Annotated in this window: 207 protein-coding genes, 4 tRNA genes, 1 pseudogene and 2 riboswitches (2 of these 214 cut by a window edge); of the genes and pseudogenes, 115 read left to right on the plus strand and 97 right to left on the minus strand. The window is 62.8% G+C overall.

All coding sequences use genetic code 11. From position 1 onward, the window contains the following. Together OKW20_RS13275 and bluB are read left to right on the plus strand one after the other, a co-directional pair. Positions 1-195, plus strand: partial view of an SDR family oxidoreductase gene (locus tag OKW20_RS13275; RefSeq protein ID WP_429172839.1) — the 3' portion only. The gene continues 618 nt to the left of window position 1, outside the view; only the last 195 of its 813 coding nucleotides appear in the window; its start codon lies beyond the left edge, outside the window; it ends in the stop codon at positions 193-195. Positions 196-278: 83 nt separating this feature from the next. Continuing rightward, positions 279-491, plus strand: a riboswitch (cobalamin riboswitch). Positions 492-537: 46 nt separating this feature from the next. Beyond that, entirely contained in the window at positions 538-1,233 is a 696-nt protein-coding gene (bluB, locus tag OKW20_RS13280) for a 5,6-dimethylbenzimidazole synthase (RefSeq protein WP_429172841.1), read from the plus strand. Positions 1,234-1,245: 12 nt separating this feature from the next. On the opposite strand, the gene OKW20_RS13285 is transcribed toward bluB, so the two are convergent. The 4 genes from OKW20_RS13285 to OKW20_RS13300 all read right to left on the minus strand — a co-directional run bounded on the left by OKW20_RS13285 (position 1,246) and on the right by OKW20_RS13300 (position 6,586). Next, positions 1,246-2,328 carry a DUF2865 domain-containing protein gene (locus tag OKW20_RS13285; RefSeq protein WP_429172844.1) on the minus strand — a complete coding sequence of 361 codons (1,083 nt, stop codon included), beginning with the start codon at positions 2,326-2,328 and terminating at the stop codon, positions 1,246-1,248. A 152-nt stretch (positions 2,329-2,480) separates the two neighbouring features. Then, the gene (locus OKW20_RS13290; protein ID WP_043623869.1) at positions 2,481-3,125 is read right to left on the minus strand and encodes an acyl-homoserine-lactone synthase; all 645 of its coding nucleotides are present in this window, start codon (positions 3,123-3,125) and stop codon (positions 2,481-2,483) included. A gap of 140 nt (positions 3,126-3,265) precedes the next feature. Next, positions 3,266-4,003, minus strand: a complete 738-nt coding sequence (locus OKW20_RS13295; protein WP_429114165.1) for a LuxR C-terminal-related transcriptional regulator — start codon at positions 4,001-4,003, stop codon at positions 3,266-3,268. A 270-nt stretch (positions 4,004-4,273) separates the two neighbouring features. Next, positions 4,274-6,586, minus strand: a complete 2,313-nt coding sequence (locus OKW20_RS13300) for an NADP-dependent malic enzyme (RefSeq protein WP_429172847.1) — start codon at positions 6,584-6,586, stop codon at positions 4,274-4,276. A gap of 171 nt (positions 6,587-6,757) precedes the next feature. On the opposite strand from OKW20_RS13300, the gene OKW20_RS13305 reads away from it, so the two are divergent. Both OKW20_RS13305 and OKW20_RS13310 read left to right on the plus strand, forming a co-directional pair. Beyond that, complete coding sequence (locus OKW20_RS13305) at positions 6,758-7,597, plus strand: UDP-2,3-diacylglucosamine diphosphatase (RefSeq protein ID WP_043623860.1); 840 nt, start codon at positions 6,758-6,760, stop codon at positions 7,595-7,597. A 97-nt stretch (positions 7,598-7,694) separates the two neighbouring features. After that, positions 7,695-8,915 carry an MFS transporter gene (locus tag OKW20_RS13310; protein ID WP_429114168.1) on the plus strand — a complete coding sequence of 407 codons (1,221 nt, stop codon included), beginning with the start codon at positions 7,695-7,697 and terminating at the stop codon, positions 8,913-8,915. Here the strand turns inward: OKW20_RS13310 and dgcA are convergent. Beyond that, positions 8,867-9,850, minus strand: a complete 984-nt coding sequence (dgcA, locus tag OKW20_RS13315; RefSeq protein WP_429172848.1) for an N-acetyl-D-Glu racemase DgcA — start codon at positions 9,848-9,850, stop codon at positions 8,867-8,869. The genes OKW20_RS13310 and dgcA overlap by 49 nt on opposite strands. Before the next feature lie 260 nt (positions 9,851-10,110). Between dgcA and OKW20_RS13320 the strand changes: the two genes are divergently transcribed. From OKW20_RS13320 to OKW20_RS13335, 4 genes are all read left to right on the plus strand, one after another. Next, the gene (locus tag OKW20_RS13320) at positions 10,111-11,238 is read left to right on the plus strand and encodes an MlaE family lipid ABC transporter permease subunit (RefSeq protein WP_429173441.1); all 1,128 of its coding nucleotides are present in this window, start codon (positions 10,111-10,113) and stop codon (positions 11,236-11,238) included. Positions 11,239-11,251: 13 nt separating this feature from the next. After that, positions 11,252-12,070, plus strand: a complete 819-nt coding sequence (locus OKW20_RS13325) for an ABC transporter ATP-binding protein (protein ID WP_043623850.1) — start codon at positions 11,252-11,254, stop codon at positions 12,068-12,070. Between the two features lie 177 nt (positions 12,071-12,247). After that, positions 12,248-13,618: an MlaD family protein gene (locus OKW20_RS13330; protein ID WP_043623847.1), complete on the plus strand. Its 1,371-nt coding sequence runs from the start codon at positions 12,248-12,250 to the stop codon at positions 13,616-13,618. An 86-nt stretch (positions 13,619-13,704) separates the two neighbouring features. Further along, the gene (locus tag OKW20_RS13335; RefSeq protein ID WP_429172851.1) at positions 13,705-14,319 is read left to right on the plus strand and encodes an ABC-type transport auxiliary lipoprotein family protein; all 615 of its coding nucleotides are present in this window, start codon (positions 13,705-13,707) and stop codon (positions 14,317-14,319) included. Positions 14,320-14,337: 18 nt separating this feature from the next. Here the strand turns inward: OKW20_RS13335 and OKW20_RS13340 are convergent, their stop codons facing one another. Continuing rightward, positions 14,338-14,610, minus strand: a complete 273-nt coding sequence (locus tag OKW20_RS13340; RefSeq protein WP_429172853.1) for a BON domain-containing protein — start codon at positions 14,608-14,610, stop codon at positions 14,338-14,340. Between the two features lie 154 nt (positions 14,611-14,764). On the opposite strand from OKW20_RS13340, the gene OKW20_RS13345 reads away from it, so the two are divergent. Next, positions 14,765-14,941, plus strand: a complete 177-nt coding sequence (locus OKW20_RS13345; protein WP_429172855.1) for a hypothetical protein — start codon at positions 14,765-14,767, stop codon at positions 14,939-14,941. A 127-nt stretch (positions 14,942-15,068) separates the two neighbouring features. Here OKW20_RS13345 and hemF read toward each other — a convergent pair whose 3' ends face one another. Continuing rightward, positions 15,069-15,980 (minus strand): oxygen-dependent coproporphyrinogen oxidase, encoded by a 912-nt coding sequence (hemF, locus tag OKW20_RS13350; RefSeq protein ID WP_043623839.1) that lies wholly within the window; start codon positions 15,978-15,980, stop codon positions 15,069-15,071. A gap of 209 nt (positions 15,981-16,189) precedes the next feature. On the opposite strand from hemF, the gene OKW20_RS13355 reads away from it, so the two are divergent. After that, entirely contained in the window at positions 16,190-16,450 is a 261-nt protein-coding gene (locus tag OKW20_RS13355) for a hypothetical protein (protein ID WP_077961089.1), read from the plus strand. 374 nt (positions 16,451-16,824) lie between these two features. Here OKW20_RS13355 and soxR read toward each other — a convergent pair whose 3' ends face one another. After that, a complete protein-coding gene (gene soxR / locus OKW20_RS13360; RefSeq protein ID WP_043623833.1) occupies positions 16,825-17,295 on the minus strand; it encodes a redox-sensitive transcriptional activator SoxR in 471 nt (156 codons plus the stop codon). A 77-nt stretch (positions 17,296-17,372) separates the two neighbouring features. Between soxR and OKW20_RS13365 the strand changes: the two genes are divergently transcribed. Next, positions 17,373-17,948 (plus strand): NADPH-dependent FMN reductase, encoded by a 576-nt coding sequence (locus OKW20_RS13365; protein ID WP_043623831.1) that lies wholly within the window; start codon positions 17,373-17,375, stop codon positions 17,946-17,948. A 73-nt stretch (positions 17,949-18,021) separates the two neighbouring features. Here OKW20_RS13365 and OKW20_RS13370 read toward each other — a convergent pair whose 3' ends face one another. Then, complete coding sequence (locus OKW20_RS13370; RefSeq protein WP_429114178.1) at positions 18,022-18,483, minus strand: tRNA (cytidine(34)-2'-O)-methyltransferase; 462 nt, start codon at positions 18,481-18,483, stop codon at positions 18,022-18,024. Between the two features lie 482 nt (positions 18,484-18,965). Here OKW20_RS13370 and OKW20_RS13375 point away from each other — a divergent pair, with 482 nt between their 5' ends. From OKW20_RS13375 to OKW20_RS13400, 6 genes are all read left to right on the plus strand, one after another. Next, on the plus strand, positions 18,966-20,819 hold the full coding sequence (locus tag OKW20_RS13375; RefSeq protein WP_429172858.1) for an ABC transporter ATP-binding protein: 1,854 nt from the start codon (positions 18,966-18,968) through the stop codon (positions 20,817-20,819). 121 nt (positions 20,820-20,940) lie between these two features. Beyond that, positions 20,941-22,806 carry an ABC transporter ATP-binding protein gene (locus OKW20_RS13380; RefSeq protein WP_429172861.1) on the plus strand — a complete coding sequence of 622 codons (1,866 nt, stop codon included), beginning with the start codon at positions 20,941-20,943 and terminating at the stop codon, positions 22,804-22,806. Between the two features lie 367 nt (positions 22,807-23,173). Then, positions 23,174-23,752 (plus strand): ubiquinol-cytochrome c reductase iron-sulfur subunit, encoded by a 579-nt coding sequence (gene petA / locus OKW20_RS13385; protein ID WP_192446244.1) that lies wholly within the window; start codon positions 23,174-23,176, stop codon positions 23,750-23,752. Between the two features lie 14 nt (positions 23,753-23,766). Then, a complete protein-coding gene (locus OKW20_RS13390) occupies positions 23,767-25,047 on the plus strand; it encodes a cytochrome b (protein WP_429114184.1) in 1,281 nt (426 codons plus the stop codon). Between the two features lie 32 nt (positions 25,048-25,079). Then, positions 25,080-25,949 (plus strand): cytochrome c1, encoded by an 870-nt coding sequence (locus tag OKW20_RS13395; RefSeq protein WP_043626068.1) that lies wholly within the window; start codon positions 25,080-25,082, stop codon positions 25,947-25,949. A 610-nt stretch (positions 25,950-26,559) separates the two neighbouring features. Next, the gene (locus tag OKW20_RS13400) at positions 26,560-26,943 is read left to right on the plus strand and encodes a hypothetical protein (protein WP_429172863.1); all 384 of its coding nucleotides are present in this window, start codon (positions 26,560-26,562) and stop codon (positions 26,941-26,943) included. Positions 26,944-27,253: 310 nt separating this feature from the next. On the opposite strand, the gene OKW20_RS13405 is transcribed toward OKW20_RS13400, so the two are convergent. Next, the gene (locus OKW20_RS13405; protein ID WP_429172866.1) at positions 27,254-33,925 is read right to left on the minus strand and encodes a kinesin; all 6,672 of its coding nucleotides are present in this window, start codon (positions 33,923-33,925) and stop codon (positions 27,254-27,256) included. A gap of 537 nt (positions 33,926-34,462) precedes the next feature. On the opposite strand from OKW20_RS13405, the gene OKW20_RS13410 reads away from it, so the two are divergent. Together OKW20_RS13410 and OKW20_RS13415 are read left to right on the plus strand one after the other, a co-directional pair. Beyond that, positions 34,463-34,831: an Hpt domain-containing protein gene (locus OKW20_RS13410; RefSeq protein ID WP_043624557.1), complete on the plus strand. Its 369-nt coding sequence runs from the start codon at positions 34,463-34,465 to the stop codon at positions 34,829-34,831. A gap of 244 nt (positions 34,832-35,075) precedes the next feature. Beyond that, a complete protein-coding gene (locus OKW20_RS13415; protein ID WP_043624554.1) occupies positions 35,076-35,396 on the plus strand; it encodes a 2Fe-2S iron-sulfur cluster-binding protein in 321 nt (106 codons plus the stop codon). Between the two features lie 436 nt (positions 35,397-35,832). Here OKW20_RS13415 and OKW20_RS13420 read toward each other — a convergent pair whose 3' ends face one another. Next, positions 35,833-36,462 carry a DUF922 domain-containing Zn-dependent protease gene (locus OKW20_RS13420; RefSeq protein WP_043624550.1) on the minus strand — a complete coding sequence of 210 codons (630 nt, stop codon included), beginning with the start codon at positions 36,460-36,462 and terminating at the stop codon, positions 35,833-35,835. A 107-nt stretch (positions 36,463-36,569) separates the two neighbouring features. Here OKW20_RS13420 and folP point away from each other — a divergent pair, with 107 nt between their 5' ends. The 3 genes from folP (at position 36,570) to folK (ending at position 38,418) form a co-directional block, all read left to right on the plus strand. Beyond that, positions 36,570-37,421 (plus strand): dihydropteroate synthase, encoded by an 852-nt coding sequence (gene folP, locus OKW20_RS13425; protein WP_429172869.1) that lies wholly within the window; start codon positions 36,570-36,572, stop codon positions 37,419-37,421. A gap of 114 nt (positions 37,422-37,535) precedes the next feature. Beyond that, entirely contained in the window at positions 37,536-37,904 is a 369-nt protein-coding gene (gene folB, locus OKW20_RS13430; protein ID WP_034794609.1) for a dihydroneopterin aldolase, read from the plus strand. Then, complete coding sequence (gene folK / locus OKW20_RS13435) at positions 37,894-38,418, plus strand: 2-amino-4-hydroxy-6-hydroxymethyldihydropteridine diphosphokinase (protein ID WP_043624544.1); 525 nt, start codon at positions 37,894-37,896, stop codon at positions 38,416-38,418. The genes folB and folK overlap by 11 nt, the downstream gene beginning before the upstream one ends. 69 nt (positions 38,419-38,487) lie before the next feature. On the opposite strand, the gene OKW20_RS13440 is transcribed toward folK, so the two are convergent. From OKW20_RS13440 to OKW20_RS13455, 4 genes are all read right to left on the minus strand, one after another. Beyond that, a complete protein-coding gene (locus OKW20_RS13440) occupies positions 38,488-39,039 on the minus strand; it encodes a hypothetical protein (RefSeq protein WP_429172870.1) in 552 nt (183 codons plus the stop codon). Between the two features lie 262 nt (positions 39,040-39,301). Beyond that, entirely contained in the window at positions 39,302-40,387 is a 1,086-nt protein-coding gene (locus OKW20_RS13445; RefSeq protein ID WP_429172873.1) for a YcjF family protein, read from the minus strand. Next, positions 40,384-41,880 carry a YcjX family protein gene (locus OKW20_RS13450; protein ID WP_429172875.1) on the minus strand — a complete coding sequence of 499 codons (1,497 nt, stop codon included), beginning with the start codon at positions 41,878-41,880 and terminating at the stop codon, positions 40,384-40,386. The genes OKW20_RS13445 and OKW20_RS13450 overlap by 4 nt, the downstream gene beginning before the upstream one ends. Positions 41,881-42,027: 147 nt before the next feature. Beyond that, complete coding sequence (locus tag OKW20_RS13455; protein ID WP_429172877.1) at positions 42,028-42,537, minus strand: SixA phosphatase family protein; 510 nt, start codon at positions 42,535-42,537, stop codon at positions 42,028-42,030. 404 nt (positions 42,538-42,941) lie between these two features. Between OKW20_RS13455 and dksA the strand changes: the two genes are divergently transcribed. Next, positions 42,942-43,361 carry an RNA polymerase-binding protein DksA gene (dksA, locus tag OKW20_RS13460; RefSeq protein WP_043614592.1) on the plus strand — a complete coding sequence of 140 codons (420 nt, stop codon included), beginning with the start codon at positions 42,942-42,944 and terminating at the stop codon, positions 43,359-43,361. Between the two features lie 169 nt (positions 43,362-43,530). Here the strand turns inward: dksA and OKW20_RS13465 are convergent, their stop codons facing one another. Beyond that, entirely contained in the window at positions 43,531-44,523 is a 993-nt protein-coding gene (locus OKW20_RS13465) for a flagellar biosynthetic protein FliO (RefSeq protein WP_429172879.1), read from the minus strand. 268 nt (positions 44,524-44,791) lie between these two features. Here OKW20_RS13465 and cckA point away from each other — a divergent pair, with 268 nt between their 5' ends. After that, on the plus strand, positions 44,792-47,428 hold the full coding sequence (gene cckA, locus OKW20_RS13470) for a cell cycle histidine kinase CckA (RefSeq protein WP_429114203.1): 2,637 nt from the start codon (positions 44,792-44,794) through the stop codon (positions 47,426-47,428). Positions 47,429-47,535: 107 nt separating this feature from the next. Here the strand turns inward: cckA and OKW20_RS13475 are convergent, their stop codons facing one another. Together OKW20_RS13475 and OKW20_RS13480 are read right to left on the minus strand one after the other, a co-directional pair. Next, positions 47,536-48,465: a pseudouridine-5'-phosphate glycosidase gene (locus tag OKW20_RS13475; RefSeq protein WP_043614584.1), complete on the minus strand. Its 930-nt coding sequence runs from the start codon at positions 48,463-48,465 to the stop codon at positions 47,536-47,538. A gap of 31 nt (positions 48,466-48,496) precedes the next feature. Then, positions 48,497-49,444, minus strand: coding sequence for a carbohydrate kinase family protein (locus OKW20_RS13480; protein WP_429172882.1), 948 nt, complete (start codon positions 49,442-49,444; stop codon positions 48,497-48,499). A 319-nt stretch (positions 49,445-49,763) separates the two neighbouring features. On the opposite strand from OKW20_RS13480, the gene recA reads away from it, so the two are divergent. The 4 genes from recA to OKW20_RS13500 all read left to right on the plus strand — a co-directional run bounded on the left by recA (position 49,764) and on the right by OKW20_RS13500 (position 55,982). Next, positions 49,764-50,852, plus strand: a complete 1,089-nt coding sequence (recA, locus tag OKW20_RS13485) for a recombinase RecA (protein ID WP_043614579.1) — start codon at positions 49,764-49,766, stop codon at positions 50,850-50,852. Between the two features lie 231 nt (positions 50,853-51,083). Next, the gene (gene alaS, locus OKW20_RS13490; RefSeq protein ID WP_429172885.1) at positions 51,084-53,747 is read left to right on the plus strand and encodes an alanine--tRNA ligase; all 2,664 of its coding nucleotides are present in this window, start codon (positions 51,084-51,086) and stop codon (positions 53,745-53,747) included. 182 nt (positions 53,748-53,929) lie between these two features. Further along, complete coding sequence (locus OKW20_RS13495) at positions 53,930-54,781, plus strand: AraC family transcriptional regulator (RefSeq protein ID WP_429172888.1); 852 nt, start codon at positions 53,930-53,932, stop codon at positions 54,779-54,781. Between the two features lie 205 nt (positions 54,782-54,986). Next, entirely contained in the window at positions 54,987-55,982 is a 996-nt protein-coding gene (locus OKW20_RS13500; RefSeq protein ID WP_429172891.1) for a carbon-nitrogen hydrolase family protein, read from the plus strand. Between the two features lie 33 nt (positions 55,983-56,015). Here OKW20_RS13500 and OKW20_RS13505 read toward each other — a convergent pair whose 3' ends face one another. Both OKW20_RS13505 and OKW20_RS13510 read right to left on the minus strand, forming a co-directional pair. Beyond that, a complete protein-coding gene (locus OKW20_RS13505; protein ID WP_429172894.1) occupies positions 56,016-56,612 on the minus strand; it encodes a demethoxyubiquinone hydroxylase family protein in 597 nt (198 codons plus the stop codon). Between the two features lie 23 nt (positions 56,613-56,635). Further along, entirely contained in the window at positions 56,636-57,850 is a 1,215-nt protein-coding gene (locus OKW20_RS13510) for an NADP-dependent isocitrate dehydrogenase (protein ID WP_043614565.1), read from the minus strand. A gap of 278 nt (positions 57,851-58,128) precedes the next feature. On the opposite strand from OKW20_RS13510, the gene OKW20_RS13515 reads away from it, so the two are divergent. The 3 genes from OKW20_RS13515 to murI all read left to right on the plus strand — a co-directional run bounded on the left by OKW20_RS13515 (position 58,129) and on the right by murI (position 61,832). Further along, on the plus strand, positions 58,129-60,105 hold the full coding sequence (locus tag OKW20_RS13515) for an FUSC family protein (protein ID WP_429172897.1): 1,977 nt from the start codon (positions 58,129-58,131) through the stop codon (positions 60,103-60,105). Positions 60,106-60,169: 64 nt separating this feature from the next. Continuing rightward, on the plus strand, positions 60,170-61,000 hold the full coding sequence (locus OKW20_RS13520) for an RNA methyltransferase (protein ID WP_043614559.1): 831 nt from the start codon (positions 60,170-60,172) through the stop codon (positions 60,998-61,000). Continuing rightward, positions 60,987-61,832, plus strand: a complete 846-nt coding sequence (murI, locus tag OKW20_RS13525; RefSeq protein ID WP_429172900.1) for a glutamate racemase — start codon at positions 60,987-60,989, stop codon at positions 61,830-61,832. The genes OKW20_RS13520 and murI overlap by 14 nt, the downstream gene beginning before the upstream one ends. Here murI and OKW20_RS13530 read toward each other — a convergent pair. Next, positions 61,829-62,050, minus strand: coding sequence for a hypothetical protein (locus tag OKW20_RS13530; protein WP_429172903.1), 222 nt, complete (start codon positions 62,048-62,050; stop codon positions 61,829-61,831). The genes murI and OKW20_RS13530 overlap by 4 nt on opposite strands. A gap of 305 nt (positions 62,051-62,355) precedes the next feature. On the opposite strand from OKW20_RS13530, the gene OKW20_RS13535 reads away from it, so the two are divergent. After that, positions 62,356-63,873 (plus strand): ATP-binding protein, encoded by a 1,518-nt coding sequence (locus tag OKW20_RS13535; protein WP_043614551.1) that lies wholly within the window; start codon positions 62,356-62,358, stop codon positions 63,871-63,873. 72 nt (positions 63,874-63,945) lie between these two features. On the opposite strand, the gene OKW20_RS13540 is transcribed toward OKW20_RS13535, so the two are convergent. Continuing rightward, entirely contained in the window at positions 63,946-64,281 is a 336-nt protein-coding gene (locus OKW20_RS13540) for a cupin domain-containing protein (RefSeq protein ID WP_192447155.1), read from the minus strand. A gap of 109 nt (positions 64,282-64,390) precedes the next feature. Here OKW20_RS13540 and OKW20_RS13545 point away from each other — a divergent pair, with 109 nt between their 5' ends. The 5 genes from OKW20_RS13545 to OKW20_RS13565 all read left to right on the plus strand — a co-directional run bounded on the left by OKW20_RS13545 (position 64,391) and on the right by OKW20_RS13565 (position 68,698). Next, on the plus strand, positions 64,391-64,918 hold the full coding sequence (locus OKW20_RS13545; protein ID WP_429172906.1) for a MarR family winged helix-turn-helix transcriptional regulator: 528 nt from the start codon (positions 64,391-64,393) through the stop codon (positions 64,916-64,918). 227 nt (positions 64,919-65,145) lie between these two features. Next, the gene (rpsD, locus tag OKW20_RS13550) at positions 65,146-65,763 is read left to right on the plus strand and encodes a 30S ribosomal protein S4 (protein WP_034794529.1); all 618 of its coding nucleotides are present in this window, start codon (positions 65,146-65,148) and stop codon (positions 65,761-65,763) included. Between the two features lie 153 nt (positions 65,764-65,916). Continuing rightward, positions 65,917-66,864 (plus strand): glutaminase, encoded by a 948-nt coding sequence (locus OKW20_RS13555; protein WP_429172909.1) that lies wholly within the window; start codon positions 65,917-65,919, stop codon positions 66,862-66,864. A 128-nt stretch (positions 66,865-66,992) separates the two neighbouring features. Then, on the plus strand, positions 66,993-67,877 hold the full coding sequence (gene ttcA / locus OKW20_RS13560; protein ID WP_429172912.1) for a tRNA 2-thiocytidine(32) synthetase TtcA: 885 nt from the start codon (positions 66,993-66,995) through the stop codon (positions 67,875-67,877). Beyond that, entirely contained in the window at positions 67,874-68,698 is an 825-nt protein-coding gene (locus OKW20_RS13565) for an inositol monophosphatase family protein (RefSeq protein WP_205238732.1), read from the plus strand. The genes ttcA and OKW20_RS13565 overlap by 4 nt, the downstream gene beginning before the upstream one ends. A gap of 78 nt (positions 68,699-68,776) precedes the next feature. Here the strand turns inward: OKW20_RS13565 and OKW20_RS13570 are convergent, their stop codons facing one another. The 6 genes from OKW20_RS13570 to purL all read right to left on the minus strand — a co-directional run bounded on the left by OKW20_RS13570 (position 68,777) and on the right by purL (position 75,300). After that, on the minus strand, positions 68,777-70,069 hold the full coding sequence (locus OKW20_RS13570) for a multidrug effflux MFS transporter (RefSeq protein ID WP_429172916.1): 1,293 nt from the start codon (positions 70,067-70,069) through the stop codon (positions 68,777-68,779). A gap of 101 nt (positions 70,070-70,170) precedes the next feature. After that, on the minus strand, positions 70,171-71,409 hold the full coding sequence (locus OKW20_RS13575; protein ID WP_429114231.1) for a multidrug effflux MFS transporter: 1,239 nt from the start codon (positions 71,407-71,409) through the stop codon (positions 70,171-70,173). Between the two features lie 475 nt (positions 71,410-71,884). Further along, the gene (gene grxD, locus OKW20_RS13580; protein ID WP_043614534.1) at positions 71,885-72,223 is read right to left on the minus strand and encodes a Grx4 family monothiol glutaredoxin; all 339 of its coding nucleotides are present in this window, start codon (positions 72,221-72,223) and stop codon (positions 71,885-71,887) included. Between the two features lie 131 nt (positions 72,224-72,354). Further along, positions 72,355-72,603, minus strand: a complete 249-nt coding sequence (locus OKW20_RS13585; RefSeq protein WP_192446216.1) for a hypothetical protein — start codon at positions 72,601-72,603, stop codon at positions 72,355-72,357. A gap of 6 nt (positions 72,604-72,609) precedes the next feature. Then, on the minus strand, positions 72,610-72,843 hold the full coding sequence (locus OKW20_RS13590) for a BolA family protein (protein WP_034794447.1): 234 nt from the start codon (positions 72,841-72,843) through the stop codon (positions 72,610-72,612). 225 nt (positions 72,844-73,068) lie between these two features. Beyond that, a complete protein-coding gene (gene purL, locus OKW20_RS13595) occupies positions 73,069-75,300 on the minus strand; it encodes a phosphoribosylformylglycinamidine synthase subunit PurL (RefSeq protein WP_429172917.1) in 2,232 nt (743 codons plus the stop codon). 547 nt (positions 75,301-75,847) lie between these two features. Here purL and OKW20_RS13600 point away from each other — a divergent pair. After that, positions 75,848-76,441, plus strand: coding sequence for a hypothetical protein (locus OKW20_RS13600; RefSeq protein ID WP_429172920.1), 594 nt, complete (start codon positions 75,848-75,850; stop codon positions 76,439-76,441). Positions 76,442-76,576: 135 nt separating this feature from the next. Here OKW20_RS13600 and OKW20_RS13605 read toward each other — a convergent pair whose 3' ends face one another. Continuing rightward, entirely contained in the window at positions 76,577-77,158 is a 582-nt protein-coding gene (locus tag OKW20_RS13605) for an acyloxyacyl hydrolase (protein WP_429114237.1), read from the minus strand. 92 nt (positions 77,159-77,250) lie between these two features. After that, positions 77,251-78,669: a PLP-dependent aminotransferase family protein gene (locus OKW20_RS13610; RefSeq protein ID WP_205238735.1), complete on the minus strand. Its 1,419-nt coding sequence runs from the start codon at positions 78,667-78,669 to the stop codon at positions 77,251-77,253. 106 nt (positions 78,670-78,775) lie between these two features. Between OKW20_RS13610 and OKW20_RS13615 the strand changes: the two genes are divergently transcribed. Beyond that, complete coding sequence (locus tag OKW20_RS13615) at positions 78,776-79,006, plus strand: DUF1127 domain-containing protein (RefSeq protein WP_429172922.1); 231 nt, start codon at positions 78,776-78,778, stop codon at positions 79,004-79,006. 93 nt (positions 79,007-79,099) lie between these two features. Here the strand turns inward: OKW20_RS13615 and OKW20_RS13620 are convergent, their stop codons facing one another. The 4 genes from OKW20_RS13620 to purC all read right to left on the minus strand — a co-directional run bounded on the left by OKW20_RS13620 (position 79,100) and on the right by purC (position 81,429). Beyond that, the gene (locus OKW20_RS13620) at positions 79,100-79,507 is read right to left on the minus strand and encodes a hypothetical protein (protein WP_043614513.1); all 408 of its coding nucleotides are present in this window, start codon (positions 79,505-79,507) and stop codon (positions 79,100-79,102) included. A 55-nt stretch (positions 79,508-79,562) separates the two neighbouring features. Then, on the minus strand, positions 79,563-80,234 hold the full coding sequence (gene purQ, locus OKW20_RS13625) for a phosphoribosylformylglycinamidine synthase subunit PurQ (protein WP_043614510.1): 672 nt from the start codon (positions 80,232-80,234) through the stop codon (positions 79,563-79,565). 170 nt (positions 80,235-80,404) lie between these two features. Next, positions 80,405-80,647, minus strand: a complete 243-nt coding sequence (purS, locus tag OKW20_RS13630) for a phosphoribosylformylglycinamidine synthase subunit PurS (protein ID WP_034794427.1) — start codon at positions 80,645-80,647, stop codon at positions 80,405-80,407. Between the two features lie 17 nt (positions 80,648-80,664). Then, positions 80,665-81,429, minus strand: a complete 765-nt coding sequence (purC, locus tag OKW20_RS13635; RefSeq protein ID WP_043614507.1) for a phosphoribosylaminoimidazolesuccinocarboxamide synthase — start codon at positions 81,427-81,429, stop codon at positions 80,665-80,667. Positions 81,430-81,738: 309 nt separating this feature from the next. Between purC and OKW20_RS13640 the strand changes: the two genes are divergently transcribed. Next, positions 81,739-82,053 (plus strand): DUF1476 domain-containing protein, encoded by a 315-nt coding sequence (locus OKW20_RS13640; RefSeq protein WP_043614504.1) that lies wholly within the window; start codon positions 81,739-81,741, stop codon positions 82,051-82,053. Between the two features lie 59 nt (positions 82,054-82,112). Here OKW20_RS13640 and OKW20_RS13645 read toward each other — a convergent pair whose 3' ends face one another. Both OKW20_RS13645 and OKW20_RS13650 read right to left on the minus strand, forming a co-directional pair. Further along, positions 82,113-84,635 carry a sensor domain-containing protein gene (locus tag OKW20_RS13645; RefSeq protein ID WP_429114243.1) on the minus strand — a complete coding sequence of 841 codons (2,523 nt, stop codon included), beginning with the start codon at positions 84,633-84,635 and terminating at the stop codon, positions 82,113-82,115. A 178-nt stretch (positions 84,636-84,813) separates the two neighbouring features. Beyond that, entirely contained in the window at positions 84,814-85,368 is a 555-nt protein-coding gene (locus tag OKW20_RS13650; protein ID WP_043614501.1) for an RBBP9/YdeN family alpha/beta hydrolase, read from the minus strand. A 261-nt stretch (positions 85,369-85,629) separates the two neighbouring features. Between OKW20_RS13650 and OKW20_RS13655 the strand changes: the two genes are divergently transcribed. Continuing rightward, positions 85,630-86,445: a DUF2189 domain-containing protein gene (locus OKW20_RS13655; protein ID WP_043614499.1), complete on the plus strand. Its 816-nt coding sequence runs from the start codon at positions 85,630-85,632 to the stop codon at positions 86,443-86,445. Positions 86,446-86,542: 97 nt separating this feature from the next. On the opposite strand, the gene OKW20_RS13660 is transcribed toward OKW20_RS13655, so the two are convergent. The 7 genes from OKW20_RS13660 to OKW20_RS13690 all read right to left on the minus strand — a co-directional run bounded on the left by OKW20_RS13660 (position 86,543) and on the right by OKW20_RS13690 (position 92,512). Next, positions 86,543-86,848 (minus strand): PilZ domain-containing protein, encoded by a 306-nt coding sequence (locus tag OKW20_RS13660; protein ID WP_034794416.1) that lies wholly within the window; start codon positions 86,846-86,848, stop codon positions 86,543-86,545. 152 nt (positions 86,849-87,000) lie between these two features. After that, complete coding sequence (gene purB / locus OKW20_RS13665; RefSeq protein ID WP_060585098.1) at positions 87,001-88,302, minus strand: adenylosuccinate lyase; 1,302 nt, start codon at positions 88,300-88,302, stop codon at positions 87,001-87,003. A 63-nt stretch (positions 88,303-88,365) separates the two neighbouring features. Beyond that, a complete protein-coding gene (locus OKW20_RS13670) occupies positions 88,366-88,926 on the minus strand; it encodes a hypothetical protein (protein ID WP_429172925.1) in 561 nt (186 codons plus the stop codon). Continuing rightward, complete coding sequence (locus tag OKW20_RS13675; RefSeq protein ID WP_429172928.1) at positions 88,923-89,666, minus strand: DUF2259 domain-containing protein; 744 nt, start codon at positions 89,664-89,666, stop codon at positions 88,923-88,925. Before OKW20_RS13675 ends, OKW20_RS13670 begins: the two co-directional genes overlap by 4 nt. Then, positions 89,663-90,340, minus strand: coding sequence for a ribulose-phosphate 3-epimerase (rpe, locus tag OKW20_RS13680; RefSeq protein WP_043614490.1), 678 nt, complete (start codon positions 90,338-90,340; stop codon positions 89,663-89,665). Before rpe ends, OKW20_RS13675 begins: the two co-directional genes overlap by 4 nt. A 76-nt stretch (positions 90,341-90,416) precedes the next feature. Next, positions 90,417-91,424: a P1 family peptidase gene (locus tag OKW20_RS13685; RefSeq protein WP_429172932.1), complete on the minus strand. Its 1,008-nt coding sequence runs from the start codon at positions 91,422-91,424 to the stop codon at positions 90,417-90,419. Beyond that, complete coding sequence (locus OKW20_RS13690; RefSeq protein ID WP_429172934.1) at positions 91,421-92,512, minus strand: branched-chain amino acid ABC transporter substrate-binding protein; 1,092 nt, start codon at positions 92,510-92,512, stop codon at positions 91,421-91,423. The genes OKW20_RS13685 and OKW20_RS13690 overlap by 4 nt, the downstream gene beginning before the upstream one ends. A 261-nt stretch (positions 92,513-92,773) precedes the next feature. Between OKW20_RS13690 and OKW20_RS13695 the strand changes: the two are divergent. From OKW20_RS13695 to OKW20_RS13730, 8 genes and pseudogenes are all read left to right on the plus strand, one after another. Beyond that, positions 92,774-93,300 (plus strand): annotated as a pseudogene (locus OKW20_RS13695) (flavin reductase family protein). 124 nt (positions 93,301-93,424) lie between these two features. Continuing rightward, the gene (locus tag OKW20_RS13700; RefSeq protein ID WP_429172937.1) at positions 93,425-94,354 is read left to right on the plus strand and encodes an AAA family ATPase; all 930 of its coding nucleotides are present in this window, start codon (positions 93,425-93,427) and stop codon (positions 94,352-94,354) included. Continuing rightward, a complete protein-coding gene (locus OKW20_RS13705; RefSeq protein WP_429172940.1) occupies positions 94,354-95,610 on the plus strand; it encodes a vWA domain-containing protein in 1,257 nt (418 codons plus the stop codon). Before OKW20_RS13700 ends, OKW20_RS13705 begins: the two co-directional genes overlap by 1 nt. A 53-nt stretch (positions 95,611-95,663) precedes the next feature. After that, positions 95,664-95,996 carry an XdhC family protein gene (locus OKW20_RS13710; RefSeq protein WP_429172943.1) on the plus strand — a complete coding sequence of 111 codons (333 nt, stop codon included), beginning with the start codon at positions 95,664-95,666 and terminating at the stop codon, positions 95,994-95,996. 2 nt (positions 95,997-95,998) lie between these two features. After that, positions 95,999-96,700, plus strand: a complete 702-nt coding sequence (locus tag OKW20_RS13715; RefSeq protein ID WP_429172945.1) for an XdhC family protein — start codon at positions 95,999-96,001, stop codon at positions 96,698-96,700. Beyond that, positions 96,697-98,325, plus strand: coding sequence for an NTP transferase domain-containing protein (locus OKW20_RS13720; RefSeq protein ID WP_429172947.1), 1,629 nt, complete (start codon positions 96,697-96,699; stop codon positions 98,323-98,325). The genes OKW20_RS13715 and OKW20_RS13720 overlap by 4 nt, the downstream gene beginning before the upstream one ends. Next, complete coding sequence (locus OKW20_RS13725) at positions 98,318-98,635, plus strand: TfoX/Sxy family protein (protein WP_429172949.1); 318 nt, start codon at positions 98,318-98,320, stop codon at positions 98,633-98,635. Before OKW20_RS13720 ends, OKW20_RS13725 begins: the two co-directional genes overlap by 8 nt. 106 nt (positions 98,636-98,741) lie before the next feature. Next, positions 98,742-99,479, plus strand: coding sequence for an alpha/beta hydrolase family protein (locus OKW20_RS13730; RefSeq protein WP_429172952.1), 738 nt, complete (start codon positions 98,742-98,744; stop codon positions 99,477-99,479). 107 nt (positions 99,480-99,586) lie between these two features. Here the strand turns inward: OKW20_RS13730 and OKW20_RS13735 are convergent, their stop codons facing one another. From OKW20_RS13735 to OKW20_RS13760, 6 genes are all read right to left on the minus strand, one after another. Beyond that, entirely contained in the window at positions 99,587-100,018 is a 432-nt protein-coding gene (locus OKW20_RS13735) for an NUDIX domain-containing protein (RefSeq protein ID WP_043614461.1), read from the minus strand. 9 nt (positions 100,019-100,027) lie between these two features. Further along, entirely contained in the window at positions 100,028-101,536 is a 1,509-nt protein-coding gene (locus tag OKW20_RS13740) for a DEAD/DEAH box helicase (protein WP_043614459.1), read from the minus strand. Between the two features lie 185 nt (positions 101,537-101,721). Continuing rightward, complete coding sequence (locus OKW20_RS13745) at positions 101,722-103,056, minus strand: M23 family metallopeptidase (protein WP_429172955.1); 1,335 nt, start codon at positions 103,054-103,056, stop codon at positions 101,722-101,724. A 104-nt stretch (positions 103,057-103,160) separates the two neighbouring features. Next, the gene (locus OKW20_RS13750) at positions 103,161-103,988 is read right to left on the minus strand and encodes a ferritin-like domain-containing protein (protein ID WP_043614454.1); all 828 of its coding nucleotides are present in this window, start codon (positions 103,986-103,988) and stop codon (positions 103,161-103,163) included. Between the two features lie 8 nt (positions 103,989-103,996). Then, positions 103,997-104,464 (minus strand): peroxiredoxin, encoded by a 468-nt coding sequence (locus OKW20_RS13755; RefSeq protein WP_429172957.1) that lies wholly within the window; start codon positions 104,462-104,464, stop codon positions 103,997-103,999. 55 nt (positions 104,465-104,519) lie between these two features. After that, positions 104,520-104,747, minus strand: coding sequence for a hypothetical protein (locus tag OKW20_RS13760; protein ID WP_156134022.1), 228 nt, complete (start codon positions 104,745-104,747; stop codon positions 104,520-104,522). Between the two features lie 127 nt (positions 104,748-104,874). Here OKW20_RS13760 and OKW20_RS13765 point away from each other — a divergent pair, with 127 nt between their 5' ends. Then, the gene (locus OKW20_RS13765) at positions 104,875-108,267 is read left to right on the plus strand and encodes a DUF3971 domain-containing protein (protein WP_429172959.1); all 3,393 of its coding nucleotides are present in this window, start codon (positions 104,875-104,877) and stop codon (positions 108,265-108,267) included. Positions 108,268-108,421: 154 nt separating this feature from the next. Here OKW20_RS13765 and tyrS read toward each other — a convergent pair whose 3' ends face one another. Beyond that, positions 108,422-109,675 (minus strand): tyrosine--tRNA ligase, encoded by a 1,254-nt coding sequence (gene tyrS, locus OKW20_RS13770; RefSeq protein ID WP_429172960.1) that lies wholly within the window; start codon positions 109,673-109,675, stop codon positions 108,422-108,424. 100 nt (positions 109,676-109,775) lie between these two features. Between tyrS and OKW20_RS13775 the strand changes: the two genes are divergently transcribed. Both OKW20_RS13775 and OKW20_RS13780 read left to right on the plus strand, forming a co-directional pair. After that, positions 109,776-110,897 (plus strand): anhydro-N-acetylmuramic acid kinase, encoded by a 1,122-nt coding sequence (locus tag OKW20_RS13775; protein ID WP_429172963.1) that lies wholly within the window; start codon positions 109,776-109,778, stop codon positions 110,895-110,897. Positions 110,898-111,037: 140 nt separating this feature from the next. Continuing rightward, on the plus strand, positions 111,038-112,237 hold the full coding sequence (locus tag OKW20_RS13780) for a diguanylate cyclase (protein ID WP_429172965.1): 1,200 nt from the start codon (positions 111,038-111,040) through the stop codon (positions 112,235-112,237). Positions 112,238-112,248: 11 nt separating this feature from the next. Here OKW20_RS13780 and OKW20_RS13785 read toward each other — a convergent pair whose 3' ends face one another. Both OKW20_RS13785 and OKW20_RS13790 read right to left on the minus strand, forming a co-directional pair. Further along, positions 112,249-113,067, minus strand: a complete 819-nt coding sequence (locus OKW20_RS13785) for an alpha/beta fold hydrolase (RefSeq protein WP_429172967.1) — start codon at positions 113,065-113,067, stop codon at positions 112,249-112,251. Between the two features lie 206 nt (positions 113,068-113,273). Then, positions 113,274-113,951, minus strand: a complete 678-nt coding sequence (locus OKW20_RS13790; RefSeq protein ID WP_043614433.1) for an alpha/beta hydrolase — start codon at positions 113,949-113,951, stop codon at positions 113,274-113,276. Between the two features lie 224 nt (positions 113,952-114,175). On the opposite strand from OKW20_RS13790, the gene OKW20_RS13795 reads away from it, so the two are divergent. The 9 genes from OKW20_RS13795 to OKW20_RS13835 all read left to right on the plus strand — a co-directional run bounded on the left by OKW20_RS13795 (position 114,176) and on the right by OKW20_RS13835 (position 123,454). Beyond that, positions 114,176-115,342, plus strand: coding sequence for a cysteine desulfurase family protein (locus OKW20_RS13795; RefSeq protein ID WP_429172969.1), 1,167 nt, complete (start codon positions 114,176-114,178; stop codon positions 115,340-115,342). Positions 115,343-115,494: 152 nt separating this feature from the next. Beyond that, positions 115,495-116,964 (plus strand): Fe-S cluster assembly protein SufB, encoded by a 1,470-nt coding sequence (gene sufB, locus OKW20_RS13800; protein WP_043614427.1) that lies wholly within the window; start codon positions 115,495-115,497, stop codon positions 116,962-116,964. 80 nt (positions 116,965-117,044) lie between these two features. Next, a complete protein-coding gene (sufC, locus tag OKW20_RS13805; protein ID WP_043614649.1) occupies positions 117,045-117,800 on the plus strand; it encodes a Fe-S cluster assembly ATPase SufC in 756 nt (251 codons plus the stop codon). 22 nt (positions 117,801-117,822) lie between these two features. Beyond that, the gene (gene sufD / locus OKW20_RS13810) at positions 117,823-119,103 is read left to right on the plus strand and encodes a Fe-S cluster assembly protein SufD (RefSeq protein ID WP_429172972.1); all 1,281 of its coding nucleotides are present in this window, start codon (positions 117,823-117,825) and stop codon (positions 119,101-119,103) included. 130 nt (positions 119,104-119,233) lie between these two features. Beyond that, positions 119,234-120,475, plus strand: a complete 1,242-nt coding sequence (locus OKW20_RS13815; RefSeq protein ID WP_429172973.1) for a cysteine desulfurase — start codon at positions 119,234-119,236, stop codon at positions 120,473-120,475. A 73-nt stretch (positions 120,476-120,548) separates the two neighbouring features. Next, entirely contained in the window at positions 120,549-120,929 is a 381-nt protein-coding gene (locus OKW20_RS13820; RefSeq protein WP_429172976.1) for an SUF system Fe-S cluster assembly protein, read from the plus strand. 94 nt (positions 120,930-121,023) lie between these two features. Next, positions 121,024-121,416, plus strand: coding sequence for a Fe-S cluster assembly scaffold SufA (sufA, locus tag OKW20_RS13825; protein WP_034794319.1), 393 nt, complete (start codon positions 121,024-121,026; stop codon positions 121,414-121,416). A gap of 92 nt (positions 121,417-121,508) precedes the next feature. Continuing rightward, positions 121,509-123,014, plus strand: coding sequence for a sensor histidine kinase (locus OKW20_RS13830; RefSeq protein ID WP_429172978.1), 1,506 nt, complete (start codon positions 121,509-121,511; stop codon positions 123,012-123,014). 11 nt (positions 123,015-123,025) lie between these two features. Continuing rightward, entirely contained in the window at positions 123,026-123,454 is a 429-nt protein-coding gene (locus tag OKW20_RS13835; RefSeq protein WP_429172980.1) for a response regulator, read from the plus strand. Positions 123,455-123,593: 139 nt separating this feature from the next. Here OKW20_RS13835 and gcvP read toward each other — a convergent pair whose 3' ends face one another. The 3 genes from gcvP to gcvT are packed head-to-tail and all read right to left on the minus strand — an operon-like array spanning position 123,594 to position 127,976. Next, positions 123,594-126,458, minus strand: coding sequence for an aminomethyl-transferring glycine dehydrogenase (gene gcvP / locus OKW20_RS13840; RefSeq protein ID WP_429172983.1), 2,865 nt, complete (start codon positions 126,456-126,458; stop codon positions 123,594-123,596). Next, positions 126,458-126,820 (minus strand): glycine cleavage system protein GcvH, encoded by a 363-nt coding sequence (gene gcvH, locus OKW20_RS13845; protein ID WP_025427112.1) that lies wholly within the window; start codon positions 126,818-126,820, stop codon positions 126,458-126,460. Before gcvH ends, gcvP begins: the two co-directional genes overlap by 1 nt. A 16-nt stretch (positions 126,821-126,836) precedes the next feature. Next, positions 126,837-127,976 (minus strand): glycine cleavage system aminomethyltransferase GcvT, encoded by a 1,140-nt coding sequence (gene gcvT / locus OKW20_RS13850; protein ID WP_429172986.1) that lies wholly within the window; start codon positions 127,974-127,976, stop codon positions 126,837-126,839. Positions 127,977-128,117: 141 nt separating this feature from the next. Next, a riboswitch (glycine riboswitch) is annotated at positions 128,118-128,205 on the minus strand. Between the two features lie 162 nt (positions 128,206-128,367). Between gcvT and OKW20_RS13855 the strand changes: the two genes are divergently transcribed. Both OKW20_RS13855 and OKW20_RS13860 read left to right on the plus strand, forming a co-directional pair. Continuing rightward, positions 128,368-128,757 (plus strand): hypothetical protein, encoded by a 390-nt coding sequence (locus OKW20_RS13855; RefSeq protein WP_043614406.1) that lies wholly within the window; start codon positions 128,368-128,370, stop codon positions 128,755-128,757. Between the two features lie 95 nt (positions 128,758-128,852). Beyond that, positions 128,853-129,839, plus strand: a complete 987-nt coding sequence (locus OKW20_RS13860) for a DUF1775 domain-containing protein (RefSeq protein WP_429172989.1) — start codon at positions 128,853-128,855, stop codon at positions 129,837-129,839. A gap of 21 nt (positions 129,840-129,860) precedes the next feature. Here OKW20_RS13860 and OKW20_RS13865 read toward each other — a convergent pair whose 3' ends face one another. Beyond that, on the minus strand, positions 129,861-130,217 hold the full coding sequence (locus OKW20_RS13865) for a hypothetical protein (RefSeq protein ID WP_429172991.1): 357 nt from the start codon (positions 130,215-130,217) through the stop codon (positions 129,861-129,863). Positions 130,218-130,416: 199 nt separating this feature from the next. Between OKW20_RS13865 and OKW20_RS13870 the strand changes: the two genes are divergently transcribed. After that, positions 130,417-130,845: a nuclear transport factor 2 family protein gene (locus OKW20_RS13870; protein ID WP_043614396.1), complete on the plus strand. Its 429-nt coding sequence runs from the start codon at positions 130,417-130,419 to the stop codon at positions 130,843-130,845. Here OKW20_RS13870 and OKW20_RS13875 read toward each other — a convergent pair. Beyond that, positions 130,842-131,156, minus strand: a complete 315-nt coding sequence (locus OKW20_RS13875) for a chaperone modulator CbpM (protein WP_429172994.1) — start codon at positions 131,154-131,156, stop codon at positions 130,842-130,844. The two genes, OKW20_RS13870 and OKW20_RS13875, sit on opposite strands and share 4 nt — an antisense overlap. 3 nt (positions 131,157-131,159) lie before the next feature. Further along, a complete protein-coding gene (locus OKW20_RS13880; RefSeq protein WP_043614643.1) occupies positions 131,160-132,074 on the minus strand; it encodes a DnaJ C-terminal domain-containing protein in 915 nt (304 codons plus the stop codon). A 221-nt stretch (positions 132,075-132,295) separates the two neighbouring features. Here OKW20_RS13880 and OKW20_RS13885 point away from each other — a divergent pair, with 221 nt between their 5' ends. Together OKW20_RS13885 and OKW20_RS13890 are read left to right on the plus strand one after the other, a co-directional pair. Next, positions 132,296-132,538, plus strand: coding sequence for a hypothetical protein (locus OKW20_RS13885; RefSeq protein ID WP_043614390.1), 243 nt, complete (start codon positions 132,296-132,298; stop codon positions 132,536-132,538). Positions 132,539-132,734: 196 nt separating this feature from the next. Then, positions 132,735-132,860 carry a hypothetical protein gene (locus tag OKW20_RS13890; protein WP_429114308.1) on the plus strand — a complete coding sequence of 42 codons (126 nt, stop codon included), beginning with the start codon at positions 132,735-132,737 and terminating at the stop codon, positions 132,858-132,860. Between the two features lie 104 nt (positions 132,861-132,964). Here OKW20_RS13890 and OKW20_RS13895 read toward each other — a convergent pair whose 3' ends face one another. The 5 genes from OKW20_RS13895 to OKW20_RS13915 all read right to left on the minus strand — a co-directional run bounded on the left by OKW20_RS13895 (position 132,965) and on the right by OKW20_RS13915 (position 139,615). Further along, on the minus strand, positions 132,965-134,635 hold the full coding sequence (locus OKW20_RS13895; RefSeq protein ID WP_429172997.1) for an ABC transporter ATP-binding protein/permease: 1,671 nt from the start codon (positions 134,633-134,635) through the stop codon (positions 132,965-132,967). A gap of 25 nt (positions 134,636-134,660) precedes the next feature. Further along, a complete protein-coding gene (locus OKW20_RS13900; protein WP_043614384.1) occupies positions 134,661-135,980 on the minus strand; it encodes a glucoamylase family protein in 1,320 nt (439 codons plus the stop codon). 120 nt (positions 135,981-136,100) lie between these two features. Continuing rightward, positions 136,101-138,557, minus strand: a complete 2,457-nt coding sequence (locus OKW20_RS13905; RefSeq protein ID WP_429173000.1) for a phosphoketolase family protein — start codon at positions 138,555-138,557, stop codon at positions 136,101-136,103. A 203-nt stretch (positions 138,558-138,760) separates the two neighbouring features. Further along, positions 138,761-139,426, minus strand: coding sequence for a CBS domain-containing protein (locus OKW20_RS13910; protein WP_429173003.1), 666 nt, complete (start codon positions 139,424-139,426; stop codon positions 138,761-138,763). A 99-nt stretch (positions 139,427-139,525) separates the two neighbouring features. Then, positions 139,526-139,615 (minus strand) — tRNA-Ser (locus tag OKW20_RS13915). Between the two features lie 311 nt (positions 139,616-139,926). Between OKW20_RS13915 and OKW20_RS13920 the strand changes: the two genes are divergently transcribed. The 4 genes from OKW20_RS13920 to OKW20_RS13935 all read left to right on the plus strand — a co-directional run bounded on the left by OKW20_RS13920 (position 139,927) and on the right by OKW20_RS13935 (position 144,007). Next, on the plus strand, positions 139,927-140,961 hold the full coding sequence (locus OKW20_RS13920) for a septal ring lytic transglycosylase RlpA family protein (protein ID WP_429114316.1): 1,035 nt from the start codon (positions 139,927-139,929) through the stop codon (positions 140,959-140,961). A 63-nt stretch (positions 140,962-141,024) separates the two neighbouring features. Continuing rightward, on the plus strand, positions 141,025-142,185 hold the full coding sequence (locus OKW20_RS13925; RefSeq protein ID WP_429173006.1) for a D-alanyl-D-alanine carboxypeptidase family protein: 1,161 nt from the start codon (positions 141,025-141,027) through the stop codon (positions 142,183-142,185). Between the two features lie 95 nt (positions 142,186-142,280). Next, positions 142,281-142,982 (plus strand): dTMP kinase, encoded by a 702-nt coding sequence (gene tmk / locus OKW20_RS13930; protein ID WP_429173009.1) that lies wholly within the window; start codon positions 142,281-142,283, stop codon positions 142,980-142,982. Beyond that, the gene (locus tag OKW20_RS13935) at positions 142,979-144,007 is read left to right on the plus strand and encodes a DNA polymerase III subunit delta' (RefSeq protein ID WP_429173011.1); all 1,029 of its coding nucleotides are present in this window, start codon (positions 142,979-142,981) and stop codon (positions 144,005-144,007) included. The genes tmk and OKW20_RS13935 overlap by 4 nt, the downstream gene beginning before the upstream one ends. On the opposite strand, the gene OKW20_RS13940 is transcribed toward OKW20_RS13935, so the two are convergent. Next, the gene (locus OKW20_RS13940; protein WP_043614374.1) at positions 144,002-144,307 is read right to left on the minus strand and encodes a pyrophosphatase; all 306 of its coding nucleotides are present in this window, start codon (positions 144,305-144,307) and stop codon (positions 144,002-144,004) included. The two genes, OKW20_RS13935 and OKW20_RS13940, sit on opposite strands and share 6 nt — an antisense overlap. Positions 144,308-144,485: 178 nt before the next feature. Here OKW20_RS13940 and metG point away from each other — a divergent pair, with 178 nt between their 5' ends. Genes metG through OKW20_RS13955 form a run of 3 tightly spaced genes read left to right on the plus strand, consistent with a single transcriptional unit; the run spans position 144,486 to position 147,666 of the window. Beyond that, positions 144,486-146,039 (plus strand): methionine--tRNA ligase, encoded by a 1,554-nt coding sequence (gene metG / locus OKW20_RS13945; protein WP_429173017.1) that lies wholly within the window; start codon positions 144,486-144,488, stop codon positions 146,037-146,039. A gap of 12 nt (positions 146,040-146,051) precedes the next feature. Next, entirely contained in the window at positions 146,052-146,831 is a 780-nt protein-coding gene (locus tag OKW20_RS13950; protein ID WP_429173019.1) for a TatD family hydrolase, read from the plus strand. A gap of 1 nt (position 146,832) precedes the next feature. Next, on the plus strand, positions 146,833-147,666 hold the full coding sequence (locus OKW20_RS13955; RefSeq protein WP_429173022.1) for an MBL fold metallo-hydrolase: 834 nt from the start codon (positions 146,833-146,835) through the stop codon (positions 147,664-147,666). A gap of 32 nt (positions 147,667-147,698) precedes the next feature. Here OKW20_RS13955 and OKW20_RS13960 read toward each other — a convergent pair whose 3' ends face one another. The 3 genes from OKW20_RS13960 to OKW20_RS13970 all read right to left on the minus strand — a co-directional run bounded on the left by OKW20_RS13960 (position 147,699) and on the right by OKW20_RS13970 (position 149,957). Then, positions 147,699-148,646 (minus strand): phosphoribosylaminoimidazolesuccinocarboxamide synthase, encoded by a 948-nt coding sequence (locus OKW20_RS13960; protein WP_429173444.1) that lies wholly within the window; start codon positions 148,644-148,646, stop codon positions 147,699-147,701. Between the two features lie 235 nt (positions 148,647-148,881). Next, positions 148,882-149,367, minus strand: a complete 486-nt coding sequence (locus OKW20_RS13965; protein ID WP_429173024.1) for a hypothetical protein — start codon at positions 149,365-149,367, stop codon at positions 148,882-148,884. 128 nt (positions 149,368-149,495) lie between these two features. Beyond that, complete coding sequence (locus tag OKW20_RS13970; RefSeq protein ID WP_429173026.1) at positions 149,496-149,957, minus strand: GNAT family N-acetyltransferase; 462 nt, start codon at positions 149,955-149,957, stop codon at positions 149,496-149,498. A 147-nt stretch (positions 149,958-150,104) separates the two neighbouring features. Here OKW20_RS13970 and OKW20_RS13975 point away from each other — a divergent pair, with 147 nt between their 5' ends. The 3 genes from OKW20_RS13975 to OKW20_RS13985 all read left to right on the plus strand — a co-directional run bounded on the left by OKW20_RS13975 (position 150,105) and on the right by OKW20_RS13985 (position 152,219). Then, positions 150,105-150,725 (plus strand): helix-turn-helix domain-containing protein, encoded by a 621-nt coding sequence (locus tag OKW20_RS13975; protein ID WP_429173029.1) that lies wholly within the window; start codon positions 150,105-150,107, stop codon positions 150,723-150,725. Positions 150,726-150,736: 11 nt separating this feature from the next. Next, entirely contained in the window at positions 150,737-151,534 is a 798-nt protein-coding gene (locus OKW20_RS13980; protein WP_429173031.1) for an SRPBCC family protein, read from the plus strand. Positions 151,535-151,796: 262 nt separating this feature from the next. Then, positions 151,797-152,219 (plus strand): DUF4864 domain-containing protein, encoded by a 423-nt coding sequence (locus OKW20_RS13985; protein WP_429173034.1) that lies wholly within the window; start codon positions 151,797-151,799, stop codon positions 152,217-152,219. A gap of 22 nt (positions 152,220-152,241) precedes the next feature. On the opposite strand, the gene tgt is transcribed toward OKW20_RS13985, so the two are convergent. The 5 genes from tgt to coaD form a co-directional block, all read right to left on the minus strand. After that, a complete protein-coding gene (tgt, locus tag OKW20_RS13990) occupies positions 152,242-153,372 on the minus strand; it encodes a tRNA guanosine(34) transglycosylase Tgt (protein ID WP_043614346.1) in 1,131 nt (376 codons plus the stop codon). Continuing rightward, positions 153,373-154,455, minus strand: a complete 1,083-nt coding sequence (gene queA / locus OKW20_RS13995) for a tRNA preQ1(34) S-adenosylmethionine ribosyltransferase-isomerase QueA (protein ID WP_205238778.1) — start codon at positions 154,453-154,455, stop codon at positions 153,373-153,375. A gap of 73 nt (positions 154,456-154,528) precedes the next feature. Next, positions 154,529-155,038, minus strand: a complete 510-nt coding sequence (locus OKW20_RS14000) for a peptidylprolyl isomerase (protein WP_043614341.1) — start codon at positions 155,036-155,038, stop codon at positions 154,529-154,531. Positions 155,039-155,060: 22 nt separating this feature from the next. Beyond that, positions 155,061-155,633 carry a peptidylprolyl isomerase gene (locus OKW20_RS14005; RefSeq protein WP_043614338.1) on the minus strand — a complete coding sequence of 191 codons (573 nt, stop codon included), beginning with the start codon at positions 155,631-155,633 and terminating at the stop codon, positions 155,061-155,063. A gap of 34 nt (positions 155,634-155,667) precedes the next feature. Beyond that, the gene (gene coaD, locus OKW20_RS14010; protein ID WP_043614335.1) at positions 155,668-156,162 is read right to left on the minus strand and encodes a pantetheine-phosphate adenylyltransferase; all 495 of its coding nucleotides are present in this window, start codon (positions 156,160-156,162) and stop codon (positions 155,668-155,670) included. A 226-nt stretch (positions 156,163-156,388) separates the two neighbouring features. Between coaD and OKW20_RS14015 the strand changes: the two genes are divergently transcribed. Next, positions 156,389-156,511: a hypothetical protein gene (locus OKW20_RS14015; protein WP_255380879.1), complete on the plus strand. Its 123-nt coding sequence runs from the start codon at positions 156,389-156,391 to the stop codon at positions 156,509-156,511. 11 nt (positions 156,512-156,522) lie between these two features. Further along, on the plus strand, positions 156,523-156,651 hold the full coding sequence (locus tag OKW20_RS14020) for a hypothetical protein (RefSeq protein WP_256364279.1): 129 nt from the start codon (positions 156,523-156,525) through the stop codon (positions 156,649-156,651). A gap of 141 nt (positions 156,652-156,792) precedes the next feature. Here OKW20_RS14020 and OKW20_RS14025 read toward each other — a convergent pair whose 3' ends face one another. The 3 genes from OKW20_RS14025 to OKW20_RS14035 form a co-directional block, all read right to left on the minus strand. Continuing rightward, on the minus strand, positions 156,793-158,208 hold the full coding sequence (locus OKW20_RS14025; RefSeq protein WP_429173038.1) for an MATE family efflux transporter: 1,416 nt from the start codon (positions 158,206-158,208) through the stop codon (positions 156,793-156,795). 142 nt (positions 158,209-158,350) lie between these two features. Then, on the minus strand, positions 158,351-159,682 hold the full coding sequence (locus OKW20_RS14030; RefSeq protein ID WP_429173040.1) for a TCR/Tet family MFS transporter: 1,332 nt from the start codon (positions 159,680-159,682) through the stop codon (positions 158,351-158,353). A gap of 166 nt (positions 159,683-159,848) precedes the next feature. Beyond that, positions 159,849-160,757, minus strand: a complete 909-nt coding sequence (locus OKW20_RS14035) for a LysR substrate-binding domain-containing protein (RefSeq protein ID WP_429173043.1) — start codon at positions 160,755-160,757, stop codon at positions 159,849-159,851. A 121-nt stretch (positions 160,758-160,878) separates the two neighbouring features. Here OKW20_RS14035 and OKW20_RS14040 point away from each other — a divergent pair, with 121 nt between their 5' ends. Continuing rightward, the gene (locus tag OKW20_RS14040) at positions 160,879-161,871 is read left to right on the plus strand and encodes an aldo/keto reductase (RefSeq protein ID WP_429173046.1); all 993 of its coding nucleotides are present in this window, start codon (positions 160,879-160,881) and stop codon (positions 161,869-161,871) included. A gap of 60 nt (positions 161,872-161,931) precedes the next feature. On the opposite strand, the gene ypfJ is transcribed toward OKW20_RS14040, so the two are convergent. Further along, a complete protein-coding gene (gene ypfJ / locus OKW20_RS14045) occupies positions 161,932-162,870 on the minus strand; it encodes a KPN_02809 family neutral zinc metallopeptidase (protein ID WP_429173049.1) in 939 nt (312 codons plus the stop codon). Positions 162,871-163,132: 262 nt separating this feature from the next. Here ypfJ and OKW20_RS14050 point away from each other — a divergent pair, with 262 nt between their 5' ends. The 3 genes from OKW20_RS14050 (at position 163,133) to OKW20_RS14060 (ending at position 168,338) form a co-directional block, all read left to right on the plus strand. Beyond that, positions 163,133-164,161: a zinc-dependent alcohol dehydrogenase family protein gene (locus tag OKW20_RS14050; protein ID WP_429173052.1), complete on the plus strand. Its 1,029-nt coding sequence runs from the start codon at positions 163,133-163,135 to the stop codon at positions 164,159-164,161. A gap of 218 nt (positions 164,162-164,379) precedes the next feature. Then, entirely contained in the window at positions 164,380-167,871 is a 3,492-nt protein-coding gene (carB, locus tag OKW20_RS14055) for a carbamoyl-phosphate synthase large subunit (RefSeq protein WP_043614319.1), read from the plus strand. Between the two features lie 131 nt (positions 167,872-168,002). Next, positions 168,003-168,338, plus strand: a complete 336-nt coding sequence (locus OKW20_RS14060; RefSeq protein ID WP_429173056.1) for a hypothetical protein — start codon at positions 168,003-168,005, stop codon at positions 168,336-168,338. 54 nt (positions 168,339-168,392) lie between these two features. Here OKW20_RS14060 and OKW20_RS14065 read toward each other — a convergent pair whose 3' ends face one another. Then, positions 168,393-169,886, minus strand: coding sequence for an MFS transporter (locus OKW20_RS14065; protein WP_429173059.1), 1,494 nt, complete (start codon positions 169,884-169,886; stop codon positions 168,393-168,395). A 292-nt stretch (positions 169,887-170,178) separates the two neighbouring features. On the opposite strand from OKW20_RS14065, the gene greA reads away from it, so the two are divergent. Continuing rightward, positions 170,179-170,655, plus strand: a complete 477-nt coding sequence (gene greA, locus OKW20_RS14070) for a transcription elongation factor GreA (protein WP_034791305.1) — start codon at positions 170,179-170,181, stop codon at positions 170,653-170,655. An 88-nt stretch (positions 170,656-170,743) separates the two neighbouring features. Continuing rightward, positions 170,744-171,802, plus strand: a complete 1,059-nt coding sequence (locus OKW20_RS14075) for a glycosyltransferase family 4 protein (RefSeq protein ID WP_429173061.1) — start codon at positions 170,744-170,746, stop codon at positions 171,800-171,802. Between the two features lie 41 nt (positions 171,803-171,843). On the opposite strand, the gene OKW20_RS14080 is transcribed toward OKW20_RS14075, so the two are convergent. The 3 genes from OKW20_RS14080 to OKW20_RS14090 are packed head-to-tail and all read right to left on the minus strand — an operon-like array spanning position 171,844 to position 174,175. After that, the gene (locus tag OKW20_RS14080; protein WP_429173062.1) at positions 171,844-172,866 is read right to left on the minus strand and encodes a glycosyltransferase; all 1,023 of its coding nucleotides are present in this window, start codon (positions 172,864-172,866) and stop codon (positions 171,844-171,846) included. A gap of 7 nt (positions 172,867-172,873) precedes the next feature. Continuing rightward, a complete protein-coding gene (locus OKW20_RS14085) occupies positions 172,874-173,695 on the minus strand; it encodes a glycosyltransferase family 2 protein (protein ID WP_205238789.1) in 822 nt (273 codons plus the stop codon). A 9-nt stretch (positions 173,696-173,704) separates the two neighbouring features. Next, the gene (locus OKW20_RS14090; protein ID WP_043614306.1) at positions 173,705-174,175 is read right to left on the minus strand and encodes an Lrp/AsnC family transcriptional regulator; all 471 of its coding nucleotides are present in this window, start codon (positions 174,173-174,175) and stop codon (positions 173,705-173,707) included. Between the two features lie 636 nt (positions 174,176-174,811). On the opposite strand from OKW20_RS14090, the gene trxB reads away from it, so the two are divergent. The 5 genes from trxB to OKW20_RS14115 all read left to right on the plus strand — a co-directional run bounded on the left by trxB (position 174,812) and on the right by OKW20_RS14115 (position 179,740). Beyond that, positions 174,812-175,786 (plus strand): thioredoxin-disulfide reductase, encoded by a 975-nt coding sequence (trxB, locus tag OKW20_RS14095; protein ID WP_429173065.1) that lies wholly within the window; start codon positions 174,812-174,814, stop codon positions 175,784-175,786. A gap of 116 nt (positions 175,787-175,902) precedes the next feature. Then, positions 175,903-176,799, plus strand: coding sequence for a LysR family transcriptional regulator VtlR (locus OKW20_RS14100; protein WP_043614622.1), 897 nt, complete (start codon positions 175,903-175,905; stop codon positions 176,797-176,799). A 615-nt stretch (positions 176,800-177,414) separates the two neighbouring features. After that, positions 177,415-177,705: an ArsR/SmtB family transcription factor gene (locus OKW20_RS14105; RefSeq protein ID WP_043614302.1), complete on the plus strand. Its 291-nt coding sequence runs from the start codon at positions 177,415-177,417 to the stop codon at positions 177,703-177,705. A gap of 46 nt (positions 177,706-177,751) precedes the next feature. After that, positions 177,752-178,873 (plus strand): alkene reductase, encoded by a 1,122-nt coding sequence (locus tag OKW20_RS14110; protein ID WP_429173066.1) that lies wholly within the window; start codon positions 177,752-177,754, stop codon positions 178,871-178,873. A gap of 63 nt (positions 178,874-178,936) precedes the next feature. After that, positions 178,937-179,740 (plus strand): aminoglycoside phosphotransferase family protein, encoded by an 804-nt coding sequence (locus OKW20_RS14115; protein WP_429114384.1) that lies wholly within the window; start codon positions 178,937-178,939, stop codon positions 179,738-179,740. A 2-nt stretch (positions 179,741-179,742) separates the two neighbouring features. Here the strand turns inward: OKW20_RS14115 and OKW20_RS14120 are convergent, their stop codons facing one another. Further along, positions 179,743-180,312 carry a helix-turn-helix domain-containing protein gene (locus OKW20_RS14120; protein ID WP_429173069.1) on the minus strand — a complete coding sequence of 190 codons (570 nt, stop codon included), beginning with the start codon at positions 180,310-180,312 and terminating at the stop codon, positions 179,743-179,745. Between the two features lie 37 nt (positions 180,313-180,349). On the opposite strand from OKW20_RS14120, the gene OKW20_RS14125 reads away from it, so the two are divergent. Both OKW20_RS14125 and OKW20_RS14130 read left to right on the plus strand, forming a co-directional pair. After that, a complete protein-coding gene (locus tag OKW20_RS14125) occupies positions 180,350-180,859 on the plus strand; it encodes a GNAT family N-acetyltransferase (protein WP_043614290.1) in 510 nt (169 codons plus the stop codon). An 88-nt stretch (positions 180,860-180,947) separates the two neighbouring features. Beyond that, positions 180,948-181,910 carry a lytic transglycosylase domain-containing protein gene (locus OKW20_RS14130; protein ID WP_429173071.1) on the plus strand — a complete coding sequence of 321 codons (963 nt, stop codon included), beginning with the start codon at positions 180,948-180,950 and terminating at the stop codon, positions 181,908-181,910. A 46-nt stretch (positions 181,911-181,956) separates the two neighbouring features. Here OKW20_RS14130 and OKW20_RS14135 read toward each other — a convergent pair whose 3' ends face one another. Continuing rightward, complete coding sequence (locus tag OKW20_RS14135) at positions 181,957-182,964, minus strand: SDR family NAD(P)-dependent oxidoreductase (RefSeq protein WP_429173074.1); 1,008 nt, start codon at positions 182,962-182,964, stop codon at positions 181,957-181,959. A gap of 101 nt (positions 182,965-183,065) precedes the next feature. Between OKW20_RS14135 and OKW20_RS14140 the strand changes: the two genes are divergently transcribed. After that, a complete protein-coding gene (locus OKW20_RS14140; RefSeq protein ID WP_429173447.1) occupies positions 183,066-183,980 on the plus strand; it encodes a LysR family transcriptional regulator in 915 nt (304 codons plus the stop codon). Positions 183,981-184,082: 102 nt separating this feature from the next. Here OKW20_RS14140 and gyrA read toward each other — a convergent pair whose 3' ends face one another. Continuing rightward, entirely contained in the window at positions 184,083-186,863 is a 2,781-nt protein-coding gene (gene gyrA / locus OKW20_RS14145) for a DNA gyrase subunit A (RefSeq protein ID WP_429173077.1), read from the minus strand. A gap of 421 nt (positions 186,864-187,284) precedes the next feature. On the opposite strand from gyrA, the gene OKW20_RS14150 reads away from it, so the two are divergent. Beyond that, positions 187,285-187,914, plus strand: a complete 630-nt coding sequence (locus OKW20_RS14150) for a MarC family protein (RefSeq protein WP_429173080.1) — start codon at positions 187,285-187,287, stop codon at positions 187,912-187,914. A gap of 110 nt (positions 187,915-188,024) precedes the next feature. Here the strand turns inward: OKW20_RS14150 and OKW20_RS14155 are convergent, their stop codons facing one another. After that, entirely contained in the window at positions 188,025-188,585 is a 561-nt protein-coding gene (locus tag OKW20_RS14155) for a single-stranded DNA-binding protein (protein ID WP_192446135.1), read from the minus strand. A gap of 279 nt (positions 188,586-188,864) precedes the next feature. Between OKW20_RS14155 and uvrA the strand changes: the two genes are divergently transcribed. The 5 genes from uvrA to OKW20_RS14180 all read left to right on the plus strand — a co-directional run bounded on the left by uvrA (position 188,865) and on the right by OKW20_RS14180 (position 198,245). Beyond that, complete coding sequence (uvrA, locus tag OKW20_RS14160) at positions 188,865-191,786, plus strand: excinuclease ABC subunit UvrA (RefSeq protein WP_429173082.1); 2,922 nt, start codon at positions 188,865-188,867, stop codon at positions 191,784-191,786. A gap of 41 nt (positions 191,787-191,827) precedes the next feature. Then, positions 191,828-192,280, plus strand: coding sequence for a GNAT family N-acetyltransferase (locus OKW20_RS14165; protein ID WP_429173450.1), 453 nt, complete (start codon positions 191,828-191,830; stop codon positions 192,278-192,280). A gap of 43 nt (positions 192,281-192,323) precedes the next feature. After that, on the plus strand, positions 192,324-193,127 hold the full coding sequence (locus tag OKW20_RS14170) for a DUF72 domain-containing protein (protein WP_429173084.1): 804 nt from the start codon (positions 192,324-192,326) through the stop codon (positions 193,125-193,127). Between the two features lie 755 nt (positions 193,128-193,882). Beyond that, entirely contained in the window at positions 193,883-197,680 is a 3,798-nt protein-coding gene (locus OKW20_RS14175; protein ID WP_043614260.1) for a vitamin B12-dependent ribonucleotide reductase, read from the plus strand. 136 nt (positions 197,681-197,816) lie between these two features. Next, complete coding sequence (locus tag OKW20_RS14180; RefSeq protein WP_429114400.1) at positions 197,817-198,245, plus strand: GNAT family N-acetyltransferase; 429 nt, start codon at positions 197,817-197,819, stop codon at positions 198,243-198,245. A 136-nt stretch (positions 198,246-198,381) separates the two neighbouring features. Here OKW20_RS14180 and OKW20_RS14185 read toward each other — a convergent pair whose 3' ends face one another. Together OKW20_RS14185 and adhP are read right to left on the minus strand one after the other, a co-directional pair. Further along, entirely contained in the window at positions 198,382-200,730 is a 2,349-nt protein-coding gene (locus tag OKW20_RS14185) for an ethanolamine ammonia-lyase (protein WP_429173086.1), read from the minus strand. A 150-nt stretch (positions 200,731-200,880) separates the two neighbouring features. Next, positions 200,881-201,906, minus strand: a complete 1,026-nt coding sequence (gene adhP / locus OKW20_RS14190) for an alcohol dehydrogenase AdhP (protein WP_429114403.1) — start codon at positions 201,904-201,906, stop codon at positions 200,881-200,883. A gap of 380 nt (positions 201,907-202,286) precedes the next feature. On the opposite strand from adhP, the gene OKW20_RS14195 reads away from it, so the two are divergent. Further along, positions 202,287-202,362 (plus strand) — tRNA-Ala (locus OKW20_RS14195). A 151-nt stretch (positions 202,363-202,513) separates the two neighbouring features. On the opposite strand, the gene OKW20_RS14200 is transcribed toward OKW20_RS14195, so the two are convergent. Both OKW20_RS14200 and OKW20_RS14205 read right to left on the minus strand, forming a co-directional pair. Then, positions 202,514-203,116: a hypothetical protein gene (locus OKW20_RS14200; protein ID WP_156134020.1), complete on the minus strand. Its 603-nt coding sequence runs from the start codon at positions 203,114-203,116 to the stop codon at positions 202,514-202,516. Between the two features lie 118 nt (positions 203,117-203,234). After that, the gene (locus OKW20_RS14205) at positions 203,235-203,963 is read right to left on the minus strand and encodes a hypothetical protein (protein ID WP_429173089.1); all 729 of its coding nucleotides are present in this window, start codon (positions 203,961-203,963) and stop codon (positions 203,235-203,237) included. Positions 203,964-204,236: 273 nt separating this feature from the next. Between OKW20_RS14205 and OKW20_RS14210 the strand changes: the two genes are divergently transcribed. After that, positions 204,237-204,488, plus strand: a complete 252-nt coding sequence (locus tag OKW20_RS14210) for a hypothetical protein (protein WP_052201701.1) — start codon at positions 204,237-204,239, stop codon at positions 204,486-204,488. 236 nt (positions 204,489-204,724) lie between these two features. Beyond that, entirely contained in the window at positions 204,725-205,447 is a 723-nt protein-coding gene (gene lexA, locus OKW20_RS14215; RefSeq protein ID WP_043614246.1) for a transcriptional repressor LexA, read from the plus strand. Between the two features lie 85 nt (positions 205,448-205,532). Here the strand turns inward: lexA and OKW20_RS14220 are convergent, their stop codons facing one another. From OKW20_RS14220 to OKW20_RS14235, 4 genes are all read right to left on the minus strand, one after another. Further along, positions 205,533-205,865, minus strand: coding sequence for a hypothetical protein (locus OKW20_RS14220; protein ID WP_156134018.1), 333 nt, complete (start codon positions 205,863-205,865; stop codon positions 205,533-205,535). 209 nt (positions 205,866-206,074) lie between these two features. Beyond that, positions 206,075-206,148: transfer RNA gene (locus OKW20_RS14225), tRNA-Cys, on the minus strand. A gap of 152 nt (positions 206,149-206,300) precedes the next feature. Beyond that, complete coding sequence (locus OKW20_RS14230; RefSeq protein ID WP_043614241.1) at positions 206,301-207,035, minus strand: thermonuclease family protein; 735 nt, start codon at positions 207,033-207,035, stop codon at positions 206,301-206,303. 215 nt (positions 207,036-207,250) lie between these two features. Then, entirely contained in the window at positions 207,251-207,544 is a 294-nt protein-coding gene (locus OKW20_RS14235; protein ID WP_043614612.1) for a hypothetical protein, read from the minus strand. Between the two features lie 159 nt (positions 207,545-207,703). Here OKW20_RS14235 and OKW20_RS14240 point away from each other — a divergent pair. The 5 genes from OKW20_RS14240 to OKW20_RS14260 all read left to right on the plus strand — a co-directional run bounded on the left by OKW20_RS14240 (position 207,704) and on the right by OKW20_RS14260 (position 211,442). Continuing rightward, a tRNA-Asn gene (locus OKW20_RS14240) sits at positions 207,704-207,778 on the plus strand. A 98-nt stretch (positions 207,779-207,876) separates the two neighbouring features. After that, on the plus strand, positions 207,877-209,340 hold the full coding sequence (locus tag OKW20_RS14245) for a cryptochrome/photolyase family protein (RefSeq protein WP_429114408.1): 1,464 nt from the start codon (positions 207,877-207,879) through the stop codon (positions 209,338-209,340). Between the two features lie 61 nt (positions 209,341-209,401). Continuing rightward, on the plus strand, positions 209,402-210,679 hold the full coding sequence (locus OKW20_RS14250) for a class I SAM-dependent methyltransferase (RefSeq protein ID WP_429114410.1): 1,278 nt from the start codon (positions 209,402-209,404) through the stop codon (positions 210,677-210,679). Positions 210,680-210,757: 78 nt separating this feature from the next. Beyond that, entirely contained in the window at positions 210,758-211,129 is a 372-nt protein-coding gene (locus OKW20_RS14255) for an SMR family transporter (RefSeq protein ID WP_429114412.1), read from the plus strand. Beyond that, positions 211,116-211,442, plus strand: a complete 327-nt coding sequence (locus OKW20_RS14260) for an SMR family transporter (RefSeq protein WP_043620407.1) — start codon at positions 211,116-211,118, stop codon at positions 211,440-211,442. Before OKW20_RS14255 ends, OKW20_RS14260 begins: the two co-directional genes overlap by 14 nt. Here OKW20_RS14260 and OKW20_RS14265 read toward each other — a convergent pair. Then, positions 211,430-212,272, minus strand: coding sequence for an SDR family NAD(P)-dependent oxidoreductase (locus tag OKW20_RS14265; RefSeq protein WP_429114414.1), 843 nt, complete (start codon positions 212,270-212,272; stop codon positions 211,430-211,432). The genes OKW20_RS14260 and OKW20_RS14265 overlap by 13 nt on opposite strands. A 304-nt stretch (positions 212,273-212,576) precedes the next feature. Between OKW20_RS14265 and OKW20_RS14270 the strand changes: the two genes are divergently transcribed. The 5 genes from OKW20_RS14270 (at position 212,577) to OKW20_RS14290 (ending at position 216,373) form a co-directional block, all read left to right on the plus strand. Continuing rightward, positions 212,577-213,617 (plus strand): cysteine synthase A, encoded by a 1,041-nt coding sequence (locus OKW20_RS14270; protein ID WP_429114417.1) that lies wholly within the window; start codon positions 212,577-212,579, stop codon positions 213,615-213,617. A gap of 7 nt (positions 213,618-213,624) precedes the next feature. Then, positions 213,625-214,374 (plus strand): alanyl-tRNA editing protein, encoded by a 750-nt coding sequence (locus tag OKW20_RS14275; RefSeq protein WP_429114418.1) that lies wholly within the window; start codon positions 213,625-213,627, stop codon positions 214,372-214,374. Between the two features lie 16 nt (positions 214,375-214,390). Then, the gene (sseA, locus tag OKW20_RS14280) at positions 214,391-215,245 is read left to right on the plus strand and encodes a 3-mercaptopyruvate sulfurtransferase (RefSeq protein ID WP_429173092.1); all 855 of its coding nucleotides are present in this window, start codon (positions 214,391-214,393) and stop codon (positions 215,243-215,245) included. 4 nt (positions 215,246-215,249) lie between these two features. Beyond that, a complete protein-coding gene (locus tag OKW20_RS14285) occupies positions 215,250-215,813 on the plus strand; it encodes a GNAT family N-acetyltransferase (RefSeq protein WP_429173094.1) in 564 nt (187 codons plus the stop codon). Between the two features lie 92 nt (positions 215,814-215,905). Continuing rightward, positions 215,906-216,373, plus strand: a complete 468-nt coding sequence (locus tag OKW20_RS14290) for a DUF1203 domain-containing protein (RefSeq protein ID WP_429173096.1) — start codon at positions 215,906-215,908, stop codon at positions 216,371-216,373. A 41-nt stretch (positions 216,374-216,414) separates the two neighbouring features. On the opposite strand, the gene ald is transcribed toward OKW20_RS14290, so the two are convergent. Continuing rightward, positions 216,415-217,533, minus strand: coding sequence for an alanine dehydrogenase (gene ald / locus OKW20_RS14295; RefSeq protein ID WP_205238945.1), 1,119 nt, complete (start codon positions 217,531-217,533; stop codon positions 216,415-216,417). Between the two features lie 157 nt (positions 217,534-217,690). Between ald and OKW20_RS14300 the strand changes: the two genes are divergently transcribed. Beyond that, on the plus strand, positions 217,691-218,152 hold the full coding sequence (locus OKW20_RS14300) for an Lrp/AsnC family transcriptional regulator (RefSeq protein WP_034791115.1): 462 nt from the start codon (positions 217,691-217,693) through the stop codon (positions 218,150-218,152). 15 nt (positions 218,153-218,167) lie between these two features. Here OKW20_RS14300 and OKW20_RS14305 read toward each other — a convergent pair whose 3' ends face one another. Beyond that, positions 218,168-219,415 carry a diguanylate cyclase gene (locus OKW20_RS14305; RefSeq protein WP_429173099.1) on the minus strand — a complete coding sequence of 416 codons (1,248 nt, stop codon included), beginning with the start codon at positions 219,413-219,415 and terminating at the stop codon, positions 218,168-218,170. A gap of 242 nt (positions 219,416-219,657) precedes the next feature. On the opposite strand from OKW20_RS14305, the gene OKW20_RS14310 reads away from it, so the two are divergent. After that, positions 219,658-221,631 (plus strand): bifunctional 2',3'-cyclic-nucleotide 2'-phosphodiesterase/3'-nucleotidase, encoded by a 1,974-nt coding sequence (locus OKW20_RS14310; RefSeq protein ID WP_429173452.1) that lies wholly within the window; start codon positions 219,658-219,660, stop codon positions 221,629-221,631. Between the two features lie 171 nt (positions 221,632-221,802). On the opposite strand, the gene OKW20_RS14315 is transcribed toward OKW20_RS14310, so the two are convergent. Beyond that, positions 221,803-222,123, minus strand: a complete 321-nt coding sequence (locus tag OKW20_RS14315; RefSeq protein ID WP_429173102.1) for an HlyU family transcriptional regulator — start codon at positions 222,121-222,123, stop codon at positions 221,803-221,805. Between the two features lie 76 nt (positions 222,124-222,199). Continuing rightward, positions 222,200-223,447: a threonine ammonia-lyase gene (ilvA, locus tag OKW20_RS14320; RefSeq protein WP_429173455.1), complete on the minus strand. Its 1,248-nt coding sequence runs from the start codon at positions 223,445-223,447 to the stop codon at positions 222,200-222,202. A 153-nt stretch (positions 223,448-223,600) separates the two neighbouring features. On the opposite strand from ilvA, the gene OKW20_RS14325 reads away from it, so the two are divergent. Together OKW20_RS14325 and OKW20_RS14330 are read left to right on the plus strand one after the other, a co-directional pair. Then, positions 223,601-225,055 carry a TrkH family potassium uptake protein gene (locus OKW20_RS14325; protein WP_429173105.1) on the plus strand — a complete coding sequence of 485 codons (1,455 nt, stop codon included), beginning with the start codon at positions 223,601-223,603 and terminating at the stop codon, positions 225,053-225,055. Positions 225,056-225,178: 123 nt separating this feature from the next. Then, on the plus strand, positions 225,179-225,454 hold the 5' portion of the coding sequence (locus tag OKW20_RS14330; RefSeq protein WP_429173458.1) for a hypothetical protein. It continues 273 nt past the right edge of the window; only the first 276 of its 549 coding nucleotides appear in the window; the start codon lies at positions 225,179-225,181; its stop codon lies beyond the right edge, outside the window.

The following is a 225,454-nucleotide window of genomic DNA, read 5'->3' on the forward strand; positions in this document are numbered from 1 at the left end:
GCGGCTGCCGATTGGCTCGAAAAGGCGGCGGCTAGCCAGCCTTTCGGCCGGCTCGTCGATCCGGCCGAGGTGGCGCGTGCCTGCGCCTACCTGTCGTCGGCCGAATCCGGACTGATGACCGGATCGGTCATCTGCTTCGACCAGTCGATCTGGGGCGCCTATGACGGTTCGCCGCATCCGGTCGCTCCGCTCTGAGGCGAGGCAGCAAGAAGCAGGTGGAAAGCGGCGCACCAGTTCCCGACCGGGACGGCGCCGCTTGTCTTTGTCAAACGGCTGTGCACTTAGTGCCGTCGTCAGGTGCCCGCGAAAGCGGGAGAATCGGGAATCCGGTCGAAATTCCGGAACGTGCCCAACGCTGTGACGGGGACGATCGCGTCTAAGATGGCCTTGAATTGATTCAAGGTTCTGCCACTGGATCTTCAATCGATCTGGGAAGGTGGGGCGATCGGTTGAACCGAAGTCAGAAGACCGGCCTGGCGAGATAGACCGAACCCCGCGTGGACGGCGGGAGGTTTTCGCATTGTTGGGGATCGAACGATGCTGACTGAACCGAAGGGCGGCCTTGCGGCTGCCGGTGCCTTTTCGCTGCAAGAGCGGGAGGCCGTCTACCGTGCCATCGAGACACGTCGCGACGTGCGCGATGAATTCCTGCCCGAGCCATTGCCCGATGATCTGATCAGGCGCCTGCTGGCCGCGGCACACAGCGCCCCGTCCGTGGGCTTCATGCAGCCCTGGAACTTCGTGCTGGTGCGGGCGGAAGAAACGCGCGAGCGGGTTTGGCAGGCGTTTCGCCGCGCCAATGACGAGGCCGCGCTGATGTTCGAGGCGGAACAGCAGGGAAAGTATCGCGCGTTGAAGCTCGAAGGCATTCGCAAGGCGCCGCTCAGCATCTGCGTCACCTGCGACCGCACGCGCGGCGGCACTGTCGTGCTCGGGCGTACCCACAATCCGCAGATGGACGTCTATTCCACCGTCTGCGCCGTGCAGAACCTCTGGCTTGCAGCGCGCGCCGAAGGGGTGGGTGTCGGCTGGGTCAGCATCTTCCACGAGGCCGAGATCAAGGCGATCCTCGGCATCCCCGACGATATCGAGATCGTCGCCTGGCTCTGCCTCGGCTATGTCGACCGCCTCTATCAGCAGCCGGAACTCGCCGTGAAGGGCTGGCGCCAGCGCCTTCCGCTCGAGGACCTGGTTTTCGAAGAAGGATGGGGATGCAGCAAGGAGAAGGCGTAAGGCTTCGTCCGATCAATTCTGGACCGGCTGATAGGCCGGTCCCTTCGGGTGCTTGAGGTCGATCGCAGTTTCTTCCTGCGGCAGGTAGGTGGGGCCGACGACGCGCACCTTGTTCTTCGACGGATCATAGGGCCGCTCTTCGGCCGGCACCTTGACAGTCTCGCCCGCCGCTTCCGGCTTCTTCGTCTCGATGACGATGATCGACGACTGGTCGTCGCCGGTCTTCGTACCTGTCGTCTTCGGCGTGGTTGCGGCGGTCTGCGGTATCTGGCAGCCGCACTGGCCGGGCTTGCTGACGGCGCGGGTGCGATAGGCAAAGGCGTTGGGCATTTCGGTATAGGGACGGCCGGTCACGGCCGAGACCATCTTGTCGCTCTCTTCCGTGTTGAGGTCGTGGAAATAGAGCTCCGTCTCAGCCCCTGGGCAGCGGGCCCGGCAGGCCTGTTCGTCGCGTGGGAAATCGGCCGGCGTCGCATCCGAAGAGATCGGGAAGAAGGCACCGTCACAGGTGCGCACGCACATGGTTCTGAGCGTGCCGCTATAGTAGCGCTCCTGCGGCGCGTAGCCGTCTTCGCCATGTCCGAGCATCGGGCCGTAGGCGTCCTCCGGTGGCAGGTCGGCAACGATGTTGCGGTGGCTTTCCGGCACGTCCGGTTCGACGCTTGCGAACTCCTCGCGGTCGCCATAGCAACCGTTGATCTCAAGTGCTGCGAGGATGCGGCGCCGGCTGTCGTCGCTGCCGCCGGCGACGATCTGCTCGCGCTCGGACTTCAGCATGCGCAGATTGTCTTCCATCTCGGCGATGAGACCGTTGAGCCCGCCGCAGGTGTCGGGGTCGCCGCCGTCGTAGCCGATGGCGTTGCCGCCACCGCAACCGGCGCGGCGGCGGTCGTTCTTGGCCCGCCGCAGTTCGATGTTCTGCCGTGAGATTGCGCTTGCATAGTCGCGCGCATCGGCATTGCTGGCGACGTAGTCAGGCAGTTGCGCGAGCCGGGCGTTCAGTCGGTCGCAGGCCGTCGATGCCAGTGACGGACCGGCACCGATCAGAACCAAAGGCACGAGGGCCGTAGCGACGTGTTTCAGGCGCGTGAACACGGGGCGTAAGTCTCTTCCTGTTGCCAGGTCGGCGCCAACTTCTGCGGGTGGCTGCCATCGGCATTCCTGTTTCGCCTCCATCATAGAGCTTGTCGGTGATCGTGCAACGACAAGCGACGGTTTGCGTTAACAGTGCCGATCGACGGACGCGCTTAGGCGGCGCGGGCGGTTTCCAGCGACATCGGGCGGTCGAGAACGGTGCCTTCGATCGCAGCGACCGCTTTCATCCGCGAAAGCAGATCCGGGGTCACTTCCCAGGCAACGGCAACCGCGAAGACCGAGCCGATGCGGTGCGGTTCGGCGATGCGCTCGCCCGGGCATCCCATGCGGCGGAACATGCGCTCCAGGAACACGTCCGTCACCGTAACGATGTGGCTGATGCCGGAAGCAAGGCCAAGCTCACCGACGCCGCACATGAGTTCGGCAGCCGCGACCGTCACCTGGTTCGAAGCGCGGTCCTGCGAAATCTCCGGCTCGATGCAGAAGCGGCTCGATTCCCAGACCGAAGCGCTACGGATTTCCGGATTGTCGCCAAGCAGGATCGGGAAAGTATCGTCGAGCATGTTCGGGCCGAGCGTCGGCAGGAGCCGCAGCGCGCCGCGCAGCCGGCCGGTATCGGGGGCATAGGACAGCACGTAGAGCGGGTTTGCCTGGTCGTAGTTGTCGATCTCCCATTCGCCTTCGGTCTGCACGTCCCATTTCAGGAAGTCGTGGAAGACGCGCTTGCGCAACCGGAACATGTCGTCGACGGCCGCCGGGTGTTGTGCGCGGGTCTTTCCGTTCAGGATCCTGATCATCGTTTTCTCCATCCGAGTTTGGGGATGGGGCGATGCTGTCAGGCTCGCGGCGGTTGCGTAACTGTCGCTAGCGACAGTTCAAATGCGCGATATTTGCCACTAGATTTCGAGGGGTTTCGGTGGAGGTGTGTCGTCGGGTGTCAAACGGTGGGGATCAGCGCGTGTCGTACGGCCTGTGCCACGGCCTGGGTGTTGGAAACGACATTCAGCTTGCGCCGCGCATTGGTCATGAAGAAGCGCACGGTGCGCTCGGAAATACCGAGAATCGTGGCGATTTCCCAATAGCTCTTGCCGGCGGCAGCCCAGGTCAGCACCTCGGTCTCGCGCCCGGTCAAACGCATCTCGCGGGTCGAAATGCTGCCAGCCATGGCGCCATGCTCAAGCATGGCGGCATGGAAGAGATTGGCGGCCAGCTGGAAATCACGCAGGTGATGCCGGCGATAGGTCGTCCATTCGCCGGCCGGCATGTTGACGTTGATCGCAAGCAACGCCATGCGCCCGGCAGGCGAGGGCAATGGCAGGGCGACGCCCTCGGTCGAAATGCCGATCTCCTGGGCGGCCTGGAACAGCGGTTCGCATTCCGGGAACCGATGCCGCGCCATCGTCCATTCCACCGGTCGCACGCCACCAAGCGCCAGCTTCAGGATCGGATCGATCCGGTGAAGGCTGCGGGCACGGTAGATTTCGGCGGCATAGGCGCCAAAGGTGTGATGCAACCGGCAGACCTTGAGCTCGTCCGCATAGGGCTCGGCTTCGAGATAGAGCAGATGGGCAATGCGGAAGGTTCGACGCATCAATGTGAAGAAATGAGCGGGCTCCACGCAGCCGCCGCATTCCAGGATTTCCAGCATGTCGAGGACAGCTTGCTGCTCAGTCATGCCACAACACCGAATCTCGTCCGAGGCCCCAGCATGGTTAGAGGTTCACCTTTTGTCCAGCGCAAACTTTCCCGATTGGTGTGTAATACCAATTGTGCACGCCTTGATTGCGGCTGCCGATCGGCCGCGTGAGGGAGGCTGATTCGCAGGCGATGCGTAAAACCGGCGATGCCGCGCCTGAGGCAGGCGCGACATCCGGATACGGTTTTGCCGGCGCCGGCATGGCGCCCAATTAAAGCGAAGACCGGTGGCGATCTCCGCGTTGCCATCTCAACCCGGATGGCTGGCTTCGACCACCGCCAGAGCCGCCATGTTGACGACGCCGCGCGAGGTGACGGACGGCGACAGGATATGGGCCGGGAGCGCCGAGCCGAGCAGGATCGGGCCGACATGCAGGCTGTCGGTCATGGTCTTGACGACACCGAGCGTGATGTTTGCGGCATCGAGATTGGGGAAGACCAGGAGGTTGGCTTCGCTCGTCAGGCTGCTGTCCGGCATGACGCGCTGGCGCAGCGCCTCCGAAATCGCGGCATCGCCGTGCATTTCGCCGTCGACCTCGAGGTCGGGCGCAAGTTCCCGCACGAGCTGCAGCGCCGTGCGCATCTTGGTGGCACTCTCCGAATCGCGCGAACCGAAGTTCGAATGCGAGACGAGGGCTGCGCGCGGGGTGATGCCGAAGCGGCGGATTTCCTGCGCCGCCATGACCGTCGTCTGGGCGATCTCTTCGGCGCTCGGGCAGTAGCTCACGTAGGTGTCGGTGAAGAAGGTCGCGCCGCGCTGCGAGATCAACAGGCTCAAGGCCGAGAAATCGAGCACGCCGTCGCGCTTGCCGATGATCTGCGAGACGTCGCGCAGGTGCTTGCTGTAGCGTCCTTCGACGCCGCAGATCAGCGCATCCGCTTCGCCGCGCTTGACGGCGAGCGCACCGATAACGGTCGTGTTGGTGCGCACGATGGTACGGGCAGCTTCCGGGATGACACCGAGGCGTCCGACGAGAGCGAAGTAATCCTCGACATAGTCACGGTAGCGCGGATCGCCTTCGGGGTTGACCACTTCGAAATCGACATCCGGGCGGATGCGCAGGCCATAGCGACGCAGGCGCGTCTCGATGATCTGCGGGCGGCCGATCAGGATCGGGCGGGCGGTGCCTTCTTCGAGCAGCACCTGGGCGGCGCGAAGCACGCGCTCGTCTTCGCCTTCGGCAAAGATCACGCGGTTCTTCTGGGCGTTCTTGGCAGCGGCAAAGACCGGCTTCATGATGAAGCCCGAGCGGAAGACGAAGCGGTTCAGCTTGTCGAGATAGGCGTCATAGTCCTGGATCGGACGGGTTGCGACGCCGCTTTCCTCGGCGGCCTTGGCAACCGCCGGCGCGATGCGCAGGATCAGGCGCTGGTCGAACGGCGAGGGGATCAGGTAGTCCGGGCCGAAGACCGGGGTCTCGCCGGAATAGGCGCGGGCGGCAACGTCGGAGGGCTCTTCGCGCGCAAGACCGGCGATGGCGCGCACGGCCGCCATTTTCATTTCTTCGTTGATCGTGCTTGCGCCGCAGTCGAGCGCGCCGCGGAAGATATGCGGGAAGCAGAGAACGTTGTTGACCTGGTTCGGGAAGTCCGAGCGGCCGGTGCAGATCATCGCGTCCGGACGGGCCTGGCGGGCGGCTTCCGGCATGATTTCCGGTGTCGGGTTGGCGAGCGCCATGATCAGCGGCTTTTCGGCCATCTGCGCCAGAAGTTCCGGCTTCAGGACGCCGGCGGCCGAGAGGCCGAGGAACACGTCGGCGCCGCCGATGCTGTCGGCGAGCACACGATTGCTGCTGTCCTGCTCGTAGACGGACTTCCATTCGTCCATCAGCACCTCGCGACCCTTGTAGACGAGGCCTTCGAGGTCATGCACCCAGATGTTTTCGCGCTTGGCGCCGAGCGTCACGAGAAGGTTGAGGCAGGCAAGTGCGGCGGCACCCGCGCCCGAGGTGACGATCTTGGCGGTCGCGATGTCTTTGCCGGCAAGTTCGAGGCCGTTGAGGATGGCAGCGGCGACGATGATCGCCGTTCCGTGCTGGTCGTCGTGGAAGACCGGAATCTGCATCTTTTCGCGCAGGCGGCGTTCGACCTCGAAACATTCCGGTGCCTTGATGTCTTCAAGGTTGATGCCGCCGAAGGTCGGCTCCAGCGCCGAAATCACGTCGACCATGCGCTCGATGCTCGACGCATCGATTTCGATGTCGAAGACGTCGATGCCGGCGAATTTCTTGAAGAGGACCGCCTTGCCTTCCATGACCGGCTTTGACGCCAGCGGGCCGATATTGCCAAGCCCGAGCACGGCCGTGCCGTTGGAAATGACCGCAACCAGGTTGGCGCGGGCGGTAAAATCGGCTGCCTGTTCCGGGTTATCGCGGATGGCGATGCAAGGGGCGGCAACGCCAGGCGAATAGGCCAGCGCCAGGTCGCGCTGGTTGCCGAGCGGCTTGGTGGGCTGGATTTCGAGCTTTCCCGGGCGGGGATAACGGTGGAAGAAAAGGGCCTGCTGGTCGATGTCGCCGCTGGCCGGACCGGTATGGGATTTCGTCTTGTCGCCCGTATTCATGCTCTCACATTCCTCATTCGTGGTCGTGCCTTTTGGCATGAATTCGAAGCGAGGTACAGTTTTGCAGTGTTGATTTCGGCGGCAGACCGGCAACGCAATGTTGATGTCATCTTCTTGAAACACGAGTCTGGTTTCACGAAGGCACGAAGCGTAACCAGAGACGAGGCTGGCATGATGGCGGCGCAGCAAGACAACTCCGTACGAAAGCTCAGGACGTTGTTCATCTCGGACGTCCATCTCGGCTCCAAGGCGGCCAAGACCGACTATCTGCTCGACTTCCTGCGGCATCATGAAGCGGAGACGATCGTTCTGGTCGGCGACATCGTCGACGGATGGCGGCTGAAGCGCAGTTGGTACTGGCCGCAGAACTGCAACGACGTCGTGCAGAAGCTCTTGCGCAAGGCGCGCAAGGGCACCCGCATCGTCTACATCCCCGGCAATCACGATGAGTTCCTGCGCGACTTTCCGGGCGTGCATTTCGGCGGCATCGAGGTGGCGCAGCGCTACATGCACGAGGGGGCAGACGGCCGTAAGTACCTCGTGCTGCACGGCGACGAATTCGATGTCGTCGTGCGCAACGCCCGCGTGCTCGCCTATCTCGGCGACTGGGCCTATGACACGGCGATCGCCATCAATATCGGCCTTGCGGCGGTCCGCAGGCGTCTCGGCATGCCCTACTGGTCGTTCTCGTCCTGGGCGAAGCTCCAGGTCAAGCACGCCGTCAACTTCATCGGCGAGTTCCAGAAGGTGGTCGCCGAGGAGGCGCGCCGCCACGATGCACAGGGCGTGATCTGTGGTCACATCCACCATGCCGTGATCGAGGAGATCGGCGACATCCGCTACATCAACACCGGCGACTGGGTGGAAAGCTGCACGGCGATTGCCGAGCACCACGACGGCACGATGGAGCTGATCACCTGGCACCAGATGCGCGGCGGCGCCAGCGAAGGCGAAGCATCCGGCGAAGCGGACAAGCTGCTTGCCCAACTGCTGACCCAGCGCGCGGCCTGATCATCGCGCCGCGCCGAAAGTCCTGTCGCGAAAACTAGGTTATGGCGAGGCGCGCCCGGCTCGTGCTAGAGAGTGGGCACAGCCATCAGGTCAGACGATGATTCCCTCCCAAGCGCCCGCCTATGTGGGCCCTCCGCCGCGCCATTTTGCGCTTCGCATTGCTTTGCTCTTCTGTGCGCCGCTGATCGTCAACGGCTTCGCGATGCCGTATTTCCCGATGTGGCTGAGCACGCTGTCGATGAGCGACTTCGAGATCGGCGTCGTCCTGGCGCTGCCGATGTTCGTGCGCGTCATCACCGCGCCCATCGCCGGCGTCATCGCCGATCGGCTCGGCGAGCGAGCGATCGTGCTGATCTGGTCCGGCTTTCTGTCGCTCGCAACGGCGCTGGTGCTGTTCTACTTCCGTGAGTTCTGGCCGGTGCTGGTCATCTATACGCTGCAGTCGGCCGTCTATTCGCCCTATGTGCCGATCGTCGAGGCGATCGCTCTGTCAGGCGTGCGGCGCTGGGGCTTCGATTATGCCCATATGCGGCTCTGGGGTTCGGTCGCCTTCATCGGCGCGACGATGCTCGGCGGCTGGATGGTCGGCATTTTCGGCAGCGACATGGTGCTTCCGGCGATGGCGATCGGCTTTGGCCTGACGATCGTGATGGCCTATGCCGCGCCACGGGTCGGCAAGCCGCGGCGGCCGTCGCCGATCACGGCCTTGACCGAGCCGCCGCCGAAGTCGCTTCGGCAGCTCGACCTGCAGCTGCTTTTGATCGGGGTGACGCTGGTCAACGCCAGCCACGCGATGCTCTTCGCCTTCTCGGCGATCTACTGGCAGCACATCGGCTACAGCGGTACCGAGATCGGGCTGCTCTGGAGCGCGGGCGTGGCGGCCGAGGTGACGATGTTCATCTTCGCCAAGGCGATCAGTCGCCGTTTCAGTGTCTGGGTGATGATCCTGTCCGGCTGTTTTCTCGCCGTGGTGCGCTGGATCATCTTCCCGATGGATCTCGGCTTCAGCGGCTATTTCATCCTGCAGTGCTTCCACGCCTTCACCTACGCGATCATGCACACCGGCATGCAGCACAAGCTGGTCGAGCGCGTGGTGGAATCGCAGGAAGCGTCGGCCCAGGGGCTCTACTTCTTCTATACCGGCATCTTCACGGCGATCTTCACGTTCCTGTCCGGCTATTTCTACAACTGGTACGGGGTCAACGGCTTCTATTCCATGTCGGTCGTCGCTTTTGCCGGCTGCTGCTTTGCCGTCACCGCCTGGTATCTTCAGCCCCAGAGGCGCGGCTCCGGCGGGAAGACGAGCGACGCCTCGTAGCGCAGGCCAGGCTCACGATCTTTGGCAAGCAGCAGCGGTCCGTCGAGATCGACGAAATCCGCGCCCTGGGCCACCAGGATCGCCGGAGCCATGGCCAGCGAACTGCCGACCATGCAACCGACCATGACCTTGAGCCCGAGCGCATCTGCCTGCGCGCGCATGCGCAGCGCCTCGGTCAGCCCTCCGGTCTTGTCGAGCTTGATGTTGACCGCATCGTAGCGGCCGACGAGGGCTGCGAGGTCCTCGGTCGCATGCACGCTTTCATCGGCGCAGATTGGAACGGGGCGGGCGACCGTTGCCAGCGCCTCGTCTCGGCCGGCCGGCAGCGGCTGCTCGATCAGGTCGATCCGTTCCTCGGCGCAGAGCGCGAAGTGATAGGCGAGGGTCTCGGGTGTCCAACCTTCGTTGGCGTCGAGGATGATGCGGCTTTCCGGTGCACCGGCGCGCACCGCGCGGATCCGAGCGGCATCATCCGCCGTTCCGACCTTGACCTTGAGGAGCGCGCGGTGGGCGTACTTAGCCGCCTGTTGGCGCATCGCGTCGGGCTCGGCAAGCGAAAGCGTATAGGCCGTGGTCAATGCTTCCGGTGAAGAAACGCCGGCAAGAACATGGGCCGGTTGGTTTTTCTGCTTTGCTTCCAGGTCCCACAGGGCGCAATCGACGGCGTTGCGGGCGGCACCCGGCTTCATCTCGCGCTGCAGGTCCGCACGGCTGAGCCCGGCCTCGATGCGGGGACGGATGGCTGCGATTTCTGCCAGTACCGTGTCGAGCGTTTCGCCGTAGCGGCCGTAGGGAACGCATTCGCCGGAGCCGGTATGGACGCCATCGCCTATGCGGCAGGTGACGACGCTTGCCGTCGTCTTGGAGCCGCGCGAGATCGTAAACGTGCCCGCAATCGGGAAATGTTCCACGGCGGCATCGAGGGAAAGTGACATGAAAGCGTCTCCGGCAGGTAATCTGTTGGCCCGGCGTCATAGCGCCGCAACGTTCGGGTGACAGCAAAGGTGCGAGCCGTTATGACGGTGGAAGGATTTACGAATCTTTACACAGTCGTTGCCTCCGGTCGGACGCGCAACGCTCGCGGTAACACTTTAGGTCTGCTGCACAATCTTGTCCTCAAATCTATCGAGATTGGACGAGTTTTGCAGGGGCAAATCGGGATAACAGAAGACACGTGTCGCAAGCCGCCCGCAAGATGACCGCCGATGTCGCGCTGTCCGAGAGTGGCAGCGGGCGAAGCTATGTCTTCACCGGCGCCTGGCGGCACGAGACCGCCGAGGCGATGGCGGCAAAGCTCGATGGCCTTGCGCGCAAGGGCGACGGGGCAGCCCAGTTCGATCTGTCCGGTGTGACGGCGATGGATACCGCAGGCGCCTGGATCATCCGCCGCTTCATGACCCGCATCGTCGGACCGTCGCGCGACAACGTTCATTTCGCCGAGGGCGGGCAGCGTTATGTCGAGTTGATCGATGCCCTGCCGGCGGAGCTGCGTTCTCCGGACAAGGGCAGCGAACGGCTGCCGCTGTTCCAGCGCATCTTCGCCCCGATCGGCGAGGTCATGGCGGCGACGTGGGAAGATATCGTCGCGGCGATGTATATTCTGGGCTCCGCGGTGCGCGGTGCACAGCTGAAGCTTGGACGGCACAGCGGCGTCTCGCCGGCGGCGATCGTTCACCAGATCGACCGCATGGGCGTGATGGCGGTTCCGATCATCACGCTGATGTCGTTCCTGATCGGCGCCATCATCGCCCAGCAGGGCGCGTTCCAGCTGCGCTATTTCGGCGCCGAAGTCTTCGTCGTCGATCTCGTCGGCATCCTGCAGCTGCGTGAAATCGGCGTGCTCCTGACGGCGATCATGATCGCCGGCCGCTCCGGCAGCGCGATCACCGCCGAAATCGGCTCGATGAAGATGCGCGAAGAGGTGGATGCGCTGAAGGTGATGGGCCTGAGCCCGGTCGGCGTTCTGGTCTTCCCGCGCCTCGTGGCGCTGACCGTCGCGCTGCCGCTCCTGACGATCATCGCAAATTTCGCAGCCCTGGTCGGCGCGGCGCTCGTCGCCTGGGGCTATTCGGGCATCACCATCCCGACCTTCCTTGCCCGCTTGCAGGAAGCCGTCGATTTCTCGTCGGTCGCCGCCGGCATGATCAAGGCGCCGTTTATGGCGCTGATCATCGGCGTCGTAGCAGCCGTCGAGGGCTTGAAGGTGGGCGGCAGCGCGGAGTCGCTCGGCCGCCACGTGACGTCTTCCGTGGTCAAGTCGATCTTCGTCGTGATCCTGATCGACGGGCTGTTCGCCATGTTCTACGCGGCCATTGATTTCTGATGCGGAGAACAGCGTGAACCCAGTCGAAAAGAGGCACGAGGAATACCAGCCGACCGAGGCGAACGAGCGGGAGTCGGTGCTTTCCGTTCGCGACCTGACGGTCGGTTTCGGGTCCAACATCGTGCTCGACAAGCTGAACCTCGAGATCTACCGCGGCGAAATCCTCGGCTTCGTCGGAGCGTCGGGTACGGGCAAATCGGTGCTGATGCGCACCGTCCTGAGGCTGCTTGCGAAGCGGTCCGGCAAGATCGAAATCCTCGGCGCGGACTACGACAACATCACCGAGGGCGAGCGCATCGCGCTCGACATGCGCCTTGGTGTTCTCTTCCAGCACGGGGCGCTGTTTTCTGCGCTGACGGTGCGCGAGAACATCCAGGTGCCCATGCGCGAATATCTCGACCTGCCGCAAAGCCTGATGGACGAGCTGGCGCGGGTGAAGATCGAGCTGGTCGGTCTTGCACCGGAGGCGGCGGAAAAATACCCGTCCGAGCTTTCCGGCGGCATGATCAAGCGCGCAGCACTTGCGCGTGCACTGGCGCTCGATCCGGACCTGGTTTTCCTCGACGAGCCGACTTCGGGGCTGGATCCGATCGGGGCGGCCGAGTTCGACGAGTTGATCGCCAAGCTGCGCGACACGCTGGGATTGACCGTGTATATGGTGACTCACGACCTCGACAGCCTCTTTTCGGTCTGCGACCGGATCGCGGTTCTCGGCAAGAAGAAGGTTCTGGTCGAAGGCACGGTTGAAGACATGCTCGCCTGCGACGATCCGTGGGTGCAGTCCTATTTCCGTGGCAAGCGGGCACGATCGATCGTTCGCCACGATCAATGACCGGAGCATCCGGCCTCAGGCGAACGGCCTGAAGCGGGTATGATCCGGAAACAAATGTTGGAGCCTTGCGCGATGCGTTCGCTGGACGCATGGCGCTCCGCTAGGTGCGGTTTTGACGCCCAGGTGTCGAGATCGAAGGAAGAGCCGGTGAAGCGGCCACGAAGGTAGTCGGTACGAATGGAAACGAAAGCGAACTACGCCATTGTCGGTTTCTTCACGGTGTTCGTGGTCGCGGCCGCATTCGGCTTCGTCTACTGGATGTCGCAGTATGGCCGAAGCGGCGAGATGATCGAGCTGGTGGTCAATATTCCGGGGTCGGCCAACGGCCTTTCGGTCGGCTCTCCGGTGCGCTTCAACGGCATTCCCGTCGGCACGGTTCGCAACCTCGCGATCGATGCCAACGACCCGCGCTATTCGATCGCACTGACCGAGGTCTCGGTCGATGCGCCGGTGCTGAAGTCGACCAAGGCGACGCTCGAAGTGCAGGGCCTGACGGGTGCTGCCTATATCGAGCTTAGCGGCGGTCACAAGGGCGACGAGAACATCCTGAAGACCGCGATCGAAAAGGGCACGCAGGCCCGCATCCTTGCGGACCAGTCGAGCGTCACCAGCCTGCTCGCTACGGCCGACCAGATCATGGACCGCGCCAACAGCGCCATCACCGACATCCAGGGCTTCGTGACCGACGTGCGCGGTCCGCTCACCAAGACGATCGGCAATGCCGAGAAGTTTTCCGACGCGCTTGCGAACAATTCCGGCGCGATCGACGATTTCCTCAAAAGCGTGACGGAACTCTCCGGCTCGGTCAGCGCGGCATCCAAAAAGCTCGACTCGACCCTCGAAACGGCCGAGACGCTCGTGAAGTCGGTGGACCCGAAGAAGATCGACCGCATCGTCTCGAACGTCGAGCAGATCAGCAACGACCTTAAGCAGGCTTCGGGCGGCGTTTCCGAGACCATCGCGGCTTTCCGGCAGACCGTCGAAACCTACGAGCAGTTCGGAAAGAACGCTCAGAAGACGCTGGAGCGGGTCGATACGCTGGTCGCTTCGGTCGACAAGCAGAAGGTGGAGCTCGTCGTCAACGACATCACCGCGGCGACCGCCGACGCCCGCAAGACCGTTGCCAACATCTCGCAGTTCGCCGCGAAGATCACGGCGCGCCAGCAGGACATCGACCGCACGATCACCGACGTGACGCAGCTCGCGAGCAAGCTGAACGCTTCGGCCAACCGCGTCGACAGCATTCTCGTCAAGGTCGACGGCTTCCTCGGCGACGCCGACGCGCCTTCGCTTTCGGCGGATGCCCGCGCGACGCTCGAGTCCTTCCGCAAGATGGCAGACAATCTGAACGCGCAGATCGGGCCGATCGCTGACAACCTTCGTCGCTTCTCGGGCTCGGGCCTGCGCGACGTCGAGGCGCTCGTCACCGATACGCGCCGCACGGTGCAGAGCCTGGAGAACACGATCTCGACGTTCGACAAGGATCCGCAGCGTCTTCTCTTTGGCGGCGAGACGGTAAAGCAATATGATGGCCGCACCCGACGCTGAGTCGGTGGGCACAGCCGGCGTGGGGCCGGGTGGTGTGTTTCGATCCGGAATGCGCCGAAGTTGTGTGGGACAAAGGTAACGGCAGTATGAGTTTTCCAGGGCTGGTGGGCGTGCGAGTAGCGGGAGCGTGGCGCTCCGCCCTGATGATCATGCTGGCAGCAGGACTTGCCGGCTGCGGTACCAAAGCGGTCAACGACACCTATAGTCTTTCGGCAAGACCGGCCGTCGAAGGTCGTGCAGCCACGGGCAAGCAGATCCTCGTGCCGGAGCCCACGGCTCTGAAGGCGCTCGACAGCGATCAGGTCGTCATCCGCCTCTCCGGCGCGGAACTGCAATATCTCGCCAAGGCGCAGTGGAGCGATCGCCTGCCGAAGCTGGTGCAGTCAAAGCTCGTCCAGGCCTTCGAGGACACGGGCAAGGTCGGCGGCGTCGGCAAACCGGGCCAAGGCCTGGCAATCGATTACCAGGTCATCACCGAAATCCGCGCTTTCGAGATCTCGACCGAAGGCACCGACGTGGCCAATGTCGAAATCTTCGCCAAGATCCTCAACGACCGCAACGGCACGGTTCGGGCGGCGAAGGCGTTTCGCGCCTCGGCTGCGGTGAGGGGCACGGGCAATACGGCATTCATCAACGCCATGGACCAAGCTTTCGCCACGGTTTCCGCAGAAATCGTCAGCTGGACGCTCGGTTCCATCTAGGGACGCCGAAGGCGTTCTCTATCGCGCGACGACCGTCTCGATCCGGTTGATCACTTCCGCGACGCCTTGCACGTGCCTGGCCGCCTCTTCGGCGCGCGCAACTTCGGCTGCTGTTGCCACCAAGCCGGCGAGCAGGATCGTATTGCCTTTGCCGGTCACCGTGACATCGGCGGCATCGAGGCCGGGCGTGACCGCCAGGAGATGGGCGACGCAGCGTTCCAGTTCCGCAGGGTGATCGGCCGCCTGCCGCTCCGGCTCGTCGCCGTAAAATGTGCGCTTCTTGAAGATCATCGTTTTCACCTCGCTCGACGAAAGTGAAACGCCAGACGACGCGCTTTGTTCGCCTGTTTCATTCGAAACAGCGGGATGAGCCCGATCCGTGCGATGGCTCGCTTCAGGCGACGGACGGCTCCGTCGCGGTTAAGTCACACGGGGATATACAAAAATGCGCGGTTCTTGCTTCGCCATGGCTCTGGCGACGACGATGGCATTTGCCTTGGCCATACCGGCGAAGGCAGCGAACTACAGCTACGGCTGCAAGCCGAGCTGCGTCCTCAAGACCGAACGGGCCTATGGCGCCGACGGCAAGCTCTTTTTGAAGAAGGTGCGGATCTGCAAGTAATGTTGAATGAGCCCGGAACGGTTCAGGGAGCCGTTTTCGGCTGGGGCGCACGCTGCGCGTGATCCCGGAGAGAAGCGCGTCCGCGCGGCGCGAGCGCTTCTCTCATTCTTTATGGTGCCGTTGAGCCTTACGGCCAGCGCACGACCGGGGGCAGGGACGACAGGATGGACTCGACATTGCCGCCGGTCTTCAGGCCGAAGATAGTGCCGCGGTCGTAGAGCAGGTTGAACTCGACATAGCGGCCGCGGCGTACCAGCTGTTCGTCGCGGTCGTCCTCGGTCCAGGGCGTATTGAAGTTGGTGCGGACGATCTTCGGATAGACGATGGCGAACGCCTTGCCGACATCACGGGTGAAGGCGAAGTCGGCGTTCCAGCCGCCTTGCTCTTCCGGGGAGTGCAGCCAGTCGTAGAAGATGCCGCCGGTTCCGCGCGCCTCGTTGCGATGCGGCAGGAAGAAGTAGTCGTCGCACCATTTCTTGAACTTGGCATGATCGGCGACGGCATGGCGGCCGCAGGTGATCTCCATCGCGCGGTGGAAGAGCTGGGTATCGGGATCCGTCATGACGCGACGGCGATCGAGCACCGGAGTGAGGTCGGCGCCACCGCCGAACCAGTTGCTGGTCGTCACGACCATGCGGGTGTTCATGTGAACCGCCGGCACGTTGGGATTGACCGGATGGGCGATCAGCGAAATGCCCGAGGCCCAGAAACGGGGATCTTCGGCAGCACCCGGGATCTGGCTGCGGAATTCGGGCGAGAATTCGCCGTAGACGGTCGAGGTGTGCACGCCGACCTTTTCGAATACGCGGCCTTCCATCATCGACATGCGGCCACCGCCGCCCTTGCCATCCTCACGGCTCCAGTCCTTGGCGACGAAGCGGCCGGGGGCGCGATCGGACAGCGGCCCGGTCAGCTCGTCCTCAACCGCCTCGAAGGCGGCGCAGATGGTGTCGCGCAGCCCCTCGAACCATGCACGCGCCTCCGCCTTCTTGTCTTCGATGTCGGCGGGGAGCCCCTGGGGTAGCTGCGGTCGTTCCATGAAATTACGTCCTGTTGGCGGGATATCCCGATGAAATACCGCCGATTCGAGTGAAGTCGTCACAGTTCACACTTTGGCGCTGATGGCAACGGCGGTCCAGCCGCTTCGGCCACTCTGTCGCGGCGCGATCAGGCCGGTCAAACGCACGCGCACAAAGCTCTGGCAAAGGCTGGCTTGCCTCACTATCTTACAATCCAGAGGTATAGCCCATGGCAAGAATACCTGCAGGCCCGCCGCTCGATGGATTGCGGCGGCAGATCGCCCGGCATCGCCGGGACAATCCGACACGAGGCGATGGCCTTTTCGTGCGGGAAACCTTTCGGCTCGATCGCAGTGCTGCCCGCGCGAAGGCCCGGGAATGGTTCGACACCTGGCCGAAGGCCGCCTACTGGACCGAAGTGGAAAGCTGGCGACAGCTCGACGGCGACGAGATCGAGTTCACGATGCGCCGCCTGCCGAGCGCGGATTGACCCGTCGCCCTGCCGCTTTTTCAAAGCTAACCGGTCAAGTCGGTACACGCGGGAGTAACTTGCGCACCAAGGCGAAGCAACGCTCAAACGCGATCTCGATCCTGAAAATGGATCAGAATTTTTCCGAGAAGAATCAATAGATTAATGATCGCGGTCAGTCCAAGTATCACGGTCCCCAGGGCAAGCGCCAGGAATGTATTGACGACGCATTGCCGATCCCCTGGGGCGCAAGCGCGATCGTCAAGATAATAGAACCATGAGAACAGGATGAGGGCGAGAAGTGGGACGATTATCGCAACGCGACGTCTAAGTTCTGACTTCACCTTCTTCCCCGCGCAATGACCATATTGGGGCGCCTCCGGTCGAGGCCGCCCTTAAGGGTGGCCGTCCTCATCCATGAGCCTTGGGCCAGCGCCCTCCATCGACAGCACGTCGTGCGGATTGCGCAGCGGACATTCACGCAAGGACAGGCAGCCGCAGCCGATACAGCCTGTTAGGTGGTCACGCAAAGCCATGAGGTTGGCGATGCGCTCGTTCAGCTGTTCGCGCCAAGTTTCGGACAATCTGCCCCAATCCTCGACCGTCAGCGGACGATCGTCCGGCAGCACCGACAAAGCGTCCTGGATTTCCGACAATGGTATGCCGGTGCGCTGCGCCACCTTGATGACGGCGACGCGCCTGAGCACGCCGCGCGGATAGCGGCGCTGGTTGCCGCGGGTGCGGTTGCTGCGGATGAGGCCCTTGGCCTCGTAGAAATGCAGGGTGGAGACGGCGACGCCGCTGCGCTCCGCCACTTCGCCCACGGTCAGTTCACGGCGCAATTCGCTTTGCTTCACAATCGTCATGACGGCTATTGACCTCAACTAATATTGAGGTTTTATAGCATTGGCTCCATGACTGAGACAACAGGAGCTTGATCCCCATGACTGAGAAAATGACCCTTGCCGTGATCTATGGCAGCGCGCGCCAGGGTCGCTTCTGCGACACGGTCGCCAACTGGCTGATCCGGGAACTTTCGGCTTCCGATACGTTCACGCTGACGATCATCGATCCGGCCAGGCTCAGGACGTCCCGGGGCCTTGGCGCCGCGGTCAATCCCGGCGAATGGCTGGAGCGCAAGATCGCCGAGGCCGATGCCTTCATCGTCGTCACCCCCGAATACAATCACGGCTACCCGGCGGCGCTGAAGGAGCTGATCGACTCGGTCTACGAGCCCTGGCATGCAAAGCCGGTCGCCTTCGTCTCCTATGGTGGCGCCTCGGGCGGCATCCGCGCAGTCGAGCAATTGCGCCAGGTGTTTGGAGAGTTGCATGCGGTGACGCTGCGCGACGGGGTGACCTTCCCGAAGGCGTGGTCGAAGTTCGACGCCGCCGGCAATCTCTACAAGCCGGAGGAGCTGCGCGCGCCGCTGTTTTTGATGATGGATCGCCTGACCTGGTGGTCGCGGGTGTTGAAGCAGGCGCGCAAGAGCAAACCTTACAACGAAGTCGCGGCTTGATGCGTCGCGTGTGAAAGGCGGCGGGATCTCAGAGGCTCGGACCGCCGCCATGGAGACGGCTATGGAATCGGTATCAGAGCGGCGAAACCTGCCGGATCGCTTCGCCGGCGATCATCGCGGCGGAGATGGCGATGTTCAGCGAGCGTTGGCCGTCGGCCATTGGGATGAGAATGCGGCCGTCGGCGCGCTCGTGCACGTGGTCGGGCACGCCGGCGCTTTCCCGCCCGAAAAGCAGGATGTCGTCCTGGCGGAAATCGTAGCGGGTATAGGGCAGGGCAGCCTTGGTGGAGGCGAGCACCAGGCGGCGGCCACTCGCAGCGCGCCACTCCTCGAAGCGCTCCCAGTTGACGTGACGGGTCAGCGCCACCGATGCGATATAGTCCATGCCGGCGCGCTTCAGGTTGCGGTCGGAAAGGTCGAAGCCGGCGGGCTCGATCACGTCGACGCCAAGCCCGAGACAGGCCGCCATACGCAGGATCGTGCCGGTGTTGCCGGGAATATCGGGCTGGTAGAGGGCGATGCGCAGATTGCTCATGGGGTCGTGGCTGCTCCGGGAGATAGGGGCGGAACGAATATCGATGGCGGCTCCTATCGCACCGAACGCATAAGCGATCCACCCTCGATCGTACGGCATGGCCGTCAATTTCAGGTCGCTCATTTTGCCCGCGCTAATCTGTGCCGAAACGGCAACAGCGGTCGGAGCGATGAAAAATTGGGCAAAAAAGTGCCTGCGACAATCTGGCATGCGAGCGCGAATAAGGGTAGAGATCGGACCTCTTCAACGCGAACCGACGGAGGCAAACATGAATGTATCGATGTTGACACGCCTTCCTGGAGTAGTGGGCCACCGTTTGGCCTGACCGGTTCCGCGACCTATCTTTTAACCGAGATCGACGCGCTTCCGGGACTCCGGAAGACGAAGCCCTTTGTGGGCTGCATTTCCGGACTGCCTTTTTCATCATAAGAATGCGGGGCGAAATCCCGCTTTCCTTCAAAATACTCTGAAGGAGCAATGTTATGTTTGGCTGGTTTGAATCCCGCCTCAATCCTTACCCTGCGGAGGAACCGACGGTTCCGCCGAAGACCTTGTTCGGCTTCTGCTGGCACTATTCCAAGCCGGCGGCACCCTGGCTCGTCATCATGTCCGTCTGCACGGCGCTGATCGCCATTGGCGAGGTGGCGCTGTTCCAGTTCCTCGGCAACATGGTGGATTGGCTGTCGAGCGCCGACCGCGAGAGCTTTCTCGCCGCCGAAGGCGGACGGCTGTTCTGGATGGGTGCGCTCGTCCTCATCGGCCTGCCGGGCCTGGTGGCGATCGATTCCTTGATCATGCATCAGGTGCTGCTCGGCAACTATCCGATGATCGCCCGCTGGCAGATGCACCGCTACCTGCTGCGCCAGAGCATGACCTTCTTTGCCAACGAGTTCGCCGGACGCGTGGCAACGAAAGTCATGCAGACGTCACTGGCCGTGCGCGAAACCGTGATGAAGATCCTCGACGTCTTCGTCTATGTCGTCAGCTACTTCGTCACCATGCTCGCCGTCGTCGCTACCGCCGACTGGCGGCTGGTGATCCCGCTCGGCATCTGGCTGGCGATCTACATCTGCATCGTGAGCTACTTTGTGCCGCGGCTGCAGAAGATCTCCAAGGAGCAGGCGGACGCGCGCTCGATGATGACCGGCCGGATCGTCGACAGCTACACCAATATCGGTACGGTCAAGCTGTTCTCGCATGCCGGCCGCGAGGAAGGCTATGCCCGTGACGGCATGGACGGCTTCCTCGACACCGTGCATCGCCAGATGCGCAAGGTGACGCTGTTTCATGTGCTGGTCTATGCCAACAACAGCATCGCGCTCTTTGCGATCGCCGCGCTTGGCATCCATCTCTGGCTGACGAGTGCGATCTCCGTCGGCGCGATCGCGATCGCCGTCGGCCTTGCGATGCGCATCAACGGCATGTCGCAGTGGATCATGTGGGAAGTCTCGGCGCTGTTCGAGAATATCGGCACGGTCTATGACGGCATCGGCATGATGACCAAGGCGCACGACATCGTCGACGAGCCGGACGCCAAGGCGCTGACAGCGGACAAGGGGGCAATCGCCTTCGACAACATCCGCTTCCACTACGGCAAGGCCAAGGGCGTCATCGATCACCTCTCGCTCGACATCAAGCCGGGTGAGAAGATCGGCCTTGTCGGTCGCTCGGGCGCCGGCAAGACGACGCTGATGAACCTGCTGTTGCGCTTCTACGACCTGGAGGATGGCGCGATCCGGATCGACGGCAAGGATATCGCCACCGTCACGCAGGACAGTCTGCGCTCGCAAATCGGCGTCGTGACGCAGGACACCTCGCTGCTGCACCGGTCCATTCGCGACAACATCGCCTATGGCCATCCGGAAGCGGACGACGAGGCGATCATCGCTGCGGCCAAGAAGGCGAATGCCTGGGACTTCGTTCAGGGGCTTGAGGACAACCAGGGCCGCAAGGGCCTGGATGCCCAGGTCGGTGAACGCGGCGTCAAGCTCTCCGGCGGCCAGCGTCAGCGCATCGCGATCGCGCGCGTGTTCCTGAAGGACGCGCCGATCCTGATCCTCGACGAGGCGACCTCGGCGCTCGATTCCGAAGTCGAGCAGGCGATCCAGGAGAATCTGTTCGCTCTGATGGCAGGCAAGACGGTGATCGCGATCGCCCACCGGCTGTCGACGCTGACGGAGATGGACCGGCTGGTAATCCTCGAGGCGGGCCGCATCGTCGAGACCGGCTCGCATGCCGAGCTCGTGGCCCATGGCGGTCTCTACGCCGATCTCTGGTCTCGCCAGTCGGGCGGCTTCATCGCCGACGATGTCGAGAAGGAAGAGGCAGCGGAGTAAGCAACCCGAGGCCCGCCGTTCGAATGAGCGGCGGGCCTCTTTCGTTAGACGTTACGCATTTGTAATCTGCAATTGTGTCGAAACCGATTGCTGTTGTCGCCGAACCGCCTATATCGGAACCATGCTCAGCGCCATCGTCAGCCTCTTCGAGAACTGGATCAAGCCCTTCGCTCCGCGCGAGCGCCTGCAGCCGCCGAAATCGCTCTGGGGTTTTGCCTGGTTCTATGCCAGCCAGGCCAAGGGACCGTTTATCGCAATGGCGGTGCTCGGCGGCCTCGTTGCCATGCTGGAGGCGGGGCTCTTCTATTTCGTCGGCCGGCTCGTCGATCTGCTCGACACCGTGAAGCCGGAAGCCGGCTGGAGCGGTCTGATTGCCGCTAATGGGCCGGAACTCCTGTTCATGCTCTTGACGGTCATGGTCTTCCGCTTCGTCGCGGTGTCGCTGGCGGCGCTCGTTGAAGAACAGGCGATCACGACAGGCTTTTTGAACCTGGTGCGCTGGCAATCCTATGTGCATGTCGCCCGGCAGTCGCTGACCTTCTTCCAGAACGACTTTTCCGGCCGCATCGTCACCAAGGTCTGGGCCGGGGCACAGGCAACGAGCGACCTGCTCGTCTCCCTGCTGCAGGTCGTCTGGTTCATCGTCATCTACACCGCGTCGACCATGGCGCTGGTGGCGCAGCTCGACTGGCGCCTGGCGGCGATGGTCGGGTTCTGGATCGTCGTCTTCCTGGTGCTGGCGCGCTTCTTCGTTCCGCGCATCCGCAAGCACGCCCGCGATACCGCCGAAATGGCGTCGATGCTGAACGGCCGCATGGTCGATGCCTATTCCAACATCCAGACCCTGAAGCTCTTCGGCCGCGACGAGGAGAACGACCGATACATCCGCGGCGGCTTCGACCGGTTCCAGCGCGCTGTCATCCCGTTCACGCGGCTGCTGACGGCGGTGCGTGCTTCGCTGGCGCTGCTTTCCGGCCTGATGATCACGGCGATCGCGGTCTATGCCATCCATCTCTGGCTCGCGGGCTCGATCAGCTCCGGCGCGGTCGCTTTCACGCTGGCGCTGGTGCTGCGGCTCAACATGCTGCTCGGCCGCATGATGACGCAGTTCAATTCGATCATGCGCAACATCGGCACGATCCAGAACTCGGCCGAACTGGTTTCGCAGTCGATCGGTCTCGTCGATCGGCCGGACGCGACGGAGCTTGCCGTGAGCAAGCCGGAAATCCGCTTCGAACACGTGCGCTTCCACTATGGCAAGGGCGAGCGCGTCATCGACGACTTTTCCCTCGTCGTCCGTCCGGGCGAGAAGGTGGGCATCGTCGGACGCTCCGGCGCCGGCAAATCGACCCTCGTCAATCTGCTGTTGCGCTTCTACGACCTTGAAAGCGGGCGCATCCTGATCGACGGACAGGATATCGCGACCGTAAGGCAGGAATCGCTGCGCGCCCAGGTCGGCATGGTCAGCCAGGATACCTCGCTGCTGCACCGCTCGATCCGCGACAACATCCTCTTCGGCCGCCCCGATGCGAACGAGGAGCAGCTGATCGCCGCGGCGCGGAAAGCCGAAACCTATGATTTCATCGCCGACCTTCAAGACCAGCGCGGCCACAAGGGGTTCGACGCCCATGTCGGCGAGCGCGGCGTCAAGCTTTCGGGCGGCCAGCGTCAGCGCATTGCGATCGCCCGGGTGATGCTGAAGGATGCGCCGATCCTCGTGCTCGACGAGGCGACCTCGGCGCTCGATTCCGAAGTCGAAGCGGCGATCCAGTCCAATCTCGATCGCCTGATGCAGGGCAAGACGGTGCTCGCGATCGCTCACCGGCTGTCGACGATCGCGGCACTCGACCGGCTGGTGGTGATGGACAAGGGACGGATCGTCGAACAGGGAACGCACGCCGAACTTGTTGCCCGCGGCGGGCTTTACGCCGGCCTCTGGTCACGCCAGTCCGGCGGATTTCTCGCCCGGGAAGAGGCGGCGGAGTAAGGCGCTCTTCGGACGCCTCCAGGCCCATCCGGCGGGTGCAAATTCCGCCTAACTGATGGCCGTCAAGTCCTTGTGCCAATTGGCCGCGCTTTTCCCCGCGACAATCTGCCCACATCCCCTTGTCAAGGCTGGACATAATTTGCGATCAAGCATAGAACGCGCCGGATTGACGGGGATTCTGCGTGCCGTGTGCGCGCCGATTCTTTTCGGATTCTGTGCCGATGTCGCATTTGCAACTGCAGGGCGACGGGGCGACAGCACTATGAATAGGGCGTGGTTCCTTGACCTGGATCAAACCGCAAGGGGCAGGAATTTCGCCGGGGGCGGATGCGGTTTCCGCAATATTGCGTGAGAGGATGGTTTAGCCGTGAGCGAACACGACACTTCAAGCGAGGCCTTGGGCGAGCCCACTCGCCGCGACTTCCTTTATCTGGCTACCGGTATGGCAGGCGTCGTTGGCGCTGGCGCCGTCGCCTGGCCGTTCATCGACCAGATGCGTCCGGATGCATCAACGCTCGCGCTCGCCTCGATCGAGGTTGACGTATCGAGCCTGCAGCCCGGTATGTCGCTGACCGCGAAATGGCGCGGCAAGCCGATCTTCATCCGCAACCGTACGGAGAAGGAAGTCGAGGAGGCAAAGGCCGTCCAGCTCGACGAGCTTAAGGACCAGGTTGCGCGCAACGCCAACCTTCCGGCCGATGCAACCGCGAGCGACCTCGATCGTTCCGCCGGCGAAGGCAAGGAAAACTGGATCGTCATGATCGGTTCCTGCACCCATCTGGGCTGCGTGCCGCTTGGCCAGGCCGGTGATTTCGGTGGCTGGTTCTGTCCCTGCCACGGTTCGCACTACGATACGGCCGGCCGCATCCGTAAGGGTCCGGCGCCGGAGAACCTTCACGTGCCGACCTTCTCGTTCGTATCCGACACAGTTATCAAGATCGGTTGAGGGGACTACTGATAATGAGTGCTGAACATTCAACCTACACGCCGACGACTGGCATTGAGAAATGGGTTGATTCCCGTCTGCCGTTGCCGCGTCTGATCCACGATAGCTTCATCAGCTATCCGGTTCCCCGGAACCTGAACTACGCCTACACCTTCGGTGCCATGCTCTCGGTCATGCTGATCGTCCAGATCCTGACCGGTATCGTGCTGGCCATGCATTATGCCGCCGACACCGCCGTTGCGTTCAACTCGGTCGAAAAGATCATGCGCGACGTCAACCACGGCTGGCTGCTGCGCTACATGCACGCCAACGGCGCGTCGTTCTTCTTCATCGCCGTCTACCTGCACATCGCCCGTGGTCTCTACTACGGCTCGTACAAGGCTCCGCGTGAAATCCTCTGGATCCTCGGCGTGGTCATCTACCTTCTGATGATGGCGACCGGCTTCATGGGCTACGTTCTGCCCTGGGGTCAGATGTCCTTCTGGGGCGCGACCGTTATCACCGGCTTCTTCACCGCCTTCCCGCTGGTGGGTGAGTGGATCCAGCAGTTCCTGCTCGGCGGCTTCGCCGTTGACCAGCCGACGCTGAACCGCTTCTTCTCGCTGCACTACCTGCTGCCCTTCATGATCGCCGGCGTCGTCGTCCTGCACATCTGGGCCCTGCACGTAACGGGTCAGACCAACCCGACCGGCGTTGAAGTCAAGTCCAAGACCGACACCGTTCCCTTCACGCCTTATGCGACGCTGAAGGATGCACTCGGCGTTTCCGTCTTCCTGATCATCTATGCCTGGTTCGTCTTCTACCAGCCGAACTTCCTCGGCCACCCGGACAACTACATTCCGGCTGACGCGCTGAAGACGCCTGCTCACATCGTTCCGGAGTGGTACTACCTGCCGTTCTACGCGATGCTGCGCGCCATCACCTTCAACATCGGCCCGATCGACTCCAAGCTCGGCGGCGTTCTGGTGATGTTCGGCTCGATCATCATCCTGTTCTTCCTGCCCTGGCTCGACACGTCCAAGGTCCGCTCGGCCGTCTACCGTCCGTGGTACAAGCTGTTCTTCTGGGTCTTCGTGGTCAACGCCATCCTGCTCGGCTGGCTCGGCTCGCGTCCGGCAGAAGGCCTGTACGTCGTGATGTCGCAGATCGGCACGCTGTACTACTTCGGCTTCTTCCTCGTCATCATGCCGGTCCTCGGCCTGATCGAAACGCCGAAGCGCATTCCGAACTCCATCACCGAAGCGGTGCTGGAAAAGCAGAATGCCAAGGCGCAGCCGGCCGCCGCGCGCGCCTGATCAGAACAGCGATTGATAAGGAACCCACAACAATGAAAAAGCTTGTTACAGGCATTCTGTCACTCGCTGTCGTCGCTGGTCTCGGTCTCGGTGCGGCTGTTGCCGAAGAGGCGAAGGGCGGCGAGGAGCATGGCGGCGGTACGCCCCACTATCCGATCCACAAGCCGGAACAGCAGGACTGGAGCTTTGCCGGTCCCTTCGGTCACTACGACAAGGGCCAGCTGCAGCGCGGCCTGAAGGTCTACACCGAAGTCTGTTCTGCCTGCCACTCGATGAACCTGGTTGCCTTCCGCACGCTGGAAGGCCTGGGCTACTCGGATGCACAGGTAAAGGCTTTCGCAGCGAACTACGAAGTCCAGGACGGCCCGAACGCCGACGGCGAGATGTACACCCGCAAGGCTGTCGCCTCCGACCACTTCCCGTCGCCTTACGCGAACAAGGAAGCGGCTGCCGCATCGAACAACGGTGCAGCTCCGCCGGACTTCTCGCTGATCGCCAAGGCACGCGGCATCGAGCGCGGCTTCCCGCAGTTCATCTTCGACATGTTCTGGCCCTACCAGGAAGGTGGCCCGGACTACATCCACGCGCTGCTGACCGGCTACCAGGATCCGCCGCAGGGCGTCGAAGTGGCTGAAGGCACGCACTACAACCCGTACTTCGCAAACGCTGCCGCGCTGGCGATGGCTCAGCCGATCTCCGCCGACCAGGTCACCTATGACGATGGCACGCCGCAGACGGTCGACCAGTACGCCAAGGACGTTTCGGCGTTCCTGATGTGGGCCGCCGAGCCGCACCTCGAAGAGCGCAAGCGCACCGGCTTCATGGTCATGGTGTTCCTGCTGATCTTCACCGGCCTGGTGTACCTCACCAAGAAGTCGGTCTACGCCAACAAGGAACATTGATCGGTTTCCGGCTTGAGCCGGTTCGATCAAGACCCAACGAAAAGGCCCCGGTTCGTCCGGGGCTTTTTGCGTTTCGGGGTCTCATGCAAGGCAGTGAGGAAGGCAACGCCCGGTTCGGCGAAGCCCTGAGTGTCCTGGCACATGATCGAGGCCAAGCGGCACATACTCAGCCGTGCATCCTCCGCCTTTGAACGCGGAAACGCCACGCGGCCTCTGGCGCCGGCACATGCGGTGCCTCGTCGTCCGGCCAGCAAGGCAAGTCTCAGCTCCTCTCGCGGCTTCTGCAATCGTCTTCCAGGCGGGGCATCGGGCGTGGCCTATCGAGACTGTCCGCCGCCAGCCGTCGATAGATGTCGCCTTCGCATGCAAACGATTGCATTGTGCAAACGTTTGCATATAGCCGAGTTCTCGCCTTCGTCTGACTGGAGTGACATCACCGGCTTGCAGCACCACCGCGAGCCCTTCGGCAGGTCGGGGTTGGCCGGCCCTTGTTTCCGAGTGCCTGCGCGCCTCGCGGGCGCGTTAATCACGTCTGCGTTCTAGGGTTGCACCATCCGGATGCGGCGTCGTATTCGGATTTGTCGTTTTCTGCTTAAGAGGTTGAAACCCAATGTATATTTCGCGCAAACGCCTGGCGGTCGCCGTCGCGATTGGCCTGGCCTTCGTTCCCGGCATCGCGCAGGCGGAAAGCTATTCGGCGCTCACCAAGCAGGGCTACACCACCGGAAAGCTCGCCAGAGGCAAATCCGGCGCCTGGGGCTGGGTTGTCGGCAATGGCGAGAGGACGTTCTTTTGCCGGCTCAACGTCGCCTCGGCCTACGTCAACAAGAAGGAGATGGTGAGCTTCACCGCAAGCGGCCGCATGCTCAAGATCGACCGTGCGACCTATGACGGCGCGCTCGGTGGACCGGACCCGAACAAGCCTTACCTGAAGGATCTGCAGGCGGGCCGGGTCAAGCCCGCCGATGTCGGCGGCTGCTCGCCGTTGCGCTGACTGGTCGTACCCCGTCGCTTCGCCCAGCGTGGCTGTGGAGGGCGTCGACAACGCGTTGTTCACGACGTCCGCCGACCAACCCAAGTCCCGCATGTCCGGCTCCGCTTGCGGGCCGTGGTCCTGAAACAGCGAGAAGCTTGATAGCGCGGCGCACGGGCGCAGAGAGCGCCTGAAAAGCACACCGCGTCATAGAGGGCTTGCCACATCCGAGCGGAAGCGATCAGTCGCTTCTCTTCTCTGATATCCCCGCATACGAAAACGGCCCCGTCACGAGACGGGGCCGTTTTCCTTGTTCTCTATCCGGGCTCGCTTAGCTGAAGCGGCCGGCGGCGTGGGCGAGCATCGTGTAGACCTTGCCGGTATCCGACGTCAGGTAGGTCTGCGTGATGCGCTTGTCCGGGTCGTTGCGTGCGACGTCCGCGAGCAGCTTTTCGAAATCGGCGATGTAGCGGTCGACGGCGGTGCGGAACTCCGGCTCGCGGTCGTACTTGCGCTTGATCTCGTCGAAGGTCTGCTGGCCCTTGAGCGTGTAGAGGCGACGGGTGAAGACGTCGCGCTCGCCGCGCTGGTAGCGGCGCCACAGATCGACCGACGCATCGTGATCGATGGCGCGGGCGATATCGACCGAAAGCGAGTTCAGCGATTCAACCACGTGGCGCGGGTTGCGGCTGTCGCCGGTCCGTGCCGTCGGCTGGGCCTCGGCCGGGCGCTGCGGCGCGGGCGAGGGTGCCTCTTCGCGGGACGCCGCACGGAGCAGGTCGCGCATCCAGCCACCACCTTCGGCGACCTCGTTGCTGACGGCCTGCGACGGCGCCGGCTGGCGAACGGCGGGCTGTTCGATGCCGAGGCTGCCGCGGAGCGCTGGTGCCGGTTCCTGACGGCGCGGCTGCTCGACGACGGGCTGCTGCGCTACGGGCTGCTGAACCACCTGCTGCTGGGCCGCTGGCTGGGGCTGGGGCTGTGCGACCGGTTGCGGCTGCGGGGCTGCCTGCTGCTGCACCGGACGGGCGACCGGAGCGGCGGCCGGCTGCTGGCGCAGCGGCTGGGCCACTTCGAGCTGCGTCGAGGACTTGCCGATGATATCCGACAGTTCCTGCAGCGCCTTGATCTGCTCGCTGACGGCGCGGCGCATGACGGCCGCGTTTTCCTTGGCTTCTTCCGGCAGGTCGAAGGCACCGCGCTTCAGTTCTTCGCGGGTCATGTCGAGTTCCTTGCGGATCTCGCCGGCAGAGCGACGGATTTCGTCGGTCGCACCACTGAAGCGGCCGATCGCCTCGTCGATCGCGACGCGAACGGCGTCACGCAACTGGCCTGCGACGCCATCGGACTTCTTGCCGCTCTCGGCAAGCATGCGCTCGATGTCGGATACCGAGGCCGCAACGCTGCCGCGCAGACGCGAGGCGACTTCCTTGGAGCGTTCTTCGGCATTGGCAAAGGCGCCTTCGATCGAGGCACCGGCATCTTCGCCGACCTTGGCGATCGCCTGCCGAAGGGCTTCCGACGCGCCGAGCGCACGGCCTTCGACCGAAGTGAGCGTCTTGTTGACGTCGGCGAACGAGGTCTCGACGCCGGAGCGAAGCGTGTTTGCGATCTGGCGCGAACGCTCTTCGGCGCGGCTGAACACCTGTTCGACCGAGGCGCCGGCTTCATCGCCGGCCTGGGCCAGCGTGTTGCGCATCGCTTCAGCAGCTTCGGCTGCCCGCTGTTCGGCGCTGGTCAGCAGACGACCGACATCGGAGAAGGACTGCTGGATGCCGCTGCGCAGGTTGCCGGCAACGAGGCCCGAGCGCTCTTCGGCGCGCTGGAAGGCGCCGTCGACGAAGCCCTCGAGCGCACGCATCGTGCGTTCGATCTCTTCCGAGCGCTGGACGAGGCCGACCGACAGGGTGCGAAGCGCATCCTGGCGTTCCTCGAGCGTGCTGACGAGGTTCGACTGGGCGGCGCCGAGCAGGTCGGAGGCTTGGCCGAGAACGCGCGAGTGGTCTTCGAACCGGCCGACGATGCCGCCGATCTGCGACAGGGTGGAGGCCGAGATATCGGAGAGCTTGTCGACCTTGCCTTCGATGAGGCGGGTGGAGGTCGACAGCATGTCGGAGGCCTGGCGGGTCGATTCCGACACGCGTGCGATCGTCGATTCCAGACGCTGGTCCATTTCGCCGAGGTTGTTGCTCGCCTGGTCGATGACCGTGGCGATGGCGGCGTTGTTGTTGGCGAGCTGGTCGATCAGGCCAAGCGCGGTCGACTGCAGACGGTTTTCGACCATCTTCATCGCCTTTGCCGTCTCTTCGGCGCGGTAGGAGATCGCGTTCAGCGTCTCGCCCGTGCGCTCGGCAATGGCGTTGACCAGGGCGGCGTTTTCGGCACGCAGACGGTCGGCGCTTTCCTGGGTCACGGCGGCGATGCGCTCGGCGGCCTCGCGGCCGGTCGCCGCATACTGGTCGATGACCGGGCGTGCCTGCTCGTCGATCAGGCGCGACAGCTCCATCGAGCGGCCGGCGAGCATCGAGTTGAGTTCGCGGGTGCGGTCGTCGAGCGTGTTGCGGATCGCCTCGCCACGGGCCTCCAGCGCCTTCTCCGTGTTGGTGAGGCCCTGATGGATGTTGTCGGCGTGGTTGGCGATCTGGCTGTGCGTTGCGGCCAGCCGTGCGGTTGCGCTGTCGGCCGCATCGGCGATCGAGCGGGCGAGTTCGGCATGACGCGCTGCGGTGGCTGCCGCCTTCTGCTCGATCGAGTTGGCAAGCTCGGCATGGCGTGCGGCCGTGGAGGCTGCCGTCTGGTCGATCGTGTTGGCGAAGTCCGCCTGGCGCGCGGCAAGTGCTGAGGCGAAATCTTCGCCGGCCTTCGACAGCAACCCGGCCGAGCGGACGGCTTCCGCGTCGATTTCCTGGGCCGCATCGCTGATGGCGCCGCGCAGGCTGTTCACAAGGCCAGCGGCCTTGTCTTCCATGCGCAGCGTTTCCGCATCGAGCTCCTGGGCGACGTCGCCAACGGCACTGCGCAGCGTGTTGACGAGGCCGGCAGCCTTGTCTTCCATGCGCAGCGTTTCTGCGTCGAGCTCCTGCGCGACATCGCCAACGGCGCTGCGGAGCGTGTTTGCGAGACCGGCTGCCTTGTCTTCCAGGCGTACGGCTTCGGCATCGAAGTCCTCAGCCACGCCGCCGACGGCGCTGCGCAGATTGGCGACGATGTCAGAGGTCTTGCCTTCCAGGCGGTTGGCTTCGGCGTCAATATCCTGCGTTGCCTCGTGAACGGCGCCGCGCAGGCTGGTGACCAGAACGGCTGCCTTGCCCTCGATCGTGCGGTTGACGTTCTCAAGGCCGATGTTGAGGGCGCGATCCATGGTGCCGAGGCGTTCGGCGATGCGCTCCGCACCGGACTCGATGGCGCCGGTGATCCGGGTGGCCGCCATTTCGCTCATGCGGTCGATGTCGCCAGCGCGGTCGCCGAGGCTGTCGGCGATACGCTGTCCGGCACCGTCGACGATCTGGTTGACGCTGCCGACGCTGTCGCGAACCCGGTCTTCGAGCGAGCTGAGGCTGACTTCCAGGCGCAGGCCGGTATCGTCGACCAGGGTGTTGACGTCGTTGACGCTGCCGCGAATGCGGTCCTGAAGGGCGCCGAGGCTGTTTTCGATCAGTACACCGGTCTCGCCGACGACGGCGTTGACGCCGCTGACGCTGCCACGGATACGGTCTTCAAGCGCGCTGAGGCCACCTTCGACGCGGGCCGCCGCATCATCGACGACGGAGCCCACATTGGTGACGCTGCCGCGAATGCGGTTTTCCAGCGCGCCGAGATTGCTCTCGATCCGCGCGCCGGTGTCGTCGACCACGGCGCCGACATTGCCGACGGTGCCACGAATGCGGTCTTCGAGCACGCCGACGCGGGTCTCGAGATGCATGCCGGTTTCGTCGACGATCGAGCTGATGTTGCCGGCGCTCTCGCGCATGCGCTCTTCGAGGGCGCCGAGGCTGGTTTCGACGCGCATGCCGGTGTCGTCGAGGCGGTCGTTAAGGCCGTTGATCGACAGGTCGACGCGGTTGGTGAGGCTGTCGGCCGCCAGGCTGATCTGGTTGGCGGTTTCGGCCAGGCGCTCGGCAATATGGCCGGTGGTCGAGCGCATGCGGCTGTCGAGTGCTTCGCCGCTGCGGTCGATGGCTCCGGCGAGTGCCGCCTGGCGTTCTTCGAGCGACATTTCCAGCATGCTGGCGCTGGTGGCAAGCGTTGTGGCGATCGAGGTCGACTGATCGGCAAGCATGCCTTCGAGCTGGTCGCGGCCCTGGCCGACGGCGAGGTTGATGGCGTTGATGCGGTCGTCGAGTGTGGCGCGGATCTGCTCGTGCGTGGACGAGAGCGTATCGCGCAGGTGCTCGGCGCGGCCGCTCAGCGTCTCCTCGATTTCCGCTGCCTTGCCGGCGAGCGAGGCGGTCGCTTCGGTGGTGCGTGCCGTGAGGGCGTCGGCGATGTGCGCGCTGGTCTCGGTCAGCGTGTCGGAGATCTTGCTGACACGTCCGCTCAGATCCTCGGCAATGCGGGCGCTGGTCTGGGTGAGCGTGTCCGAGATCAGGCTGACGCGGCCACCGAGGTTTTCAGCGATCGTGTTGACGCTCTCGGAGAGCTTCTGCTCGATGTCGCCGACGCGGTCGGTCATGGTTTCGGCGACAGCCGTTGCCCGGAATGTCAGGCTGTCGGCCACGTCTTCGGCGTGACGGCTCAGCGTGTTGGCCATCTCGTTGGCGCGCGACGACATCGTCGACGTGATCGCGGCGGCGCGCTCGGCGAGGACGCCGTCAAGCGCCGTCGTCTGGTTGGTGAGCGCGTCGGAGATCGCTTCGCCGCGTTCGGAAAGAACGCGCTCCAGCCGGTCGGCCGTGCCGCTGACGGCGGTATCGATCGAATCCGCGCCCATGGAGAGGATCGTCGAAAGGGCGAGGGTGCGTTCCGACAGGGTGTTGTCGAGGCGGTGCTGGCTGGCAGCAATCGCGCTGGTGATCTCGTCGGTCGAGCCGTGCAGAGTCTGCTCGATGCGGGCGTGCGCGGCGTGCAGGCCGTCGACGAAGGCGGCCGTGCGGCTGTCCAGACCTTCGGTCAGGCGCTGTTCGCTCGTCGTCAGTGCGCTCGAAAGCGCGTCGGCACGCTGGCCGAAGCCGTTTTCGATGCGGTCCTGGGCTTGGGTGAGGGCACCCATCAGGCCGCTGGTCTTTTCGGAGAGCACGCTGTCGATGCGGGTGTGCGCATCGCCGATCATATTGCCGAGTTCCGTGGTGCGGCTGGCAATCGTCTCTTCGATGAAGTCCTGGGTGGCGCCGAGCGTGGTCGCAAGCGTCAGAGACTGGTCGGAAAGGGCCGAGCCGATCTTCTCGATGCTGCTGTCGAGCGCGCCGCCGATCGCTTCCGATCCGCCGGAGACGGTCTCGTTGATGCGGTGCAGGCTTTCCATGAGCTTGGTGTCGAGCAGGCTCGCGCGCTTGTCGAAGGCGGAGGCAAACTCGTGGAAGCGCTCGTCGAAGGCGGTGGCGAGCTGGCCGACGGTCGTCTGCAGCTTCTCCTCGAAGAAGCCGCCGCGCAGGTCGAGGTCCATGATCGCGTCGTCGGCGCTGGAGCGCAGGCTCTGACGGAAGCTCGCGCCCTTTTCGTCGAGCGTGGCGTTGAGCGAGGCGAGTACGTGGTCGAGGCCGCCGGTGATGGCGTGCTGGCCGACGCTCAGGCTTTCGTTGAGGTCGCGGGTGCGGGCGATCAGCGTTTCGTTGAGCTGGCGGGCGCGTTCGTTGAGCGCCGCATTCAGCTTCTCGGTGCTGGCGTCAAGCGAGGAGGCGCGCGTTTCGAACTGGCTGAGCAGATCTTCGCCGCGCTTCGTCAGCGTGTCGCTGAGCTGGTCAAGCCGGGTGTCGAATTCGGTGCTGAGGCCGAGGCCGGCAGCCGTGAGGCCCGAAAGCAGCGCATCGGTGCGGGTCGTCAGCATGCTGCCGATCGACTGCAGGGCGGTGTCGGACTTCTCGCTGAGGGCGGCCGCACGGGTATCGATCAGCGAAGCAAAGGCTTCGCCGGAGATCGCGATGCGCGAAGCAATGTCTTCGCTCGCCTGTTCCAGGTCATCCTTCAGCTTGCCATGGGCACCGGAGATCGCCGAACGGATACGCTCGGAATGGCCGATGATCGCTTCGCGCTCAAGGCCGAGCTCCTGCACCAGGGTGCGCACGCGCAGTTCGTTTTCGCTGTAGCTGCGTTCGAGGGCGTTGACCTCGGAATGAACAAGCGTTTCGAGCTCGGTGGCGCGGGCAATGGTGCGTTCGATGCCCTCGTTCATCGCCGAGACTTCGCGGCGGACGGCCTGGCCGACGGTCATGACGCGATCGGCGGCAGCGGTTTCCGGCTCGGCAAGGCGCAGGGCGACTTCGGCCATCGAACGCGCGGCGTTGCGCAGTTCCTGCGCGCGGGCGATCATGATGGCAAAGGAGAAGAAGAGCATGATCGGCAACACGATACCGATCGCAACGCCGACGGCGCCAGGCGTGGCCGAGAGGTCGCTCAGCGAACGGATCTGCCAGATCTGCGGCCCGTAAAGAAGGTTGGCGACACCAAGGCCGGCAACCGCCCAGATGACGGACACCAGCGCGGCAACGCGGATCGCGGCGCGATTGGAGCGCACGTCGAGCGCGCGCAGCATCGCAGCCGGCGAACGGCGACCATCGTCGTTGGCGGCAGAAAGGGACGGGGACTTGGGCGCAGGTTCCGGAGCGAGCGTCTTGGCCGCTTCAGCAGCACGTGCCCCGCGGGACTGTTCCGGCTGAGGCCGTGCTTTCTTATTCTGATCGGGCGTTGCCGCCTGATTGGTGGGCTGAGACACATTTTCCTCCGGATCATCCAAGGAAGTCTTGTCATTCGGGCTCGATGCAAGCTCGTCGAAATCAATCTTCAGGGCAGCTTCCAGAGCCTGGAACGCCTTTTCGTCGATCGACTCATTGCTCTTTTTCGTCGCCATAGGGATACGCCTCATTACCTTTTGCCCAGAACGGAAAGCGCCTCTGGCCCGTTGTCGGGCAGGGTCTCTTCCTCATGGGCGGTGACGGCAAGATACGCGCATCAGATCTACGCAATACCCTACTGATCACCCACTGCATTGCCTCGACGGATAGTCGCATTTGTGGCCGAATGGGACCACGCGTCGAGCTTATCCACCGGAACGGTTGCCATTTTCGTACGCGGGTCCGTTCCTAAGCGTATCGTAGTGACACATTAGCTGGGTTCTTACAATTAAGAGCGCTTGGGGTTGATTAAAATCCTAATGAAATCTTAATGCGATGCGGACTTAAAAGCCGGAAAAGATAAGGAAATCAGAGAGTTTAACGGACATTAACCATTTTCCCAAAATACTGCCTATATTGCGCCCGGATTTGAGCCAATAGGTGCCGGAGCCCGCCGAAGATGGAAGTCTCAATCGTGCGGGCAGCGGCACCGCTCGCGATGAAGCGATGCCGGAAACAGGCCAACATCAAACAAACAATAGGGAAATTGGCTCATGGCGGCCCTCAGGATTGCCTTTGAAGCCCCGGATAGTCCGGGAAACTCTTCTGCGTCAGGCAAAAAGCCGATCGACTTTGCGCACCTCGCCGTGCAGACGATGGGTGACAAGGCGCTCGAAATCGAAGTGCTGCAACTCTTTGCGCGCCAGGCGCGCCAGGTCTTGAAGGAAATTGTAGAGGGCGAGGGCACGCCCCGCGCCCAGGCAGCCCACCGGCTGAAGGGCGCAGCCCTGGCGGTGGGTGCCGTCGACGTTGCAAGCGTTGCCGGCGCGATCGAGCACAATCCGGCCGAAGCCCCGCTCTGCGACCAGCTTGCAGCGGCCGTGCTCGAAGCCGAACTCTTCATTCTGAAGCTCTGCCGTTAGCGGCTCCCGGGCGGACTGGGGCCACCCGGCCCCCTGTCCTCCGCCCGATGGCCGCGCCTCGCTTCGAGGCCTCGCGCCGGCGGCATTTGCCACCGGTGCGCTCTGCGGCGATGGCACGCAATGACGGCCGTTGTTGACTGGCCGGCCGATTTGTTGGAAGAACTTTCCCTGAATTTGCGCCCGCGGCGTTCCTTCTCAACAGGCCTGCGCCCGGCCAATCCACCAGTTCATTCCGGAAAGAGACATGACAAAACTTAACATCGTTGCCTTTGATGGCGCGCGCCATGAACTTGATGTCGAAAACGGCTCGACGGTCATGGAAAACGCCGTTCGCAATTCGGTTCCCGGCATCGAAGCCGAATGCGGCGGGGCCTGCGCCTGTGCGACCTGTCATGTCTATGTCGACGATGCCTGGGCCCAGGTCGTCGGCGCTCCGGAAGCGATGGAAGAAGACATGCTGGACTTCGCCTACGACGTCCGCCCGACGTCGCGGCTTTCCTGTCAGATCAAGATGAGCGATGCGCTTGACGGTCTCGTCGTGCACGTGCCGGAGCGCCAGGCCTAAGGCCTGCGTTTCCCGCCCCGTCTTTCAGACCTCCGCACAAAAAAAGCGCCTCGCCGGTCGTTGGACAAGCGAGGCGAGGAGGGCGCATCGCATACAGATGAGGGAGGGAACATCTGCTGCACCAAGACACGCCAGGAGAACCCGTTCCGGCTCCGCTGTTCGATTTCTTCTTTTTCTTTTCAAGTGAACAACGTTGCGCAAGTCAAAGTAAAGGCAACATCTAAGCTTTTCGCGCCGCAATCGCGTCGCGCATAACCTATTCAATTTGTGGGGCTAGTCTTTGTCCCGGCCCCTCTCTCCATGATTTGAATATAGATGAGTCGCCGGCCGGCAGCCATCGTTATATTTCACCAATAAAATACTGTGGGTATTGCCGCTAAAATGGCCCGAGCCGCGACTATAGTCAGGCTCTTCTTCGGGGTTCCGGCTTTGCTATCTACTGTTGCGCTTTCTTCAGCGTTTCCAGCCTGTATTGCAGAAGACGGATCATGCGCTTGTCGAAGTTCGCGGCTTCGGTGCGGTCGAAGCGGGCCTGATCCTTGTCATGCGCCTCGATCGCGGTCGCGCTGGCGCGGGCAACGCTTTCCTGCATTTCTTCGCACGTGTCCTGCGGCTTCAGTGCCAGGAACATCTTTTCCATCCGCCTGGCGTGATTGCGGGCGATTTCGGCGTGGCGCTCCTCGTGGCGCTTGATGTCGCTCGACAGCGTGTCCCACACGAGGGCGAGGTCCCGTCCGGCCTGGCGGCGGTATTTCCATTTGGGCAGAATGATGCGCGTGTTGAGCGTGACGCGGGCCGAGCCGACGGCGCAGCGTCCGTTGCGGCTGACATAGGTGATCGAGCCACCGAACTTGATGCGGGTGGCGCCGGGATGCCGGGCGCCGGTCGACTTCATCATCGGGCCGCTCGCCGAGAGTGCCTTGTCCAGTTCTTCCGCAGTCCGGCCGCCGATCGAAAAATAGGAGAAGCTCTTGTTCACCACGGTTTCGCCCGAGGCCGTACCAAACGGGGCGGCAACCAGGAGAGCAAGAAGGGCGACTTTGAACGGGACGCGTACTCGGGACATCAATGCGTGGTTCTCTTCGGTTGAACTTCAATCAAGCTTGGGGCATAGCCAGCGCCGGCGCAACAGCAAAACGATGGCTCCCGGCCGTATGCGGATGGTGAGGGAAAATGACTTACAATCCATTTCAGAAATTTAGCTGGAAGCTGGCGCACGGACGCAGCCTCGAACTGGGGCCGCGTGGCGTTTTGATGGCGATCGTCAATGTTACCCCGGATTCTTTTTCCGATGGCGGCCGTTTCATCGATGCCGTTGCGGCGGTGGCACAAGGCGTGCGCTGCCTGGAGGAGGGCGCCTTGATCCTCGATATCGGCGGCGAATCCACGCGGCCCGATGCGGCGGCCGTCAGCGCCGAGGAGGAACAGGCGCGGATCCTGCCGGTGATCGCAGCGCTCGCCCGCGATACCGATGCGCTGATTTCCGTCGACACTTACAGAGCCTCGACCGCCCAGCTTGCGGTCGATGCCGGCGCGCATATCGTCAACGACGTGCACGGCCTTCAGCGCGAACCCGACATTGCCACGGTCGCCGCCAGGACCGGCGCCGGCATCTGCATCATGCATACCGGCCGGGGCCGTGAAAAACTCGCAGACGTGATCGCCGACCAGTTTGAGTTTCTCGACCGGTCGCTCGATATCGCGGCAGCGGCCGGCGTGGAGCGGGATCGCATTATCCTCGATCCGGGCTTCGGCTTTGCCAAGGACACGGACGAAAACCTGGAACTGATGGCGCGCTTCGCAGAACTGCACCGTTTCGAACTGCCGTTCCTGGTCGGAACCTCGCGCAAGCGCTTCGTCGGTGCGGTCAGCGGCCGCGAGGCGGCCGATCGCGACATGGCGACGGCTGCGACGACGGCGCTTTTGCGCGTTGCCGGCGCCGCGATTTTCCGCGTACACGATGTCGCAAACAGCAAGGATGCACTGGCAATGGCGGATGCTATGCTGCACGCCAGAGCGAGGTGAGACTTACTCGCCCGCATTCCGCCTGAACCTGTGACTACCAATCACGCGCATGACTGCGGAACGGCTCGACCGCGCAATCATCGCGATCCAAGAAAGCCGATGGGACTGAGAAGCATGAGCGCGACCTATATCATCACCCTCAAGAACTGCGCCTTCTTCGCGCGCCACGGCGTCTTCGACGAGGAGGAGCTTCTCGGTCAGCGCTTCTTCGTCGACGCCGAGCTTGAAGTCGAGCAGGGAACGGCGCTGGTCGACGACTCGATCGAAGACACCGTGCATTACGGCATCGCCTTCCAGGAAATCGAGCGCATCGTCACCGGCCGCCGCCGCTACCTGATCGAGGCACTGGCGCTGGAAGTGGCCAAGACGCTCTGCGTGCGTTTCCCGCAGATCAAGCGTGCCAAGGTTTCGATCCGTAAGCCGAATGCGCCGGTTCCAGGCGTGCTCGATTATGTCGAAGTGACGGTCGAGCATGTCGTCTGAGGTAACTTGGCGGGCTGCAACGCTCGGGCTTGGCGGCAATCTCGGCGACCCGCGCAAGGCGATGGCCGAAGCGCTTCGGTTGCTCGATGCCCGCGACGACTGCGTGGTCGAGGCGGTCTCGCGACTTTACCGCACGCCACCCTGGGGCAAGACGGACCAGGCCTGGTTCTACAATGCCTGCGCCAAGGTCGAGACGACGCTCGCGCCCGAAGCCCTGCTTGACGCCTGCCTTGAAATCGAACGGTCGATGAAGCGGGTGCGCGACGAGCGCTGGGGGCCGCGCACGCTCGACATCGATGTACTGACCTTCCAAGGTGTGGCGCAGGCAGGCGGGCGGCTGGAGCTGCCGCATCCAAGGATGACCGAGCGCGGCTTCGTGCTGATGCCGCTTGCCGACTTTGCCGCCGACATGGCCGTTGGCGGCCGATCGGTCGGCGATTGGCTGCAGCAGGCTGACGTCGCCGGCATCGAGATTGCCGATGATCACATGGGCTGGTGGCGCGCAGGCGCCTGAACAGGACCGCAACACAATCCACAAACGACAAAGCCCCGGTCTATGCCGGGGCTTTGTGGGTGCCGAACGTTACTTGATCGAGCCGACGGCGATTGCGTCGATCTGGCGATTGAGGCTGACGCCGATGACCGGCACCATCGTCTCTTCGACCTTGACCGAAATGGTGATGTTCATCGTCTGGTCGTCCTGCAGGCGAGCGATCATGGCGCCGTTCAGCTTCTTGCGGTTGATGCCGACGACCACCTTGTCCTTGGCGACATTACCGGAAATGATATCCAGACCCTTGCCCTCGGCGCCATCGAGGAACTTGCCTGTATAGGTGTTTCCCTTCTGGGTGATCAGCGCCGACATCGGCTGCTTGAACACGCCGACGCGGCAGAATCCATCTAGCTTGATGCCGGTCTCATCGCCCGCGACCGGTTCGCCGGAGAGGTCGCAAGTGAACTTGGTGCCCTTGTACTTGCCGGCGACAATCTCGCCCGGGCCTTTCCACTGGCCGGCGACCTTCTCGAAGAAGACCTTGTCCTTGGCGCCGGAGAAAGCCGGTGTCGCAAGGCCGACGGTGGCTGCCAGCGCAAAGGCGGCAGTGCCGCGAGCGATCAAAGAAGGGCGCGAGAACATAAACGATCCTTGATGAGTCAACGTCCGAAACTGGATGCCACATTTGCGCGCAAATGGTTAATGGACAGTTTCTGTCTGGCGGATATCGGGACTGATCGCGGCCGGAAAACCGGTTGTTCACAGGCTTTCGCGGCCTGGTCATTGCCTGCCTTAGCATGCGCTTGCAATCGAACAGCTGTCGGCACTGCGCGAAGCAGGATCGCGACCGGGAGAGCCCGGTTGCGATTCGCTTGCAAACGTTCAGCCTATTGTCAGAGCGAGCTTACTTCTCGCCGTTGTCGCCGAGAACGCGCCCGGCGCCGGGGCTGAGGTCGAAGAGAAAGTCACCGATACCCGGACGTTTCAACGCCCGAAACGGCATGGGACGGCAGAGATCCATGGCGGCGATGCCGATGCGTGCCGTCATCAGGCCGTTGATGACGCCTTCGCCCAAGCGCGCCGAAAGCTTCGAGGCCAGCCCGTGGCCGAGCACCTGCTGGATGAGACTGTCGCCAGCCGCGATCGAACCGGTGACGGCCAGATGGGCGATGACGTCGCGCATCAGCCGCAACAGGCCGAGCGTGCCGGGGCGGCCACCGTAGAGTTCGGCCATGGCGCGGATCAGGCGGGCGGACTCGTAAAGGACATAACCGAGGTCGACGAGCGCCCGCGGGCTGACCGCCGTGACGATCGACACGCGCTTGGAGGCCGCGAGAATAAGGCGCCGCGCCTCGCGGTCGAGCGGGCTCAGCAATTCGCGCTCGGTGAGTTCGATTACGTGCGGACCGTCGATGATCTCGCCTTCGCTCTCCTTCAATCGTGTGCGCCCGCGCGCCGTTCGCGGATTGCCGGCCAGCAGGTGCACGAGCTTCGCCTGCGCTGCGCGCGCCGGTTTCGCAATGGCCGAAGCTGCGGCCGCCTCCGTTTCCGCTTTCAGCTTCTGGATCGCCGTGAGCTGCATCAGCCCTGAAAGCTCGCGGCCAACAACGATCAGCAGCGCCAGCAGCCCGATCGCGACGACGGCAAGCGCGGAATAGCCGAGCCAATCGGCGCGTGCGAAGAGATCGCGCAGCAGGCGATCGACCCAGAGGCCTGCCGCAAGCGAGAGGATGATGCCGAACGCGCCGGTTGCGATCTTGCCGACCGACAGCCGGCGTTTGCGAGGACTTGCTTCGGGCAAGGCGAGGGCTTCGACCGCAAGCGTGGTCTCGCGGAACGGGTCTTCCGCATCGGGGGTCAGCACGACGTTGTCGTCGAAGCTCGCAGGCGCGCGCCGCGTGCGCATCTGCGGCGCTGCCTCGGCGGGCCTGTCTTCGCCAACTGAAAAGGCACCGGGACGGCGGCTGCGGCCGTTGCTGTCGTCACTCATGCGAGCCGGTCTCCGAACAGGAATTGCATGGCCCGGTCGAGGCGGATATGCGGCACCGACAGTTTCAAGCCGCCGCCGGTTTCCTCAAGATGTGGCGGACGGAAGCGAACGAAGCTGAGTTCCGGCAGCGGATGAGCGCTCTCGATATAGGTGGTCGCGCCGGACCGGGTCTCCATCGTCTTGAAAAGAACTTCAGGATCTGCCGGCAAGTCACCGGGAAATATAGCAGTTTTCTTTTCGCCGTCGAAAACTTCGCCGTTGATCTTCTCGCCGGCGATCGGGGTGCCGACGATGACCGGCAGGGCATGGCCGTCGTGGTTGACGGTCGCTTCGCGGGTGGCCCTGACCGATGCGAGCGCCATGACCTCGAGGCCGGCACCGCTCAATCCGATGCTTTCGGCAGCGCGGTCGACCAGGCGCGCAGCGATGCGTTCCAGCCGGTCGTGGCTTTCGTGATGCAGATGATCCGCCTTGGTTGCGGCGATCAGCACCTTGTCGATCCGACGCGTCAGCAGGGAGGAGAGCCAGCTGTTGGTCCCCGGACGGAAGCAGGCAAGCACGTCCGCCAGGGCCTGCTCGAGATCGAGCAGCGCTTCCGGCCCGTTGTTGATCGCCTGCAGCGCATCGATCAGCACGATCTGCCGGTCGAGGCGCGCGAAATGCTCACGAAAGAACGGGCTGACGACATGTTTCTTATAGGCTTCATAGCGCCGTTCCATCATCGCCCAGAGCGAGCCCTTTGGTGCTCGGCCCTCGGGCAGGTCCGGAAGCGGCGAGAAGGTGAGCGCCGGCGAACCTTCGAGGTCGCCCGGCATCAGAAACCGTCCGGGCGGCAGGGTCGAGGGTGAGCGTTCGTCCGCCTTGCAGGCCCTGAGATAGCCGGTGAAGCTCTCGGCGAGCCGACGGGCACTGGCCTCGTCGGCGGTCGCCGTGGATCCGGCCGACGCGGCGAGCGTCAACCACTCGGCCGACAACTTCGCGCGGCCAGGTGCACGGGCGCGCGCCACGGAATTGTTGCTGAACGCGCGGAAGTCTTGCGCGAGCAGGGGCAGGTCGAGCAGCCATTCGCCGGGATAGTCGACGATGTCGAGCGACAGCCGGCCCGGCGAGAACAGCCGGTTCCAGCCGCTGGCGCTTTCATATTCAAGCGTGATGCGCAGCTGCGAGATGGCGCGCGTGGAGTCCGGCCAGATGCGATCGCGCACGAGGGCGGCGATATGGTCTTCATACTGGAAGCGCGGCACGGCATCGTCGGGCTGCGGCTCGAGCCTGACCTTGGAGACACGGCCCGAACGCACCGGCTCGAACACCGGCAGGCGCCCACCGTTCAGCAGGTTGTGCACGAGCGACGAGATGAAGACGGTCTTTCCCGCACGGGAAAGGCCGGTGACGCCGAGCCGGATCGAAGGGTTGACGAGGCCGGAGGCGCGGTCGGTGAGATTGTCGAGCGCGATCAGCGCATCGTCTTTGAAGCTGGTCAGGTTAGGCGCCAAGTCTTGGTCTTTCTTGCGGCGTGTTTCCCGGGATCGTTCGGATCGACGAGCCTGCGGAACCGCGATCGGCTGCAGGCTGCCTCCGCGATATAGGCACTAATTGCGGCGCCGCAACGCGCACGCGGCATTTCTTCTTACGGTGCGCCGTTATGATGTCGGCAGCAGCATCGATACCAGGCGGGCGGCGGCGGCGTCGCCGACAGCAGGCAGATCCAGGATGGCCAGTCCAGCCGGCGGATAGCCGTCGGGAAGTGCCTCGCGGGCGGCATCGTCTCCAACCAGACTGCACAGCAACTGTTCGATCATCGGGTTGTGGCCGACGAGCATCAGCGCGTTTACATGCCGGTGCGCGTCGATGAGGTCGAGATAGACGCTCGTCGGACCGGAATAGAGCGCATCGATGTAGCGGATATCCAGGTCTTCGCTGACCGTGCGGAAGAATGGCTCGGCCGTTTCGCGGCAGCGCACGGCCGTCGAGCAGAGGATGCGGTCGGGGCGAATGCCCTGGTCGGCGGCCGTCTGGGCAAGCCGCTCCGCATCGATGTAGCCGACCTCGTCCAGCGATCGATCGAAATCGCGCTGGCCCGGAAGCGCCCAGCCGGAACGGGCGTGCCGCAAAAGGTAGAGGCGGAGAGCCTTGGGGGCGCTGTCTTGCATCGAATGGTTCCGGCGTTGCCTGCCGGTTGCAGCGACAGGGTAGAATTTTGTCGGCTTTCGTGTCGGCCGGCAGACCGTCACCTTTCCCCGCCCGGACCGCAAAGATCAAGCTGGCCGCCGTGATTTTTTCGGGGACTGCGGGGTGCTGCGCTTTGCCGCGGTCGCGAATGGACGATGAAATGACGCAAACACATCATTGTCACTTTTCAGCGAGCAGAGGCCGTGTCGTCGGTGGGCGCAAGTCGGAAATCAAGATCCGATGTGTAATTTTGATGAAATATTCGTCAGTTAGCCTGAAACGCGAGCAATATTAAAATACGGTTGAGTGTCTGTTCCGAGGCTTGAATCACGGCTTCCATAGGTCTATACACCGCCGCAATGAGATGTTCTTCAGGAGAATCGCGTTGAGTGAGAAGATCGATCTTAGTACCTTCGTCCTTTCCGAGGACGAAGAATTCATGAATGCCAACCACCGGGCGTATTTCCGGGCCAAGTTGAACGCTTGGAAAAATGACATCCTTCGCGAGGCACGCGAGACACTGGATCACTTGGCAGAGGAGAGCGCCAATCATCCGGATCTCGCAGACAGGGCTTCTTCCGAAACCGACCGGGCAATCGAGCTCAGAGCCAGGGACCGCCAGCGCAAGCTGATCTCCAAGATCGATGCGGCGTTGCAGCGGCTCGACGAAGGCACCTACGGCTACTGTGAAGAAACAGGCGAGCCGATCGGCCTGAAGCGACTGGACGCCCGTCCGATCGCAACCCTCTCGATCGAGGCGCAGGAGCGCCACGAGCGGCGGGAAAAGGTCTACCGGGACGAATAAGCTTTCGGGCTTTCGTAGCAGTCTGAAAAAAGGCGCGGGTCAAACCGCGCCTTTTTCCGTTGTGCCGAATTTCAAAAAAAAACGAAGCGGATCTTCGCTTCAGTATCTGGCCTCAGACAGTATCCCGCGTTGTCGCGATGCCCGACGTCGCCGTCGGGCCAATGCGCAATCAGGGCTTACGCCCGGCGGAGATGTCGGCCAGCATGCGGTTCATCTCTTCTTCGATCGTCGGCTCCTTGTGACCGCCATCGGCAGGCGCGCCGAGGGTTGGCTCCTGACGGCCGGATTGAAGCGATGCACGGTTTTCCGGAGTGACGGATGTCGCCGGGCCGAGGCGCTGCAGGTCGCCGGTGATCTCGGCGTCGAGGAGGCGCTCGAAGTCGGAAAGGGCAGCGGCCGGAGCCGGCTGAGGCTGAGGCTGAGGCTGCGACTGGATGATCGGTGCGGGGCGCTGAAGCTGCTGGGGTGGCTGCGCCTGAATGGGCTGTGGCTGCACGGTCTGAGCCATGGCGACCGGACGGCTCATCGGCATATCGACGTTCACCGAAGGGGGAGCGACGGCGGCAACGGATGGGATCTCGGGTGCCGCTTGGGCGACGGAGCGGGCAACAGGGCGCTGTTCTGCCGCAAGGGCAGGTGCGGCCACCGGGCGCTGTTCGGCCGTAACGCGCATCGGCGCCACAGGCTCGACGCGGGCGACCGGCTGTTCCTCGGTCCGGGTGATGGGGCGAACCGGCGTTGCGACGACGGGTTCGGCCTGCATCGTCGACGCGGGCTGCTGAATGGGTTCCCTGACGGCCGGACGGCTTTCAGCCATCGGTTCGGCGACCTTGCGTTCGATGACAGCGGGGCGTTCGGCCGCACGCTCGTCACCGCCGGCGACGATCCGGCTTTCGATGACGATATCCGTCGGCCCGCCGATCATGATCAGGTGCTCGACATCGTCACGGCGCACCAGCACGAGGCGCCGCCGGGTATCCACGGCGGCGGCGTCGAGCACGGCCAGACGCGGCTGGCGGTTCTTGCCGCCACGGATGAAGGGCGACGAAGGGCGGTTGCGCATGATCCAGAGTACGGCCACGAGGCACAAAAGTCCGATCGCGACCGCTGCAGCGGCGACAACGAACCGGCTGCCGTTGTCGGCGATGATCGTTTCCATCATAGGCTGAACTCCTTCTGCCTTTCGAGTGGCAGTATTTGACGGCTTTTTTCGGGCTCGGACAAGCACTTCGCCGACATTCCCTGTGAATTGGCTCGAATGCTTCCGCACAGGTGCTTTTTGCTGTTATCTCTGATTGTTAAAGATGATTCTTGTCCGAATGATCGAGGGCGTGTCGGCAATGGCCGATTTTGCCCGGCGGTTTGAGCGGATGCCGGCCGGAAGGGCTGGGCCGCGCCCGCGCGCGGCGCCGGCCGCGTAAGAGGACCCGATGACGAAATTGCGGCAGTCAGGCGACTACCAGATGCCGGTTGTTGACCGTGGCGTCAGGCCCGGAACCGTGCTGCGGATCGTGCTGCTCGCGATCGTCCTCACCGTTTCCGCCATCGCCTTCGTGATCTTCCGGAACCAGATGGAAAACGAGATCGTGCTCGGCATCCTCGGCGTTCTCGCCATGGTCGGCATCTTCTTTCTCGTGTCCTCGGTCATCGGCTTCATCGAGGTGATGCCGCAGTCGCGCCCGGACGAACTGGCGCGTGCCTTCCTCGATGCGCATGAGGACGGCACGATCGTGACCGACCGCAAGGGCCGGATCATCTATGCCAACGCCGCCTATGGCGCGTTGACGGGTGCCAGAAACGCTGCCGGCATCCAGTCGCTCGAAACAATCCTGTCGCGCAATCGCGAGGCGACGGAAGCGATCTACCGGCTGACCAACGGCCTGCACGAGGGCAAGCAGGGGCATGAGGAATTCCGCCTGCTGAAGCCGCTTGCGACCGGTGCGGCCACCGGCTCCGGCGCCCATTGGTTCCGGCTGAAGGCGCGCGTCCTGCCGCTCGAAGACAGCGAGCGCAACCCGCTCTATCTCTGGCAGATCGCCGACATTACCGCGGAGCGCGACGACCAGGAACGCTTCTTCAAGGAATTGCAGAACGCGATCGACTATCTCGACCACGCGCCCGCCGGCTTCTTCTCCGCCGGCCGCAAGGGCGAGATCTTCTACATCAACGCCACGCTCGCCGACTGGCTCGGCATCGATCTCACCAAGTTCCAGCCGGGTTCGATCAGCATCGGCGATCTGGTGGCTGGCGAAGGACTGACGCTCGTCCAGGCGGTGCAGGCCGAACCGGGTCTGAAGAAGACCAAGATGCTCGACCTCGACCTGCGCAAGATGAACGGCCAGAGCCTGCCGGTCCGCATGATCCACCGCGTTTCCTCCACCCGCGACGGCGCGCCCGGCGAAAGCCGCACCATCGTCATGTCGCGCGAGGGCGGCGAGGACAGCGACCAGTCGGCGTCGAGCGCGGCGATGCGCTTTACCCGCTTCTTCAACAACACGCCGATGGCGATCGCCTCGGTCGACGGCAATGGCCGGATCCTGCGCACCAACGCGCCGTTCCTGAAGCTGTTCTCCGGCCTCGTCTCGCAGGATGACGTCGAGCGCGGCGCGCTGATTGATGCCGTGGTGCACGAAACCGAGAAGCTTCGCCTGCACGATGCGCTTGCGGCCGCCAAGGACCGGCAGGGCGACATCGCACCGATCGACGCGCTGCATCCGACCGATGGCGAGCGCCATTTCCGCTTCTACGTCAATGCCGTGATCGACCAGACCGACCAGGCGCCGGAGGAAGCGGCGATCATCTACGCGCTGGAGATTACCGAGCAGAAAGCGCTCGAAAACCAGATGGCGCAGACGCAGAAGATGAACGCCGTGGGCACGCTTGCCGGCGGCATCGCGCACGACTTCAACAACGTCTTGACCGCGATCCTGCTGTCGTCCGACCACCTGCTTCTGTCCGCCCGCCCGGCCGACCCGAGCTTTGCCGACCTGATGGAGATCAAGCGCAACGCCAACCGTGCCGCAGTTCTCGTTCGGCAGCTGCTTGCCTTCTCGCGCAAGCAGACGATGCGGCCGACGGTGCTCAACATGACCGACGTCATCGGCGACCTGCGCATGCTGGTCGACCGCATGACCGGAACCAACGTCAAGGTCGAGGTCGATTATGGCCGCGATCTCTGGCCGGTCCGGACCGATCTCGGCCAGTTCGAACAGGTGCTGCTAAACCTTGCCGTCAATGCGCGTGACGCGATGCCCCAAGGCGGCATCATCACACTTCGCACCCGCAACCTGCCGGCGGAGGAGGTCTCGGCCTTCGGACGGCGCGAACTGCCGGACGAAGACTTCGTGATGGTCGAAGTTTCCGACCAGGGAACCGGTATTCCACCTGAGATCCTCGACAAGATCTTCGAGCCGTTCTTTACGACCAAGGAGGTCGGCAAGGGCACCGGTCTCGGCCTGTCGATGGTCTATGGCATCGTCAAGCAGTCGGGCGGCTACATCTATCCGGAATCGGAAGTCGGCAAGGGCACGACCTTCCGCATCCTTCTGCCCCGCCACATCGAGGTGCCGGTCGCTGCGGAAGAGACCGCACAGGCCGGGACAACGCCCGCGACCAATACTATGGCTGTTGCCGCGCCGGCCGCTCAGGCAGTTGCAGCACCCGCTGCAAAGCAGGAAGAGCCGACCGATCTCACCGGGGATTCGGCCGTGGTACTGTTGGTGGAAGACGAGGAGGCCGTGCGCCGCGGCGGCAAGCGCATGCTGGAAACGCGCGGATACACGGTCTATGAGGCCGGCTCCGGCGTCGAAGCGCTCGATATCATGGACGAGCTCAACGGCGCCGTCGATATCGTCGTATCCGACGTGGTGATGCCGGAAATGGACGGACCGACGCTTCTGACCGAACTCAGGAAGAAGTATCCGGACCTGAAGTTCATCTTCGTTTCGGGTTATGCCGAGGACGCCTTTGCCCGCAACCTGCCGGCGGACGCCAAGTTCGGCTTCCTGCCGAAGCCGTTCTCGCTGAAGCAACTGGCCGTCGCCGTGCGCGAAATGCTCGATTCCTAAGCCTGGTCGGTCTAAACCTCTCTTGAGCGATCCCGGTGAACTCCGGACACGAAAAAGCCCGGCGATCATTTCGCCGGGCTTTTTTGTTCGTCCAAGCCTGTCCGAGCTTACTTCGCGTTGAGCGCCACGGCGATCTCGCCGGCAAGCCGGGCATTGTTCTCGACCAGCGCAATGTTGGTCTCGAGGCTGCGGCCCTCGGTCATTTCGAAGAGGTTGCTCAGCAGATAGGGCGTGACCGCCTTGCCGGTGATCTCGTCGTTTTCGGCGTTGTCGAGCGCGCGGGCGATGTAGATTTCCATCTCTTCGCGCGGGATCTCGGCAGCTTCCGGAACCGGATTGGCGACCAGCATGCCGCCTTCGACGCCGAGCTGCTCGCGCATGGTCTGGAAGTTGGCGATGGCCGCCGGGCTGTTCAGCATCAGTGGGCTCTTGAGGCCGCTGTCGCGCGACCAGAAGGCCGGGAAGATTTCGCTGTCATAGGTGACAACAGGAACGCCGCGGGTTTCGAGCACTTCGAGCGTCTTCGGGATGTCGAGGATCGCCTTGGCGCCGGCGCAGACGACGATGACGCCGGTGCGGGCAAGTTCGTCGAGGTCGGCGGAGATGTCGAAGGAGAGCTCGGCGCCACGGTGCACGCCGCCGATGCCGCCGGTCGCAAAGACGCGGATGCCGGCGCGGGCGGCGGCAATCATCGTCGCGGCAACGGTCGTCGCGCCGGTGCGGCGCTCAGCGATCGCGAAGGCGAGGTCGGCGCGCGAGACCTTCATCGCGCCCTGGGTCTTCGCCAGTTCTTCGAGCTTGGCGTCGTCTAGGCCGATATGCAGCACGCCATGGATGACCGCGATGGTCGCCGGCACGGCACCCTGCTCGCGGATGATCGCTTCAACACTGCGGGCCATGTTCAGGTTGCCCGGGTAGGGCATGCCATGGGTGATGATGGTCGACTCCAGCGCCACGATCGGCGCGCCACGCGCCTTGGCGGCTGCGACCTCGTCGGAATATTCCATCGGCAGGAAGGGGGAAGCGGGTTTGGTCATGGTCTTTCCTTGGGAGTTCTGCTGGCAAATGTCATGACAGCATTTGGGGCACGGGCACAAGGGCCAGCGCCTGTTCGAGATTGGTCGCGGACATCTCTTCGGATGCGGCCAAGGGAGAGCGCAAGGTGATTTGAGCGGCTGCGATGCCGTGCCGCAGGCACGCGTTGATGGCGTGGCCACCAAGGCGCGCCGAGAGGAATCCGGAGGCGAGCGCGTCGCCGGCGCCGGTGACGTCGGCAAGCGCGGGAAGGGCTGGCGGAACGGCAACGCAGGTGTCTTCGCCGTCGAAGGCGACGACGGCGCGGCCGCCGCGTGTGACGACGCCACCCGTAAGGCCGACGCTTCTCAGCAACGACGGCCACTCATTCGCCTCGGCCGCATCCTTGCCGGTCAGTGCCCGGGCCTCGGACTCGTTCATGAACAGGAACGAGAGATGCGAGAGGCACGGCCGATAGCGGATGACTTTGGCCGGCGAAACGGCGATGCCGGCGACGAGGCGGCCGTTGCCGGCAGCCGACTGGGCAAGTGCGGCGATGGTTTCTTCCGGCAGGTTGGCGTCGGTCAGCACGAGCTGGCTCGTGGCAATGACCTCGCGCAGCGCCCGTCGTTGCAACTGCCGGGGCGAGAACAGCCGGTAGAGCTCCATGTCGGCAAGCGCAATCACCAGATTGCCGTCGTTTTCAAGGATCGCCGTATAGCTCGGCGTCTGGCGGTCGAGAAAGGTGAGGGGAGTGTCGATGACGCCGGCGGCGGCGGCGGCTGCGGTCACCATCTCGCCGGCCGCATCGCCGCCGCGGGTGCTGATCATGCGCACACTGTGGCCGAGGCGCGCCAGGTTGCGCGCGGCATTGAAACCACCACCGCCTGCTTCTTCGAACCAGCTTCCCGGATTGCTCGATCCTGGCGCTGTCGTTCCCGATATGCGGCCGCGCCTGTCGATATGCGCACCACCGAAAACGGCGATCTCAGCTTGCGTCATGAATGTTCCTCTGCTTGGCCGATCGGCCGAATATCTGTTGGCATCCTGCAATGCCGCATCGCGAAGCGCCACGCGCCCGACCCGTCCGAAGTGTCATGCGCCAACGAATCGGCCGGGCCTAACCGGGCATGTTCGAAGCGTTGGCGCCAACATTCGAAAACTCCGCTTTCGTTCCGTGAACAAGAATCGAACGCATGGTGGATAGCTATTGTTTTTCAATGTGTTGTCGCGCTCTTGCAAATACGGAACAAAACATGTACAAAAACTCCTGCGGCGGCTTCATTGCCTCGGTAGCTTCAATAACCTAAAGGTGGACCAAATGGCACAAAACTCTTTGCGGCTCGTAGAGGACAAATCGGTGGATAAAAGCAAGGCACTTGAAGCGGCACTTTCCCAGATCGAACGTTCGTTCGGCAAGGGATCGATCATGAAGCTCGGTGGGAAGGACAGCATCATTGAGATCGAGACGGTTTCGACCGGCTCTCTCAGCCTCGACATTGCGCTCGGCATTGGCGGCCTGCCGAAGGGCCGCATCGTTGAAATTTACGGCCCGGAAAGCTCGGGTAAGACGACGCTGGCGCTGCAGACCGTTGCGGAAGCTCAGAAGAAGGGCGGCATCTGCGCCTTCGTCGACGCAGAACACGCGCTCGACCCGGTCTACGCCCGCAAGCTCGGCGTCGACCTCGAAAACCTCCTGATCTCGCAGCCCGACACCGGCGAACAAGCGCTCGAAATCACCGACACGCTCGTGCGTTCCGGCGCGATCGACGTTCTCGTCGTCGACTCGGTTGCCGCACTCGTGCCGCGCGCCGAAATCGAAGGCGAAATGGGCGACAGCCTGCCGGGCATGCAGGCCCGCCTGATGAGCCAGGCGCTGCGCAAGCTGACGGCGTCGATCTCCAAGTCGAACTGCATGGTCATCTTCATCAACCAGATCCGCATGAAGATCGGCGTCATGTTCGGTTCGCCGGAAACCACCACCGGCGGCAACGCGCTGAAGTTTTACGCCTCGGTCCGCCTCGACATCCGCCGCATCGGCTCGGTCAAGGAGCGCGAAGAGGTGGTCGGCAATCAGACCCGCGTCAAGGTCGTCAAGAACAAGATGGCGCCTCCCTTCAAGCAGGTCGAATTCGACATCATGTATGGCGAAGGCGTATCGAAGACCGGTGAACTGGTCGACCTCGGCGTCAAGGCCGGCATCGTCGAGAAGTCGGGCGCCTGGTTCTCCTACAACAGCCAGCGTCTCGGCCAGGGCCGCGAGAACGCCAAGACGTTCCTGCGCGACAATCCGGATCTCGCACGCGAGATCGAGACGGCGCTGCGCCAGAATGCTGGCCTGATCGCCGACCGGTTCCTTGAGAATGGCGGTCCGGAAGCGGACGACGGCGACGAGCCGCCGGAAGCATAAGCCGCTCGGTCCACTGAGGTTACCCAAGAACCGGTCGCCCCATGGGCGGCCGGTTTTTTGCTGGCGTCTGGACAGTCGGATATGTGAGCGATAAAAGCCTTTGGTTCCGGCGACCCAGCGCGTTGGAGGGTGCGGTCACCGTGGGCGGCTGCAGGGTTTAGGGACAATGGCTTAGTGGCGCGGCGTGGGCCGGACCCGGGCCGGAATCGGTGCTTAAGAATAGGACGCAAGATGAGCGGCGTGAATGAAATCCGGTCGACCTTTCTCGACTATTTCCGCAGGAACGGTCACGAGGTCGTGTCGTCGAGCCCGTTGGTGCCGCGCAATGACCCGACATTGATGTTCACCAATGCCGGCATGGTGCAGTTCAAGAACGTCTTCACCGGCCTGGAACAACGCCCCTATTCGACAGCCGTGACGGCGCAGAAGTGCGTTCGCGCTGGCGGCAAGCACAACGACCTCGACAATGTCGGCTACACCGCACGCCACCACACTTTCTTCGAGATGCTCGGCAACTTCTCCTTCGGCGATTACTTCAAGGAGAACGCGATCGAGCTTGCCTGGAACCTGATCACCAAGGAGTACGGCCTCGACGCCAAGCGCCTGCTGGTCACGGTCTACCACACCGACGATGAGGCCTTCGATCTCTGGAAGAAGATCGCCGGCTTCTCCGACGACCGCATCATCCGCATTCCGACCAGCGACAATTTCTGGGCGATGGGCGATACCGGCCCCTGCGGCCCGTGCTCGGAAATCTTCTACGACCACGGCGACCACATCTGGGGCGGACCTCCGGGCTCGGCCGATGAAGACGGCGACCGCTTCATCGAGATCTGGAACCTCGTCTTCATGCAGTACGAGCAGATCACCAAGGAAGAGCGGGTTAACCTGCCGCGTCCGTCGATCGACACCGGCATGGGCCTCGAGCGCCTTGCCGCCGTTCTCCAGGGCGAGCACGACAACTACGACATCGACCTGTTCCGCGCGCTGATCGCCGCTTCTGAAGAAGCAACCGGCGTCAAGGCCGAAGGCGACCGTCGCGCCAGCCACCGCGTCATTGCCGACCACTTGCGTTCGTCCGCCTTCCTGATCGCCGATGGCGTGCTGCCGTCGAACGAAGGCCGCGGCTACGTGCTTCGCCGTATCATGCGCCGCGCCATGCGCCATGCGCAGTTGCTCGGCGCGCAGGATCCGTTGATGTGGAAGCTCCTGCCGGCGCTCGTCGGCCAGATGGGCCGCGCCTATCCGGAGCTGGTGCGCGCCGAAGCGCTGATCTCCGAGACGCTGAAGCTCGAGGAAACCCGTTTCCGCAAGACGCTGGAGCGCGGCCTCAACCTCTTGTCCGATGCCTCTGCCGATCTGTCGGAAGGCGACCAGTTCAACGGCGAGACCGCCTTCAAGCTCTACGATACCTACGGCTTCCCGCTCGACCTGACCCAGGACGCACTGCGCGCCAAGGGCATCACCGTCGATACCGACACTTTCTCGGCCGCTATGGAACGCCAGAAGGCTGAAGCCCGCGCCAACTGGGCCGGTTCCGGCGAAGCTGCGACTGAAACCATCTGGTTCGAGCTCAAGGAAAAGCACGGCGCCACCGACTTCCTCGGCTACGACACAGAGACCGCCGAAGGCGTGATCCAGGCGGTCGTGCGTGACGGCGCCGTCGTCGCCTCGGCCGCCAAGGGCGACACCGTCCAGGTCATCCTGAACCAGACGCCGTTCTATGGCGAATCGGGCGGCCAGATGGGCGACACCGGCACGATCACGACGGAAAGCGGCAAGCTCACCGTGACCGATACGCAGAAGCGCGGCGAGGGGCTCTTCGTCCACTTCGCGACCGTCGCCGAAGGCACGGTCAAGACCGGCGACGCCGCCCAGCTCGACGTCGATCATGCGCGCCGCTCGCGCCTGCGCGCCAACCATTCGGCAACGCACCTCCTGCACGAGGCGCTGCGCGAAGTGCTCGGCACCCATGTGGCCCAGAAGGGCTCGCTGGTGGCGCCCGAGCGCCTGCGCTTCGACGTCTCGCACCCGAAGCCGATGACGGCCGAGGAGCTGAAGATCGTCGAAGAGATGGCCAACGAGATCATCGTGCAGAACTCGCCGGTGACCACGCGCCTGATGAGCGTCGATGATGCGATTGCCGAAGGCGCGATGGCGCTCTTCGGCGAGAAGTACGGCGATGAAGTTCGCGTTGTCTCGATGGGCCGCGGCATCCACGGCTCCAAGGCCAACCGCGCCTATTCGGTCGAACTCTGCGGCGGCACGCATGTGTCTGCCACCGGTGACATCGGCCTCGTCCGCGTCGTCTCGGAAAGCGCCGTCGGCGCCGGCGTTCGCCGCATCGAGGCGCTGACCGGCGAAGCGGCCCGCGCCTACCTCAACGAGCAGGACGAGCGCGTCAAGACGCTTGCCAATACGCTGAAGGTTCAGCCGGGCGACGTGCTCGGTCGCGTCGAAGCTCTGCTCGACGAGCGCCGCAAGCTGGAACGCGAGCTGACCGAAGCGAAGAAGAAGCTGGCGCTTGGTGGCGGCGGCGAGGCCGGTTCTGCCGACGCAGCCCGCGACATCGCCGGCATCCGCTTCCTCGGCAAGGTCGTCTCGGGCGTCGAGCCTAAGGACCTGAAGAGCCTTGCCGACGACGGCAAGAAGAGCCTCGGCTCCGGCATCGTCGCCTTCGTCGGCGTTTCCGGTGACGGCAAGGCCAGCGCCGTCGTCGCCGTAACCGAAGACCTGACGTCGAAGCACAGCGCCGTCGACCTCGTCCGCATCGCGTCCGCCGCTCTTGGCGGCAAGGGCGGCGGCGGCCGTCCCGACATGGCCCAGGCCGGCGGCCCGGACGGAGACAAGGCAGCCGAAGCGATCGAGGCAGTGGCCGTCGCACTCGCCGGCTGATTGCCACCGACAGAATAGGAAAAGGGTGTCCGTTGCGGCACCCTTTTTTGTTTGCGGCGTCAGGTCTTATCGAGCCCGCCGAGGCGCACAAATCCTCTGCGAAAGCAGCCGGACAACTCCGCAGGATTTGTCAAATTGATCTATGGTCTACCGATCCGTGAGCAAAGCGCGAAAGGGTGGACATGGAAGAGCGGGTAACGTGGGCGACCTATGAACGGCGTCTGCACCGGGTCAGCGACTATATTTACGGCCATCTCGACGGCGATCTCGACCTCGATCGTCTCTCGGAGATTGCCTGTCTGTCGCCGCACCATTGGCATCGGATCTACCGGGCCGTTCACGGCGAGACGCTGGCCGGAACCGTCAAGCGGCTGAGGTTGCAGCGGGCCGCGGCCGATCTCGCCCAGACCGATCTTCCTGTCGAAACGATCGCGCAGCGCTCTGGCTATCCCAACCTGCAATCCTTCAACCGCACATTCAAGGCGTCCTACGGACTGCCGCCGGCGCGATACCGCAAGGAGGGAAGCCATGTCGCCTTTGAAACCGCTTCAACGGAAGGAATTCCAGACATGTACGAAGTCACCCTCAAGGAGGTCGAAGCCTTCGACGTCGTCGGCGTCGCCCACACCGGCTCCTATATGGAGATCGGCAAGGCATTCGAGACGCTCTACGGCACTCTCTTTTCGCGGCAACTGTTCCGGCCGGACATGGAGATGATCGGCATTTATCTCGACGACCCGGAACTAGTGTCGACCGATAAGCTGCGCTCTTTCGCCTGCGTCAGCGCGCGCAAGGCGATGCCCGTGGAGGCGCCTTTGACGCCACAGCATCTCGACGGCGGCCGCTATGCGGTGCTTCGCCACAAGGGCCCCTACGCGGACATGCCGAAGGCCTATCAGTGGCTCTACGGCACCTGGCTGCCGCAGTCCGGCCGCGAGATCCGCGATAGCCTGATGTTCGAGAAATATCTCAACAATCCCCGCGAAGTTGCGCCGACGGAACTCTTGAGCGAAATCTACCTGCCATTGAGGTGACGGCATCCGGACGCTACCACAATTGACGAATCGGCAGCTCGACGGCACTTTTGGTTCGGCGTGGCCTGCGCCGAACCTCCAAAGATCGTCCCCGGCACGATCCTTTCATGGAGGCAAAGGGACTTCAGTCTCGGGTCGCAATCTCGGTCCCACCGTTTCGGGTCCGGTTGCTGGGGAACTTGCCCGAGACGCGAAAGGCCCTGCCATGACTGAAAACCGAAATTTCAAACGGCGCGTTCGCGCCCGCGTCGCCAAGACCGGCGAATCCTACACCACCGCACTCATGCATCTTCGCCACGCTGCTGCGGAAGAGACGCCTCTGCAACCAAAGTCGCTGCGTCTTGCCGTGGCGCAATCCGGCTACTTCGACGACCCCAGAGACGCGGCAGCACTTCGCCTTGCCGGCGAAAGTATCCGGCGCCTGATGCGGGAAGCGCATCTGGCAGGGGCGCGTGTTGTGCACTTCCCGGAAGGAGCGACATGTTTTCCGAACAAGCGCATCATGTCCGCAATCGGGCCCCGCGACATCGGCCCGTCCGATTGGCACCGGTTCGAATGGGCGGTTCTGCGCGAGGAGCTTGACGCCATCCGAATGCTGGCGCGTGAGCTCGGCCTATGGACGGTGCTCGGCTCCGTGCACAAGCTCACCGAGCCGCATCGTCCGCACAACAGTCTCTATGTGATCTCGGACAAGGGAACGATTGCGACGCGCTATGACGAGCGCATGCTGTCCAATACCAAGATCTCTTTCATGTATACGCCCGGAACGATCCCGCTGACATTCGAGGTCGATGGCATCCGCTTCGGCTGCGCGCTCGGCATCGAGTGCCATTTTCCCGAGATTTTCCTCGAATACGAGCGGCTGAATGTCGATTGCGTCCTGTTTTCGACGTCCGGCGGCGCTCTGGAAAACGACCTTGCCTTTGCAGCCGAAGTACAGGGGCATGCGTCGAGCAACCGCTATTGGGCAAGTTTTGCCGTTCTCGCACAACCTGGCCTCACAGCCTCCTCAGGGATCGTGGCACCTGACGGACAATGGGTAACACGATGTGTGGGAGATGGGGCGTCGATGGCGATAGCCGATATCGGCAACGATCCCGACGATCCGGCCCGACCGTGGCGCCGACAGGCGAGGGGCGGGATCTACGATCCGCATATCGTCAGCGATGACCCGCGCAGCAGCCGCCGCGATATGTTCTAGGCGTAGACAGCACCTCGGCCGATGCGATCGCGCCTAAAGTGAATCAGCCTGCGGCGAGGCTTTCCGCAGAGCTGCCGCCATGCGCGTGGAATCGCCCCAGGTCGAAAGCCAGATCAGGACGGTGGTGGCAAGGGAGATGACGGCGCGCAGGGCGTGGGCGAGCCGGTCTTCGCCCGAAAGCTGCGCCTCCGCGTGATCGAGATGCGCCAACTCCTCCTCGCGGATCGACAGGATGAGGGCATGAAGCTCCGGATCCTTGTCGGCGAGGAAATGCAGTTGATCGTCGAGATGGTGATGCACGGCGGCTTCCACGGCGGCCGTGCAGGCCCATATGCCGCGACGCCCGAAGAGCGCGGTCACGAACCCGAGCAACCACCCGCCCAGGCTCCAGAACTGCATGATGCGGCAGGGTCGAGATTTTCGTGCAGGCATCGCCGCGCGAAACAGCGCGCAGTGCTCGATCTCGTGACCAAGCATTTCCGAGAGCATCGGCACGCAATCCGGATAGAGCCTGCGGACGACCGCGATCTGGGCTCCATAAATGCGGATCGCGCCGAATTCCCCGGCGTGATTGACCCTGACGATGCGAGCGATCGTCAGGGCGTTGCGCGGGGAAATCGGCGCGATCATTTTTTCAAGCTCGGTCGAGCTTATCAGGCAGCCATGGCCTTCTGCAGGTTCTCGTCGATCTTGTCGAGGAAGCCGGTGGTCGAGAGCCACGGCTGATCGGGGCCGATGAGCAGCGCCAGGTCCTTGGTCATGAAGCCGGCTTCGACGGTGTCGACGCAGACCTTCTCGAGCGTTTCGGAGAACTTTGCGAGTTCGGCATTGCCGTCGAGCTTGGCGCGGTGGGCAAGGCCACGGGTCCAGGCGAAGATCGAGGCGATCGAGTTCGTCGAGGTTTCCTCGCCCTTCTGGTGCTGGCGGTAGTGACGGGTCACCGTGCCGTGCGCAGCTTCAGCTTCAACCGTCTTGCCATCCGGCGTCATCAGAACCGAGGTCATCAGGCCGAGCGAGCCGAAGCCCTGGGCAACGATGTCGGACTGAACGTCACCGTCGTAGTTCTTGCACGCCCAGACGTAACCGCCGGACCACTTCAGAGCCGAAGCGACCATGTCGTCGATCAGGCGGTGTTCGTACCAGATCTTCAGTTCCTTGAACTTGTCGGCGAATTCGGCGTCGAAGACCTGCTGGAAGATGTCCTTGAAGCGGCCGTCATAGACCTTGAGGATCGTGTTCTTGGTCGACAGGTAGACCGGAACCTTGCGCTGGATGCCGTAGTTGAAGGAAGCGCGCGCGAATTCGGTGATCGAATCGTCCAGGTTGTACATGCCCATGGCAACGCCGGCCGACGGTGCGTCGAAGACGTCGTATTCGATTTCCTTGCCGTCTTCGCCGACGAACTTCATCGTCAGCTTGCCCTTGCCCGGGAACTTGAAGTCGGTGGCGCGGTACTGGTCGCCGAAAGCGTGACGGCCGACGATGATCGGCTTGGTCCAGCCCGGAACCAGGCGCGGCACGTTCTTGCAGATGATCGGCTCGCGGAAGATGACGCCGCCGAGGATGTTGCGGATCGTGCCGTTCGGCGACTTCCACATCTTCTTCAGCTTGAATTCCTCGACGCGGGCTTCATCCGGCGTGATCGTGGCGCACTTGACGCCGACGCCGTGCTTCTTGATCGCGTTGGCAGCGTCGATCGTTACCTGGTCTTCGGTCGCATCGCGGTTTTCGACGCTGAGGTCGTAATATTCCAGATCGACATCGAGGTAGGGATGGATCAGCTTGTCCTTGATGAACTGCCAGATGATGCGGGTCATCTCATCGCCGTCGAGTTCGACGACCGGATTGGCGACCTTAATCTTTGCCATGAATATGCCTCGTAGCTTATGCGGGACAGCGGGAGCGATGTCCCTTCCTCTCTGAAAAATCCTGTGCCCTATAGCACTCAGAACCGACAAGGCAAAGCATGCTTGGCTGAAACTTTGGATGGAGGTGGAGGCGGACCTCGGATGGCTCTTCGCCACCGCTTTTCGACGCCCGCTTTCGTCGCGCCGGCCTTGCAAAGATCGCGTCTGCCGCTATTCAGGAAGAACCGGCGAAAGCGGCGCGCGTCCACAGGCGGCCGCGGGACAGGCAAAGGCTACCGATGGCACTTCGTTCCCGTATGCGCGATTGGCTTCTTGCCAATGATCCGGCCTTCTCCCGCCTGCGGCAGGCCTCGCGCATCACCGCAACGATCGTCGTTTCCATCCTTTTGCTGATGGCGTTTCATTACCTGGTCGCACCGTTGCCGCCGGCCGCTTTCGGGCTTGCGGCGTCGCTGTCGATCGAAGGGGGGCTGGCGGTGCGCGATCGCACCATCGCCGGCCAGCGGCTCACCCGCATCATCGCCGTCCTCGTCGGCGTTTCGATGGTCGGGCTTGCGTCGGTGCTCGAGAATCACCGCTACGTCTCCGACGTCGTCTTCCTGCTGATCATCTTCCTCGCGGTTTATGGCCGCTCCTTCGGCCCGCGCGGTTTTGCCGTCGGCATGTTCGCCTTCATGTCCTATTTCACCGGTGCCTATCTGAGGCCAACGCTCGACCAATTGCCGGCGCTGTTCTTCGGGGCGGCCGTGTCGGCCACGGTCGCGCATCTCGTCCGCACGCGGCTGCTGCCGGACGATCGCTATCGCGACCTCCTGCGCGCCACGGCAAGCGTGCAGCGCCGCGTCGACCAGATGCTGCTGCAACTGGCGGAGATCGCCCGCAAGCCCGTCCTGTCGCCGGCCGATCGTCGTCAATTGCATGCGGCTGAAGAGCGGCTGAAGGAAGCGGTGCTGATGGCCGAGAGCTTCATTCCGACGGAAAACCGGCGCCCGGAACCGCAGCCCGGCCTCACCACCTCCGACCTCGTCATCAACCTCTTCGACCTGCACCTTGCGGCCGAAAGCGTGATGGTTGTCAGCTTCCAGTCGATGCCACCGCCGGCACTGGTGGAGGCGATGGTGGCGCGCGACGGCGAGCGGATCGACGCGGAGATCGCGCGGCTCGGCGATGCGGCTCCGCGCCGCGAAGAAACGGTGAAGGCGCTGCTGTGGCTGCGCAACGTCCGGCAGAGGCTTGCCCGGAGCCTTGCAAAGCTGACGCCGGCCGATCTGGAGGAAACGCCACCGCACTTGAGTGGCGTTTCCACCCGCTGGAAGCCGTCGCTGGACGATCCCGCCCTGAAGGCGGCGATCCAGATCACTCTGGCTTCAGGTATCGCCATGGTTTTCGGGCTGATGCTGTCACGCGAGCGCTGGTTCTGGGCGGTGCTTGCGGCGTTTCTCGTCTTCACCAACACGCGCTCGCGCGGCGACACGGCGCTCAAGGCGCTGCAGCGCTCGGCCGGTACGCTCTTTGGCATCGTGGTCGGCATCGTCATCGGCACGCTGGTGGCCGGCAATATCTATCTGGTGCTGCCGCTCAGCGCCCTTTGCGTCTTTCTGGCGTTCTATTTCCTCGCCGTCTCCTATGCGACAATGACCTTCTTCATCTCCGTCGTGCTGTCGCTGGTCTACAGCCTGATGGGCGTGCTGAGCCCGCATCTGCTGCAACTGCGCCTGGAGGAAACCCTGATCGGTTCGATCGCCGGTGCTGCGGTCGCCTTCGTCGTCTTTCCGACGCGCACCCGCACGACGCTCGATGCCGCCGTCGCAAGCTGGTGCGACGAGCTCAAAGGCCTGCTGCAGGCGGCGCGCGACGGGGCCTCGGGGCTGGTGCTGATCGCCCGGTCGCAGGCGCTCGACCGCGCCTATCGTGACCTGGCGGCGGCAGCAAAGCCGCTCGGGCTTCCCTGGCAGCTGGTAACGCGTCCCGGTCACGTGCGTCAGGCGCTGGCGATCTTCATGGCCTGCACCTACTGGGCGCGGGTCTTCGCCCGGCGTGTCGGCACGGATGCGGAGCTGGAAGGAAGCGATTTCAAGGCGGATATCGACGCCAATCTCGCGCTCGTCCAGACGGTGCGCGACAAGGCGTCAGCGTACTTCTACGAGGTCGGCCGCATCGGTGCGCCGGTCGACCGCCATCTGCCGATCTCGAAGGACGATGCCGAGCTCGGACTCGAAATGATCGGAGTGTCTCTCAACCGGCTTCATTTGTAGTGGCCTTTAATTTCGCCGCCATTTGTGCAAGGGAAACGCCGAACGAAAGGCGAAGGCTAAGGAAATGGCAGGAACGAACAGCGAGCGCGAACTTCTGGCGGAAGGACCGGCGATCATTCTCGCCTATCCCCAGCTCGGCGAAAACATCGGCATGGTCGCCCGCGCGATGGCGAATTTCGGGCTCGCGGAGCTTCGGCTCGTCAATCCGCGCGACGGCTGGCCGAGCGAAAAGGCACGATCGGCCGCAAGCCGCGCCGACCACGTGATCGACGCTGCCAAGCTCTACGGCTCGGTCGAGGAGGCAATCGCCGACCTCAACTTTGTCTATGCGACGACCGCACGCGACCGCGACGGCTACAAGCCGGTGCGCTCGCCGATCGTCGCGGCGCGCACGCTGCGCCAGCGCTTCCAGGGCGGTGAGAAGACGGGCATCCTGTTCGGGCGCGAACGCACCGGGCTTACCAACGAGGAAGTGGCGCTTGCCGACGAGATCGTGACCTTTCCGGTCAACCCGGCCTTCGCGTCGCTCAATCTCGCCCAGGCCGTGCTGTTGATGTCCTACGAGTGGCTGAAGACCGGCATGGAGTCTGAGGACCAGACCTCGTTCCAGGCGATCGAGCAGCGACCGGCGACCAAGGAACACCTGCAGGGTCTGTTCGAGCACGTGGAGGAAGCGCTTGAGGCGCGGAACTATTTCCGTTCGGCCGACAAAAAGCCGAAATTGGTCGAGAACCTGCGCGCGGTTCTGACCAGGCCGTCCTTTACCGAATCCGAAATCCAGGTGCTACGCGGCGTCATTTCTTCGCTCGACCGGTTCACGCGGGAAAATCCGCGGGGCTCCGGCGCTCCGGGTGAACACTCAAGGAAAGCGCGAGACAAAGGTGACAGCGAGTGAACTGAAACCCATCCTCGTCTTCGACAGCGGCATCGGCGGTTTGACCGTGCTGCGCGAGGCGAGGGTGCTGATGCCCGAGCGGCACTTCATCTATGTCGCCGACGATGCCGGCTTTCCCTATGGCGGCTGGGAAGAGGCGGCGCTGAAGGAACGGGTGATCGCGCTCTTCGGCCGGCTGCTTTCCGAACACGATCCGGAAATCTGCGTGATCGCCTGCAACACCGCCTTCACGCTTGTCGGCGCCGATCTTCGCGCGGCCTTTCCTCAGATGACCTTCGTCGGCACGGTGCCCGCAATCAAGCCGGCGGCCGAGCGCACGCGCTCCGGGCTGGTTTCCGTTTTGGCGACGCCCGGCACGGTCAAGCGCGCCTATACCCGTGATCTCATCCAGTCATTCGCCACGCAGTGTCACGTGCGCCTCGTCGGCTCGGAGAGCCTTGCCAAGATGGCCGAGGCCTATATCCGCGGCGAGAAACTCGACGACGAGACCGTTCTTGCCGAAATCGCCCCGTGCTTCGTCGAGATGGACGGCAGGAAGACCGATATCGTCGTGCTTGCCTGCACCCATTATCCCTTCATGGCCAACGTCTTCCGCCGGCTTGCGCCCTGGCCGGTCGACTGGTTGGATCCGGCGGAAGCGATTGCCCGGCGGGCGCGGTCATTGGTGCCGCTGCCGAACGGCTTCGAACCGCTCAATGGCCTCGACCCGGCGATCTTCACCTCCGGCAAACCGGATTTTGCCACAAGACGGCTGATGCAGGGCTTTGGCCTGTCGGTAACGGCAAATGCGACCGCTGACGAGCGCGTGGGACAGACCGAAGCGATCGGCTAGAAGAGGATCGCCAGAAGGATGGCGATCAAGGAAACCAAGGCACAGGCAAGCAGGAAGTTTTTGTGACCGGCGCGTTTGGCTTGCGCCTTTGATAAAACGGGTTGGCCCTCCTTGTAAGCGTCGCGCATGCGCTGATCGAGATTGTGCATCTCCAGCTGGCGTTCGGTTTCGCTCTGACTCATTGCCGCCCCTCGTAAATCGCTGCCCTTCCGCTTCATATGGGGACGCGCGCTCGCTCGCAGCAGTCAGCATGCCGAAGAATTTCGGCTCTGTCTTGCAGCAAAGGGCGTGCGGCTTGGTGTTCCGACGACTTGCCGCCGCGTATTCCCTGTGGGTTTTCGCTTCCTGCGCCACGCATTCCGGGAAAACCGTGTTAGGTGAAGCCCGAATGGCGGTCTCCGCACGATCGCGAATCATCTAAAGCATTGAGCAGCTACGCACCGGTCCGGCGACTGGAAGAGCGTGAGAACGTAAAGATTGGGCGGTTCCTTCATCAGGGCCGCACGCGCACGAAGAGGTGGACATGAAGGTCGGCATCGACATGGGAGCGACGTCCGAAGGGACATCGGCCTCGCTCGATATCGAGGAGCTTCTGGCCACCCGTCTCTTGGTGCAGGGCAATTCCGGTTCGGGCAAGTCGCACCTGTTGCGGCGGCTGCTGGAGCAATCCGCACCCTGGGTGCAGCAGTGCATCATCGATCCCGAAGGCGATTTCGTCACGCTTGCCGACAAGTTCGGCCATGTGGTCGTCGAGGGCGAGCGGACCGACGCGGAACTGATCGGCATTGCCAACCGCATCCGCCAGCACCGCGTTTCCTGCGTTCTGTCGCTCGAAGGGCTCGATATCGAGCAGCAGATGCGCAATGCCGGCGTCTTCCTGAACGCCATGTTCGATGCGGATCGCGAGTTCTGGTACCCGGTTCTCGTCGTTGTCGACGAAGCGCAGATGTTTGCACCGTCGGTCGCCGGTGATGTTACCGAAGAGGTGCGCAAGATTTCGCTTGGCGCCATGACCAACCTCATGTGCCGCGGCCGTAAGCGCGGCCTTGCCGGGGTGATCGCGACGCAGCGCCTGGCGAAGCTTGCCAAGAACGTAGCGGCCGAAGCCTCCAACTTCCTGATGGGCCGCACATTCCTCGACATCGACATGCTGCGCGCGGCCGATCTTCTCGGCATGGACCGGCGCACGGCGGAAATGTTCCGCGACCTCAAGCGCGGCTCCTTCGTCGCGCTCGGTCCGGCCCTGTCGCGCCGTCCGCTCAAGGTAACGATCGGCACGGTCGAAACCTCGGCCCGCTCGACGAGCCCGAAGCTGATGCCTCTGCCGGAGGCGCCGCAGGATGTCGAGGACCTGATCTTCACGCCGGATCCGGACGAGTTGACCCGGCCGATCATGCGCCGCGCTGTTGCTCCGCCACGCCCGACGACCGACATCCTGGCCGAACTCTCGCGCCCACGGCCCGAGCCGGTCGCGCCGATCGAGGCAAGGCCGACGCAGCCGGAGATGACCGCTGACGAGAAAGAGACCCTGCTCGACAGCGTCTTTGCGGAAATCCTCGCCAATCCGGAGGCAGCCTTCCGGCCGGACGCGGAACTGTTTCAGGACTTCCTGGTGCGCTGCCGCATTCGCCGCATGCCGTCCGGTACGGCCCTGTCACTTGGCGCGTTCCGCCGCAAGATGGCGGTTGCCCGCTCAGGCGTCGATCCGGAGACTGCTGCGAGCGAGACCTGGGCCCAGGCCCTGCAGCTTGCCGATCGCGTCACCGAGGATCTGCAGGCCGTGTTCCTGATGATGGCGCAGGCGGCCGTCCGGGGCCTGCCATGCCCCTCCGACGCGATGATCGCGCGTGCCTACGGCACCCATTCTGCAAGGCGGGCCCGCCGTCTGCTTGGCTACTTCGAGGAGCATGGACTGATCGTCATCCATGCGGATTTCGCCGGAAAGCGCATCGTTGCCTTCCCGGACCTCGGCAGCGAGACCGCTCCAGGCGACGCCAACGGGCCGGATGTAACGGGCGCGGCCGCCGCTGCGGCGGAGTGAGTCCGGTTACAGATCAAGCCTTCGTTTCTCGCGGGAACTCAAGGCGTGAGATGCCAACCGTGTCGGCATGGCTCAGATAAATTCCTGTATGACGCGGTCGGACGCGTGGATGCAGGTCATCTCGAGCCGCGCCGTACCATTGTTGACGAAACGGTGGGGCGTGCCGGCTTCGACGACGATGATGTCGCCGGTCTTACCGATCAGCGTCTCATCTCCAACCGTGAACTCCGCCTCGCCGGAATGAATGAGCCAGGTCTCGGGATAGGGATGCACATGCAGCGCCGGCCCTTGGCCTGGCTCAGCATCCATCAGGAAGAGCGAAATCGGCGTGCCATATTGCCCACCTTCAAACAGAATGGTCCGCTTGGGGCTTGGTTTTTGCTCTGAGCGCGGAATGACATGAAACATGCTGGCCTCCATCGGGTTGGCTTGTCGATTGCAATGAACTATCTTCACGAGAAGATATTATTCGAAACTATCTTCTCGTCAAGATAGTTTCGAAGACCTGGAGCAAGCGATGCAAAACAAAAATGCCGAGAGCGATCACGTCGACCGGTTGCGGGCGCAATGGGACCGCGAACTGCCGGACCTCGACACGGAGCCGATGACCATCCTCGGTCGCGCCTACCGGCTTTCCAATCTAGCGCGCCCCTCGATCGAGGAGACCTTCGCCTCCTTCGGCATCGACCGCGGCGAGTTCGACGTGATCTCGACGCTTCGGCGGTCCGGGCCGCCTTACCGGCTGACGCCGACGGATCTCTATACGCTGCTGATGATTTCGTCGGGCGGACTGACGCATCGGCTCGACAGGCTGCAGAAGGCGGGATTGATCCTGCGGGAACGCTCGGCGTCCGATGGCCGCAGCAGCGTCGTCGGACTGACGGAAAGGGGAATAGCGCTTGCGGAAGACGCCTTTCGTGCCGACATGGCGAGCGAAGCGCGCTACCTCGACGCGCTGAGCAAGGAAGACCGCGTGACGCTGGCGGCGCTCCTCAGGAAGCTGCTGATTTCGTTGGAGCAAGCGCCGTCGGGTGATCCGGCGTGATCAACGGCTGTTTGTCACGATTTCGTTTGACAACAGGGGCCGGACCCACTAAAGCCGCCCCAACGCCGGGCAGAAATGTCCGGTGTTTCATTTGACATGTCCCGTGGCTTCTCCGTCAGCTTGATCGTGAGAAACCTGTCAGAACCCCGAAAATGGGTTCAGAGGAGGGCGTGTTTCCTTGATCCGGTTTGGAAACAGGCCGGTGTAACCGTTTGAAAGGAAATGCGATGAGCAAGCGCGAATCGTCCAAGTACAAAATTGACCGCCGTATGGGCGAAAATATCTGGGGCCGTCCGAAGTCCCCGGTAAACCGCCGCGAATACGGCCCGGGCCAGCACGGCCAGCGCCGCAAGTCCAAGCTTTCGGACTTCGGTGTACAGCTGCGCGCCAAGCAGAAGCTCAAGGGCTACTACGGCGACATCCGCGAAAAGCAGTTCCGCGCGATCTTCGCTGAAGCTGACCGCCGCAAGGGTGACACCCCGGAAAACCTGATCGGCCTGCTCGAATCGCGCCTCGACGCGATCGTCTACCGCGCCAAGTTCGTTCCGACGGTCTTCGCTGCCCGTCAGTTCGTCAACCACGGCCACGTCAAGGTCAACGGCGTCCGCGTCAACATCGGTTCCTACCGTTGCAAGCCGGGCGACGTCATCGAAGTCAAGGAAAAGTCCAAGCAGCTCGTAACCGTTCTCGAATCGGTTTCGCTCGCTGAACGCGACGTTCCGGACTACATCGAAGCCGATCACAACAAGATGGTCGCGACCTTCGTCCGCGTTCCGGTTCTCTCCGACGTGCCTTACGCCGTCGTCATGGAACCGCACCTGGTCGTCGAATTCTACTCGCGTTAATCCGAGGCTCACGCCTTGTGACGTTTCGAAAGCCGCCCGGAAACGGGCGGCTTTTTTGTCAGTGCCTATCAGCATCCGCGCAACCGCGGACCCCAGCGAACAAGCGCCTTATCGTCGCCTCGATCCGAGGGCGATGAGCAAGAGGGAAGCCCGATGCCCGAAGAGCAGAAGCCGCAGGATCTGCAGGCGATCATCGACGACATTCATCGGGAGCTGAGCCCGCGGTTCGGCCAGGGCAAGGTCGCCGACTACATCCCACAGCTCGCGCGCGTCGATGCCAAGCATTTCGGCATGGCGATCGTGACCACAGGCGGCCAGATCTACCGCGTCGGCGATGCCGAGGCACCGTTCTCGATCCAGAGCGTTTCCAAGGTCTTCACGCTGACGCTGGCGCTCGGCAAGCACGGCGAAAACATCTGGCATCGTGTCGGCCGCGAGCCGTCGGGCTCGGCCTTCAACTCGATCGTCCAGCTCGAGCAAGAGGGCGGTAAGCCGCGCAACCCCTTCATCAATGCCGGCGCCATCACCATCAGCGACCTGATCCTTGCCGGCCACACGCCGCGGGAGCTGATCGGCGAAATCGTGCAGTTCGTCCGCTACCTCGCCGACGATGACCAGATCGTCATCGACCATGAGGTCGCGCGTTCGGAGACGGCCACCGGCTACCGGAACTTCGCGCTTGCCAATTTCATGCGCTCCTTCGGCAAGCTCGACCATCCCGTCGACCACGTGCTCGGCGTCTATTTCCACCACTGCGCGCTATCGATGACCTGCAGCCAGCTCGCCAAGGCCGGCCTGTTTCTGGCTGCCGGCGGCAGCAACCCGCTGACCGGTCACAACGTCGTCTCGCGCCAGCGGGCGCGGCGCATCAATGCGCTGATGCTGACCTGCGGCCACTATGACGGTTCGGGCGATTTTGCCTATCGCGTCGGCCTGCCGGGAAAGAGCGGCGTCGGCGGCGGCATTCTGGCGGTGGCGCCCGGCAAGGCCTCGGTTGCCGTCTGGTCGCCGGGCCTCAACGAAAACGGCAATTCGCTGCTCGGATCTCTGGCGCTCGAAATGCTGGCGGCGCGCACCGGCTGGTCGGTCTTCGGCCCTTGAACTGCTCCGACGCGGGCGATCTGCGCCTTCAGGCCGATTTCCCTTGATCTTGACGGCCGGAGCGGGCAAGTGCTGGCCAAGATGAGCCGGGCGCCGGTTGCGCCCGCCTGCCGCACAGGATCCCCGCCATGGACCTTTCATTGAGCCAGCCCCAAGATCCGGTTGAAGCCGCGTTCGATGACGCCGCTATCGACGCCGGCGCACACCCGCTTTTCGAGCGCATGCCGACTTCGGTCTCGTTCAACAAGCTGCGCAAGCGTCTGCTTCGCCAGACCCGACAGGCGCTCGACGATTTCGGCATGCTGAAGGGATCGAAGCGCTGGCTGATCGGCCTTTCCGGCGGCAAGGACAGCTACAGCCTGCTGGCGCTGCTCATGGACCTGCAATGGCGCGGGCTCTTGCCGGTGGAGCTCATCGCCTGCAACCTCGACCAGGGGCAGCCGAACTTCCCGAAGCACATCCTGCCGGAATACCTGGCATCGATCGGCGTCAAGCATCGCATCGAGTATCGCGACACCTATTCGATCGTGAAGGAGAAGGTGCCGACGGGGGCGACCTACTGTTCGCTCTGTTCGCGGCTGCGGCGCGGCAACCTCTATCGCATCGCGCGTGAAGAGGGCTGCGACGCGCTGGTGCTCGGCCACCACCGCGAGGACATCCTCGAAACCTTCTTCATGAACTTCTTCCATGGCGGCCGGCTGGCCTCGATGCCGGCAAAGCTCCTGAACGACGAAGGCGACCTGATGCTGCTCCGTCCGCTTGCCTATGCGGCCGAGGACGATCTCGCCAAGTTCGCCGCGGCCATGGAGTTTCCGATCATCCCCTGTGACCTCTGCGGCTCGCAGGACGGCCTGGAGCGCAATGCGATGAAGGCGATGCTTGCCGATATCGAGCGACGCATGCCGGGCCGCAAGGACACGATGCTGCGCGCGCTTGGCCACGTGAACCCGTCGCACCTTCTCGATCCCAAGCTGTTCGATTTCCAGTCCCTCACACCGGAGCCCAAAGAATGAGCCATCCCGTCGACATTGCCGGCCTTGCCAACCTCCTGCAGGAAGCGGCGGTCAAAGAGATCCTGCCGCGGTTCCGCAATCTCGAAGCCGGCGACGTCAGAGTGAAATCGGAAGCCATCGACCTCGTGACCGAAGGCGACGAAGCGGCCGAGCGGCTGATCAAGGCGCGCATCGAGGACGTCGCGCCGGGCGCACTGTTCGTCGGTGAAGAATCGGTTGCCGCCGACCCGGCGCTGCTCGATAAGCTCGCCGATGCCGACCTCGCTGTCGTCGTCGACCCGATCGACGGCACCTTCAATTTCGCCGCCGGCGTGCCGCTCTTCGGCGTCATGGCAAGCGTCGTCGCCAAGGGCGAAACGGTTGCCGGCATCATCTACGATCCGCTCGGCAACGATTGGGTGATCGCCGAGAAGGGCTCCGGCGCCTGGATGTGCCGCGCCAACGGATCGCAGGAGCGCCTGTCGGTGACCGCCGGCGTACCGCTCGAGGCCATGGTCGGCGGCGCTTCGACCGGTTTCTACCAGCAGGAAGCGCGCCGCGAAGTCATGGCCAACATGGCCAAGGTGCGCATCGCCACCAGCTACCGCTGTGCCGCGCATGAATATCGCATGCTTGCCGGCGGCCACATCCACTTCCTGATGTACCAGAAGCTGATGCCCTGGGACCACCTGGCCGGCACGTTGATTTCGCAGGAGGCCGGCGCCTATGCCGCCCGCTTCGACGGCTCGCCCTACCTGCCGTCGCATCTCAATGGCGGCCTGCTGCTGGCGACCGACAAGGAGAGCTGGGAGACGCTGCGCCGCGAGGTCTTCACGGTCTAGCTGTTCGAAGCAGCCCGAAAATGCAAAAGCCCGCCCGGATCGCTCCGGGCGGGCTTTTTGTTTGCCTTATGGCGGCCGTTACATGTGGCCGCCGCCGTGATCCATGGAGACGTCCTTGTCGCCCGGATGGGTGAAGAGCTTGCCCTTTTCAGCCCAGAGCGTTGCAAGGATCGTCACCGCGCCGAAGAGCGCGAAACCACCGAACAGCGGCTGCAACGTGCCATTGAAGAGCTGGCCAACAGCGCCGCCGATGAGCGCGCCACCGGTGGTCGAAACGAAGCCGGTGATCGCCGTTGCGGTACCTGCCAGGTGCCCCATCGGCTCCAGGCTGATTGCGGTGAAGTTCGTTGCGATCACCGCGAAGAACATCAAGAGCACCGAGAACATCAGGTAGCTGACGACGAAGGCCGGCGTACCGGAGAGCGACATCACGAAGCCCGCGACCGAGATCAGCGTGAACAGGATCATCGAGACGTGCGAGATGCGGCGCATGCCGAAGCTGCGGACGAAGAAGCCGTTGGCGAAGTTCGCAACCGCGATGCCGCCGGCCGTGCCGGCAAAGGCGATCGGCAGCCACTCGCCGAGGCCATAGACCTCGCCGAAGATCTGCTGGACGGTGACGATATAGGCGCAGATGACGGCGGTGAACATCGTCATGCCGATCATGTAACCGCAGGTGATGCGGTTGGTGAGAACGGTCTTGAAACCCGACGCCACCGCACCGACGGAGAGCGGCATGCGCTCCTCTTGGGGAAGGGACTCCTTCATGCGGGAAAAGGCCCAGACGAAGAGGATCGCGCCGATGATGCCGATCAGGATGAAGATCCAGTGCCAATTGGCATAGAGGATCACGAGCTGGCCGATCGAAGGTGCCACGATCGGCACGATCATGAACACGATCATCACATAGGACATGACGCGCGCCATTTCACGGCCGCCGAAGCAGTCGCGCACGATCGCCATGGTGGTGATGCGGATCGCCGCAGCCCCGATACCCTGGATGAAGCGCAGGATCAGCAGCGTCTCGAAGCTCTGGGTGAGGGCGGCGGCAAACATCGACACGGTGAAGAAGGCGAGCCCACCGAGCAGCACGCGGCGACGGCCGAAGGCGTCGGACACGCTGCCGAAGAAGATCTGCGAGATGCCGAAGCCGAGGAAGAAGACGCCGATGACCAGCTGGCTGTCGTTGGTGTTGGCGACGTTCAGCGACTGGCCGATCGCCGGCAGCGCCGGGAGCATGCTGTCGATAGCAATGGCGACGCTCGCCGTCATGACGGCGATGGTGATGATGAATTCGACGATGCCCATGTTGAGGCGCTCGGCCCCCGAGACGCCGTCGACATGTTCGGATTGATTGGTGATGGTGGACATTGGGATAACCCGTAAATTCAATCTTTGGAAAAAGCTGGCCAACGGTTTGGAGCGCTACAGCGACCTTTACGCGTCTCCAGAGAGACGTGACGCTGCAGAGATCAGCCGGCCGGCTGATGGTGCGGTTTGAACAGCTTGCCGCGTTCGGCAATCAGGACGAAAACGAGGCCGATCGCGGCGACGGTGAAGTAGCCGGTGGCAAGCGGAGTGGCCGTTCCGTCGAAGGACTGGCCGATGAAGGCTCCGATCACGCTCCCGCCGATCGTCTGCATGAAGCCGAGGACCGAGGACGCCGTGCCGGCAACGTGGCCGAGCGGCTCCATGGCCATGGCGTTGAAGTTTGGCGCGATCAGCCCGAACTGGAACATCGTGGCGCAATAGAGGACCACGAAGAGCGGGAAGGGCAGCGGCGCATAGAGGGAGGCCGACATCCAGATGAAGCTTGCGAGCGTAAAGCCGCAGAGTGCCGCATGGGACAACGGCCGCATGCCGAAGCGGCGGACGAGGCGGGAGTTGGTGAAGGAAGCGACCGCCATCATACTCGCGAAAGCCGCAAAGACAAGCGGAAACCACACGCCCAGATCGTAGACGCCGACCAGCACCTGCTGCGCCGAGTTGATGAAGCCGAACAGCGCACCAAGGATGACCGAAGTGGCGAGCGTGTAAAGCAGCGACAGCCGATTGGTCAGCACGATGCGGAAACCGCTGAGGATTACCGACGGCGTGAAGGCGCGGCGATGCGCCGGATCAAGCGTTTCGCCGAGCTTCGTCAGCACGATCGCAATGTTCATCACCGCATAAAGCGCGACGATGACGAAGATCATGTGCCATTCGGCAAAGCTGATGATGAGCTGGCCGATCGACGGGGCGATCACCGGGACGATCATGAACACCATCATGACCAGCGACATCACCTCCGCCATTTGCCGGCCGCCATAGACGTCACGGACGATCGAGATGGTGATGACGCGTGTCGCAGCCGCACCGGCGCCCTGTATGAAGCGCAGGGCGAGCATGAGGCCGAAGGTCGGCACGACGGCGATTGCGACCGCGCAGACCGCATAAAGCGCAAGGCCGGCCAGAAGCGGCGGCTTGCGTCCGAAGCGGTCGGACAGCGGGCCGAAGAACAGCTGTGCCACGCCCATGCCGAGCAGGTAGGCGGTGATAATGTACTGCCGCTCGTTTTCCGACGCCACGCCGAGGCTCGCGCCGATTTCCTGAAGACCCGGCAGCATGATGTCGATCGAAATCGCGTTCGTCGCCATCAGGGTGGCCATCAGCGCGATGAACTGGAACTTCGTGAGGCCGGGCAGGGCGTCGTCGTTGGTCGTGCTTGTCATTTCAAAAGTCCTAGCGGCGCGGTCAGCGCCAAGCGAAACGGGTCTGGGTCCGGACGGTGCCGGAAAAAGAAGGATGTCGGCTGGCTTAATGCCGGTCGGCACAGGGATGTCAGGCGGGGGCGACCGGGCAGCCGCACCAATTGGACCGGGCCTGCATGAAACGGCGGGAGCATCGATCGGCAGCGACGGGGTCATTTCCGTGCCGGGAGGCCGGAGCGGGAACCGTTGCTGCTTATGCCGAACGATCGCGACTGCTTCATGACAGGCCGAAAACTCGGCCCAGACCTCGCTTCAGAACGCCGGAAACGTTACAGGAAGGAAGCCCGCTTTCACAAACATTCAAACGGTCATTGCGCGAACCAAGCGCGCAAAGCCTTTGGGAAGACAACGAAAATCGAAATCCGGACAGCGACGTCCGAATCAAAAAAGGCGGTTACCCGCCTTCTCCGATGGATCGGGACAAGGCGTCCTTAGATCAGGCGGCAGCGCCCTTGACGGCGATCCCCTGCTCGGAAAGGTGGGACTGAAGTTCGCCGGCCTGGAACATCTCGCGCACGATGTCGCAACCGCCGACGAATTCGCCCTTGACGTAGAGCTGCGGGATCGTTGGCCAGCTGGAATAGTCCTTGATGCCCTGGCGCAGGTCCGCGTCGGCGAGCACGTTGATGCCCTTGTAGTCGACGCCGATGTAATCGAGAATCTGGACCACCTGACCGGAGAAGCCACACTGCGGGAACTGCGGCGTACCCTTCATGAAGAGCACCACATCGTTCGTCTTGACTTCGTTGTCGATGAATTCGTGAATTCCGCTCATCCTGTCATCCTTCCTGCGCCGGCTTCAAGGGCCGGATATCGATTGGGTCTTAGATAGCATGCATATTGGTGATTTTCACCACCCAATCGCAACAAATATTGATGGTCCTCAAGATGTGGTTTTAATACCACTCAGGCCGTGCGGCGCCGCGTCTTGCTGCGCGCCGCCGACGTTTTCCGCCGACTGACCTGCTTCTTCGCCGGCTTGCGGAGGGCCGCCTCCAGAATGTCGCCAAGAAGACCCCCGCCACCGGAAGAGGTCGGCCGTGTCCGGCGCTTGGTCCGCTTGGTGGTGGTTCGCTTGACGCCGGTCTTCTTGAGGATTTCCTTCAGCGCACTGTCAACGACCCCGCTGACGAGTTCCTTGATCAGGTCAGCCACGCCAGCTTACTCCGGCGCGCTCGTCTGAAGTGCAAGGGCATGCAGCACGCCGCCCATATTGCCCTTCAGTGCGTTGTAGACCATCTGGTGCTGCTGCACGCGGCTCTTGCCACGAAACGCCTCGGCCACGACTTCGGCGGCATAGTGGTCGCCGTCACCGGCCAGATCGCGGATCGTGACCTTGGCTCCGGGAATCCCTGCCTTGATCATGTCTTCGATGTCGCCTGGTGTCATGGGCATGATACGCCAACTCCCTTTTTATTCTGCAACGTCAGCAACCTGCCGACGTTGTCCATGAAACAAGGGAACCACGATTCAGGGGCGGAACGCAATTGCTGAATTGGGTGAGGCAGGGCTGTTGCCAGCGTGAACACGATCAAATGATCGCTGCCGGCAGCGCCTGCAAGCAGGCACAGCAAAAGAGATATGGGAGCCGCAGAAACCGCAGCTCCCGTCCTCGATCTCTTAGTTTTCAGGCGCGACGTCGCCCTGCATAAAGTCCGGGAACCAGCCTTCATGGGCGGCGCGGAGATCCGCGACCGACACCGCCTTGGCATCGCCAAGCTTGACGGCGTCGCCGCCGGTCTTGCCGATGACGGGAAGCGAGACGCCGGCAGCCTTCGCACGGGCAGCAACAGCATCGAGCGCACCGGCGGCAACCGTCACGACGTAGCGGCCCTGGTCTTCGCCATAGAAGGTCGCGATCGGATCATGGCCGGCCACGGCGTCGACCGAGGCGCCGATGCCTGAAGCCATCGCCATTTCGGCCACGGCAAGCGCCAGGCCGCCCGACGAGCAATCATGCACGGCGGTGACAAGACCGTCGACGATCAGGCCGCGGACGAAGTCGCCAACCTTGCGCTCGTGCGCGAGGTCGACATGCGGTGCCGGGCCGTCGGTGCGGCCGTGGATGTCGCGCATGTAGACAGACTGGGCGATGTGCGAGCCGAGACCGGCAGGGGCGCCGGCGACGAGGATCGTTTCGCCTTCGGCGGCAAAGCGGATGCGCGCCATCTTCGACCAGTCCTTGATCAGGCCAACGCCGCCGATGGTCGGGGTGGGCAGGATCGCCTGGCCGTTTGTCTCGTTGTAGAGAGAGACGTTGCCGGACACGATCGGGAAGTCGAGCGCGGTGCAGGCCTCGCCGATACCCTTGATGGCATGAACCAGCTGGCTCATGATTTCAGGACGTTCCGGATTGCCGAAGTTGAGGTTGTCGGTGGCTGCCAGCGGCAGCGATCCGGTTGCCGTCAGGTTGCGCCAGCACTCGGCGACCGCCTGCTTGCCGCCTTCGTAAGGATCGGCTTCGACATAGCGCGGCGTCACGTCCGACGAGAAAGCGAGCGCCTTGGAGGCGTGGCCTTCGACGCGCACGACGCCGGCGTCGCCGCCCGGCAACTGCAGCGAGTTGCCCTGGATCAGCGTGTCGTACTGTTCGTAGACCCAACGGCGCGACGAGTTGTTGGCCGAGCCGACGAGCTTGACGAGCGCGTCTGCGACGTCGGCTACCGGGATATCGTTGGATGCGAGCGGTGCCGCGGTCTTCGCCGGGGTCCAGGGACGATCATATTCCGGGGCTTCATCGCCCAGTTCCTTGATCGGCAGGTTCGCCACTTCTTCGCCCTGGTGCAGGATACGGAAGCGCAGGTCATCGGTGGTCTTGCCGACGATGGCGAAATCGAGGCCCCACTTGACGAAGATCGCCTTGGCGACTTCTTCCTTTGCCGGTTCAAGAACCATGAGCATGCGCTCCTGGCTCTCCGACAGCATCATTTCGTAAGCGGTCATGCGCTCTTCGCGCACCGGAACGGTGTCGAGGTCGAGCTCGATGCCGAGGTCGCCCTTGGCGCCCATTTCGACGGCAGAGCAGGTGAGGCCGGCTGCACCCATGTCCTGGATGGCGATGACGGCGCCGGTCGTCATCAGCTCGAGGCAGGCTTCGAGCAGGCACTTTTCGGTGAAGGGGTCGCCGACTTGAACGGTCGGGCGCTTCTCTTCGATCGACTCGTCGAATTCGGCGGACGCCATGGTCGCGCCGCCGACGCCGTCACGGCCGGTCTTGGCACCGAGATAGACGACCGGGAGGCCCACACCTTCGGCCTTGGAGTAGAAGATGGCGTCGCTCTTGGCGAGGCCGGCAGCAAAGGCGTTGACCAGAATGTTGCCGTTGTAGCGGGCATCAAACTCGACTTCGCCGCCGACAGTCGGAACACCAAAGGAGTTGCCGTAGCCGCCGACGCCGGCAACGACGCCGGAAACGAGGTGGCGGGTCTTCGGATGATCAGGCGAACCGAAGCGCAGCGCGTTCATAGCCGCGACGGGACGGGCGCCCATGGTGAAGACGTCGCGCAGGATGCCGCCGACGCCGGTCGCCGCGCCCTGGTAGGGCTCGATATAGGACGGGTGGTTGTGGCTCTCCATCTTGAAGACGACGCAGTCGCCATCGTCGATGTCGACGACGCCGGCGTTTTCACCCGGGCCCTGGATGACGCGCGGGCCCTTGGTCGGCAGCGTGCGCAGCCACTTCTTGGAGGACTTGTAGGAGCAGTGCTCGTTCCACATGGCCGAGAAGATGCCGAGTTCGGTGAAGGTCGGCTCGCGCCCGATCAGGCCGAGGATGCGCTCGTATTCGTCAGGCTTCAGCCCGTGCGATGCGATGAGGTCCGGGGTGATGGGGCGGGTGTTGGAAATCGTCATCGTCGACCGTCAAATCCTTCGGGCGGCGCGCAATCCACTAGCGAGGAATATGGCGCGTGCGAACCGCAACAGAAACAGGGGGCGCTTTGCGGCTTCTTTAACCTATGCTGCGGCGCGGCGCGACAGAAAAATACGGGCGATCAACAGCGGTTGACCCGCTTATGTTGCTTTGCGGAGAGCCTCCGAAGCTCGCGGCACCCTGTGGACCGGCGCGTCGATCTTACGGCCGAAAACCAAGAACGAACTTTCGCGCATTGATTGTGTCTGCGAACAATCTTCGCGCATTGTTAAGAAGTGCGCGCTACGGTTGTATTCACGCATTGCAGCCACCGATTCGCGCATGAAGCCCGAACTGACGTACTTTCCCGCGGATGATGCAGCGGCGGAGGGATGAGGAACGCGCATGACATCCATTGGCGCCACGAACAGCGCAGCCCTGCTGATCCTGCAGCGGGCGCAAGCGCCGGCACCCGAAACCGGCGGCCAGACGAACGCAATCGATGCGATTGCGGCGATCATCTACAAGGTGGCAGGCGGTGACAGCCCGGTGAAGACGCAAGCCGCATCTCAGATCACCAGCGGCCTCCTGGACATCAAGCAGGCCAATGACGACATCGTCTCGGATGCGCTGAAATTCCTCGATTCCGACGGCTTCAAGTCGAGCGATCCCGGCGTAAAGGACACGTTGAAGTCGCTCATTGGCCAGGATGGCAGTCGCTTTGCGGACCTGGTGAAGGCGGAAAAGGTGAAACGCCCGGGCATCGCGGATGAAAATGCGATCACGAATGCCCTGTTGAAATTCATCAAGGGGAACCGCGAAAAGTTCACGAATGACGAGATCGTCATCGGCTTCCGCTACTCAAACGGTTCATCAAACATACTCAACATTGAAGACATCAATGGGAACAGTACCCGTGGCGCCCTGTGGGCACGTCATACCGCAGCCCAGGACGAAGCGACCGCCGCAATGAAGGAGTTGCTCGAGGTCGCCAAGGACCCGACAAAGCCGAACAATTTTGACGGCAGCAGGCTGAAGACTACGCTGTTAGCGACGCTTGCCGCGGGCGCGGAACTCGCAGCCTGGGGCGACAGGTGGGCTGATGCTTTCGGTTTCAAATCGGGTCGGCCATCGGCCGCCTAAAGCTGCGAGCGCGGACATTGATCGCGGCGCGGAGCAGGTGCGGAGGACTTGCACGCAGCCACCACGAAAGATGCGGGCGATCAACTGTGGTTGACGCCCGCATGCAACATTGGCGAGGCTACGACAGGACGCCGCCTAGAACTTGTAGCCGAGGGCGAGGCCGGCGCGTGTCAGGCCGTTGTTGGGACCGTCGCAGAGATTGGCATGCGACGCATGCTCCACGGTCGCCGACACGTTCCAGTGTTCGTCGAGGCGCACGCCGGCAGCGGCGTATTCACGGAAGAGGAAGCGGCAGCCGAGTTGCGGACCGGAACCGTTGGGATCGTCGAGATCGCCGTCGTGAACCGTGCCGCCCGCGCCGAACTCCACGAAGAGCCGCTGCGTCATGTCGAAGGTCCAGCTCAAGCCGGCATAGGCCTGGTTGACGCCGTTCGACGCGGTGGCCACGGCTGCACCGGTATAGACGCGCGGCCGCAACAGCTTCTCGCCGAAATCTGCCGCGCCATCCGCATTGAACGGATCGAAGTAGAGCGTGAACGACGGAAACACGCCGTCTTCCTGCTTGCCGCCGCTAGCGATCGATGTCGTCACGCCGAAGCGCATTTCGTCGAAGACGCCGTCCTGAGCCAGCGCCGGCGCGGCGATGACGGAGGTGGTCGTGACCAAAAGGAGGGGTGCGATCAGCCGGGACGAGACCGGGCGAAACGGTAGCGGCATGCGAAATCCTTAGGGGCGAATCATCTACGCGATACTGCTAAAATAGTATCTTGCGTAAGCTTGCGCGAAAGTCACCCCGTGGATTTCGATCGTCACTCGAAACTGTCGTAACCGGCTCGGCCGCTGTCGAGCAGCCGCTTCAGTGTCTGGAAGCCAGCCCTGACTTCGGCGCGCTGCGGGGGCGAAGAGAAGCCGATGCGGATCCGATGGAAGACGCGATCGGTACGGCCGGCCTTGAACTCGTCCTCGTCGTCGACGAGCACGCCTTCCTGCAGCGCCGCTTGCTTGAAGGTGCCGGACAGCCAGGGGTCCGGCAGCTTCATCCAGAGGAACGGAATGCAGGGATGCGAGGCGAACTCGATGCCCTCGAAGACCTCGCGCGCCATGGCTTCGCGGGCGCGAACCTCCTCGATGCCCTGGCTGCGCAAGGCTGCAGCCGAGCCGGAGAGCACCAGCCGGGCGCAGAGTTCCGCCAGGATGAACGGCAGGCCGCCGCTGACCATCTTGTGGGCGATGCGGATGCGCTGGCCGAAATGCGGAGGGCAGGCGACCCAGCCACCGCGAACGCCTGCGGCAACGGACTTTGAAAGACCGCCGACGAGGAAGGTGCGTTCGGGCGCAAGCTCGGCGAGCAGCGGCGTCTGGTCGCCGGTCATGGCACCATAGAGATCATCCTCGACCAGCCAGACACCGTATTTGCGGGCGATATCGGCGATCGCCTGGCGGCGGGCGAGCGGCATGACGGCCACCGTCGGGTTCTGCGCGCTCGGCATCAGGAAGGCGAGCTTGGGATGCTGCTGCGCACAGACGCGCTCGAAGTCGTCGGGGATCATGCCGAAGGCGTCGGATTCGACCAGCGTCGTGCGGCGACCGATCAGTCCGGCGCTGCGACTGACCTGCGAATAGGTGAGGGTCTCGAAGGCGATGCGATCGCCAGGGGCGGTCACCGCCGCGATCACCGCCACGACGGCCGCATGGGCGCCGAGCGTCGGCACGATGTTTTCAGGCTTGGGGCGAAACCCGCCGCGCGCCAGCCATTGGCACCCGGCCTCGAACCAATGATCCGGGAAGTTCCGCGCGTAGCTGGCGATGTCAGCGTGATGCTCGTGGCTGATCTCACCCAACACTTCGCTCAGCACCGTTCCCTGGCCGATGTCCGGCGCCGCTGTGCTGTCGAACCTGAGCTTGCCGACGGGCGCGACCAGGGGGCGGGTGCCGGCAAGCGACGTCGTCAGCGGATCCGATTGCTCCGGCGGCCGGCTTTCGGGATGGTCGAGCACATAGGTGCCGCGTCCGACCTCGCCACTCACCAGCCCGCGCTCGCGGACGATATTGTAAGCGCGCCCGATCGTGCCGATTGTCACCCCGATATCGTAGGCGAGGTTGCGTTGCGGTGGCAATTTGGCGCCGACGGGCAGGGCGCCGTTGCCAATTGCCTGTTCGATCTGGTCGGCGATGCGCGCGTAGAGCGGGCCATGACCTTGCTGAATGTCTGGGAGCCAATTTGTCATAGTGACAATTCTTTAGATTACAGCGTGAAATATGTCAATTATCACCGATACAACGATAGCAATCGCTGCATTGGGGTTATCAATGAGTACAATAGATACAATTTGTTTGTCCCGCTCGGAGGCGAAGTCCGCAGGCTGCACCGGCACATTGCTGGGTGGCGACTATTCGGACGAGCGCGAAAGCCTGCTGAAGCGTCTTTGGAGCCTCTATTGCACGCTGGCCGCAAAGCGGCGCAGCCGGCTGGCGCTCGGGGAATTGAGTGAGTGGCAGCTCAAGGATATCGGCGTTTGCGAGAAGGACGCGCGCCAGGAATCGTCTGTCCCGTTCTGGCGCTAGCCGATCGGATCGGGCCGACCGTCCGAAATGCAAAAGGACCGGCAACCTTGAGGTCAACCGGCCCTTGGATCAATTCGCCACGTTCAGCTTCGGCTATTTGCAGCCCTGTCCGCCAGCAGCCCAGCGCTTGATGTCGGCGGCCATGCGCGTTCCCGTCGGTTCGCTCATCAGCGGCCCGAAGGCCTGCAGGCGGGCCGGATTACCCTCGGCCTGAACGACGGCGAGGGGGCGTGCCTCGGGCGATTTGCGCGGGACAATCAGGATGCGCGGACGGCCGGAGAAGGAGTTGAGCTCGGGCGCAAGGCGATAGGACTTGAATTCGGCGTCACCCGACTTGAACCAGCAGCTGTTGGCACCGAGCGCCACGCGTTCCATGGTCGGCAGCGCCGCCGTGTTCGGGCTTGGTGCCGGCGGCTTCGGCGACTGGCACGAGGCCAGAAGCACAAGACCGAAGGCCGTGCAGGCAAGGCCGGTCAGGCGTGCAGGGGCAAATGAAGGCATCGACGGTCTCGCTCGCAAATGGGGATGGGTCGAATGCCTTCTACCAGCCGGATGGTTAAGCGGCGATTACTTCGAGGGCAGACGCAAACAGGCCGCGACCGTCGGAACCGCCATGGGCTGCTTCGATCAGGTTTTCCGGATGCGGCATCATGCCGAGCACGTTACCTTCAGCGTTCATGACGCCGGCGATATCGTTCATCGAACCGTTCGGGTTGGTGCCTTCAGCATAACGGAAGACCACCTGGCCATTGCCTTCGATCGTCTTCAACGTCTCGGCATCGGCGAAGTAGTTGCCGTCGTGATGGGCGACCGGCGACCGGATGATCTGGCCCTTCGAGTAGGCGCGGGTGAAGTCGGTGTCGGCGTTGACAACTTCGAGCTTGATCTCGCGGCAGACGAATTTCAGCGAGGCATTGCGCATCAGCGCGCCGGGCAGGAGCCCCGCCTCGACGAGGATCTGGAAGCCGTTGCAGACGCCGAGAACCTTGACGCCCTTTTCCGCCTTGGCCTTGATCGCCTGCATGACCGGCATGCGCGCAGCGATCGCGCCGCAGCGCAGGTAATCGCCATAGGAGAAGCCGCCGGGAATGACGATCAGATCGACATCCGGAATATCGGTTTCGGTCTGCCAGACGGTGACAGGCGCCTTGCCGGAGATCTTGGTGAGGGCCGCGATCATGTCGCGGTCGCGGTTGAGGCCCGGAAGCTGGACGACGGCTGACTTCATATCTCTGTCTCCGATACGGCAAGATCAATCTTGATGCCGCACTCGGACGAGCCAGGCATCTGCTGCGACGATGGCAGCGGCGTTTCCCATGGGACCAGCGGCTGCTCCGGCATTTCGTAAACGTCCGGTTCCGCGCCCGAAGACGCGGAACGCCTTCTTCGCCTGTAGGATCAGGCGAAGGAGATGCTGTAGTTCTCGATCACCGTGTTGGCGAGCAGCTTTTCGCACATGGCCTTGAGGTCTTCCTCGGCCTTGGCCTTGTCTGCGGATTCGATCTGCAGGTCGAAGACCTTGCCCTGGCGAACCTGGCCGATGCCGTCGAAGCCGAGCGCACCGAGCGCGCCTTCGATTGCCTTGCCCTGCGGATCGAGAACGCCGTTCTTCAGCGTCACGGTTACACGTGCCTTGATCACTTTGATTTTCCCCGAAGTTACTTCACGAGAACCGGACCGGTGCCGCGCACGGGTTCGTTCTCATTCATGATGCCGAGACGGCGGGCGACTTCCTGGTAGGCCTCGACGAGGCCGCCGAGGTCGCGGCGGAAACGGTCCTTGTCGAGCTTCTCGCGGGTCTCGATGTCCCAGAGACGGCAGCTGTCCGGCGAGATCTCGTCAGCAAGCACGATGCGCATCATGTCGCCTTCGAACAGGCGGCCGCACTCGATCTTGAAATCGACGAGCTGGATGCCGACGCCGAGGAACAGGCCCGTAAGGAAGTCGTTGATGCGGATGGCGAGCGCCATGACGTCGTCGAGTTCCTGCGGGCTTGCCCAGCCGAACGCCGTGATGTGCTCTTCGGAGACCATCGGGTCTTCGAGCGCATCGGCCTTGTAGTAAAATTCGATTATCGAACGGGGGAGGACCGTGCCTTCCTCGATGCCGAGACGCTTGGCCAGCGAGCCGGCGGCGACGTTGCGCACGACGATCTCAAGCGGGATGATCTCGACTTCCTTGATCAACTGCTCGCGCATGTTGAGGCGGCGGATGAAGTGCGTGGGGATGCCGATCTTGTTGAGGTGCGTGAAGATATACTCGGAAATCCGGTTGTTCAGCACACCCTTGCCGTCGATGACGTCGTGCTTTTTCTTGTTGAAGGCGGTCGCGTCGTCCTTGAAGAACTGGATCAGCGTGCCCGGCTCGGGACCCTCATAGAGGATCTTGGCCTTGCCCTCGTAGATACGGCGGCGACGATTCATGGATTTGTCTCTGTGTTTACTGGCGCTCTTGGGGCGCGCACGTGGAGTATCTCTCGCGGTCCATAGCTGAAAAGAACCGATTTCACAATCGGCCTATGTTCCAGTCCCCTGATTTGCATGGGGCACTGCGTGTCCTCCTCGACGCACCGGATGCCGCGATGCTTTCCGGGATAGAACGCGACCGAGGAAACCCTTCAAAGGTAACACGAAAGTCATCGATCCGAAAAACTTCGCATTGCAGTTTGACCCGCGTTTTGATTTATGGCGATAAACTGATTTCAGACATGGAATTCTCAGGGAGATTGATTGATGACGTCGATGCAGGATCGCGAAAAGGCCTTCGAAGCAAAGTTTGCGATGGACGAAGAGCTGAGGTTCAAGGCTGAAGCGCGTCGCAACAAGCTGCTCGGTCTGTGGGCCGCCGGCCTGCTCGGCAAGGCCGACGCCGACGCCTATGCCAGCGAAGTGGTGGCTGCCGATTTCGAAGAAGCCGGCCATGAAGATGTCGTTCGCAAGATCAAGGCGGATTTCGACGCGGCAGGCGTTGCCCAGAGCGAAGAGCAGATCCGCGTGCGGATGCTCGAACTGCTCGGCGAAGCCGTCCAGCAGCTGCAGAGCAAGTAAGCCGAAAGGCTGTTGCCAGATCCATTGAAGCGCCGCCCGTCCTTCTGGCCGGGCGGTTTTTATTTGTCCGGACCGCCGAACACCGGCTTCCACCCGCGGCGCAAGCGCTGCTCCAGCTCCAGCCGGTCCATCGGCCGCGCAAGCGCGTAGCCCTGCAGCACGTCGCAGCCGAGATCCCGCAGCATCGCCGCGTGCTCCCAGGTCTCCACACCTTCACCCACGACAGCGATGTTGAGCGAGTGACCGATGTCGATGATCGCCCGCACCAGCTTTGCCTGCTTGGCGCTTTCGGTCATCGGGCCGACGAGCGCCCTGTCGATCTTGAGCCGGGCCGGATTGAGGTTGAGCAAGCCGATGATCGAGGCATGGCCGGTGCCGAAATCGTCGATTTCGATTTCGATGCCGAGGTCGCCGAGCGCCGAAATGGTCTCGGCGATTTCGTCTTCCGGATCGTCGAGGAAGATCGACTCGAGCAGCTCGAAAGAAAGGATGCCCGGCGGGATCCGCATGTCGCGCAGATCGGCGATCAACCCGGGATCGCGCAGCCGCGGCGACGACATGTTGACCGAGATCTTGGGAACCCCGAGCCCTTCCTTCTGCCAGAACTGAAAGTCGCGATAGGCGAGCTCGACCACCTTCCTGTCGATCGCCGGCAGGACGTTGATCTCCTCGGCCACTTTCAGGAAATGGAAGGGGGCGAGAATGCCGCGCTCCGGGTGGTTCCACCGCACCAGTGCCTCGACGCCGGATATCTCCAGCGAGCGCGCGTGGAACTGCGGCTGGTAGTAGACCGTGAACTGCCCTTCCTCGATCGCCTGGCGAATGTCGTCACCGATACGCTTGGCGTTGAGGATCTGAGTTTGAATGAGCTCTGAAAACACCTCGACGCGATCACGCCCGACGCTCTTTGCCCGATAGAGGGCGATGTCGGCATTCATCAGCAGCTGTTTGGCGTCGAAGTCTTCGCCGCCCCTGAACGCGATGCCGATGCTTGCACCCAGGCGGCAGAGCTGGCCGTCATAGGGGATGGGGCGGCGGAAGGCATGGACGATGCGCTCGGCAAGCTCGGTCAGTTGCGGCAGGTCGCGGTCGCGGCGGCAGAGGATGACGAACTCGTCACCGCCGATGCGGGCGATGAAGTCGTCGTGGCGGGCGTGCGCGCGCAGGATCGCGGCCGCATGCGTCAGCATGGCGTCGCCGGCCTGGTGGCCGAGTGTGTCGTTGATCTGCTTGAAGCGGTCGAGATCGATATGCAGGATCGCGTTGACGGCGACATTCTCCGTCAGCATCTGATCCAGGTAGCGACGGTTGGGCAGGTCGGTCAGGTAATCGTGCAGCGCGTTGTACTCGATCCGGATCCGGGCCTGCTCGAGTTCACGGTTGCGCGCTTCGGCCGATGCCTTCGCCTGGCGCAACTCCTCCTGCAGCGCAATGTCTTCCGTGACGTCCCAGTTGGCGCCGATGAGCTTGCGTGTGCCGAGATGATCGACATAGGTCGCGGCATTGGAACGGATGTGACGGACGGACCCGTCCGGGCGCACGATGCGGAAGGCGTTGGCGTAGGGCTTTCCCGAGGCGATGCCTTCATTGGTTCTGGCAATGACGGCGTCGCGGTCGTCAGGGTGCAGGCAGTTTTCCCAGGCCTCCGAGGTCGGCGCGCCATCAGCAGGGTCGAGACCATAGATCTCGAACATGCGCTCGTCCCAGTCGTCGCGCAGCGCATCGAGATTGAAATCGAACACGCCGATCTTCGACACGCCGAGCGCCAGCCTCAGGCGGCGGGAGACTTCTTCTAGCCGCGCCTCGGCCTCCTTGCGGGCGGTGATGTCGGTATCCGTCCCGATGATGCGGCTCGGCCTGCCGTCCGGCCAGTAGGCAACGGAGGCGCCGCGGCTTTCGATCCAGATCCAGTGACCGTCGGCGTGGCGCTCCCGATACTCGAAGGTGTTGAAGATCGCTTCGCCGGAATCCTGCCGCTCGATCGCCGCCCGCACATGCGCATGGTCGTCGGGGTGAACGTTCTGGATCCAGTTTTCGAGCGTACCGTCGACCTGGGCATCTTCGGGCAGGCCGCGAAGCCGCCTCCAGGTGGCCGAATAAAACAGGTCTCCGGTTTCGAAGTCGTGATCCCATACGCCCTCAAGCGCGCCGTCGAGGGCGTATTTCCAGCGGGTCTCGTCGTTGCGCAATCCGGCGATCTCGTTGACGAAATCGTCGGCCGGCAACATCAGCAGCAGCGAGGCGGCTTCATCGCCAAACCGCACCGGCGAACAGGCAACGAGCATCGGCGCTGAGCGGCTTGGGCCGAGGAAATGGATCGTCTCGGCGACCGCCGACGTTGCGCGCGGCGGCACGCGCGGCCGGTCCTCGTCCGCCACGAAGTCGCTCAGAAAGGCGTGTCGCAACTGTGAAAGCGTGCGGCCGAACACGTCGCAGGCGCGGGCGTTGGCAGCCAGGATCCGTCCGTGCGCATCGACAATGACGGCGCTTGCCGGCAACCGTTCCAGGGTGGCCTGCGTCAGAGCATCCGGATGCGCCGGTGCGTTTTGCGCACCTTTGGTGAGACGTTCGTTTACGGCCACTTCCCATGTCCAGTATCTGCGGCCGGACGACCAAACCGAAGGATCCGGTCAATGCGTGCGCAGATCAAGGTTCGACAGCGCTCGGCACCATCATGAGACGAGTCGCATCATGCCGGCGATGATGACCGCGGACAATGAACGTCGGATTAATATGGCCGCAACAGGTCGCCGCGGCGCGTCAGGGTTTGAGCCGGCTCAGGAACTGGGCAAACACCATCGTGCCCTCCGGCCACGGCCCATGGCCGGACTCGGTGTTGATGTGACCGGATTCTCCCGCATCGACGAGCAGCGAACCCCAGGCGTTGGCGATGTCGTCCGCATGTTCGTAGGAACCGAAGGGATCGTTGCGGCTGGCGACCATCAAGGACGGGAAGGGAAGCGGATCGCGCGGATAGGGGCCGAAGGTCATCAGATGCTTCGGACGGATCGCCGGGTTGGCAACATCCGGCGGCGCCACCAGGAAAGCGCCGGCAATCGGCTTCTTGAAATGGGGCAGGGCGTGGATGGCCGTCGCAACGCCCAGGGAATGGGCGACGATGACAACAGGCTTTTCCGACGCATTGACCTCGTCGACCATGCGCGCCACCCAATCGTCGCGGACAGGCTTTGCCCATTCCGCCTGCTCGACGCGGCGTGCGGTCGACATCTTGCGCTCCCAGCGCGTCTGCCAGTGCTCCGGTCCGGAGTTGGTGTAGCCTGGAACGATGAGGATATGGGCGTCGGAAACTTTCATGGTGGCCGCGATGTGGCGCTGAAAGGCGCGGAAGTCAAGGCCTGCGGTCCAACCCGTTCGTCACGGCCTGGACGTGGCCCATGGGAGCCTGGCTGACGGCCCCGATGTTTCGCGTTCCAGGCGGCCGCTTAACGTGGCGAGAGGCGGCAGGCGACAGCGGTCGCATTTTCTGTATAATCGAACGGACGGTCGCGGATGGTGCGGCTTGGTTCGCCGTATCTCTGTTCCGTGGCCGCTCTGGTTCGTTGAGGAGTGTGAGCCATGACAACATTCCATGTCCTGTCGGGAGCGGACGCGAGTGTCGCCCATCCCGGAATAAAAAAGATTGGCGTCGCGGATGTATTCGACGCCTTACGCTTGGGCTTTGACGATTTTCGCGAGAAACCATCGCACTACGTCTTTCTTTGCCTGATCTACCCGATAGCCGGTGTCGTTCTGATCACCTGGAGCGCCGGCGCCAACATGCTGCCGCTGCTTTATCCTCTTGTCTCCGGCTTCGCGCTGATCGGCCCGGTCGCCGCGATCGGCCTTTACGAGATCAGCCGACGGCGAGAACTCGGCATGGACTACTCCTGGCCACACGCCCTTCGCCTGCATCGCTCTCCGGCGCTGCCGTCGATCATGGCCGTCGCCGCCATGCTGTTCGTTGTCTTCATCATCTGGCTGCTGGTCGCCCAGGCGCTCTATGTGCAGATCTTCGGGGCGGAACCACCGGATTCGATCGCGGCCTTCTGGAACGGTATCGTCGGCACTGAACAGGGCTGGAACCTGATCCTCGTCGGCAACGCCGTTGGCTTCGTCTTCGCCGTCATCGTTCTGTCGACATCCGTCGTGTCGTTCCCGCTGCTGATCGATCGGGACGTCGGCGCCGTATCGGCGGTCGAGACGTCCATTCGCGCAACGCTCGTCAACCCGGTGCCCGTCGCCGTCTGGGGTTTCATCATCGCCGCCGGTCTGGTCATCGGCTCGATCCCGGTCTTTGTCGGCCTCGCCGTCATCATGCCGATCTTCGGACACGCCACCTGGCACCTCTATCGCAAGATGGTGGAACCCGGTCCGCGCGCGCGGTCACACTGATCGCTGACGACCGAAGGCAGGATAACCGCTCAACGGAAAAAGCGCCGCATGTCGATCGACCTGCGGCGCCTTTGGCGTGCTTGCCGAGATGCCCGGCCTAGCGAAAATGCTTGTAATAGGATGAGATCTGCGCCGCCGTGTTGGACGACAGGTTGAGCTTGATGCCGATCTTGTCGCCGCGATACCAGCGGACCATGCCGGTCAGGAAGCCGAGCTCCTCGCTTCTGATCGTCACTTCCTGCCCCGTCTTGGCGCCGATGTCGAAGAGCAGCTGAAAGCAGATGCCCTCGGCTGAAAGATCCTTGACGATGCCGCTGCTGGAGCCGGATTTGACGGTCACCGTACCTGTAATTTTCGTTTGCGTGCGCTGCGTCGCCCGCTCGACACTGTCTTTGTAGGCCATGCGATCCTCAGAACCTGGATTGACAGACCCTGAGCTTTGCACGTAATGCGTGAATTTCCTGCTAACGCAAATGCCCGCATTCGAGCGATGTGCTCCAAATGCGGGCATGGCAACAAAACCAAAGGCCTACGGCCGTCCGCTCAGCGCGGAACTTAGCCGAAGACGCGCTTGAAGATCGTGTCGACGTGCTTGGTGTGGTAGCCGAGATCAAACTTCTCGCGGATGTCTTCTTCGGAAAGCGCCGCACGGACTTCCGCGTCGGCCAGCAGTTCCTCGAGGAAGTCCTTGCCCTGTTCCCAGACCTTCATGGCGTTGCGCTGCACGAGGCGGTAGGCATCCTCACGCGACACGCCCGCCTGCGTCAGTGCCAAAAGCACGCGCTGCGAATGCACGAGCCCGCGGAACTTGTTCATGTTGTTGATCATGTTCTCGGGGTAGACGAGCAGCTTGTCGATGACGCTGGTCAGACGAGCGAGCGCGAAGTCGAGCGTCACCGTCGCATCCGGGCCGATCATGCGCTCGACCGAGGAGTGCGAGATGTCGCGCTCATGCCAGAGCGCAACGTTTTCCATCGCCGGGATCGAGAAGGCGCGAACCATGCGGGCAAGGCCCGTGAGGTTTTCGGTCAGGACCGGGTTACGCTTATGCGGCATGGCCGACGAGCCCTTCTGGCCCGGCGAGAAATACTCCTCCGCTTCGAGCACTTCGGTGCGCTGAAGGTGACGGACTTCCGTCGCCAGGCGCTCGATCGACGAGGCGATGACGCCGAGGGTTGCGAAGTACATGGCGTGACGGTCGCGCGGGATGACCTGGGTCGAAACCGGTTCCGGCTTCAGGCCAAGTGCCTCGGCGACGTGTTCTTCAACACGCGGGTCGATGTTGGCGAAGGTGCCGACGGCGCCCGAGATCGCGCAGGTGGCGACTTCTTCGCGTGCGGCCAGCAGGCGCTGCTTGCAACGGTCGAACTCGGCATAGGCGAGCGCCAGCTTGACGCCGAAGGTGGTCGGCTCGGCGTGGATGCCGTGCGAACGGCCGATCGTCACCGTGTCCTTGTGCTCGAAGGCGCGGCGCTTCAGGGCTTCGAGCAGCTTGTCGAGATCGGCGAGGAGCAGGTCGGTCGCGCGCACCAGCTGCACGTTGAAGCAGGTGTCCAGCACGTCGGACGAGGTCATGCCCTGGTGGATGAAGCGGCTGTCGGGGCCGACGAATTCGGCAAGATGCGTCAGGAACGCAATCACGTCATGCTTGGTGACGGCCTCGATCTCGTCGATGCGAGCGACGTCGAAAGTGGCAGCGCCGCCCTTTTCCCAGATCGTGCGCGCGGCATCCTTTGGGATCACGCCGATTTCGGCAAGCGCATCGCAGGCGTGGGCCTCGATCTCGAACCAGATGCGGAATTTCGTTTCCGGCGACCAGATGGCCACCATTTCCGGTCGGGAGTAACGGGGGATCATGGGCTTAAGCTTTCGTCGTCAGTGGAGGGATGGCCGTGCCTCTAGCAAAGATAGCCGCGAAGCTCAACGCCGTTGCTCATGGCGAGCGCTTGCCAGCCACAGGCAGACGGCGAACAGTATAACACCGCCGACGGGCAAAAAGAGGCGAAGGCCCATGACCAGAAACTGGTAGAAGGCGATCAGCGTCGTAAAGGCGAACTGGAAGAGCCAGGTCGTGGTTCCGATCGGGGCGTGCCACTGTGCATAGAATTCGCGGTAGTCGAGCGCGAAAAGCAGTGCCGTCATCCCGATCGTGCCGAGCGAGAGGAAGAAGAGATAGGCCGCGAAACGCGTTTCCACGCGGCGTCCGATCGCGGCGAAGCGGGCGAGAAACAGCGCCGGCGGCCAGGCGAGCATAGCGCCGGCCCCGAAGACCCAGAGCAGTTCGGCCAGATGGAAGGTCGCGTCCCGTTCCCGCAGCCACAGCGCAAACCACGCCGACAGCGTCATCGACGCGCTCCACAAGGGCGCGCCGAAGAGCAATAGCGGAAGGCTCGGCACGGACCGGGCGAGGCGGGTCCGTTTCCGGGCACCGGCCGCCGCACGCCCCGCTTTCGCTTCGACGCTGGCGGCCGCCTCGTTCATTTGGCGATCCGCGTCGGGATCGCGATCCAGCGCCCGTCCGTCGTGCCTTCAAAGCCGAGCGACTTGACAAGCACCATGATCACATGGGTTTCCGAACCGTCGTCGTTGCGGTGGGTGATGGCGCCGCCGACCTGATAGCCGGTGGGGCAATGGCGGCTTTCCGGTATGCGGCTGTCATCCTGAAGCACGTCGCTTGCCGGCGCGCCCGCCTTCATCGTCATCGACAGACGGAAACCCTTGGTTTCCTTCAGGAAGTCCTTGCAGATGCCGTCCGGCTCGAAGGTCTTTTCCTCGAGCGTAACCGTATAGGTCTCGCGGAACGCTTGATCGGCTGCAAAGGCATCGTAGGTCAGCGAGAGCGGCTTGGCGTTGGCTTCCGTGATCGGGTTGAAGGCCGCGAGCAGCCCGGGCGCATCGGCCAGGCGATAGGCATCGATCAAGGGTGCTGCCCGACGCCGGGCTTCATGGCGCGCCTTCGACAGCGGGCTGCCGTCTTCGCGGCTGACAGCCCGCACCGGCGCGCCCGGCAGGAAGCTGTCATTGCGCGTGTCGATTACATAGATGGTCGAATAAGGAAAGCCGGAGCCGTCCTGGACGCCATATTCCTCGAAGGCAAAGACATTGCCGTCGGCCGAAAAGCCGATCGGCTGCAGTGCGGCATAGTCGCCAGCAAGGGCCGGCGATGCAGCGGCGGCCGCAGCCAGGCAACAAAGACCGGAAATTGCCGCGCGTGCTGTCATCGATAGGCCTTCTCGGCCGGCGCACGGATCGCTTCGATCGCCGAGCGATAGGCCTCGACCGAGCCGCCCTTGAAGATCGCCGAGCCGGCAACGAGAACATTGGCGCCAGCGCCGGTGGCAATGGCTGCCGTTTCAGGCGCAATGCCGCCGTCGACTTCGATCTCGATCGGCCGGTCGCCAATCATCGCCTTGATACGACGGATCTTTTCTGCAGTCGCGTCGATGAACTTCTGCCCGCCGAAGCCCGGATTGACGGTCATGACGAGGATCAGATCAAGCTCATCGAGCACGTATTCGATGGCGCTTTCGGGCGTTGCCGGATTGAGCGACACGCCCGCCTTCTTGCCGAGCGAACGGACCGTCTGCAGCGAGCGATGCAGGTGCGGACCGGCCTCGGCATGCACCGTCAGTATATCGCAGCCGGCCTTGGCGAAGGCTTCGAGGAAGGGATCGGCGGGCGAAATCATCAGGTGGCAGTCGAACGTCGCATCGGTGTAGCGGCGCAACGACTTGATCACATCGGGGCCGAAGGTGATGTTCGGCACGAAATGACCGTCCATGACATCGAGATGGATCCAGTCCGCGCCGGCATCGACGACATCGCGAACCTCCTGGCCGAGCTTGGAGAAATCGGCCGCCAGGATCGACGGGGCAATGCGGATAGGGTGGGTCATGGCGCACTCCAGCGTGTTTTCCGCGGGAATAGCACCGCCGAGCCCCGCAAACAACATGCCTGCGATCAAAGCTGCGTCAGCGACGCTGCGACCAGCAGGGCATGAGATCGTTTTCCGCCGGCGTCGCGTCGTGGACCCCGCGGGCGATCGCGCGCGCCATGGTCGAGGCGGCAACCGCGCCGAGATCGATGAAATCCTCTGTTGTCGGCGTCTTGCCGCTGGCGCCGGTCGCAAGCGCGAAGATCAGGTCGCCGTCGAGCGGCGTGTGCGCCGGCCAGAGCCCGCGGGCAAAGCCGTCATGGGCGGCAATCGCCAGGCGCTTGGCTTCGGCCTTCGTCAGCACCGCATCCGTCGCGATCACCGCGATCGTCGTGTTGGCGACGGCCGCCTGGCGGTCGCGGAACTTGATGCGGATGTCGGCCGCGTCGGCCGGCATCGGGTGGGGCAGGCCAAGCCCGCCGAACTCGTCATCCAGCTCGAAGGGGGCGGACCAGAAATGCCCGGTGTCGCCGACGGTGGCGGATCCGAGCGCATTGACGGCGACAAGCGCGCCGATGGTGATGCCGTTCGGCAGGACGGTCGACGCGGAACCGAGCCCACCCTTCAGGCCCGCGGTCAGCGCACCGGTGCCAGCGCCTGCCGAACCGGTCGAAAATGTCGCTCCAGCCCGCCCGACTGCCTCGAAGCCGAGTTCGCGATAGGGCGGAAAGCGGCCCCAATCCTTGTCGCCACCATTGATGAGGTCGAAGAGGATCGCCGTCGGGACGATCGGGATCCGGTGCGGGCCGACAGCGAAGCCGCGGCCCATTTCCCTGAGTGCGGCCTGCGCACCGGACGCAGCGTCAAGCCCGAAGGCCGAACCGCCGGAAAGAACGAGCGCATCGACCGTCTGCACCGTGTTGTGCGGGTCGAGAAGGTCGGTTTCCCGGGTACCCGGCGCACCACCCAGAACCTGGACGGCGGCCGTTGCCGGCGGGTCGCAGACAACAGCCGTGACGCCCGATTTCAGGCGATGGTCCTCGGCGTTGCCGACCGTCAGACCTTTGACATCGGTGATCAGGTTCAGCGGTCCCGGACGCATCATGGCGTGGCTCCTTCAGCGGCCGCAGGCACGAAATGGCCGCCTTGCCACTGCATCAAACGGTAGGGATTGTCGGCGCGCTCGTGCGCAGCGTTAAAGGCGGTGAGGCCGAGAACGGTCGGGTAGGGCCCCTTACCGGCGATCGCTTCGGTCAGTGACTTGTCGTCCTGTGCTGCCCTATCCTTGGCTTCCTCCAGCAACGCCATCACCGCGAAGGCCGGCATCACATAGCCTTCCGGCTCGATGCCGGCGGCGCGCATTTCGTCGGCAAAGGGCTTGCCTTCCGGCGATTGCGCCGCATCCGGCAGCGTTACTGCAAGCACGCCATCGGCAAGCGGAACCGTGAGATCGGCCGCGTTCAAGGCATCGCCGCCAAGCAAGGTGAGGTTCGCGCCTTCGCCAAGGGCATCACGGGCGATCACTGCGGTATCCTGCCGGTCGCCACCGGTGAAAACGTGGGTTGCGCCGCTTTTCACCAGGCGACGCACCAGGTTGATCTGCTGCTCTTGCGCCGGCCGGTAGGTGTCGCTGAAGACCGGTGTCATGCCGATTTCGGCAAGCGCTGCGCGCACCGCCTCGACCAGCTCCCGGCTGTGGATCGTACCGTCGTCGACGAGCGCGATGGGCTTGTCCTTCCAGCGGTTGACGATGGCATCGACGATGGCCACGGCCTCGGCATTGCCGCTCGGCGCAAGGCGGAAGAGCGGCCATTTGTTCTTTAGCGCGTCTTCCATCAGGATATCGGAGCGCACGCTGAGGGTGATTGCCGGCAAGCCCGCTTCTGTCAGGGCCGGAAGCGTTGCATCCAGGCTTTCGGTGCAGAGAAAGCCGACGGCGGCTTCGGCACCTGCCGCAAGCAATGCCTTGGTCAGCGCCTCGTTGCCGGCGGTATCGCAGGTCTCGGGAATGACGACGATCTCGCTGCCGCGATCACCGGCCTTGAAGCCTGCGCCGTCGATAATCTGCTTACCGAGCGGCGCGAACGGACCTTCCACCGGCGCCACGACCGCCACCTTGATACCGGCCGCCCAAGCCGGCGTTGCCTGCACCAGTCCGGCAAGGATAAGGCTGGTGACAATGGATCGACGCATTCACTTACTCCGCCGCCGCAAGCTTTCGCGTCCGAACCGATCCGGGGCAAAATCCTACGGCGAGCCACCACAGCTTCCTCTTCCGTTGCCGCTCGCGTCTGACGCGAGGCACGGTCGTTGTCGCATGTTTTAAGGAAGTGCCCCGCGGCGTCAAAGGAAAAGATGTCGCTCCTGGTGAAGAAGGTTCAATCTGCGTCACGGCCACGTCGCAGATGTGCAAGAATCTCCTTCCAGCGGGTTTCATATTTTCCGACAGCGTCTATGTATGTGCCTGACATCGCCCGGAGAAAGATGTGTTGGAGAAGACCCGGCTGGACCCTATCAGTTATCGCGACGCGATGAGCCGCCTGGCCGGTCACGTGCAGATCATTACCGCCGCTGACGGCAGCGAGCGGCGCGGCGTCACCGTGACTGCGGCCTGCTCGGTTTCCGATAGCCCGCCGACGGTGCTCGTCTGCCTGAACGGCGCCAATCCGCGCAACGAGATCTTCACCCGCAGCGACAGCTTTGCGCTCAACCTGCTCGGCGACGAGCACCGGGCGCTGGCCCATGGCTTCTCCGGCCGCGATCAACTCGACATGGATCTGCGCTTTGCGCTCGGACAGTGGACGCGGCTTACGACCGGTGCGCCGATCCTCGTCAACGCCACCGCCGCTTTCGATTGCCGTCTGGTCGAGGTGAAGACGATCGCCACGCATCTGGTGCTCTTTGGCGAAGTCGTCGACGTCTCGATCGGGTCGTCCCGCCCGCCGCTCATTTATGTGGACCGCGGATACCACTCGCTATAAGTTTTTACTCAGCGATCGACTGCTCATCGCAACATGAGAAGATCGCTCTAAGTCGTTGAGCTCGCCGGTGGATTTTATCCCCTTCCAGCTTCCAGCGATCGATTCGGGCCGTGGTGGAGGAGACATGGCGACACAGGCGGCAACGGGCCTGCCACAGTCCATCGACGAGACGATGGCACTGCTGGAGGCGCATGATTATCTCGCCGGCACGGCGCTGGCGACGGTGCTGTTTCTTGCGCTCAGGATGAAGCGCCCGCTTTTTCTCGAAGGCGAAGCCGGCGTCGGCAAGACCGAGATCGCCAAGGTTCTGGCCAAGGCGCTCGACCGGCCGCTGATCCGGCTGCAATGCTATGAAGGTCTCGACGTCGCCTCGGCCGTCTACGAATGGAACTATCCAGCGCAGATGCTCGAAATCCGCCTGTCGGAAGCATCCGGCAAGGTCGATCGCAAGCGGGTCGAAAGCGACATCTTCTCCGAACGTTTCCTGATCCGCCGCCCGGTTCTGCAGGCGATTTCGTCGAACGGAGGACGTGCGCCCGTTTTCCTGATCGACGAGCTGGACCGGACAGATGAAGCCTTCGAGGCGTTCCTGCTGGAAGTTTTGTCCGATTTCCAGGTGACCATTCCGGAACTTGGTACGATCCGGGCGGACGAACCGCCTGTCGTCATCATCACCACCAATCGCACCCGCGAGATCCATGACGCGCTGAAGCGCCGCTGCCTCTATCATTGGGTCGATTATCCCAAGGCAGCGCAGGAGCTGGAGATCATTCGCCGCAAGGTTCCCGGCTGCAACGCCACCCTGTCACGCGAAGTCATCGCCTATGTGCAGCGGCTGCGCACGATCGACCTCTTCAAGAACCCGGGCGTTGCCGAAACCATCGACTGGGCAACGGCGCTGACGGAGCTTGACCGGCTGGCGCTCGATCCGGAGACGATCGCCGATACGCTCGGCACCCTGCTCAAATACCAGGACGACATCGCCAGGATAGAGGGAGCAGAGGGGCGAAAGCTGCTCTCCGAGGTCAAGGCGGAATTGCTGGCGGCAAACTGATGACGGAGGCGCGGGAGCAGCACAGGAACGATGTTCCCCCACCAATCGCGGCAGGCGACGGACGGCTTGCCGACAACATCGTCTTCTTCGCGCGCGCGCTCCGGCGCGCCGGCATCAAGATCGGGCCAGGCGCCATCGCCGACGCCATCGATGCGGTGGCGTTGATCGGGATCGGCGGACGGGACGCGTTCTACGCCGCGCTGCAATGCGTCTTCGTCAAGCGTCACGAATACCAGCCGGTCTTCGACGAGGCGTTTCGCCTGTTCTGGCGCTCGCGCGGGCTGGTCGAAAAAATGATCGCGATGATGTCGCCGCTGGCGCCGGAACGCGAGAGCGAACGGCAACAGCGCCGGGCAGGCGAAACGCGCGTCAGCGACGCGCTGCTTTCCGGGCACGAGGCTGATCGACCGCCACGCGACGAGCCGGAGATCGAAGTCGACGCCCGTTTCACGGTTTCCGGTCGCGAGCTTCTGCGCCGTGCCGATTTCGCGCAGATGAACGCTGCCGAGCTCGCCGAGGCCAAGCGCGCGCTCTCGGCCCTGACGCTGCCGATGGACCACGTCGTCACGCGGCGCTTCCGCTCCTCGAAGCGTCAGATCCGCATCGACCCGCGCGCGACCATGCGCGATGCCATGCGCTTTGGCGGCGAACTGATCCTTCCGCGGTTTCGGGAGCGGCGCGTCGTCCATCCGCCGCTCGTCGTGCTCGCCGACATCTCCGGCTCGATGAGCCAGTACACCCGCATCTTTCTGCACTTTCTGCATGCGCTGACCGAGGAGCGGCGGCGTGTGCATACCTTCCTCTTCGGAACCCGGCTGACCAATGTCTCGCGCCAATTACGCAATCGCGATCCGGACGCGGCGATCGACGACTGCGTCGCTGCGGTCAAGGACTGGTCCGGCGGCACGCGCATCGGCGAGACCTTGCATGAGTTCAACCGGCGCTGGTCGCGGCGCGTGCTCGGGCAGGGCGCGATCGTGCTTCTGATCACCGACGGTCTGGAGCGCGATGACGTGGCCGATCTCGAAATCGAGATCGATCGCCTGCACCGATCCTGCCGGCGGCTGATCTGGCTCAACCCGCTGCTGCGCTTCGACGGCTTCGAAGCACGCGCGCGCGGTGTGCGGGCGATGCTGCCGCATGTTGACGAATTCCGGGCCGTGCACAATCTTGAATCGATTGGCGAACTGGTGAAGGCGCTGTCCGGTCAGCGCTCCCGCCAGGCGGACCCGCGGCGGTTCATCGGACCAAGATGACTGGGCCAAGATGACCGGACGAAGATGAACGGCACTGATGGGAGGTGGCAGGCATGAGGCAGGCAGGCAATGTTCTCGATCCCCTCGACATCGCCGAGGCCTGGCTGAAGCAAGGACGCCGGGTGGCGATCGCAACGGTGATCGAGACCTGGGGTTCGGCACCACGGCCGGTCGGCAGCCATCTGGTGATCGATGGCGACGGCAATTTTCAGGGCTCGGTTTCAGGCGGGTGCGTCGAGGGCGCCGTCATCACCGAAGCAACCGACGTGATCGTTTCGGGTGCTGCGAAAATACTCGAATTCGGCGTCGCGGATGAGACCGCCTGGCGCGTCGGGCTTTCCTGCGGCGGCAGGATCCGGGTCCTCGTGGAGCGGGTAAACGGCTGACAATGGAACGGGCGATCCTGGAAAAACTCAACCTTGCGCGCGCGGCCCGCCGTGCCGCCGTCACCGTCAGCGATCTTGCCGGCGACATCCGCGTCCACCTCGAAGGCGACGACTGTCCCGACCCCTGGCGCGAAGCCGTTGCCCGTGCGCTGCGATCCGGCCGGGCCGGCATCGTCGAGACCGGGCAGGGCGCCTTCTTCCTCAACGTCTATCTGCCGCCGCCGCGCATCATCGTCATCGGCGCGGTGCACATTTCGCAGGCCCTGGCGCAGCTTGCGCCCGTTGCCGGTTTCGACATGACCATCATCGATCCGCGCACGGCCTTCGCCACGCCGGAACGTTTTGCCGGTGTCGACCTCATCGCCGAATGGCCGGAGGATGCCCTGAAACTCAAACCGCTCGACCGCTTCACAGCCCTTGCCGCCGTGACGCACGACCCGAAGATCGACGACCGACCGATCCAGGCGGCATTGTCGGTCGGTTGCTTCTATGTCGGTGCACTCGGCAGCCGCAAGACCCACGCCACGCGGATCGAAAGGCTGCGACATGCGGGGGTCGCCGATGCCGACATGGCCCGCATCCGAGCGCCGATCGGTCTCGATATCGGCGCAGCAAGTCCGGCCGAAATCGCGGTTGCGATCCTCGCTGAAATCATCGAGGCGCTGCGACGGCGTGACGTTGGCGCCGCGGGGAGTGGAGCATGAGGTTCGGACCGATCAAGGTCGCGGAAGCAGAGGGCGCCATGCTCGCGCATGCGGTGAAGGCCGGCGATCTCAGGTTTCCGAAGGGGCACCGGCTCACCGCCGCCGACATCGCCGCTTTGATCGCTGCCGGCGTCGATGCGGTTGTGGTTGCGCGGCTTGATGCCGGCGATTTCCCGGAAGACGAGGCGGCCACGCGCATTGCCGCGGCCATCGCCCCCGATCATCTCCGGTTTTCGCGGGCTGCGACCGGCCGCGTCAATGTCTATTCCGAAGTCGCCGGTCTCTTCGTTGCGAGCCGCGAAATCGTCGATCGGTTGAACCGCATAGATCCGTCCATCACCTTCGCCTGTCTCGCCGACCATGCGCCGGTGCAGCCCGGCGATATGGTCGCGACGATCAAGATCATCCCGCTTGCGGTCGCCGGCGCCTTCGTCGAGCAGGCGGAAAGGCTGCTGCGCGACCATCGCGCCTTCGAGGTCAAGCCGTTCGCGGCGCGGCGCACGGCATTGATAGCAACGGAGTTGCCGAACCTCAAACCGCAGGTGATGGACAAGACACATGCCATCCTCGCAGCACGACTGCGACAGGCCGGAAGCGAACTCCTCACAGAACGGCGCGTCGCGCACAGCGAGGCCGCCGTTGCGACGGCGATTGCCGAAATGCGAGAAACGCACGACCTGCTTGTCGTCTTCGGCGCGTCGGCGGTTGCCGATCCAGACGACGTCATTCCCGCAGCAATCCGGCGGGCCGGCGGCGTGGTCGATCACGTCGGAATGCCTGTTGATCCCGGCAATCTTCTCGTTCTCGGCCGGGTCGGCGAGACGCCGGTCATCGGTGCGCCCGGTTGCGCCCGCAGCCCGCGCGAGAACGGCTTCGACTGGATCCTCGACCGCATCCTTGCCGGCGAGTGGCCGAGCTTCGACGATATTACCGGACTTGGGGTCGGCGGCCTATTGAGCGAAATCCCGACCCGGCCGCAGCCACGCGACACTGCAACGGAGTTGTCATTGTCCTCGGTTTCTGTCGTCGTTCTGGCCGCCGGCCGGGCCAGCCGGATGGGTGCGGCCGGCGGACACAAACTTCTCGCCACCTTCGACGGCGTGCCGCTCGTGCGCCGCAGCGTCGAAGCCGCGCTCACGGCCGCGCCGGGCAGGGTCAGCGTTGTGACCGGCCACCGCGAGGCCGACATCCGCCACGCGCTGCAAGGGCTGACGGTGACATTCGTCTCCAATCCGGACTACATCTCGGGCATGGCCTCCTCGCTAACAGCGGGGCTTTCAGCAATTGGGACGCGGGCGGCCGGCATGCTGGTCATGTTGGCGGACATGCCCGGGATTACCGGCGACGACCTGCGCCGGCTCATCGAGCGTTTCGTCGCCGAGGGCGGCCGCTCGATCATCCGGGCGACCGCCGGCGGGCAGCGCGGCAATCCGGTGATCCTGCCGCGTCAGACATTTTCGGCGATCCGGCAGTTGCTCGGAGACGTTGGCGCAAGGCACATCATCGAAAAGAGCGGCCTGCCGGTCATCGATGTCGAACTCGGCGCCGCGGCGCGCCTCGATCTCGATACGCCGGAACAGATCGTCGCCGCTGGCGGTATCTTGGAGGAGCAGACGCGTGGATAATGCCGCAATCGAAGAGATGTTCGAAGTCCTCGGGCCGGTGACCATCAAGCGGATGTTCGGCGGCAAGGGCATCTACTGCGAGGGCGTGATCTTCGCGCTTGAGGTCGACGGCGAAATCCTGCTCAAGGGCGACGAACAAACAGCGCCCGCGCTCGAGGCCGCCGGTTCGCGGCAATGGGCCTATGACGGCAAGGGCAAGCCGGTGAAGATGCCCTATTGGAGCATTCCGGACGACGCATTCGACGATCCGGACGAGATGGCGCGCTGGGTGCGGCTTGCCTATGAGGCGGCGCTACGCTCCCGGAAGTAGGCCGCCCAACATATGGGTGGCCTCAGATGAAATACAGATCACCGCGCCGCCCACCCGCGCGCCTCGGTGACGTCGAGTGGGCCCAGCAATGCCAGTCACACGACACATGATCCCGCAAGGTGACGGAACGGCCGTTGAACTGTTCCAGGCGTCTGCCATCGGAACCGCGCCAACGGGTGCGATTCTGCTTGTCCATGGCAACCAGGGCGGACGTCGTCTCGGCGCAAGCGAATTCGTCGACAGCGGCGCTCTCCTGCGGCTTTCGTCCCGACTGAACATTGTGACGGCGGCGGTTTCCCAGCCAGGGTTCGGCGACACGGACGGGCCTGCGGATTTCTGTGGCTCCCGAACGCAGCAAGCCATCATTGCTGCCGTCGCCTTTCTGAGAGAGCACCCCGCAATCGATCCGGACCGAATCGTTCTCTATGGAAACAGCCGCGGCGCGGTCGCTGCGGCTATGGTCGCAGCACAGCTATCCGACCTTCGTACCGTCGCTCCGGCAAGCGGCGTCTATGATCTCAAAAGCGTTTTCGACAACGCTCCAATAGGCATCCGGAAGGCGATAGAACTGGAAGCCGGGCTTTCCAGTGAAGCCTTCAAGGCTCGCTCCGCCTTGCATCATGTTGGTAACATCAGGTCGGAGATCCTGCTTTTGCACGGACGGCATGATGACCGCGCGCCCGTTTCCCAGGCAGAGGCGTTTTACGAAGCCTTGTCCGACGCCGATGTGCCCGTCGATCTCAAGGTGTTCGACTGCGGGCACCGCATCCCGCGTGACGAATCACAAAGGGTGCTCGGCCCGTTTCTGCAGAGGATTTTCGCTTCCGGCGTCACACGCCACTAGGCATTGCGTTCGGAAGACGGTTGTTCCTCCGACAGCGGCACCCGAAAAATTGCGAAATGAGACGCGCCCGATGAACGCCGGCAGCGATTTGGCCAATCGCCGCCAAGCTATGCGGCGACGCCGTGTTCCTGCTTGCGCAAGGCCTCAGCAGCATCGGCGGTAAAACGCGACAGCGGTTGGGGCAGGGCGTCGAGGCTGAACCAGCCGAATTCGGAAAGCTTGTCCGGCTCGACGAGTTGCGGCTCGCCGGAGAAATCCCGGGTCACATAGATCATCGAGATCCAGTGCTGGCGATCGGCTTCGATCACCTGTTCGCTCAGGCAAAGGAATTCGCTCGACCGGATCTTGAGGCCGCTTTCTTCTTCGGCCTCGCGTCGGGCCGCAGCTTCCGAGCGCTCCATGTGGTCGACCTTGCCGCCGACGATGTTCCAGTAACCGGCCTCAGGCGCCTTCAAGCGCCTGTAAAGCAGGATCTTGCCATCGCGCACGACGACAAGTCCGCAGCCAAAGCCCGGAAAATCGATGCCTGGCTGGCCCATCCGTTCGGATCAGGCCTTGCCGGCAATCAGCATGAAGGCGGGGATTTCGTCGCCGAAACCGACCGGCGTCGGGCCGTCGTCATAGTCGCGGCGGTGGCGGTTGCGGCGGTCGCGATTGTCGTCGTTGGCAGGGTTCGATGCACGCACCGGACGATCGCCGCGATTGTTCTGTGCCTGCTTGTTCTCTGCGCTGCGTGCCGGTTTCACCGATTCCGCCCTTTCCACGACTGTTTCAATTTCGGCCTCACTATCGGCGCGCACGGTATCGGATTTATGATCGGAACGGCCCCTCGAGCCGCGATCCCCATCTTTTTTCCGGTCCTTGCGGCCATCACGGCCGCGTTCGCGGCGGCCGGTGTCGTGGCTTTCCATCGGCTCAGGCAGATTGGAAAGGTCGCCGTTCAGCCATTCGACCTTCTGGCCGATCAGCTTTTCAATGGCGTCGGAGAATTTCGTGTCGCGCTTGGTCACCAGCGTGAAGGAAGCGCCCGAGCGGCCGGCACGGCCGGTACGGCCGATGCGGTGGACGTAGTCTTCCGCGTGGATCGGAACGTCGAAGTTGAAGACGTGGCTGACATCGGGGATGTCGAGACCACGAGCAGCAACGTCCGAGGCGACGAGCAGCTTGATGTTGCCGTCCTTGAAGTTGGCCAGCATCGTCATGCGCGAGCGCTGGTCCATGTCGCCATGCAGAGCGCCGACGGAGAAGCCGTGACGGTCGAGCGAACGGAAGAGGTCGGCGACGTCCTTCTTGCGGTTGCAGAAGATGATCGCGTTCTTCAGCTCGTCCTGGGCACGAATCAGGTCGCGCAGCACTGCGCGCTTTTCGTAGTCCTTGGCGTGCGCTGCGACGAAGCGCTGCGTTACGGTCTGCGCCGTCGAAGACGGGCGGGCAACTTCGACGCGCTCCGGGTTCTGCAGGAAGCGATCGGCAAGCTTCTGGATTTCCGGCGGCATGGTCGCCGAGAAGAACAGCGTCTGGCGCGTGAACGGGATCAGCTTGGCGATCCGCTCGATATCGGGAATGAAGCCCATGTCGAGCATGCGGTCGGCTTCGTCGATCACCAGGATTTCTACGCCGGTCATCAAGAGCTTGCCGCGCTCGAAGTGGTCGAGCAGACGGCCGGGCGTGCAGATCAACACGTCAGCGCCACGCTCAAGCTTGCGGTCCTGCTCGTCGAAGGACACGCCGCCGATCAGAAGCGCGATGTTGAGCTTGTGGTTCTTGCCATACTTGTCGAAGTTCTCTGCGACCTGTGCAGCGAGTTCGCGCGTCGGCTCCAGGATGAGCGTGCGTGGCATGCGCGCACGGGCGCGGCCCTTTTCGAGCAGCGTCAGCATCGGCAGCACGAACGAAGCGGTCTTGCCGGTACCCGTCTGGGCAATGCCCAGAATGTCACGACGCTGCAGCGCCGGCGGGATGGCGCCAGCCTGGATCGGGGTCGGGATTGTGTAGCCCGCATCGGTGACAGCGGAGAGAACTTTTTGGCTCAGGCCAAGGTCAGCAAAATTGGTCAAAGGGAAATCTGTTTCCGTTCCGGTTCAATAGAACACTGATCGATCGATGGAAAACGCACGAGCACGTGGCCGCGCTCTTAAGCTGAACGCCGCTGAAAGTCAAGAAATCCAGCACGTTGAAGCAGTAAAAGGTAAATAGTGGCGAATCTGTCGCATTTCTTGTCAAGCAGAACCGCGCGGCAGCGTCAGTTCATATAGCTCGCAAGCTTGGTGCTCGCATCCAGAAACCGCATGGGATCCACGGCCTCGCCGTTCAGCCGGATTTCATAGTGGAGGTGCGGCCCGGTGGAGCGCCCGGTGTTGCCGGACTTGGCAATGACTTCGCCAGCCTTCACCTGGTCGCCGGCCTTTACCAGCACCGTCGAAAGATGGGCGTAGCGCGTCGCCACACCATTGCCGTGGTCGATTTCGACCATGTTTCCATAGCCGCCGGTCAGCCCCGCATTAGTCACCGTTCCAGGCGCTGCCGAGCGGATGCGGGTGCCGACCGTTGCGCGAAAGTCGATGCCGGCATGCAACGCGAGGCGCCCGAGAAACGGATCAAGCCGGTTGCCAAAATCGCTGGTGATGTCGCTGGCCGGCGAGGGATTGCCGAAGGGCAGCTTGCGAACCTCGGCGCGCGTGCGGTCGAGTTCCAGGAGCGCGGTATCGAGTGCTGCAAGCGAACGGCCGAAATCGTCATCGTTCACGGGTTCGACGAAGGGACCGCCGATCGCAGTGTCGGTGGAGGTGGATATGTCATTGATCGGGATCATCTCGGCGACATCGTCGGCGGGCAGGTCGACACCGGTGCGCCCGACGATCGAGCGAATCGCACCCGACGTCTTCGCCGCGCCGTCCGTCAGCTGCTGGACCCGCGCCATCTGCTCGCGCTCGACATCCTTCAGCGAGAGCGTGACTTTCGAAAAAATCCGGTCAGCCCGGTCGGAACTTGATTCGCCGGCATCGGGTGCCGCATAGGCGAGGGCAGGCACGGCCGCTGCACCGACCGGCGCAACGTTCAGCCCCATCAGCTTCTCGATTGCCTTGACACTGCCGCTGCTGCTCGCATCGGCGCGTTTGTCATAGGCAAGCGGCTCGACGGCCGCCGGCGCGTCGGTTGCGGTCGTCACGCCGGAATTTTCGGCTCTTTCGACCAGGGCGCCGAGCTTCCCGTTGCGCGAGGTCAGCGCCATCTGCTGGCGCAGCAGCTTCTCGACCTTTTCCTCGACCACCTGCTGGTCAAGCAATTGACGGCTGGTGACCCGATCCACCTGCGCCCGTAGCGCCGTGATCCGGTCTTCGTATTCGTGCTGCATGCGCGCCTGGCGGGCAATCGTGCCGCCGATCAGGTCGTCGCGCAAAACCAGGTAGGAGGTGGCCGCGAGATAGCCGATGCTGCAGACGCCGGCAAAGGAGACGGCGATCGCCGCCATCCACGGACGCACGGTCATGTGCCGGACCTTGTCGCCGCTGGCCAGGATCAGGACGTGATTCTGCTTGCGTTTTCCAAAGGTACGATTTGCCTGATGTCCAGACACCCGTTCTCTCCCGCCATGTGCGCGTTGCCTCGCATCACCTGGGGATCATTACACTTTGTTAGGGTTAACAATCGGTAAGCAAGATTGCGGGAAGGTGATGGCCGCTATCGATTGGTCGAAGCGGTCATCGAGCGGTAGAAGGACGGCGTCAGGCCGGCCTCGGCGCGGGCGATGTCGTTGAACGGCGCTTTCAGGGGACCGCGGAAATTGGCGCGCACCAGCGCCTGGAAGGTCGCCGCCGGGTCCTTCTTCTCGCGGGCGCAGAGAAAACGGAACCATTTGGCGCCAACGGCGACGTGGCCCTTCTCGTCCTCATAGATGACATCGAGCACGGCAGCGCTCTCGAAGTCGCCGGTTTCGCGCATCTTGGCCTGCAGCGCCGGCGTCACATCGAGACCGCGCGCTTCGAGAATGAGCGGCACGACGGCGAGCCGCGCCGTCAGGTCGTTGCGCGTATCGTGCGCCGCCTGCCAGAGGCCGTCATGGGCGGGCAGGTCACCATAGTCGGCGCCGAGGTCGTTCAGCCGCTGACGGACCATGCGGAAGTGTTTCGCCTCTTCGAAGGCGACGCGCATCCAGCCGTCGAAGAAGGAATTGGGCACCGGCTCGGTCGCAAAGCGGGCGACGATATCAAGGGCGAGATCGACGGCGTTCAACTCGATATGGGCGATCGAGTGGAGGAGGGCGATTCGGCCCTTGAGCGAACCGAGGGACCGTCGTTTGACCTGGGTCGGTGGCGTCAGCACCGGCTTGTCGGGCCGGCCCGGGCGTACCGGCACCGGCCGGTCGAGCGGCGAGCGCAGCGACAGCGTGCGGCGCTGCCAGCGACGCGCCGCTTCCTGCGCAAGCGCCGTCTTGACCTCGAGGTCCGCGGCGCGGATCGCTTCGACGGCGCCGCCCCGCAGGCTGTGAAACACGGGCAACTCGCTCATCGGCGGCCTCAGATCGCCTTTGCGGCGTCGAGGACCTCGCGGGCGTGACCGTCCACCTTCACCTTCTCCCAGACCTTGACGACGACACCATCGGCGCCAATCAGGAAGGTGCTGCGCTCGACGCCCATATATTTGCGCCCGTACATCATCTTCTCGACCCAGACGCCATAGGCTTCGACCACTGCCTTCTCTTCGTCGGCGGCAAGCGGCACCGTCAGGTTGTGCTTCTTGGCGAAGCGGTCGTGCTTCTTCACCGAATCGGGCGAAAGCCCGATCAGGGCGATGCCGGCTGCGGCGAATTCGTCGGCCAGCTCCGAAAACGAGATCGCCTCGAGCGTGCAGGCCTGCGTGTCGTCCTTCGGATAGAAGAAAAGAACGACCGGACGGCCGTGCAGGGCCGAGAGCGAAACCGTACCGCCGCCGTCACGCGGCAGGGTGAAGTCGGGAGCCACATCTCCGGGAGCGGGTCTTGCCATGATTAAACCTTCCTTCCGCCAAGTTTTGCAGACAATCGCGCACTACTGCATGTTTTCATTGGTCTTTGCCGACCAGAGGGCAAAACGTACAGTGCTCAAGGTAGTCGAGCGCCATTTGCGCGCCACAGGGCACGCGATGCTCTTGGGCATAGCGAAAATCGTCGACCGCCGTCCAGCGCATTTGTGCTAGATTCGACAGGTTTCGGACGGCATGGGCCGCTACGAAACGTTGCAATCGCCTGCGCGCGCGAATTCCATCGCAGGTGGTCGCTTTCCACAGCATGGTCCCGCGTCCCTTGGTGACTCGGCACGATGACATGTGGTCTACAGAAGCGAGAAGTGGTCGCCCCGTACCGTGAGAGACGAAGGGTGGCGACGAAGCTCGTATCGAACGGAGGACGTCCGCGCTGATGAGTGAGATCCGCGGCGAAAAAGTCGGCTTTCGCAAGAAAGACATCGTCGCGTTGCATGCGTTGCCTTCAGCGCAGGCGCACGAACCCATGATCGTGCACGCGCCGCGCAAGAACAGAGCCGCGCGCGTCTGCGCCAAGATCGCACTGCTGATATCGCTGCTCGCGCTTTCCATCGCGGCAATCCTCATCGTCGTCATCGAAAGCGGAATGATGGACAGCACGCTCAATGCGCGCGCCCGCACCGCACTCAATGCAGCGCTCGGCGACACCTATCGCGCCGAGGTCGGCAGCACCGTCGTGCGCATGACCGCAGGCGGCGCGATTGCGCTGAGGGCCCGCGAAGTGGCGCTCAGCGAAGCCTCCTCCGGCCAGCCGATTGCCAAGCTGCGTGCGATCTCGATCGCGCTCGACCCGCTGGCGCTGATGACCGGCCGCATCGCCGTCTCCAATCTTGAGGCGGAAGGCGGCGAGTTCGATACCGGGCTGCTGCCGCGCGGCGAGCCGCTCGATCTGACCAAGATTCGCATTGCCGACGTCGGCGATGCACTCGAAGCAATCTTCTCGCACGTCGATCGCATGTCGCAGATGGCAGCCGGCCGCGGCAGCCAGAAGGTCACGCTCTCGGATTTCAGTTTCTCCGTCATCGGCTCCCGCGATCGCATCGTGCCCGTCGTCGCCAAGGCGCTCGAGTTCAACCGCGATTCTGGCGGGTCGATGAGCGTCAAGGGCAGCGTCACCGTCGATGAGGTGGAGGTCGATCTCAGCGCCGACGCCCTCGGCGACAAGGGACACATGACCGGCTTCGAAGCGTCGATCACCAACCTGCCGCTCGCGCCCTTCTTCTACCATGGCAAGGTTGGTTCGGAGCCGCCCTTCGGCGTCGTCGCGTCGGCCGGGCTGTCGCTGAAGGCGACGCGGGCCGCCGGCGATGCGAAACCGGATCTGCGCGTAACGGTGCGCACGTCCAAGGGCGAGTTCCACGCAGGCAACCTCATCTCGACCCTCAATGCCTCGCAAATGGACGTCGCCTATGACTTCGAGCGCTCGTCCGTCGAAATCCTGCCTTCGTCGGTCAAGATCGGCCGTTCGATCTTTCCGTTCACCGGGGCGATCATCGACCTCGACAAGATTGCCGGCGCAACGGAGACCGGGTTTGCCATTGATCTCCTGCTCAAGAATGCAAGCTCCGCCCCGGAAGACGTCGCCGACGCGCCGCTGATCTTCGATGCCAAGGCAAATGGCCGCTTCGTGTCGGACAAGCGCCAGTTGATCTTCGACCAGCTCGCCGTGTCGACCCCGCTCGGTTCGATGTTCGGTTCGCTTTCCGTCGCCTTCGGCAAGACCTCGCCACAGATCAGCTTCGCTTCTGTCAGCGATCGCATGGAGGCGACCGCCGTCAAGCAATTGTGGCCGTGGTGGCTCGCCAAGGGCGCGCGCCGCTGGGCGATCGCCAACCTCTTCGGCGGCACGGTTACCAATGCCCGTATCGAGGTGTCGGTCGCAGAGGGCCGGATCGCCAACAATGAAGGCGAGCTCAAGCTCGACGAGCAGGAGCTCAATATCAATTTCGACATCGACGACACGCGCATCAACATTACCGGCGAGATACCGCCGCTGCGCGACACCTCAGGCAAGTTCAAGCTGAGCGGCCAGCGGATGACGGCGGAGATCGAGAAGGGGACCGCCTTCTTCCCGTCGGGACGCTCGGTCGCGCTCAACGGCGGCGACTTCATCCTGCCCGACGTCTATACGAAACCGCTGATGGCGGAGATGAAGATCGAGGTCGGCGGCAACGCCGATGCGATCGCCGAGCTCGTCAGCTACAAGCCGATCCAGGCGCTGCAAAAGACCCCCCTGCTGCCGGAAGATTTCAGCGGCCCCTTGACGGCTGTCGTGGGCGCCCGTTTCGGCCTGATCTCGGATCAGAAGCCGCCGAAGCCGCTCTATCAGGTACAGATGCAGCTCGATAAGGTCACCGTCCAGAAGGCCATGTTCGGGCGCGCAGTGGAGGATCTCGTCGGCACATTCCGGGTCGATAATCAGCAGGCGGTCCTCGATGCGGATGCCCGCATCGAAGGCGCTAAGGTCAAGGTCGCGCTGACGGAACCGGTCGATTCCGGTTCGACCGTCAAGCGCTCGCGCGAGATTTCGGGCTCGCTGGAGCAGGGTGTCTGGCAGAAACTGATACCGGGTCTTTCTCGGATCGTTTCCGGGCCGATCACGATTGACGTTGCAATCGACGAGGCGAGCCGGCAGACGGCAGAGATCGACCTCACGAAAGCCCAGCTCTCACTTCCCTGGATCGGCTGGAGCAAGGGCGTCGGGATCCCGGCCGAGGCGCAGTTCATGTCCTCGATGGACGGCAAGATCGCAACGATCAGCAATTTCGCGCTTGCCGGCGACGGCTTCGGTGCGCGCGGCAAACTGCAGATCGACGATGGCGGTCTTCTCTCTGCGGATCTCGACAATGTCCGCTTGGCGCAGGGTGACGACTTCAAGGTCTCCGTCGACCGCAACAGGGGCGGCTACACGGCGTCGCTCTCCGGAGCTGCAGCCGATATCAGGCCGATCCTGGCGCAATTGAAGACCGGAAGCGACCAGAACCAGGGTGGTGGCGACGACATTGCCATCAAGGCTCAGCTTGGTCGTGTCACCGGCTTCAACGGCGAGTCGCTGTCGAACGTCAATCTCGTCTACGGCGAACGCGGACGCCAGATCGAGGACGTCAACCTCTCGGCTGTCACGAGCAGCGGCCAGGCGCTGGTTGCCCGGCTCGCCAAGGCCGGCGCCGACAACACGCTGGAACTGACCACGGGCGATGCCGGCGCGCTGGCCCGGTTTGCCGATATCTATCAGAACATGCGCGGCGGCCTGCTCAATCTGAAACTGCGCGATCGCGGCGGCCGTTCGTGGCGCGGCAGCGTCGATATCCGCAAATTCCAGCTCGTTGGCGAGCAGCGCCTGCAATCGATGGTATCGACGCCGACCGGTGCCGACGGCCGAAGCCTCAACCAGGCCGTGCGCCGCGACATCGACGTGAGCTCGGCCCGCTTTGAACGCGGCTTCGCGCAACTGGCGCTCGACCGCGGCGCGATCCGCGTCGATGGCGGCGTGCTGCGCGGGACGGATGTGGGCGCGACCTTCCAGGGAACGGTGCGCGACAACAACGGCATCATGGACATGACCGGCACCTTCATGCCGGCCTATGGGCTCAACCGCATCTTCGGCGAACTGCCTCTGATCGGCGTGCTGCTCGGCAACGGTCGCGACCGTGGCCTGCTCGGCATCACTTTCAAGCTCAACGGCCCGTTCAACCAGCCGAAGCTGACGATCAACCCCTTGTCGATCATCGCGCCGGGCGTCTTCCGCAGCATCTTCGAGTTCCAATAAAAAAGGCCGGCGCACTGCATGTTTTGTCCTTAAATCGTTGCCGATTTAAGGACAAAACATGCAGCACTTCAAAGTTCTACAGCGACCTTTGCGCGTCTTAACAGACGCGCTGCGCTGCAGGGCCGGCCTTTCTCATTCTTGGCTGACGCCCCGTTTAGGCCGGGCGCACCAGAATGTGTTTCTTCTTGCCAAGCGACAGCTTGACGACATTGTCGGCCGTCACGTCGCCGGTGCCGATGACCCGGCGCTCGTCGCCGACAGCTTCATCGTTGATCCTGACGGCACCGCCCTGGACATGACGACGGGCTTCGCCGTTGGAGGCGGCAAGGCCTGCGCGCACGATCAGCGTCAGCAGGCCGAGGCCGGCTTCGAGTTCGGCGGTCGGGATGTCGACCGACGGCAGGTCGGCGGCAAGCGCGCCTTCCTCGAAGGTCTTGCGGGCGGTCTCCGCCGCCTGCTCGGCGGCCGGGCGGCCGTGCAGCATGGCGGTGATTTCCGTCGCCAGGATCTTCTTGACCTCGTTGATCTCCGAGCCACCAAGCTGCGAAAGGCGGGCGATCTCGGCCATCGGAAGCGTCGTATAGAGCTTGAGGAAGCGCGTGACGTCGGCATCCTCGGTGTTGCGCCAGTACTGCCAGAAATCATAGGCCGACAGCATGTCCGGGTTCAGCCAAATGGCGCCGTTGACCGACTTGCCCATCTTGGCGCCCGACGAAGTCGTCAGAAGCGGCGAGGTCAGCGCGTAAAGCTGCTCGGTGCCCATGCGGTGGCCGAGGTCGATGCCGTTGATGATGTTGCCCCACTGGTCCGAGCCGCCCATCTGCAGACGGCAGCCGGTGCGCTTATGCAGCTCGACGAAGTCGTAGGCCTGCAGGATCATGTAGTTGAATTCAAGGAACGACAGCGACTGCTCGCGATCAAGCCGCGTCTTGACGCTGTCGAAGGACAGCATGCGGTTGACCGAGAAGTGCCGGCCGACATCGCGCAGGAATTCGAGGTAATTGATGCCAAGCAGCCAGTCGGCGTTGTTGATCATCAACGCGTCCTTCGGGCCCTCGCCGTAGTTGAGGTAATTGGAGAACACCGTCTTGATGCTGGCGATGTTGGCGTCGATCGTCGCCGGCGTCATCAGCTGGCGTGCCTCATCCTTGAAGGACGGGTCGCCGACCATGCCGGTGCCACCGCCCATCAGCGAGATCGGCCGGTGACCGGTCGCCTGCATCCAGTGCAGCATCATGATCTGGATCAGGCCGCCGGCATGCAGGCTCGGCGCCGTCGGGTCGAAGCCGATATAGGCCGTCACGGTTTCCTTGCGGAACAGTTCGTCCAGGCCAGTCTCGTCGGAGATCTGGTGGATGAAGCCACGCTCGCTGAGGGTGTGAAGGAAATCGGACTTGAAACCGGACATGATCTGTCTCTCTTGCGGGGGGAGTTTTTGAACGAACGGGCGTTTAGCACTGTTTTTGCGCATAATCACTTCAAAAGTGATTCTGGAAATATTGACCCGCATGACACAGACAAGAACCGCGATCGGCCTGATGAGTGGCACAAGCATGGACGGCATCGACGTCGCCCTGCTTCGAACGGATGGGGAGACCGTCGTCGAGCGCGGCCCATCCGCCGGCTTTCTCTACGATGCGCGTTTTCGGGATCGCTTGAAACAGGGACTGGTCGACGCGAAGGCGATCACGCAACGCGACCAAAGGCCGGGCGCCCTTGATGCGCTTGAGCGCGACCTGACGCTGCGACACGCAGAAGCGGTCAAGACCTTCCTCAAGCAGAACAGCCTGTCTGCGGCGGATATCGACGTGCTCGGCTTTCACGGGCAGACCGTGCTGCATCGCCCCGACGAGGCTCTGACGGTACAGATCGGCGACGGTGTGCTGCTTGCCGGAGAAACGGGCATCGACGTCGTCTACGACATGCGCGCCAACGACATGCAACATGGCGGGCAGGGCGCCCCGCTGATCCCCGCCTACCACGCGGCACTGGCGCGTGGCGCGGCCGGCCTTGCAGCCCCGGTTGTCTTCGTCAACATCGGGGGCATTTCCAACCTGACCTTCATTGGCGAAGGCGAGACGCTCATCGCCTATGACAGCGGCCCCGGCAACACGCTGATCGACCAGTGGGTCGAGGCGCATGCGGGCATTCCCTTCGACCAGGGTGGCATGATCGCCAGCGAGGGAACGGTGCTGCCGGCGCTTGCCGAGCGCTATCTCTCCAATGCCTTCTTCACCGCGACCACGCGCCGCTCGCTGGACCGGAACGATTTTGCACCGCCGGTTGGAAGCGACGCTGGTCTCGCCGACGGTGCCCGCACGCTAGCCCATGTCACGGCGGCAGCTATCATCAAGTCGGCCGGGCACCTGCCGCAGCGGCCGGCCACCTATGTCGTCTGCGGCGGCGGGCGGCTCAATCCGGTGATCATGCGCGACCTCGCTTTACTTGCCGAGGAAGAGGCCGCAACGGTCCTTGCGGCGGAAGCCGTGGGCTTCAACGGCGATTCGATGGAGGCCGAGGCTTGGGCGTATCTCGCCGTTCGCTCCTTGCGCGGTTTGCCGCTCACCTATCCGGGAACGACGGGCGTGCGGCAGCCAGTCAGCGGCGGCCGGCGCGCGGCGAAAACTTAAAGTTGATCTCGCGTTTCGCCATGAGTTCGTCACCCGGACGGATTAATCAAATTTTCGCAACAGCGAATTAGGATCTCAGCCGCTGCCACAGGAGGTGGCGAGGAGCGGCTTGGTGCCGCACGAGGGTTTCGGGTTCTTAGATGGGTGGTGCGATTTCTCTGCTGGCCGTGAATTTCATCATCGCGCAGATCTTCACAGCCGCATTTCTCATCATTGCCGCAAAGAGCCGGCAGCGGCGTGCAGCGCTCTGGTGCGCCGCCGGATTTGCCGTCGCCTCGCTTGCAGCCGTCTGCGAAGCCATCGTTCCTTTTTCCTCAACGCCGCAGCTCTTTGCCATCAGTGCCTTTGCCTGCGTACTCGGCGGCTTCTGTCTCCTGCGGTTTGGCCTCGGCCTTTTCTATCAGGTGCCGGTGCGCCTGCCGTTGCTCGGCGCCTTCTTCGTTGCTGGCGTTTGCCTGGACCTGGCGATCTACGACCTGCCCAGAGGCACCTGGCAGCATGCCATCCCGTACCAGGCGCCTTTTGTCGTGATCCAGGCCTGGACGGCATCGGTCGTCCTGCGTTCCGGCCGCCGCACCTTCTTTGACTGGCTGCTGTTCGGCCTGCTGGCGCTCTCGGCCGCCTATTACTTCGTGAAGATCTATGCCGCGGTCGTCGCCGGCTCTGGCGCAACGGCCCAGGACTACGTTTCCAGCCCCTTCGCGCTCATCTCGCAGGCGTTCGGTGCGATCCTCATTGTCGGCGCCGGCCTTGCCATGCTCGGCGTGATGGTCAAGGAGATCGTCGACGACGCGCAGGCGCGCTCGGAAATCGACCTGCTCTCCGGCCTCTACAACCGCCGTGGCTTCATCGAGCGGGTCATGCCGCTGCTGCACGCCCGCGCCACCCAGACACCCGGCACACTCATCCTTGCCGATCTCGATCGCTTCAAGCTGGTCAACGACACCTACGGCCACCTCACGGGCGACGAAGTCATTCGCCGGTTCGCCCGGGTGCTGATGGACGTCATGCCGAACCGCGCCGTGGCCGGCCGTCTCGGCGGTGAAGAGTTCGCGGTATATCTGCCCTGCACGGATCTGTCGGAAGCGCGCGTCGTCGCTCATGGCATGCGTGCAGCGATCATGTCCCAGCAGATCGGCGGCCTTCCGGAAGCCGCACGGGTGACGGCAAGCTTCGGCGTCACGGCCGTCGGTACCGGTGAGGCGCTGGAGCCCGTGATACAGCGCGCCGACGAGGCGCTTTACACGGCGAAAGCCAACGGTCGCAACCGCGTCGAATGCGCCGAAGCACCGACCACGGTCGTCAATCCCAGCGTTCCGCACTGGATCGGGCGATCATAAGCGACTGGCGTCTAGGTGATGCATTTCTCTCGGAGAAACCGGAGGATGTCTTCGGTGAACTGGGGCGGGTTCTGAAGCAGCGAAAAATGGCTGACCTCAGGCTGAATCAACAGGCCGGCACCCGGAATGTTGTCGGCGATGAACAGCGTGTCTTCGCGTTTGATGGCTTCCTCATGGTCCCCGTCCACCACCCAGACAGGGATCCGGATTTTCTGAAGGTCGCTGGCGGTAATGTTCGGCTGCGACGTCCACATCGCATTCATCTCGTCGAAGAAGAGCGTAAATCCCCCTGGCGTTGACGACCGCAGGGCATACTCTTCGCCCGTTCGCGCGATATAGGCGTTGAAGACTGCGCTTTTGGACAGATCGTGTGTTCCGGACGGATTGCTGTTCGCCCCGAAGGAAAAGACACCGGCGATGAGGTCCGGATGTCGAATCGCCAGCAGGAGCCCGATAATCGCGCCGTCACTCCAGCCGACAATGGACGCCTTCGGCAAGGTCAGGTGCGCCATCAGTGCCATGACATCACCTGCCATCAGATCATAGCTCATGCTCCCGCTACCCCGGGAGCTGCGTCCGTGGCCGCGGCTGTCCATCACGATGACCTCATAGGTCTTGGCAAGCTCGGCGACCTGAAGCCCCCAATAGTCGGAGTTGCCGAGCCCGCCATGGAGTAGAATGACGGGAGCGCCCGAACCGTAGACCGCATACCAGATCTTGGCGTCCGCGACCTCGACAACACCCTCTTGACCGCCGGCCGGAAGCTGTGGAGTGGCGGGCAGGGTTAGCCACCTCGGCGAAGACGCCGACCCATTCGACACCTGCGACATGGCTCCCCTCCTGTGAACGCCGCTCGGCTCTGCCCCGCCCAACAGCCTAGACTTGCACTATACGCCGATCGCACGGCGCTGAAACTCACCCTCTCGGGTGAGCCCTATCGCGGCCCACAGGCGCACGACCACTGGGCGCATTTGTCCATAAAAAAAGCCGCGCACCCGAAGGGGTACGCGGCGTTTCTGTACTTTTGTCCGGGTCTTTAGCGGATGCGCTTGGCGGCCGGCTCCGGCGTCAGTTCGCCGTTGAGGCGACGGTCGAGGTAGTCCTCGCATTCGCCCATCAGGCCCTCGACCTGGCCATTGAAGAAGTGGTTGGCGCCCGGCACGGTCTTGTGGGTGATGAGAATGCCCTTCTGGGCCTTCAGCTTCTCGACGAGACCGTTGACGTCCTTTTCCGGCGCGACCTTGTCGGAATCGCCGTTGATGATCAGGCCAGAGGACGGGCAGGGCGCCAGGAACGAGAAGTCGTAGATGTTCGGCTGCGGAGCGACGGCCATGAAGCCTTCGATTTCCGGGCGGCGCATCAGGAGCTGCATGCCGATCCAGGCGCCGAAGGAGTAGCCGGCGACCCAGCAGCTCTTCGAATCCGGATGCAGGCTCTGCACCCAGTCGAGCGCCGAGGCTGCGTCCGAGAGCTCGCCGGCGCCATGGTCGAATTCGCCCTGGCTGCGGCCGATGCCGCGGAAATTGAACCGGAGCGTCGTGAAGCCGCGCTTCTGGAACATGTAGAAGAGCTGGTAGACGATCTGGTTGTTCATCGTGCCACCGAACTGCGGGTGCGGGTGCAGGATGATGGCGATCGGCGCGCTCTTCTGCTTCGAAGGCTGATAACGGCCTTCGAGGCGGCCGGCGGGTCCGTTGAAGATGATTTCGGGCATTGGCTCTCCGGGAGTGTTCCTGGTTCGAATCTTGGGTTCAGATCGCGATGAGTCTTGACGAAAGCAGTCAGCTTTTCTAAAACCTAGTTTAGAACCGTTCAAAACTTCTGTGCGGGCATTCCGCCTTGTGCTTCGTCTCATAAGGCAAGCGGCGCGGAAAATTCAAGGAAAATGCATCGCCAGAGGTTGCGGGCTTGTGACCTGTTGATCTAGCGAAGGAAATCATGTCGAGTTCGCGCATCTATATGGACTGGAACGCCACGGCGCCGCTTCTACCGGAAGCGCGCGAGGCTTGCCTGTCGGCGCTCGACCTTCTCGGCAACCCTTCTTCCGTTCACGGCGAGGGCCGCGCATTGCGCACGCTCGTCGAAAATGCGCGTCGCGACGTGGCGTTGCTCTGCGGCGCCAAGCCCGGCAGCGTCATCTTTACCAGCGGCGCCACGGAAGCGGCCAACCTGGTGCTAACGCCCGATTTCCGCATGGGTCGCACGCCGCTGAAGATCGGCCGGCTCTATGCCTCGTCGATCGAACATCCGGCGGTGCGCGAAGGCGGGCGCTTCCCGCGTGAAGCGCTCAGCGAAATCCCGGTGACATCGGATGGCGTCGTCGATCTCCCGGCGTTGCGTGACCTGCTGACGGCGCACGACCGCCAGCTCGGCTTGCCGATGGTTGCCGTCATGCTGGTCAATAACGAAACGGGCATCATCCAGCCGGTCGCCGAGATCGCCGAGATCGTCCGCCCTCATGGCGGCATTCTCGTCGTCGATGCGGTGCAGGCTGCCGGCAGACTGCCGCTTTCCATCGAAGACCTCGGCGCCGATTTCCTGATCATCTCCTCGCACAAGATCGGTGGCCCGAAAGGTGCTGGCGCTCTGGTGGCGCGCGGCGAGGTCATGATGCCCGCGCCGCTGATCCGCGGCGGCGGACAGGAGAAGGGACACCGCTCGGGCACGGAAAATACGGTCTCGATTGCAGGCTTTGCCGCAGCCGCCAGGAAGGCAGGCGAAGGTGTCGGCCAGCGCATGAGCCATGTCGGCGCGCTGCGCGACAAGCTCGAAGCCGACATGCTTGCGGCCGCGGCGGACGTCGTCATTCACGGCCGCGACGTTTCGCGCGTTGGCAACACGACCTTCTTCACGCTTCCTGGCCTCAAGGCCGAAACCGGACAGATCGCCTTCGATCTGGAAGGCGTGGCGTTGTCGGCGGGTTCGGCCTGCTCCTCGGGCAAGGTCGGGCAGAGCCACGTGCTGACGGCGATGGGTTACGATCCGCGCCAGGGCGCACTTCGGATCTCGATCGGCGAGGGCACGACACAGGCTGATATCGACCGTTGCGCCGCGGTCTTTGCAAAGGTAGCAGCAAGACGACGGATGCCCGGGCAAGCGGCCTGAGCGGAACGACCGGACGAAATTGCGGAAAAGCAATTTTCCGCTTGGCAAACAGGGTGAAAAGCGCCTTTTAGCCCATTACATAAGCGGTGCGCCAAGTTCGCATCGTGTTGACAAGCTGCCGGACCTTGGATCCGGCAAGATTGGAGAACGACATGCCTGCCGTGCAGGAGACCATTGATCAGGTCCGTCAGATCGACGTGGACCAGTACAAGTACGGTTTCGAGACGACCATCGAAGTCGAAAAGGCCCCGAAGGGCCTTTCCGAAGACATCATCCGTTTCATCTCTGAAAAAAAGAGCGAGCCGGAATGGATGCTCGAGTGGCGCCTTGAGGCCTATCGCCGCTGGCTGACGCTCGAAGAGCCCACCTGGGCGCGCGTCAACTATCCGAAGATCGACTTTAACGAGATCTACTATTACGCCGCTCCCAAGGGCGTAACGGGTCCGAAGTCGCTCGACGAAGTCGACCCGGAGATCCTGAAGGTCTACGAGAAGCTCGGCATTCCGCTCAAGGAACAGGAAATCCTCGCCGGCGTGCAGAAGTCCAAGATCGCCGTCGACGCCGTTTTCGACAGCGTCTCGGTCGTCACCACCTTCAAGGAAGAGCTGAAGAAGGCCGGCGTGATCTTCATGTCGATCTCCGAAGCAATCCGCGAGCATCCGGATCTCGTGAAGAAGTATCTCGGCTCGGTCGTTCCGACGACCGACAACTATTATGCGACGCTGAACTCGGCGGTCTTTACCGACGGCTCCTTCGTCTTCGTGCCGAAGGGCGTTCGTTGCCCGATGGAACTGTCGACCTACTTCCGCATCAACGAGAAGAACACCGGCCAGTTCGAGCGCACGCTGATCATCTGCGAAGACGGCGCCTACGTGTCCTATCTCGAAGGCTGCACGGCGCCTCAGCGGGACGAGAACCAGCTTCACGCTGCCGTTGTCGAGCTCGTTGCGCTCGATGATGCCGAGATCAAGTACTCGACGGTCCAGAACTGGTACCCGGGCGACAAGGAAGGCAAGGGCGGCATCTACAACTTCGTCACCAAGCGTGGCGATTGCCGTGGCAAGAACTCCAAGATCTCCTGGACGCAGGTCGAAACCGGTTCGGCGATCACCTGGAAGTACCCGTCCTGCATCCTGCGCGGCGACGGTTCGCGCGGCGAGTTCTACTCGATCGCCGTTTCCAACGGTCACCAGCAGATCGACAGTGGCACCAAGATGATCCACCTCGGCAAGAACACGTCGAGCCGCATCGTCTCGAAGGGTATCGCCGCCGGCGTTTCGGAAAACACCTATCGCGGCCAGGTTTCGGCCCACCGCAAGGCCGAGAATGCCCGCAACTTCACCCAGTGCGATTCGCTGCTGATCGGCGACAAGTGCGGTGCCCACACCGTTCCTTACATCGAGGCGAAGAACTCGACGGCACAGTTCGAGCATGAAGCCACGACGTCGAAGATTTCCGAGGACCAGCTGTTCTACTGCCTGCAGCGCGGCATCCCGACCGAAGCGGCGATCGCACTGATCGTCAACGGCTTCGTCAAGGAAGTCATCCAGGAACTGCCGATGGAATTTGCCGTCGAAGCGCAGAAGCTGATCGGCATCTCGCTCGAAGGCTCGGTGGGCTAAGGCCCTGAACTGAAAATTGAATGGCGCGCACCAAGAGCTTGCGCGCGAACGAACGTTCGTTTCCCAAGAGGACGATAGAAATGCTTGAAATCAAGAACCTGCACGCCCGCATCGCCGAAGACGGCACCGAGATCATCCGCGGCCTGAACCTGACCGTGAAGGCCGGCGAAGTCGCCGCCATCATGGGCCCGAACGGCTCCGGCAAGTCGACGCTGTCCTACATCCTGTCGGGCCGCGAAGACTACGAAGTCACCGAAGGCGATATCCTCTATAACGGCGAGAGCATTCTCGAGCTGGACGCCGCCGAGCGCGCCGCCAAGGGTATCTTCCTGGCCTTCCAGTACCCGGTCGAAATCCCGGGCGTTGCCACCATGCAGTTCCTGAAGGTGGCGATGAACGAGCAGCGCAAGTATCGCGGCGAAGACGAACTGACGACGCCGGAATTCATGCGCCGCGTCAAGGAAGCGGCTGCCGAGCTGAAGATCGCTCCGGAAATGCTGCGCCGTCCGCTCAACGTCGGCTTCTCCGGCGGTGAGAAGAAGCGCGCCGAGATCCTGCAGATGTCGCTGCTCGAGCCGAAGCTGTGCGTGCTCGACGAGACCGACTCCGGTCTCGACATCGACGCGCTGAAGATCGTTGCTGACGGCGTCAACGCGCTGCGTTCGCCGGACCGCGCCGTCGTCGTCATCACCCACTACCAGCGCCTGCTCGACTACATCGTGCCGGACACGGTGCACGTGCTCTACAAGGGCCAGGTGATCAAGTCGGGTGACAAGACGCTGGCACACGAACTCGAAGCCAACGGCTACGCGGAAATCATCGAGGCCGCGGCCTGACGCCTGTTGAAGGAGTGTTCGAATGAATATGCAACAGGCAATCAAGATGACGGCGGCCGAAACGGCGCTCGTCGATGCCTACACCGCGCAGATCGGTGATCTGCCGGGCGACGGCTCGGTGCTCTCGGTTCGTGACACGCTCGTGCACGAACTGCGCACCGCCGGCCTTCCGACCCGCCGCGTCGAATCCTGGCACTATACCGATCTGCGCACGCTGCTGCGCGCGGTGCCGGCTGCCGACCCGACGGCTTTTGCCGATCGTGTCGACGCCCTGGTTCCGGGCTCGACGGTGTTTTCCGTCCGCAATGGCCAGGCAGAGGCCAAGGGCAGCCTTCCCGAGGGCGTGACGGTCCGTTCCTATGTCGACAGTCTGCTCGACGGTTCGGCCGCAGCCGGCCTCGCCGTGCTCGGCTTTGACGACGCTATCGGCCGCATCAACGGCGGTCTCGTTCGCGGCGGCCTCGAAATCGCTGTCGCCGATGATGCCACGCTCGAAACCCCGCTGGAAATCCAGCTGGTCCAGAGCCTCGGCCAGGCGCACACGCGCTTCCCGGTCACTTTCGGCGCCAACGCCAAGGCGACCGTGATCGAGCGGCATCTGTCGACCAAGGACGCCGAGAGCTTCGTTTCCTCTGTCAGCGACGTGACGGTTGGGGAAGGCGCCGATATCATCTGGATCATCCTGCAGCAGCAGGGCGCAGGCGATACCCATCTTGGCCAGATCCGCTTCGACATCGGCAAGAACGCCAAGCTGCATCTCTTCGTGATCAACGCCGGCGGCAAGCTTGTGCGCCAGGAGATCCACGGCAAGACGAGCGGTGAGGGCGCCGACTTCAAGCTGCGTGGCATCAACCTGCTTGGCGGCGAGACCCATACGGACGTGACCTTCACGCTCGGCCACAACGTGCCGCACACGACCTCGACGGAAATCATCCGCAACGTCGTGTTCGACCGCGCCAAGGGCGTGTTCCAGGGCAAGATCCTGGTTGCCAAGGACGCACAGAAGACCGATGCGAAGATGGCGTGCAACACGCTGCTTCTGTCCGACGACGCCGACCTGTCGGCCAAGCCGGAACTGGAAATCTTTGCTGACGACGTGCAGTGCGGCCACGGTGCGACGGTTGCCGATATTGACCACACGCAGCTCTTCTACCTGATGGCGCGCGGCGTTCCGGAAAACAAGGCGCGGGCCATGCTCGTCAATGCCTTCGTTGCCGAGATCGTCGAAGAGCTTGAGGACCACGAAGCGCTGGTCGAGGCACTGGAAGACGTCATCTCGACCTGGCTCGACAAGCACGCCTGACGGGCTCCTTGCGTAATTCCTTAAATCGGCAGCGATTTGAGGGTAAATTATGCAGCGGCTCAACATGTTGCAGCGCGCTTAGCGCGTCTTAAGGGACGCGCGGCGCTCCAGGGCAATTGGATTAAGAGACATGGAACACACTGTACCGGTGCCTGCCTACGACGTCGAAGCGATCCGCAAGGATTTCCCGATCCTGTCGAAAACCGTCTACGGCAAACCGCTTGTCTATCTCGACAACGGAGCATCGGCACAGAAGCCGCAGGTCGTGATCGATGCGATCTCCCATGCCTATTCCAACGAATACGCCAACGTCCATCGCGGCCTGCATTTCCTGTCGAATGCCGCGACGGAAGCCTACGAGGCGGCGCGCGAAAAGGTGCGCCGTTTCCTCAACGCCCCATCAGTCGACAACGTCATCTTCACCAAGTCCTCGACGGAGGCGATCAACACGGTCGCCTATGGCTACGGCATGCCCAAGCTTGGCGAGGGCGACGAGATCGTGCTCTCCATCATGGAGCACCACTCCAACATCGTTCCCTGGCACTTCATCCGCGAGCGCCAGGGCGCCAAGCTCGTCTGGATCCCGGTGGACGACGACGGCGGGCTGCATGTCGAAGATTTCGTTAAGTGCCTGACCGACAAGACCAAGCTCATCGCCATCACCCATATGTCGAATGCGCTTGGAACCGTCGTTCCGGTCAAGGAAATCTGCCGCATCGCCCGTGAGCGCGGCATTCCGGTGCTCGTCGATGGCAGCCAAGGCGCCGTACACATGCCGGTCGATGTCCAGGACATCGACTGCGACTGGTACGTGATGACCGGCCACAAGCTCTACGGTCCCTCGGGCATCGGCGTGCTCTACGGCAAGACCGATCGCCTGAAAGAGATGCGGCCGTTCCTCGGCGGTGGCGAAATGATCGAAGTGGTCACGGAAGACACCGTCACCTACAACGATCCGCCGCATCGCTTTGAAGCCGGCACGCCGCCGATCGTGCAGGCCATCGGTCTTGGCTACGCGCTCGACTATATGGAAAAGCTCGGCCGGGCAGCCATACAGGCGCACGAGGCGGACCTGACGGCCTATGCGCGCGAGCGCCTGTCGGCGGTCAACTCGCTCAGGGTCTTCGGCAATACGCCCGACAAGGGCAGCATCTTTGCCTTCGAGCTTGCCGGCATCCATTCGCACGATGTGTCGATGGTGATCGACCGTGCCGGTGTCGCCGTTCGCGCTGGTACGCATTGCGCCCAGCCGCTCTTGAAACGCTTTGGCGTCACCTCCACATGCCGTGCATCCTTCGGCCTTTATAATACTCGGGCCGAAGTCGATGCTCTGGTCGAGGCACTGGAACACGCTCGCAAGTTTTTCGCTTGAGGAATAATATATAGAAGGTTCAAAGACTTCTCATAAATCTTTGAACCAGAAGAGAAAGTTCAGGAGGCCTGACATGAGCCTTGATGCTACGGAAGAAAAGATCGACGTTCGTGAAGGCATCGTCCATTCGGCGATTCCGGCCGAAGAAATTGCACGCCTCAGCGACGATATCATTGCCGCGCTGAAGACCGTCTACGACCCGGAAATCCCGGCCGACATCTTCGAACTGGGCCTGATTTACAAGATCGACATCGAAGACGACCGCATGGTCAAGATCGACATGACGCTGACCGCTCCCGGTTGCCCGGTCGCGGGCGAGATGCCGGGCTGGGTCGAGAATGCCGTCGGTGCCGTCGAGGGTGTCTCGGGTGTCGAGGTCAGGATGACCTTCGATCCGCCGTGGACGCCGGACCGCATGTCCGAGGAAGCACAGGTCGCCGTCGGCTGGTACTGAGCCCTGCCATATTGATCCGTTAAGGCACGGATACTACATTTGATTCTGTAAGGCGCCGGGCCTTTACCCCGGTGACGACAAGGAGAATGAGCCCATGGGCTTTGCCGTGATGAGCCTGACCGACGCTGCTGCTGGCCGCGTGCGCGCGATCGTCGAGAATTCCGGCGCCGATGCCAAGGGCATTCGCGTCGGCATCAAGAAGGGTGGCTGCGCCGGCATGGAATATGCCGTTGATCTCGTGACCGAACCCAATCCCAAGGACGATCTGATCGAGCATCAGGGCGCCAAGGTCTGGATTGCGCCGGAAGCCGTGCTCTATCTGCTCGGCACGCAGATGGATTTCGAAGTGACGACGCTGCGCTCCGGCTTCACCTTCCACAATCCCAACCAGACATCCGCCTGCGGGTGCGGTGAATCGGTCGAGTTGAAGCCGGCCGATCTGGCGGCACTTGCCGCGCAAGGCGACGCCGTCGTGCGCGCCAACTAAGTTTTACCATTCCTTCAATTGGATAGGTCGGCCCGGTTTTCGCCGGGCCTTTTTTCTGCTGAGATACACATCTATGGAATAGGGAGAGGGACATGGCGGCGTTGAACGAAGATCTCGTCTTCAAGGCGCTCTACGAAACGTTTCCCGATCCCGTGATTATCATCGACGCCGAGCGGATCATCCGTTCCGCGAACAATGCAGCGCTCCGTCAGTTCGGCTATCCGGCTGCGGAGTTCATCGACAAGTCCGTACGCCTGATCTATGCGACCGACGCGGAGTACGCCAAGCGCCTGCAGAACCGGGCGGCGCGCGTGGACGAAACCGCGCCCCGATCCTCGAACTATCTTTATGTCCGGCGCGACGGCTCGACGTTTTCGGGGCATCTGCGCACGACGCCGCTGATCAACGACGCCGGCGAAGAGCTGGCGCTCATTGGCATCATCAGAGACATTTCGGACCTGACCGAAGCCGTGAGCGAACGGCAGAAGGCTTCCGAGATGCTGAATGCGGCGCTCGAAGCGATGCCCGAGGGCTTTGCCATCTTCGACCGGGAGGAACGGCTGGTCGTCTATAACAGGGCCTATCAGGCGATCTGCGGGCCTGCCGGTCAGGCACTCAAGCCCGGCATCACCGCCGAGGAAATCCTGCTCTTGGCGCGTCAGGGCGGTCATTACCCGGACGCCTCGCCGGGCACGCGCGAAGGCGACGAGTGGATCGCCTCGCGACTGCGCGATTTCCGCTATCCGGACGGAAAGCCAAAGATCCACCGTTATGCCGACGACCGCTGGCTGCGGGTGGAAAACATCAAGGCCAAGGACGGCAACACAGTCGTCGCGCGTGTCGATGTGACGGACCTGAAGCGCGCCGAGCTGGCGCTGGAGCGGCAACGACAGGAACTGGAGCACAAGAACGAAGCGCTCGATCAGTTCACCGCCACCGTTTCCCACGACCTCAAGGCACCGCTTCGGCACATCTCGATGTTCTCCGAGATGATCGAAGACGACCTCAAGGCCGGCAATCAGACCGAACTTGCCGAAAATGCCCGGCACTTGCGCGACAGCGTCCGGCGCATGAACCGCGTGGTCGACAGCCTGCTCGACTATGCGCAGATCGCGCATCGCATCACCGAATGGACCGAGGTGAAGTTGAACGATGTCGTCTCGGAGACGCTGACGATTCTCGCCAGTGACGCCAGCGATGCCAACGCAACCTTCGAGGTTGGCCCGCTGCCCGAACTGGAGGGGGATCCCGAGTTGCTGCGCCGCCTGGTCCAGAACCTCGTCGGCAATGCGATCAAGTACCGGCACGCCGACCGCCGCCCGCTCATCCGCATTCACGGCAACAACTTACACCAGACGGTGGAACTGGTGGTGGAGGACAACGGCATCGGCATCGATCCGCGGTTTGCAACCCGAATCTTCGAAGTGTTCCAGCGGCTGCACAAGGACGAGACGGTCTATGGCGGCACCGGAATCGGCCTGTCGCTCGCCAAACGCATCGCCGAAAGCCATGGCGGTTCGATCTGCCTTGACACGAGCTTCCGAGAAGGCGCACGTTTCATCGTGTTGCTTCCGAGGTGGCTGAGGAAGGCGAAGTAGGGCGGAACAAGGTGACCTCGACGCCAAAGCGATTGCTCTTGGTGGAAGACGACGCGCACGATGCGCGTTTCGTGATGCGCGCCTTTGCCCAGGTCGATAAATCGATCGAACTCGTCCTAGTGACCGATGCGGACGAGGCCCTAGGGCAGCTCGCCAGCGGGCACTTCGACTACATGCTGATGGATATCAAGCTGCCCGGCAGCGACGGCATCGAGCTTCTAAGGCGCGTGCGCAAGAGCCGCGCCACTGCGCTGATCCCAATCATCGTGCTGACGTCCTCGATCAATCCGGCCGACGTGCTTCAGTGCTACGGTGCCGGCGCCAATGCCTATGCGGCAAAACCCTCCTCGGTCATCGAGTATCGCCGTTTTGCCGAGGCCTTTATCCGCTTCTGGGTCGAAAGCACGATCCTGCCACCGGGCATGAGCGCGCGCCGATAGCTGCGGCCCGCACGCTACGGGTATGACACGTCACGATCTCTTGGGAAACAGGCGGAGTGCAGATGCGGCGCATCCATCCGGGCGCAGGCGCGCCGGAAAGACAACCGGCGGAACATTGCTGCTCCGCCGGTCGATGTCGTTACTCTGCGGCTTCCGCGTAGCTTTCCAGCGGCGGGCAGGTGCAGACGAGGTTGCGGTCACCGAAGACATTGTCGACACGATTGACCGGCGACCAGTACTTGTCGACCCGGAAGGCGCCCGGCGGGTAGCAAGCCTGCTCGCGCGAATAGGGACGATCCCATTCGCCCACCAGGTCTTCGACCGTGTGCGGAGCGTTCTTCAGCGGGTTGTTGGTCTTGTCCATGCGGCCTTCTTCGATCGCACGGGCTTCCTCGCGGATCGCCAGCATCGCCTCGCAGAAGCGGTCGATTTCGGCCTTGGTTTCCGATTCGGTCGGCTCGATCATCAGCGTGCCGGCAACCGGCCAGCTCATGGTCGGGGCGTGGAAACCGCAGTCGATCAGGCGCTTGGCGACGTCATCGACGGTGACCCCGGCGCTTTCGACCAGCGGGCGGGTGTCGATGATGCACTCATGCGCCACGCGGCCCTTGGACGACTTGTAGAGCACCTCATAGGCGCCCTTGAGCCGTGCGGCGATGTAGTTGGCGTTGAGGATCGCCACCTTCGTCGCCTGGGTCAGGCCTTCGCCACCCATCATCAGGCAGTAGCTCCAGGAGATCGGCAGGATCGACGCCGAACCGAAGGGTGCTGCCGAGACCGCGCCGTCCTCGCCGTCCGTTTCCGGGTGGCCGGGAAGGTAGGGCGCCAGATGCGCCTTGACGCCGATCGGGCCCATGCCCGGACCGCCGCCGCCATGCGGGATGCAGAAGGTCTTGTGCAGGTTCAGGTGGCTGACGTCGGAGCCGATGTCGCCGGGACGGGCAAGGCCGACCATGGCGTTCATGTTTGCGCCGTCCATGTAGACCTGGCCGCCATGCTTGTGCACGATCTCGCAGACTTCGCGCACGTTCTCTTCGAACACGCCGTGGGTCGACGGATAGGTGATCATGCAGCACGAGAGGTTTTCGGCGTACTGCTCGGCTTTCGCACGGAAATCGTCCATGTCGATATCGCCGTTTTCGCTCACCTTGATGACGACGACCTTCATGCCGGCCATCTGCGCCGAGGCCGGATTGGTGCCGTGCGCCGAGGTCGGGATCAGGCAGACGTCGCGATGGGCGTCGCCGTTCGCCAGATGATAGGCGCGGATCGTCAGCAGACCTGCGTACTCGCCCTGGGCACCCGAGTTCGGCTGCATCGAGATCGCGTCATAGCCGGTGACGGCGCAGAGCTTTTCCGACAGGTCCTCGATCATGTGCTGGTAGCCGGCCGCCTGGTTCTTCGGAACGAACGGATGGATCTCCGAGAATTCCGGCCAGGTGATCGGCAGCATTTCCGCCGTCGCGTTCAGCTTCATCGTGCACGAGCCGAGCGGGATCATCGCCCGGTCGAGCGCGAGATCGCGGTCGGAAAGACGACGGATGTAACGCGTCATCTCGCTTTCGGCGCGGTTCATGTGGAAGATCGGGTGCGTCAGGTACTCGCTGGTGCGCAGCAGGCTTTCCGGCAGGCGGTAACCCGGCTCGAACTCCTCCACCTTGAAGTCGCCGCCAAAGGCGCGCCAGACGGCTTCGAGCGTGACGGGGCGCGAGCGCTCGTCGAGGCTGATGCCGATCTTGGTTTCGCCGATCTTGCGCAGGTTCACTTCCTCGGCGACCGCGGTCTTGAGGATGATGCCCTGCAGCTTGCCGACTTCGACGGTGATCGTGTCGAAGAAGACATCCGGCTCAACGGTGTAGCCGAGCTTTTCGAGGCCCATGGCGAGACGAACGGTCTTCTGGTGAACGCTCTGGGCAATCGCCTTGATGCCCTTCGGGCCATGGAAGACGGCGTACATCGAGGCCATGACGGCGAGTAGAACCTGCGCGGTGCAGATGTTCGACGTCGCCTTTTCGCGGCGGATGTGCTGTTCGCGGGTCTGCAGCGACAGGCGATAGGCGCGGTTGCCGCGGGCATCGACCGAAACGCCGACCAGACGGCCGGGCATCGAACGCTTGTGCGCGTCCTTGACGGCCATATAGGCCGCATGCGGGCCACCATAGCCGACCGGAACGCCGAAGCGCTGGGTGCAGCCGATGGCGATATCGGCACCCATTTCACCGGGCGACTTCAAAAGCGCCAGCGCCAGCGGGTCGGCAGCGACCGTCGCAATCGCACCGGTCTGGTGCAGACGCGCGATCAGACCGGTGAAATCGTTCACCTGGCCGTAGGTGCCCGGATACTGGAAGATCGCTCCGAAGACGTCGACCGGATCGAGATCGGTGAAGGGATTGCCGATGACGATCTGCCAGCCGAGCGGCTCGGCGCGGGTCTTCAGAAGCGCGATCGTCTGCGGGTGGCAGTTTTCGTCGACGAAGAACGACTTGGCCTTCGACTTCGAAACGCGCTCGGCCATGGCCATGGCTTCAGCGGCTGCCGTCGCTTCATCGAGAAGCGACGCGTTGGCAACGTCGAGGCCGGTCAGGTCGCAGACCATGGTCTGGTAGTTGAGCAGCGCCTCGAGGCGGCCCTGGCTGATTTCCGGCTGGTAGGGCGTGTAGGCCGTGTACCAGGCCGGGTTTTCCAGGATGTTGCGCTGGATAACCGGCGGCGTGATCGTGCCGTAGTAGCCCTGGCCGATCAGCGACACGAGCTTCTGGTTGCGGTTGGCCGTTTCGCGCATCTTGTCGAGCGCCTCGCGCTCGGTCATCGGCGCGCCCCAGGCAAGCGGCGTCTTCTGGCGGATCGACGGCGGCACGGTGTCGTCGATGAGCGCATCGAGCGTCGGGTAACCGACGACCTTCAGCATCTCGTCCATTTCGGCCGGCGACGGGCCGATATGACGCCGATTGGCGAAGTCATACGGCTTGTAGTCCGTAAAGGTGAAATCCTTGGGCATGCTCATCAGGCGACGAGCTCCTTGTAGGCCGCTTCGTCGAGAAGGGCGTCGGCTGCGTTCGGATCGGCGAGCTTGAGCTTGAAGAACCAGGCGGCGCCCTGCGGGTCGCTGTTGACCAGCGACGGGTCGTCGACGATCGCCTGGTTGACTTCGACGATTTCGCCGTCAAGTGGACAATAGACGTCGGACGCCGCCTTGACGGACTCGACCGTTGCCGCCGTGTCGCCCTTGGCGAAGGTGGAGCCGGTTTCCGGCAATTCCACGAAGACCAGGTCGCCGAGCTGGCCGGCTGCGTGCTCGGTGATGCCGACCGTTGCAACGCCAGCTTCGACCTTCAGCCACTCGTGTTCGTCGGTGAACTTCAACATTATCGCTCTCTCCTGATCAGCGTTTGTAGGTTTGTTTGACGAAGGGAAGGGCAGCGACCGCCAGGGGCAGGTACTTGCCGCGCACTTCCGCAAAAAGGGTGGTGCCGACGTCCGTGTGGCCGGTTTCGACATAGCCCATGGCGACAGGGCCATCGACGGAGGGGCCGAAACCGCCCGAGGTCACCTGGCCGACCGGTGTCTTGCCCTCGGCATCGGCAAAGAGGTTGGCGCCGCCGCGAACCGGCGCGCGCCCCTCGGGCTTCAGGCCGACGCGGCGACGCGAGGCGCCGTCGGCGAGCTGTGCGAGGATACGGTCGGCACCGGGGAAGCCGCCTTCACGGGCACCGCCGGCGCGACGCGCCTTCTGCATCGCCCATTCGATGGCGCCCTCGACCGGCGTGGTCGTGGTGTCGATGTCGTTGCCATAGAGACAAAGGCCCGCTTCCAGACGCAGCGAATCGCGCGCGCCAAGACCGATCGGCTTGACATCGGGATGTTCCAGCAGCCGTTGTGTCACATCGACGGCGGAGGCTGCGGGAATGGAAATCTCGAAACCGTCCTCGCCGGTGTAGCCCGAACGGGAAATGATGCAGGTGACGTCGTGAAGGTCCGCTTCGGCGACATCCATGAAGCGCATGCCGGAAACATCGGCCCAGAGTTCGCCAAGAACGGCTTCGGCATGCGGCCCCTGCAGCGCGATCAGCGCGCGGTCGTCGAGCATGGTGACGTCGCAGGTGTCGGCAAGGCCGGCCTTCAGATGCTCGAAATCCTGGTCCTTGCAGGCGGCGTTGACGACGAGGAACAGGTGATCGCCGCGGTTGGCGATCATCAGGTCGTCGAGGATGCCGCCTTCGGCATTGGTGAAGATCGCATAGCGCTGCCGGCCTTCGCCAAGACCGAGAACGTCCACCGGCACCAGCTTTTCAAGCGCAAGCGCTGCGTCCTCGACCTTGCCGGACTTCGGACGCACGATGACCTGGCCCATGTGCGAGACGTCGAAGAGGCCGGCGGCAACACGGGTGTGCTGGTGTTCCTTCATCACGCCGTCAGGGTACTGCACCGGCATATCGTAACCGGCAAAGGGTACCATGCGCGCGCCCAGAGAAAGGTGCAGCGCATGCAGCGGCGTCTGTTTCAAATGAGGATTGTTTTCCAAATCCGGCCTCCAGGTCTGGCGCTCCCGCGCCGGCTCACACTTCCGGCGTCAATCGCCGTCGATTCGAGCCCCCTCTGTCCCTTTGCCTGAGATTGTTATCCCTTCGGCGAGCGTTAAAACGCTTCTCTCCAGAGTCCTACCGGCACCTTGCTGGTCCTTTGGCCTGAGAGTTTCCGGGGCGGTTGCTCCTTCGGCACCGGTTTGAGCCGGCTTCTCCCAACAAGATCGTCTCCAGATAACGGCGAAGGCGGGATGTTGGCAAGGGGGCGGTGTCGCGCTGAAACACATTTTTGTCGCACGACCAAAAGACGCAGCCACGACAGGTGCGGCAATTCTGCCTTTGCATTCTCCTCCGGTTGAGGATAACCCAAGACAGAGACCGGGGATAACCATGACAGGGCGCGACGGAAAATTCGGGATAGCAGTGCGGCTGATCGCCGTCTTTGCGCTCGTTTTCCTGACCTTCGCCCACAAGCCGCTCAGCGCCAAGACACTGAGCCCGGCTGAAATTTCCGCCTATCAGCTGCCTGACGGAACGATCGGCGAAATCTGCTTCGGCATGGATGGCGTCGACCATGAAAGCGGCAAGGGCCAGGCGATGGCCCCGATCTGCGAGGCCTGCCGTCTTTCGGGCTCCATTCTGCTGCCGGCTCCGCCAACCGAGAGCCTTCGCGCCGAAACGGGCGCGTGGCAGGTTTATCCAATCGCCGCTGTAAACGCGGCACCCCATCAGCATCTACGGCTGCTGCCGCCTTCGCGCGGGCCTCCAGCACGCTCGTAATTCTCCTCTCGCATCCCAATACAATTTGCCGCGTTCAAGCGGCTTAGACCACCGGACATCGGGCAAAGCCCGGCGCGTGGTCAGGAGATTACGACATGACAAAGACCAGGATCGCTTCGCTTTCGCTCGGCCTTACCCTTGCCGCAAGCGGCATCGCCCACGCCCACGCCACCTTCGAGAAGGACACGGCGCCGGTGGAGAGCACCTTCAAGGCGGTGCTGCAGGTTCCCCATGGCTGCGAGGGCAAGCCGACGACGGAAGTGCAGATCAAGCTGCCGGAAGGCTTCGTCTTCGCCCAGCCGCAGCCGAAGCCCGGCTGGGAGATCGAGATCATCAAGGGCGACTACCAGAAGACCTACGACAATCACGGCAAGAAGGTCACATCCGGCCCGCTGGAGATCCGCTGGAAGGGCGGCAATCTTCCCGACGAATATTACGACACCTTCGTCGTGCGCGGCAAAGTCTCGGGCTTCGACAAGGAGACGGTGCTTGCCTTCCCGACCACGCAGCTTTGCGGCACCGAAGGCAAGGTCGTCTGGGACCAGGTGGCGGCCGAGGGCCAAAATGCGCATGACCTGAAAAGCCCGGCGCCGACCGTCACGGTAACGATGGCCGATGCCGCCGATCCGCATGCCGGCCATGGCGGACATATGGCTGCAGCCGGCGGCTCGGCGAAGGTCGGCGATCTCGATATCACCGGCGGCTCGGTGAAGGCCATGCTGCCCGGTGCCAAGGTCGGTGGCGGGTTCCTGACGATCAAGAACGGTGGGGCAGGTGAAGACCGGCTCGTTGCTGTCGAAAGCCCCGCGGCCGCACGGGTCGAGATCCATGAGATGAAGATGGAAAACGACGTGATGCGGATGCGCAAGCTCGACGACGGCGTGGCATTGCCGGCCGGCGAAACGGTCGAGCTCAAGGCCGGCGGCCTGCACCTGATGTTCATGGACGTGAAGACGCCCTTCAAGGAAGGCGAAACGGTTCCCGTCACGCTCGTCTTCGAAAAGGCCGGCAAGGTCGATGCGACATTCCCGGTCGGCTCGGCCAAAGGCGGCGAGGCAGCCGGCGGCCAGAAGCATCATTGACCCGAGAAATCGCGATGCCGCTCAAGCGGCGTCGCTCTCATCCTCCTGGCCGGCGGGTTCATCCTGCCGGCCTTCGTTTTCCTGCTTCTCGGAACCACCGTCGTCTTCGCGCATGAATTCGAGATAGCGGCGCAGGGCCTCGGCTTCCGAGCGCTCCGGCAGACGGCCGTCGGCCGTGGCCAGCATGAAAGAGAGGGGCAGGGCGCCTTTGGTCTTGGGGATCGAGACCGGCGTCAGCTTGGGCTCTTCGGTGCGCCGCGCCGAGAGCAACGTGATCGCTTCGTCGGTTGGACCATCGCCACGCACGCGTGCGGACGGCTTCAGCGCTTCCGCCGCATAGGCCGCCGTGGTTGCGGATACTGTGACGATCTGTGTCACGTCTTTCCTGCCTTCCCGTTTGCAATCCATTCTTGTCGCTCAGTTTCACCTGAAGGCGGGTAAAAACTGGTGGTTGCATTTTAGGAAAACTCTAACGATGGTCGCCGCGACCCGTGCGGAGCGAGCCGGAACATCACTAATACTTGCGCGATCGCTAAAGTTAAAACACACTCGTTCTAATAGAAACGGGGAGGCTGTGATGACCGAGCGAAGCATGCTGGAATTCAGGGTGCGGGCCCTTTATCTCGCCCGCAATGTCAACGACCTCGACACGATGATGGCGCAACTCGATCCGGACTTCAGCTTTCGTATCGTCGGAAGCGGCAGGCTCGGCACGATGGCGCTTGCCGTCAACACACCGGAAACCGTGCGCGACAGTTTCACGGCGCTCGTCAACAATTGGGACCTGAGCGAGATGGAGATGGTCGGCTGCTATGCAGACGGCGATACCCTCGTCGTCCACCGCGCCGGCTTTGTTCGCTTCATCCCATCGCAGACCCGCGAGCGAACCGAAATCATCGACAAGTTCACGTTCCGCGACGATCGGATCGTCGACCTGACGGAGTTCGTCGATACCCTGTTTGTCGCCGAAACGATCGGGCTGCTGAACGAGCCGGCCGTCGCCTAGTCCTCTTCGGCGCGCGACAGGATGAGCTTTTGAACCGCCGGCTCCTGGGAGCGAATGGCGTTCATCAACACGGTCAGCCGGCCACGCAGGCTGTGGACCTGGTCGAGGAGCCGCATGGCCACGTCGACGCCGTCGTCATTGACGCCCATGGGGCCAGTCAGATCCTGGATCAGCCGCGCGCGCGCAACATCGGCATCCTCAAACAGCCAGCCGGCGTCGGCCTCCTGGGGCATCAGCCAGCGCTGTTCGACCCAGATGCGCAAAACCTTGACCTCTATATCCAGATGTTCGCAGAATTCACGGTCGTTCATAGGTCATCCTCCCATGCCCTTGCGCGGATCTTCCGTCTTGCCGGCGGCCCAGCCTTCGACGAAGGCGGAAAGCGCCGGGTCCGGGGCCTGCGGCAGCACGATCTTCAGGCTGACATAGGCGTCGCCATGGCCGCCGCCCGGCTTGTGCAGTCCCTTGCCCTTCAGCCGCAGCGTCTTGCCGCTGTTGGTGTGCGGAGAAATCGACACGTTGACGGCACCATCGATCGTCGGAACCCGGATCTTGCCGCCGAGCACCGCCTCGCTCAGCGATATCGGCACCTCGTAGCGCACGTCGTCACCATCGGTGGCAAAGAGCGGATGCGGGCGGACGCGAATGTCGATCAGCGCGTCGCCGGCCGGTGCGCCGTCGCGACCCGGCTCGCCCTTGCCGCGCAGCCTCAGCGTCTGGCCGTCGCGCGTGCCGGGCGGAATGGTCAGGTCAAGCGCCGGTCCGCCGCCGGGCAGGGTGATCTGGGTCTTGGTGCCGTTCGCCGCGTCGAGAAATGCGATCTCCATCGAGAAATGGGTATCGCGACCGCGCTGGCGCTGCTGCTGTCCGCCTGCACGCCGCGAAAAGAAACTCGAAAAGATATCGTCGGCTTCGGCAAAATCCGAAAAGCCATGCGCGCTTTCGTAGCGTGCCCCCGTATCGCCGGATTGGGCATAGTCGCGGTAGTAGTGCCGGGGCGGCGTTTCCGCTCCGGTTTCGTCGATCTCTCCGCGATCGTATTTTCCGCGTTTGTCCTCGTCGCCAAGCACGGCATAGGCCGCTGAAACCGCCTTGAAGCGGTCCTCCGCGCCCTTGTCTCCCGGGTTGAGATCCGGGTGCAGCTTCTTGGCAAGCTTGCGATAGGCGCTCTGGATGTCCTTTTGCGTCGCGTCGCGGCTGACACCGAGCGTTTCGTATGGGCTCGTCATGCGATCTCCTTTGGGCGAGCGCGGATCGACCACGTTTGCCGTGCCTTGCCGGCGCATGCGTCTTCAATCGCTCGCCTAAGAGCATAGAGCAGATTTGCGCCCGCGACAGGGGCGAGACGCCGCGCGACTCCACCATTTCGCGAAAGAGGGCGGTCTGCTACAATCCGTCGCGCAAATGAGCGCTTAAGGGGCGGTACGCCCCGAAGATTCGGGAGGTCGAAATGTCCGTCCGCCTGCAACTCGCGATCATGGTCGGCCTGATGGTCAACGCCATCCTGTTCGCCATCGGGATCCTCATCGTTCTTTCGGTGCCGGCCCTCACGGCCAACGCCAAATATGCGATCCCGGTCGTGGTCGTCAGCTGTTTCCTGATCACGCCCTTCATCGCCTGGATCATGGCGCCGCGACTTCGCCTGCAATACTGGAGAGAGCGCGAACAGACGAACCGGCAGCATCCGATCTAGCGGCCCATTCATCCATTGTTGACCCTGTCGGGATTGTCGCCCCTTGGCGGGCGGCGGTCGATGCAGATTGCATCTTCAACGATCATACATTTTGTTATACCACCATTTTAGTACTTGTTTTCTAACCGGCTCCGCCGCAGATTCTCTCAAGTCTCAAGGACATAGCCGGAACGCAGGCCAGAAGGGGACCGACTTCATGAGAACGATCGTATTGCTGCTCACGCTCACCACGCTGGCCGCCTGCTCGCAAACCTACAATGGTCCGCCGCGGGTCGTCGGCGGCGATGGCGACTACTACCAGGGCATCGTTGCGCCGCGGTAAGTTCGATCGTTCCAATCGATCATTTGGGGTACCGCTCCCCTGAGCGCGCGTCCGTCAGATGGCGCCCTTAACAAGGGCGCCGCATTCGGTTACCTTGGCTTGGGTCAAGTCCGCTCGTCGGCCCACGTCCAGCTACCATCCTCCCGGCAATCCAGCAGGGCACGGTAGAGGTCGCGCGTATCGCCTTCCTCGCCGTTGTTGATGCAGGTGATGGAACGCTCACAGAGAAGCCTCAGCGTATTGCGGAAGGTCTCGCGTCCAAGCGTAGCCTCGATCCGGTCGAGAAAGACATAGCGCGGCCTGGAAAGAAGCACCTTGGCGACCGCCAGGAGTTGCTGTTCGCCCAGGGACATCTCCCGATCCTGCTCCTTTTCCAGCCCCTCCGCGCCGTCGGCGAGCCCGTCGAGACCGAGGCTGCGCAAGACTTCCAGCACCTGGCGGTCGGAGAACCCGTCAGGATTTTCAGACGGCACCAGATACTGCCGAAGCGTACCCGGCGGCAGATAGGGCCGCTGCGGCAGAAACATCAGGTCGTCCGGGCGCTCGATCCGCCCGGCGCCGGCGGTCGGAATCCCCGCAGTTGCCCGGAAGAGCGCAGCACCCGCAGTGGCATGCGGGCCAGAGATCAGCACCGGCGTTCCCATTGGGATCGACAGCGACAGATCTCGAAGAACCGTGTGGCCCGACGGTCCCAGCGTCACATGGTCGAAAACCAGATTTCCGTCCCGTTTGGCCAGTTCGACGCCGGAGACGCTGTGTTTTCGGCTCCGTTCGATCGCCTCGAGCAAGGCGCTCAGCCGCGAAACGACGGCGGCGAAATTCGAGATCGAGTTGAACTGCCGGACGATCAGCGAGAAGGCGCCGACAAGCATGGCAAAGGCCGCACCGGACTGGGTGATGACCCCGAATTCGATTTCACCGCGCATGAAGGCCGGCGCGATGATCAGATCCGGGATGATCTGGATCATCCAGTTGTAGCCGCTGGTGAAATAGGCGAGGTTCCGGTTGACCGCAGTGATGATGCGAATGTTGCCGACCAAGTCATCGAGACGATGCAGCAGCCGCGTCTTCTGCTGCCCCTCGACGCCGGTCACCATCACCGCTTCGGCGTTTTCGCGCAGATGCATGAGGCTCGACCTGAAGCTCGCCTCCTTGTCGAGCCGCTCATAGTTCAGGCCGATCAGCGGGCGACCCAGCACGATTGTCATGTAAGAGCCGCAGGCGGCATAGAGCACGGCAACGGCAAACAGCAGTGGACTGATGGACCAGAGCACGCCCGAGAACGTCACCACCGTCAGCGTGCTGCTGAACAGCATGATGATGTAGGAGAGCGTGGTGACCGTAAAGGCCTGGATGTCCTCGGATATCCGCTGGTCCGGATGGCTCAGCGTGCCTGAGACCTCGAGCCGGTAGTAAGCCTCGTCTTCCAGATAGATGTCGACGGCGCGGCGGGTCAGGAATTCGCGCCAGAGCAACGCTAGCCGTTCCTCCACGAAGCGCGCAATGACGCCGACGACGGTCAGCACGGCAAAGACGCAGACATAGAAGACGGCTTGCCGGATGAATTCGTTCATCTGGCGCTCGGCGATCGCCGTCATGAAATTGCGACCGACATAGTTGTTGACGACGTTGAGGCCGTTCAGGCCGAAGAGCAGCAGCATGAGCCCGAAGAACATCAACCGGGCGCGGCCGCCAACTTCGGAGGTCAGGAAGATTCGGACAGCCCGTGCAAAGCGAAGTGCGGTTGTTCTGATCGGCACTGGCTGGCTGTCCATCAGAGTACCTTTGTTGCTTTGGCCGTCAGAGCCAGCCGCCGGAAAAGCCCGCCCGCCTCAAGCCCACCACCAGCGGCTCGCAACGGCGCATGATGTTCCAGAGCAGGCCGGTTCTGTAGTTCTCGATCATCAGCACCACCGGCCCCTGGTCGATGCCGAAGTGGTAGGGGCTGACCCACCAGCCGGATTCGGTTCCTTCCACCGGAAAGCTTCTGTTGAAGGAGGGCTTGAAGCCGTAGAGCTTGGTCATGCCGAGGTTCATGCGGGCGCAGTTCCAGACCGTCGGGATGACGATCTCCGGCGCGAAGGGCAGGGAGGCGACCACCGCCCAGGGCGACACGGTGCCGTCATCCGGACCAAAGGGTGCGCCGCGGGCGATGTAGTCGAAGAACTCCCGCTCGACGCCGTTCACCATGCCCTTTGTCCAGCCCGGACCATCGCTTGCGGTGAAGCCCCAGCAATGTTCGCCGTAACCGACGAAATTCAGCGGGTTGCGGATGGCATATTCCTGCTGGACGAACGTGGCATGGCGGCTGTTCTGGAAATAGTCGCTGTTGTGCTCGCGCATGAACTCGTCGCGGATGCCGCGGAAGTCGATCCACATGTGCGAGAGCTGGTGGGTGAAGAGCGGTCCCGAATAGAGCAGTTCGCGCCCGTAAAGGTTCCGCCAGTCGTAGCTTGCGGTGTAGGCGGTGTAGGCTTCCGGTGGCAGTGGATGGGTCGGCGAGCCGAGGCCGAGGATGTAGAGCAGCAACCCTTCGTCGTAACCGCGCCAGCGGTAGGGGATGAAGCCGTTTTCCGGCCGCCAGCCATGGGTCAGCGTCAGTCCGTGGTCGCAGGCCCAGTTCCAGTCGGCCCGTTCATAGAGCGCGTTGGCCAGTCGGCGAACTTCAGCTTCCTCGGCGCTGTCACCGTCGAAATAGGCGGCGACCGTCAATGCGCCGGCAAAGAGGAAGGCAGAATCGATCGTCGACAGTTCGCACTCCCACACCCGCCGGCCGGTCTCGATGTCGAGGAAGTGGTAGAAAAAGCCCTTATAGCCGGAAGCGTCGGGTTCCGGCCCTTGCGGGCATTCAAAGAGGAACTGCAGCCGTCGACGCGCGATCTTGGCGGCGAACTTGCGAATGACGATGCCGCGCTCGACCAGCACAGGGATCGTGGCGAGCGCCATGCCGACTGCGGCGATGCTTGCGGGTGCGTCTTCCTGCGTCTTGTCACGAACCAGGCCGTTGTCCGGGTTGGTGCAGTGGAGATAGTAGAGCAGCGTCGTGAACTGCAACCGGGCAAGATCCTGCTCGGTCGGCATCCGGTTCAGTTCGGGATCTGTCGACAGCAATTCCGACATGGCAGCCAGCCGCAATGACGATGAAGGTTCGTGTCACACGCGCGAGACGCTCCTTGCGGAGCGGCTCGCAGGCCCAGACGAGCCGGGCAGGGTGATTGTCAGTCCGGCCCACGCGCAAGCCTAGACGTTATCCCCTTCGGTCGATGTCCCGGCCTTGGCAGGCTGCGCCCCCTTGACGCCCCATTTCCAGCCGCTGATCGAGGGCATGTCGTCGCCATGTTTCTCGATGTATTCGCGGTGCTCGATCAGCTTGGCCTGGATCGCCTGCTTGAAATAGGCCGCCCGCGCGCCGAGATGCGGCAGGCGGTCAATGACGTCGCCGGCCAGATGGAAACGATCGAGCTCGTTCAGCACCACCATGTCGAACGGTGTCGTCGTCGTGCCTTCTTCCTTGTAGCCGCGCACATGCAGGTTGCCGTGGTTGGTGCGGCGGTAGGTGAGGCGGTGGATCAGCCAGGGATAGCCGTGGAAGGCAAAGATGATCGGCTTGTCCCTGGTGAAGATGCCGTCGAAGTCGCGGTCCGAAAGGCCGTGCGGATGTTCTTCCGCCGGCTGCAGCTTCATCAGGTTGACGACGTTGACGACCCGGACCTTGACCTCCGGCAGGTGCTCGCGCAGCAGCTGGACGGCAGCAAGCGTTTCCAGCGTCGGAATGTCACCGCAGCAGGCCATGACCACGTCCGGCTCGCTGTTGGCGTCGTTGCTCGCCCAATCCCAGATGCTCACACCCATACTGCAATGGCGCACGGCCTGCTCCATCGTCAGCCACTGCGGCCCCGGCTGTTTGCCGGCGACGACGACGTTGATGTAGTTGCGGCTGCGCAGGCAATGATCGGTGACCGACAGCAGCGTGTTGGCATCCGGCGGCAGGTAGACGCGGACGACCTCCGCCTTCTTGTTGACGACGTGGTCGATGAAGCCCGGATCCTGATGGCTAAACCCGTTGTGATCCTGACGCCAGACATGGGAACTCAGGAAGTAGTTGAGCGATGCGACCGGCCGGCGCCAGGGGATCTCGTTGCAGACCTTCAGCCATTTGGCGTGCTGGTTGAACATGGAATCGATGATGTGGATGAAGGCTTCGTAGCAGGAGAAGAAGCCGTGGCGGCCGGTCAGCAGGTAGCCTTCGAGCCAGCCCTGGCATTGATGCTCGCTCAAGACCTCCATGATCCGCCCGTCGGGTGAGAGGTGATCGTCCTCCGGATAGATCTCGGCCATGTAGCAGCGGTCGGTAACCTCGAGCACATCCTGCCAGCGGTTGGAGTTGTTTTCGTCCGGGCTGAACAGACGGAAGTTCTGCGCATCCATGTTGTTCTTCATCACGTCGCGCAGGAACTTGCCCATCACGCGCGCCGCTTCCACGGTCGTTGCACCCGGGCTCGGAACGTCGACGGCATAGTCCCGGAATGCCGGCATCTTCAGGTCGCGCAAGAGCAGGCCGCCGTTTGCATGCGGGTTGTCGCTCATGCGGCGATGTCCCGATGGCGCGAGCGCCGCAATCTCCGGCTTCAACCGGCCTTCGTCGCTGAAGAGTTCTTCCGGACGGTAGCTCTTCATCCATTGTTCGAGGACACGGATGTGCTCGGGCTTGTCCATCTCCCCCATCGGCACCTGGTGCGAGCGCCAGTAGTCCTCGCATTTCTTGCCGTCGATTTCCGGCGGGCAGGTCCAGCCCTTCGGCGTGCGGAAGATGATCATCGGCCAGGCCGGGCGCTTCAGATTGCCCCTAATGCGGGCATCGTCCCAGATCTGCCGGATTTCGGCCATCGCCGTATCGAGCACGTCCGCCAGTTGCTGGTGAACCTTTGCCGGATCATGTCCTTCGACGAAATAGGGCTTGTAACCCATGCCCTCGAAGAACTTCTTCAGTTCGTCGTGCGGGATGCGGGCGAGGAAGCAGGGATTGGCGATCTTGTAGCCGTTCAGATGCAGGATCGGCAGCACACAGCCGTCGCGGGCAGGGTTCAGGAACTTGTTGCTCTGCCAGCCGGTCGCAAGCGGCCCGGTCTCCGCCTCGCCATCGCCGACGATGCAGGCGACGACGAGGTTGGGATTGTCGAAGGCGGCGCCATAGGCGTGGCTGAGTGCATAGCCGAGTTCGCCACCTTCATGGATGCTGCCAGGCGTTTCCGGCGCCACATGGCTCGGGATGCCGCCGGGAAAGCTGAACTGCTTGAACAGCCGCTGCATGCCTTCGGCGTCTTCGGCGATATTCGGATAAAACTCCGTGTAGGTCCCTTCCAGATAGGCATGCGCCACCAGAGATGGCCCGCCGTGTCCCGGACCGATGATGTAGATCATGTCGAGGTCGTCGCGCTTGATCACCCTGTTGAGGTGAACATAGAGCATGTTGAGGCCCGGCGACGTGCCCCAATGGCCGAGCAGGCGCGGCTTGATGTGCTCGCGCTTCAGCGGTTCGCGCAGAAGCGGATTGTCGAGCAGGTAGATCTGGCCGACCGACAGGTAGTTCGAAGCGCGCCAATAGGCGTCCATCAGGCGGAGTTCGTCTGATGACAACGGTGCTGCTGATTTTCCGGATGCCGTCTCTTTCATCGATGCTGTTTCAGGCGAAACCATCTGAGCCTCCCGGTCAAAAGGACATATGCTGAAATTCCCTCCGGCTTGCCGTCGCGCAAGCCATCGCAGTCTCTTAAATTCGCTACGGTCGTTGCTGTTTTTCTGCGGCGGGCAGGTGGTGGAACGCTTGAAGTTTGAACGACAGCAGCGGGAACACGCTTGCAGCGCCGCGAACTCAGGTCGCGGCGGACTCGACGCACATGTTATTGCGGATAGGGCTCGGCGTAGTGTTCGACCACGCCGCGGACACCACGCACGTTCTCAGCCAGAATGCGCGCCGCCTTGCGGCAATCGGCAGTCTCCACATTGCCCCAGAGGTGTACGATGCCGTCGGTGACGGCGACCTTGATATCCAGGCCCTCAAGGCCGGTGTTTTCGCCGATGCGCACCAGGATGCTGCGCCGGATGGCTTCATCGCCCGCCGCCGTCTCGTCCTGCTTTGCCGACAAGACAGCCTGCAGCAGGTCGGCGCGGCTGACGATACCGACGACAAGGCCGTTCCGCAGAACCGGTATGCGCTTGATCCCGCGCTCCTGCATCACCGCCGCGACGCGCGCCACGGAGGCGTCCTCGTCGATGGTCACGGGATTGGCCGTCATGGCGTCACCGACCCTCCAGGAGGACCGGCGCACATAGGCGCTCGCCCGCTCGTCCGCCGCCCCGGCAGGGTCGGCGACCGGAATGCCGCCGCCAAGCTCGCTCCGGCGAATGAGATCGCCTTCGCTGATGACGCCCACCAGGGCTCCATCACCGTCGACCACGGGAAGGCCGCTTACATGATTGTCGAGCATGATCCGGGCTGCCTGCCTGACGCTGTTGTCAGGGGACAGCTTGACGACCGACGTCGTCATTACATCTTTAACGCGCATGTCGATCCCGCTCCCCAAAAGGACTTGGCACCGTCATTACGCCGCGTAAGTTAGTCCCATCTCGCCGGTTCGACAACTAGTGGGTGGAGAAAAGAGAAATGGCGGACAGGGTGGGATTCGAACCCACGGTACGGTTTCCCGTACGCTGGTTTTCAAGACCAGAGCCTTAAACCACTCGGCCACCTGTCCTTGCCTGAAGCAACGCTCGACGGCGTGCTGGGCACGGCGTTATTGCGCGAAGCCTCGGCGCTTTGCAAGAATTAACATGCAACTCTGAAAGATTTTCTCGAGCGCTTCGAAGAGCAGGCGCGGGCAGGGATCACGTTTACCGACCGTAAACCATAACAAGCGAAATGCGGCGCCCGCCTGTGGATGAGTTCGCATTTTCGCCTTGATGATGTCATGAATACACACCTGTTCCGTTTCGGGACGCAGAGATTTCCGCTGGGGGTAAGCGGAAGGTTTCGAGTACGACTTTATCGATCGATGTTGTGGGACAGATGACCTCCAGTAAAAATGCGGCATTTCTGGTCAAGGGATTGCGCCTTGCGGCTATTCCGGCGCTGTGCGTAGCGCTTACCGCCTGCGGCTCCACGTCGAACGTCAAGAAGACTGCGCGGAGCAAGGAGTACTTTCCTGAATCCGTCTATGGCGTGAAGGCGAGCCCCCGCGTTGCCACCGGCAACAACATCCCGAAGGGCGGCGGGCGCTTTCAGGTTGGCAAGGCCTACCAGGTCAAAGGCAAGTGGTACCAGCCCAAGGAAGACTTCGGCTATAACAAGACGGGCATGGCATCCTGGTACGGCTCGGCCTTCCACGGGCGCCTGACCGCCAATGGCGAAGTCTACGACAAGGCGCATCTGTCGGCCGCCCATCCGACCTTCCCGCTGCCGAGCTACGCCCGTGTCACCAACATGGAAAACGGCACCTCGGTCATCGTGCGCGTCAACGATCGCGGCCCCTACGAATACGGCCGCATCATCGACGTTTCCTCGAAGACGGCAGACCTGCTCGACATCAAGCGCAAGGGCAGCGCGCAGGTGAAGGTGCAATATGTCGGCCGCGCACCGCTCGAAGGCAACGACATGCCTTACCTGATGGCGTCCTATGTCGAGAAGGGCCAGCGCGGCCCGAGTGTCATGCCAGAAGGGCAGATCGCGACCGGCGTGATGGTCGCCTCGAACGAACCGTTCCGCAAGCAAAGCCTCGGCACGATCACCGTCCCGGCCAAGGCGTCGCTCGACGTCAGCGAACCTGTCACCGCGATGGCTGCCCCCGTGCCGCAGTTTGCCCAGCAGCCGGCGTCGTTCAACGAATTCGTCATGCTGCCGGAAATCGGCCCGATCCCGCGCGAGCGGCCGGAATACATTCCGATGCCCAACGGCAACATGGCCTATGCGGCGGCCTATTATGAAGTTCGCGTCAGCGACGCCGAATCGCCCTTCGAAGCGATCATGGTCGACAAGAAGCAGCTGACGCCGCAAGTCATCGTCGACTACGCCAAGCGCCAGAAAACCAACGGTTCGGCCCGTTAACAGTTCTCGGCGTTGTGCCAAAATGACCACGCTGCTATGCCCAAGGGGAAACCGGAGTTTCCCATGCGCATGAAGATGCTTTCGGCCGCATTCCTGGGCCTTGCGTTGTTTGCCGGCGCCGCATTCGCGCAAACGCCGGCACCCGCCTTCGACACCAAGGCAAAGCAGATCTTGCTGGTCGATGCCGAAACCGGCACGGTGCTTTTCTCGCGCGCCGAAAACGACCCGATCCCGCCCGCATCGCTTGCCAAGCTGATGACCATGGAGGTGGTCGCCGAGGCGCTCGGCAAGGGCGAGATCTCGCCCGAGACCCTCTACGACGTATCGGAGCATGCCTGGCGGACCGGCGGCGCACCGGCCGGCACTTCCACGATGTTTGCCGCGCTGAAATCGCGCATCCGGGTCGCCGATCTCCTGCAGGGCGTCGCAGTTCAGCTTGCCAACGATGCCTGCATCATTCTCGCCGAGGGTATGACCGGGAGCGAAGGTGCGTTTGCCGAACGCATGACGGCGCGCGCACGCGAACTCGGCATGCCGGTTGCGACCTTCCGCAACGCGACCGGGCTGCCCGATCCCGGCAACAAGATCACGATGAGCGAACTGGTGACGCTCGTCCGCCATCTGCACGAGGCGCATCCCGATCTCTACCGGCTCTATGCGCAGCCGGAATTCGAATGGAACAAGATCCTCCAGCGCAACAAGAACCCGCTGATTTCGGCCAATATCGGCGTGGATGGCCTGGCGACGGGCTTTGCCGAGGGTTTCGGCTTTTCGCTCGCCGCATCGCTGCAGCGCGGCGACCGCCGCGTCTACCTTGCGATGGGCGGGCTTGAAACCGACAAGGAGCGCATCGAGGAGAGCCGCAAGGTTCTCGACTGGGCGATGACCGCCTTCGAGAAGAAGCGCATCTTCGCCGATGGAGAAGCGATCGGCGAGGCGGCCGTCTATGGCGGCGATGCATCTCACGTCGCGCTGGTGGCCGGCGGCCCGGTCGACGTGCTGCTGCCGGTCAACAATCCCGAGCGGCTGACGGCGCGCATCGTCTACAAGTGGCCCCTGCGGGCGCCGGTGTCGGCCGGCACGGAAGTCGGCGTCGTCAAACTGTGGAACGGCGAGAAGCTTTTGCGCGAAGTCCCGGTCAAGACGGCCGGCGCGGTAGGGCAGGGAACCCTGACGAGCCGCGCGGTCGACGCCCTGCAGGAACTGCTTTTCTTCTGGCTTTAGGCCGTGGGCGCAATGCCGGCGCAGCAATGCATCTGCCAAATCGTCACCTGACGGTTTCGCCCGGAGAACCAATCGGCTAAACAGGGCCAAATCGCATGCCGATACGGGAAAGCATGGTGTCGCTGAAAAAAGGTCTGTTCGTTACATTCGAAGGTGGGGAAGGTGCCGGCAAGTCGACGCAGCTCCGCCTCCTGGCCGAATCCCTACGCGCGCGCGGCTACGAGGTGCTGACGACGCGCGAGCCCGGGGGCTCTCCCGGCGCCGAGGCTGTGCGTCACGTGCTGCTTTCGGGGGCTGCGGAAGCCTTCGGGGTCAGGATGGAAGCGATTCTCTTTGCCGCAGCCCGCAGCGACCATGTCGAAGAGGTCATCCGGCCGTCGCTCGACAAGGGCACGATCGTGCTTTGCGACCGCTTCATGGATTCCTCGCGTGTCTATCAGGGAATTACCGGCAATCTCGAACAAAGCTTCGTCGAGAGCCTTGAGCGCGTGGCGATCAACGGTGTCGTGCCGGACCGCACGGTGATCTTCGACCTGCCCGCCAGTGTCGGCCTCGAACGGGCGCAACGCCGCGCCGGCGACGACAACCCAGATCGTTTCGAAAAGGAACAGCTGGAGACCCACGAGAAGCGGCGCGACGCCTTTCTCGACATTGCCAGCCGCGATTCCGAGCGGTGCCGGGTGGTGGACGCGACGCAACCGGTCGAGGCGATCGCCGCCGAGGTGCTTTCGCTTGTCGAAGCGCTTCTGCCGCACGGCGACGGCACGGACGCGTCTGCCGAGGAAGTCGTGTCATGAGCGAAAGAGCCGGCGTCCTTGATGGCGCGATAGCGCCCGCGGAGAACAATCGCTTGTTCGGCCATGAGCAGGCAGAAGCCTTCCTGGCGCAGAGCTACCGCTCCGGCAAGGGGCACCACGCAATCCTGATCGAAGGGCCGGAAGGGATCGGCAAGGCGACGCTTGCCTTCCGCTTTGCCTACCATATCCTGAAACACCCCGAGCCAGCCGAAGCGCCCGAAGCACTCGCCGACCCGGACCCGAGCTCGGCGATCGGCAGGCAGCTCGCCTCCGGCGCCTCGCACAATCTCCTGCACCTGGCCCGCCCGATCGATGAAAAGACGGGCAGGGCCAAGGGGGCAATCACCGTCGACGAGGTTCGGCGCGCCGGCAAGTTCTTCAGCCAGACCTCCGGCACGGGCAATTGGCGCATCGTCATCATCGATCCGGCCGACGATCTCAATCGCAATGCGGCCAACGCCATCCTGAAGATCCTTGAGGAACCGCCGCGCCGCTCGCTGTTTCTGGTGCTGACGCATGCACCCGGGAAACTGCTGCCGACGATCCGCTCGCGCTGCCTGCCGCTGCGGTTGAAGCCGCTCGAAGCAGCACCGCTCGGCCAGGCATTGGCGCATCTCGGTTTCGATCTTGAGGGCGAGAATGCCGGGCGCATTATCGCTGCCGCCAGCGGCAGCGTCGCCGAGGCGCTGAAGCTGATTAATTATGGCGGCCTGGAAATCGCCGCGACCTTCGAGGGCATCCTTGCGGGGCAGGGACCGGCTGTCCGGAAAGACATGCACAAGCTCGCCGATGCCCTCGCCGGCAAGGACAGCGAAACGATCTTCGATTTCTTCCAGGCCCTTGCCAGCGACCGCATCATGCGCGAGGCGCGCGACGCGGCCGTTTCCGGCGACATCATGCGCGCCGAGCGCTTCGCCCGGCTGTCAGCCACCGTGACCGAGCGACTGACGGTCAGCGACGCCTATAATCTCGACCGGAAGCAGACCATCCTGTCGTTGCTCGACGATATGAAAGCGGCGCTATAGCGCCGGCTGAAAACGCCATTTGCGCGCGATCGCCGCGTGAAGGTCGAGCTTGTGGTGCTGCGCGAAGAGCAGGACGTGCCCGAGAAGGTCGGCGGTCTCGTCGGCCATCTGTGTCCGGAGATCGTCCGGCGACTTCCCCTGGGACCGGCCGCGGCCGCTGAGCTTGTTCCACGCCTGGGTCAGTTCACCCATTTCCTCCTGCATCTTCAAGATGAACCAGTCGGGATCGCGCTCGATCCCGTGCGCGGCGGCATAGCCGGCCGACGCGGTTTCAAATTGGCTGCCAAGTTGATCCAGCACGACTCATCTCCTCCTAAATTGTTTCCGTTTTGTTCTACTTCCTGCACGCGAAGCGCGCAAGGAGAGGGCGCTGTCGGCGCTTGTTCCGGCCGGGCTTTTCATGGATCGCATGTTTCTTCCTTCAAGCGTATGCGCTAAGAGCGTGCGTAGCTTAATCCGAGATAGATCGAATCCGCCTATGAGAGACACGTCCCCCTTCTACATCACGACAGCGATTTCCTACCCGAACGGCAAGCCGCATATCGGCCATGCCTATGAACTGATCGCGACGGATGCCATGGCGCGCTACCAGCGCCTCGACGGACGTGAGGTTTTCTTCCTGACCGGCACGGACGAGCATGGGCAGAAGATGCAGCAGACGGCCCGCAAGGAAGGCGTGACGCCGCAGGAGCTTGCCGACCGTAACTCGGCGGAATTCCAGAAGATGGCGGTCGCCCTGAACGCATCCAACGACGATTTCATCCGCACGACCGAGGAGCGACACCACAAGGCGTCGCAGGACATCTGGATCCGCATGGGCGAGGCGGGCGACCTCTATAAGGACTCCTACGCGGGCTGGTACTCGGTTCGCGACGAAGCCTACTACCAGGAAAACGAGACCGAGCTGCGCGCCGACGGCGTGCGCTACGGGCCGCAGGGAACGCCGGTCGAGTGGGTCGAAGAGCAGAGCTACTTCTTCAAGCTGTCGGAATACCAGGACAAGCTGCTGAAGCATTACGAAGAGAACCCGGACTTCATCGGTCCGGCAGAGCGCCGCAACGAAGTGATCTCCTTCGTGAAATCCGGCCTCAAGGACCTCTCGGTTTCGCGCACCACCTTCGACTGGGGCATCAAGGTCCCGAACGATCCGGCGCATGTCATGTATGTCTGGGTCGATGCGCTGACGAACTACATCACCGCGACCGGCTATCTCGACGATCCGCAGGGCCCGCGCTCCAAGTTCTGGCCGGCGAATATCCATGTGATCGGCAAAGACATCATCCGCTTCCACGCGGTCTATTGGCCGGCGTTCCTGATGTCGGCTGGCCTGCCGCTGCCCAAGCGCGTCTTCGCGCATGGCTTCCTGCTCAACAAGGGCGAGAAGATGTCGAAGTCGCTCGGCAACGTCGTCGACCCGTTCAACCTCGTTGAACATTTCGGCCTCGACCAGATCCGCTACTTTTTCTTGCGCGAAGTCTCCTTCGGCCAGGACGGCAGCTATAGCGAGGAGGGGATCGCAACTCGCATCAACTCCGACCTCGCCAACGGCATCGGCAACCTGGCGAGCCGCTCGCTGTCGATGATCGTCAAGAACTGCGACGGCCAGGTGCCGGTTTGCGGCCCCTTGACCGACGAGGACAAGGCGATGCTGGCCGCTGCCGACGCACTGCACGAAGTCACCCGCGACGAAATGGGCAAGCAGATGATCCACCGGGCTCTGGCGGCGATCATTGCCGTCGTTTCCGAGACGGACCGCTACTTCGCCGGCCAGGAGCCTTGGGCGCTGAAGAAGACCGATCCGGCCCGCATGGGCACCGTGCTTTACGTGACGGCCGAAGTCGTGCGCCAGATTGCCATCCTGCTGCAGCCGTTCATGCCGGAATCCTCGGCCAAGCTGCTTGATCTGGTGGCTGCCCCCACCGACAAGCGCGACTTCGCGGCACTCGGTGAGGCGGGACGCCTCGTCTCGGGCACGCCGCTCGAGGCGCCGAAGCCGGTCTTCCCGCGCTACGTGGCACCGGAAGCGCAGTAAGGCATTTTGAGCATGCTGATCGATACCCATTGCCATCTGGACTTCCCCGACTTCGAAGCGGAGCGTGATGCCATCGTCGCGCGGGCGCACGAAGCCGGTGTCGAGCAGATGATCACGATCTCGACCCGCGTAAAGCGGTTCGAGACGATCCTCGCGATCGCCGAAAGCTATCCGAACGTCTTCTGTTCCGTCGGTACCCATCCGCACAATGCGGACGAGGAACTGGATATCACAACCGAGGAGCTCGTCAGGCTTTCGGCCCATCCCAAGGTGGTGGCGATTGGCGAGGCGGGTCTCGACTATTTCTATGACAACGCACCGCGTGAGGCCCAGATCGAAGGCCTGCGCCGTCACATAGCGGCTGCCCGCGAGACCAGGCTGCCGCTCGTCATTCACAGCCGCTCGGCCGATGACGACATGGCGGCGATCCTGACCGAGGAGACCGGGAAGGGGGCCTTCCCTTTCCTTCTGCACTGCTTCTCTTCCGGTCCGGAGCTTGCCCGCATCGGCGTGGAACTCGGCGGCTACGTGTCGTTCTCGGGCATCCTGACCTTTCCGAAATCCGAAGAGCTGCGCGAGATCGCCAAGACCGTGCCGCATGACCGGATGATCGTCGAGACTGACGCGCCGTATCTCGCGCCCAAGCCGTTCCGCGGCAAGCGCAACGAACCGGCTTACGTCGCCCATACGGCCGCCGTGCTTGCCGAGACGATCGGCGTGACCACCGAGGAGATTGCAAGGATCACCACGGAGAATGCTTTCCGCGTCTTCTCCAAGATGCCGAGGCTCTGACGTGGCGTTCCGGCGCGCCTTCACCATTCTCGGCTGCGGCTCGTCGCCAGGCGTGCCGCGTATCACCGGTGACTGGGGCGCCTGCAATCCTGAAAACCCGAAAAACCGGCGCATGCGCGCGGCCTTGCTCGTCGAGCAGATCGCGCCCGACGGCGGCAGGACGAGCGTCGTCATCGACACGGGACCGGATTTTCGCGCGCAGATGGTCGCAACGAATGTGCGCCACATCGATGCGGTGATCTATACCCATGCCCATGCCGACCATCTGCATGGGATCGACGACCTGCGCGGCTACGTCATCGAGAACCGGAGGCGGGTGCCGATCTGGGCCGATGCCTATACGATGGGCCGCATTCGCGAAGGGTTTGGCTATTGCCTGGAATCGCCGCCAGGCAGCGGCTATCCGCCAATCGTCGAGCCGCACATCATTGCCGATGATCTGCCGCCGGTGGTGATATCGGGCGCCGGCGGGCCGATCGCTTTCCGGCCGCTGATGCAATTTCACGGCAATATTCACTCTCTGGGATTCCGCATCGGCGATTTTGCCTATTGCAGCGACGTCAGCGATTTTCCCGCAGAAACCGTCGCCAAGCTCGGTGGCCTCGATCTGCTGGTGATCGACACGCTGCAATACAAGTTCCACCCGAGCCATCTGTCGCTGGTGCAATCGCTCGGCTGGATCGAGCGCCTGAAGCCCAAGCGGGCGGTGCTGACGCACATGCACGTGCCGCTCGATTACGACACGGTGCAATGCGAGACGCCTGATCATATCGAGCCGGCATACGACCTGATGCGGCTCGAATTCGGTGTTGACGATCCTACGTTCAGCGCCTAATTCAGATTAGAATAAATATCTAATATACTGATTTATTTCGAGAAGTATGGTGTCAGGTTGGCGCGAATGCGATCCAGAACCGTCGCACCCGACAGATCCGGAACAAAGCGCTGGCCGGTGATCTTCTCGAAGGCTTCGATATAGACCGCCGAGGTCTGCTCGATGAGATCGACAGGAATTTCCGGGATCGCATCCTTGTAGGGATCGCAGCGCGCGGTGACCCAGGCGCGCACGAAATCCTTGTCAAAACTCCTGGGACGTTCGCCGCGCTCGAAGCTTTCCTGGTAGCTGTCGGCGATCCAATAACGGCTGCTGTCGGGCGTATGGATCTCGTCGGCGAGAATAATCGTGCCGTTTTCGTCGGTTCCGAACTCGTACTTAGTGTCGACGAGGATCAGGCCGCGCTCGGCGGCGCGCTCTTGGCCGCGGGCAAACAGTGCGAGCGCATATTGCCAGACTGTGTCGAGCTGCTCCTTCGTCAGCAGTCCTTGCTCGAGGATCGCCTCAGTCGAAAGCGGCTCGTCGTGGCCGCCGTCGAACGCCTTGCTGGTGGGCGTGATGATCGCCTTGGGCAGTTTCTCGTTGTCGCGCATGCCGTCCGGCAAGGTGATGCCGTACATCTCGCGCTCGCCGTTGCGGTACTTGGTCAGGATCGAGGTGCTGGTGGTTCCGGCGAGATAGCCGCGCACGACGACCTCGACCGGCAGAATGTCGAGCCGCTTGCCGATGACGACGTTCGGGTCCGGATAGCTGACCACATGGTTCGGGCAGATGTCGGCCGTTTCCTCGAACCAGTAGCGCGCCGTCTGGGTCAGCACATGACCCTTGTTCGGGATCGACGTCAGGATGACATCGAAGGCGCTGAGGCGGTCCGTCGCGATAATGATGCGGTTGCCATCGGGCAGGTCGTAGTTTTCGCGAACTTTGCCTTTGTAGCGGTTTGGCAGTTCCGGAATGAAAGCATCTGAAAGAACGCGCAATTCGCTCATCGCATCTGGCCTTGAAAATGAGGTGTTCGGTTCGGGAACGCTAAGCAGGCTAGAAAGGCTGGGTCAAGCTCGCCAAGGCAACGTTCCGCCGCAATCCATGCTTTCCGGCACATACGTTGGTTCCATAATCTATCTTATGTGATCTTTGTGCCTGGCTGGGCGGATTCCATTTCCAGGTGAGATTTGCTCCTCAGCGCTTGCCCAAAGCGCGCCCTCATCACTTGCGTCACGTCCCTGTCTCTCGGGCCGCTTCGAAAGCGGCACGCTCTTCCATGTAGGCCGATGGGTCGGGTTTGTCTTTCATCATCGTCTTTCGCCAGGCTTCCTGCTCGGCGTTGATCAGCGCCAATTCCCAAACACAGGCAATGACCGGTCTCCGTGCCGCATCCATTGGCTCAGAAGCCGAATAGAGCTTGCGATAATTGTGCTGACACAGGACCGAGCCCTGTATCCACCAGTGCGCAGAGATGGAGATACCGAGGCTGCCGGGATGGATGATGACAAAGCCGAGGCCGTTGCTGTCGCCCTCAGCCGCCACGCGCGGAATTACGTCCCGTCGGACGAATGACTGAGCGAGCACCACCATCGCATCATCGACGTGGCGGCCATCGGCTGCGAGACCATAGGCTTTGAGCTTGAGACCGCCGATGTCCCAATCGCCCAGGTTGGAAACATCACGTGGGCGGTAAACCTCGATCGTTCCGGCATTCATCGGCACGCTCCCATCGATACATTTGTCTCCCACCACCTTGGGTGGCGACATTCAGGGAAAAAGCGACGAACTGCCAAGCGGTCGGCAATAGTGGCGGTGCATCACGTGGAGACGCTCAACCGGGCAACCTACCCCGGCTCAGCTCCTTTCAGTTCCTTGACCAAGCGTTCCGCCGGACCAAAGTCGGTTATCTCCATCCCGGCGGATTGGAACCCCAAGGACCGATAGAAGGAAATCGCATATCCGCCGGATGTCACCCACATCTTGAGCGCGCCCGCACTGGACGCACGCTGCTCCGCTTCTGCCAGCAGCAGCGTGCCGATGCCGCGCCGCCATGCACTCGGATCGACAAAGATAGCGTCCAGCTCTGCAGATTCGCTGGATATGGGCAGCACAGTACAGAAGCCGATGACCTCACCGTTCGCTTCGGCAACCAGCGAATTCGGGAGATGTTCCTCGGCGACCCCGAAGACATCAGGATTGTCGAGAAGTTCCTTGTGGTGATCGCCGGTTGCCAGCGAAGCAAGGCGCTGCACCTCTTCGAGGCGATCGTGATCGGCTTTGGTTGCCTGGCGAAGTGTTGGCCGCATGACTGGTCCCATTGAAGTGAGCCTGAATGGTTGGAAGGCTCTGCATAGCCGAAATCGTGCATGCTACGCGGGCACTCAGCGCCCCCTACCCGCATTAGGCGCCATGATCGCCTTGACAAAAAAAATTGTCAAGGCGATCATGGCCGCATGCTCGATCTCGACGTCATAGATGCGCCGGCGGCTGCCGCGCTTGCCCTGGAGCCGATCAAGGCCCGTTTGCTGGCGGAACTTGCCGCGCCTGCATCGGCTGCCGCGCTGGCTGTGCGGGTGGGCCTGACGCGCCAGAAGGTCAACTACCACCTGCGTGCGCTCGAAGAGCACAAGCTGATAGAACCGGCTGAGGAACGCCGCTGGGGCGGGCTGACCGAGCGGCTGATGGTCGCAACCGCCACATCCTATGTGGTTTCGCCGGCGGCGCTGGGGCCGATTGCCGCCGATCCCGGGCGCAGCAACGATCGCCTGTCTGGGAGCTATCTGGTCGCTTTGGCGGCCCGCATGGTCCGTGAGGTCGGCGGGTTGCTGCGCAGTGCCCGGGCGCAGGACAAGCGGCTGGCGACGCTGTCGATCGACACCGTCATCAATTTTCGCTCGCCCGCGGAGCGCGCCGCCTTTACCGCCGATCTCGCCCAGGCGGTGAGCACGCTTGCTGCGCGCTACCACGATGAAAGTGCGCCGGGAGCCCGGCCGCACCGGCTCATCATTGCCTCCTACCCTGCGCCAAGCGATGACGGCGCAGCCAACGGCGACCCCAACGACACCAACTCCTGAAAGGATATCCCATGCCTATCAAGAAGGATGGCAGCGGAAAGCGCTGGGTTGAAATGGAACTGATCGTGCCCGGCTCACCCGAAAAGGTCTGGCAGGCGATCGCAACCGGCAGCGGCAACAATGCCTGGTTCACCAAGACGGAAATCGACGAGCACGTCAGAGGCAGGATCGCCTTCGACTTCGGTCCGAACGGCGCCTCGACCGGTGAGGTGACGCATTGGGAGCCACCTACCCGCTTTGCCTATGTGGAGCGCGAGTGGAGCGAAGGCGCGCCGCCGGTTGCAACCGAAATCACCGTCACGGCGCGTTCCGGCGATCGCTGCGTGCTGCGCATGGTGCATTCGCTGTTCACATCGAGCGACGACTGGGACGACCAGTTGGAAGGGTTCGAGGGCGGATGGCCGGCGTTCTTCGAGATCCTGAAGATCTATCTTGCGCATTTCGCCGGCGAGACGGCGGCCAGCAGCTTTGCCATGGTTTCCAGCGGGAAACCGGAGGCCACGGTCTGGGCACGCCTGACCGAAGCACTGGGGCTTCTCGGCGCCAATGTCGGCGAAGAGCGCAGCACGCCACCAAAGCCCGAACGCCTCGCCGGCATCGTCGAACGGGTGCAGCAGGACACCAAGCAACGCTATCTGTTGCTGCGCCTGAAGGAACCCGGCGCTGGCATCGCGCTCATCGGAACCTATTCGACCGGCGATGGCACAAACGCCAGCATCGCACTCTATCACTATGGAGACGATGCCAAGGCGCGGGCGAAAGACAGCGAGCCGAAGTGGCAGGAATGGATGACGACGACCTTCAGCTAGGTCGACTTCCCCGGCGGTTGGCGTTCCGCTCGTTTGCACATTGGCAACGGGCGCCTCGCCGCCGCCGGCCCTATGCAAGCCATTTTGCAGACATCACTAACTTATGATGCCTGATATAATACTTTCATATATAGAAATAATACGTTGATTTAAAACGGTTTATATAAACCAATCGGATGCATTGTTCGAAACGGCAACCAATGCTCCTGTTTCCAAAAGCCGTGACTGTCCTAGTCTTCCATTGCAGCTATGGAGATCGGCGATGTTCAGGAGCTTTGCAATCACACTCGGCATGATGGCGCAACTGGCAGCCGTGACCGCGGCGCGCGCGGACGAACCCGTCGATACGGCGCGGACAATCATACGAGAACAGATCGCTGCCTTTCTGCAGGATGATGCGGAAACCGCCTACTCCTTCACCTCACCTGCGGTGCGCGGCAAATTTCCCGACAAGGCAAGCTTCTTCGAGATGGTGAAGCGCGGCTACCAGCCCGTCTATCGGCCTGGCAACTTCGCGTTCGGCCGATCGAAGGTGATTGGCGACCAGGTGCTGCAGGAAGTTCTGATCTCGGCGCCCGACGGCAAGGATTGGACAGCAGTCTACGAACTCGTGAAGCAGCCGGATGGCAGCTACAAGATCAACAGCGTGATGATTTTGCAGTCGGCGTCGGGACCGGCGATCTGAGGCACCGGTCCGTTGGCGGCCATCAGACGGGGGGAAGGTCCCCTCGCCGCCAAGTTTCCTGGGTTTCGGCCATGAAGTCGGCGAAGCGGCCTTCGTCGATCGCCAGCCGGATGCCGGCCATCAGTTCCTGATAGTAGGCCAGATTGTTCCAGCTGAGCAGCATGCCGCCGAGCGATTCGTTCGAGCGGATCAGATGGTGCAGGTAGGCACGCGAATAGTCGCGCGTTGCCGGGCACGAGGACTGCTCGTCGAGCGGGCGCATGTCTTCGGCGTGGCGCGCGTTGCGCAGGTTGATGCGGCCGTGGCGCGTGAAGGCAAGGCCGTGGCGTCCCGAGCGGGTCGGCATCACGCAGTCGAACATGTCGATGCCCTCACCGACCGAGCGCAGGATGTCGTCAGGCGTACCGACGCCCATCAGGTAACGGGGCTTGTCCACCGGCATGATCGGGCAGGTAATGTCGAGCATGCGCAGCATCACCTCCTGCGGCTCGCCGACGGCGAGCCCACCGACTGCATAGCCCTTGAGGTCAAGGCCCTTCAGCGCTTCCGCCGAGCGCTCGCGCAGCTTCGGGATATCGCCGCCCTGGACGATGCCGAACATCGCTTTGCCCGGCTGGTCGCCGAAGGCAACCTTGCAGCGCTCGGCCCAGCGCAGCGACATTTCCATCGCGCGCTCGATTTCCTTTGGCTCAGCCGGCAGCGCCACGCATTCGTCGAGTTGCATCTGGATATCGCTGTCGAGAAGCCCCTGAATCTCGATCGAGCGCTCCGGCGACATGTGGAAGAGCGCGCCGTCGACATGGCTCTTGAAGGTGACGCCCTGCTCGTCGAGCTTGCGAAGGCCGGCAAGCGACATGACCTGGAAGCCGCCACTATCGGTGAGGATAGGGCCCTGCCAGCGGATCAACCCATGCAGACCGCCAAGGCGCGCGACGCGCTCCGCGCCTGGACGCAGCATCAGATGGTAGGTGTTGCCGAGAATGATGTCGGCGCCGAGATCCTTGACCTGGTCGAGGTACATCGCCTTGACCGTGCCGACGGTACCGACGGGCATGAAGGCCGGCGTGCGGATCGTGCCGCGCGGCATGGACACTTCGCCGCGACGGGCCTTGCCATCGGTCTTGAGAAGCTTGAACTGGAAGGTCTCGGTCATCTAGTCTTTCCGGAAAAGCAGGCTGGCGTCGCCATAGGAATAGAAGCGGTAGCCGGTTTCGATCGCATGCGTGTAGGCCGCGCGCATCGTGTCCAGGCCACTGAAGGCCGAAACCAGCATGAACAGCGTCGATTTCGGCAGGTGGAAATTGGTCATCAACATGTCAACCGCGCGGAAGCGGTAACCGGGCGTGATGAAGATCCCCGTCGGACCGGACCAGGACTTGACAGTGCCGTCTTCCGAGGTGGCGCTTTCGATCAACCGCAGTGAGGTCGTGCCGACGCAGACGATGCGGCCGCCCCTCGCCTTGACGGCATTGAGCTTCTCGGCCGTGCGCGCATCGACGTGGCCGATCTCCTGGTGCATCACATGGTCGTCGGTATCATCTGCCTTGACCGGCAGGAACGTGCCCGCGCCCACATGCAGCGTCACGAAATGCCGTTCGATGCCGGCCTCGTCGAGCTTGGCGAACAGGCGGTCGGTAAAATGCAACCCAGCGGTCGGCGCGGCAACGGCGCCCTCCTCGCGGGCATACATGGTCTGATAATCGGCGCGGTCCTGGGCATCCTCGGCGCGCTTGGAGGCGATGTAGGGCGGCAAGGGAATGTGGCCGACCGCCATGATCGCCTCGTCGAGCGAGGGACCGGAGAGATCGAAGCGCAGCGTCACTTCGCCGGCATCGCCCTTTTCCTCGACGGTCGCGTCGAGCGTGCCGAGAAAGCAGCTCGAGCCGCCGTGGCCGAAGGCAATGCGGTCGCCGACCTTGAGGCGCCGTGCCGGGCGGGCGAAAGCCTTCCAGCGATCGGGTGCGACCCGCATATGCAGGGTCAGCGATACCTGCGTCGCGATCTCTTCGCCGCGCCGGCGGATGCCTTCGAGCTGGGCCGGGATCACCTTGGTGTCGTTGAAGACAAGCGCGTCGCCTTCCCTGAGGAACGACGGCAGGTCGAGCACGCCCTTGTCCGCCAGTACGTCGGCGCTATCGGGACGCACCACGAGCATGCGGGCGCTGTCGCGCGGGCTTGCGGGCCGAAGCGCAATCGAGGTTTCCGGGAGGTCGAAGTCGAACAGGTCTACGCGCATCGCTATCTTCAGACAAAAGAAAACCCGCCCCGGCGCAGTTGGCGACCGGGGCGGGTTCGTGCATTAGCGCAAATCAGGCGTCTGCGGCAACCCGCATCGTGACGATCGAGTCTGGATCACGCACCGGCTCGCCGCGCTTGATCTTGTCGATCGTTTCCATGCCTTCGATGACCTGGCCCCAAACGGAGTACTGCTTGTTGAGCCAAGGCGCATCGGTGAAGCAGATGAAGAACTGCGAGTTGGCCGAGTTCGGCATCTGGCTACGGGCCATCGAGCACGTGCCGCGAACGTGGCTGACGTTCGAGAATTCGGCCTTCAGGTCCGGCTTGGAGGAGCCGCCCATGCCGGCGCGAGCCGGGTTGAAATGCTCGCCGCCGGTCTTGCCGTACTGGACGTCGCCGGTCTGAGCCATGAAGTCCTCGATCACGCGGTGAAACACCACGCCGTCGTAGGCGCCTTCGCGGGCCAGTTCCTTGATGCGGGCGACGTGCCCCGGAGCGACATCAGGCAGAAGCTCGATGATGACCTGGCCCTTGGTGGTCTCCAGGATGATCGTGTTTTCCGGATCCTTGATCTCGGCCATGGGTTTTCTCCTTCTGTTGATTTTACTTGCCGACCTTGACGCTGATCATGCGGTCGGGATCGGTGACGGAGCCGTTGTTGGCGTCGTCGCCGAGCTTGATCTTGTCGACGTTCTCCATGCCGGAGACGACCTTGCCGACGACCGTGTACTGGCCGTTGAGGAAGTCGCCCGGGGCGAACATGATGAAGAACTGCGAATTGGCGCTGTTCGGGTCCTGCGAGCGGGCCATGCCGACCGTGCCGCGCTCGAACGGAACGTCCGAAAACTCCGCCGGAATATCCGGACGCGACGAACCGCCGGTACCGGCAGCCTGCGGCTGGTAGCCGTTTTCCATGTCGCCATACTGCACGTCGCCGGTCTGGGCCATGAAGCCCTTGATCACGCGGTGGAACGCGACGTTGTCGTATTCACCGGCGGCGGCCAGCGCCTTGATCTGCTCGACATGCTTCGGTGCGATGTCGGGGCGCAGCTCGACGACGACCGGGCCGTCCTTGAGCGTGATCGTCAGGAAGTTGTCTGCCGATTGTGCAAACGCCGTTCCCGTAAAGGAAGCAAGCGCGATGGCGCCGGCGAAAGCGAGGTGGAGGATTTTCATGATTTCTCCCTGCGTGGTGAATTGGGGCCGCCCGTCAGGGGCGGCGTTTGGCCTGCAGTGCTTCGTAAACGGACTTGGGCACGAAGGCACTGACGTCGCCGCCCATGGCCGCGATCTGGCGGACCAATGTGGCCGTAATGGGCCGTGATGCCGTGCCTGCCGGCAAGAACAAGGTCTGGATATCCGGCGCCATCTGCCGGTTCATCCCGGCCATCTGCATCTCGTAGTCGAGGTCGGTGCCGTCACGAAGGCCGCGCACCAAAAGCTTCGCGCCGCGCTCGCGGGCCGCATCGACGACCAGATTGTCGAAGGAGACGACGTCGATGTCGCCTGCCCTGTCCGGCAGAAATTCCTGGAGCGAACGGCGGATGAGCTCGGCGCGTTCGTCGAAGGAAAAGAGCGGCGCCTTGCCCGGGTGGATGCCGATTGCGACGATGACTTTCGCCGCCACGTTCAGCGCCTGCACGAGCACGTCGAGATGCCCGTTCGTCATCGGATCGAAGGAGCCGGGATAAAATGCCGTGGTCATCGCACCTGTTTCCGTTTGGTGAAGCCTTTTGTCACGGACGGCGACGGATCGCAAGAGTTGTACGGCGCCTGGCCCTGTTCCCTGGGAAACAGCGGGCCAGAAAGAATGAATGCTAGATGAATGCCATGTTCAACGGTGCTTCACACCAAAGACGTTAAGTGTAGCGCCAGTAACAACGGAACTTTTTTGAACGTACCGCCGTTTAGGATGCGAAAGGATTACGGCTATGGGACTTGCTCTGTTTTCGATGGCGATGTTTTTCGCGATGATCTTTGCGACGATACATGGACTGCGCAACGAGTCCCGTGACCGGCGCGAGCGCTACGCGACCCAGAAGATCTTCCGTTGATGGAGGGCACTATGGCCACCCTGTTCATGATCGCGGCAGCGGTCACCAGTCTCGTATTCTTGATCGACTTTGCCCGGACGATACGCGACCTCCAGCGCGATCGCCAGGGTTCGGAACGGCTCGACGGTTTCAACGTCTAGCGGTTCCAAAGCTTCGTAAACGAAGCGTGGTAGTAAGCGGCCGTCGTTCCCTTCCCCTGAGGCGACCGCCATTGTAAGCCGGACGGCATCCCCTGCCCGTCCGGCTTTTTCTTTGCGTTCGGCAGCCCCGCGTTCGCCTTGTTACTTTTCCACCTGCTTGGCGGCGGCTTTGGCCTCCAACGTACCCAGCATCCGGAAGAAGCGCCAGTTCAGCAGCACCGCGGCGGCGGCAAGGCCGAGCACGAAACCGAACCAGACGCCGATCCCGCCGAAATTGAACAGGAAAGCGAAGGCCCAGGCGCAGACGAAGCCGATCGGCCAATAGGAAATCAAGGCCAGCAGCATCGGCACCTTGGTATCCTTCAGCCCGCGCAACATGCCCGCGGCGATCGCCTGCATGCCGTCGACGAGCTGGAATGCGCCGGCGATCACGATGAGCGGCGCTGCGAAGGCAAGCACGGCTGCAGCATCAGGGCGGGCGGTGTCGAGATAAAGGGCGGCCAGTTGGCTCGGGAAGAATGCGAAGATGGCACTGCCGACCATTGCAAAGCCGGCGCCGAGCACCAGCGAAGCGATCGCCGCGCGCCTGACGCCCAGGAGGTCACCGCGGCCATAGGAAAGACCCACGCGCACCGTCGCCGCCTGCGCCAACCCCAACGGGATCATGAAGGCGATCGATGCGAACTGGAGCGCGATGCCGTGGGCCGCAAGTTCGACCGTACCGATCGTGCCCATCAGCAACGAAGCGACGGTGAAGAGGCTGACCTCGGCAAGGATCGTCAGCGAAATCGGAATTCCGAGAAAAACGACTTCACGGAAAGCAACCCAGTCGGGCCGCCAGAAGCGGACGAAGAGTTCGTACTGGTTGAGCTCCGGCTTGCTCTTGATATAGGCAATCGTCAGCGCCGCGCCGAGCACAGCGACGCCAAGCGCCGCGACCGCCGCACCGAAGATGCCGAGTTGCGGGAAGCCGAAGTGGCCGAAGATCAGCACGTAGCAAAGCGCGGCATTGAGCACGAGCGTCGCCAGCGTGACGTAGAGAATGATCCCGGCCCTCTCCAGGCCACTCAGGAACGCCCTCAGCACCATGAAGATGAGGCCGGGGAAGATTGCCCATTGCGCGATGCGGACATATTCCCCCGCAAGGGCTGCGACCTTGGGCTGTTGGCCGGCAAATAGCAGGATCGGCTCGGCCATCCAGAGGATGGGCGCGGTCAAAAGGCCGTAAAGCATCACCACCCACATGCCCATGCGCACCGAGCGGCGCACCGAAACCTTGTCGCCGCGACCGACGGCCTGTGCCGCCATCGGCACCACCGCATTGGCAAATCCGTTACCGAAAACATAGACGGTGAAATACATCTGGGTCGCCAGGATGATGGCCGCGAGCTCGGTGGCGCCGAGCTTGCCGACCATCAGGACGTCCGTCGTGTTGATGGCGAGCTGCGCCAGCTGCGCACCGATGAACGGCACGCCCAGATAGAAGCTCGCGCGATAGTGCGTCCGCCAGGAATTGTCGGTCGTCAACGATATCGGGCTCGCATTCGCGGTCAGCATGGCAGATTCCTGGCAGTCAATGCGGCCCCGGGCCGCAACCGAAGATCGGGGGGAGGAATCCGGAAATAGAATACCGTCGGGCAAAGAGCCAGCCGCAAGGGCGAGGTTGCTCAAACTTTCATCGATAGATCACGGAAATTGATCAATTTCCGTGCAGTCGCGGCCGCTCCATCGCCTCTGGCTCTTCCGGCGCTGCGGCGTCGGCCGGCTCGACGTTCTCCGCGCCCTGTGGTCCGACCGCCCTGCTTCTCGGTATCTTCAGGAAGAACACGATAAGCGCGCCGACGAGGAAGCAACTGGCGAGTGCATAGGGCGCGCCGGCAAAGGCGACGGGCGCGGCAGGGCTGGTGAAATAGCCGAAGGCCTGGGTGAAGATCAGCGGACCGATGATCGTGGTGATGCTGCCGATGCTGGTCAGCGCGCCCTGAAGCTCGCCTTGGGCCGACGGCGGCACGTGGGCCGACGGCGGCACGTGGGCCGCGGCGATACTGCGCAGCGGCGGATCGGCGAGGCTTTCGAGCGCGGTCGCGATGATCACCGCATAGATCATCCACCCCTGCCAGGCGCCGGCATAGCCGATGGCTCCGAGCGCGGTGAAGGTCAGGCCGAGCACGGCCGTGCGCCACTCCCCAAGCCGCGGCACCACGCGCGACAGGATGACGGCCATGACGAAGGCACCGCCGATACCGAAGATCCCGAGCGAAAGTCCGATCTGCCCCTCGCTCCAGCCGTAGCGGTAGCTGGAAACGAAGGACCAGACGGCCGGATAGACCGAATGGGCAAGCCAGAAGAGAAAGAACACCAGCCCCACCCAGCCGATGCCGGGGTAATTGCGCATCTGCTTGAGGGCGCCGAGCGGGTTGGCGCGTTTCCACTCGAACCGGCGGCGGTTGGCGCTGTCGAGTGTCTCGGGCAGCAGGAATACGCCAAGGATAAAGTTGACGAAGGACAGCGCTGCCGCGCCGTAGAACGGGACCCGCGGGCCGAGTTCGCCAAGCAGACCGCCAAGCACCGGCCCGAGCGCGAAGCCGGTACCAAAGGCAATGCCGATCAGCCCGAAATTCTTGGCGCGATTTCCGTCGTGGCTGATGTCGGCAATGTAGGCCGATGCCGTGCCGAAGCTCGCGCCGCTGATGCCCGCGAGCACGCGGCCGATGAACAGCATCCAGTAGCTGGTGGCGAGCGCGCAGATGAGATTGTCGAGCGCGAAGGTGAAGACCGATGCGAGCAGCACCGGGCGGCGGCCGAAGCGGTCGCTGAGATTGCCGATCAGCGGCGCGAAGAGAAACTGCATGGCCGCATAGACGAGCAGCAGCCATCCGCCATCGATCGCCGCCTCGCTGACATTGGCGCCCGTCAATTCTTCGAGGTAGGCCGGCAGCACCGGCACGATGATCGCGATGCCGATGATATCGAGAAACAGAATGAGGAAGACGAGGAACAGGCCGCGTCGCACAAATTTCTCGTCGCGCATGCGATCCCTCCCCGGCGGCCTGCCCCGGGAAAAGAGACAGAACGTGAACAACGCTACCAATTTAGGTGTAACGGATCATTTCGCACGAAACAATCCGTGAACGTCTCAAATTATCTGATGGGACTATCGCAATGGTTGATAAGTCAGGCAGCGTACAGCCTGTGCCTCAGCGATTGTCCCGCCGCTGTTCGCGCTTCAGAAAATCGACGAAGGCGCGCAACGGCGCCGGCATGTGCTTTCGGCTTGCATAATAGAGCAGCGGGCCGGAGAAGCTCGTCGTCCACGCCTCAAGGATCGGCACCAGGCGCCGTGCGGCAACCGCAGGCGCGATGAACTCCTCGAAAGTCCGGATCACGCCAAGACCGTCGATGGCCGCCCCGAGTTCGAGATCGATCGTGTTGGCGGTGACGACGGCCGGCGGCGCGATCGTCAGCGCCGCCTCGCCCTCGCCGAACTCCCAGGGAAGCGAGAAGCCGCTGGCGAAGCGGTGGCGGATGCAGGCGTGTTCGAGCAGGTCGTGCGGATGGGCTGGCACACCGCACCTGGCGAGATAGTCCGGTGCCGCGGCCGTAACGTAACGCTGGCGACTCGGCCCGATCGGGATGGCGATCATGTCACGCTCGACGCGTTCCTCGTAGCGGATGCCGGCGTCAAAGCCTGCGGCGAGGACATCGACGAAGCCGTCCTCCGCCGTCACCTCCAGCGAAATTGCCGGGTGCTCGCGCAAGAACCGGCCGATGATCGGTGGTAGTATTTCGCGGGCGACGATGGTCGGAACGTTCAGTTTCAGCGTTCCCGCCGGACTGTCACGCATCTCGTTGACCTGATCGAGCGCGCCGGCGATCTCGCCGAGCGCCGGCGTCAACCGGTCAAGCAGCCGCGTGCCCGCCTCCGTCAGGGTCACACTACGGGTCGTGCGGTTGAGCAGGCGCACCTGCAGTTTCGCTTCAAGACGGCGAAGGGCCTCGCTCAGCGCCGACGCGGAGACACCGCGCTTTTTCGCAGCCGCGCGAAAGCTGCGGGCTGCGGCAACAGCAGTGAAGGCATCGAGATCGGCAAGCGGCAAATCGTTCATTGTGCGGAATTTCGTACAAGTCGTTCGGTTGAGATCGGATTATCGCACGGCGTGGAACGAAGTAAACAGAACACAGAGCAAGCGGCCGGCTGTCTTTCGGCCTTGTCGTAGGAGAACGAAGATGGATTACGTTTCACTCGGAAAGACCGGTCCCTCGGTTTCGGCGCTCGGCCTCGGCTGCATGGGCATGTCTGGCATGTACGGCCCGGCGGACCGAGCCGAAAGCATTGCTACGATCCATGCCGCGCTGGAGGCCGGCATCACGCTGCTCGACACCGGCGATTTCTACGGCATGGGTCACAACGAAATGCTGATCGGCGAGGCGCTGAAAGGCGGGAAGCGCGACAAGGCGCTGCTGAGCGTGAAATTCGGCGCGTTGCGCGATGCCGCCGGGAACTGGTCTGGCTACGATTGCCGCCCCAAGGCTGTTCGCAACTTTCTCGCCTACACGCTGGAGCGGCTCGGCGTCGACCATATCGACGTCTACCGCCCTGCCCGCCTTGACCCGGATGTGCCGATCGAGGACACCATTGGCGCAATCGCCGATCTGGTGAAGGCCGGTTACGTCAGGCACATCGGCCTCTCGGAAGTTGGGTCCGAGACCATCCGGCGCGCGGCGGCCGTGCATCCGATCGTCGATCTGCAGATCGAGTATTCGCTGATTTCGCGTGGCATCGAGGACGAGATCCTGCCGACCTGCCGCGAACTCGGTATCGGTATCACCGCCTACGGCGTGCTTTCACGCGGGCTGATCAGCGGCCACTGGCAGAAAGGTGCGGCCGCCAAGGGCGACTTCCGCGCCATGAGCCCACGGTTTCAGGAAGGCAATATCGACCGGAACCTCGCCCTCGTCGACGCTTTGAGGCAGATCGCCGATGGCAAGGGCGTATCAGTCGCGCAGATCGCGATCGCCTGGGTCGCGGCCAAGGGCAAGGACATCATACCGCTCGTCGGCGCGCGGCGGCGCGATCGACTGGCGGAGGCGCTTGCGTCGCGCGACGTCCATCTCAGTGCAGACGATCTGGCGGTGATCGAACAGGCGGTCCCGAAGAATGCCGCAGCCGGGGCGCGCTATCCGGAGGCCCAGCTCGCCCACATGGACAGCGAGCGCTAAGCCACAAACGAAAGGGCCGGCTGTCGAGCCGGCCCTTTCGTTGATTCCGGTTGAAAGAAATCAAACCGCGCCCGAGAACGTATCGCAGGCCGTCATCTTGCCGCTGTCGAAGCCGCGCTTGAACCAGCGCATGCGCTGTTCGGACGTGCCGTGGTTGAAGCTTTCGGGAACGACATAGCCCTGCATGCGCTTTTGCAGCGTGTCGTCGCCGATCTGCGTGGCGGCATTCAGCGCCTCTTCAAGGTCGCCCTGTTCGAGCAGGCCCTTCTGCTGGGTGTACTTGCCCCAGACGCCGGCGAAGCAATCCGCCTGCAGCTCGACGCGCACCGACATCTGGTTGGCCTCGGTCTCGCTCATCGACTGGCGCATCTGGTTGAACTTCGGCAGCACGCCGATCAGGTTCTGAACATGGTGGCCAACCTCATGCGCGACCACATAGGCCTGGGCGAAATCGCCGGCCGCATCGAACTTCTGCGCGAGTTCGTCGAAGAAGCTCATGTCGAGATAGACCTTGCGGTCGCCAGGGCAATAGAACGGCCCGGAGGCGGCCGAGGCGAAGCCGCAGGCAGAACGCACCTGGCCACGGAAGAGCACCATCTTCGGCTCTTCATACTGCTGGCCGTTCGCCTGGAAGATGCCGTTCCAGGTGTCTTCGGTCTCGGCAAGCACCGTCGCCATGAACTGCTTCATTTCCTCTTCCTGAGCCGTGCCCTGCGGCGCTGGCGAGCCATCGCTCTGCTCGAAGCCCGGCATCTGCACCTGGCCACCGCCGCCTTCCAGCACCTGCAGCATGTCGATGCCCATGGCCTTGAGGATGAAGTAGAGGACGACGAGGAAGATGATCGTGCCGAAGCTCATGCCGCCGCCGGCGCGCCGCATGCCGCCGCCACCGGTCGGCATGCGAAAGCCACCACCGCGCCCGAACGGATTTCCGCCGCTGGGGCTCGCGCCGCGCTGGTCTTCGATATTGTCGGATTGGCGGCGGCCCTTCCATTCCATGATCTGTCCTCCCGGCCTCTGAAAGGCGTTGTCGGTTTGCTCTTTTATAAGACGGCCCTAACGTCGTTGTAAAACGCAATCGCGACCCGTAAGTTCGCGATCTCACCAATCTTTCTGCTGCGACGGGCAGATCGCAAAAGTGCTGACGGCAAGTGGGCAGCTGGACTCATCAGCCGTCCGCTTTGAGCAACCGCGACCGCCTTGACGCAAACCCGCTTTGCCGGTCCTATTCGCAATCGTGCAAAGGCGAGGAGGCACGGTCATGAAGGCATTGCGGCTCGAAGGTATCGGTCAATTGCGGGTCGCAGAAGTGCCAAAGCCCTCGCCCGGCCCTGACGATCTGCTGGTACGCGTCGAGGCCTGCGGCATCTGCGGTACGGACAGGCATCTGCTGCACGGCGAATTCCCCTCAAGCCCGCCGGTCACGCTCGGCCACGAATTCTGCGGCATCGTCGAGGCGGTAGGCAGCAGCGTTTGCGATATCGCAATCGGCGCGAGAATCACCGGCGACCCCAACATCGCCTGTGGCACCTGCCCGCAATGCAGTGCCGGGCGCATCAATCTCTGCCGCAATCTCCGGGCGATCGGCATCCATCGTGACGGTGGTTTTGCCGAATATGTGGTGATACCGCGCAAGCAGGCACATGAAATACCCCTGAGCCTCGATCCTGTGCATGGTGCCTTCTGCGAGCCGCTTGCCTGCTGCCTGCACGGCGTGGATATGGCGGGCATCCGCGCCGGCTCCTCCGTCGTCGTTCTCGGCGGCGGCGTGATCGGCCTGTTGGTGGTGCAGCTCGTCCGTCTCGCCGGCGCGACAACGGTTATCCTGTCGACAAGGCAGGCGGCCAAGCGCCGCCTTGCCGAAGAGGTCGGCGCGACGGCGACGGTCGATCCTTCCTCTGCCAATATCGTCGAGCAGATCGCCGGCGACACCGGGCTCGTTCCCGGCGGGGTCGATGTCGTCATCGAGTGCGCCGGCGTTGCCGAAACCGTCAGGCAGTCGACACGGCTTGCCAGGGCCGGTGGAACCGTCGTGATTCTCGGCGTCATGCCGAAGGGCGAGACCGTGGAAATCGAACCGTTCGACATTCTCTTTCGCGAACTGCGGGTGCTCGGATCCTTCATCAACCCCTTCGTCCACCGCCGTGCGGCAGACCTTGTCGCTGCGGGCACAATCGAGATCGACAAGCTGATTTCGCGGCGAGTAACGCTCGGCGAAGCCGCCGACGTCATTGCGCATCCGCCGGCCGCCGGAGAGGTCAAGGTTCTCGTCATCCCCGGCCGCGCCTGACATTCGCAGCACTGTTTCGCCGCGCGCAGAGCGCGCTGCGTGGCCAGAGGTGCGCAAATATGGCTGGTTCCTGTCGATTCCGGAATTTTCGGGGTTTCGCTTGCAGAAACATTTGCCTATAAGCCGCTTCTAGCCTGAAAAGACCCATCAATGCGTGCCCGGCCGGTGACCTCCCACCTCGGCCGGTTTTTCGCGCAGCTAGAAACGGATGATCGACCATGCCGAAGCGCCAAGATATCAAGTCCATTCTTATCATCGGCGCGGGGCCGATCGTCATCGGTCAGGCTTGCGAATTCGACTATTCCGGCACCCAGGCCTGTAAGGCGCTGAAGGAGGAAGGCTACCGCGTCATCCTCGTCAACTCCAACCCGGCGACGATCATGACCGATCCGGGCCTTGCCGACGCAACCTATGTCGAGCCGATCACCCCTGAGGTCGTCGCCAAGATCATCGCCAAGGAGCGCCCGGACGCGCTGCTGCCGACCATGGGTGGCCAAACCGCGCTCAACACGGCGCTCTCACTGCGCCGCATGGGCGTTCTCGACCGCTACAATGTCGAGATGATCGGCGCCAAGCCGGATGCCATCGACAAGGCCGAAGACCGCGCCCTCTTCCGCGAAGCCATGGCGAAGATCGGCCTCGAAACGCCGAAGTCGCGGCTGGCGAATGCCACCGACATCAAGGACCATGACCGCAAGACGCACGAGGCCGAGCGCGCCGAACTGAAGAGCCGGCTTTCCGGCGCCGAACTCGACAAGGCCCTCGACGACCTCGAGAACCAATGGAACCTTGGCGAAGGCGACCGCAAGCAGCGCTACATGAACCACGCGATGGCGATTGCCGCGCAGGCGCTCGACGATGTCGGCCTGCCCGCGATCATCCGTCCGTCGTTTACGCTCGGCGGCACCGGCGGCGGCATTGCCTATAACCGCACGGAGTTCTTCGACATCGTCGGCAGCGGCCTCGATGCGTCGCCGACCACCGAAGTGCTGATCGAAGAATCGGTGCTCGGCTGGAAGGAATACGAGATGGAAGTGGTCCGCGACACCGCGGACAACTGCATCATCATCTGCTCGATCGAAAACATCGACCCGATGGGCGTGCATACCGGCGATTCGATCACCGTTGCCCCGGCGTTGACGCTGACCGACAAAGAATACCAGATCATGCGCAACGCCTCGATCGCGGTTCTGCGCGAGATCGGCGTCGAGACCGGCGGCTCGAACGTTCAGTTCGCCGTCAATCCGAAGGACGGCCGTCTCGTCGTCATCGAAATGAACCCGCGCGTTTCGCGCTCTTCAGCTCTGGCGTCGAAGGCGACCGGCTTCCCGATCGCCAAGATCGCCGCGAAGCTCGCCATCGGTTACACGCTCGACGAACTCGACAACGACATCACCGGCGGCGCGACCCCGGCCTCGTTCGAACCGTCGATCGACTACGTCGTCACCAAGATCCCGCGCTTTGCCTTTGAGAAGTTTCCGGGCGCCTCGCCGGTTCTCACAACGGCGATGAAGTCGGTCGGCGAAGTCATGGCGATCGGCCGCACCTTTGCCGAATCGCTGCAGAAGGCGCTGCGTGGCCTTGAGACCGGTCTTACCGGCCTCGACGAAATCGAAATCCCCGACATGGACGAGAACGGCGATGGCCGTAACGCCATTCGTGCCGCGATCGGCACGCCGACCCCGGACCGCTTGCGCATGGTTGCCCAGGCGCTGCGCTTTGGCATGAGCGAAGAAGAAGTCCACGAGGCGAGCAAGATCGATCCGTGGTTCATCGCCCAGTTCAAGGCGATCGTCGACATGGAAGCGCGCATCCGCGAGCATGGCCTGCCTGTCGATGCCGAGAACCTGCGCATGCTGAAGGCCATGGGCTTCTCCGACGCCCGCCTGGCAACGCTCGGCGGCAAGCGCCCGAAGGAAGTGGCGGAACTGCGCAATGCGCTCAACGTCCGCCCGGTCTATAAGCGCATCGACACCTGCGCTGCCGAGTTCGCCTCGCCGACCGCCTACATGTACTCGACCTACGAGACGCCCTTCGTCGGCGCCGCTCGCTCGGAAGCCGAGGTCTCCGACCGCAAGAAGGTCGTCATCCTCGGCGGCGGTCCGAACCGAATCGGCCAGGGCATCGAGTTCGACTATTGCTGCTGCCACGCCGCCTTCGCCCTGAAGGATGCCGGCTATGAAGCGATCATGATCAACTGCAACCCGGAGACGGTGTCGACCGACTACGACACCTCCGATCGCCTCTACTTCGAGCCGCTGACGGCCGAAGACGTGATCGAGATCATGCGCGCCGAGCAGGAAAAGGGCGAACTCGTCGGCGTCATCGTCCAGTTCGGTGGCCAGACGCCGCTGAAGCTCGCCGAAGCACTCGAAAAGAACGGCATCCCGATCCTTGGCACCGCGCCTGACGCGATCGACCTTGCCGAAGACCGCGACCGCTTCCAGAAGCTCTTGATGAAGCTCGACCTCAACCAGCCGAACAACGGCATCGCCTACTCGGTCGAGCAGGCTCGCCTCGTCGCTGCCGAGATCGGCTTCCCGCTGGTCGTGCGCCCGTCCTACGTTCTCGGCGGCCGCGCCATGCAGATCATCCATTCGGAAAGCATGCTGCAGTCCTACCTGCTCGACACGGTTCCGGGCCTCGTTCCCGAGGACATCAAGCAGCGCTACCCGAACGACAAGACCGGTCAGATCAACACCCTGCTCGGCAAGAACCCGTTGCTCTTCGACAGCTACCTGACGAACGCGACAGAAGTGGACGTCGACTGCCTCTGCGACGGCAAGGACGTGTTCGTCTCGGGCATCATGGAGCACATCGAGGAAGCCGGCATCCATTCGGGCGACAGCGCCTGCTCGCTGCCGGTTCACACGCTCGACAAGGACATGGTCGACGAACTCGAGCGCCAGACGGCAGCCCTTGCCAAGGCGCTCAATGTCGGCGGCCTGATGAACGTGCAGTTCGCCATCAAGGACGGCACCATCTACGTGCTTGAAGTGAACCCGCGCGCCTCGCGCACCGTGCCCTTCGTCGCCAAGACCATCGGCGCGCCGATCGCCAAGATCGCCGCCCGCGTCATGACAGGCGAAGCGCTCGACGTGGCGATTGCTGCCTATGGCGAAAAGCCGGATCCGCGCAACCTCAAGCACATCGCCGTCAAGGAAGCGGTCTTCCCGTTCGCACGCTTCCCCGGCGTCGACACCCTGCTCGGCCCGGAAATGCGCTCGACCGGCGAAGTCATCGGCCTCGACACCGACTATGCGCTCGCCTTCGCCAAGTCGCAGCTCGGCGCCGGCGTCGACCTGCCGCGCGATGGAACGGTGTTCGTTTCGGTGCGCGACGAGGACAAGACCCGCGTGCTTCCGGCAATCCGCATCCTCGTCGATATCGGCTTCAAGGTGATGGCGACCGGTGGTACGGCCCGCTTCCTCGGTGAACACGGCATTGCCGCCACCAAGATCAACAAGGTCCAGGAAGGTCGGCCTCACGTTGAGGACGCGATCCGTAACCGTCACGTCCAGCTCGTCTTCAACACCACCGACAGCAACAAGGCGATCTCGGACTCCAAGTCGCTGCGTCGCGCGACACTGATGCAGAAGGTGCCCTACTACACGACCATGTCGGGTGCGGAAGCGGCTGCCCATGCCATCAAGGCTCTGAAGGCCGGCAGCCTCGAAGTGCGCCCGCTGCAGAGCTACTTCAAGGCCTAAGAACGAGAGCGGCGCGCGAACCTTCGCGCGCCGCCGCCATGCCCGAGGAGTGTTGCGCTTCAACAGCCTGCTCGCCGCTGAACGCCGCATGAACGACCGGTTCAGCCTGTATTCCCCCAGCACATGTTTCTATGACCCTGCGCACAGAGAGATCGGCGGCTTCGCCGGCGGGCGCGACATGGGGCAAGATCGTGCAACTCTATTTCTTTGATTTGCTGTGGGGCGACGAGCACTTCGTCGATGAAGACGGTATCTGCCATTTCGACGAGGGATCGGCCCTCTATTACGGCCAGCGGGTCGCGGACAAGATCGGTCGCGATGCGGATTATGGTTCGTTGAAGGTTCAGGTCCTTTCCAGCAACCGCAGGCTGCTGGCAACGATCGTGCCCTCCATCGGCCGCGGCGCCGAACAGCGGGCGTTGCTTGCTCGCCGCCACGTCGGCGCGTCTCTGTCAGCTGCAGCCTGAAGCAGTACCAAGAGCAAAGCGCGGGAACAGCCATCCTGCGCTTGATCGCACTGATCAGTCTGCCGCCAGCGCCTCAGCAGCCGTTCTGCCCCGATCACGACGCGCGTGGCTCGCTGCGAGCCGCACGGTTCTGACACCCAAATACAGAGAAGCCGTGGAGATCAGAAACGCGACGACGAAGACCGTGAACAAGGCGGCGTGCATCGTGGCAACGTTCGCCTGCTCGTCGAAACCGCGAAGATTGGCCGTCAGCCCGCAGATCGCCGCGCCGATCGCATAACCGGCCGACTGCAATGTCGGCAGAAACGCCGAGGTCTTGTCCCGCTCTCCTCGCAAGGAGACGTCCATCATCAACTGGCTGAGTGTGCCCCACGATATGCCGAACCCTGCGCCAACGGCGATCTGGCTCGGGAAGACCAGCCGGTAATCGTCGATCGCGAAGGCGACCATCAGGCCAGCAAGCCCGAGACTGAGAAGCGCTGGACCCGCAGGGATCAACTTCACGCGCAGAGCGTGGGAGTGCAGGCTTGCGACGGCGATTGCGGTCACGCTCCAGGATATCGCCATCAGTGCTGCGGAAAAGCCAGCGGCCGTAGGGCTGAAACTCCAGACATGTTGCAGGCCGTAGATGAGATATACCGAGCCGGACGCCTGAGCGAGGGGCATCAGCAGCACGACCCAAAGTCCGGTGCCGAGCGGTTTTGTGAGCTGAAAAGCACCGGCGGGCAGGATCGAATGCTCTGCCCGGCGGTCTGTTGCGACGGCCGCCCAGAGGATGGTCAGCGCCGTTGCCAGCGCCGCCGCCATCAGGGGGACGCTGCTCGCCGTATTTGAGACCGATATCAGCAATATGCCGGAACCGACGACGGTTAGCCGCAGAAGCGGAATTGGGCGAGGCGTGTCGCTCGATGGCACCTTGCGTGCCGGCACGATCAACAGAACGAGCGCGACGAAGATGACGGTTGCGGGAACATTGACGGCGAAGGCCGCCCGCCATGACCAGTATTCCGTCAGGAAGCCGGATACGAGCGGGCCGCCAAAGGCCGCCGTTGCCCAGACGATGGCCTCGGCTCCGAATACCTTCGGGACCAGGCGCGGCGGGAAGAGTTCGGGGATCAGCGCGTAGCAGACCGCTGCAATGATCCCCTCGCCGAATCCTTGAAACACACGACCGGCGAGGACCTGCGGCATGCTGCCGGCGGCAGTCGCGACGAGGGTGCCGACGACAAAGATGAGCGCGGCCGTAATCAGCGTCCCGCGTGCGCCAAACCTGGACTTGAGCGTGGCGGCAACAGCGCCGCCGAGAATGGCAAAGACGAGATAGAGCGTGACGGCCCAGGACAACAGCGTAGCGCCGCCGATCTCTTCGACGGCTGTGGGCAGCGCGGTCGCTACGAAAAACTCGTTGAAGGCGAACAACGCGACCCCGAGGCAAAGGGCAGCCGTCGTCGCCAGATAGTCCGGCCGCAGCAGTTCGCTCCAGCGGCCGTCCTCCTGAAGTGCGGTATCGCCTTCGCCTGCCTTCGTTTCGTCCCTCGCCAGAACCATGCCCAACGTTCCTCGTGCTATCTCTTCGGAACACTTCTGTTACGACCTCAACCGCGGTTGAGGTAAAGCGCTTTCTGCGCAGCTTGCCACCCCGTCGCCTCCCCCACAAGTTGCAGCGGCATTTCAGGGTTCGGTGGACGACGGCGAAATATCTGGCTTTCGCGCTTCCGTTTCTGCTATAACGAAGGTTCGAAGTTTCGGACGGTTCCGGCGTTTGCGCGCCGGAGACCGTTTTCTTTTGCGTTGGCGCCGCCCAAAGGGCGGCGCCTCGTGCTTGATGAAGGACATTGAAATGGTCGAAAAAGTGCCGATGACCCAGGGCGGATTCGTCAACCTGCAGGAGGAGCTGCGCTGGCGCCAGCAGGAAGAACGACCGCGAATCATCGAGGCGATTGCCGAAGCCCGTGCACATGGCGACCTGTCGGAAAATGCCGAGTACCACGCTGCCAAGGAAGCGCAGAGCCACAACGAAGGCCGCATCACCGAGCTCGAAGACTTGATCGCCCGCGCGGAAGTCATTGATCTCTCGAAGATGTCTGGCTCCAAGATCAAGTTCGGCGCCAAGGTGAAGCTCGTCGACGAAGACACTGAAGAGGAAAAGACCTACCAGATCGTTGGCGACCAGGAAGCCGACGTGAAGGCCGGCCGCATCTCGATCTCGTCGCCGATCGCCCGCGCGCTGATCGGCAAGGAAGTCGGCGATTCCATCGAAGTGAACGCCCCCGGCGGCTCCAAGGCCTACGAGATTCTCGCCGTCAACTGGGGCTGATCAGCCCCAGGCAGGGGCGAAGTCTTCCTTCGCCCCCTTTTCTCTTTCTCCCAAAGACGATCATTGCTCGCGCAAGGAGTGCGCTTTCGTGGCCGATATCCGGAACGTCGAGGTCATCGCTCCCAATTTCAAGCGCCGTCTCTCGGGCGTGACGTCTACCATCATCCAGTTGATTCCGATCCAGCGCGCGCTCGGCGAAAAGATCGCCGTGCTTGGTCCGGGCCTGCCTGACACCTTGCCCTCGATCCGCTTCCGCGATCTTCTGCGTCTGTGGAGTGCACCGGACGGACGGCCTTGCCGGGTCTGGCATGCGCGCCGCAATGTCGAGATGCTGCCGGCGATCGTGCTGCGCGACCTGCTGGGCATGAAGCTGAAGATCGTCTTCACCTCCGCTTCTCAGCGCCGCCACACCGGCTGGAGCAAGTTCCTGATTTCGCGTATGGACGCGGTGATCGCGACGAGCGGCAAGACCTCCGCCTATTTGCAGGTGCCGAACACGGTCATCCTTCACGGCATCGACACCAAGCGCTTCCAGCCGCCGGCCGACGCAGGTGCGGCCAAGGCCGCGCTCGGCCTGGATCCGGCGCAAAAATATGTCGGCTGCTTCGGGCGGGTGCGGAAGCAGAAGGGCACCGATCTCTTCGTCGATAGCATGATTGCGCTTCTGCCGTGCCGGCCCGGCTGGAGCGCCATCGTCGCCGGTCGCGCGACCGGCCCGCACGTGGCATTCGAGAACGAACTGAAAGAGCGGGTTGCAAAGGCCGGGCTTACCGATCGCATCCGTTTCGTTGGTGAACATACCAACATTCCGGACTGGTACCGCGCGCTCGACCTTTTCGTTGCGCCGCAACGCTGGGAAGGTTTCGGGCTGACGCCGCTCGAAGCGATGGCAACGGGCGTGCCCGTCATCGCAACCGATGTCGGCGCATTTTCGGAACTGGTCGTCGTCGGCGAGCAGGAAACCGGCACGGTGATCGCCGCCAACGATCTGCAGGCGATGGTGGAAGCAACCGCCGGTTTTATCGACGATGATCACCGTCGGGCCTTGGCTGGCGCCAACGGTCTGGGCCTAACCCGCGCATCCTTCGCAATCGAGGGCGAGGCCCGCGCGATCAACGCCGTCTACGAGCGCCTGATGCGTTCCTGATCGGCTGCCATCGTGATGGCAGCCGCGCGATCGAATTTGCCTCAGCGCTTTGAAGCGAAGAGCTTCAGATAGGCGTCCGTGATCGCCTGCTTCGAGAACTGGTTCATCAGCGTCTCATAGCCGCGTTCGGCAAGGCGTTCACCCAGCGACGGATCGCCTGCGATCCGATCGATCGCCTGGGCAAAGCCGTCGGCGTCACCAATATCGACCATCAAGCCGTTTTCGCCGTCGCGCATGAACCATTGCGGTCCTTCCGATCGGCTGGACACGACAGGCGTGCCTTGCGCCCAGGATTCGAGGATAACGTTGCCGAGCGGCTCGTGGCTCGATGCCATGACGAAGATATCCGAAGCAGCAAGAAAAGGCCGCGTGTCCTTCTGCCAACCGGCAAAGCGCACGCGCTTCGACACGCCGAGGTCGGCGGCGAGCTTTTCCAGGTTTGCCCGCTCTTCGCCGTCGCCCACCAGCCAGAGATAGGCGTCCGGCACCTTGGCGATCGCCTGGATCAGGGTGTGGAAGCCCTTGCGCGGAACGAAGCGCCCCATCGACATGACCACAGGCACGTTCTCAGGTGTGTCGAGCGTGGCGCGGCTGATTGGCGCCACCCGCTCGGTTCCGGTGAAGTTGGAAATCACCTCGACTTCGCGCTTCCAGCCGATCTTGCGCACATGCTCGGCAATGCCCGGCGTATTGCAGACGAGGCAATCGGTGTTGCGGAAATAATCGAGGCGCAACGGATAGTCGCCGAGACGCGAGATCTTGATGCAGCCCTTGTAGTTGGGCATCAGGCGGCTGGCGCGCGGCATCCAGGCAAACAGCGCGTCGGGCTTCTCGCGCCGCGCCATGCTGCTGACCTTCATCGGCAAGAGAATGCGATCGAGCGAAAGGTTGCGGAAGTTGCTTTCGATGATGCGCGTCGCGCCCTCGATGTCTTTCCGCCAGATGCGACCCGGCCGGATAACCGAGGTCTGCTCAACGCCGCGCTCGCCGAGCGCGTTGACCAGGTGGACGAAGAAGCGCTCAGCGCCGCCGTCCTTGCCGAAGTGAAAATGCATGACTTTCATGGAAACCTCACCGCTGGTTCTGCCGCCGATCCATGTCGTCATGGTTCGGGTGGCGTTTCAGCGCGTGCCTCTGATAGATCTTGGCGGCAGTCAGGAAAGCGTAGACCGCCCCCGTCATCGCCTCGATGAAGCCTGGAAAGCCGCAGCGCCACAGGCCGTTACGGAAATAGAGCCGGAGGAAATAGAGCGGCGGGCTGAACAGCATCTTGTAGGGCCGCGCCGACTTGCCGGCGGCGAACTGCTGGTCGGCCTTGAGCGTCGAATACTTGTTTTCCTTGAGGATCTGCTCGTCGATGATCAGCGGCCGGTAGTGCAGCAGACTGCCCTTGGGGGCAGCGCCGACCGCGCCATCCGGCACGATGCCTTCGTGGACCTTCTGGTTAAGGTCGTAGCGGCCCCTGCCCTGGCGGATAAGCCGCAGGTTCCGTCGCTCGTGCGCGCGCTCCGGCGTGTAGCCGTAGCCGATCAGATAGGGCCTGCGCGCGACGCGCCAGCCAACCGTCTCCGGTGGCGCATCGAGCAGTGACGGCAGCAGCGCCTTCAGCGGTTCGTCGAGGCGTTCGTCGGAATCGATGTTGAAGCACCAGGGCTGCGTACATTGATCAAGCGCGAACTGCTTCTGGCCGGCATAGCCCCGCCACGGCTCATGCAGGAAACGGATCGGCCAGCCCTTGTCGATATAGGACTGCACGAGTGCCGGCGTTCCGTCGGTCGAACCGGAATCGACGATGACGATTTCTGAGCATTGCTCGAGGCTCTCGATGCAATTGCCGAGATAGGCTTCTTCGTTCTGGCAGATGATGAAGGCGGACAGCGGAAGCTTGTTCATGGGCAGGCCTTAGATCTGGACGAGGCCGATATCCTTGACCTGGCGAATGGTCAGCATCGTGCGCACCGTATCGACGCGTTCGTTGGCCGTCAGCACTTCGATGACGAAATCCTGGAAAGTCGTAAGGTTTTCGGCGACACAATGCAGGAGAAAGTCGCTTTCGCCGGAAACCGTCCAGGCCTGCCGGACGATCTGCCATTCGGCGGTGGCGGCGGCGAAGGCCTTGAGATCGGCTTCCGACTGGCGCTTCAGGCCGACCATGCAGAAGGCGACGAGATCAAAGCCGAGCGCCGGAGCGTTCAGCAGCGCGTGATAGCCCTTGATGACGCCCGTCTCTTCGAGCTTGCGCACGCGCCGGAGGCACGGCGGCGCGGAGATGCCGACCCTTTGCGCGAGATCGACATTGGTCATCCGGCCATCACGCTGGAGCTCGCGAAGGATCTTGAGATCGATAGCGTCGAGCTCGACTTGTTTCGTCATGAACGTTCGTCCTTTTCGTGGTGACTTTGAGCGCGAGGCAAAGTCGAAAACTTGTGTCTGCCGATGGTGAGGTTGCCCCGATCGTGGGCGACGTCGACTGATGCGTCCCTATCCCGGCGCTGCCGCGATCGTCTCGGTCGAGATTTTCGGCAAGGCGCGCTCGTCAAGGGCAAGGTCGTCTCGAGTCGGTGCGTGGCCGAGCGCAGCGCGTTCGCAGTGCAACCATGCACGGCCGGCATTCAACCCCATATGCTTCTCCAGCAAAGTGAATCCGCGTGAAATATCGTCAAACCCGCTGGACAACAAGCAGCCCGGCCGACTATTCGCGGGAAAACGGCGTTGGCGATGCCGGCAGATGTGCAAATAGAGGTGGACATCGTCAGAAGCGACACGAAGTGCGCTCCACTGCCGCCGCGCGCTCCGGCGCGAGACGCGGATCGATGCCGGGCCGCCCCCTGTGCCTTAAGCGCGTCATCTGGTGGCAAAACCGGGCTTCAGGCTCAAGCACTTGTGTGTATCAGGCTGTGCGCTCTTGAAAGTCATGGTGGGGAATACCTAAAGTATGGAACGATTTCCCATTGACGCAATGGAATCGGATGGGGACGCAATCCTCTCCGATGAACGAAGGACAAGATTATGACTGCCCGTCACGTGAAAGTGCTGATCATCGGCTCCGGCCCGGCCGGCTACACCGCCGCCATCTATACGGCGCGCGCCATGCTCGAGCCCGTGTTGATCGCCGGCATGGAACAGGGCGGCCAGTTGATGATCACGACGGACGTCGAAAACTACCCGGGCTATGCCGATCCGGTCCAGGGCCCGTGGATGATGGAACAGATGCTGAAGCAGGCGACCCATGTCGGCGCCGAGATCGTCAACGATCTCGTGACCGATGTCGACCTGTCGGTTCGTCCGTTCCGCGTCAAGACCGACAGCGGCAACGACTGGACGGCGGACGCACTGATCATCGCCACCGGCGCCAAGGCCAAGTGGCTCGGCATCGAGACCGAACCGACCTTCATGGGCTTCGGCGTCTCGGCCTGCGCCACCTGCGACGGCTTCTTCTATCGCAACAAGGACGTGATCGTCGTCGGCGGCGGCAACTCGGCCGTCGAGGAGGCGCTTTATCTCTCGAACCTCGCCAAGACCGTGACGGTCGTTCACCGCCGCGATTCCTTCCGCGCCGAAAAGATCCTGCAGGAGCGCCTGTTCGCCAAGCCGAACGTCAAGGTGATCTGGGATCACGAGGTCGTCGAATATCTGGGTGCGCCGGCCAAGCCGCCGATGCCCGCTTCCGTCAACGGCGTGAAGCTGCGCAACACCAAGACCGGCGAAACCTCCGACATGGTCACCGACGGCGTGTTCGTCGCGATCGGTCATGCGCCTGCGGTCGAACTTTTCAAAGGCAAGCTTCGGCAGAAGTCCAACGGCTATCTCTGGACCGCAGCCGATTCGACGGCGACCGACGTGCCCGGCGTTTTTGCCGCAGGCGACGTGACGGACGACATTTACCGTCAAGCGGTTACGGCGGCCGGCATGGGCTGCATGGCAGCGCTTGAGGCCGAGAAATACCTGGCGGGTCATATGCCCGTCGCAATTGCAGCCGAATAGAAGCTGCGAATCGGGGTGGTGTCGCTGAGGCACCTCGCCCGTGTGGGAACAGATGCATCAGCCACGCCCGGAAGACAGGACCCCGTCTTCCGGAGTGGTTTCTTATGGGGGACTTCATGTCGCTGGACTGGGACAAACTGCGCATTTTTCACGCGGCGGCCGAGGCTGGGTCGTTCACCCATGCGGCAGACAAGCTTCATCTTTCGCAGTCCGCGATCAGCCGGCAGGTCAGCTCGCTGGAGCAGGATGTCGGCATAAAGCTGTTCCACCGTCATGCGCGCGGCCTGATCCTCACCGAGCAGGGCGAGATCCTCTATCGCACCGCGCATGAAGTGCTGATGAAGCTCGAAAGCGTCAAGGTCCAGCTGAGCGAGACCACCGACAAGCCGAGCGGCAAGCTGCGCATTACCACCACGGTCGGTCTCGGCCAGGGCTGGCTCACCGACAAGATCCAGGAATTCATGTCGCTGCACCCGGAGGTGCAGGTTCAGCTCATCCTCGACAACGAGGAACTGGACGTGAACATGCGCCATGCGGACTGTGCCATCCGCCTGCGTCAGCCGCAGCAGTCGGATCTCATCCAGCGCAAGCTCTTCACCGTGCACATGCACGTCTATGCAGCTCCGTCCTACATCAACAAGTATGGCGAGCCGCAGTCGGTCGAGGATCTCGACAACCACCGCATCATCACCTTCGGCGAGCCCGCGCCGAACTATCTGCTCGACGTCAACTGGCTCGAGATCGCCGGCCGCGATTCCGACAATCCGCGCGTGTCGCATCTGCAGATCAACAGCCAGACCTCGATCAAGCGCGCCTGCCTGCTCGGCATCGGCGTCGCCATGCTGCCCGACTATATCGTCGGCCGCGACCCTGGCCTCATCCAGCTGCCGATCAGCGCCGACATCCCGTCCTTCGATACCTATTTCTGCTATCCGGACGAGATGAAGAACGCAGCCAAACTCAAGGTCTTCCGCGACTACATCGTCGCCAAGGCCCGCAACTGGAACTTCTAGCGCGCTCCGCGCGAATGATCATTTTCCGAGCATTTTCCCGAGTGAATGCCAACCTTCTGTTTTTGCATCGATATTACCAATGCGCCGGCACAATTGTGCGGCGCATTTTTATTGTGCGCCGCAGAAATAGGCAGGGATGCGCGCATGACATGGCTGTCATGCACAGAAAATGATTGTTGCGCGCCCAAAAAAGCAGCATACCAAACTCAGCTGATGCATCTTTGGTGGCTTCTCCTCCCAGTGCCACCGCAGCAGCTGTTCCCCTCTGGAGGTTTAATTACCTTCACAACTTATAAGGGCCCAAGTCATCTTGTGGCCCTCTTTTTTTGTCTACTGTTAGATACAGGCGAACCGTGATGAAAATCACAGCCGGCTATTGAAAGCCGATACTTCGCTTCCCATATTAAAATGCAGCTGATGCATTCTTGGTGGCTTCTCCTCCCCGCCACCGCATTAGCTGTTCCCCTCTGGAGGTTCTTATTACCTTCACAACTACAAGGGCCCAAGTTTTCTTGAGGCCCTCTTTTTTTGCCTGCAACACGCTCACGGTGTTGTGATTTGAATATCGTGTTTTAGCGATACATCTATCGATAAAACACGATACGGCGATATACAATGGACCGAGACGAAATCCTCAAGGCGCTTGCCCATCCCGTACGGGTCAACATCCTCGCCTGGCTGAAGGAGCCGCAGCGCCATTTTCCGAGCCAGGAGCATCCGCTCGATCTCGGCGTATGTGCCGGCCAGTTCGAACGCTGCGGCCTGTCGCAGTCGACCGTTTCCTCGCATCTCGCTGTGCTTCAGCGCGCCGGCCTGGTGACCACCCGCAAGGTTGGCCAATGGATCTTCTACCGCCGCGATGAAGAGACGATCGCCGCCTTCCTCAAGAGCCTCGGCGATCTCTAAGACGCACCTTCTCCCCAAGCAGACCTCCTCCCTGAAAGGACCTCCCATGGCCTCGCTTTTCGACCCCATCACCATCGGCGACATCGCGCTGAAGAACCGCGTCGTGATGGCGCCGCTGACCCGCAACCGGTCGCCGGGCGCTGTTCCGAACACCCTGAACGTGACCTATTACGAGCAGCGTGCGACGGCCGGCCTGTTGATCACGGAGGGAACGGCGATCACCCAGCAGGGCCAGGGCTATGCCGACGTGCCGGGCCTCTATACGCCGGAAGCGCTCGACGGATGGCGCAAGGTGACGGACGCAGTGCATGCCAAGGGCGGCCGGATCGTCGTCCAGATGTGGCATGTCGGCCGCATTTCGCATGATTCGCTGCAGCCGGGCGGCGGCAAGCCCGTGGCGCCGTCGGCCATTCGCGCCAAGTCCAAGACCTATCTGGTCAATGCCGACGGTACCGGTTCCTTTGCCGAAACCTCCGAGCCGCATGCGCTGGAGATCGCCGAGATCAAGGCGATCGTCGAGGACTATCGCAAGGCTGCGCGCGCCGCGATCGACGCCGGCTTCGACGGCATCGAGATCCACGCGGCCAACGGCTATCTCATTGACCAGTTCCTGCGCTCGGGTTCGAACCACCGCACGGATGCCTATGGCGGTTCGATCGAGAACCGCGGCCGCTTCCTGTTCGAGGTCATGGATGCCGTGACGAATGAAATCGGCGCCGGCCGGGTCGGTATCCGCCTTTCGCCTGTCACCCCCGCCAACGATGCCTTTGATCCGCAGCCGCAGCAGGTCTTCGGCCATGTGGTCAAGAATCTCGCCCGCTATCCCCTCGCCTATATCCACATCATCGAAGGCGCGACCGGCGGCCCGCGCGACCACCAGCAGGGCGACCAGCCATTCGACTACGACGCCCTGCGTTCGACCTATGTCGCCGCTGGCGGCAAGGCTGCCTGGATGACCAACAATGGCTATGACAGGGCGCTCGCCGTGAAGACGGTCAAGGACGGCGAAGCCGACCTCGTCGCCTTCGGCAAGCCGTTCATTGCCAATCCTGATCTCGTCGAGCGGTTGAAGCGCGATGCGCCGCTGAACGCGCCGGATCAGGCAACCTTCTATGGCGGTGGCGCCAAGGGCTATACCGACTATCCCGCCCTTGAACAGGTCGCCTGACACTCCCACATGGCAATGCTCCGCCTCCTTGGCGGAGCATTTGTCCTTGGGAATGAAGAGCTTATGTTTTCGCTATATTCAGAGAAATGGTCATTGCATCCTGACGGCGACGTCATCGTAACCCCCTCCAGCCGTCTTTACCCCGTCCGCTATCGCGGCCAGCAGGCGATGCTCAAGGTCGCCGAGGACCCGGAAGAGAAGTATGGCCGCCTGCCGCTGCTCTACTGGAACGGGCAAGGCGCTGCCAAGGTCTATGAAGCCGATGGCGACGCGGTACTGATGGAGCGCACGGACAGCCGGCGCAACCTCTTCCACATGGCGATGACCGGAAGCGACGAGGATGTGACGCGCATCATCTGCCGCACTGTCGCCGCGCTTCATGCTCCGCGCTTAACACCGGTTCCCGGCGATCTCGTGCCGCTCGACAGATGGTTCGCCTCTCTGGAAACGGCTGCTCCCGCTCAAGGCGGGCTCTTTGCGCGCGCGCTCGAGGCGGCGAAAAGCCTGTTAGCCGATCCCGAACCGCCGGTCGTCCTGCATGCCGACGTGCACCACGCCAACATCCTCGATTTCGGCGACCGCGGCTGGCTGGCGATCGACCCGAAACGCGTGCTCGGCGATCGCGGCTACGACTACGCCAACCTCTTCTGCAATCCGGAACTGCCCCTAGTTACCGCTCCGGGCCGGCTGCAGCGGCATCTGCCCATCGTCGCCAAGGAGACTGGGCTTCACCCACACCGTATCCTCACCTGGGTGCTCGCCTATGCCGGGCTTTCCGCAGCCTGGTTCCTGGAAGACAACGACGAATTCGGTGTCGAGAACGACCTCGAAATGGCGCGGATCGCCATCGCAGAGCTCGACCGCTAAGCTCACCCCGTCCGCAACAGAACGACGGCGTAGATACAGGTCTCTCCGCCGTCATTGCGGAAGACACAATCCTGCGGCGGGCCGAGCTCGAGGCAATCCCCGACGCCAAGCGTATGGGTCTCCAGCCCTTCCACGAAGGTCAGGCGCCCTGCACTCACCCATATCCACCGGCGATGGAGCGCATAGGCGGATGCCGGGATCGGCACCTCGGCGCCGGCCGGAAGCTCGACCTCGACCAGCTCGAGCGGCAGGTCCGACATCGGCGACACGTGGCGCCGGAGGTAGCCGGTCTGCGGATCGCGCCACACCGCCTGATCCTGGCGTCGCGACAGCCTGCCCTGGCTCATCTCGGCCCGCGCGATCAGGCTGGACATGGTGAGCCCGAACGCACCGGCGAGCTTTGCCAGCAGCGTCGCCGTCGGGCTGCTGTCGCCCCGCTCGACCTTGTGGATCATCGCGCGCGAGACGCCGGAGCGCTCCGAAAGATCGCTCAGCGACCAGCCGCGCGCCTCCCTTTCCAGACGAATTCGTTCACTGAGCCGTTGATCCAAGCTGTCTACTTTAGTATTCATATCGTAGTCATATAGTGAACGAATGCGAGGAGCAAGCATGCTGATCCGGGCGGCCATCCAAGACGACCTGCCAATCATCTGCGACATCTACAACGACGCCGTGGCGAACACGACAGCGATCTGGAACGATACCCTGGTCGATGTCGCCAATCGAACAGCCTGGCTGAAGGCGCGCACGGACGCGGGTTATCCGGTGCTGGTAGCGGTCTCGGACGAAGGCGATGTCATCGGCTATGCGTCCTTCGGCGATTGGCGCGCCTTCGATGGCTACCGCCACACGGTCGAGCACTCCGTCTATGTTCACAAGGATCGGCGCGGTGGCGGTATTGGCCGGAAACTCATGGAAGCGCTGATCGCCGAGGCCGAGCGGTTGGGCAAGCATGTGATGATCGCCGGGATCGAGTCGGAGAACGCAGCCTCGATCCGCCTTCATGCCCAACTGGGTTTCGAGGATACCGGCCGATTGCGCGAAGTCGGCACGAAGTTCGGCCGCTGGCTCGACCTGACATTCATGCAACTGGTGCTCCAGACGGGCTCGCCGCGCTAAGCCGCGGCGCCGCCTCGACAATGGTCGTTTGTCGAGGCGGCGGGAGATGCTATGAACCTTCAAGGACTGTTTCTGGAAACATTTTGACGTGGGTCTTCGGCAGAAGGTCAGATCGGGCGCCTGGGCACGTGTCGCGAAAGCGGCACTGGCGCTGGCTGTCAGCATTCCGTCGCTGAGCGCCGTCCCCGCGGCGGCTCGTATCGATGATCTCGCTCCACGGCCCAAATGCGTCTATTCCGGCCCGTCGGCTACCGACCCCGCCAAGTCGCTCTGCATCAGCAAGGAAAACTTCGCCCGCGATATCTGCGGCGTGATCGACCACTATGCGGCCGTCAACGACCTGCCCGCGGCTTTCTTCGCCCGCCTGATCTGGCGCGAAAGCCTGTTTCGGCCCAATGCCGTCAGCCCCAAGGGCGCTGAAGGCATCGCGCAATTCATGCCGGGAACGGCGAAGATGCGGGGGCTCAACAACAGCTTCGATGTGGTCGAGGCGCTCGGCAAGTCGGCGGAATATCTGAACGAACTCAAGTCGCGCTACGGCAATCTCGGCTATGCGGCTGCCGCCTACAATGCCGGCGAGAACGGGCTCGAGCGTTTTCTCGAGGTCGATTGGCTGCCGGCGGAAACGCGCAACTACGTGCTTGCGATCACCGCTTACAGCGTCGAGGACTGGCGCGACAATCCGCCAAAGATCCTCGACCTGACGCTCGACAAGAACAAGACCTTCATCGACGGCTGCGTGGCACTCGCCAGCACCCGCAATCTGCGCGACATCGAGGTGATCGACGAGGCGGAATGGGCGCCCTGGGGCGTGCAGCTTGCCGCGCATTTCCAGAAGTCGGTGGCGCAGCGATTGTTCGTCAGCGCAGTCAAGCGGTTGCCGGAGCCGATCCGCAGTGAGAAGGCGCTTCTCCTGCGCGAACGCAATGCCAGCTTTGGCCTCAGGATCCGCTACGCCGCACGCATCGGCCGCGAGACCCAGGCGGACGCAAACAAGCTTTGCGCCACGATTCGCAAGAGCGGCGGCGCTTGCCTCGTCTTCCGGAACTGACCGGTATCAGGGCCCAGCCGAAATCGATCCTCGACATGGACGCGCCCTAGCCTGTGGCACGCCCTTGTGGAAGCGCCGGCCGGTCGCTCAGGCAACCAAGCCCGCGGAGCGTCGTTGCGACAGCCTCGTCGATCGGCGTGTGCGGCTCTTCGCCGAGCACGGCAAGCAGCCGCTCGTTCGGCATTCTCAAGGGTTCGCGCCAGAGATAACGCATCTTGCGCAACTCCCTGAAGAGCGGAACGAAGGGCGACGCCAGGTCGATCAGCCACCACGGGAAGGCGCGGACGGGAAGCGCGGGCTTGCCAACGACCCGGCGGATCGCCGCAATCATCTCGGCGCCATTGCGGTCGAGGAAGCCCTGCATGTGGTAGACGGCGAAAGGCGGCAGGTCCTCGGTGCGCTCGACAAGGCGGATCATGGTTTCGGCCACATCGGGCAGATAGGCCCATTGATGGCCGATGCCTTCGCGGCCCGGGTAGGAAATCGCGCCCAACGGTTTGCCCGGTTTCACCAGCCCTTGCGAAAACCAGTTATTGGCCGCACCGGGACCGAAGAAGTCACCTGCCCTGACGATGATGACACCGACACCCGCCTCCGACGCATCCTTCAAGCGACGCTCCATCTCCTTGCGAATCTGACCCTTGTCGGTGTCCGGGTTCTGCGGTGCGTCCTCCGTCAGGACGGGAAAGGCGTCGCGGCCGAAATTGTAGATCGTCCCTGGCAAAAGGATGCGTGCGCCGGTAGCCCTGGCGGCAGCGATCGTATTGTCGAGCATCGGCAGCACCAGGGTGCCCCAATTGCGGTAGCCAGGCGGATTGACCGCGTGCACGATCAGATCGACGCCTTCGGCAGCAGTGCGAACGTCGCTCGCGTTCATGGCGTCGCCTTGCCGCCAGTCGAACGCCGGCTCGGTCTGCGCCGCCGTTTCAGCATTTCGGTTCAAGGCACGCACCTGCCAGCCACGCCTTTTGAGCCCGCGCGCGACGGCGCTACCGATACCGCCCGTTGCGCCGAGCACCAGCACGCATCTTGTTTTCTGTTGCATCTCGGTCATGTCACGCTCCATCCGTTTCGATGGAGGCAGGATCAGGCATTCACGGGCTAAACGGAATTGCCGAAAAATATTGCACCGCTATACTGAAATGCATGAGCAAGATGGATTTGAGCTGGGATTTCTATCGAACGTTCCTCGCGGTTCTTGACGAGGGATCGCTGTCGGCCGCCGCTCGCGAGCTTGGCCTGACGCAGCCAACCGTTGGCCGTCATGTGGACGCCATGGAAGCCGCGCTCGGCTATCCGCTCTTCGTGCGCTCCCCGCACGGCCTGTTGCCGACCGATGCCGCGCTGGCGCTCAAGCCCTATGCCGAGACGCTCGCCGCGACGTCGGCTGCACTCTTGCGCGCCGCGTCGAGCCAGCGCGATACGGTCAGCGGCGCAGTGCGCATCAGTGCCAGCGAAGTCATCGGCATCGAGGTGCTGCCGCCGATCCTCACAGAACTGCACGAGGCCTATCCGGAGCTGACGATAGAACTCTCCGCTTCGGACATGGTCGAAGACCTCTTGCGTCAGGAGGCCGATATCGCCGTGCGCATGGTGGCGCCCGCGCAGGATGCGCTGATCGCCCGCCATCTCGGCGCGGTTCCCTTGAGCTTTCACGCCCACCGCCGCTATATCGAGCGACGCGGTATGCCGCAGACACTGGCCGAGCTTAGCGATCACAGCCTGATCGGCTACGACCGCGAGACGGCTGCGATCCGGGCGATCGTCGCCCGCTCGCCGGAACTGCCGGCGACACATTTTGCGCTGAAGGCCGATAGCAACCTTGCCCAACTGGCCGCGATCCGCGCCGGCTTCGGCATCGGTATCTGCCAGAACGGGCTTGCGGCACGCGATCCCGATCTTCTACCGGTGCTGCCGGAACTGTTCGAAATGAAGCTCGACACCTGGCTGGTGATGCACGAGAACCTGAAGACGGCGCCCCGCTGTCGCGTCACGTTCGACGCACTTGCCTCGGGGCTACGGGCCTATATTCGTGGCACTGCGCTCGCAGACGCGAATACCGAGATCTGATTTCAGGCACCTCCCGCCGACGGCTCGATACTGGTGCCGACCCACGAAAAAGCCCGCCAAAATGGCGGGCTTTCTGTTTCCTTGGCACTTCAAGTGGAGCGCTTAATCCTCGGATTCGGCTGGCGTTTCCACTGCGCCGTTCTCGACGACAGCCTCTTCGCCTTCCTCTTCATCGCTCTCCGGCTCGCTGATGCGCTCGACCGATACGACCTTCTCATCCTTGGCGGTCGAGAAGATGGTGACGCCCTTGGTCGCGCGGCTCGCAAGCCGGACGCCATTGATCGGCACGCGGATCAGCTGGCCGCCATCGGAGACGAGCATGATCTGGTCGTTGTCTTCGATGGGGAAGGCAGCAACAAGAACGCCGATTTCCGTCGTCTTCGAGGTGTCGGTGGCACGGATGCCCTTGCCGCCACGGCCAGAGGTGCGGAAATCGTAGGACGACGAGCGCTTGCCGAAGCCCTTCTCCGAGACCGTCAGCACGAACTGTTCGCGTGCCTTCAGTTCCTCGAAGCGTTCGTTCGACAGCTCTCCGCCGTCAGCGACTTCCTCGCCGACCAGGGCGATTTCTTCCTCGTCGCCATTCGTCGCCCGACGTTCCGCCGCTGCACGCTTGAGATAAGCTGCACGCTCCCACGGTTCGGCCTCGACATGGCCAAGGATCGCCATCGAGATGATGCGGTCGCCGTCGCCGAGGTTGATACCACGAACGCCGATCGAGTTACGACCGGCAAAGACGCGCACGTCATCGACCGGGAACCGGATGCACTGGCCGAGCGCTGTCGTCAGCATGACGTCGTCACGCTCCGTACAGGTGTCGACGGACAGAATCTCGTCGCCCTCTTCCTCGAGCTTCATCGCAATCTTGCCGTTGCGGTTGACCTGGACGAAGTCCGACAGCTTGTTGCGGCGAACCGTGCCGCGGGTCGTCGAGAACATGACGTCGAGGTTTTCCCAGGTCGCCTCATCCTCGGGCAGCGGCATGATCGTGGTAATGCGTTCGCCAGGTTCCAGCGGCAGCATGTTGATCAGAGCCTTGCCGCGCGATTGCGGCGTGCCGATCGGCAGGCGCCAGACCTTCTCCTTGTAGACGATGCCACGCGAGGAGAAGAACAGAACCGGCGTGTGGGTGTTGGCAACGAATAGCCGGGTAACGAAATCCTCGTCCCGGGTCGCCATGCCCGAGCGGCCCTTGCCGCCACGGCGCTGCGCGCGATAGGTCGTCAGCGGTACGCGCTTGATGTAACCGAGATGCGAGACCGTCACGACCATGTCTTCACGGGCGATGAGGTCCTCATCGTCCATATCCGGACCGCCTTCCATGATCTCGGAGCGGCGCGGCGTGCCGAACTCGTCACGGATGGCGATGAGTTCGTCCTTGACGATGCTCATGATGCGCAGGCGCGAGGACAGGATGTCGAGGTAATCCTTGATTTCCTCGCCGATCTTGTTGAGTTCGTCGCCGATTTCATCGCGGCCGAGCGCGGTCAGGCGCTGCAGTCGGAGATCGAGGATGGCGCGAGCCTGCTCTTCCGAGAGGTTGTAGGTGCCGTCCTCGTTGATGCGGTGACGCGGGTCGTCGATCAGGCGGATGAGGCTCTCGACGTCGTGGGCCGGCCAGCGGCGCTCCATCAACTGCTCGCGCGCCGTCTGCGGATCGGGCGCCGTGCGGATCAGCTTGATGATTTCGTCGATGTTGGCGACGGCAATCGCAAGGCCGACGAGCACATGGGCGCGGTCACGCGCCTTGCGCAGCAGGTACTTCGTGCGCCGGCTAACGACTTCCTCGCGGAACGAGACGAAGGCGCGCAGCATGTCGAGCAGCGTCATGTGCTCCGGCTTGCCGCCGTTCAACGCCACCATGTTGCAGCCAAACGAAGTCTGCAGCGGCGTGTAGCGGTAAAGCTGGTTCAGGATGACGTCGGCATTGGCGTCGCGCTTGAGTTCGATCACCACGCGGTAGCCCTGGCGGTCCGATTCGTCGCGCAGGTCCGAGATGCCCTCGATACGCTTCTCGCGCACCAGTTCGGCCATCTTTTCGATCATCGTCGCCTTGTTCACCTGGAACGGGATCTCGGTGATGATGATCTGCTCGCGGTCACCGCGCATTGGCTCGACGTGGGCGCGGCCGCGCATGATGACGGAGCCGCGGCCGGTCTCATAGGCCGAGCGAATGCCCGAACGTCCGAGGATGAGCGCGCCAGTCGGGAAGTCCGGACCGGGGATGATTTCCATCAGTTCCGGCAGTTCGATCGCCGGATTGTCGATCAGCGCCATGCAGCCGTTGATGACTTCGACCAGGTTGTGCGGCGGAATGTTCGTCGCCATGCCGACGGCGATACCGCCGGCGCCGTTGACGAGCAGGTTCGGGAACTTCGCGGGAACGACTGCCGGCTCCTGCAGGGTGCCGTCATAGTTGTCGCGGAAGTCGACCGTTTCCTTGTCGAGATCGTCGAGCAGCGAATGGGCAGCCTTTTGCAGGCGGCATTCGGTGTAGCGCTCTGCTGCCGGCGGGTCGCCGTCGACGGAGCCGAAGTTGCCCTGGCCGTCGATCAGCGGCAGACGGAGCGACCAGTCCTGCGCCATGCGCGCCAGCGCATCGTAGATCGCGGCGTTGCCGTGCGGGTGGTACTTACCCATCACGTCCCCGGTCACGCGGGCGCATTTGACGTATTTCTTGTTCCAGTCGATGCCGAGCTCGCTCATCCCGTAGAGGATGCGGCGGTGCACGGGTTTCAGACCGTCACGCACGTCGGGAAGCGCGCGGCTGACGATAACGCTCATCGCGTAATCGAGATAGGACCGCTGCATTTCCTCGATGATGGAAATCGGCTCGATGCCTGGCGGAGTTTTTCCGCCGCCGGGGGTGCTTTGCTCAGTCAATGGTGATCACGATCTTTGTTCAGAATCAGTCGGATATTTATAGCGGATTGCCATCGGAAGCGCCAATTTGCGGCCTTCGGCGCCACTTGCCCGCCGGACTGTGAAGATGTCCTTGTAATGCCTTGATTCGCTGTGCGATTCACGCGGTTATCCTAGCAGGAACCGATGAGCCGCACGGCAGTTGTGAACAGTCTTTTGCCGCCGGAGCAGGCTTTTGTAGGGCATGGCGCGCGAAATCGGAAGAGCCGGACCGCCAATGACGTCCACGGCGCCCGTTTGCGCCTCACCTGGGCGTAGCGATTGCTCATTAAGCCCTTGCTGAGACTTTGTTTGTCTGCCCCTTCCCAATGCCCGGCCGCTTGCCTAACAATGTAGGCATGCCACCGGGAAAACCCGGGGCGAAATCCGGAAGGGGAAACGGATGTTCAATGTCGACCTGTTGGTCAATGCGCTCACCACGCTTCTCGTCACGCTCGATCCGCCCGGCCTTGCGCCGATCTTCCTGAGCCTTACGGTCGGCCTCAGCCGACAGGAGCGCTTTCAGGTGGCCACCCGCGGCTCGCTGATCGCCTTCTTCATTCTCGCCGCCTTCGCCCTCTTCGGCAACAGCATCCTCGGACTGCTCGGCATCTCGATCGGCGCCTTCCGCATCGCTGGCGGCCTGCTGCTCTTCTGGATCGCCTTCGAGATGATTTTCGAGAAACGCCAGGAGCGCAAGGAAAAGACCGGCGAGAATGCGACGGTCAAGGACCACATTCACAACATCGCGGTCTTCCCGCTGGCCCTGCCGCTCATTGCCGGCCCGGGCGCAATTTCGGCAACGATCCTGCTTGCCGGCTCGTTCCCGACCGCCGTCGAGCGCACTCAGCTCCTGATCGTCATCGCGCTGTCGATGCTCAGCCTGTTTCTGGCGCTGGTCATCGCTGAACGCGTCGATCGCTTTCTCGGCGTCACCGGCCGCGCCATCCTCACCCGCCTGCTCGGCGTCATCCTGGCGGCACTTGCGGTGCAATTCGTCGTCGACGGGGTGAAGTCGGCGATGGCGAGCTGAGGTCGGACGGCCGCGCGCATTCTTTGCCCAACGCCGTCGACGAAGACCGGAAACAAAAAACGCCACGTCCTCAGGACGTGGCGTTTTTCGTCAAAAGGATCCGCTTGCGATCAGAACGGGATATCGTCGTCCATATCGCGCGAGAAGCCGCCGCCCTGGCCGCCTTGACCGCCCTGGCCACCGCCCGAACGGCCACCGCCGGAGGACTGGCGCGGCTGGTCGTAATCGTCGTAACCGCCGCCGCCATAGTTGCCGCCGCCGCCGAAGTCGCCGGCTCCACCGCCGCCACCACGGCTAACACCGGAGCCGCCGCCTTCACCGCGACCGTCAAGCATGGTCAGCGTCGAGTTGAAGCCCTGCAGGACCACTTCGGTCGAATAGCGGTCGTTGCCGTTCTGGTCCTGCCACTTGCGGGTCTGCAGCGCGCCTTCGATGTAGAGCTTGGCGCCCTTCTTGACGTACTGCTCGACGACCTTGCAGAGGCCTTCGTTGAACACCACCACCTGGTGCCACTCCGTCTTTTCCTTGCGCTCGCCGCTGTTGCGGTCGCGCCAGGTTTCCGAGGTTGCGATGCGCAGGTTGGCGATCGGCCGGCCGTCCTGCGTGCGCCGGATTTCCGGGTCTGCCCCGACATTTCCGATCAAGATCACCTTGTTGACGCTTCCAGCCATGTTGCTTTTCCCGTGGTTTCACCGGACCAACGGCCCGGCTTGGAATTTCAAGAGCGCGCATCTTAGCGGTCAGAACCCGCCGATACGCCCCGCCTCACACATAATCCACAACAGTTTTGGTCGTTTTATGGATGTTTTGTTCTTTATTTGTTCTAGTATTTGGCTATGATCCTGTCAACCGACTCGAATTGGCCGCCTGTTTTGCCGATTGCGCCTCGACATGGGCGTTAGCGTCATTACATAGGGGGCTTTCAACCGACATGCAAAAGCTGGCTTCCGATGAGTGAACTCAAGACCATCTCCATTCGTGGTGCGCGCGAGCACAATCTGAAAGGCATCGACCTCGATCTGCCGCGCAACAAGCTGATCGTGATGACCGGCCTTTCCGGCTCGGGCAAGTCCTCGCTTGCCTTCGACACGATCTATGCCGAAGGCCAGCGTCGCTATGTCGAAAGCCTGTCGGCCTATGCGCGCCAATTCCTGGAAATGATGCAGAAGCCGGATGTCGACCAGATCGACGGCCTGTCGCCGGCGATCTCGATCGAGCAGAAGACGACCTCGCGCAATCCGCGCTCGACGGTCGGTACGGTCACCGAAATCTACGACTATATGCGTCTCCTCTTTGCGCGCGTCGGCGTGCCCTATTCGCCGGCGACGGGCCTGCCGATCGAGAGCCAGACGGTCAGCCAGATGGTCGATCGGGTGCTCGAATTCGGCGAAGGCACCCGCCTCTATATCCTTGCGCCGCTCGTGCGCGGCCGCAAGGGCGAGTACAAGAAGGAACTCGCCGAGCTGATGAAGAAGGGCTTTCAGCGCGTCAAGGTCGACGGCACCTTCTACGAGATCGCCGAAGTTCCGGCACTCGACAAGAAGTACAAGCACGACATCGACGTCGTCGTCGATCGCGTGGTCGTCCGCCCCGACCTCGCCTCGCGCCTTGCCGACAGCCTTGAGACCTGCCTGACGCTCGCTGATGGCCTTGCCGTCGCCGAGTTCGCCGACAAACCGTTGCCACCCGAGGAGACCGCTGCCGGCGGCTCGGCCAACAAGTCGCTGAACGAAACCCACGAGCGCGTGCTGTTTTCGGAAAAATTCGCCTGCCCGGTTTCCGGCTTCACCATTTCCGAGATCGAGCCGCGGCTGTTCTCGTTCAACAATCCCTTCGGCGCCTGCCCGACCTGCGACGGTCTCGGCAGTCAACAGAAGATCGACACGGCGCTGATCGTGCCGGAAGAGCACCGGACGCTGCGCGACGGCGCAATTGCGCCCTGGGCGAAATCCTCGTCGCCCTACTACAACCAGACTCTGGAAGCGCTCGGCAAGGTCTTCGGTTTCAAACTCGGCAGCCGCTGGAACGAGCTGTCCTCTGCCGCGCAGAACGCGATCCTGCATGGAACGGAAGAAAAGATCGTCTTCCATTATGAGGATGGCGCCCGCTCCTACAACACCACCAAGAATTTTGAGGGCATCGTGCCCAACCTCGAGCGCCGCTGGAAGGAAACCGACAGCGCCTGGGCGCGCGAGGAGATCGAGCGTTATATGTCGGCTGCGCCCTGCCCGGCCTGCGCCGGTTTCCGCCTGAAGCCGGAAGCGCTGGCGGTCAAGATCGACAAGCTGCATATCGGTCAGGTGACCGAGATGTCGATCCGCATCGCCCGTGACTGGTTCGAGGCCCTGCCGGAACGTCTGAATGCCAAGCAGAACGAAATCGCCGTCCGCATCCTGAAGGAAATCCGCGACCGGCTGCGCTTCCTCAACGATGTCGGTCTTGAGTATCTGAGCCTGTCGCGCAATTCCGGAACGCTTTCAGGCGGTGAAAGCCAGCGCATCCGGCTGGCCTCGCAGATCGGCTCGGGGCTGACAGGCGTTCTCTACGTGCTCGACGAGCCGTCGATCGGCTTGCATCAGCGCGACAACGCCCGCCTGCTCGACACGCTTCGGCATCTGCGCGACATCGGCAACACGGTGATCGTCGTCGAGCATGACGAAGACGCGATCCTGACGTCCGATTATGTGGTCGATATCGGCCCGGCTGCCGGTATCCACGGCGGCGAGGTCATCGCACAGGGGTCGCCATCGGACATCATGGCCAATCCGAAATCGCTGACCGGCAAATATCTGTCCGGCGAGCTTTCGGTCGCCGTTCCCGCGGAGCGCCGCAAGCCGAAGAAGAAAAAGGAAATCACCGTTGTCGGCGCCCGCGCCAACAACCTGAAGAACGTCACCGCCTCGATCCCGCTCGGCGTCTTCACCGCTGTTACCGGCGTCTCCGGCGGCGGCAAGTCGACCTTCCTGATCGAGACGCTCTACAAGGCCGCCGCCCGCCGCATCATGGGCGCGCGCGAAAACCCGGCCGAGCACGACCGCATCGATGGCTTCGAGCATATCGACAAGGTGATCGACATCGACCAGTCGCCGATCGGCCGTACCCCACGCTCAAACCCGGCGACTTATACCGGTGCCTTTACGCCGATCCGCGATTGGTTTGCCGGTCTGCCGGAGGCAAAGGCCCGCGGCTATCAGCCGGGCCGCTTCTCCTTCAACGTCAAGGGGGGCCGCTGCGAGGCCTGCCAGGGCGACGGCGTCATCAAGATCGAGATGCACTTCCTGCCGGATGTCTACGTCACCTGCGACGTCTGCCATGGCAAGCGCTACAACCGCGAAACGCTCGACGTGCATTTCAAGGGCAAGTCGATCGCCGACGTGCTCGACATGACCGTCGAGGAAGGCGTCGACTTCTTCGCCGCGGTTCCTTCGGTGCGCGACAAGCTCGTCACGCTCAACCAGGTCGGTCTCGGCTATATCAAGGTCGGCCAGCAGGCCAACACGCTTTCGGGCGGTGAAGCCCAGCGCGTCAAGCTCGCCAAGGAACTGTCGAAGCGCTCGACCGGTCGCACGCTCTATATCCTCGACGAGCCGACCACCGGCTTGCATTTCCACGATGTAGCCAAGCTTCTTGAAGTCTTGCATGAGCTGGTCAACCAGGGCAATTCGGTCGTTGTCATCGAGCACAATCTCGAAGTCATCAAGACCGCCGACTGGGTGATCGACTTCGGCCCTGAAGGCGGCGACGGCGGCGGCGAGGTCATCGCCAAGGGTACACCGGAAGAGATCGTGAAGGAGAAGCGGTCGTATACCGGCCAGTTCCTGAAGGAGCTGCTGGAGCGCCGCCCGATGAAAAAGGTCGAAGCGGCGGAGTAAATCAGCCGATCTGATCGGCGCGCTTTAGGAGTGTTGGCATGATGCGGCCTGCTCGTCTCGAAGATCTGGCCGCCGTGCAGAGCGTGACGGGGGCGGCCTATGAGCCCTATCAGGCGCTGCTTGGTGGGCCGCCGCTCCCGGTCACCGAAGACTACGCGCCTCGTATCCTTCGCGGCGAAGTCTGGCTTCGGGAGCGAAATGAGGCTGTGTCGGCGCTTGCCGTTGTCGAACGGCACGCCGATCACCTTATGATCTTCAGCCTCGCGGTTGCCCCGGCCTATCAGCGCCAGGGGCTCGGTATCGAATTGCTGCGCTTCGTGGATGCCAAGGCGGCCGAGTGGGGCTTGCCCGAGGTGCGGCTCTACACCAATTCACGCATGGAGCGAAACATTGCGCTCTATCGCGCCTATGGATTTCAAGAAACGGGTCGCCGACCCAATCCCTATCGTCCAGGGTGGACACTCGTGGACATGACGAAATCGATCAAAGAGTAAAAAAGTAGGCGGTCAAGCGATGGCCGTCGTTGAGGAGGATGGCATGGCAAAATCCGGAAAGATTCGCGTTGGTATCGGCGGCTGGACCTTCGAGCCCTGGGAAGGCACCTTCTATCCCGACACACTGGCAAAGAAGCGGCAGCTTGAATTCGCCGGCAAAGAGCTGCGGGCGATCGAGGTGAACGGCACCTATTACTCGTCGCAGAAGCCGGAGACCTTCGCCAAGTGGGCGTCGGAAGTGCCTGATGATTTCATCTTCTCCCTGAAGGCGAGCCGCTTCGTCACCAACCGCAAGGTTCTGTCGGAAGCCGGTGAATCCATGGAGCGTTTCCTGACGCAGGGCCTGACCGAGCTCGGCCCCCATCTCGGCCCCATCCTCTGGCAGTTCGCGCCGACGAAGAAGTTCGAGCCCGACGATTTCGAAGGCTTTTTGAAGCTTCTGCCGGAGAAACAGGACGGCTTGCCGCTGCGCCATGTGGTCGAGGTCCGCAACCCAACCTTCCAGTCTGCGGATTTTGTCTCGCTGCTGGAGAAATACGGCGTCGCCGTCGTGCTCGCCGAGCATGCGGACTATCCGATGATCGCCGATGTCACCGCCGATTTCGTCTATCTCCGCCTGCAGAAGGGCAGCGACGAGATCAAGACCTGCTATGCCGCCGACAAGCTCGACCTCTGGGCCGACCGCGCGAAGGCGTTTGCCGCCGGCGACGAGCCGAGCGGCCTTGAGAAAAGTACGCCTGGTCGCAAGGCCAAGAAGGAACCGCGCGACGTGTTCGCCTACTTCATCACCGAGGGCAAGGTGAATGCACCGAATGGCGCACGCGAGCTGCAAAAGCGCGTCGACTGACATCAGAGGGGCCAGATTGCGCGCATACGCGTCTGGCCCCGCTCGGGGCGCATCAGCGCCCAAGAGGCCTCCCACGCGTTGGTGTCGTAGGACGTCGCGCGACGGCGGCTGCGAAACCGATACCGGTGCTTACGGGACCGTTAAAAAACGAATCACTGCCCCACCCCATATCGCTTTCGCTGACGCAACCGAGCCTGCCGTAAGGGACACTTTTTATGCGGGTTTTTACCCGTCAAAATTTCGTTTGCGCGCCGACCGTTGCGTCAGTCTCACAGGCAACCTCCGGAAGTGCCTGATTTTCATGGCATTGGCCGATGTCCCCGTTTTCCACAGCTGACCCACACAACATCTAGCGCTCAAACTTCCGTCACAAACCACCCCTTGACGCCCCCGGACGATTCACGGTTAATGGATTTCACGTTGCAACGGCGGCGGACCGGATTGTTCAAGTCCCGGTTCCTCTCCCAAAATCGGCGGTTCTGAAAGGCGGCAGTCATGGATTTCACCATGGGGTCGCCCTGAGGATTTCTGTGCGATTTTTCGGGTCCACCGGGGCAATATTTGGCTGGCATGAAGAAGTTGTTGATACTATATTTAGTATTTGCAGCCAGCCTATCTCACAAGATACAGGGTCACCCAGCTATGGGTTTCTCTCCAAGGACGGAAGCTGAGACTGGCTGCGGGATGCCCCTCGCGGCCGGGCGGGGACAATTGCGCCTGTGGCGGGCGCTAGGCAACACGAAGGACCAGGGACAATGAAGATCGAACGTCGTTTCACGAAAGCCGGGCAATCCGCCTATGCGGAGATCGAATTCCGCAAGGCTACGAGTGAAATCAAGAACCCCGATGGTTCGATCGTTTTCCGCCTTGCCGATATCGACGTGCCGGCTCAGTTCAGCCAGGTTGCCGCCGACATTCTCGCGCAGAAGTATTTCCGCAAGGCCGGCGTACCCGCCAAGATGAAGCGCGTCGAGGAGAACGATGTCCCCTCCTTCCTCTGGCGCGCGGTTCCCGACACGGATGCGCTGAAGGCGCTGCCGAAGGATGAGCAATACGGTTCCGAAACCGATGCCCGCCAGGTCTTCGATCGCCTGGCCGGCACCTGGGCCTATTGGGGCTGGAAGGGCGGCTACTTCGACACCGAAGAAGACGCCTCCGCCTTCCAGGACGAACTTGCCTACATGCTCGCCACGCAGCGCGTCGCGCCGAACTCGCCGCAATGGTTCAACACCGGCCTGCACTGGGCCTATGGCATCGACGGTCCTGGCCAGGGCCACTTCTATGTCGACCCCTTCACCGGCAAGCTGACGAAGTCGAAGTCGGCTTACGAGCATCCGCAGCCGCATGCCTGCTTCATCCAGTCGGTCGGTGACGATCTCGTCAACGAAGGCGGCATCATGGATCTCTGGGTGCGCGAAGCGCGCCTGTTCAAGTACGGCTCCGGCACCGGCTCCAACTTCTCCTATCTCCGCAGCGAAGGCGAAAAGCTCTCAGGCGGCGGCAAGTCCTCCGGCCTGATGTCGTTCCTGAAGATCGGCGACCGCGCCGCCGGCGCGATCAAGTCGGGCGGCACCACCCGCCGCGCCGCCAAGATGGTCGTCGTCGACATCGACCATCCGGATATCGAGGAATACATCAACTGGAAGGTCAAGGAAGAGCAGAAGGTTGCCGCCCTCGTCACCGGTTCCAAGGTCGTCGCCAAGCATCTGAAGGCGATCATGAAGGCCTGCGTCAACTGCGACGGCACGGACGACGCCTGCTATGACCCGAAGCAGAACCCGGCACTGAAGCGCGAAATCCGCGCCGCCAAGCAGGCGCTGGTTCCGGAAAACTATGTCCAGCGCGTCATCCAGTTCGCCAAGCAAGGCTACAAGGACCTCGAGTTCAAGACCTACGACACCGACTGGGATTCGGAAGCCTACCTCACGGTTTCGGGCCAGAACTCCAACAACTCGGTCTCGATCAAGGACGACTTCCTGCGCGCCGTCGAAACCGATGGCGATTGGCACCTGACCGCCCGCAAGGACGGCCGCGTCATGAAGACGCTGAAGGCACGCGACCTCTGGGAATCGATCTCCTACGCCGCCTGGGCGTCGGCCGATCCGGGCCTGCACTTCAACACGACGATGAACGACTGGCACACGAGCCCCGCCGCCGGCCCGATCCGCGCGTCGAACCCGTGCTCGGAGTACATGTTCCTCGACGACACCGCCTGCAACCTCGCCTCCCTAAACCTGATGACGTTCAAGGACGCGGCGACCAAGCGCATCAACATTGCCGACTACGAGCACGCCGTCCGCCTGTGGACCATCGTTCTCGAAGTCTCGGTCATGATGGCGCAGTTCCCGTCCCGCGAGATTGCCGAGCTTTCCTACGAATACCGCACGCTCGGCCTCGGCTACGCCAATATCGGCGGCCTGTTGATGTCCTCGGGTATCCCCTATGACAGCGCCGAAGGCCGCGCCATCGCCGGTGCGCTGACCGCGATCATGACCGGCATCTCCTACGCCACCTCGGCCGAGATGGCCGAGAAGCTGGGTCCGTTCCCGGGCTTTGCGCCGAACCGCGACAACATGCTGCGCGTCATTCGCAACCACCGCCGCGCCGCCTATGGCGAGACGACCGGTTACGAAGCGCTGTCGGTCAACCCGGTTGCGCTCATCCATGGTGACAATCCGGACCAGGACCTCGTCATCCACGCCATGAGCGCCTGGGACAAGGCGCTGGAACTCGGCGAGAAGCACGGCTACCGCAACGCCCAGGCAACGGTTATCGCGCCGACCGGGACGATCGGTCTCGTCATGGACTGCGACACGACCGGCATCGAGCCTGACTTCGCTCTGGTGAAGTTCAAGAAGCTCGCTGGCGGCGGTTATTTCAAGATCATCAACCGCGCCGTTCCGGAAGCGCTTCGCTCGCTCGGCTACGGCGAGAGCCAGATCGCCGAGATCGAGGCTTACGCGGTCGGCCACGGCAACCTGAACCAGGCGCCGGCGATCAACCCATCGACGCTGAAGGCCAAGGGCTTCACCGACGAGAAGGTGGAAGCGGTCAACGCCGCTCTGAAGAGCGCCTTCGACATCAAGTTCGTCTTCAACCAGTGGACGCTCGGCGCCGACTTCCTGAAGGGCACGCTGAAGGTCACCGACGAACAGCTCGGTTCGATGGACTTCAACCTGCTCGACCACATGGGCTTCTCCAAGAAGGACATCGAAGCGGCGAACATCCACGTCTGCGGGGCGATGACGCTGGAAGGCGCACCGTTCCTCAAGAACGAGCACCTGCCCGTCTTTGATTGCGCCAACCCCTGCGGCAAGATCGGCAAGCGCTACCTCTCGGTCGAAAGCCACATCCGCATGATGGCGGCCGCCCAGCCGTTCATCTCGGGCGCCATCTCCAAGACGATCAACATGCCGAACGAGGCGACCGTCGAGGACTGCAAGAACGCCTACATGCTCTCCTGGAAGCTGGCGCTGAAGGCAAACGCCCTCTATCGCGACGGCTCCAAGCTGTCGCAGCCGCTGAACGCCTCGCTGATCGAGGACGACAAGGACGAGGATGCGCTGGAGGATCTGATCCAGGCGCCCGCCGCCGCCCAGGCCGTCACCATCACCGAGAAGATCGTCGAGCGTGTCATCGAGAAGGTGATCCGCGCCCGCGAAAAGCTGCCGAACCGCCGCCAGGGCTACACCCAGAAGGCCGTCGTCGGCGGTCACAAGGTGTATCTGCGCACCGGCGAGTTCGGTGACGGCCGCCTCGGCGAGATCTTCATCGACATGCACAAGGAAGGCGCCGCCTTCCGTGCGATGATGAACAACTTCGCGATCGCCATCTCGCTCGGCCTGCAGTACGGCGTGCCGCTCGAAGAATATGTGGAGGCCTTCACCTTCACCAAGTTCGAGCCGGCCGGCATGGTCCAGGGCAACGACGCGATCAAGAACGCGACGTCGATCCTCGACTACGTCTTCCGCGAACTGGCGGTTTCCTATCTCGGCCGTCACGATCTTGCTCACGTGGACACGTCCGATTTCGGCAACACCGCACTCGGCAAGGGCATCCAGGAAGGCAAGACCAACCTGATCTCGACCGGCTGGACCCGCGGCTACAAGCCGACGATCGTCGGCGGCACCGGCGAGCGGGCCTCCAGCGAGCCCAAGGGCTCGTCGACGGGTGCTCCCGCCCGCGCCTCCTCGGGCGCGACCGTGACGGCGATCGCCGGAAACACGGTGCGCAAGCTGGAAACGACGACCGCGATCGCCACCTCGGAAATCGTCGCTTTCAAGCGCGACTATGAAGAGCGGGCTGCGGAGCTGGCAGAAGAGATCGCCGACGAAGTCGAGCAGGAAGTCACCGCCCTCTTCTCCGACAAGGCGGCCGCCGAAGCGGCATCGGCCAAGTCGGATGCCAAGAAGGTGGAAGCCGAACGCCGCGCCCGCTCGATCATGCAGGGCTACACCGGCAACATGTGCACCGAGTGCCAGAACTTCACCATGGTGCGCAACGGCACCTGCGAGAAGTGCGACACCTGCGGTGCAACGAGCGGCTGCAGCTAAGCGGTCCGTCGTCGCTGACGACGTCCGAACGATAACGGCAATCATTGCCAACCCGAAGTTTTCTTCGGGTTGGATTGCTTTATAGAACAAAACAAGAATCTATAGGCCGAGCCACCATGCGACCGAGTTTCTAGCCATGCCCACCCCGATCATAGACATTATACTTGAAGACCCGAACCGGGATGACCTCAGTGGCATCGTCGCACCGCTCGACGCTTACAATGACGCCCATAGCGGCATGGCCGATCTGCCCGGTTTTGCCGTCGTGCTTCGCGATCCGGAGACGAAAGTCGCGACGGGTGGGCTCTATGCGACCGATGGATATGGCTGGGCCTTTATCCGTTACCTCGCCGTTCCCGATGAATACCGCGGCCAAGGCCTTGGCCGACGCCTGATCGAGGAAGCGGAGAAGATCGCGCGCCAGCGCGGCTATGTCGGCCTCTGGCTCGACACCTTCGAATTCCAGGCCCGGCCGTTTTATGAAAAGCTCGGCTTCGAGGTCTTTGGTGAACTCGAAGGCGGTGAAGGGGCGATTGCGCGCTACTTTCTGAAGAAGCGGTTCTGACGTCGGAAAGTCACGCCCCGAAGAAGCAACCGCGTTTTCTGCCCTCCGAAAGCAGCAGCATGCGGCGGCGACACGATGCACGACCGCCGACGCCACCGGACAGCGAGTGCCTTGTTGCCCTACAACGCGTTCAGGGTCACCCGAAGCGCCGGCTGCCGTTGACGTCCTTGCCGATGATCTCCCGGATAATGGTCAAGGTTTCCTTCGCCGCTTCTTTAGGTGCAAGTGCTGTGTCGGCGACGTTGCTGACCAGCTTCGTCATGTCGTGATCGATGTCCTTCTCCGCCCAACGCTTTCCTTTGGCGACGGTGATGTAGACGGAGTAGGCATGGTGCATGGTCCCGGGCCGCTCGCCGATGATGTGGAGAATTCCTCGAAAGGTGTTGGGATCGGCGTCGGCAAACAACGTCTCGCCGATCCTGTAGCCAGCCCGCACCCTGCCGCTGGTGACCAGGATGTTCTTGTCGCTCACCGAGACGCCGGCATCGCCGAGCAGCCTGCGCATTTCCTCCAGATAGGGCGAAAGATGGCCGTCATCCATGATGGCCTTGGCGTTCAGGCCATCTGAAATGACGATCTGGCCCTTGGGCATATCGCCTTTCCACGACGCCCTGATCGCTTCGATAGCCTTGATTGAGTCCGGGCTCAGCGTTTCACCGGTGGTCGGGTGCGCGATGTAGTCGTTCCGATCCTTGGACAGCGTGCGAACCGGGACGACGCTGGGCACGGCCGCAATGAAATCCGGCGTAAGTTCGGCCCAAAGAGAGAGTTTGGCGTCGTCGTAAAGACCCCTCACCTTCGTCGCGAGCGCCGGGTTGAGATCCCATATCTTCTCACCATGGCCCGTCGCCAGATCCACGCCCCTTGCCTCGACTTCCGTCATCAGCCGCCGACCCTCGGCGTAAACCTTCTCCTTCGGCCGCTTGTCCCCCTTGGCGAGGCGGTACTGGTAATAGACCCAGAGGGGATCGCCATAATTTGACGTGTAGGTGTTGTCCTTGCCGACTATTCCAAGTCGTTTGTAGAAATCCCACATCGCATCGTTGACCTTGAAGCCGAACTTATCCCTCACGCGCACGTGGTCCTGAAATGCGGTCGTGAGATAACTCAGCATCGGGTCGTTCTTGGTGGGCAGAGCAATCAGGTAGGCCGGGTTGGCCGGCATGATCTGGTCCTGGCACCAATCGAGATCGTCCAGGCTGACGGTCATGTGCAGGGTGGTGCAGATATCGAGGCCGATGGTCAGGCCGTGGAGCTTGCCCATCACCATGTCCTCGAGGCAGCACCGCACGAGTTGTTCCCGGCTCTTGAACACTTCAGGCCCAATAAAGCCGGCGACATCGTTGACATGCAGCCATGCGCCCTTCGGCTGCACTTTCGCAAGTTCCATGCCGATGGCCCGGCTGAACCCGTACTTCCGGGACTCAAGCACCATCATGTCGACACCGTTTGCCGCGCCGTTGGTGAATTCCGATCCTTGCCCGGTTTCGAAGTAGAGACCGTAGCGCTCCCCTGCCTTCGCGTTTGCATATTTCAGGATCTTCTCATTGGTGATGTCGAAGATCTTGTTGCAATCATCCGTACCGGCAAGGCTCTGGAACAAGGTGGAGACTGTGCTGGGAAAGTCCTCGCTGACCTCACCCTGGACGTCGATGTGGGCGAGCACGCACCACGGAATGACGTCTACCAGCTTGAACGTATCCACGATGTCTTTCAGCGCCCGCTCCACCGTGACCACGCTGTCGACGGTGCTGTCCACCGGGTTGGTACCGATGACGATATCTCCGGTCGCGTAGGAAAACGCGTCGAAGACCTGCCACATGATGTCGTCGGGATGGTCGGTCGGCGAATTCGGCTGGATCCGTGCGCCCATGTATCCCTTGGCCCCCAACTTGGTGCCGGGCATGACATTGAAGATCTTTTGGCTGACGGCGATCAGCTCGTCATTGCTCATCAGTTTCGGCACACAGCCGATGGTATCGCTGGTCAGGCCATACATGACGCCTTTGATCTCATCTTCCGATTTGGTCAGAAGAAATTCCTTCAGCTGGCCCATGGTCCAGTCCTTCAGCTTTTCCTGCTGGACCTTGTCGGTGGTCTGCCAGATCAGTCGTTGCAGATCGTCCTCAAACAGAGGGTGCCGATCGAGGTCTGCGATCTTCGTTCTTGCCAGGAGGCCTCGTGCGTTCGTTCGGGACGCGTCACTGTCCGCAGCCACACCGATTGTTTGGTCGCCTTCCTTGAAGGCATTCGCGCATCCCAGCACCTGCCGATAGGTCGTCTCGTCAAAGCCACCCTTGATCCTGCTGATATAGGCAAAGACGTCCTCATCCTGCTTCACCTCGTCGATTGCGAGGTTGCTTGCGCCCGCTGCGGCACGGGCGGCGTGACTATAGGCGGTCAGCGTGGCCGCTGCGGTCCCCGCCACCAGCAGGAGGTCGCGCCTGGACAGTGCATGCTGGTCTGAGAACATGCCTTTGCGCATTGCCATTTCCTTTCCGCAAAAGGTCTATCGGCATTTCGCCGGACGACTCACTGGCGACCGGCGATTGAAGGAAAGCGCACAAGAATAAATGCTCGACACGTGTCACTTGGGCATGGACCCGGTGAGCCTCGACCAACCAGGCCAAGTCGATTACTGCAGGCTCATCACGATGCGACCGTCGATCTTGCCGGCTTCCATGCGGCGGAAGATCTCGTTGATGTTCTCGAGGCTATCCCACGAGAAATGCGGCGCGACCTTGCCTTCGGCGGCGAATTGCAGCGATTCCTCCAGGTCCTGGCGGGTGCCGACGATCGAACCACGCACCGTGATGCGCTTCAGAACCGTTTCAAAGACCGGCACAGAGATCATGCCGGGGGGAAGGCCGACGAGCGCCATGGTGCCGCGCGAGCGAAGGAAGCCGAATGCCTGTTCCATCGCAGCCGGTGAGACGGCAGTCACAAGCGCGCCATGCACGCCGCCGGTAGCCTTGATGACCTGCTCGACCGCATCCTTCGCCTTGCCGTTGACCGTGATGTCGGCGCCCAGTTGCTTTGCCAACGCCAGCTTGTCGTCAAAAATGTCGGCGGCGACGACATGCATGCCCATCGCCTTGGCGTATTGCACGGCCATGTGGCCGAGCCCCCCGATGCCGGAGACTGCCACCCATTCGCCAGGACGGACTTCGGTCTCCTTCAATCCCTTGTAGACGGTCACACCCGCGCAGAGCACCGGCGCGGCAGGGCCGAACTCCAGCGCGTTCGGCAGGCTGCCGACGAAATCAGGATCCGCCAGTCCGTACTCCGCAAACGTTCCGTTGACCGAATATCCCGTGTTCGACTGGGCCGCGCACAGCGTCTCCCAACCCGTACGGCAATGCGGACAGTAGCCGCAGGCGCTGTGAAGCCAGGGAACGCCGACCCGGTCTCCCTCTTTCACTCTTTTGACGCCGGCGCCGACCGCCGAGACATAGCCGACGCCCTCGTGTCCGGGAATGAACGGTGGACTGGGTTTTACCGGCCAGTCGCCGTTTGCGGCATGGAGATCGGTATGACAAACGCCCGTTGCTTCGTATTTGACCAGGATCTGCCCCGGCTGCGGCGTGGGCACCGCCAATTCGTCGATCGTCAGCGGCGCGCCGAATTGCCGGACCACGGCCGCCTTCATCATCTGAGCCATTTGCCAATCCTCCTCCAATCGCCGGGCCACGGAGAGGTTTCTGATGGGAACAGCGGGCCGGCAGGGGCCTATCTCACATACGAAAATCGTGTAATTGGCGCGGGCATCATGGCGTTCACAACCGGTGCCCGGACGGCATTTCATGGTTGGCGTGTACCGCCGACACTTCAACGAGGCTCACGGAGCGCCATCGTCCGGTTGCAGGGTAAACCCGCCGGCAGAGTTCGACAATGGGTGGAGTTCAGAAGCGGTTCAGAGCCCGACGGCCTCGCTCCTCCTAGCCGGATCGAGCAACACTTATCGGGCAACGACGTTCGAGCGGGCGTGCTGGCGCGCGTCTATTGACAGGCTCGGCGGCCGTCGTGTTGACTGGATGGCACGGGGCCGTAGCTCAGTTGGGAGAGCGCCGCAATCGCACTGCGGAGGTCGAGGGTTCGACTCCCTTCGGCTCCACCAAGGCAAACAGAATTGAGCCAATTGCCGAAGCACTGGAGGAGTGGCTGATTTGTAATCAGCAGATCGCAAGTTCGAGTTTCTCTGGGGACACCACTCGTCCCGGCCACCGCCCGGCCTTCGCGCAACAACGCCCGCTCGCGCGCCCCTGTTTTCAGAGGCTAAACGGATCCCGTGCCGAGCGTTTTTCGCTCGGTGCATTGAACGGATCCGCCTTCTTCTCCTTGGACTTGCGGCCCTCGTCGGCGATGATCTCGTCGACTGCCTTCTGGCACTTCATCAGCTCTTCGGCTGCGGGGCCGGTGCCACGCAGGCTGAGATTGGCGATGACGCGATCTTCGAACGCGATGGCCAAGCCCCGCTTGCGCACGAAGCCCGTCAGGAACTCGGCGTCGGTCACGTTCACGAACAGAAACTTTCCGCTCGCGTCGCCAGCGGCGGTCGCCGAAGCGCTCCAGGGCTCGGTCTTGTCGAAGCGGAACGTCAGGTCGTATTCCTTGCCGACCTCGAGCGACCGCCAGTCGTCGCTGGCGAAGCTCATGTAGAGCGGCGACTCGGAGCCCTTGGGATAGAACCCGAGGCGCAAGGTGACGCCGCCGTCGAATTCCGACGAGATGAAGCAGGAGCCCTCCATCGAGGTGTCGGATGCAACGGTCCAACCGTCGACGTCCTTCCACTTGATGATTTCGGACTCCTCAGCCGCAGCCGATCCCGCGGCGATCAGACAGCTTACCAATCCGACCAGCAATCTACGCATGCAAAACCCCCGTTTGCCCGCATTTTGATAGGTCCCCGCGCCGCTGTCGAGGGTACCGAGCCCGATACCAGCAACATTTTAGGAATATTCACCTCTCTGCGGCAAGCGGACGCGCCCATCACATGGCAAAAGGATCTTTCGACGACTTGGTCTGGCCGCCACCGGCAAACGGATCGTTGTTCGGGGCAGTGCCACCGGCGCCAGCAAAGGGATCGTTCGCTGCCCCCTGCCCGCCATTCGGGATCAGGGCGCTCACCGCCTCCTGACATTTGAACATCTCGCTCACCGCCTTCATCGAATCGCGCAGGCTGAGGCTCGCGACGACGCGTCCCTCGAAGGCCAGCGCCAAGGTGTTCTTGCGAACGAATTCGGTAAAGAAGTCGGTGTTGGAAAAGTTGACGACGAGGGCCTTGGCGCCGGTAAGATCGACGCCGAACGCAACGGCCGGCCACTGGCGACCACGGTCGAGCTGCAGGGCGACGTCATATTCCCGCTGCGGCTCGATGGATTTCCACTCGGCATTGCCGATCGAAAGAAACGCCAGGTTCGCCGACCCCCGCGGATAAAACCCGATACGAAGGATCGCGCCGGCATCATAGCTCGTCGCGGCGTAACACGAGCCTCCAAGGGAAGGATCGGACCCCACCGTCCAGGCGTTGATCCGTTTCCAGATGTTCGAACGCCCTTCTTCAGCAGACGCCGCTCCGGCCGTGAGCAACAGACCGAGCACCACCAACGACAATCTACGCATGCAATTACCCCACTTTCCACGCAAAGTTATCTTTTTTTGACCTCCTGTCGAGACGGTGAAGCCCCTTCCTCGCAGGGATTTTTGCGCATCCCCCACCCCCGGCCCCAGAGCCGATAGTGCCGGTGCGTTCTTCGCCCGTCGCAAGAGGAACGGTCAAGATGAACTCGAGGTGCAGCGGCTGGCGCAAATCAGACACAGCCTGCAGGCAAAGAGCTGTTGAACACGGCAGAGTGATCGCCATGCTTGCTGGACTTCGGAACGAAAGCACGGTTCACATCGTTTCCCACCCTGTAGTGCCACCCCTTCATCAAGTGGACGTTCCCCGTGCTTGCCGCCCTGCTTCTCGCTTCGATAGTCGCATCGCCCAATATGCCTGACGTCAAGCTCAGCGCTGCGACGGTGGATGAACTCCAGACCGATTTCGAACGGGCCGTGCCGTGCCACCAGATCGATGGACGCAACGTGTGGAAGGGCGCGCTGGCGTTCTACATCCAGTCCTTCGTTTATGACGGCGACACGCCCGTCGCGACCGACGCGGCCGACGCGGTGCTTCCGGAAGACAACAGCGCAGAGACGGTGAAGGAGTTCGAGGACGCCTGCTCGACCTCGCAAGCGACCTAAATCTCTCCTCATAGAGCCCCGTGATTCGCTCGAATCAGCTGCGCGACTGGTGCCTGCCGGCGCGTTTTTGGCACGCACCGTCGCCGATAGGCGCCCTGCTCCCGCAAAAGTGACCGATCGACACCCGCAGAAGCGGCCAATTGCCTGAATTCACGGAATTTTAGGCACTTGCGGAACACATATGGAACAGATAGTGTCTGTTCTTGATTTGTTTCACGCCTCTGGAGCGACGTGCCATGCTGACCCGCAAGCAACAGGAATTGCTTCTGTTCATTCACGAACGCATGAAGGAGTCGGGCGTACCGCCGTCATTCGATGAAATGAAGGATGCGCTCGACCTGGCGTCGAAGTCCGGCATCCACCGTTTGATCACCGCGCTCGAAGAACGCGGCTTCATTCGCCGGCTGCCGAACCGGGCGCGCGCGCTCGAAGTCATCAAGCTTCCGGAAGCCTACGCCGCCGGCCAGCAGCAGCCGCGCAGAGGCTTCTCGCCGAGCGTGATCGAAGGCAGCCTTGGAAAGCCGCCGGCGGCCGCTCCTGCCGCGCCGAAGCCCGCCCCAGTTGCCGAAAGCACGTCAGTTTCCGTCCCGGTGATGGGGCGCATCGCTGCCGGCGTTCCGATCTCGGCAATCCAGAACAACACCCATGACATCACCGTGCCGCTCGACATGATCGGCAGCGGCGAACATTACGCCCTTGAAGTGAAGGGCGATTCGATGATCGAGGCCGGCATCTTCGATGGCGACACGGTGATCATCCGCAACGGCAACTCGGCCAATCCCGGCGACATCATCGTGGCGCTCGTGGACGACGAGGAAGCGACGCTGAAGCGCTTCCGTCGCAAGGGCGCGTCGATTGCGCTCGAAGCCGCCAACCCCGCCTACGAGACGCGCATCTTCGGACCGGATCGCGTGAAGATCCAGGGCAAGCTTGTCGGGCTGATCCGCCGCTACCATTGAGCTGCAGGCAGAACACCGGATCAAAAAAGAGCCTCGCCAAGGCAATTGGCGAGGCTCTTTCCATTTCGGGTGAAATCCAGATCGTCTATTCGTGGATCGTATATTCTCCGAGCTCGCAGAGATCCTGCGTGTCCTCGGTCGTATCGAGGGCCGAGCCCTCCTCGAATTCGAATCGCATGTCGTATTTGCAGACGTCCCGCCCGTCGGCAATGGTGATCTCCATGCTCTCGCCGGGGTTCAGGACCTGCCGACCGAAAACATCGTCTTCCCACTCATTGACGCCGACCGGTGACGTATAGAAGTTCGTCAGTACCACGCTGGTGTTGTTCTTCAGCTGGAAAACCAGGTCGTCAGCGTGCGCCTCAATAGCGGTCGCCGCAAAACACGCCAACGCCGTCAGGATCAGTCTCTTTTTCATTGATGCCATTGCCTCCGTTCTTAATGTTGACGGACGCTACCGATGCGGCTGATCTCAGCGGAGTCATCGTTCCCCCTCTACCGATTTCACCGAAGCGATAAGATCCGACGGAGGCATAGGAGACGTGGCTTGCGCGGACGTGGGGTCGCGAAACGACCCGCGCTGCCCTAAGGCAGAACGTCAAACCAATTCAAACGAGGTGAGATTTTTGGAGGCCTCGCCCGGAATTGAACCGGGGTACAAGGATTTGCAGTCCTCTGCGTCACCACTCCGCCACGAGGCCTCACAGCTCGGATAACCAAGCGTTGGCGCGGATTTAGAATGATTGCAGAAAAACCGCAAGAGGCATTTTCTGAAAAACGCGCCGTCGATTTGTTGGATAGATACTTTCCACAGAACGATCGCCGATGCCCGCCGATCGGCTCCCGGTTGATCTCAGCACCAGGGCGTCGGGCGTCCATCCCACGGGCGCACGAGCCCCTCGGAGACAAGCACGCGTCCAAGAGATTGATCGCCACGGGTAACCAGGCGCAGTTTTTCGCCGGCCTTGGCGTCTGATCGCCCGCCTGCCGAAACCAGCTTGAAGTCGCCCGCGTTCAGCAACTCGCGCAGGCGCTGCTTGGCGTAGAAGCCGCGCGAACGCTCCTTGTCGCAGCTTGCCTGGCGGATTCGCGGCGCATCGACGTCGGCGACACGGATCGTCTCGCCATGAAAGACGAAGGTGGAGCCATCGATCACGCAGTTGTCGTTGCGAATGCCGCAGAAATAAAACTGGTCGGTGCGGATGGACGCCGTCTTCACCTCTTCATTCGGCCGCACGACGGGGGTTGGCGGCGTGACGCCGACATTCACCGACGGCACCGGTGCGGCCAGGGCGACCTTCGTGACCGGGTCGGGCTTCGGATTAGGCTTGTGCCTGTCCGCCTGATGCGCGACGCGCTCCTGCGCTTCAGGAACGGCACGCGGAGGCTTCGGCTTCGTTTCCGTTCGCGACGCAAAAGCCACGACATCGGAAACCACGGGCCAGTGCCGCAACTCGGCGCGATGGTCATAGGCCATGACGCCGCCAAGGGTGAGCGCTGCGGCCAGATACCACGGCGCCATGCCGCCCTGCTTGCTGCTGCTTCTGCCCGAACTGCGGCGTCGACGTTTCGTAGTGGCTTTGGCCATCGGTCCCCATCCTGATTCGAGACCGCATTATGCGTTTGATGGGTTGCCGAAAAGTTTTCGAGGGTACCCCAACAGAGGGGAAGCCTGCGACGAACCGGTCATTCGCCCTGAGCATCACGGCGGTTCTTGAAATATTCGGGAATCGAACCGCGACCGCCCGAAGGACTGGGAACGGCCCCTGCCCGCAACAAGAGGAGCGGCAAACGGCGTTCGGCTCAGGAACCCTTCGAGGAATTGGTTTTCCCGCGCCAGCGCGCCCACCAGACGGCCAGGCGACGACGACGGCGGCGAACCGAGGGAATGTCGTGGGAAAGCACGATCAGGCCCAGCGGTATCATCCAGAAGCCCAGCACGGGCAGGAAGCCGAGAAAACCGCAGAACACCAGCAGCGAACCCAGCAGGATGCGCAAGAGCGGAGAGTCGGGCAGCGCGATGCGCCATTTGCCCAGCACGATCTGTCGTGTCTGCGGATCAATGCCGAAATGCATCTGCTTCCTGTTTTTATTCATCATTCCCTATCCGGCGTGTTTTCCCACAATTGGGGACTTCTCCACAGCCTCGCAACGGAACTTGTCATTTTTTTTGAAAAAAGCGCTTGGCAAATCAGAAAAGCATGCGTATTAGCAGCCTCACTTCTGAAGCGCACAGCACAACAGCGGCGCGGATGATCCCTGGTAGCTCAGCGGTAGAGCATTCGACTGTTAATCGACAGGTCGCCGGTTCGAATCCGGCCCGGGGAGCCACTTTCTAAAAGAGCCATTTGCAGCGATGCGAATGGCTCTTTTTCATTTTGCACCTATGTTCCCTGGGTGATCAATCCCCAACCTCCCGATGGTTCTCCATGACAAAGGCCGCGGCGCCGCCCATCATCGTCTGGTTCCGCAAGGATCTTCGCCTGGCCGACAATCGCGCCCTTTCGGCCGCTGCCGGCGAAGCCGCCGTCATTCCCCTCTATATTCGCGAACCCGCCGACAGCGGCAACGGTCCGCTCGGCGCGGCTCAGGAGTGGTGGCTGCACCATTCGCTTGAAGCTTTGGGCGCAAGTCTTACCGAGTGCGCTTCAAGCCTCGTTCTTCGATCAGGCACGCCGCTGGACGTGATCGTCGAGATCGCGCGCGCAAGCGGCGCGGAGCGCATCTACTGGAACCGCCGCTACGACCCGAGCGGCATCGCCACGGATACCGCGCTTAAGAAGGCGCTGGCCGAACGGGGCATCACCGCCGAGAGCTTTGCAGGACAGTTGCTGCACGAGCCCATGCGGCTGCTGACGACCACGGGCGGCCCCTACCGCGTGTTCACGCCGTTCTGGCGCGCGCTCGAGCTGAAAAACGAGCCGGCACCGCCGATCGACCGGCCGCACCATATTGCAGCACCGGAAACCTGGCCGCGATCGGAGCGCCTCGACGACTGGTCGCTGTTACCGACAAAGCCGGACTGGGCAGCAACATTCAGCGAGGTCTGGACGCCGGGCGAAGACGGCGCGGCCACCCGCCTCGAAGAATTCATCGACGAAAAGCTCGACGCCTACAAACGTCGCCGCGACTTTCCCGATGCGGATGGCACATCCCTGCTCTCGCCCCATCTGGCGTTTGGAGAAATCTCGCCGGCGCAGGCCTGGCATGCGGCAGCCGGCCCCCAGGCCGACAGCGGCGAAGGGGCCGCCACCTTCCGCAAGGAGCTCGCCTGGCGCGAATTCTCCTACCATCTGCTGTTTCATTATCCTGAGCTCCCCCGCCGCAACCTCGACCGTCGATTCGACCGCTTCCACTGGCTGAACGACGAGGACAATTTCACCGCCTGGACCAAGGGCCTCACCGGATACCCGATCGTCGATGCCGGCATGCGCCAGCTGTGGCGTCACGGCTACATGCACAATCGCGTCCGCATGATCGTCGCCTCCTTTCTCATCAAGGACCTGCTCGTCGACTGGCGAAAGGGAGAAGCGTGGTTCCGTGACACGCTAGTCGACGCGGATCCGGCCAACAATGGCGCAAGCTGGCAGTGGGTCGCCGGATCGGGCGCGGACGCCGCACCGTTCTTCCGGATCTTCAATCCGCTGCTGCAGGGCGAAAAATTCGACCCCGATGGTCTCTATGTGAAGCGCTTCGTGCCGGAACTGGAGCGCCTTTCCCCGCGCTATGTCCATCGCCCCTTCGCAGCGCCCGCCACAGCCCTTGCGGAAGCCGGCATCGAACTTGGTACGACCTATCCCAAACCGATGGTCGACCATGCCGTTGCGCGGGATCGGGCACTGGCGGCTTTCCGGCAAGTCACAGGCGCGCCGGGAGATTCCGAGGGCCCATAGACCCTCCGGTAGAATTCCTCAGTTGGCGTCTTGCCCGATTGCGGCTAGGCTCACCTTACGGATGCAACAGCTGAGGGGGTGGTGTGTGCGTAACCTGGAAGCCGATTTTGCTGCATTTTCCGATGCGGTGGAGCTATCTTCCGACAACCTGGCGACGGCCGTGCGGGATTTTCCGCTCAAGGCGCGCATGGTGCTTGGCGCCTTGGTGCACCTTCAGGTGGGAACGCTGATGCTCGCCACGCCAGATGGTCGCCGGCTGGTGATCAAAGGCGCCAGGGCCGGCCCCAGCGCCATCCTCAATCTCAACAACTGGAACCTGCCCCAGCGCGCCATTTCAGGCGGCACCATCGGGGCCGCGGAAAGCTACATCGACGGCGACTGGGACAGTCCCGATGTCGGCGCCTTTCTCGAACTCTTCCTCGTCAACGCCGAAATCGGCAATAATTTCCCGAACCGCGCGCGCGGACTTCTGCGCCTCTTCGACAAGTTCCTGCACTGGCGCAATGCCAACACCCGCTCCGGCGCCCGCCGCAACATCCAGGCCCACTACGACCTCGGCAATGCGTTTTACAGCGAATGGCTCGATCCGAGCATGACCTATTCGTCCGCGCTCTACGCCACCGGCGCCAACGATCTCCGCTCGGCGCAGAAAGCCAAGTACCGCGCGCTGGCCGAGGCGACGAATCTGCGTGCCGGCGACCACGTGCTCGAGATCGGTTGCGGCTGGGGCGGCTTTGCCGAGTTCGCGGCAGCGGAAATCGGCTGCAAGGTCACCGGGCTGACGATCAGCCGCGAGCAACTGGCCTTCGCCCGCGAGCGCATGCAGCGGGCCGGCCTTGCCGACCGTGTCGAACTGAAGTTCCAGGACTATCGCGAGGAAACAGGCACCTATGACCGCATCGTCTCGATCGAGATGTTCGAGGCGGTCGGCGAAAAATTCTGGGCAACCTATTTCTCGCAGCTGAAGCGGTGCCTGAAACCCGGCGGCAAGGCCGGACTGCAGATCATCACGATCAAGCCCGAATCCTATGAGGAGTATCGCTCCAATCCGGATTTCATCCAGAAATACGTCTTCCCAGGCGGGATGCTGCCGACGCGCGAGCATCTGGTCGAGCTTGGCCGCAATGTCGGCCTGCGGATGATCAACGACTTCGGCTTCGGGGTAGACTATGCCCGCACGCTCGGCGAATGGCGGGAGCGGTTCTGGGCGGTCTGGAACCGGATCGAGCCGCTCGGCTTCGACCTGCGCTTCAAGCGGCTGTGGGAGTTCTACTTCTACTATTGCGAGGCCGGGTTCCGCGCCCGCAACATCGATGTCCGGCAGATCGTCTTCGAGTGAAGCGTACGCCGCGTCTTTACCGCGTCACCCGTAGCGCTTAAGAGGCGGTCGATCCAAGTTTCTGTTCAAAGGTACAGCATGCGTCTTGCATGGTTTTTCCTCGCGCTCGCCATCGCGACCGAAGTGGTGGGCCTGACGGTGATGAAGGCCGCTTCCGAAAGCGGCTCCTACCTCGGCCACATCGTCATGTATGTCTCGATCGCGCTCTCCTACGTCTTCCTGGCGAAGGCCGTGAAGACGATTTCGGTCGGCGTCGCCTACGCGATCTGGGAAGGTTCGGGGGTCGCCATCATCACACTGGTTTCGGTTTTCGTCTTCGGCCATGTGCTGACCGGACGCGAAATGCTCGGGCTTTCGATGGCGATCGTCGGCATCCTGCTCGTCAATGCAGGCGAGTATCATGAGGAAAACGAAGCAGCGCGTGAAGGAGCCGCCGATGAGCGCGCCTAGCATCTACTTCGTTCTCGCGGTCGTGGCCGGCATCCTCGATATTGGGGCCAACCTTGCATCGACGAAATCGGAGGGGTTCGCCCGCCGTGGCTGGGGCATTCTCTCGATCCTGCTGGTGCTCGCCGCCTTTGCCTTCCTGGCGGAAGCCACCAAGGGCATGGAGCTCGCCATTGCCTATGCCGTGCTTGGCGCAACCGGGATCTTCGGGACGGCCATCTGTGGCCGTTTCCTGTTCGGCCAGAAGCTGAAGCCGATCGGCTGGGTCGGGCTGGCGCTCATCTTCGGCGCTGTGCTGGTGCTTCACACCGCCTGACGCGGGTGCCCGCCGGGTCCGGCGTGCTTCTTGCCTTCCATGGCCTCCGCCTTGCCGCGGGTCAGCCAGCTCAACACGCGGAAATAGAGGCTGTAGGGCAAAAGATCCATGAGCTTCACCGCGTAGGCAAAGCGGCGCGGGAAGGCAATCTCGAACCGTCGCGACTTCAGGCCGGCGACGATACGCCTTGCCGCCTCCTCGCTGGTCACCGGTGCTGGTCTCAGAAATCGGATATGTGCGGTCCCGGGCGTATCGACGAAGCCGGGGCTGATGATCTGCAGCCTGATACCGAGCCGGTCCAGATCGAACTTCAGGCTTTCAGCCATATTGATCAGCGCGGCCTTGGTGGCGCCATAGGCGGCACTGGTCGGCAATCCGCCATAGCCGGCCACCGACGAGACGATGGCGATGTGTCCGTACCCCTGCGCCTTCATGTGCTCCACCGCCGGCAAGAGACAGTTGACGACGCCGTTGAGGTTGACGGCAAAGCTCTTCTCGAAGGCCTCGCGGTGAAGCTCGTCTCCCCGCACCGGCAGCGCGACCCCGGCGTTCAGCACCACGAGAGACAGATGCCCGTGATCGTATTCGATCGCCGCCATCACCCGCTCCATGTCGGCGGGGTCGGTGACATCGCCGTCGAGCACGGTGATCCGCCCTTCACTTGCCGCTTCATGCTGCAGATCCACGAGCCTGTCGTGGTTTCTCGCCGTCACGACGACGGAGTAGCCTTCGCGCACCAGCGCAAGCGCCAGTGCCCGCCCGGTTCCCGAGCTTGCGCCCGTTACCCAAGCCAGTTTCTGTTCCGATTTCGTAGATTGAATACTCATCACTCACTCCTCGGCACGCGCCGGGAAACACGTACGCATCTCCTTCTGTGGGCGAAAAATGACTTGCCCGGCCCTTCTTCGCGGCAGCGCTCCTTGCCGCCGGCTCTCGCCGTCCCTGGAGACGATTTTTGTTCGGGACAGAGCGACGGCGAAACGCTATTTCTTGCCTGAAGTGCAGGCTGAGCCGAAAACACGCCAACATTTCGGCGGTCCCGGAACGTTGTCGATATTCGCCGCCCGCCGTTCGTTTTTACCTGGTACGTGCCGCCTTGCCGCGGTGCCTGTCTTCAAACACGAGGTTCTGAAAATGGCCATTCTCCCGTCCGTGCTCGAAGCAATCGGAAACACGCCCCTGATCCGGCTGAAATCCGTTTCCGACGCGACAGGCTGCACGATCCTCGGCAAGGCCGAGTTTCTGAACCCCGGACAATCGGTGAAGGACCGGGCGGCCCTTTCGATCATCCGCCATGCGGAACGCACCGGGCAGTTGCGGCCGGGCGGCGTCATCGTCGAAGGCACGGCCGGCAACACCGGCATCGGGCTGGCGCTCGTCGGCCAGGCACTCGGCTACCGCACCGTCATCGTCATCCCGGAAACACAGAGCCAGGAAAAGAAGGACGCCCTGCGGCTGCTTGGCGCCGAGCTCGTCGAAGTGCCGGCCGTTCCCTATAAGAACCCCAACAACTACGTGAAAATTTCCGGCCGGCTCGCCGAGCAACTGGCCAAGTCCGAGCCGAACGGCGCGATCTGGGCCAACCAGTTCGACAACGTTGCCAACCGCGACGCCCATGTGGAGACCACGGCGCCCGAGATCTGGCGCGACACGGATGGCAAGGTCGACGGCTTCATCTGCGCCGTCGGCTCCGGCGGAACACTAGCCGGTGTCGCGCAAGGGCTGAAGGCGAAGAACCCGGCGATCAAGATCGGCCTTGCCGATCCGCAAGGGGCCGCACTCTACAATTTCTACACCAATGGCGAACTGAAGTCCGAGGGAAGCTCGATCACCGAAGGCATCGGCCAGGGCCGCATCACCGCCAACCTCGAAGGCTTCACGCCCGACTTCTCCTACCAGATCCCCGATTCGGAAGCGGTGCCGTACGTCTTCGATCTGATCGAGCGGGAAGGCATCTGCGTCGGCGGCTCGACGGGCATCAACATCGCCGGCGCGGTGCGGCTCGCCAAGGATCTCGGACCGGGACATACGATCGTGACGATCCTGTGCGACTATGGTAACCGCTATCAGTCGAAGCTCTTCAACCCGGACTTCCTCGCCTCCAAGGGGCTGCCGGTGCCAACGTGGTTGAAGACGGCTTCCAACATTGCAGTGCCATACGAATCAGTTGGATAGGAATGCGATGACCAGGACCGTGACCGCCCTCTTCCGTGACGACTTCTACCTCTCGACCTGCGAGGCCAATGTCACCGGAATCCTCGAAGACGGCGGGATCGAGCTTGATCAGACCTGCTTCTATGCCACCTCCGGCGGCCAGCCCGGCGACACGGGCTTTCTGGAGCGCGCCGATGGCAGCCGCATCGACATCGCGGTCGCCCGCCATGGGCAGACCAAGGACATCATCATCCACGTGCCGGCCGAGGGCCAGCCGGCACCCGAGATCGGCGAGAAGCTGGTTCTGCACATCGACTGGCCGCGCCGCTACCGGCTGATGCGTATGCACACGGCCTGCCACCTTCTTTCGGTCGTCTGTCCCTTCCCGATCACCGGAGCCTCGGTCGGCGAGGACGAGAGCCGTGTCGATTTCGACATGAGCGAGACGATCGACCGGGACGAGGTCACGACAGCGCTGATGAAGCTCGTCGACGAAAACCACCCCGTTTACGTCCAGTGGATCACCGACGACGAACTCGCCGCCAACCCCGGCATCGTCAAGTCGAAGAATGTTCGCCCGCCGATCGGCCTTGGGCGCGTCAGCCTTGTCTGCATCGGCGAGAATTCGGCGATCGACAGTCAGCCCTGCGGCGGCACGCATGTGTCGGAAACGCAGGAAGTCGGCGCCATCCACATCGCCAAGATCGAGAAAAAGGGTAAGGAGAACCGCCGGTTCCGTATCCGCTTCGGTACCCCCGAAGACCGCGCATCAGTTTGAGTAAGGAGTTGCGACCGTGACCAACAACAAGAGCGCCTTTGTCGTTTCCGCCGATTGGCTGCAGGAGCGCCTTGGCGATCCCTTGATCCGGATCCTCGACGCGTCGTGGTACCTGCCGGCACAGAAGCGCAACCCGAAGGCGGAATACGACGCCGGGCACATTCCCGGTGCGGTCTTCTTCGACCAGGACGCCATTGCCGACCATACGAGTGGCCTGCCGCACACGCTGCCTTCGCCGGAAGCTTTTGCCGAAGCCGTCGGCGCGCTCGGCGTCAGCGAGAGCGACACGATCGTCGTGTATGACGGCCCCGGCATCATGACGGCGCCGCGCGTATGGTGGGAATTGCGCATCATGGGCGCCAAGAATGTCTATGTGCTCGATGGCGGCATGGACGGCTGGAACCGGGAAGGCCGGCCCGTGAGCACGGACGTCCCCTCGCCCAAGCCGGCCACGTTCACACCGAGCTTCACGCCGGCCGCGGTCACGTCTCTCGCGGGGATGAAGCAGATCGTCGCCGATGGCGCGACCCAGATCGCCGACGCCCGCGGCGCCCCGCGCTTTTATGGCGAGGAAGCCGAGCCGCGCGCCGGTCTTCGTTCGGGCCACATGCCGGGCGCCCACAGCCTGCCGTCCGGCGCCTTTTCGGAAAACGGGAAGCTCAAGGATCTCGAGAGCCTCCGCCAGACATTCGCTGCCGCCGGCGTCGATCTTTCGAAGCCCGTGGTCACCACCTGCGGATCGGGCGTGACTGCTGCCATCATCACCCTGGCGCTACAGTCGCTCGGCCACACCGACAACACGCTCTATGACGGATCCTGGTCGGAATGGGGCGGACGCGCTGACACCGCTGTCGTCACGGGTCGCGAGTGACGCCATGCGCACTCCGAAGCTCGCCTCGCTGACGGCGCACGTCACCGAACTCGAAATGACGGCTCCGCCGAAGCAGAGCCTGCCGATGCCGGTCAATATCCAGACCGCGATCCTGCGCGTCTCCGACATTCCGCTCGGCTACTATCGGTTTCTCTATCTGCGCGTCGGACGCCGCTGGCATTGGACCGAACGGCTGCGGATGAGCGACGAGGATCTGGCTGCCCTGCTTGGAGACAAGAGGCGGAGCGTAACGGTCCTTTACGTCAACGGCGCGCCGGCCGGATTCTTCGAGCTGCATCAGGGCGACGACGACGTGGTCGAGCTTGTGCATTTCGGACTGATGGAACACGCTCTCGGCCTCGGGCTCGGCAAGTGGTTCCTGCTGCAGACGCTGTTTGCTGCCTGGGCGCTGAATCCGAGCAAGCTGACGGTGACCACCAACAACCTCGACCATCCCCGCGCGCTGCAGCTCTATCAGCAATTCGGCTTCTCGCCGGTCGCGACCCGCGAAGCCACGGTCCAGCCTTTGACCGATGCCGAACTTCTGAAGCTGGTGAAGAACCTCTGAAGAACACCATCCGGCAAGTTCCGGGTGTCCCGATTGCTGCGGCCGGTGCACTCTCCTGATCGAACAACAAAAGCCGATCAAGGAGATACACTATGTCGTTGCGCTATATTCCGATGTCTGACGCGGAAGCCCGCAGGATGAGAGAGGGCGGGCTGGACGCCTATGGCAATGCGCCGGAGCGACAGATCTCCGACGGCGGCGGCGTACCCTGCCGTCATTGCCTGGATTATGTCGAGGCCGGCGCGCCCTATCTGGTTTTCGCGCTTCGGCCGTTTTCCTCGTTGCAGCCCTATGCGGAAACCGGGCCCGTGTTCATGCATGCCGAGGCCTGCCCGGCGCATCATGGCGAAGTGTTGCCGCCGATCCTGAACTCACGCGCCGACTACCTGCTGCGCGGCTACGGCGCGGACGAGCGCATCGTCTATGGAACCGGCGACGTTGTTGCCAGGGAAGACGTGGAAAGTCGCGCGACAGAATTGCTGTCGAGACCGGACGTTACGTCCGTGCACGTCCGCTCCACCCGGAACAATTGCTACCAGTGCCGGATAGAGCTGGCCTGAGGCGAAATCGGCCCGGCATTGCTGCCGGGCCGAAACGATTGTCAGGCGACGTTCAGGACTGCCTCGGGCGCGTAGGCATCATAGCCGAGCGCTTCGGCGACGGGTGCGTTGGTGACGCGACCGCGGTGCACGTTGAGGCCGGCGCGCAGATGTCGGTCTTCGGCGATCGCCTTGAGGCCCTTGTCGGCGAGCTGCAGACCATAATGCAGCGTGGCGTTGTTGAGCGCATGCGCCGAGGTCACAGGCACCGCGCCCGGCATGTTCGCAACGCAGTAATGCACGATGCCGTCGACCTCATAGGTCGGCTCGGAATGGGTCGTCGCGTGCGAGGTTTCGAAGCAGCCGCCCTGGTCGATGGCGACGTCGACGATGACAGCCCCCTTCTTCATGCCGGTCAGCATTTCGCGGGTCACGAGCTTCGGTGCCGCAGCGCCCGGGATCAGCACGGCCCCGATGACGAGGTCGGCGGAGAAGACTTCCTCTTCCAGCGCGTCGATGGTCGAATAGCGTGTGTGCACGCGGCCGGCAAAGAGATCGTCGAGCTGGCGCAGACGCGGGATCGAGCGATCGATGATGCTGACGTCAGCCCCGAGACCCGCCGCCATGCGGGCGGCATGCAGGCCGACGACCCCGCCACCGATGACGGTCACCTTGGCCGGCAGCACGCCGGGAACGCCGCCGAGCAGGATGCCGCGGCCACCATTGGCCTTTTGCAGCGAGGTCGCACCAGCCTGGATCGCCAGGCGCCCGGCAACTTCGGACATCGGCGCGAGCAGCGGAAGGCCGCCGCGATCGTCGGTGACGGTCTCGTAGGCAATCGCCGTGACGCCGGAATTGAGCAGGCCCTTGGTCTGTTCCGGATCGGGCGCAAGATGCAGATAGGTATAGAGAATTTGGCCTTCGCGCAGCTGCGCCCATTCGGAAGGCTGCGGCTCCTTGACCTTGACGATCATGTCCGACTTTTCGAACACGTCCTTTGCCGTCGCGACGATTTTCGCGCCAGCGGCACGGTACGCATCGTCGTCCGCGCCGATCCCTGCCCCGGCCTTGGTTTCCACGATTACCTCGTGGCCATGGGCAACATATTCACGCACCGAGCCGGGCGTCAGGCCGACACGATATTCATGGTTTTTGATTTCCTTCGGGCAACCGACACGCATTCTTGCGTTCCTCTCCTGTAATGGGCTTTGCGCCGCTTTTGACGAGGCAATCAGCAAAACACGCGGACAATCGAATGTCCTTGCAAAGACGAAAGCCTGAGCGCATTGATTTCGAAGAATATTGCGGCAATAGGCGCAATATTGAGGGAAATCACCAATGAGCGAACTTGACGCCATCGATCATGCGATTCTGCGCATTCTTCAGCAGAACGGCCGGATCTCGAATGCTGACCTCGCGGCCAAGGTCGGGCTCTCGCCGTCGGCCTGCTCGCGCCGGGTCGACATCCTGGAAAAGTCGGGAACGATCGCCGGATACCATGCCCGGATCGCCCACAAGGCGCTCGATTACCAGATCATGGTCATCGTGCACATTTCGCTCTCGGGGCAGTTCGCCAAGACGCTCGCCGAATTCGAGGCGGCGGTAAAGCTCTGTCCGAACGTGCTCGTCTGCTACCTGATGTCGGGGGAATACGACTATATCCTGCGGGTGGCGGCCAAGGATCTGCAGGACTACGAGCGCATTCACCGCGACTGGCTTTCGGCCCTGCCCCACGTGGTGAAGATCAACTCGAGCTTCTCGCTGCGCGAAATCATCGACCGGCCGAATGTCGGCATCTGAAGGCGGCCGCAGACCCTACCGGCCGACGACGCAATCGCGGCCGCGTCCCTTGGCGGCATAGAGCCTCAGATCGGCCTGCGCCAGCAGATGCTCGACCGAGCCCCCATCGGCCGGCGTCGACGATAGGCCGATGCTCGCCGTCACCGGGCGTCCATCCGGCGTCGACAACTGGCTCGATATCGCGATCCGGACTTCATCGGCGCGCCGCAGCCCATCCACGTGGTCCATCTCCGGACAAAGGATGACGAACTCCTCGCCACCGTAGCGGAACAGGCGATCGACGGGGCGAATCTTCGATTTCACCGTTTCGACCAGTTGTTGGAGCACGCGATCGCCCTCGAGATGCCCGAAGCGATCGTTGACGCCCTTGAAGTGATCGACGTCAATGATCATCAGGGTGACGGCAGCGTTCGCGCCGCTGGCCGCGCGCAGCATTTCCGGTGCCTCGACCTCGAACCGGCTACGGTCGAGCGAGCCGGTCAGCGTGTCCTGCCCGGAGCGCGACAACAGATCCTCGTAGCGCTCGCGGAAGGTCAGCGTGTTGAAAATGTCGCCGAGCGGCCGGTCCGACATGGCAAGCGACGGGTGGCGCGAGAGGTTGAGATAAAGGCCGACGGCAAGGGCATAGAAGGGCGCCGCCAGCATCTTCGCCATCCAGCCGCCCCAGAAGACCTCCGCCGGCGCGTTGTTCCACCAGCGAAGCGCCGCATAGAAGGCGGCCTGATCGAATGTGAGCACCGCTACACCGCAGATGAGGAAACGGACGGTCACGAAGTGACGCAACCAACGACCGAGGCGCTCGTAGAGCAGGATGATCATCAGCGCATCGAAGTAGAGGATCGTCGTCCCCCAGACCATCAGCCATCCCATCTCGTCGATGAAGGCGAGGTCGGCGGAGCGCTCCGCGACGATCGACACCGTATCGTGCTGCCGCAGCAGAAGGCTGAGCGCCACCGTCAGGAAATTGCCGGCGAGCAGGCCATAGATCGGTTGGCGCACCGTTGCTGCGTCCTCCTTCACATAGAGGAGGAGGATCATCATCAACTTGCCGGAAAACAGGACGGCCGATCCCGGCGAGATCACGCCGAACGGCAGTTGCACATAGAACACCGCAGCGAGATAGGTTTCGATGAAGTGCATGACGCCAAGGGCGGCGACAAATACCCCGAGCCCCAGTCGGGCACGAAGGTGCAACAGCCCGATCATCGCCGTCACGTAGACCAGCGCCTCGCCGACGAAGAGAAGAAGGTTGGCGTTTGGCATGTGCTTGAGAAAGTTCCGTTTCCTGGAGCACCGTTAACCAGGAAACTTGAAGAAAACTTTACCAGGTGTCCGCTGTTGCCCGACCTTTCAGTGCGAAAATCTGCCGCTTTCGGAAACGGCGGCTTTCCGGCATAGTCGGCGCCAACCCACCGTCGTTCGCCAGCCAGCGAACAAAACTCCCGATTGTATTCCTTTTCCATGAAGACCCGCATTCTTGATAAATGGAGGACCGCATGACATCGATGACTTCCCCGCTTCACCTCACGCGCCGCTCGCTTCTCGCGGGGGCCGCGGCCTCCTCGGCACTCGTCATGCTGCATCCATTCTCGGCGCGCGCCGCCGCCAATCAGGCGCATCTCAGGATCATGGAATCGACGGACTTGCACGTCCACGTGTTCCCCTACGACTACTATGGCGACAAGCCTAACGACACGGTCGGCCTTGCGCGCACCGCCTCGATCATCGACGCCATCCGCGCCGAAGCGACGAACTCCATCCTCGTGGATAACGGCGACTTCCTGCAGGGCAATCCGATGGGCGACTACATCGCCTATCAGCGCGGAATGAAGGATGGCGACATCCACCCGATCGTCGCCGCCATGAACGTGCTCGGCTATGACTGCGGCACGCTCGGCAACCACGAATTCAACTATGGCCTGGACTTCATGTTCAAGGTGCTGAACGGGGCGAATTTCCCCGTGGTCTGCGCCAACCTGACGAAGGGATCGCTTGCCGCCAATGCGCGCCAGGACGAACTGTTCCTGAAGCCCTATGTCATTCTCGACCGCAAGGTGAAGGACGGTTCCGGCCAGGAGCATTCGATCCGCGTCGGCCTCATCGGCTTCGTACCGCCGCAGATCATGACCTGGGACGCCAAGCACCTGGAAGGCAAGGCCAATGCCCGCGACATCGTCAAGGCGGCCGAAGCCTGGGTGCCGCAGATGCGCGAAGAAGGCGCCGACATCGTCGTGGCGCTCTCGCACTCCGGTATCGGCCAGCAGGCCTATGCGGAGAACCTCGAGAACGCCTCCGTACCGCTGGCCGCAATCGAAGGCATCGATGCGATCGTCACCGGCCACAGCCACCTGGATTTCCCCGGGCCGAAGTTCAAGGAGATTGCCGGCGTCGACAACGAGAAGGGGCTGATCTCCGGCAAGCCCGGCGTCATGGGCGGCTTCTGGGGCTCGCATCTCGGCCTGATCGACCTGTTGATCGAGCGCGACGGCGGCAAATGGCGCGTCGTCAGTTCGACGAGCGAGGCACGCCCGATCTACCGCCGCGAGGACAAGAAGGTCATCGCCGAGGTCGCCGACAAGCCGGAGGTCCTGGCGGCCGCCCAGAAGGACCACGAGGCGACGCTTGCCTATGTGCGCACGCCCGTCGGCAAGACCAGCGCGCCGCTCTATTCCTACTTTGCCCTGGTCGCCGACGATCCGTCGGTGCAGATCGTCAGCCAGGCGCAGACCTGGTACATCAAGGACATGCTGAAGGAGACCGAACACCGCGACCTGCCGGTGCTTTCGGCGGCTGCCCCCTTCAAGGCCGGTGGTCGCGGCGGCGCCGACTACTACACCGACGTTCCGGCCGGCGACATCGCGATCAAGAACGTCGCGGATCTCTACCTCTATCCGAACACGGTGCAGGCCGTGGTCATTACCGGCGAGCAGGTACGCAACTGGCTGGAAATGTCGGCCGGCATCTTCAACGAGGTCAAGCCGGGCGCTTCCGACGCTCCGCTGATCAACGGCGGCTTCCCGTCCTACAATTTCGACGTCATCGACGGGGTCACCTATCAGATCGACCTTTCCGTACCGCCGAAGTTCGACAAGGACGGCAACACCATCAACGCCGCCTCAAACCGCATCAAGAATCTGCAGTTCAACGGACAAGCGATTGATCCGGCCCAGAAATTCGTCGTGGCCACCAACAACTACCGCGCCGGCGGCGGCGGCAACTTCCCCGACATCGGCGCCGACAAGGTGGTCTTCGTGGCCCCCGACACCAACCGCGATGTGGTGGTGCGCTACATCATCGACCAGGGCACGATCAACCCGTCGGCCGACGCCAACTGGACCTTCGTCCCGCTCGCAGGCACCAGCGTGACCTTCGACAGCGGACCGAAGGCGCGGCAGTTCCTGGCGCAGGTGAAGGGCGTAACGATCGAGGACGCCGGTGACGCTGCCGAGGGTTTTGCGCGTTTCCGCATCAAGCTCTGAGCCACGAACCGATCAGTGGGCTGCCGCTTGCGGTGGCCCACACACTTGGCGCCTGACCGCTCCAGCAGGCTAAACCGCCGACACAAGTCTCCGGCATTCCTGCCGCAGAACATGAGCTGCGGCAGACAATGTTCTGTTTATTTTAGATTATCTTGGATATAGGCGCGCGGCTCAGACCTGCCCCGACGGGGCGTCGTCGGAAAACAGCGACGGGCCGGTCTGGTCGATGATCTGGCGCCCCTTGCGCAGCGCAGCGTCGATCGCGTCCTGCTCGGACGTGAAGAGATCGGCGCGGATGAAGCTGCGGACCTTGGCGCCGCCTTCGGCCGAGACCTTCTCGATGTTGCCCGCCAGACGAAACTGGGAGCCCTCGCGCATCGGCGTCGCACGGATGGTGAAATCCGCATAGGACTCAGATTTCCCCGGTGCTGCCTGCGCCTGGTCTTCAGAGTTGCCGGAGCGGCCGAACAATTTCGAGAAAAACGATGCCATGCCCAAGACTTAGACGCCGCGGCCGATACTGTCAAAGCTTAAGTGCCGATATTCGACCGCGACGCCCTCACGCCGATCAGATGATGAGGTTGGAGAGGATCTCGTTCTCGGTAATGTCCTGGTAGCGCAGCCCCGCAGCGTCGAAGCGAGCCTTCAGCACGGGGAAGTTCTCCGCATGTTTCGTTTCGATGCCAATCAGGATGGAACCGAAATTGCGGGCTGACTTCTTCAGATACTCGAAGCGCGAGATGTCGTCTTCGTCACCAAGCAGGTTGAGGAAATCGCGAAGCGCGCCCGGCCGCTGCGCCATGCGCAGGATGAAATACTTCTTGAGGCCGGCATGGCGCATCGCCCGCTCCTTGACGTCGGGAAGGCGTTCGAAGTCGAAGTTGCCGCCGGAAACGACCGCGACCACCGTCTTGCCCGCAAGCGCCTCGGGGCCCAGCGCTTCGAGCGCCGAAATCGAAAGAGCTCCGGCCGGCTCGAGCACGACGCCTTCGACATTCAGCATGTCGACGATCGTCCGGCAGATGGCATTTTCAGCCAGCAGCATAACCTGGTCAGGCGAGAAGCGCCGCAACGCTGCAAAGTTCAGATCGCCGATCCGCCCGACGGCGGCACCGTCGACGAAGTTGTCGACCTGATCGAGGGTCACGACGCTGCCGGTTTCCAGGCTTTCCCGCAGGCTCGGCGCACCCGACGGCTCGCAGAAGATGAAATGATCGGCCGCGACCTTGTCCTTGAGGTAGCCGGTGACGCCGGCGGCAAGGCCGCCACCGCCGACCGGCAGAACGACGAGATCAGGAATCACGCCTTCCGGCAGCTGCCAGGCAATTTCCGCCGCGACGCTTGCCTGCCCTTCGATGATGTCGGCGTGATCGAAAGGCGGCACCATGACGCCGCCGATCGCTTCCACGTGGTCGCGGGCAGCCTTGTAGCATTGATCGAAGATATCGCCGACCAGCTTGATGGTGATGAACTCGCCGCCGAACATCCTGGTCTTGTCGATCTTCTGCTGCGGCGTCGTCACCGGCATGAAGACGACACCCGGAACCCCGAAATGGCGGCAGACGAAGGCGAAGCCCTGGGCGTGGTTGCCGGCCGAGGCGCAGACGAATGTCTTCCCCGAGGCACCGGCACCGATCGCCTTGCGGAAGAAGTTGAAGGCGCCCCTGATCTTGTAGGAGCGAACCGGCGAAAGATCCTCGCGCTTGAGGTAAATGTTGGCGCCGTAGCGCGCGCTCAGGTGCTCGTTGAGCTGCAGCGGCGTCGGCGGGAAGATCTCCCGCAAGGCTTCGGTTGCGGTTTCGACATCCTGCTTCATCACGTGCGGTCTTCCGTTGAGTTGGTCGCTGGCGGTCGCTATTGCACATCGCAACGCCCGAAGCCATGGCTTTGACTCGAATCGGGCCGACGTTGAAAATGGCGCAGCACCTGTCCGACCGGTATGCCGCATTGTTTTCCAGGAAATGAACACTTGAACGCAACCCTCATCCGGCATGCCGTGCACATTTCGGCGATCCTCGGCATCTATCTTGCCTGCGCCATGCTGGTGCCGGCGATGGTCGACCTCTATTACGGCCATCCGGACTGGCAGATTTTTGCCGCATCGTCGTTCATGGTCGGCGGCCTTTCGCTGGCGACCTTCATGGCCACGCGTATGGGTCCGCCGCCGTTTTCAAAGAAGTTCGGCTTCGTCCTCGTCAACATGCTCTGGGCCGTATTCTCGGTGGTCGGCGCAATCCCGCTCTGGCTGTCGTCCATGAAGCTCGACTTTGCCCAGGCGCTGTTCGAATCCGTCTCTGCCATCACCACGACCGGCGCGACCGTGATCGTCGGCCTCGACGATGCGCCGCCGGGGCTCCTGCTCTGGCGTTCGCTTTTGTGCTGGCTCGGCGGCATCGGCATCGTCGTGCTTGGCCTGTTCATCATCCCCTATCTCAGGGTCGGCGGCATGTCGTTCTTCAAGATGGAGTCCTCCGACACCGGCGACAAACCCTTTGCCCGGCTCGCGAGCTTCAGCCGCGCCTTCCTAGCGATCTACGTTGTCATCACGCTGCTCTGCACGATCGGCTACTTCCTGACGGGCATGAACCGCTTCGATGCGATCAACCACGCGATGTCGACCGTGGCGACGGGCGGTTTTTCCACCCATGACGCATCCTTCGCCTATTTCGGCAGCATTCCGTTGCTCTGGACCGCCACCTTCTTCATGGCGCTTTGCAGCCTGCCCTTCTCGATCTTAATCGTGCTCGTCGCCCGCGGCAGGCTCGATGCGTTGCGCGACCCGCAAATCATCGTGTTCCTCGGCTATCTCTCGGCCTTCTCGATTGCCGTCGCCATCTACCACCGGCTGGCCAATGGCGTCGAATTCCATCTGGCGCTGGCGCATTCGTTCTTCAACATTACTTCGATCCTCTCGACCAGCGGCTATGCCAGCCAGGACTACAGCCTCTGGGGGCCCTTCGTCGTCATCGCAGCCTTCATCGCCACCTTCATGGGCGGTTGCTCCGGCTCGACCGCCGGCGGGATCAAGGCCTATCGCTTCATCGTGCTCTTCAATGCGATCCGGTCGGGGCTGAACAAGATCGTCTACCCCAACGCGATCTATGCGGTGCGCTATGGCGGCAACACCGTCGACGCTGACACGCAGCGCTCCATCTTCCTGTTCTTCATCACCTATATCCTGCTGTGGGTGCTCGGCAGTCTCGCCATGGGCGCGCTCGGCTACGATCTGGTCACCGCGACCTCGGCGGTCATTACCTGCCTTTCCAATGTCGGCCCGGGCCTTGGTCCGATCATCGGCCCGGCCGGAAATTTCTCGACACTCGGCGATCCCGAACTCTACCTGCTGTCGCTGATGATGCTGCTCGGTCGTCTCGAAGTGCTGACCGTGTTGGTAATCCTGACGCCGGTCTTCTGGAAGCATTGACCATTCGCCTCGCGGCCCTATCGTCTTGACTCGGTGCAGCAGATGCCGAATGTCGGTCGAAACCGGCGATGGGGGAACGTCATGGTGAAACATATACGTCGTCTGGCGGTGCTGACCACCGCCATGGCGCTTTCGGCGGGGCTCGCCGCCAATGCCGGCCCGCTTGCCGACGCGGCGGTGCAGGCCGAAAAGCTCGCGGCATCCGGCGACGCGGCGAAGGCCCATGAGCTGCTCCGCCAGGCGATGAGCGATTTCTCGCAAACGCTGCCACTGGCGATCGGCAAGGCGGTTTTCGTCACCAAGGCGCCGACCGGCTACGCCATGTACGACCCGCGCGAGGGCGCGGTGTTCAAGGAAGGAGAGTCGCTGATCTCCTATATTGAGCCGATCGGCCTCACC

Source organism: Ensifer sp. LBL (assembly GCF_050435225.1).
Classification (GTDB): domain Bacteria; phylum Pseudomonadota; class Alphaproteobacteria; order Rhizobiales; family Rhizobiaceae; genus Ensifer.

What these genes read in the sequence shown, in the direction of transcription:
- OKW20_RS13295 (WP_429114165.1), bottom strand. Translation starts at nt 4,003, where the DNA reads ATGACTGAGCAGCAAGCTGTCCTCGACATGCTGGAAATCCTGGAATGC.
- OKW20_RS14115 (WP_429114384.1), top strand. Translation starts at nt 178,937, where the DNA reads ATGTTTTCGCTATATTCAGAGAAATGGTCATTGCATCCTGACGGCGAC.
- OKW20_RS13750 (WP_043614454.1), bottom strand. Translation starts at nt 103,988, where the DNA reads ATGAGCGAGTTGCCCGTGTTTCACAGCCTGCGGGGCGGCGCCGTCGAA.
- purQ (WP_043614510.1), bottom strand. Translation starts at nt 80,234, where the DNA reads ATGAAGTCAGCCGTCGTCCAGCTTCCGGGCCTCAACCGCGACCGCGAC.
- OKW20_RS14180 (WP_429114400.1), top strand. Translation starts at nt 197,817, where the DNA reads ATGCCCACCCCGATCATAGACATTATACTTGAAGACCCGAACCGGGAT.
- OKW20_RS14300 (WP_034791115.1), top strand. Translation starts at nt 217,691, where the DNA reads ATGAGCGAACTTGACGCCATCGATCATGCGATTCTGCGCATTCTTCAG.
- rpsD (WP_034794529.1), top strand. Translation starts at nt 65,146, where the DNA reads ATGAGCAAGCGCGAATCGTCCAAGTACAAAATTGACCGCCGTATGGGC.
- folK (WP_043624544.1), top strand. Translation starts at nt 37,894, where the DNA reads ATGTCGTCTGAGGTAACTTGGCGGGCTGCAACGCTCGGGCTTGGCGGC.
- OKW20_RS14310 (WP_429173452.1), top strand. Translation starts at nt 219,658, where the DNA reads ATGACTTCCCCGCTTCACCTCACGCGCCGCTCGCTTCTCGCGGGGGCC.
- OKW20_RS14140 (WP_429173447.1), top strand. Translation starts at nt 183,066, where the DNA reads ATGGATTTGAGCTGGGATTTCTATCGAACGTTCCTCGCGGTTCTTGAC.
- OKW20_RS14105 (WP_043614302.1), top strand. Translation starts at nt 177,415, where the DNA reads ATGGACCGAGACGAAATCCTCAAGGCGCTTGCCCATCCCGTACGGGTC.
- OKW20_RS13765 (WP_429172959.1), top strand. Translation starts at nt 104,875, where the DNA reads ATGAGTGAGATCCGCGGCGAAAAAGTCGGCTTTCGCAAGAAAGACATC.
- OKW20_RS13670 (WP_429172925.1), bottom strand. Translation starts at nt 88,926, where the DNA reads ATGAACGAGGCGGCCGCCAGCGTCGAAGCGAAAGCGGGGCGTGCGGCG.
- OKW20_RS14005 (WP_043614338.1), bottom strand. Translation starts at nt 155,633, where the DNA reads ATGAAAATCCTCCACCTCGCTTTCGCCGGCGCCATCGCGCTTGCTTCC.
- OKW20_RS14040 (WP_429173046.1), top strand. Translation starts at nt 160,879, where the DNA reads ATGGATTACGTTTCACTCGGAAAGACCGGTCCCTCGGTTTCGGCGCTC.
- OKW20_RS14090 (WP_043614306.1), bottom strand. Translation starts at nt 174,175, where the DNA reads ATGACGAAACAAGTCGAGCTCGACGCTATCGATCTCAAGATCCTTCGC.
- rpe (WP_043614490.1), bottom strand. Translation starts at nt 90,340, where the DNA reads ATGACCCACCCTATCCGCATTGCCCCGTCGATCCTGGCGGCCGATTTC.
- OKW20_RS13500 (WP_429172891.1), top strand. Translation starts at nt 54,987, where the DNA reads ATGACTGAAAACCGAAATTTCAAACGGCGCGTTCGCGCCCGCGTCGCC.
- OKW20_RS13395 (WP_043626068.1), top strand. Translation starts at nt 25,080, where the DNA reads ATGAAAAAGCTTGTTACAGGCATTCTGTCACTCGCTGTCGTCGCTGGT.
- OKW20_RS13980 (WP_429173031.1), top strand. Translation starts at nt 150,737, where the DNA reads ATGCCTATCAAGAAGGATGGCAGCGGAAAGCGCTGGGTTGAAATGGAA.
- OKW20_RS14255 (WP_429114412.1), top strand. Translation starts at nt 210,758, where the DNA reads ATGCGTCTTGCATGGTTTTTCCTCGCGCTCGCCATCGCGACCGAAGTG.
- OKW20_RS13935 (WP_429173011.1), top strand. Translation starts at nt 142,979, where the DNA reads ATGAGCGAAAGAGCCGGCGTCCTTGATGGCGCGATAGCGCCCGCGGAG.
- purL (WP_429172917.1), bottom strand. Translation starts at nt 75,300, where the DNA reads ATGACGATTTCCAACACCCGCCCCATCACCCCGGACCTCATCGCATCG.
- OKW20_RS13405 (WP_429172866.1), bottom strand. Translation starts at nt 33,925, where the DNA reads ATGGCGACGAAAAAGAGCAATGAGTCGATCGACGAAAAGGCGTTCCAG.
- OKW20_RS13330 (WP_043623847.1), top strand. Translation starts at nt 12,248, where the DNA reads ATGGAAACGAAAGCGAACTACGCCATTGTCGGTTTCTTCACGGTGTTC.
- OKW20_RS14235 (WP_043614612.1), bottom strand. Translation starts at nt 207,544, where the DNA reads ATGAATAAAAACAGGAAGCAGATGCATTTCGGCATTGATCCGCAGACA.
- OKW20_RS14245 (WP_429114408.1), top strand. Translation starts at nt 207,877, where the DNA reads ATGACAAAGGCCGCGGCGCCGCCCATCATCGTCTGGTTCCGCAAGGAT.
- OKW20_RS13355 (WP_077961089.1), top strand. Translation starts at nt 16,190, where the DNA reads ATGGCAAGAATACCTGCAGGCCCGCCGCTCGATGGATTGCGGCGGCAG.
- uvrA (WP_429173082.1), top strand. Translation starts at nt 188,865, where the DNA reads ATGAGTGAACTCAAGACCATCTCCATTCGTGGTGCGCGCGAGCACAAT.
- OKW20_RS13970 (WP_429173026.1), bottom strand. Translation starts at nt 149,957, where the DNA reads ATGCGGCCAACACTTCGCCAGGCAACCAAAGCCGATCACGATCGCCTC.
- adhP (WP_429114403.1), bottom strand. Translation starts at nt 201,906, where the DNA reads ATGGCTCAGATGATGAAGGCGGCCGTGGTCCGGCAATTCGGCGCGCCG.
- trxB (WP_429173065.1), top strand. Translation starts at nt 174,812, where the DNA reads ATGACTGCCCGTCACGTGAAAGTGCTGATCATCGGCTCCGGCCCGGCC.
- OKW20_RS14125 (WP_043614290.1), top strand. Translation starts at nt 180,350, where the DNA reads ATGCTGATCCGGGCGGCCATCCAAGACGACCTGCCAATCATCTGCGAC.
- tgt (WP_043614346.1), bottom strand. Translation starts at nt 153,372, where the DNA reads ATGACCGAGACCTTCCAGTTCAAGCTTCTCAAGACCGATGGCAAGGCC.
- OKW20_RS13610 (WP_205238735.1), bottom strand. Translation starts at nt 78,669, where the DNA reads ATGACAAATTGGCTCCCAGACATTCAGCAAGGTCATGGCCCGCTCTAC.
- OKW20_RS14080 (WP_429173062.1), bottom strand. Translation starts at nt 172,866, where the DNA reads ATGAAAGTCATGCATTTTCACTTCGGCAAGGACGGCGGCGCTGAGCGC.
- sufD (WP_429172972.1), top strand. Translation starts at nt 117,823, where the DNA reads ATGAATATGCAACAGGCAATCAAGATGACGGCGGCCGAAACGGCGCTC.
- ttcA (WP_429172912.1), top strand. Translation starts at nt 66,993, where the DNA reads ATGGACCTTTCATTGAGCCAGCCCCAAGATCCGGTTGAAGCCGCGTTC.
- OKW20_RS13985 (WP_429173034.1), top strand. Translation starts at nt 151,797, where the DNA reads ATGTTCAGGAGCTTTGCAATCACACTCGGCATGATGGCGCAACTGGCA.
- folB (WP_034794609.1), top strand. Translation starts at nt 37,536, where the DNA reads ATGAGCGCGACCTATATCATCACCCTCAAGAACTGCGCCTTCTTCGCG.
- OKW20_RS14210 (WP_052201701.1), top strand. Translation starts at nt 204,237, where the DNA reads ATGCCTGACGTCAAGCTCAGCGCTGCGACGGTGGATGAACTCCAGACC.
- OKW20_RS13650 (WP_043614501.1), bottom strand. Translation starts at nt 85,368, where the DNA reads ATGAAAGTTTCCGACGCCCATATCCTCATCGTTCCAGGCTACACCAAC.
- soxR (WP_043623833.1), bottom strand. Translation starts at nt 17,295, where the DNA reads ATGACGATTGTGAAGCAAAGCGAATTGCGCCGTGAACTGACCGTGGGC.
- OKW20_RS13675 (WP_429172928.1), bottom strand. Translation starts at nt 89,666, where the DNA reads ATGACAGCACGCGCGGCAATTTCCGGTCTTTGTTGCCTGGCTGCGGCC.
- OKW20_RS13880 (WP_043614643.1), bottom strand. Translation starts at nt 132,074, where the DNA reads ATGACGAGCCCATACGAAACGCTCGGTGTCAGCCGCGACGCGACGCAA.
- greA (WP_034791305.1), top strand. Translation starts at nt 170,179, where the DNA reads ATGGTCGAAAAAGTGCCGATGACCCAGGGCGGATTCGTCAACCTGCAG.
- OKW20_RS13875 (WP_429172994.1), bottom strand. Translation starts at nt 131,156, where the DNA reads ATGAACGACCGTGAATTCTGCGAACATCTGGATATAGAGGTCAAGGTT.
- OKW20_RS14060 (WP_429173056.1), top strand. Translation starts at nt 168,003, where the DNA reads ATGACCCTGCGCACAGAGAGATCGGCGGCTTCGCCGGCGGGCGCGACA.
- OKW20_RS13920 (WP_429114316.1), top strand. Translation starts at nt 139,927, where the DNA reads ATGACCTCCAGTAAAAATGCGGCATTTCTGGTCAAGGGATTGCGCCTT.
- OKW20_RS13455 (WP_429172877.1), bottom strand. Translation starts at nt 42,537, where the DNA reads ATGCAAGACAGCGCCCCCAAGGCTCTCCGCCTCTACCTTTTGCGGCAC.
- OKW20_RS14200 (WP_156134020.1), bottom strand. Translation starts at nt 203,116, where the DNA reads ATGCGTAGATTGCTGGTCGGATTGGTAAGCTGTCTGATCGCCGCGGGA.
- OKW20_RS13520 (WP_043614559.1), top strand. Translation starts at nt 60,170, where the DNA reads ATGGCAGGAACGAACAGCGAGCGCGAACTTCTGGCGGAAGGACCGGCG.
- sufB (WP_043614427.1), top strand. Translation starts at nt 115,495, where the DNA reads ATGCCTGCCGTGCAGGAGACCATTGATCAGGTCCGTCAGATCGACGTG.
- OKW20_RS13640 (WP_043614504.1), top strand. Translation starts at nt 81,739, where the DNA reads ATGACGTCGATGCAGGATCGCGAAAAGGCCTTCGAAGCAAAGTTTGCG.
- OKW20_RS13605 (WP_429114237.1), bottom strand. Translation starts at nt 77,158, where the DNA reads ATGCCGCTACCGTTTCGCCCGGTCTCGTCCCGGCTGATCGCACCCCTC.
- OKW20_RS14110 (WP_429173066.1), top strand. Translation starts at nt 177,752, where the DNA reads ATGGCCTCGCTTTTCGACCCCATCACCATCGGCGACATCGCGCTGAAG.
- OKW20_RS14315 (WP_429173102.1), bottom strand. Translation starts at nt 222,123, where the DNA reads ATGGCATCGTTTTTCTCGAAATTGTTCGGCCGCTCCGGCAACTCTGAA.
- ypfJ (WP_429173049.1), bottom strand. Translation starts at nt 162,870, where the DNA reads ATGGAATGGAAGGGCCGCCGCCAATCCGACAATATCGAAGACCAGCGC.
- coaD (WP_043614335.1), bottom strand. Translation starts at nt 156,162, where the DNA reads ATGACCACGGCATTTTATCCCGGCTCCTTCGATCCGATGACGAACGGG.
- OKW20_RS14100 (WP_043614622.1), top strand. Translation starts at nt 175,903, where the DNA reads ATGTCGCTGGACTGGGACAAACTGCGCATTTTTCACGCGGCGGCCGAG.
- OKW20_RS13505 (WP_429172894.1), bottom strand. Translation starts at nt 56,612, where the DNA reads ATGATCGCGCCGATTTCCCCGCGCAACGCCCTGACGATCGCTCGCATC.
- OKW20_RS14020 (WP_256364279.1), top strand. Translation starts at nt 156,523, where the DNA reads ATGGCCACCCTGTTCATGATCGCGGCAGCGGTCACCAGTCTCGTATTC.
- OKW20_RS14085 (WP_205238789.1), bottom strand. Translation starts at nt 173,695, where the DNA reads ATGAACAAGCTTCCGCTGTCCGCCTTCATCATCTGCCAGAACGAAGAA.
- OKW20_RS13335 (WP_429172851.1), top strand. Translation starts at nt 13,705, where the DNA reads ATGAGTTTTCCAGGGCTGGTGGGCGTGCGAGTAGCGGGAGCGTGGCGC.
- OKW20_RS14135 (WP_429173074.1), bottom strand. Translation starts at nt 182,964, where the DNA reads ATGACCGAGATGCAACAGAAAACAAGATGCGTGCTGGTGCTCGGCGCA.
- OKW20_RS13925 (WP_429173006.1), top strand. Translation starts at nt 141,025, where the DNA reads ATGCGCATGAAGATGCTTTCGGCCGCATTCCTGGGCCTTGCGTTGTTT.
- OKW20_RS13575 (WP_429114231.1), bottom strand. Translation starts at nt 71,409, where the DNA reads ATGACAAGCACGACCAACGACGACGCCCTGCCCGGCCTCACGAAGTTC.
- folP (WP_429172869.1), top strand. Translation starts at nt 36,570, where the DNA reads ATGACTTACAATCCATTTCAGAAATTTAGCTGGAAGCTGGCGCACGGA.
- OKW20_RS13900 (WP_043614384.1), bottom strand. Translation starts at nt 135,980, where the DNA reads ATGTCGGAATTGCTGTCGACAGATCCCGAACTGAACCGGATGCCGACC.
- OKW20_RS13885 (WP_043614390.1), top strand. Translation starts at nt 132,296, where the DNA reads ATGTCCGTCCGCCTGCAACTCGCGATCATGGTCGGCCTGATGGTCAAC.
- metG (WP_429173017.1), top strand. Translation starts at nt 144,486, where the DNA reads ATGAGAGACACGTCCCCCTTCTACATCACGACAGCGATTTCCTACCCG.
- OKW20_RS14175 (WP_043614260.1), top strand. Translation starts at nt 193,883, where the DNA reads ATGAAGATCGAACGTCGTTTCACGAAAGCCGGGCAATCCGCCTATGCG.
- OKW20_RS14150 (WP_429173080.1), top strand. Translation starts at nt 187,285, where the DNA reads ATGTTCAATGTCGACCTGTTGGTCAATGCGCTCACCACGCTTCTCGTC.
- OKW20_RS13365 (WP_043623831.1), top strand. Translation starts at nt 17,373, where the DNA reads ATGACTGAGAAAATGACCCTTGCCGTGATCTATGGCAGCGCGCGCCAG.
- OKW20_RS13370 (WP_429114178.1), bottom strand. Translation starts at nt 18,483, where the DNA reads ATGAGCAATCTGCGCATCGCCCTCTACCAGCCCGATATTCCCGGCAAC.
- OKW20_RS14220 (WP_156134018.1), bottom strand. Translation starts at nt 205,865, where the DNA reads ATGAAAAAGAGACTGATCCTGACGGCGTTGGCGTGTTTTGCGGCGACC.
- alaS (WP_429172885.1), top strand. Translation starts at nt 51,084, where the DNA reads ATGAGCGGCGTGAATGAAATCCGGTCGACCTTTCTCGACTATTTCCGC.
- OKW20_RS13755 (WP_429172957.1), bottom strand. Translation starts at nt 104,464, where the DNA reads ATGGCAAGACCCGCTCCCGGAGATGTGGCTCCCGACTTCACCCTGCCG.
- OKW20_RS13310 (WP_429114168.1), top strand. Translation starts at nt 7,695, where the DNA reads ATGATTCCCTCCCAAGCGCCCGCCTATGTGGGCCCTCCGCCGCGCCAT.
- carB (WP_043614319.1), top strand. Translation starts at nt 164,380, where the DNA reads ATGCCGAAGCGCCAAGATATCAAGTCCATTCTTATCATCGGCGCGGGG.
- grxD (WP_043614534.1), bottom strand. Translation starts at nt 72,223, where the DNA reads ATGAGCGGAATTCACGAATTCATCGACAACGAAGTCAAGACGAACGAT.
- dgcA (WP_429172848.1), bottom strand. Translation starts at nt 9,850, where the DNA reads ATGTCACTTTCCCTCGATGCCGCCGTGGAACATTTCCCGATTGCGGGC.
- OKW20_RS13910 (WP_429173003.1), bottom strand. Translation starts at nt 139,426, where the DNA reads ATGCGCGTTAAAGATGTAATGACGACGTCGGTCGTCAAGCTGTCCCCT.
- OKW20_RS14305 (WP_429173099.1), bottom strand. Translation starts at nt 219,415, where the DNA reads ATGCCAAACGCCAACCTTCTTCTCTTCGTCGGCGAGGCGCTGGTCTAC.
- OKW20_RS13690 (WP_429172934.1), bottom strand. Translation starts at nt 92,512, where the DNA reads ATGCGTCGATCCATTGTCACCAGCCTTATCCTTGCCGGACTGGTGCAG.
- OKW20_RS14025 (WP_429173038.1), bottom strand. Translation starts at nt 158,208, where the DNA reads ATGCTGACCGCGAATGCGAGCCCGATATCGTTGACGACCGACAATTCC.
- OKW20_RS13535 (WP_043614551.1), top strand. Translation starts at nt 62,356, where the DNA reads ATGAAGGTCGGCATCGACATGGGAGCGACGTCCGAAGGGACATCGGCC.
- OKW20_RS13795 (WP_429172969.1), top strand. Translation starts at nt 114,176, where the DNA reads ATGTCGAGTTCGCGCATCTATATGGACTGGAACGCCACGGCGCCGCTT.
- OKW20_RS13760 (WP_156134022.1), bottom strand. Translation starts at nt 104,747, where the DNA reads ATGCTGTGGAAAGCGACCACCTGCGATGGAATTCGCGCGCGCAGGCGA.
- OKW20_RS13705 (WP_429172940.1), top strand. Translation starts at nt 94,354, where the DNA reads ATGACGGAGGCGCGGGAGCAGCACAGGAACGATGTTCCCCCACCAATC.
- tmk (WP_429173009.1), top strand. Translation starts at nt 142,281, where the DNA reads ATGCCGATACGGGAAAGCATGGTGTCGCTGAAAAAAGGTCTGTTCGTT.
- OKW20_RS14250 (WP_429114410.1), top strand. Translation starts at nt 209,402, where the DNA reads ATGCAACAGCTGAGGGGGTGGTGTGTGCGTAACCTGGAAGCCGATTTT.
- OKW20_RS13815 (WP_429172973.1), top strand. Translation starts at nt 119,234, where the DNA reads ATGGAACACACTGTACCGGTGCCTGCCTACGACGTCGAAGCGATCCGC.
- OKW20_RS14165 (WP_429173450.1), top strand. Translation starts at nt 191,828, where the DNA reads ATGCGGCCTGCTCGTCTCGAAGATCTGGCCGCCGTGCAGAGCGTGACG.
- OKW20_RS13790 (WP_043614433.1), bottom strand. Translation starts at nt 113,951, where the DNA reads ATGCCCGAAATCATCTTCAACGGACCCGCCGGCCGCCTCGAAGGCCGT.
- OKW20_RS13820 (WP_429172976.1), top strand. Translation starts at nt 120,549, where the DNA reads ATGAGCCTTGATGCTACGGAAGAAAAGATCGACGTTCGTGAAGGCATC.
- OKW20_RS14170 (WP_429173084.1), top strand. Translation starts at nt 192,324, where the DNA reads ATGGCAAAATCCGGAAAGATTCGCGTTGGTATCGGCGGCTGGACCTTC.
- OKW20_RS13420 (WP_043624550.1), bottom strand. Translation starts at nt 36,462, where the DNA reads ATGTCCCGAGTACGCGTCCCGTTCAAAGTCGCCCTTCTTGCTCTCCTG.
- OKW20_RS14290 (WP_429173096.1), top strand. Translation starts at nt 215,906, where the DNA reads ATGTCGTTGCGCTATATTCCGATGTCTGACGCGGAAGCCCGCAGGATG.
- OKW20_RS13480 (WP_429172882.1), bottom strand. Translation starts at nt 49,444, where the DNA reads ATGACGCAAGCTGAGATCGCCGTTTTCGGTGGTGCGCATATCGACAGG.
- OKW20_RS13555 (WP_429172909.1), top strand. Translation starts at nt 65,917, where the DNA reads ATGCCCGAAGAGCAGAAGCCGCAGGATCTGCAGGCGATCATCGACGAC.
- OKW20_RS13785 (WP_429172967.1), bottom strand. Translation starts at nt 113,067, where the DNA reads ATGTCGCAGGTGTCGAATGGGTCGGCGTCTTCGCCGAGGTGGCTAACC.
- OKW20_RS13570 (WP_429172916.1), bottom strand. Translation starts at nt 70,069, where the DNA reads ATGTCCACCATCACCAATCAATCCGAACATGTCGACGGCGTCTCGGGG.
- OKW20_RS13380 (WP_429172861.1), top strand. Translation starts at nt 20,941, where the DNA reads ATGCTCAGCGCCATCGTCAGCCTCTTCGAGAACTGGATCAAGCCCTTC.
- OKW20_RS13565 (WP_205238732.1), top strand. Translation starts at nt 67,874, where the DNA reads ATGAGCCATCCCGTCGACATTGCCGGCCTTGCCAACCTCCTGCAGGAA.
- OKW20_RS13895 (WP_429172997.1), bottom strand. Translation starts at nt 134,635, where the DNA reads ATGGACAGCCAGCCAGTGCCGATCAGAACAACCGCACTTCGCTTTGCA.
- ilvA (WP_429173455.1), bottom strand. Translation starts at nt 223,447, where the DNA reads ATGAAGCAGGATGTCGAAACCGCAACCGAAGCCTTGCGGGAGATCTTC.
- OKW20_RS13345 (WP_429172855.1), top strand. Translation starts at nt 14,765, where the DNA reads ATGCGCGGTTCTTGCTTCGCCATGGCTCTGGCGACGACGATGGCATTT.
- OKW20_RS13375 (WP_429172858.1), top strand. Translation starts at nt 18,966, where the DNA reads ATGTTTGGCTGGTTTGAATCCCGCCTCAATCCTTACCCTGCGGAGGAA.
- OKW20_RS13830 (WP_429172978.1), top strand. Translation starts at nt 121,509, where the DNA reads ATGGCGGCGTTGAACGAAGATCTCGTCTTCAAGGCGCTCTACGAAACG.
- OKW20_RS14275 (WP_429114418.1), top strand. Translation starts at nt 213,625, where the DNA reads ATGACCAGGACCGTGACCGCCCTCTTCCGTGACGACTTCTACCTCTCG.
- OKW20_RS13290 (WP_043623869.1), bottom strand. Translation starts at nt 3,125, where the DNA reads ATGATCAGGATCCTGAACGGAAAGACCCGCGCACAACACCCGGCGGCC.
- OKW20_RS13510 (WP_043614565.1), bottom strand. Translation starts at nt 57,850, where the DNA reads ATGGCAAAGATTAAGGTCGCCAATCCGGTCGTCGAACTCGACGGCGAT.
- OKW20_RS14000 (WP_043614341.1), bottom strand. Translation starts at nt 155,038, where the DNA reads ATGGCCGAGATCAAGGATCCGGAAAACACGATCATCCTGGAGACCACC.
- OKW20_RS13655 (WP_043614499.1), top strand. Translation starts at nt 85,630, where the DNA reads ATGACAACATTCCATGTCCTGTCGGGAGCGGACGCGAGTGTCGCCCAT.
- lexA (WP_043614246.1), top strand. Translation starts at nt 204,725, where the DNA reads ATGCTGACCCGCAAGCAACAGGAATTGCTTCTGTTCATTCACGAACGC.
- OKW20_RS14270 (WP_429114417.1), top strand. Translation starts at nt 212,577, where the DNA reads ATGGCCATTCTCCCGTCCGTGCTCGAAGCAATCGGAAACACGCCCCTG.
- OKW20_RS14015 (WP_255380879.1), top strand. Translation starts at nt 156,389, where the DNA reads ATGGGACTTGCTCTGTTTTCGATGGCGATGTTTTTCGCGATGATCTTT.
- OKW20_RS13465 (WP_429172879.1), bottom strand. Translation starts at nt 44,523, where the DNA reads ATGATGGAAACGATCATCGCCGACAACGGCAGCCGGTTCGTTGTCGCC.
- OKW20_RS13590 (WP_034794447.1), bottom strand. Translation starts at nt 72,843, where the DNA reads ATGCCCATGACACCAGGCGACATCGAAGACATGATCAAGGCAGGGATT.
- OKW20_RS14065 (WP_429173059.1), bottom strand. Translation starts at nt 169,886, where the DNA reads ATGGTTCTGGCGAGGGACGAAACGAAGGCAGGCGAAGGCGATACCGCA.
- OKW20_RS13685 (WP_429172932.1), bottom strand. Translation starts at nt 91,424, where the DNA reads ATGATGCGTCCGGGACCGCTGAACCTGATCACCGATGTCAAAGGTCTG.
- purC (WP_043614507.1), bottom strand. Translation starts at nt 81,429, where the DNA reads ATGAATCGTCGCCGCCGTATCTACGAGGGCAAGGCCAAGATCCTCTAT.
- OKW20_RS13620 (WP_043614513.1), bottom strand. Translation starts at nt 79,507, where the DNA reads ATGCCTTCATTTGCCCCTGCACGCCTGACCGGCCTTGCCTGCACGGCC.
- OKW20_RS13390 (WP_429114184.1), top strand. Translation starts at nt 23,767, where the DNA reads ATGAGTGCTGAACATTCAACCTACACGCCGACGACTGGCATTGAGAAA.
- OKW20_RS13415 (WP_043624554.1), top strand. Translation starts at nt 35,076, where the DNA reads ATGACAAAACTTAACATCGTTGCCTTTGATGGCGCGCGCCATGAACTT.
- OKW20_RS13700 (WP_429172937.1), top strand. Translation starts at nt 93,425, where the DNA reads ATGGCGACACAGGCGGCAACGGGCCTGCCACAGTCCATCGACGAGACG.
- OKW20_RS13440 (WP_429172870.1), bottom strand. Translation starts at nt 39,039, where the DNA reads ATGTTCTCGCGCCCTTCTTTGATCGCTCGCGGCACTGCCGCCTTTGCG.
- OKW20_RS13495 (WP_429172888.1), top strand. Translation starts at nt 53,930, where the DNA reads ATGGAAGAGCGGGTAACGTGGGCGACCTATGAACGGCGTCTGCACCGG.
- OKW20_RS13515 (WP_429172897.1), top strand. Translation starts at nt 58,129, where the DNA reads ATGGCACTTCGTTCCCGTATGCGCGATTGGCTTCTTGCCAATGATCCG.
- OKW20_RS14120 (WP_429173069.1), bottom strand. Translation starts at nt 180,312, where the DNA reads ATGAATACTAAAGTAGACAGCTTGGATCAACGGCTCAGTGAACGAATT.
- OKW20_RS13905 (WP_429173000.1), bottom strand. Translation starts at nt 138,557, where the DNA reads ATGGTTTCGCCTGAAACAGCATCGATGAAAGAGACGGCATCCGGAAAA.
- OKW20_RS13730 (WP_429172952.1), top strand. Translation starts at nt 98,742, where the DNA reads ATGATCCCGCAAGGTGACGGAACGGCCGTTGAACTGTTCCAGGCGTCT.
- recA (WP_043614579.1), top strand. Translation starts at nt 49,764, where the DNA reads ATGGCACAAAACTCTTTGCGGCTCGTAGAGGACAAATCGGTGGATAAA.
- ald (WP_205238945.1), bottom strand. Translation starts at nt 217,533, where the DNA reads ATGCGTGTCGGTTGCCCGAAGGAAATCAAAAACCATGAATATCGTGTC.
- OKW20_RS14260 (WP_043620407.1), top strand. Translation starts at nt 211,116, where the DNA reads ATGAGCGCGCCTAGCATCTACTTCGTTCTCGCGGTCGTGGCCGGCATC.
- OKW20_RS13445 (WP_429172873.1), bottom strand. Translation starts at nt 40,387, where the DNA reads ATGAGTGACGACAGCAACGGCCGCAGCCGCCGTCCCGGTGCCTTTTCA.
- OKW20_RS14050 (WP_429173052.1), top strand. Translation starts at nt 163,133, where the DNA reads ATGAAGGCATTGCGGCTCGAAGGTATCGGTCAATTGCGGGTCGCAGAA.
- OKW20_RS13660 (WP_034794416.1), bottom strand. Translation starts at nt 86,848, where the DNA reads ATGGCCTACAAAGACAGTGTCGAGCGGGCGACGCAGCGCACGCAAACG.
- OKW20_RS13540 (WP_192447155.1), bottom strand. Translation starts at nt 64,281, where the DNA reads ATGTTTCATGTCATTCCGCGCTCAGAGCAAAAACCAAGCCCCAAGCGG.
- hemF (WP_043623839.1), bottom strand. Translation starts at nt 15,980, where the DNA reads ATGGAACGACCGCAGCTACCCCAGGGGCTCCCCGCCGACATCGAAGAC.
- OKW20_RS14185 (WP_429173086.1), bottom strand. Translation starts at nt 200,730, where the DNA reads ATGCGCAAAGGCATGTTCTCAGACCAGCATGCACTGTCCAGGCGCGAC.
- OKW20_RS13305 (WP_043623860.1), top strand. Translation starts at nt 6,758, where the DNA reads ATGATGGCGGCGCAGCAAGACAACTCCGTACGAAAGCTCAGGACGTTG.
- OKW20_RS13890 (WP_429114308.1), top strand. Translation starts at nt 132,735, where the DNA reads ATGAGAACGATCGTATTGCTGCTCACGCTCACCACGCTGGCCGCCTGC.
- OKW20_RS13720 (WP_429172947.1), top strand. Translation starts at nt 96,697, where the DNA reads ATGAGGTTCGGACCGATCAAGGTCGCGGAAGCAGAGGGCGCCATGCTC.
- OKW20_RS13775 (WP_429172963.1), top strand. Translation starts at nt 109,776, where the DNA reads ATGACACAGACAAGAACCGCGATCGGCCTGATGAGTGGCACAAGCATG.
- OKW20_RS13735 (WP_043614461.1), bottom strand. Translation starts at nt 100,018, where the DNA reads ATGGGCCAGCCAGGCATCGATTTTCCGGGCTTTGGCTGCGGACTTGTC.
- OKW20_RS13545 (WP_429172906.1), top strand. Translation starts at nt 64,391, where the DNA reads ATGCAAAACAAAAATGCCGAGAGCGATCACGTCGACCGGTTGCGGGCG.
- OKW20_RS13780 (WP_429172965.1), top strand. Translation starts at nt 111,038, where the DNA reads ATGGGTGGTGCGATTTCTCTGCTGGCCGTGAATTTCATCATCGCGCAG.
- OKW20_RS13975 (WP_429173029.1), top strand. Translation starts at nt 150,105, where the DNA reads ATGCTCGATCTCGACGTCATAGATGCGCCGGCGGCTGCCGCGCTTGCC.
- sufC (WP_043614649.1), top strand. Translation starts at nt 117,045, where the DNA reads ATGCTTGAAATCAAGAACCTGCACGCCCGCATCGCCGAAGACGGCACC.
- OKW20_RS13950 (WP_429173019.1), top strand. Translation starts at nt 146,052, where the DNA reads ATGCTGATCGATACCCATTGCCATCTGGACTTCCCCGACTTCGAAGCG.
- OKW20_RS13400 (WP_429172863.1), top strand. Translation starts at nt 26,560, where the DNA reads ATGTATATTTCGCGCAAACGCCTGGCGGTCGCCGTCGCGATTGGCCTG.
- purB (WP_060585098.1), bottom strand. Translation starts at nt 88,302, where the DNA reads ATGATCCCCCGTTACTCCCGACCGGAAATGGTGGCCATCTGGTCGCCG.
- OKW20_RS13715 (WP_429172945.1), top strand. Translation starts at nt 95,999, where the DNA reads ATGGAACGGGCGATCCTGGAAAAACTCAACCTTGCGCGCGCGGCCCGC.
- OKW20_RS14035 (WP_429173043.1), bottom strand. Translation starts at nt 160,757, where the DNA reads ATGAACGATTTGCCGCTTGCCGATCTCGATGCCTTCACTGCTGTTGCC.
- OKW20_RS13870 (WP_043614396.1), top strand. Translation starts at nt 130,417, where the DNA reads ATGACCGAGCGAAGCATGCTGGAATTCAGGGTGCGGGCCCTTTATCTC.
- OKW20_RS13410 (WP_043624557.1), top strand. Translation starts at nt 34,463, where the DNA reads ATGGCGGCCCTCAGGATTGCCTTTGAAGCCCCGGATAGTCCGGGAAAC.
- OKW20_RS13710 (WP_429172943.1), top strand. Translation starts at nt 95,664, where the DNA reads ATGAGGCAGGCAGGCAATGTTCTCGATCCCCTCGACATCGCCGAGGCC.
- OKW20_RS14285 (WP_429173094.1), top strand. Translation starts at nt 215,250, where the DNA reads ATGCGCACTCCGAAGCTCGCCTCGCTGACGGCGCACGTCACCGAACTC.
- OKW20_RS14030 (WP_429173040.1), bottom strand. Translation starts at nt 159,682, where the DNA reads ATGCGCGACGAGAAATTTGTGCGACGCGGCCTGTTCCTCGTCTTCCTC.
- OKW20_RS13855 (WP_043614406.1), top strand. Translation starts at nt 128,368, where the DNA reads ATGACAGGGCGCGACGGAAAATTCGGGATAGCAGTGCGGCTGATCGCC.
- OKW20_RS13860 (WP_429172989.1), top strand. Translation starts at nt 128,853, where the DNA reads ATGACAAAGACCAGGATCGCTTCGCTTTCGCTCGGCCTTACCCTTGCC.
- queA (WP_205238778.1), bottom strand. Translation starts at nt 154,455, where the DNA reads ATGCGCGTAGACCTGTTCGACTTCGACCTCCCGGAAACCTCGATTGCG.
- OKW20_RS13965 (WP_429173024.1), bottom strand. Translation starts at nt 149,367, where the DNA reads ATGAATGCCGGAACGATCGAGGTTTACCGCCCACGTGATGTTTCCAAC.
- OKW20_RS13300 (WP_429172847.1), bottom strand. Translation starts at nt 6,586, where the DNA reads ATGAATACGGGCGACAAGACGAAATCCCATACCGGTCCGGCCAGCGGC.
- OKW20_RS13340 (WP_429172853.1), bottom strand. Translation starts at nt 14,610, where the DNA reads ATGATCTTCAAGAAGCGCACATTTTACGGCGACGAGCCGGAGCGGCAG.
- OKW20_RS14230 (WP_043614241.1), bottom strand. Translation starts at nt 207,035, where the DNA reads ATGGCCAAAGCCACTACGAAACGTCGACGCCGCAGTTCGGGCAGAAGC.
- bluB (WP_429172841.1), top strand. Translation starts at nt 538, where the DNA reads ATGCTGACTGAACCGAAGGGCGGCCTTGCGGCTGCCGGTGCCTTTTCG.
- tyrS (WP_429172960.1), bottom strand. Translation starts at nt 109,675, where the DNA reads ATGTCCGGTTTCAAGTCCGATTTCCTTCACACCCTCAGCGAGCGTGGC.
- cckA (WP_429114203.1), top strand. Translation starts at nt 44,792, where the DNA reads ATGACGAAATTGCGGCAGTCAGGCGACTACCAGATGCCGGTTGTTGAC.
- sufA (WP_034794319.1), top strand. Translation starts at nt 121,024, where the DNA reads ATGGGCTTTGCCGTGATGAGCCTGACCGACGCTGCTGCTGGCCGCGTG.
- OKW20_RS14155 (WP_192446135.1), bottom strand. Translation starts at nt 188,585, where the DNA reads ATGGCTGGAAGCGTCAACAAGGTGATCTTGATCGGAAATGTCGGGGCA.
- OKW20_RS13475 (WP_043614584.1), bottom strand. Translation starts at nt 48,465, where the DNA reads ATGACCAAACCCGCTTCCCCCTTCCTGCCGATGGAATATTCCGACGAG.
- gcvH (WP_025427112.1), bottom strand. Translation starts at nt 126,820, where the DNA reads ATGTTGAAGTTCACCGACGAACACGAGTGGCTGAAGGTCGAAGCTGGC.
- OKW20_RS13320 (WP_429173441.1), top strand. Translation starts at nt 10,111, where the DNA reads ATGACCGCCGATGTCGCGCTGTCCGAGAGTGGCAGCGGGCGAAGCTAT.
- gcvP (WP_429172983.1), bottom strand. Translation starts at nt 126,458, where the DNA reads ATGAGCATGCCCAAGGATTTCACCTTTACGGACTACAAGCCGTATGAC.
- OKW20_RS13530 (WP_429172903.1), bottom strand. Translation starts at nt 62,050, where the DNA reads ATGAAGCGGAAGGGCAGCGATTTACGAGGGGCGGCAATGAGTCAGAGC.